This window comes from Stenotrophomonas maltophilia complex sp. Om-AH-Sm3, assembly GCF_059337855.1.
This window is the reverse complement of record NZ_JBYBLQ010000006.1, coordinates 1-225,585: the sequence shown is the minus strand read 5'-3', so window position 1 is coordinate 225,585 and position 225,585 is coordinate 1. Positions and strand designations below refer to the sequence as shown.

The 225,585-nt window shown below is 65.6% G+C and carries 205 protein-coding genes, 8 tRNA genes and 13 pseudogenes (1 of these 226 only partly in view); 132 read left to right on the top strand and 94 right to left on the bottom strand.

Features of this window, described 5'->3' with window-relative positions; translation table 11 throughout:
- The 3 genes from serC to aroA all read left to right on the top strand — a co-directional run.
- A protein-coding gene (serC, locus tag AC10QF_RS10085) for a 3-phosphoserine/phosphohydroxythreonine transaminase (RefSeq protein ID WP_447575700.1) crosses the window boundary here: on the top strand, nt 1-475 show its 3' portion. It extends 611 nt beyond the left edge of the window; 475 of the gene's 1,086 nt are visible here — the last part of the coding sequence; its start codon lies beyond the left edge, outside the window; the stop codon is at nt 473-475.
- 51 nt (nt 476-526) lie between these two features.
- Complete coding sequence (gene pheA / locus AC10QF_RS10080) at nt 527-1,726, top strand: prephenate dehydratase (protein ID WP_005417297.1); 1,200 nt, start codon at nt 527-529, stop codon at nt 1,724-1,726.
- Nucleotides 1,727-1,802: 76 nt separating this feature from the next.
- Nucleotides 1,803-3,110, top strand: a complete 1,308-nt coding sequence (gene aroA / locus AC10QF_RS10075; protein ID WP_005417295.1) for a 3-phosphoshikimate 1-carboxyvinyltransferase — start codon at nt 1,803-1,805, stop codon at nt 3,108-3,110.
- 110 nt (nt 3,111-3,220) lie between these two features.
- Here the strand turns inward: aroA and AC10QF_RS10070 are convergent, their stop codons facing one another.
- Complete coding sequence (locus tag AC10QF_RS10070) at nt 3,221-3,793, bottom strand: energy transducer TonB (protein WP_069139846.1); 573 nt, start codon at nt 3,791-3,793, stop codon at nt 3,221-3,223.
- 119 nt (nt 3,794-3,912) lie between these two features.
- On the bottom strand, nt 3,913-4,551 hold the full coding sequence (locus AC10QF_RS10065) for an energy transducer TonB (protein ID WP_005417291.1): 639 nt from the start codon (nt 4,549-4,551) through the stop codon (nt 3,913-3,915).
- A 113-nt stretch (nt 4,552-4,664) separates the two neighbouring features.
- On the opposite strand from AC10QF_RS10065, the gene serS reads away from it, so the two are divergent.
- Complete coding sequence (serS, locus tag AC10QF_RS10060; protein ID WP_061478958.1) at nt 4,665-5,945, top strand: serine--tRNA ligase; 1,281 nt, start codon at nt 4,665-4,667, stop codon at nt 5,943-5,945.
- 141 nt (nt 5,946-6,086) lie between these two features.
- Here serS and AC10QF_RS10055 read toward each other — a convergent pair whose 3' ends face one another.
- On the bottom strand, nt 6,087-6,437 hold the full coding sequence (locus tag AC10QF_RS10055; RefSeq protein WP_111127345.1) for an SH3 domain-containing protein: 351 nt from the start codon (nt 6,435-6,437) through the stop codon (nt 6,087-6,089).
- Between the two features lie 137 nt (nt 6,438-6,574).
- On the bottom strand, nt 6,575-7,162 hold the full coding sequence (locus AC10QF_RS10050) for an FMN-dependent NADH-azoreductase (protein WP_005417285.1): 588 nt from the start codon (nt 7,160-7,162) through the stop codon (nt 6,575-6,577).
- Between the two features lie 127 nt (nt 7,163-7,289).
- Between AC10QF_RS10050 and AC10QF_RS10045 the strand changes: the two genes are divergently transcribed.
- Nucleotides 7,290-8,282 carry a LysR family transcriptional regulator gene (locus AC10QF_RS10045; protein WP_005410175.1) on the top strand — a complete coding sequence of 331 codons (993 nt, stop codon included), beginning with the start codon at nt 7,290-7,292 and terminating at the stop codon, nt 8,280-8,282.
- Between the two features lie 52 nt (nt 8,283-8,334).
- Here the strand turns inward: AC10QF_RS10045 and AC10QF_RS10040 are convergent, their stop codons facing one another.
- Nucleotides 8,335-9,408 carry a DUF4241 domain-containing protein gene (locus AC10QF_RS10040; protein ID WP_494542115.1) on the bottom strand — a complete coding sequence of 358 codons (1,074 nt, stop codon included), beginning with the start codon at nt 9,406-9,408 and terminating at the stop codon, nt 8,335-8,337.
- Between the two features lie 124 nt (nt 9,409-9,532).
- Here AC10QF_RS10040 and AC10QF_RS10035 point away from each other — a divergent pair.
- Nucleotides 9,533-9,622: transfer RNA gene (locus AC10QF_RS10035), tRNA-Ser, on the top strand.
- A 452-nt stretch (nt 9,623-10,074) separates the two neighbouring features.
- On the opposite strand, the gene AC10QF_RS10030 is transcribed toward AC10QF_RS10035, so the two are convergent.
- The 3 genes from AC10QF_RS10030 to acuI all read right to left on the bottom strand — a co-directional run bounded on the left by AC10QF_RS10030 (nt 10,075) and on the right by acuI (nt 15,078).
- Nucleotides 10,075-10,842 (bottom strand): hypothetical protein, encoded by a 768-nt coding sequence (locus AC10QF_RS10030; protein WP_494542114.1) that lies wholly within the window; start codon nt 10,840-10,842, stop codon nt 10,075-10,077.
- A 341-nt stretch (nt 10,843-11,183) separates the two neighbouring features.
- Nucleotides 11,184-13,937 carry a UvrD-helicase domain-containing protein gene (locus AC10QF_RS10025; RefSeq protein WP_494542113.1) on the bottom strand — a complete coding sequence of 918 codons (2,754 nt, stop codon included), beginning with the start codon at nt 13,935-13,937 and terminating at the stop codon, nt 11,184-11,186.
- Between the two features lie 151 nt (nt 13,938-14,088).
- Nucleotides 14,089-15,078: an acrylyl-CoA reductase (NADPH) gene (acuI, locus tag AC10QF_RS10020; protein ID WP_005417278.1), complete on the bottom strand. Its 990-nt coding sequence runs from the start codon at nt 15,076-15,078 to the stop codon at nt 14,089-14,091.
- Nucleotides 15,079-15,179: 101 nt separating this feature from the next.
- On the opposite strand from acuI, the gene AC10QF_RS10015 reads away from it, so the two are divergent.
- Nucleotides 15,180-15,533, top strand: coding sequence for a winged helix-turn-helix transcriptional regulator (locus AC10QF_RS10015; RefSeq protein WP_032954284.1), 354 nt, complete (start codon nt 15,180-15,182; stop codon nt 15,531-15,533).
- Nucleotides 15,534-15,588: 55 nt separating this feature from the next.
- Here AC10QF_RS10015 and AC10QF_RS10010 read toward each other — a convergent pair whose 3' ends face one another.
- Complete coding sequence (locus AC10QF_RS10010) at nt 15,589-16,038, bottom strand: DUF3592 domain-containing protein (protein ID WP_005417274.1); 450 nt, start codon at nt 16,036-16,038, stop codon at nt 15,589-15,591.
- A gap of 634 nt (nt 16,039-16,672) precedes the next feature.
- On the opposite strand from AC10QF_RS10010, the gene AC10QF_RS10005 reads away from it, so the two are divergent.
- Both AC10QF_RS10005 and AC10QF_RS10000 read left to right on the top strand, forming a co-directional pair.
- Nucleotides 16,673-17,080 (top strand): hypothetical protein, encoded by a 408-nt coding sequence (locus AC10QF_RS10005; RefSeq protein ID WP_111178705.1) that lies wholly within the window; start codon nt 16,673-16,675, stop codon nt 17,078-17,080.
- Nucleotides 17,081-17,147: 67 nt separating this feature from the next.
- Nucleotides 17,148-17,969, top strand: a pseudogene (locus tag AC10QF_RS10000) (XVIPCD domain-containing protein); the annotation flags it as partial.
- Between the two features lie 51 nt (nt 17,970-18,020).
- Here AC10QF_RS10000 and AC10QF_RS09995 read toward each other — a convergent pair.
- Both AC10QF_RS09995 and AC10QF_RS09990 read right to left on the bottom strand, forming a co-directional pair.
- Nucleotides 18,021-20,162, bottom strand: a complete 2,142-nt coding sequence (locus tag AC10QF_RS09995) for a TonB-dependent siderophore receptor (protein ID WP_494542112.1) — start codon at nt 20,160-20,162, stop codon at nt 18,021-18,023.
- Between the two features lie 72 nt (nt 20,163-20,234).
- Entirely contained in the window at nt 20,235-20,879 is a 645-nt protein-coding gene (locus AC10QF_RS09990) for a TetR/AcrR family transcriptional regulator (protein ID WP_494542111.1), read from the bottom strand.
- Between the two features lie 80 nt (nt 20,880-20,959).
- Here AC10QF_RS09990 and AC10QF_RS09985 point away from each other — a divergent pair, with 80 nt between their 5' ends.
- Nucleotides 20,960-22,483, top strand: coding sequence for an FAD-dependent monooxygenase (locus tag AC10QF_RS09985; protein WP_494542110.1), 1,524 nt, complete (start codon nt 20,960-20,962; stop codon nt 22,481-22,483).
- 8 nt (nt 22,484-22,491) lie between these two features.
- On the opposite strand, the gene AC10QF_RS09980 is transcribed toward AC10QF_RS09985, so the two are convergent.
- From AC10QF_RS09980 to AC10QF_RS09955, 6 genes are all read right to left on the bottom strand, one after another.
- The gene (locus AC10QF_RS09980; RefSeq protein WP_494542109.1) at nt 22,492-24,195 is read right to left on the bottom strand and encodes an ATP-binding protein; all 1,704 of its coding nucleotides are present in this window, start codon (nt 24,193-24,195) and stop codon (nt 22,492-22,494) included.
- A 378-nt stretch (nt 24,196-24,573) separates the two neighbouring features.
- On the bottom strand, nt 24,574-24,822 hold the full coding sequence (locus tag AC10QF_RS09975) for a hypothetical protein (RefSeq protein WP_005417258.1): 249 nt from the start codon (nt 24,820-24,822) through the stop codon (nt 24,574-24,576).
- Nucleotides 24,823-24,935: 113 nt separating this feature from the next.
- Nucleotides 24,936-25,181, bottom strand: coding sequence for a hypothetical protein (locus AC10QF_RS09970; protein WP_111175852.1), 246 nt, complete (start codon nt 25,179-25,181; stop codon nt 24,936-24,938).
- A gap of 125 nt (nt 25,182-25,306) precedes the next feature.
- Nucleotides 25,307-25,576: a hypothetical protein gene (locus tag AC10QF_RS09965; protein ID WP_005417254.1), complete on the bottom strand. Its 270-nt coding sequence runs from the start codon at nt 25,574-25,576 to the stop codon at nt 25,307-25,309.
- 150 nt (nt 25,577-25,726) lie between these two features.
- The gene (locus AC10QF_RS09960; RefSeq protein WP_171957356.1) at nt 25,727-26,938 is read right to left on the bottom strand and encodes an MFS transporter; all 1,212 of its coding nucleotides are present in this window, start codon (nt 26,936-26,938) and stop codon (nt 25,727-25,729) included.
- Between the two features lie 127 nt (nt 26,939-27,065).
- Nucleotides 27,066-27,485, bottom strand: coding sequence for an HD domain-containing protein (locus AC10QF_RS09955; protein ID WP_111175856.1), 420 nt, complete (start codon nt 27,483-27,485; stop codon nt 27,066-27,068).
- A gap of 130 nt (nt 27,486-27,615) precedes the next feature.
- On the opposite strand from AC10QF_RS09955, the gene AC10QF_RS09950 reads away from it, so the two are divergent.
- The 18 genes from AC10QF_RS09950 to AC10QF_RS09865 all read left to right on the top strand — a co-directional run bounded on the left by AC10QF_RS09950 (nt 27,616) and on the right by AC10QF_RS09865 (nt 44,470).
- Nucleotides 27,616-27,873, top strand: a complete 258-nt coding sequence (locus tag AC10QF_RS09950) for a hypothetical protein (RefSeq protein ID WP_494542108.1) — start codon at nt 27,616-27,618, stop codon at nt 27,871-27,873.
- Between the two features lie 35 nt (nt 27,874-27,908).
- The gene (locus AC10QF_RS09945) at nt 27,909-29,588 is read left to right on the top strand and encodes a type IV secretory system conjugative DNA transfer family protein (protein WP_494542107.1); all 1,680 of its coding nucleotides are present in this window, start codon (nt 27,909-27,911) and stop codon (nt 29,586-29,588) included.
- 424 nt (nt 29,589-30,012) lie between these two features.
- A complete protein-coding gene (locus tag AC10QF_RS09940; RefSeq protein WP_032954281.1) occupies nt 30,013-30,459 on the top strand; it encodes a hypothetical protein in 447 nt (148 codons plus the stop codon).
- A gap of 89 nt (nt 30,460-30,548) precedes the next feature.
- A complete protein-coding gene (locus tag AC10QF_RS09935; RefSeq protein ID WP_005417242.1) occupies nt 30,549-31,604 on the top strand; it encodes a VirB8 family type IV secretion system protein in 1,056 nt (351 codons plus the stop codon).
- Nucleotides 31,601-32,380, top strand: a complete 780-nt coding sequence (locus AC10QF_RS09930) for a TrbG/VirB9 family P-type conjugative transfer protein (RefSeq protein ID WP_032954280.1) — start codon at nt 31,601-31,603, stop codon at nt 32,378-32,380. The genes AC10QF_RS09935 and AC10QF_RS09930 overlap by 4 nt, the downstream gene beginning before the upstream one ends.
- Nucleotides 32,377-33,630: a TrbI/VirB10 family protein gene (locus AC10QF_RS09925; protein ID WP_005417235.1), complete on the top strand. Its 1,254-nt coding sequence runs from the start codon at nt 32,377-32,379 to the stop codon at nt 33,628-33,630. The genes AC10QF_RS09930 and AC10QF_RS09925 overlap by 4 nt, the downstream gene beginning before the upstream one ends.
- A gap of 14 nt (nt 33,631-33,644) precedes the next feature.
- Nucleotides 33,645-34,688 carry a P-type DNA transfer ATPase VirB11 gene (gene virB11, locus AC10QF_RS09920; protein ID WP_005417233.1) on the top strand — a complete coding sequence of 348 codons (1,044 nt, stop codon included), beginning with the start codon at nt 33,645-33,647 and terminating at the stop codon, nt 34,686-34,688.
- 3 nt (nt 34,689-34,691) lie between these two features.
- Nucleotides 34,692-35,663, top strand: a complete 972-nt coding sequence (locus tag AC10QF_RS09915; protein ID WP_494542106.1) for a lytic transglycosylase domain-containing protein — start codon at nt 34,692-34,694, stop codon at nt 35,661-35,663.
- A 73-nt stretch (nt 35,664-35,736) separates the two neighbouring features.
- A complete protein-coding gene (locus AC10QF_RS09910) occupies nt 35,737-36,141 on the top strand; it encodes a TrbC/VirB2 family protein (RefSeq protein ID WP_005417229.1) in 405 nt (134 codons plus the stop codon).
- Nucleotides 36,134-36,442 carry a VirB3 family type IV secretion system protein gene (locus AC10QF_RS09905; RefSeq protein WP_005417227.1) on the top strand — a complete coding sequence of 103 codons (309 nt, stop codon included), beginning with the start codon at nt 36,134-36,136 and terminating at the stop codon, nt 36,440-36,442. Before AC10QF_RS09910 ends, AC10QF_RS09905 begins: the two co-directional genes overlap by 8 nt.
- Nucleotides 36,443-36,522: 80 nt before the next feature.
- Nucleotides 36,523-38,964 carry a VirB4 family type IV secretion/conjugal transfer ATPase gene (locus tag AC10QF_RS09900; RefSeq protein ID WP_005417225.1) on the top strand — a complete coding sequence of 814 codons (2,442 nt, stop codon included), beginning with the start codon at nt 36,523-36,525 and terminating at the stop codon, nt 38,962-38,964.
- A complete protein-coding gene (locus tag AC10QF_RS09895; RefSeq protein WP_061480703.1) occupies nt 38,961-39,788 on the top strand; it encodes a hypothetical protein in 828 nt (275 codons plus the stop codon). The genes AC10QF_RS09900 and AC10QF_RS09895 overlap by 4 nt, the downstream gene beginning before the upstream one ends.
- 76 nt (nt 39,789-39,864) lie before the next feature.
- On the top strand, nt 39,865-40,986 hold the full coding sequence (locus AC10QF_RS09890; protein WP_242014799.1) for a TrbL/VirB6 family protein: 1,122 nt from the start codon (nt 39,865-39,867) through the stop codon (nt 40,984-40,986).
- Nucleotides 40,987-41,021: 35 nt separating this feature from the next.
- A complete protein-coding gene (locus AC10QF_RS09885; RefSeq protein ID WP_080053037.1) occupies nt 41,022-41,564 on the top strand; it encodes a DUF4189 domain-containing protein in 543 nt (180 codons plus the stop codon).
- A 499-nt stretch (nt 41,565-42,063) separates the two neighbouring features.
- A complete protein-coding gene (locus AC10QF_RS09880; RefSeq protein WP_494542105.1) occupies nt 42,064-42,498 on the top strand; it encodes a DUF4189 domain-containing protein in 435 nt (144 codons plus the stop codon).
- Between the two features lie 116 nt (nt 42,499-42,614).
- Nucleotides 42,615-43,193 carry a DUF4189 domain-containing protein gene (locus AC10QF_RS09875; RefSeq protein ID WP_111175860.1) on the top strand — a complete coding sequence of 193 codons (579 nt, stop codon included), beginning with the start codon at nt 42,615-42,617 and terminating at the stop codon, nt 43,191-43,193.
- A gap of 156 nt (nt 43,194-43,349) precedes the next feature.
- On the top strand, nt 43,350-43,874 hold the full coding sequence (locus AC10QF_RS09870) for a DUF4189 domain-containing protein (RefSeq protein WP_494542104.1): 525 nt from the start codon (nt 43,350-43,352) through the stop codon (nt 43,872-43,874).
- A gap of 407 nt (nt 43,875-44,281) precedes the next feature.
- A complete protein-coding gene (locus AC10QF_RS09865; protein ID WP_233282216.1) occupies nt 44,282-44,470 on the top strand; it encodes a DUF4189 domain-containing protein in 189 nt (62 codons plus the stop codon).
- 170 nt (nt 44,471-44,640) lie between these two features.
- Here AC10QF_RS09865 and AC10QF_RS09860 read toward each other — a convergent pair.
- Nucleotides 44,641-44,724 (bottom strand): annotated as a pseudogene (locus tag AC10QF_RS09860) (transposase); the annotation flags it as partial.
- A 68-nt stretch (nt 44,725-44,792) separates the two neighbouring features.
- On the opposite strand from AC10QF_RS09860, the pseudogene AC10QF_RS09855 reads away from it, so the two are divergent.
- The 22 genes and pseudogenes from AC10QF_RS09855 to AC10QF_RS09750 all read left to right on the top strand — a co-directional run.
- A pseudogene (locus AC10QF_RS09855) lies at nt 44,793-45,569 on the top strand (type IV secretion system protein); the annotation flags it as partial.
- A gap of 9 nt (nt 45,570-45,578) precedes the next feature.
- Nucleotides 45,579-46,115, top strand: coding sequence for a DUF4189 domain-containing protein (locus AC10QF_RS09850; RefSeq protein ID WP_494542103.1), 537 nt, complete (start codon nt 45,579-45,581; stop codon nt 46,113-46,115).
- A 98-nt stretch (nt 46,116-46,213) separates the two neighbouring features.
- Nucleotides 46,214-46,933 carry a type IV secretion system protein gene (locus AC10QF_RS09845; protein ID WP_494542102.1) on the top strand — a complete coding sequence of 240 codons (720 nt, stop codon included), beginning with the start codon at nt 46,214-46,216 and terminating at the stop codon, nt 46,931-46,933.
- A 33-nt stretch (nt 46,934-46,966) separates the two neighbouring features.
- The gene (locus AC10QF_RS09840) at nt 46,967-47,482 is read left to right on the top strand and encodes a DUF4189 domain-containing protein (protein WP_088375208.1); all 516 of its coding nucleotides are present in this window, start codon (nt 46,967-46,969) and stop codon (nt 47,480-47,482) included.
- A 949-nt stretch (nt 47,483-48,431) separates the two neighbouring features.
- On the top strand, nt 48,432-48,704 hold the full coding sequence (locus tag AC10QF_RS09835; RefSeq protein ID WP_494542101.1) for a DUF4189 domain-containing protein: 273 nt from the start codon (nt 48,432-48,434) through the stop codon (nt 48,702-48,704).
- A 51-nt stretch (nt 48,705-48,755) separates the two neighbouring features.
- Nucleotides 48,756-49,627: pseudogene (locus tag AC10QF_RS09830) on the top strand (type IV secretion system protein); the annotation flags it as partial.
- 11 nt (nt 49,628-49,638) lie between these two features.
- Nucleotides 49,639-50,187, top strand: coding sequence for a DUF4189 domain-containing protein (locus AC10QF_RS09825; RefSeq protein WP_494542100.1), 549 nt, complete (start codon nt 49,639-49,641; stop codon nt 50,185-50,187).
- 158 nt (nt 50,188-50,345) lie between these two features.
- On the top strand, nt 50,346-50,849 hold the full coding sequence (locus AC10QF_RS09820; protein WP_425520264.1) for a type IV secretion system protein: 504 nt from the start codon (nt 50,346-50,348) through the stop codon (nt 50,847-50,849).
- A gap of 254 nt (nt 50,850-51,103) precedes the next feature.
- Nucleotides 51,104-51,616, top strand: a complete 513-nt coding sequence (locus AC10QF_RS09815; RefSeq protein WP_494542099.1) for a DUF4189 domain-containing protein — start codon at nt 51,104-51,106, stop codon at nt 51,614-51,616.
- 613 nt (nt 51,617-52,229) lie between these two features.
- Nucleotides 52,230-52,802 (top strand): DUF4189 domain-containing protein, encoded by a 573-nt coding sequence (locus AC10QF_RS09810; protein ID WP_494542098.1) that lies wholly within the window; start codon nt 52,230-52,232, stop codon nt 52,800-52,802.
- A gap of 269 nt (nt 52,803-53,071) precedes the next feature.
- Nucleotides 53,072-53,599: pseudogene (locus AC10QF_RS09805) on the top strand (type IV secretion system protein); the annotation flags it as partial.
- A 45-nt stretch (nt 53,600-53,644) separates the two neighbouring features.
- A complete protein-coding gene (locus AC10QF_RS09800; RefSeq protein WP_494542097.1) occupies nt 53,645-54,187 on the top strand; it encodes a DUF4189 domain-containing protein in 543 nt (180 codons plus the stop codon).
- 96 nt (nt 54,188-54,283) lie between these two features.
- Nucleotides 54,284-55,373: pseudogene (locus AC10QF_RS09795) on the top strand (TrbL/VirB6 family protein).
- A 39-nt stretch (nt 55,374-55,412) separates the two neighbouring features.
- Entirely contained in the window at nt 55,413-55,931 is a 519-nt protein-coding gene (locus tag AC10QF_RS09790; protein WP_401747292.1) for a DUF4189 domain-containing protein, read from the top strand.
- A 189-nt stretch (nt 55,932-56,120) separates the two neighbouring features.
- Nucleotides 56,121-57,062: pseudogene (locus AC10QF_RS09785) on the top strand (TrbL/VirB6 family protein); the annotation flags it as partial.
- On the top strand, nt 56,977-57,585 hold the full coding sequence (locus tag AC10QF_RS09780) for a DUF4189 domain-containing protein (RefSeq protein WP_315898893.1): 609 nt from the start codon (nt 56,977-56,979) through the stop codon (nt 57,583-57,585). The pseudogene AC10QF_RS09785 and the gene AC10QF_RS09780, both read left to right, overlap by 86 nt.
- A gap of 211 nt (nt 57,586-57,796) precedes the next feature.
- A complete protein-coding gene (locus AC10QF_RS09775) occupies nt 57,797-58,036 on the top strand; it encodes a hypothetical protein (RefSeq protein WP_261393259.1) in 240 nt (79 codons plus the stop codon).
- A gap of 125 nt (nt 58,037-58,161) precedes the next feature.
- The gene (locus AC10QF_RS09770) at nt 58,162-58,836 is read left to right on the top strand and encodes a DUF4189 domain-containing protein (protein WP_494542096.1); all 675 of its coding nucleotides are present in this window, start codon (nt 58,162-58,164) and stop codon (nt 58,834-58,836) included.
- Between the two features lie 379 nt (nt 58,837-59,215).
- Nucleotides 59,216-60,037: a type IV secretion system protein gene (locus AC10QF_RS09765; RefSeq protein ID WP_429000891.1), complete on the top strand. Its 822-nt coding sequence runs from the start codon at nt 59,216-59,218 to the stop codon at nt 60,035-60,037.
- Between the two features lie 37 nt (nt 60,038-60,074).
- Nucleotides 60,075-60,602, top strand: coding sequence for a DUF4189 domain-containing protein (locus AC10QF_RS09760; protein WP_315898891.1), 528 nt, complete (start codon nt 60,075-60,077; stop codon nt 60,600-60,602).
- A 413-nt stretch (nt 60,603-61,015) separates the two neighbouring features.
- The gene (locus AC10QF_RS09755) at nt 61,016-61,819 is read left to right on the top strand and encodes a type IV secretion system protein (RefSeq protein WP_428999686.1); all 804 of its coding nucleotides are present in this window, start codon (nt 61,016-61,018) and stop codon (nt 61,817-61,819) included.
- Between the two features lie 98 nt (nt 61,820-61,917).
- The gene (locus AC10QF_RS09750; protein ID WP_315898890.1) at nt 61,918-62,457 is read left to right on the top strand and encodes a DUF4189 domain-containing protein; all 540 of its coding nucleotides are present in this window, start codon (nt 61,918-61,920) and stop codon (nt 62,455-62,457) included.
- A 114-nt stretch (nt 62,458-62,571) separates the two neighbouring features.
- Here the strand turns inward: AC10QF_RS09750 and AC10QF_RS09745 are convergent.
- Nucleotides 62,572-63,179: pseudogene (locus tag AC10QF_RS09745) on the bottom strand (IS3 family transposase); the annotation flags it as partial.
- A gap of 405 nt (nt 63,180-63,584) precedes the next feature.
- Between AC10QF_RS09745 and AC10QF_RS09740 the strand changes: the two are divergent.
- From AC10QF_RS09740 to AC10QF_RS09730, 3 genes are all read left to right on the top strand, one after another.
- Nucleotides 63,585-64,121, top strand: coding sequence for a hypothetical protein (locus AC10QF_RS09740; RefSeq protein WP_072168087.1), 537 nt, complete (start codon nt 63,585-63,587; stop codon nt 64,119-64,121).
- Nucleotides 64,122-64,178: 57 nt separating this feature from the next.
- A complete protein-coding gene (locus AC10QF_RS09735; RefSeq protein WP_005417198.1) occupies nt 64,179-65,186 on the top strand; it encodes an XVIPCD domain-containing protein in 1,008 nt (335 codons plus the stop codon).
- A 97-nt stretch (nt 65,187-65,283) separates the two neighbouring features.
- On the top strand, nt 65,284-66,552 hold the full coding sequence (locus AC10QF_RS09730; RefSeq protein ID WP_494542095.1) for a hypothetical protein: 1,269 nt from the start codon (nt 65,284-65,286) through the stop codon (nt 66,550-66,552).
- 52 nt (nt 66,553-66,604) lie between these two features.
- Here the strand turns inward: AC10QF_RS09730 and AC10QF_RS09725 are convergent, their stop codons facing one another.
- From AC10QF_RS09725 to AC10QF_RS09715, 3 genes are read right to left on the bottom strand one after another with little or no spacing between them, the layout of a single operon-like run.
- Nucleotides 66,605-67,933 carry an XVIPCD domain-containing protein gene (locus AC10QF_RS09725; RefSeq protein WP_111175872.1) on the bottom strand — a complete coding sequence of 443 codons (1,329 nt, stop codon included), beginning with the start codon at nt 67,931-67,933 and terminating at the stop codon, nt 66,605-66,607.
- Complete coding sequence (locus AC10QF_RS09720; protein ID WP_065186150.1) at nt 67,930-68,583, bottom strand: hypothetical protein; 654 nt, start codon at nt 68,581-68,583, stop codon at nt 67,930-67,932. Before AC10QF_RS09720 ends, AC10QF_RS09725 begins: the two co-directional genes overlap by 4 nt.
- A 43-nt stretch (nt 68,584-68,626) precedes the next feature.
- Complete coding sequence (locus AC10QF_RS09715; RefSeq protein WP_111175874.1) at nt 68,627-69,298, bottom strand: hypothetical protein; 672 nt, start codon at nt 69,296-69,298, stop codon at nt 68,627-68,629.
- A gap of 246 nt (nt 69,299-69,544) precedes the next feature.
- On the opposite strand from AC10QF_RS09715, the gene AC10QF_RS09710 reads away from it, so the two are divergent.
- The gene (locus AC10QF_RS09710) at nt 69,545-70,051 is read left to right on the top strand and encodes a GNAT family N-acetyltransferase (protein WP_069138238.1); all 507 of its coding nucleotides are present in this window, start codon (nt 69,545-69,547) and stop codon (nt 70,049-70,051) included.
- A gap of 12 nt (nt 70,052-70,063) precedes the next feature.
- On the opposite strand, the gene AC10QF_RS09705 is transcribed toward AC10QF_RS09710, so the two are convergent.
- Nucleotides 70,064-70,270, bottom strand: a complete 207-nt coding sequence (locus AC10QF_RS09705) for a hypothetical protein (protein WP_049444278.1) — start codon at nt 70,268-70,270, stop codon at nt 70,064-70,066.
- 57 nt (nt 70,271-70,327) lie between these two features.
- Nucleotides 70,328-70,765 (bottom strand): acetyltransferase, encoded by a 438-nt coding sequence (locus tag AC10QF_RS09700; protein WP_053499819.1) that lies wholly within the window; start codon nt 70,763-70,765, stop codon nt 70,328-70,330.
- Nucleotides 70,766-70,949: 184 nt separating this feature from the next.
- On the opposite strand from AC10QF_RS09700, the gene tadA reads away from it, so the two are divergent.
- From tadA to AC10QF_RS09680, 4 genes are all read left to right on the top strand, one after another.
- Entirely contained in the window at nt 70,950-71,474 is a 525-nt protein-coding gene (gene tadA, locus AC10QF_RS09695) for a tRNA adenosine(34) deaminase TadA (protein ID WP_005417177.1), read from the top strand.
- Nucleotides 71,475-71,549: 75 nt separating this feature from the next.
- Nucleotides 71,550-72,122 carry an oligoribonuclease gene (gene orn / locus AC10QF_RS09690; RefSeq protein ID WP_019660274.1) on the top strand — a complete coding sequence of 191 codons (573 nt, stop codon included), beginning with the start codon at nt 71,550-71,552 and terminating at the stop codon, nt 72,120-72,122.
- A gap of 144 nt (nt 72,123-72,266) precedes the next feature.
- Nucleotides 72,267-73,139, top strand: coding sequence for an EcsC family protein (locus AC10QF_RS09685; protein ID WP_069138239.1), 873 nt, complete (start codon nt 72,267-72,269; stop codon nt 73,137-73,139).
- Between the two features lie 207 nt (nt 73,140-73,346).
- Entirely contained in the window at nt 73,347-74,462 is a 1,116-nt protein-coding gene (locus AC10QF_RS09680) for an alkene reductase (protein ID WP_494542094.1), read from the top strand.
- Between the two features lie 130 nt (nt 74,463-74,592).
- On the opposite strand, the gene AC10QF_RS09675 is transcribed toward AC10QF_RS09680, so the two are convergent.
- Both AC10QF_RS09675 and ppsA read right to left on the bottom strand, forming a co-directional pair.
- Nucleotides 74,593-75,492 (bottom strand): mechanosensitive ion channel family protein, encoded by a 900-nt coding sequence (locus AC10QF_RS09675; protein WP_065186198.1) that lies wholly within the window; start codon nt 75,490-75,492, stop codon nt 74,593-74,595.
- A 145-nt stretch (nt 75,493-75,637) separates the two neighbouring features.
- Nucleotides 75,638-78,016: a phosphoenolpyruvate synthase gene (ppsA, locus tag AC10QF_RS09670; protein ID WP_494542093.1), complete on the bottom strand. Its 2,379-nt coding sequence runs from the start codon at nt 78,014-78,016 to the stop codon at nt 75,638-75,640.
- Nucleotides 78,017-78,160: 144 nt separating this feature from the next.
- Here ppsA and ppsR point away from each other — a divergent pair, with 144 nt between their 5' ends.
- The 15 genes from ppsR (at nt 78,161) to AC10QF_RS09595 (ending at nt 92,744) form a co-directional block, all read left to right on the top strand.
- Nucleotides 78,161-78,982 (top strand): posphoenolpyruvate synthetase regulatory kinase/phosphorylase PpsR, encoded by an 822-nt coding sequence (gene ppsR, locus AC10QF_RS09665; protein ID WP_005417170.1) that lies wholly within the window; start codon nt 78,161-78,163, stop codon nt 78,980-78,982.
- 123 nt (nt 78,983-79,105) lie between these two features.
- Complete coding sequence (locus AC10QF_RS09660; RefSeq protein WP_032954273.1) at nt 79,106-79,615, top strand: DUF1249 domain-containing protein; 510 nt, start codon at nt 79,106-79,108, stop codon at nt 79,613-79,615.
- Between the two features lie 42 nt (nt 79,616-79,657).
- Complete coding sequence (locus tag AC10QF_RS09655; protein ID WP_005417168.1) at nt 79,658-80,146, top strand: NUDIX hydrolase; 489 nt, start codon at nt 79,658-79,660, stop codon at nt 80,144-80,146.
- Nucleotides 80,147-80,289: 143 nt separating this feature from the next.
- On the top strand, nt 80,290-80,904 hold the full coding sequence (locus tag AC10QF_RS09650; protein WP_164282735.1) for a DUF2239 family protein: 615 nt from the start codon (nt 80,290-80,292) through the stop codon (nt 80,902-80,904).
- Nucleotides 80,905-81,021: 117 nt separating this feature from the next.
- On the top strand, nt 81,022-82,383 hold the full coding sequence (locus AC10QF_RS09645) for an MATE family efflux transporter (RefSeq protein ID WP_447906614.1): 1,362 nt from the start codon (nt 81,022-81,024) through the stop codon (nt 82,381-82,383).
- Between the two features lie 529 nt (nt 82,384-82,912).
- Nucleotides 82,913-83,527: a CDP-alcohol phosphatidyltransferase family protein gene (locus tag AC10QF_RS09640; RefSeq protein WP_019660264.1), complete on the top strand. Its 615-nt coding sequence runs from the start codon at nt 82,913-82,915 to the stop codon at nt 83,525-83,527.
- A 22-nt stretch (nt 83,528-83,549) separates the two neighbouring features.
- On the top strand, nt 83,550-84,599 hold the full coding sequence (phaE, locus tag AC10QF_RS09635) for a class III poly(R)-hydroxyalkanoic acid synthase subunit PhaE (protein ID WP_494542092.1): 1,050 nt from the start codon (nt 83,550-83,552) through the stop codon (nt 84,597-84,599).
- Nucleotides 84,596-85,663 (top strand): class III poly(R)-hydroxyalkanoic acid synthase subunit PhaC, encoded by a 1,068-nt coding sequence (gene phaC, locus AC10QF_RS09630; RefSeq protein ID WP_005417157.1) that lies wholly within the window; start codon nt 84,596-84,598, stop codon nt 85,661-85,663. The genes phaE and phaC overlap by 4 nt, the downstream gene beginning before the upstream one ends.
- A gap of 33 nt (nt 85,664-85,696) precedes the next feature.
- Nucleotides 85,697-86,065: a YfeK family protein gene (locus tag AC10QF_RS09625; protein ID WP_032954276.1), complete on the top strand. Its 369-nt coding sequence runs from the start codon at nt 85,697-85,699 to the stop codon at nt 86,063-86,065.
- 112 nt (nt 86,066-86,177) lie between these two features.
- A complete protein-coding gene (locus tag AC10QF_RS09620; protein WP_194430536.1) occupies nt 86,178-86,336 on the top strand; it encodes a PspC domain-containing protein in 159 nt (52 codons plus the stop codon).
- 44 nt (nt 86,337-86,380) lie between these two features.
- Entirely contained in the window at nt 86,381-86,785 is a 405-nt protein-coding gene (locus AC10QF_RS09615) for a hypothetical protein (protein ID WP_111177378.1), read from the top strand.
- Nucleotides 86,786-87,170: 385 nt separating this feature from the next.
- On the top strand, nt 87,171-87,386 hold the full coding sequence (locus AC10QF_RS09610; protein WP_005417149.1) for a hypothetical protein: 216 nt from the start codon (nt 87,171-87,173) through the stop codon (nt 87,384-87,386).
- A 207-nt stretch (nt 87,387-87,593) separates the two neighbouring features.
- Entirely contained in the window at nt 87,594-89,981 is a 2,388-nt protein-coding gene (locus AC10QF_RS09605) for a Tex family protein (RefSeq protein WP_494542091.1), read from the top strand.
- A gap of 208 nt (nt 89,982-90,189) precedes the next feature.
- A complete protein-coding gene (locus tag AC10QF_RS09600) occupies nt 90,190-92,379 on the top strand; it encodes a PAS domain S-box protein (protein WP_069138245.1) in 2,190 nt (729 codons plus the stop codon).
- 62 nt (nt 92,380-92,441) lie between these two features.
- The gene (locus AC10QF_RS09595; protein ID WP_049435379.1) at nt 92,442-92,744 is read left to right on the top strand and encodes a hypothetical protein; all 303 of its coding nucleotides are present in this window, start codon (nt 92,442-92,444) and stop codon (nt 92,742-92,744) included.
- Here the strand turns inward: AC10QF_RS09595 and AC10QF_RS09590 are convergent.
- Together AC10QF_RS09590 and AC10QF_RS09585 are read right to left on the bottom strand one after the other, a co-directional pair.
- On the bottom strand, nt 92,686-92,976 hold the full coding sequence (locus AC10QF_RS09590) for a putative quinol monooxygenase (protein WP_099495730.1): 291 nt from the start codon (nt 92,974-92,976) through the stop codon (nt 92,686-92,688). The two genes, AC10QF_RS09595 and AC10QF_RS09590, sit on opposite strands and share 59 nt — an antisense overlap.
- A 61-nt stretch (nt 92,977-93,037) precedes the next feature.
- Nucleotides 93,038-94,126, bottom strand: coding sequence for a DUF5694 domain-containing protein (locus AC10QF_RS09585; RefSeq protein ID WP_069138246.1), 1,089 nt, complete (start codon nt 94,124-94,126; stop codon nt 93,038-93,040).
- A gap of 533 nt (nt 94,127-94,659) precedes the next feature.
- On the opposite strand from AC10QF_RS09585, the gene AC10QF_RS09580 reads away from it, so the two are divergent.
- Nucleotides 94,660-96,486, top strand: coding sequence for a methyl-accepting chemotaxis protein (locus AC10QF_RS09580; RefSeq protein WP_494542090.1), 1,827 nt, complete (start codon nt 94,660-94,662; stop codon nt 96,484-96,486).
- Nucleotides 96,487-96,516: 30 nt separating this feature from the next.
- On the opposite strand, the pseudogene AC10QF_RS09575 reads toward AC10QF_RS09580, so the two are convergent.
- Nucleotides 96,517-96,722: pseudogene (locus AC10QF_RS09575) on the bottom strand (nucleotidyl cyclase domain-containing protein); the annotation flags it as partial.
- A 269-nt stretch (nt 96,723-96,991) separates the two neighbouring features.
- Nucleotides 96,992-97,077, bottom strand: a tRNA-Leu gene (locus AC10QF_RS09570).
- A 132-nt stretch (nt 97,078-97,209) separates the two neighbouring features.
- On the opposite strand from AC10QF_RS09570, the gene AC10QF_RS09565 reads away from it, so the two are divergent.
- The gene (locus AC10QF_RS09565) at nt 97,210-97,590 is read left to right on the top strand and encodes a response regulator (protein WP_111177286.1); all 381 of its coding nucleotides are present in this window, start codon (nt 97,210-97,212) and stop codon (nt 97,588-97,590) included.
- A 124-nt stretch (nt 97,591-97,714) separates the two neighbouring features.
- Here the strand turns inward: AC10QF_RS09565 and AC10QF_RS09560 are convergent.
- Nucleotides 97,715-98,661 (bottom strand): annotated as a pseudogene (locus AC10QF_RS09560) (SOS response-associated peptidase family protein).
- 76 nt (nt 98,662-98,737) lie between these two features.
- Here AC10QF_RS09560 and AC10QF_RS09555 point away from each other — a divergent pair.
- Nucleotides 98,738-99,154, top strand: coding sequence for a GNAT family N-acetyltransferase (locus tag AC10QF_RS09555; protein WP_053500686.1), 417 nt, complete (start codon nt 98,738-98,740; stop codon nt 99,152-99,154).
- 94 nt (nt 99,155-99,248) lie between these two features.
- Here the strand turns inward: AC10QF_RS09555 and AC10QF_RS09550 are convergent.
- The 7 genes from AC10QF_RS09550 to AC10QF_RS09520 all read right to left on the bottom strand — a co-directional run bounded on the left by AC10QF_RS09550 (nt 99,249) and on the right by AC10QF_RS09520 (nt 100,585).
- A tRNA-Glu gene (locus tag AC10QF_RS09550) sits at nt 99,249-99,324 on the bottom strand.
- A 47-nt stretch (nt 99,325-99,371) separates the two neighbouring features.
- Nucleotides 99,372-99,447 (bottom strand) — tRNA-Ala (locus AC10QF_RS09545).
- Nucleotides 99,448-99,491: 44 nt separating this feature from the next.
- Nucleotides 99,492-99,567 (bottom strand) — tRNA-Glu (locus AC10QF_RS09540).
- Nucleotides 99,568-99,616: 49 nt separating this feature from the next.
- Nucleotides 99,617-99,692 (bottom strand) — tRNA-Ala (locus tag AC10QF_RS09535).
- 185 nt (nt 99,693-99,877) lie between these two features.
- Nucleotides 99,878-99,953: transfer RNA gene (locus tag AC10QF_RS09530), tRNA-Glu, on the bottom strand.
- 54 nt (nt 99,954-100,007) lie between these two features.
- Nucleotides 100,008-100,083 (bottom strand) — tRNA-Ala (locus tag AC10QF_RS09525).
- A gap of 103 nt (nt 100,084-100,186) precedes the next feature.
- Entirely contained in the window at nt 100,187-100,585 is a 399-nt protein-coding gene (locus AC10QF_RS09520) for a heavy metal-responsive transcriptional regulator (protein ID WP_049415383.1), read from the bottom strand.
- A gap of 186 nt (nt 100,586-100,771) precedes the next feature.
- Here AC10QF_RS09520 and AC10QF_RS09515 point away from each other — a divergent pair, with 186 nt between their 5' ends.
- The 7 genes from AC10QF_RS09515 to AC10QF_RS09485 all read left to right on the top strand — a co-directional run bounded on the left by AC10QF_RS09515 (nt 100,772) and on the right by AC10QF_RS09485 (nt 110,209).
- The gene (locus AC10QF_RS09515; protein ID WP_005417111.1) at nt 100,772-101,839 is read left to right on the top strand and encodes a GlxA family transcriptional regulator; all 1,068 of its coding nucleotides are present in this window, start codon (nt 100,772-100,774) and stop codon (nt 101,837-101,839) included.
- Nucleotides 101,840-101,921: 82 nt separating this feature from the next.
- Entirely contained in the window at nt 101,922-102,725 is an 804-nt protein-coding gene (locus AC10QF_RS09510) for a redoxin family protein (protein ID WP_111177288.1), read from the top strand.
- A gap of 30 nt (nt 102,726-102,755) precedes the next feature.
- Nucleotides 102,756-103,595, top strand: a complete 840-nt coding sequence (dsbG, locus tag AC10QF_RS09505) for a thiol:disulfide interchange protein DsbG (protein WP_494542089.1) — start codon at nt 102,756-102,758, stop codon at nt 103,593-103,595.
- Nucleotides 103,596-104,109: 514 nt separating this feature from the next.
- Nucleotides 104,110-105,540: a DcaP family trimeric outer membrane transporter gene (locus AC10QF_RS09500; protein WP_494542088.1), complete on the top strand. Its 1,431-nt coding sequence runs from the start codon at nt 104,110-104,112 to the stop codon at nt 105,538-105,540.
- 76 nt (nt 105,541-105,616) lie between these two features.
- Nucleotides 105,617-106,969 carry an arginine/agmatine antiporter gene (gene adiC / locus AC10QF_RS09495; RefSeq protein WP_049415369.1) on the top strand — a complete coding sequence of 451 codons (1,353 nt, stop codon included), beginning with the start codon at nt 105,617-105,619 and terminating at the stop codon, nt 106,967-106,969.
- A 20-nt stretch (nt 106,970-106,989) separates the two neighbouring features.
- A complete protein-coding gene (locus AC10QF_RS09490; protein WP_262233569.1) occupies nt 106,990-109,278 on the top strand; it encodes an Orn/Lys/Arg family decarboxylase in 2,289 nt (762 codons plus the stop codon).
- 28 nt (nt 109,279-109,306) lie between these two features.
- The gene (locus AC10QF_RS09485) at nt 109,307-110,209 is read left to right on the top strand and encodes a cation diffusion facilitator family transporter (protein WP_053499656.1); all 903 of its coding nucleotides are present in this window, start codon (nt 109,307-109,309) and stop codon (nt 110,207-110,209) included.
- A gap of 216 nt (nt 110,210-110,425) precedes the next feature.
- Here AC10QF_RS09485 and AC10QF_RS09480 read toward each other — a convergent pair whose 3' ends face one another.
- The 7 genes and pseudogenes from AC10QF_RS09480 to AC10QF_RS09450 all read right to left on the bottom strand — a co-directional run bounded on the left by AC10QF_RS09480 (nt 110,426) and on the right by AC10QF_RS09450 (nt 113,943).
- Nucleotides 110,426-111,139 (bottom strand): energy transducer TonB family protein, encoded by a 714-nt coding sequence (locus tag AC10QF_RS09480; RefSeq protein ID WP_005417103.1) that lies wholly within the window; start codon nt 111,137-111,139, stop codon nt 110,426-110,428.
- A pseudogene (locus AC10QF_RS09475) lies at nt 111,132-111,302 on the bottom strand (ChaN family lipoprotein); the annotation flags it as partial. The pseudogene AC10QF_RS09475 and the gene AC10QF_RS09480, both read right to left, overlap by 8 nt.
- 1 nt (nt 111,303) lies before the next feature.
- A pseudogene (locus AC10QF_RS09470) lies at nt 111,304-111,510 on the bottom strand (RNA polymerase sigma factor); the annotation flags it as partial.
- A 125-nt stretch (nt 111,511-111,635) separates the two neighbouring features.
- On the bottom strand, nt 111,636-112,142 hold the full coding sequence (locus AC10QF_RS09465) for a hypothetical protein (RefSeq protein WP_005417100.1): 507 nt from the start codon (nt 112,140-112,142) through the stop codon (nt 111,636-111,638).
- A 108-nt stretch (nt 112,143-112,250) separates the two neighbouring features.
- Entirely contained in the window at nt 112,251-112,475 is a 225-nt protein-coding gene (locus tag AC10QF_RS09460) for a hypothetical protein (RefSeq protein ID WP_005417095.1), read from the bottom strand.
- Entirely contained in the window at nt 112,472-113,173 is a 702-nt protein-coding gene (locus AC10QF_RS09455) for a glutamine amidotransferase (protein ID WP_005417093.1), read from the bottom strand. The genes AC10QF_RS09460 and AC10QF_RS09455 overlap by 4 nt, the downstream gene beginning before the upstream one ends.
- Entirely contained in the window at nt 113,170-113,943 is a 774-nt protein-coding gene (locus AC10QF_RS09450; protein WP_005417091.1) for a YggS family pyridoxal phosphate-dependent enzyme, read from the bottom strand. The genes AC10QF_RS09455 and AC10QF_RS09450 overlap by 4 nt, the downstream gene beginning before the upstream one ends.
- Before the next feature lie 76 nt (nt 113,944-114,019).
- Here AC10QF_RS09450 and ptsJ point away from each other — a divergent pair, with 76 nt between their 5' ends.
- Nucleotides 114,020-115,306, top strand: a complete 1,287-nt coding sequence (gene ptsJ / locus AC10QF_RS09445) for a MocR-like B6 salvage transcription factor PtsJ (RefSeq protein ID WP_005417090.1) — start codon at nt 114,020-114,022, stop codon at nt 115,304-115,306.
- Between the two features lie 136 nt (nt 115,307-115,442).
- On the opposite strand, the gene AC10QF_RS09440 is transcribed toward ptsJ, so the two are convergent.
- The 7 genes and pseudogenes from AC10QF_RS09440 to AC10QF_RS09410 form a co-directional block, all read right to left on the bottom strand.
- A complete protein-coding gene (locus AC10QF_RS09440; protein ID WP_005417089.1) occupies nt 115,443-115,949 on the bottom strand; it encodes a hypothetical protein in 507 nt (168 codons plus the stop codon).
- Nucleotides 115,950-116,030: 81 nt separating this feature from the next.
- Nucleotides 116,031-119,141, bottom strand: a complete 3,111-nt coding sequence (locus AC10QF_RS09435) for an error-prone DNA polymerase (protein WP_494542087.1) — start codon at nt 119,139-119,141, stop codon at nt 116,031-116,033.
- A gap of 6 nt (nt 119,142-119,147) precedes the next feature.
- Nucleotides 119,148-120,557 carry a Y-family DNA polymerase gene (locus tag AC10QF_RS09430; RefSeq protein WP_065178507.1) on the bottom strand — a complete coding sequence of 470 codons (1,410 nt, stop codon included), beginning with the start codon at nt 120,555-120,557 and terminating at the stop codon, nt 119,148-119,150.
- Nucleotides 120,558-120,566: 9 nt separating this feature from the next.
- Nucleotides 120,567-121,181 carry a translesion DNA synthesis-associated protein ImuA gene (gene imuA, locus AC10QF_RS09425; protein WP_111177298.1) on the bottom strand — a complete coding sequence of 205 codons (615 nt, stop codon included), beginning with the start codon at nt 121,179-121,181 and terminating at the stop codon, nt 120,567-120,569.
- Nucleotides 121,182-121,521: 340 nt separating this feature from the next.
- Nucleotides 121,522-122,521, bottom strand: a pseudogene (locus AC10QF_RS09420) (cyclase family protein).
- A 36-nt stretch (nt 122,522-122,557) separates the two neighbouring features.
- Entirely contained in the window at nt 122,558-123,208 is a 651-nt protein-coding gene (locus AC10QF_RS09415; RefSeq protein ID WP_111177302.1) for a DsbA family oxidoreductase, read from the bottom strand.
- Nucleotides 123,209-123,300: 92 nt separating this feature from the next.
- The gene (locus AC10QF_RS09410; protein ID WP_181452201.1) at nt 123,301-124,251 is read right to left on the bottom strand and encodes a LysR family transcriptional regulator; all 951 of its coding nucleotides are present in this window, start codon (nt 124,249-124,251) and stop codon (nt 123,301-123,303) included.
- A gap of 104 nt (nt 124,252-124,355) precedes the next feature.
- Here AC10QF_RS09410 and AC10QF_RS09405 point away from each other — a divergent pair, with 104 nt between their 5' ends.
- Nucleotides 124,356-125,246, top strand: a complete 891-nt coding sequence (locus tag AC10QF_RS09405; RefSeq protein ID WP_095377147.1) for a sterol desaturase family protein — start codon at nt 124,356-124,358, stop codon at nt 125,244-125,246.
- A gap of 9 nt (nt 125,247-125,255) precedes the next feature.
- Here the strand turns inward: AC10QF_RS09405 and AC10QF_RS09400 are convergent, their stop codons facing one another.
- Complete coding sequence (locus tag AC10QF_RS09400) at nt 125,256-125,960, bottom strand: AraC family transcriptional regulator (protein ID WP_069138260.1); 705 nt, start codon at nt 125,958-125,960, stop codon at nt 125,256-125,258.
- Between the two features lie 304 nt (nt 125,961-126,264).
- Nucleotides 126,265-126,699 (bottom strand): VOC family protein, encoded by a 435-nt coding sequence (locus tag AC10QF_RS09395; protein ID WP_005417059.1) that lies wholly within the window; start codon nt 126,697-126,699, stop codon nt 126,265-126,267.
- A gap of 338 nt (nt 126,700-127,037) precedes the next feature.
- Here AC10QF_RS09395 and AC10QF_RS09390 point away from each other — a divergent pair, with 338 nt between their 5' ends.
- Nucleotides 127,038-129,833, top strand: coding sequence for a beta-glucosidase family protein (locus AC10QF_RS09390; RefSeq protein ID WP_111177304.1), 2,796 nt, complete (start codon nt 127,038-127,040; stop codon nt 129,831-129,833).
- Nucleotides 129,834-129,959: 126 nt separating this feature from the next.
- On the top strand, nt 129,960-130,421 hold the full coding sequence (locus AC10QF_RS09385; RefSeq protein ID WP_111177306.1) for a hypothetical protein: 462 nt from the start codon (nt 129,960-129,962) through the stop codon (nt 130,419-130,421).
- 43 nt (nt 130,422-130,464) lie between these two features.
- Here the strand turns inward: AC10QF_RS09385 and AC10QF_RS09380 are convergent, their stop codons facing one another.
- Nucleotides 130,465-131,358, bottom strand: a complete 894-nt coding sequence (locus tag AC10QF_RS09380; protein WP_111177308.1) for a LysR family transcriptional regulator — start codon at nt 131,356-131,358, stop codon at nt 130,465-130,467.
- A 105-nt stretch (nt 131,359-131,463) separates the two neighbouring features.
- Between AC10QF_RS09380 and AC10QF_RS09375 the strand changes: the two genes are divergently transcribed.
- From AC10QF_RS09375 to AC10QF_RS09365, 3 genes are all read left to right on the top strand, one after another.
- The gene (locus AC10QF_RS09375; RefSeq protein WP_111177310.1) at nt 131,464-132,825 is read left to right on the top strand and encodes an MFS transporter; all 1,362 of its coding nucleotides are present in this window, start codon (nt 131,464-131,466) and stop codon (nt 132,823-132,825) included.
- Nucleotides 132,822-133,208: a DUF4440 domain-containing protein gene (locus tag AC10QF_RS09370; RefSeq protein WP_111177312.1), complete on the top strand. Its 387-nt coding sequence runs from the start codon at nt 132,822-132,824 to the stop codon at nt 133,206-133,208. The genes AC10QF_RS09375 and AC10QF_RS09370 overlap by 4 nt, the downstream gene beginning before the upstream one ends.
- 221 nt (nt 133,209-133,429) lie before the next feature.
- Nucleotides 133,430-135,340 carry a CocE/NonD family hydrolase gene (locus tag AC10QF_RS09365; RefSeq protein ID WP_111177382.1) on the top strand — a complete coding sequence of 637 codons (1,911 nt, stop codon included), beginning with the start codon at nt 133,430-133,432 and terminating at the stop codon, nt 135,338-135,340.
- Between the two features lie 224 nt (nt 135,341-135,564).
- On the opposite strand, the gene AC10QF_RS09360 is transcribed toward AC10QF_RS09365, so the two are convergent.
- Nucleotides 135,565-136,518 carry a helix-turn-helix transcriptional regulator gene (locus AC10QF_RS09360; RefSeq protein ID WP_053499560.1) on the bottom strand — a complete coding sequence of 318 codons (954 nt, stop codon included), beginning with the start codon at nt 136,516-136,518 and terminating at the stop codon, nt 135,565-135,567.
- Between the two features lie 320 nt (nt 136,519-136,838).
- Between AC10QF_RS09360 and AC10QF_RS09355 the strand changes: the two genes are divergently transcribed.
- Nucleotides 136,839-137,597 carry an SDR family NAD(P)-dependent oxidoreductase gene (locus AC10QF_RS09355; RefSeq protein WP_111177316.1) on the top strand — a complete coding sequence of 253 codons (759 nt, stop codon included), beginning with the start codon at nt 136,839-136,841 and terminating at the stop codon, nt 137,595-137,597.
- A 129-nt stretch (nt 137,598-137,726) separates the two neighbouring features.
- A complete protein-coding gene (locus AC10QF_RS09350) occupies nt 137,727-138,176 on the top strand; it encodes an MgtC/SapB family protein (RefSeq protein WP_049422814.1) in 450 nt (149 codons plus the stop codon).
- A gap of 70 nt (nt 138,177-138,246) precedes the next feature.
- On the opposite strand, the gene AC10QF_RS09345 is transcribed toward AC10QF_RS09350, so the two are convergent.
- Nucleotides 138,247-138,639, bottom strand: a complete 393-nt coding sequence (locus tag AC10QF_RS09345; RefSeq protein WP_049422813.1) for a hypothetical protein — start codon at nt 138,637-138,639, stop codon at nt 138,247-138,249.
- A gap of 239 nt (nt 138,640-138,878) precedes the next feature.
- Between AC10QF_RS09345 and lldP the strand changes: the two genes are divergently transcribed.
- The 6 genes from lldP (at nt 138,879) to AC10QF_RS09315 (ending at nt 145,905) form a co-directional block, all read left to right on the top strand.
- Nucleotides 138,879-140,537, top strand: coding sequence for an L-lactate permease (lldP, locus tag AC10QF_RS09340; protein ID WP_494542086.1), 1,659 nt, complete (start codon nt 138,879-138,881; stop codon nt 140,535-140,537).
- A gap of 53 nt (nt 140,538-140,590) precedes the next feature.
- A complete protein-coding gene (lldR, locus tag AC10QF_RS09335; protein ID WP_005417039.1) occupies nt 140,591-141,355 on the top strand; it encodes a transcriptional regulator LldR in 765 nt (254 codons plus the stop codon).
- Nucleotides 141,356-141,359: 4 nt separating this feature from the next.
- Nucleotides 141,360-142,499, top strand: coding sequence for an FMN-dependent L-lactate dehydrogenase LldD (gene lldD / locus AC10QF_RS09330; protein WP_053499557.1), 1,140 nt, complete (start codon nt 141,360-141,362; stop codon nt 142,497-142,499).
- Nucleotides 142,496-144,217 carry a D-lactate dehydrogenase gene (dld, locus tag AC10QF_RS09325; protein WP_494542085.1) on the top strand — a complete coding sequence of 574 codons (1,722 nt, stop codon included), beginning with the start codon at nt 142,496-142,498 and terminating at the stop codon, nt 144,215-144,217. The genes lldD and dld overlap by 4 nt, the downstream gene beginning before the upstream one ends.
- A gap of 77 nt (nt 144,218-144,294) precedes the next feature.
- On the top strand, nt 144,295-144,903 hold the full coding sequence (locus tag AC10QF_RS09320; protein ID WP_494542084.1) for an SMI1/KNR4 family protein: 609 nt from the start codon (nt 144,295-144,297) through the stop codon (nt 144,901-144,903).
- A gap of 117 nt (nt 144,904-145,020) precedes the next feature.
- On the top strand, nt 145,021-145,905 hold the full coding sequence (locus AC10QF_RS09315) for a hypothetical protein (protein WP_494542083.1): 885 nt from the start codon (nt 145,021-145,023) through the stop codon (nt 145,903-145,905).
- 86 nt (nt 145,906-145,991) lie between these two features.
- On the opposite strand, the gene AC10QF_RS09310 is transcribed toward AC10QF_RS09315, so the two are convergent.
- Nucleotides 145,992-146,288: a hypothetical protein gene (locus tag AC10QF_RS09310; protein ID WP_005417035.1), complete on the bottom strand. Its 297-nt coding sequence runs from the start codon at nt 146,286-146,288 to the stop codon at nt 145,992-145,994.
- A gap of 168 nt (nt 146,289-146,456) precedes the next feature.
- Between AC10QF_RS09310 and AC10QF_RS09305 the strand changes: the two genes are divergently transcribed.
- Complete coding sequence (locus AC10QF_RS09305; protein ID WP_032954259.1) at nt 146,457-147,116, top strand: hypothetical protein; 660 nt, start codon at nt 146,457-146,459, stop codon at nt 147,114-147,116.
- Between the two features lie 68 nt (nt 147,117-147,184).
- The gene (locus tag AC10QF_RS09300) at nt 147,185-147,964 is read left to right on the top strand and encodes a CDP-diacylglycerol diphosphatase (protein ID WP_494542082.1); all 780 of its coding nucleotides are present in this window, start codon (nt 147,185-147,187) and stop codon (nt 147,962-147,964) included.
- Here the strand turns inward: AC10QF_RS09300 and AC10QF_RS09295 are convergent.
- Complete coding sequence (locus AC10QF_RS09295; protein WP_429001121.1) at nt 147,961-148,560, bottom strand: GNAT family N-acetyltransferase; 600 nt, start codon at nt 148,558-148,560, stop codon at nt 147,961-147,963. The two genes, AC10QF_RS09300 and AC10QF_RS09295, sit on opposite strands and share 4 nt — an antisense overlap.
- Before the next feature lie 216 nt (nt 148,561-148,776).
- On the opposite strand from AC10QF_RS09295, the gene AC10QF_RS09290 reads away from it, so the two are divergent.
- On the top strand, nt 148,777-151,503 hold the full coding sequence (locus AC10QF_RS09290) for a TonB-dependent receptor plug domain-containing protein (protein WP_447905975.1): 2,727 nt from the start codon (nt 148,777-148,779) through the stop codon (nt 151,501-151,503).
- Between the two features lie 79 nt (nt 151,504-151,582).
- On the opposite strand, the gene AC10QF_RS09285 is transcribed toward AC10QF_RS09290, so the two are convergent.
- On the bottom strand, nt 151,583-152,227 hold the full coding sequence (locus tag AC10QF_RS09285; protein ID WP_049414575.1) for a hypothetical protein: 645 nt from the start codon (nt 152,225-152,227) through the stop codon (nt 151,583-151,585).
- A 182-nt stretch (nt 152,228-152,409) separates the two neighbouring features.
- Between AC10QF_RS09285 and AC10QF_RS09280 the strand changes: the two genes are divergently transcribed.
- Nucleotides 152,410-153,570 carry an amidohydrolase family protein gene (locus tag AC10QF_RS09280; protein WP_099488273.1) on the top strand — a complete coding sequence of 387 codons (1,161 nt, stop codon included), beginning with the start codon at nt 152,410-152,412 and terminating at the stop codon, nt 153,568-153,570.
- Between the two features lie 49 nt (nt 153,571-153,619).
- Here the strand turns inward: AC10QF_RS09280 and AC10QF_RS09275 are convergent, their stop codons facing one another.
- Nucleotides 153,620-154,057: a DUF3806 domain-containing protein gene (locus AC10QF_RS09275; protein ID WP_099488271.1), complete on the bottom strand. Its 438-nt coding sequence runs from the start codon at nt 154,055-154,057 to the stop codon at nt 153,620-153,622.
- Nucleotides 154,058-154,188: 131 nt separating this feature from the next.
- Entirely contained in the window at nt 154,189-155,070 is an 882-nt protein-coding gene (locus AC10QF_RS09270; RefSeq protein WP_049440171.1) for a LysR substrate-binding domain-containing protein, read from the bottom strand.
- 115 nt (nt 155,071-155,185) lie between these two features.
- On the opposite strand from AC10QF_RS09270, the gene AC10QF_RS09265 reads away from it, so the two are divergent.
- Complete coding sequence (locus AC10QF_RS09265) at nt 155,186-155,887, top strand: ankyrin repeat domain-containing protein (RefSeq protein ID WP_049414581.1); 702 nt, start codon at nt 155,186-155,188, stop codon at nt 155,885-155,887.
- 54 nt (nt 155,888-155,941) lie between these two features.
- The gene (locus AC10QF_RS09260; RefSeq protein ID WP_494542081.1) at nt 155,942-157,399 is read left to right on the top strand and encodes an amidohydrolase family protein; all 1,458 of its coding nucleotides are present in this window, start codon (nt 155,942-155,944) and stop codon (nt 157,397-157,399) included.
- 89 nt (nt 157,400-157,488) lie between these two features.
- On the opposite strand, the gene AC10QF_RS09255 is transcribed toward AC10QF_RS09260, so the two are convergent.
- Nucleotides 157,489-158,418: a LysR family transcriptional regulator gene (locus AC10QF_RS09255; protein WP_494542080.1), complete on the bottom strand. Its 930-nt coding sequence runs from the start codon at nt 158,416-158,418 to the stop codon at nt 157,489-157,491.
- Nucleotides 158,419-158,511: 93 nt separating this feature from the next.
- On the opposite strand from AC10QF_RS09255, the gene AC10QF_RS09250 reads away from it, so the two are divergent.
- Nucleotides 158,512-159,705 carry an MFS transporter gene (locus AC10QF_RS09250; RefSeq protein WP_032954258.1) on the top strand — a complete coding sequence of 398 codons (1,194 nt, stop codon included), beginning with the start codon at nt 158,512-158,514 and terminating at the stop codon, nt 159,703-159,705.
- A gap of 594 nt (nt 159,706-160,299) precedes the next feature.
- Here AC10QF_RS09250 and AC10QF_RS09245 read toward each other — a convergent pair.
- Together AC10QF_RS09245 and AC10QF_RS09240 are read right to left on the bottom strand one after the other, a co-directional pair.
- Complete coding sequence (locus AC10QF_RS09245) at nt 160,300-160,953, bottom strand: response regulator (RefSeq protein ID WP_069138296.1); 654 nt, start codon at nt 160,951-160,953, stop codon at nt 160,300-160,302.
- Nucleotides 160,946-163,975, bottom strand: a complete 3,030-nt coding sequence (locus AC10QF_RS09240; RefSeq protein ID WP_494542079.1) for a sensor histidine kinase — start codon at nt 163,973-163,975, stop codon at nt 160,946-160,948. The genes AC10QF_RS09245 and AC10QF_RS09240 overlap by 8 nt, the downstream gene beginning before the upstream one ends.
- A 96-nt stretch (nt 163,976-164,071) precedes the next feature.
- Between AC10QF_RS09240 and AC10QF_RS09235 the strand changes: the two genes are divergently transcribed.
- The 7 genes from AC10QF_RS09235 to AC10QF_RS09205 all read left to right on the top strand — a co-directional run bounded on the left by AC10QF_RS09235 (nt 164,072) and on the right by AC10QF_RS09205 (nt 170,851).
- Nucleotides 164,072-164,404 carry a hypothetical protein gene (locus AC10QF_RS09235; RefSeq protein WP_005417009.1) on the top strand — a complete coding sequence of 111 codons (333 nt, stop codon included), beginning with the start codon at nt 164,072-164,074 and terminating at the stop codon, nt 164,402-164,404.
- A gap of 50 nt (nt 164,405-164,454) precedes the next feature.
- Nucleotides 164,455-164,898, top strand: coding sequence for a helix-turn-helix transcriptional regulator (locus AC10QF_RS09230; RefSeq protein ID WP_050562701.1), 444 nt, complete (start codon nt 164,455-164,457; stop codon nt 164,896-164,898).
- Nucleotides 164,895-165,551, top strand: a complete 657-nt coding sequence (locus AC10QF_RS09225; protein ID WP_069138298.1) for a hydrolase — start codon at nt 164,895-164,897, stop codon at nt 165,549-165,551. Before AC10QF_RS09230 ends, AC10QF_RS09225 begins: the two co-directional genes overlap by 4 nt.
- Nucleotides 165,552-165,553: 2 nt before the next feature.
- Nucleotides 165,554-165,979, top strand: coding sequence for a DoxX family protein (locus tag AC10QF_RS09220; protein WP_065185735.1), 426 nt, complete (start codon nt 165,554-165,556; stop codon nt 165,977-165,979).
- A gap of 119 nt (nt 165,980-166,098) precedes the next feature.
- On the top strand, nt 166,099-167,946 hold the full coding sequence (locus AC10QF_RS09215) for an amidohydrolase (protein WP_222523806.1): 1,848 nt from the start codon (nt 166,099-166,101) through the stop codon (nt 167,944-167,946).
- Nucleotides 167,925-169,208, top strand: a complete 1,284-nt coding sequence (locus tag AC10QF_RS09210) for an alginate export family protein (RefSeq protein WP_069138303.1) — start codon at nt 167,925-167,927, stop codon at nt 169,206-169,208. Before AC10QF_RS09215 ends, AC10QF_RS09210 begins: the two co-directional genes overlap by 22 nt.
- On the top strand, nt 169,202-170,851 hold the full coding sequence (locus AC10QF_RS09205; protein ID WP_494542078.1) for an MFS transporter: 1,650 nt from the start codon (nt 169,202-169,204) through the stop codon (nt 170,849-170,851). Before AC10QF_RS09210 ends, AC10QF_RS09205 begins: the two co-directional genes overlap by 7 nt.
- 102 nt (nt 170,852-170,953) lie before the next feature.
- On the opposite strand, the gene AC10QF_RS09200 is transcribed toward AC10QF_RS09205, so the two are convergent.
- Nucleotides 170,954-171,778: an alpha/beta fold hydrolase gene (locus tag AC10QF_RS09200; RefSeq protein WP_065196126.1), complete on the bottom strand. Its 825-nt coding sequence runs from the start codon at nt 171,776-171,778 to the stop codon at nt 170,954-170,956.
- Nucleotides 171,779-171,964: 186 nt separating this feature from the next.
- Here AC10QF_RS09200 and AC10QF_RS09195 point away from each other — a divergent pair, with 186 nt between their 5' ends.
- Nucleotides 171,965-172,351 (top strand): hypothetical protein, encoded by a 387-nt coding sequence (locus tag AC10QF_RS09195; RefSeq protein ID WP_095377127.1) that lies wholly within the window; start codon nt 171,965-171,967, stop codon nt 172,349-172,351.
- 76 nt (nt 172,352-172,427) lie between these two features.
- Here the strand turns inward: AC10QF_RS09195 and AC10QF_RS09190 are convergent, their stop codons facing one another.
- The 13 genes from AC10QF_RS09190 to AC10QF_RS09130 all read right to left on the bottom strand — a co-directional run bounded on the left by AC10QF_RS09190 (nt 172,428) and on the right by AC10QF_RS09130 (nt 185,023).
- On the bottom strand, nt 172,428-173,132 hold the full coding sequence (locus AC10QF_RS09190; RefSeq protein ID WP_032954256.1) for a DUF2968 domain-containing protein: 705 nt from the start codon (nt 173,130-173,132) through the stop codon (nt 172,428-172,430).
- A 99-nt stretch (nt 173,133-173,231) separates the two neighbouring features.
- Nucleotides 173,232-175,385: a TadG family pilus assembly protein gene (locus AC10QF_RS09185; protein WP_494542077.1), complete on the bottom strand. Its 2,154-nt coding sequence runs from the start codon at nt 175,383-175,385 to the stop codon at nt 173,232-173,234.
- Nucleotides 175,386-175,393: 8 nt separating this feature from the next.
- Nucleotides 175,394-175,861, bottom strand: a complete 468-nt coding sequence (locus tag AC10QF_RS09180; RefSeq protein WP_494542076.1) for a DUF3613 domain-containing protein — start codon at nt 175,859-175,861, stop codon at nt 175,394-175,396.
- Entirely contained in the window at nt 175,858-176,748 is an 891-nt protein-coding gene (locus AC10QF_RS09175) for a tetratricopeptide repeat protein (protein ID WP_494542075.1), read from the bottom strand. Before AC10QF_RS09175 ends, AC10QF_RS09180 begins: the two co-directional genes overlap by 4 nt.
- Nucleotides 176,748-177,683: a type II secretion system F family protein gene (locus AC10QF_RS09170; protein WP_494542074.1), complete on the bottom strand. Its 936-nt coding sequence runs from the start codon at nt 177,681-177,683 to the stop codon at nt 176,748-176,750. The genes AC10QF_RS09175 and AC10QF_RS09170 overlap by 1 nt, the downstream gene beginning before the upstream one ends.
- 28 nt (nt 177,684-177,711) lie before the next feature.
- Nucleotides 177,712-178,668 carry a type II secretion system F family protein gene (locus AC10QF_RS09165; RefSeq protein ID WP_164263097.1) on the bottom strand — a complete coding sequence of 319 codons (957 nt, stop codon included), beginning with the start codon at nt 178,666-178,668 and terminating at the stop codon, nt 177,712-177,714.
- A 2-nt stretch (nt 178,669-178,670) separates the two neighbouring features.
- Nucleotides 178,671-180,017 carry a TadA family conjugal transfer-associated ATPase gene (locus AC10QF_RS09160; RefSeq protein ID WP_053500164.1) on the bottom strand — a complete coding sequence of 449 codons (1,347 nt, stop codon included), beginning with the start codon at nt 180,015-180,017 and terminating at the stop codon, nt 178,671-178,673.
- Nucleotides 180,002-181,258, bottom strand: a complete 1,257-nt coding sequence (locus tag AC10QF_RS09155) for a CpaE/TadZ family protein (RefSeq protein WP_111177362.1) — start codon at nt 181,256-181,258, stop codon at nt 180,002-180,004. Before AC10QF_RS09155 ends, AC10QF_RS09160 begins: the two co-directional genes overlap by 16 nt.
- A gap of 28 nt (nt 181,259-181,286) precedes the next feature.
- Nucleotides 181,287-182,645 carry a type II and III secretion system protein family protein gene (locus tag AC10QF_RS09150; protein WP_065178477.1) on the bottom strand — a complete coding sequence of 453 codons (1,359 nt, stop codon included), beginning with the start codon at nt 182,643-182,645 and terminating at the stop codon, nt 181,287-181,289.
- Nucleotides 182,646-182,663: 18 nt separating this feature from the next.
- On the bottom strand, nt 182,664-183,701 hold the full coding sequence (gene cpaB, locus AC10QF_RS09145) for a Flp pilus assembly protein CpaB (RefSeq protein WP_111177364.1): 1,038 nt from the start codon (nt 183,699-183,701) through the stop codon (nt 182,664-182,666).
- A 25-nt stretch (nt 183,702-183,726) separates the two neighbouring features.
- Entirely contained in the window at nt 183,727-184,203 is a 477-nt protein-coding gene (locus AC10QF_RS09140; RefSeq protein ID WP_005416981.1) for a TadE/TadG family type IV pilus assembly protein, read from the bottom strand.
- Nucleotides 184,200-184,745 (bottom strand): A24 family peptidase, encoded by a 546-nt coding sequence (locus AC10QF_RS09135; protein ID WP_065185730.1) that lies wholly within the window; start codon nt 184,743-184,745, stop codon nt 184,200-184,202. The genes AC10QF_RS09140 and AC10QF_RS09135 overlap by 4 nt, the downstream gene beginning before the upstream one ends.
- Before the next feature lie 89 nt (nt 184,746-184,834).
- Nucleotides 184,835-185,023, bottom strand: a complete 189-nt coding sequence (locus AC10QF_RS09130; protein ID WP_005416979.1) for a Flp family type IVb pilin — start codon at nt 185,021-185,023, stop codon at nt 184,835-184,837.
- 692 nt (nt 185,024-185,715) lie between these two features.
- Here AC10QF_RS09130 and AC10QF_RS09125 point away from each other — a divergent pair.
- The 4 genes from AC10QF_RS09125 to AC10QF_RS09110 all read left to right on the top strand — a co-directional run bounded on the left by AC10QF_RS09125 (nt 185,716) and on the right by AC10QF_RS09110 (nt 193,701).
- Nucleotides 185,716-186,696 carry an AraC family transcriptional regulator gene (locus tag AC10QF_RS09125; RefSeq protein WP_069138320.1) on the top strand — a complete coding sequence of 327 codons (981 nt, stop codon included), beginning with the start codon at nt 185,716-185,718 and terminating at the stop codon, nt 186,694-186,696.
- A 235-nt stretch (nt 186,697-186,931) separates the two neighbouring features.
- The gene (locus AC10QF_RS09120) at nt 186,932-192,391 is read left to right on the top strand and encodes an ESPR-type extended signal peptide-containing protein (protein WP_494542073.1); all 5,460 of its coding nucleotides are present in this window, start codon (nt 186,932-186,934) and stop codon (nt 192,389-192,391) included.
- Between the two features lie 61 nt (nt 192,392-192,452).
- Complete coding sequence (locus AC10QF_RS09115) at nt 192,453-193,289, top strand: OmpA family protein (RefSeq protein WP_005416976.1); 837 nt, start codon at nt 192,453-192,455, stop codon at nt 193,287-193,289.
- Between the two features lie 121 nt (nt 193,290-193,410).
- A complete protein-coding gene (locus AC10QF_RS09110) occupies nt 193,411-193,701 on the top strand; it encodes a DUF6959 family protein (RefSeq protein ID WP_494542072.1) in 291 nt (96 codons plus the stop codon).
- An 80-nt stretch (nt 193,702-193,781) separates the two neighbouring features.
- Here the strand turns inward: AC10QF_RS09110 and AC10QF_RS09105 are convergent, their stop codons facing one another.
- A complete protein-coding gene (locus AC10QF_RS09105; RefSeq protein WP_111177370.1) occupies nt 193,782-194,609 on the bottom strand; it encodes a class I SAM-dependent methyltransferase in 828 nt (275 codons plus the stop codon).
- A gap of 63 nt (nt 194,610-194,672) precedes the next feature.
- On the opposite strand from AC10QF_RS09105, the gene AC10QF_RS09100 reads away from it, so the two are divergent.
- Nucleotides 194,673-195,077: a MerR family transcriptional regulator gene (locus AC10QF_RS09100; RefSeq protein WP_005416971.1), complete on the top strand. Its 405-nt coding sequence runs from the start codon at nt 194,673-194,675 to the stop codon at nt 195,075-195,077.
- A 1-nt stretch (nt 195,078) separates the two neighbouring features.
- Here the strand turns inward: AC10QF_RS09100 and AC10QF_RS09095 are convergent, their stop codons facing one another.
- The 3 genes from AC10QF_RS09095 to AC10QF_RS09085 all read right to left on the bottom strand — a co-directional run bounded on the left by AC10QF_RS09095 (nt 195,079) and on the right by AC10QF_RS09085 (nt 199,840).
- Complete coding sequence (locus AC10QF_RS09095) at nt 195,079-195,795, bottom strand: MgtC/SapB family protein (RefSeq protein WP_021204279.1); 717 nt, start codon at nt 195,793-195,795, stop codon at nt 195,079-195,081.
- Nucleotides 195,796-195,923: 128 nt separating this feature from the next.
- On the bottom strand, nt 195,924-197,696 hold the full coding sequence (locus AC10QF_RS09090) for a chloride channel protein (RefSeq protein WP_227844730.1): 1,773 nt from the start codon (nt 197,694-197,696) through the stop codon (nt 195,924-195,926).
- 62 nt (nt 197,697-197,758) lie between these two features.
- Complete coding sequence (locus AC10QF_RS09085) at nt 197,759-199,840, bottom strand: TonB-dependent receptor family protein (RefSeq protein ID WP_494542071.1); 2,082 nt, start codon at nt 199,838-199,840, stop codon at nt 197,759-197,761.
- Nucleotides 199,841-199,971: 131 nt separating this feature from the next.
- On the opposite strand from AC10QF_RS09085, the gene AC10QF_RS09080 reads away from it, so the two are divergent.
- Nucleotides 199,972-200,892: a M14 family metallopeptidase gene (locus AC10QF_RS09080; protein ID WP_188238484.1), complete on the top strand. Its 921-nt coding sequence runs from the start codon at nt 199,972-199,974 to the stop codon at nt 200,890-200,892.
- Nucleotides 200,893-200,925: 33 nt separating this feature from the next.
- On the opposite strand, the gene AC10QF_RS09075 is transcribed toward AC10QF_RS09080, so the two are convergent.
- Nucleotides 200,926-201,777 (bottom strand): LysR family transcriptional regulator, encoded by an 852-nt coding sequence (locus AC10QF_RS09075; protein WP_005416961.1) that lies wholly within the window; start codon nt 201,775-201,777, stop codon nt 200,926-200,928.
- A gap of 160 nt (nt 201,778-201,937) precedes the next feature.
- Between AC10QF_RS09075 and AC10QF_RS09070 the strand changes: the two genes are divergently transcribed.
- The 6 genes from AC10QF_RS09070 to AC10QF_RS09045 all read left to right on the top strand — a co-directional run bounded on the left by AC10QF_RS09070 (nt 201,938) and on the right by AC10QF_RS09045 (nt 206,856).
- A complete protein-coding gene (locus AC10QF_RS09070; RefSeq protein ID WP_494542070.1) occupies nt 201,938-202,291 on the top strand; it encodes an SMR family transporter in 354 nt (117 codons plus the stop codon).
- Nucleotides 202,291-202,614: a DMT family transporter gene (locus AC10QF_RS09065; RefSeq protein ID WP_494542069.1), complete on the top strand. Its 324-nt coding sequence runs from the start codon at nt 202,291-202,293 to the stop codon at nt 202,612-202,614. Before AC10QF_RS09070 ends, AC10QF_RS09065 begins: the two co-directional genes overlap by 1 nt.
- Before the next feature lie 96 nt (nt 202,615-202,710).
- Nucleotides 202,711-203,091, top strand: a complete 381-nt coding sequence (locus AC10QF_RS09060) for a VOC family protein (RefSeq protein ID WP_494542068.1) — start codon at nt 202,711-202,713, stop codon at nt 203,089-203,091.
- Between the two features lie 196 nt (nt 203,092-203,287).
- A complete protein-coding gene (gene betT / locus AC10QF_RS09055; RefSeq protein ID WP_005416952.1) occupies nt 203,288-205,267 on the top strand; it encodes a choline BCCT transporter BetT in 1,980 nt (659 codons plus the stop codon).
- A 47-nt stretch (nt 205,268-205,314) separates the two neighbouring features.
- Entirely contained in the window at nt 205,315-205,635 is a 321-nt protein-coding gene (locus AC10QF_RS09050) for a hypothetical protein (RefSeq protein ID WP_223276940.1), read from the top strand.
- Between the two features lie 111 nt (nt 205,636-205,746).
- Nucleotides 205,747-206,856 (top strand): hypothetical protein, encoded by a 1,110-nt coding sequence (locus AC10QF_RS09045; protein WP_494542067.1) that lies wholly within the window; start codon nt 205,747-205,749, stop codon nt 206,854-206,856.
- Nucleotides 206,857-206,985: 129 nt separating this feature from the next.
- On the opposite strand, the gene AC10QF_RS09040 is transcribed toward AC10QF_RS09045, so the two are convergent.
- The 3 genes from AC10QF_RS09040 to AC10QF_RS09030 all read right to left on the bottom strand — a co-directional run bounded on the left by AC10QF_RS09040 (nt 206,986) and on the right by AC10QF_RS09030 (nt 211,130).
- Nucleotides 206,986-209,613 carry a TonB-dependent receptor gene (locus AC10QF_RS09040; protein WP_494542066.1) on the bottom strand — a complete coding sequence of 876 codons (2,628 nt, stop codon included), beginning with the start codon at nt 209,611-209,613 and terminating at the stop codon, nt 206,986-206,988.
- Between the two features lie 167 nt (nt 209,614-209,780).
- Complete coding sequence (locus tag AC10QF_RS09035) at nt 209,781-210,107, bottom strand: hypothetical protein (protein WP_095377111.1); 327 nt, start codon at nt 210,105-210,107, stop codon at nt 209,781-209,783.
- Between the two features lie 45 nt (nt 210,108-210,152).
- Nucleotides 210,153-211,130, bottom strand: coding sequence for a zinc-binding dehydrogenase (locus AC10QF_RS09030; protein ID WP_494542065.1), 978 nt, complete (start codon nt 211,128-211,130; stop codon nt 210,153-210,155).
- A 431-nt stretch (nt 211,131-211,561) separates the two neighbouring features.
- On the opposite strand from AC10QF_RS09030, the gene AC10QF_RS09025 reads away from it, so the two are divergent.
- The 4 genes from AC10QF_RS09025 (at nt 211,562) to AC10QF_RS09010 (ending at nt 215,828) form a co-directional block, all read left to right on the top strand.
- Complete coding sequence (locus AC10QF_RS09025; protein ID WP_069138681.1) at nt 211,562-213,925, top strand: ribonucleoside-diphosphate reductase subunit alpha; 2,364 nt, start codon at nt 211,562-211,564, stop codon at nt 213,923-213,925.
- Between the two features lie 71 nt (nt 213,926-213,996).
- Nucleotides 213,997-215,037, top strand: a complete 1,041-nt coding sequence (locus tag AC10QF_RS09020) for a ribonucleotide-diphosphate reductase subunit beta (RefSeq protein WP_061479853.1) — start codon at nt 213,997-213,999, stop codon at nt 215,035-215,037.
- Nucleotides 215,038-215,062: 25 nt separating this feature from the next.
- Nucleotides 215,063-215,530 (top strand): flavodoxin, encoded by a 468-nt coding sequence (locus AC10QF_RS09015; protein WP_080375118.1) that lies wholly within the window; start codon nt 215,063-215,065, stop codon nt 215,528-215,530.
- The gene (locus AC10QF_RS09010; protein ID WP_005416939.1) at nt 215,502-215,828 is read left to right on the top strand and encodes a thioredoxin family protein; all 327 of its coding nucleotides are present in this window, start codon (nt 215,502-215,504) and stop codon (nt 215,826-215,828) included. Before AC10QF_RS09015 ends, AC10QF_RS09010 begins: the two co-directional genes overlap by 29 nt.
- A gap of 117 nt (nt 215,829-215,945) precedes the next feature.
- Here AC10QF_RS09010 and AC10QF_RS09005 read toward each other — a convergent pair whose 3' ends face one another.
- Nucleotides 215,946-217,277, bottom strand: coding sequence for an Nramp family divalent metal transporter (locus AC10QF_RS09005; protein WP_235649253.1), 1,332 nt, complete (start codon nt 217,275-217,277; stop codon nt 215,946-215,948).
- 117 nt (nt 217,278-217,394) lie between these two features.
- On the opposite strand from AC10QF_RS09005, the gene mntR reads away from it, so the two are divergent.
- On the top strand, nt 217,395-217,859 hold the full coding sequence (gene mntR, locus AC10QF_RS09000) for a manganese-binding transcriptional regulator MntR (RefSeq protein WP_005416934.1): 465 nt from the start codon (nt 217,395-217,397) through the stop codon (nt 217,857-217,859).
- A gap of 78 nt (nt 217,860-217,937) precedes the next feature.
- Here the strand turns inward: mntR and AC10QF_RS08995 are convergent, their stop codons facing one another.
- The 3 genes from AC10QF_RS08995 to fabR form a co-directional block, all read right to left on the bottom strand.
- Nucleotides 217,938-218,486, bottom strand: coding sequence for a thioredoxin-like domain-containing protein (locus AC10QF_RS08995; RefSeq protein WP_111178786.1), 549 nt, complete (start codon nt 218,484-218,486; stop codon nt 217,938-217,940).
- Nucleotides 218,476-220,635 carry a TonB-dependent receptor plug domain-containing protein gene (locus AC10QF_RS08990; RefSeq protein WP_494542064.1) on the bottom strand — a complete coding sequence of 720 codons (2,160 nt, stop codon included), beginning with the start codon at nt 220,633-220,635 and terminating at the stop codon, nt 218,476-218,478. Before AC10QF_RS08990 ends, AC10QF_RS08995 begins: the two co-directional genes overlap by 11 nt.
- Nucleotides 220,636-220,915: 280 nt before the next feature.
- A complete protein-coding gene (gene fabR, locus AC10QF_RS08985) occupies nt 220,916-221,572 on the bottom strand; it encodes an HTH-type transcriptional repressor FabR (protein WP_049439070.1) in 657 nt (218 codons plus the stop codon).
- A gap of 92 nt (nt 221,573-221,664) precedes the next feature.
- On the opposite strand from fabR, the gene AC10QF_RS08980 reads away from it, so the two are divergent.
- Both AC10QF_RS08980 and AC10QF_RS08975 read left to right on the top strand, forming a co-directional pair.
- Nucleotides 221,665-222,735 (top strand): ferredoxin reductase, encoded by a 1,071-nt coding sequence (locus AC10QF_RS08980; protein WP_494542063.1) that lies wholly within the window; start codon nt 221,665-221,667, stop codon nt 222,733-222,735.
- 11 nt (nt 222,736-222,746) lie between these two features.
- Complete coding sequence (locus tag AC10QF_RS08975; protein WP_134731576.1) at nt 222,747-223,895, top strand: fatty acid desaturase family protein; 1,149 nt, start codon at nt 222,747-222,749, stop codon at nt 223,893-223,895.
- A gap of 5 nt (nt 223,896-223,900) precedes the next feature.
- On the opposite strand, the gene AC10QF_RS08970 is transcribed toward AC10QF_RS08975, so the two are convergent.
- From AC10QF_RS08970 to AC10QF_RS08960, 3 genes are read right to left on the bottom strand one after another with little or no spacing between them, the layout of a single operon-like run.
- On the bottom strand, nt 223,901-224,236 hold the full coding sequence (locus AC10QF_RS08970; RefSeq protein ID WP_005409958.1) for a tetratricopeptide repeat protein: 336 nt from the start codon (nt 224,234-224,236) through the stop codon (nt 223,901-223,903).
- Complete coding sequence (locus AC10QF_RS08965) at nt 224,233-224,811, bottom strand: flavin reductase family protein (protein ID WP_227844718.1); 579 nt, start codon at nt 224,809-224,811, stop codon at nt 224,233-224,235. The genes AC10QF_RS08970 and AC10QF_RS08965 overlap by 4 nt, the downstream gene beginning before the upstream one ends.
- Nucleotides 224,808-225,437 (bottom strand): superoxide dismutase, encoded by a 630-nt coding sequence (locus tag AC10QF_RS08960; protein WP_494542062.1) that lies wholly within the window; start codon nt 225,435-225,437, stop codon nt 224,808-224,810. The genes AC10QF_RS08965 and AC10QF_RS08960 overlap by 4 nt, the downstream gene beginning before the upstream one ends.
- Between the last annotated feature and the right edge of the window lie 148 nt (nt 225,438-225,585).

Sequence of the window (225,585 nt, the reverse complement as noted above, 5' to 3'; positions counted from 1 at the left end):
GGTGATGATCATCCGCCGCGACCTGCTCGAGCGCAGTGGCCAGCCACGCGCGGACATCTTCGATTACCGCTCGCATGTCGCCCGCGATTCGATGCTCAACACCCCGCCAACCTGGAACTGGTACCTGGCCGGCCTGGTGTTCAAGTGGATGCTGGCCGAGGGCGGCGTGGCCGAGTTCGCCAGGCGCAATGCCGCCAAGGCCGCGCTGGTGTACGGCGCCATCGACGGTTCCGGCGGCTTCTACCGCAATGAGGTTGCACACGCGGCCCGTTCGCGGATGAACATCCCGTTCTTCCTGCCCGATGCCGATCTCGATGCCCGCTTCGTGGCCGAGGCCAAGGCCGCTGGCCTGCTGGCGCTGAAGGGGCACAAGGTCGTCGGTGGCATCCGTGCCTCGCTGTACAACGCCATGCCGCTGGCCGGGGCCGAGGCGCTGGTCGCCTTCATGGCCGATTTCCAGCAGCGTCACGGCTGAGCAATGAACGGCGCGCACCGTCGGGTGCGTGCCCCGCAACAAGGAATTCCGATGGCAAGCAGCAAATCCAGCAAGAAGGCGCCGAAGAAGGCCGAACCGGCCAAGGACAGCGTGCCCACCAAGGCGAAGGGCAAGGCCAAGGCCACCTCGAACCCGGCACCCACCCTGGCGCCGCTGGCGCTGGCCGATGTGCGCTCGAAGATCGACCAGATCGACCGCGACATCCAGAGCCTGATCGCCGAGCGCGCGCGCTTCGCCCACCAGGTCGGCAAGGCCAAGGGCAAGCTCGCCGCCGCCGTCGACTACTACCGCCCCGAGCGCGAAGCGCAGGTGCTGCGCATGGTGGTGGACCGCAACGAAGGCCCGCTCAGCGATGAACTGCTGGTACACGTCTACCGCGAGATCATGTCGGCCTGCCTGGCCCAGCAGGAGCCGCTGAAGATCGGTTACCTCGGCCCGGAAGGCACCTTCAGCCAGCAGGCCGTGCTCAAGCACTTCGGCCGCTCGGCGCTGGGCCTGCCGATGGCCAGCATCGAAGAGGTGTTCCAGGAAGTGGAAGCGGGCAACGCCGATTTCGGCGTGGTGCCGGTGGAGAATTCGGGGCAGGGCACCATCCAGATCACCCTGGACATGTTCCTGACCTCCAACCTGAAGATCTGCGGCGAAGTGGAACTGCGCGTGCAGCAGTACCTGATGTCGCGCAGCGGTCGCATCGAGGACATCGAGCGCATCTACGCGCATCCGCAGTCGTTCATGCAGACCTCGGCGTGGCTGCGCGCCAACCTGCCGAAGGCCGAGAAGATTCCGGTGTCGAGCAACGCCGAAGGCGCGCGTCGTGCGCGCAACGCCGACGACGCGGCGGCCATCGGCGGCGAGAGTGCCGGCCACGTGTACGGCCTGAAGAAGGTGGTCACCAAGCCGATCCAGAACGATGCCGACAACACCACCCGCTTCCTGGTGGTGGGTCGCAACATTTTCCCGACCTCCGGGCACGACCGCACCTCGGTGCTGGTGTTCATCCATGACAAGCCCGGTGCGCTGTTCGACGTGCTCAGCCCGTTCGCCCGCCACGGCATCAGCATGAACCGAATCGAGTCGCGGCCGTCACACCACGGCAAGTGGGAGTACGGTTTCTTCATCGACCTGGCCGGCCATATCGACGACGCGCCGATGCAGGCCGCGCTGGCCGAACTGGAAGCGCACTCGGCGCAGATCAAGGTGCTGGGCTCCTATCCGGTGGCCGTGCCCTGAGTGCTGCTGTGGCGGCAACAGCCGCCGCTCCCTGATGCATCGCCGGCGCTGCCGGTGTTTACGGAATGATCGAACGATGAGCAACGCGCAACACTGGATTGCCCGCAAGGGCCAGCCGCTGCAGGGCAGCCTGACCATTCCCGGAGACAAGTCGGTCTCGCACCGCTCGGTGATGTTTGCCGCGCTGGCCGATGGCACCTCGCACATCGAAGGCTTCCTGGAAGGCGAAGACACCCGCGCAACCGCGCGCATCTTCAGCCAGCTGGGGGTGCGCATCGAAACCCCCAGCCCGTCGCAGCGCATCGTGCATGGGGTGGGTATCGACGGCCTGAAAGCACCGCAGGCACCGCTGGACTGCGGCAATGCCGGTACCGGCATGCGCCTGCTGGCGGGCCTGCTGGCAGGCCAGGCCTTCGACTGCACGCTGATCGGCGATGAATCGCTGTCCGGCCGACCGATGCGCCGCGTGACCGGCCCGCTGTCGCAGATGGGCGCAAGGATCGACACCCAGGACGACGGCACGCCGCCGCTGCACGTGCATGGTGGCCAAGCGCTGCACGGCATCGATTTCGCCTCGCCGGTGGCCAGTGCGCAGGTCAAGTCGGCGGTGCTGCTGGCCGGGCTGTATGCGCAGGGCGAAACCAGCGTGACCGAACCGCACCCGACCCGCGACTACACCGAGCGCATGTTGTCCGCATTCGGCGTGGACATCGCGTTTTCGCCGGGCAAGGCCCGCCTGCGCGGTGGCCAGCGCCTGCGCGCCACGGATATCGTGGTACCCGCCGATTTCTCTTCGGCCGCGTTCTACCTGGTCGCCGCCAGCATCATTCCCGGTTCCGAGCTGCGCCTGAAGCAGGTCGGCCTGAATCCGCGTCGCACTGGCCTGCTGCATGCGCTGCGCCTGATGGGTGCGGACATCAGCGAAGAGAACCCGGCAGAACAGGGCGGTGAACCGGTGGCCGACCTGGTGGTGCGCTACGCCCCGCTGAAGGGCGCACGCATTCCGGAAGAACTGGTGCCGGACATGATCGACGAGTTCCCGGCGCTGTTCGTGGCCGCCGCGGCCGCCGAGGGCCAGACCGTGGTGAGCGGTGCGGCCGAGCTGCGGGTGAAGGAATCCGACCGCCTTGCGGCGATGGCCACCGGCCTGCGTGCGCTGGGCATGCAGGTGGACGAGACCGAAGACGGTGCCACCCTGCACGGGGGCGTGCGCCTGGGCAGCGGCACCATCGAAAGCCACGGTGACCACCGTATTGCCATGGCGTTTGCCATTGCCGGCCAGATCAGCGACGGCGAAGTGCGCATCAACGACATCGCCAACGTCGCCACGTCCTTCCCGGACTTCGACGGCCTGGCGCGCAGCGCCGGCTTCAACCTGGCCTGATCGGCCGATCAGGTTTTCGGGTAGGTGCCAACCTCGGTTGGCACGCTTCTCCGCATAAAAGGACGGAGGCCGAAGCCTCCGTCTAAACATCACGAACCCCTCGTCCGCGATCAACGCTGTCCGGTACGGAAATCCACCGGGACCCGCACCACACTGGCCACTGCACGGCCTTCATGCATCGCCGGCTGGAACTTCCAGTTCTGCACGGCGCTCAGCACCGCACGATCCAGGTCACGGCTGCGCTCGCCGCTGCGCGAAACAATCGCAGCATTGGTGACCTGGCCGCGGGCATCGACATTCAGGCTGGCGACCACGCTGCCCTGCACGCCATTGCGCAGCGCGGCAGCGGGGTAGGTCGGCTTGCTGTTGCCTGCCAGCGGGCGTGCCTCGCGATTGCGTACGGCAGGGGGGGCCTTGCGCTGGTTGCCGGCCGCTGCGGCCTGGCGGGCCGCAGGCTGTTGTACATCGGCGACCGGCGCCTGCTCGGGCGCGGGCAGCATGCGCTCGCCGACCGGTGCCGGCGCCACGTCTTCCTGGTTCGAGTGACGCAGCCAGAGCAGCGCGGCGGCAAACATCGCCACGATCAGCGCGATCCACATCCAGGGCGACGTGGGCTTGTGCTGTTCGCTGGCGTCCTGCTGCAGCTGCGGCGAATGAAGGTCTTCGTGGGTGGTGGCGGTCATCGCAAACTCCTTCCGTCAATGGACGACGGGGAGAGTGTTGCGCGGGCCAGTGGCGGGAAGTGTCAGCGTTGCGTCAACGCGACCGGCAGGGTTCAGTTTGCCTGCCGGGAAACGTTCAGTTACTGGGTCTTGAAGTCGAACGGCACTTCAATGCTGCCCGGTACGGCCTGGCCGTTGCTCTGTGCCGGGGTGAAGCGCCAGCGGCGCACCGCATCGGTCGCGGCACGGTCGAGCTCGCGTGAGCCGCTGCGCTGGATCACCGTGGCATTGTTCGGATAGCCGGTGGCATCCACGTCCACGCGCACCACCACGCTGCCGGTCTCGCCGGCGCGCAGCGCGGCGGCCGGGTAGGCCGGTGGAGGCGACTGGCCGGCAATCGGCATCGGCTGGCTGTTGCCTGTAGCAGCCGGCGCCGGGGCCGGTGCGACCGGGGCCGCTTCAGCGACGGGCGCCGGCGGTGGCGGCGGGGTTTCGACCAGCTTCGGGGCTTCCTCCTCGACCGGGGCCGGCTTGGCATCGGGCATGTCGCTGGAACCGGCGGCCGCAGCCAGCGGTTCGGGCAGCGGTTCCACCTGCGCCGTCTCCTGCGGGGTCTGTGCGGCCGGGTCGGCGCGGAAGAATTCCTTGTCGCGACCGGTGTACCAGACCAGCACGAACAGCAGCACGCCCACGCCGAAGGCGATGCCCGCGATCTTCAGGGCGTTGCGCGGGATATGCACGGTAAACGACTTGGCGGACGACGAGCGGGGTGCAGACATGGACCGGACCAGTACGGAATGCCCCGATTCTGCCACGGCGGGAATGAACCGGGCGGCAGAAATCCGTATAACAAGCGATAATCCCATCCCTGATACCCACCACGACACCTGCCATGCTTGATCCAGCCCTGCTCCGCCACCAGCCCGCCGACCTCGCCGAACGCCTGCGCACCAGCCGCGGCTTCGAGCTCGACGTGTCTGCCCTGGAGTCCCTGGAGGCCGATCGCAAGCGCATCCAGGTGCGTACCCAGGAGCTGCAGAGCCTGCGCAACAGCCGTTCCAAGGCCATCGGCCAGGCCAAGGCCAAGGGCGAGGACGTGTCGGCCATCATGGCCGAGGTCGCTGCATTCGCCGACGAGCTGAAGGCCTCGGAAGTGGCGCTGGACGAGCTGCGCGAGAAGATCGAAGCGATCTCTATGGGGATTCCGAACCTGCCGGCCGATGACGTGCCGGCCGGTGCCGACGAGAACGACAATGTCGAGCAGGCGCGCTGGGGTACTCCGCGCCAGTTCGACTTCAAGGTGCTCGACCACGTTGAGCTGGGTGCGCGCAACGGCTGGCTGGACGGCGAGACCGCGGCCAAGCTGTCCGGCTCGCGCTTCACCGTACTGCGCGGCCCGATCGCGCGCCTGCACCGTGCGCTGGCCCAGTTCATGGTCGACCTGCACACCGGTGAGCACGGCTATGAGGAAACCAACGTGCCGCTGCTGGTCAACGCCGATTCGCTGCGTGGCACCAGCCAGCTGCCGAAGTTCGAGGACGACCTGTTCAAGACCGCCGTGGGCGACTCCACGCGGTACCTGATCCCGACCTCGGAAGTGCCGCTGACCAACATCGTGCGCGACGAGATCGTCGACGCCGAGCGCCTGCCGCTGCGCATGACCGCCCACTCGATGTGCTTCCGTGCCGAGGCCGGCAGCGGTGGCCGCGACGTGCGCGGCATGATCCGCCAGCACCAGTTCGAGAAGGTCGAGCTGGTCTCGATCAGCCGCCCGGAAGACAGCGACGCCGAGCACCAGCGCATGACCCGCTGTGCCGAAGTGGTGCTGGAAAAGCTGGGCCTGCCGTACCGCAAGGTGCTGCTGTGCACCGGCGACATGGGCTTCTCGGCGGTGAAGACCTACGATCTGGAAGTCTGGCTGCCGTCGCAGGAGACTTACCGCGAGATCTCCTCGTGCTCGAACTGTGGTGACTTCCAGGCCCGCCGCATGCAGGCGCGCTGGCGCAACCCGGCCACCGGCAAGCCTGAGCTGGTGCATACCCTGAACGGCTCGGGCGTGGCGGTTGGCCGCGCGATGATCGCGGTGATGGAGAACTACCAGAACGCCGACGGCAGCATCACCGTGCCGGAGGCCCTGCGCCCGTACATGGGCGGTCTGGAAACCATCGCCTGATTCTCTGGCTGGGTGGGTGCCATGCTTGCATGGCACCGTATCCGCGCATGGCGTGGATCTACTTGAGGATGTTGCACGCGCCGGGCATGAATTCAACGATGCCCCAGTAGATCCACGCCATGCGTGGATGAACCCCCGCGATCACTCCACAGCGCGCAGCTTCTCCAACGGCACCCATCCCGGTTCGCCGGCCTCCGGCATGCACCATGCCCACCCGTTAAGCGTGCGCATCCCTCGCAGCAGCTGCCCCGGATCCACATCCAGCTCCCGCGCGCAGTAATCCTCGGTGGCAAACGCGCCACCCTGCGCATCGCGGCCGATCACCGGCGCCGGCACGAAGCCGGGCTGCTGCCCCTCGGCCTCGCACAGGAACCAGTCGTCCCAGCCCTCCGGGCCTTCATAGCGTTCGCCCACTACCAGCGCCTGGCCGCGGCGCAGGGTGATCGGGTGCGGAAATTCGCTGCGGTGCGCAGCCGTCACGATGTAGTTCATGCCCCCAGCCTAGCGCGTCGCAAAAGAAGACGGCCCCGCATTGCGGGGCCGCCAGGGTGGGCCGGGATGGGGGAGGGGATCCCGGCCCGCGTTCAGCGCCCAGACGAGGAGAGAGGGGCGCCGAACGTTGGAACGCGTTACGCAGCGACGGCTTCGGCCGCTTCGTGCGACGGCAGTGCCGCCAGTGCACCGGCAATGGCGTCTTCACGGTGCTGCGGCGAATAGGCGATGCCCTCGGCGCGCACGAATTCGACCTCGTTGATGCCCATGAAGGCGAACACCTGGCGCAGGAACGGCTCCTGGAAGTCGGCCGGCGAGTCGGTGTAGATGCCGCCACGGCTGCTGGCGATGATCACCCGCTTGCCACCGGCCAGGCCCACCGGGCCGTTCTCGGTGTACTTGAAGGTGCGGCCGGCCACGGCCACGCGGTCGATCCAGGCCTTCAGCGTGGACGGAATGCTGAAGTTGTACATCGGCGCGCCGATCACCACGATGTCGGCGTCCAGGAACTGCTGCATCACCTGTTCAGCATCGGTCGCCTCGGCCGCGTCGGTCTTGGCCAGCGAGCTGCTGCGCAGATGCGGTACCGGATTGGCGTCAAGATCGCGATAATCGACCTGCAGGCCATCGATCTGGCTGGCGAAGCGGGCGACCACAGCGGCCGACAGCTGGCGCGAGACGGAGTTGTCGCCAAGCACGCTGGCGTCGAGATGCAGAAGCTTCATGGCAGTCACCTGTGTTCTGGGAGGAAGGGGCGGGATGGCCCCGCCGACGGAGAGAACGATAGGTTGTTGCAAAGGCGGAATAAAGGTGGTTGAATGCCACGTATTGTTCTAGATATGGAACTCGGGTATGCATGACCTGAATGACCTGTACTACTTCGCGATGGTGGTCGACCATGGCGGATTCGCCGCCGCCGAGCGCGCACTGGGTATTCCCAAGTCGCGCCTGAGCCGCCGCATCAGCCAGCTGGAAACCGACCTGGGCGTACGCCTGCTGCAGCGCTCCACGCGCCGTTTCGCGGTCACCGACGTCGGCACCAGCGTGCACCGCCACGCGCAGACGATGCTGGCCGAAGCGCAGGCCGCCCGCGAAGTGGTCGACCGCCTCAGTGCGGAACCGCGCGGCGTGGTGCGCGCCAGCGTGCCGGTGTCGCTGGCGCAGATGCAGCTGCCCAAGCTGCTGCCCAAGTTCCTTGAGCAGTACCCGAAGGTGCGGCTGCAGCTGAACATCAGCAACCGCCGCGTTGACATCATCAACGAAGGCTACGATGTGGCTCTGCGCGTGCGTTCGCGCCTGGATGACGACGGCAGCCTGGTGATGCGCAGCTTCGGCCAGGTGCAGGAACTGCTGGTGGCCAGCCCCAAGTACCTGGACCGCGCCGGACGCCCCAAGGACCCGGAAGAGCTCACCCAGCACGTCACCCTCAGCATCAGCGAAGACGAAGCACGCCAGCGCTGGGAACTGCATGGCCCGGAAGGCGAAGTGCGCCGGGTCGACTTGCAGCCGCGCGTGGCCGGCTTCGACTTCCCGCTGCTGCAGAGCATGGTGAAGGACGGTTTCGGCATCACCATGCTGCCGGAGACCGTGTGCGCCGACGCCGTGCGCAACGGCGAGCTGGAAGTGGTGCTGCCGGACTGGTCGCTGCCGCAGGGCGTGTGCCACGCCGTGTTCGCTTCGCGCCGCGGCCTGCTGCCGGCGGTGCGCGTGTTCATCGACTTCCTGGCCGAGCACCTGCCGCCGCAGCTGGAGGCCTCGCGCCTGGATTGCGGTGGCGCCTGTGAAAAGGCCAAGGAGCGGATCAAGGCCAGTGCGCTGGGTGCGCTGGCGGTGGATGCCGGCTGAGAGCGCTGAACGGTAGCGCCGGGCCATGCCCGGCGTTGCTGTTTTCCGACGATCAGTTCCGGCCGAACAGCCGGTCCCAGAAGCTGCGGCGTCGCGCTGCGGCCGGTGGCGGTTCGGCCGCAACGTCGGGCGCTTCCAGCACCGCCATCAGTTCCGCGCTGCGCGGCTTCTTCAGGAAGCGCGCATAGTCCAGATAGCCGGTCACCTTGCTCATGTGAAGGCGTTCGGGCATTGCCGGCAATGCGCCGCCCTGCAACAGCACCCGCAATGCCTGCGGGCGGTCCAGGCGGATCGCCTCGTACAGGGCGGTGCCGCCGCAGCCCGGTTCGATCTGGTTGGCGCGCTGCGGCGCATCCTTCAGCAGGTCCTGCAATGCCTCCGCGTCGTCTCCTTCTACCGCAGCCACCAGCCGCGCCAGCGCCTCGGCTTCCGCAGGGGGCAGGTTGTCGCGATAGGCCTGGTCGGCAATCTCGCGCTCGTCGCGCCCATCGCCGCCCTGGATGCACAGGAAATCGGTGACCAGGGCGACCGGAATGCCGGACGTATCCAGCCCCCAGTAGCTGGGATAGACACCGTCGCCCCAGCCGCTGGTGAAGACCACCAGGCCGTGCGGCGAGTTCTCCCCCCAGGGGCGGTATTCGACGCCTTCGTCCAGGCCATCGTGGTCGATCAGTGCATCCGACCATTCACTCTCTTCCTCGCCATCGGCCTGTTCGATCAGGGCCAGCAGCGCCTGCTGGGTGTCGGTGTCCATGAAACAACCGATGCCAGCGTCGACCGGATAGCCGATGAAGCTGTCCTCATCCAGGCCGGTCAGGTCCTGGGTGGTCCAGCGCGCCATCTGCCAGTGCAGGGCGGTCGCGGTAAGAGCTTCGCGGGGCTTGAACCAGACCACGGCCAGGGCCGGGCGGCCGCTGTGCACGATGATTTCGACCGGGTGCCGCCCCAGCGGGGCGGTGTAGTCGGCCAGCGCAGGCGCCTCGGCCTGGACCAGCGGATCGCAGACCACCAGCTGCCCGCTGCTGACCGGCAGGTGCCCCGCGAAGGTGCGGTGCAGGGCCACAGCGGCCAGCTGTGTATCGTCCAGCAGGCAGGTGCGCAGGTTGGCCAGATCGAGATGGGCCATGGCGGCTCCGAGTGCGGTGAAGGCTCCCACCGTGCCGGATGCGAAGGGCAGGGGCAAGGTGGTCTTGGGCAAATGCCCTTCACGTGCGAGAATACGTCGCTGCCCGGGCGACCGGGACCCAATTGGAGAGATGGCCGAGCGGTTTAAGGCACCGGTCTTGAAAACCGGCGAAGGGTTAAACCTTCCGTGGGTTCGAATCCCACTCTCTCCGCCAGTCTTTGCAAAAAGCTCCTGGAAATAGGGGCTTTTTCGCTTCTACAGCCTTAGCTGCCCGCCCGCTTACCCTTCCACCTGCAAAGGTCGATTCTGCGCGATCTGCTGCCGAACCCAGCCTTGCACCCCGGATTCTATCCAGAGGAAGTTGTCGCCTCGGCCAACAACAGGCGCAGCGCAATCTTCTCCCTGCAGCGACGGAGGCCGCGCCGAACCTTCTGCTCTACGAATTGACCGTCTGACGAAACAGGGCACCGCGCGGGCGTCGGCAAGCATCCGGGCAGTGCCCCAACACAGGTGATCTCAGCACCTGACATGGCCGTCGCCCCTCGCCAGAGCGTCGGGATTGTCGTCAGGGTCTACGGTAATGGGGAACAGCAAGTGTCTACTCTGCGTTGGGTTGCTCAGCTGCTGCGCCTGTACATACCAACGAATACTGATCTGAATGTGGATTCAGGGAGACTGCACAGCGCTGAGGGAACCTCTACCAGTAGCACACCGCTGCGGTATGCATCCTTCCATCGACGTGTTCACAGTTCGGGCATCACTTATCAGACACGCCACTTGCGCTGTGTGTGTGCCTTCGAATGGTGAGCTATATGGCTCGGTCACCGACGTTGTACATCTTCCATCATCGATGGAGAGCGTTGCCTTCATGTCTCCCGCGACTACACTCTTAAAAGCAACAGCGCCAGTGGATGTGAAATTTTTTGCTACAGGATAGTACCCGTCGGGGGCGACAGCGTACAGATAGTCCGAGCTCCTGGCGGAGATTGGAGCATTGCTCGAAGAGGGGATATCAGCTTTGCTGTTTGTGCAGGACCAACTCCACACTGCCTCTCCGGAGATTGTGGTTGCCCCTCTTGAGGGGACAGAGTCTTTTGCTTCACACAGGGCCTGGTGATAGATCTTGGTTGCTTGACTTTGGTCGTCAAACCGATAGACAAGCCCGCCCTTTCCATCTCTGAACAGACGTTGCTCAACCATCACCGTACCGCCTTGGAAATCGGACGTCGGGATGGTTCGAACGATCCACTTCTTTCCATCGGAAGATTCAAGCTGGCGTTCATGAATCGCCGATCTTTCACTGGCAATCGGATTGGCGGCCGCTAGTCCTGGCGCGACCGCAACGAGAATGGCGAGGGCGATCAAGGCCTTTCCAATCGGCTTCGATGATTTCTTTACAGTGTCCATACTTTTCCCTTGTTCGATTTGGCGCATCAGTCGAGCTGTTTTCGCAGCTGGCCAGTGACCTCCTGGACTCAAATGCCGAGAGACTTGGAGACACTGCCTACACCATATGCGATGCAGGGCTCGCTTGTGCGAGGTTGCTCGCATTTTGTGAAATTGGTTGGCAATTTAACCTTCCCGCGCTGATCGTAATCTTCGCTGGGTCGTGCCTATATTCTTGGCCCTAGTTTCATGGCGATACTGGGAGACAGCCGGCTGGGTGCGGTCACTCTCATCGCCATGCGCGAATGCCCAGGGAGAGGCATTTGTGTTTCTGACAGACTACGACCCCTGGATACTTGAACTGCTCGCTCGCTGGTGAGGTCACGTGTTCATCCCCGACGCCCACCCTTCGGCTTGTTATGGCACAACGGGTAACTCGAGCACGACCGGAACGCCCCATGCGGCCCATTGCGGTCCACGAACACGCCCACCTTGCACACCGGGCAGCGCTCTTCGTGGATGGCCGCGCCTGAAATCGCGGTCACTTCCACTGCCCCGTCCTCCACCAGCTCATCCAGGAACGGCGAGTGCCTGCCCTGCACGGTGAACATCGCAACCGATCGTCGTGCACGCGTCAGCGCGACATAGAACAGGCGTCGTTCTTCGCTCAGCGGATAGGTATCACCATCCGGCATCGCCAGCGAAAGCACCGGGTCATCGGCGCGCAGGCTCGGGAAGCTGCGGTTGATCATGCCCGGCAGGATCACGTAGTCCGCCTCGCGCCCCTTCGATCGATGTGCGGTCAGGAACTCGACGTCCATCGTGCTGCCAAAGGCCGTCTTCCAATCCGAAGGCACCGCGCCGCGGTCCGCGCGGTAGCGCCCCAGAACAAAGACCGTCACGCGCCCGTTGCGGCCCTGCGCCACCGCGCCTGACAATAGTTGCTGGTGCAGTTTCGACAGGTATTGGCGAACGCCATCCTGCACCTCCTCACGCCGGTTCATCTGGAACGCCTGCAGCACCGGGCCGACTGCCGGCGCAGCAGAGCGGACCTTCTTGGCCATCTGCGCGGGGTTGCGGCTGATGAAGCGGCTGGAAACATCGCACAGTGCCTGCGGGCAGCGGAACGTCTGCTCCAGTTTCAGCACCTGGCCATGCCCCATCCATTCACGGAATCCGGTCATCACCGAAACGTCGGCGCCAGCGAAGCGGTTGATCGACTGCCAGTCATCGCCCACCGCAAACAGATAGCGGCCCGGTTGGCTGACCAGCGCACGGCAGAAGCGCGCACGGGCGCGCGATGCATCCTGGAATTCGTCGGCCATCACCAGATCGTAGGGTAATTCATAGTGGCCCTGTTCCAGCAGCCCGGCGGCCATGTTGAGCATGTCCTCGAAGTCGATGCTGCGCTCGTCAGCCAGCGCGTTGTCCCAGGCCTGGAAAACCGGCCCGGCGATCTCCAGGAAGCGCCGGTAGCGTTCCTTGAACTGATCCTCGGGCATCTGCCGCAGGCGCGCCGCCATGTCATCCAGCGTCAGGCAGTTGCTCTTGGCATGCGCAATGAAGGTGCGCATCAGGCCAATCAGGTCTGCATCCGGCATCGGCTTGGCGCCCTGGTCAGGCAGCTCGCGGTCCGGGTGCGGGTCGAGTTCGACACCAGACGCACCCAGCCGCTCGGCAAGATGCTGCAGGGCCTGTCCACTGCGCAGGCCGAACGACGTCGTTTCGACCAGTGCGGTGCCGCGTGCCGCATGCTGCTGCCGCTTCCAGCGCATCCCTTCGCTGTAGTTGGCAAAGTGCTTCGGCGGCTGGCCATCGGCATCCAGCGCAAAGTGCTCGTGATACAGCTGGGCGTCCGTATAGTAGAAGTCCGGACGATACTGGCGGTGGGTATCCGTCGCGGTATCGAACTCGTAGCGCCGCTCGTAGTCGTACGCCACGCCGTTGTAGAACAGCCAGTCGGCGATGACGCACTCTTCCAGGCTCTTCACCCGCTCACCCTGCAGTGTACGTATGTAGGGTGTGCCATCGCGGTCGTAACCATCGGCCATCATGTCGGTACCCAACGGCGGCAGATCGCGTCCGAACACCAGGCGGAACATGTCCCACTGGGTGCGGAAGTGGGTCGAACGGTCCTTCAGGTCGTCCACCAGTTCGGCCAGCTTGTTGAAGCCCAGCGTTGCGTCGACCGCCCATTCCGGGATATCGGGCTTGCGCCCTGTGGCCTTGGCGATGAGGGACAGGCCCAGGGCGTGGAAGGTCCAGGCTTCCACCATGGTGTCGCCCATGCCGAGCCGGTCGAAGCATCGCTGCGCGCGCTCTTCCAGCTCCTGAGCGGCGTCCTTGTTGAAGGCGAGCATCACAATCCGTTCGGGCTGGAAAAAGCCGCGATCGATGGCATAAGCGGCCTTGGCAACCATCGTGGAGGTCTTGCCAGAGCCGGCCGCGGCCACGACCTGCACCCGGTTGTCGAAGCAGATGACGGCGCGGGCCTGCTCCTCGGTCAGCGGCCTGCTCTCGACCCGGTCCAGGAAGGGCTTGGCCAGACCCAGTTCACGGGTCGCCATTGCCTCATTGGCGTCCGCCCACATGGCGGGCCAATCCAGCTGCCAGTCGTGCAGTGCATCCAGTGCCATGCGGTGGCGGTCCGAGTGCAGGTCGTCATGCACCTCCTCGTCGAGGAACAGCTGCTCCAGCTCGGCTGACGTGAGGGGCAGGGACGGGCGTTCGGCCAGCAACGCCTGCTGCTGTTCGTACGTGATCCAGCGGCGGCCGGTGGTGCCTCGGTCGGTAAGCGCATCTGCCTCGGCCAGCCACGCCTGGATCTGCGCCAGAACGTGCTCAAACAGTGCCTTGCGCCCTCGTCTGGAGCGCGTGAAAAGCACGTGCTGAACGGCAGCGGCAAGCCCGGAGCCCTGGCTGTTGGGCAGCCCATCCACGGACAGTGCTTCACCGTGCTCGGTCGTCAGTTCGACCCGGGACCAGAGCACGCCGCGAACGACCCGCACGCTGTGTTCGTTCGCCACATGCTGGTGGTATTGCCTGCCGTCGATCAAAAGCGCGAGCTGTTCGCCATCCAGCCGCAACTGCCAGTCCGGCGAGCGGGTCACACGCTGGCCCCAGACCGAGGGGCGCCATTCCATAGACATCCAGATACTGCCTTGCGTACGTCACCGGGCGTAAAGCGCCCTTGCCGCCCCATGATAAGGCGGCTTGGCGTGGCACGCTGCGTTTTCCGGTCAGTCGCGCGCGTGAGCCAGCGATGGCATTGCACCCTCGCCAGCGCGACAGGCGTCAGGCGTTCACATCCACGACGATGCGGCCGCGCACCTTGCCGGGGATGATCTGCTCATAGACATCCAGCACCTCGGCGAGGCCGATCTGCTGCACGGTGCTTTCCAGCTTTTGCGGGTCCAGGTCGGTCGCAAGCCGATCCCAGGCGCGCTGGCGAACCTCTTGTGGGGCATTCACCGAATCCACGCCAGCCAGGGTCACGTTGCGCAGGATGAAGGGCAATACCGAGCCGTGCAGAGCGTCGCTCTGCGCCAGGCCGCACGCGGCCACGGCACCGCGATACTTCGTCTCGGCGATGGCGTTGACCAGGGTAGGGCCGCCGGCCACATCCACCACGCCGGCCCAGCGTTCGGCACTCACCGGCCGCTCGCGCGGCTCCGAAAGCTGCGCACGATCGATGATCTCGGCCGCACCCAGGTTGTGCAGATACTCAGCATGCTCCGGGCGTCCGGTGGCGGCTACCACGCGATAGCCCAGCTTCGACAGGATCGCCACCGCAATCGAGCCGACGCCACCGTTGGCGCCAGTCACCAGCACATCGCCCTTCTCGGGCGTCACCCCGGCATGTTCCAGGGCCAGCACGCACAGCATCGCGGTATAGCCAGCGGTACCGATGGCCATGGCGTCACGGGTGCTCAGGTTGCCAGGAATCCGGTTGAGCCATTCGCCGCGTACGCGGGCGCGCTGTGCCAGGCCGCCGTGGTGGCCCATGCTCAGGTCCCAGCCATTGAGCACGACGCGGTCGCCTGGCTTGAAGTCGGCCCTGCTGGATTCCAGTACCACGCCTGCCAGATCGATGCCGGGAATGAGCGGGAATCTCCGGATGATCGGACTCTTGCCGGTGAGCGCAAGCGCATCCTTGTAGTTGAGCGTGGAGTACTCGACCTGCACCAGGACATCGCCGTCCATCAGGTCCGCCTCGTCGAAATCGACCAGCTCGGTCGAAAGCTGGTTGTTCGTCTTGCCGGTCAGCAGGGCTTTGAACGTCATGGATGGCCTCACATTCATGGAATGGGGCCATGCTAGGCTCGTGCCACTATTGCAACAAGAACGATGATTTTCCGTAGGTACTATGGTTTTCCGGAGTATGCATGCGTAGCAGGCGTTGGGATGGCAAGAGCGGGTGTGCGGTGGAAGTCACGCTGTCCGTGATCGGTGGCGTGTGGAAGCCGATCATTCTGTTTCACCTGATGACCGGCAAGCGACGTTTCATGGAACTGACGCGGCGGGTGCCTAATGCCACCCAGTCCATGCTCACCAGCCAGCTGCGTGAACTGGAAGCCGATGGCGTGGTGATCCGCCACGTGTATCCGGAAGTGCCACCCAAGGTGGAATACGAGCTGTCCGAGTTCGGCCGCACGCTGGTGCCGGTGCTGCTGGCCATGCGCGAGTGGGGCGAGACCTATCGCGGCCATGGAAGCACGGAAGGCGATTGCCAGAGTTGAAGAGACTTTTGGCTCTGCGCGAGCGCATTGGTGGATGCGCTCGCGCCTGGATGGGTCAGGCCGGCTGCGCTTTCCGGCCCTGCACCACCCGGGTGGCCAGCAGTGCCAGGGTGACCAGCCCGGAGGCGATTGCCAGCCACAACAACAGCAGGGAGTTGTCCGCTTCGCCAACGGCCATCGCCACGGACGGGTCTTTGGCGTTGTAGCGGATATCAATTTCCTCCGCCTCGTCGGTGGCACGCATCCGATTGCCAAGGTCGTTGGAGACCGCGATCTTCTCAACGCGTGATTGGCCGTCTTCAGTTTCGAACTCGACATTCAGGACGAAGTTGCTCTTTCTGCCCCTCTTCTCATCCCAATGCACCTCGGTGACGAGGCCCACCGCATCGCGCCCTTCAGCGCCATCAGTAAGCGCATGACGATGATGATCGTTGTAGGCGGCCACGGAAAGTGCGACAGCTATACCAGCGGCAACAAGGATGTTGCGCCAGGAAGTGAATTCCATGATGAGCTCCTGATCCATTGAGGTCGGCGACTATAGTCATCAGCTCGCGGATCTCGTATGAAAATGGCGCGGCGCGCACATTCCGTTGTGATCAGATCTCGCGCTCGAATATAGCTCTGGGCGCTTCCATGCAACGGTTCCCGGTGTGTCTCCAGCGCGGGCCGATGGTGTTCGAGCTGGAAGGGAAGGCCGTGCGTATTGCGACTTTCTGCGCGATCGCCATAGCCGGTGTGTCGTGTCCGGCTCGAAGTGATCGTTGGGTCCCACGCGCAGGCAGGCGCGATGTACCAACGAAGCGCGTCAGTCGGTGGGCGGTTCGCCATCCCGTGACGCAACCAGCGTAGGAACGTGTCAGCGCGGACTTTTCCTACTTTCCATCCACGACGGAGTGCGCCCATTATCGCCGCGCCAAGGCACTCGCCCTGGCCGGGATTGGCGTCTCGAACTTACGTAGTACAAGGCGTCGTAGTTGCAACGTATGTTGCGATCACGACAATGCACTCTCTGTCAGTTCATGGCGGATGGTGCGTGGGGGTCTTAGGGCCCGTCGGCTTTCGTACTACGTATCCGGCACGCCAACCCGCACCGTCCGCCACCTTGCATCTGCAGGTGGCCACATCGTGAGGTTGCCGTCATGCCCGAACGTCTTCCCGACCATCCCCGCCTGCATGCGCTGCTGGGCGCCGCCGTGCGCGATCTTCCCGCTGCCTTGGCCGAAACGCTGGAGGACGCGCTCCGCGAATCCGCCGAGTTCGTCACGCCATCGGCATTCTTTGCACATCTGGCAGGCCACGGCAGGAACCTGCGCGCTGATGGCGAGGCCTGGAGTGAAATGTGCCTGAGCCCCGGCCGCGCCTTCGACATGGCCCTGGCGACCCGCAGCATTTCGGGCATCACGGCGTTGACCGCGGTGCTGCACGCTGCGCATGTGGCGCGGGAGAGCGACGATCCCGCCTGCTGTCCCTCCGCCGCCGTGGTCGAGGGCCTGTTCAACGCCTGCCAGGCGCTGTCACTGCAGGTGGAGCGCTGCCTGGTTCCATGAAGGGCTGCGATGCGGTTCCTGTTCCGTTGACGCCCAGTTCCCTATAGTGGCGCTGGAACCCTGCAATGGAGGCCCGCGCGTAGGCAACACCAGTGTCGATGCTGTCAGCCAGATGGGATGGGTGAAGGGCGGCCAGTACCTCACCCGGTTGAGCGTGCTGGAAGCCACCCAGGCGCTGGAGGGCCGCTCAGCAGTCGATCCGAACGTCATCGGTGGCAACAGCTACTACGCAATGTACTTCGCAGCGGACAGGAAGTGGGCCAGTGTCAGCGCGGGCGGCGGCCACATGTCGATGCGGGAGATCACCGACCCCGCCCGCATCGCCGAACTCAACGACGCGCGCGAGGTCCGTCTGGAACGCCAGGAAAAACGCACCCAGTTCCACCCGGACGACCCGTACCGGACCATCACCCGCAGCCCGCTGACCGCCGCCGTGGACGACGTGCCGGATCCCTCGCAGGCACCGACCCGCCTGGCCGACATTGGTCCGGGCCACCGCGACTACGCACTGATGCAACAGGTGCGCGAAGGCGTGGCCGCGATCGATGCCGGCGCCGGGCGTACCCACGACGAGAACAGCGAGCGCCTTGTGGCGAGCGTGATGGCATTGGCCCGTCGCAACCAGCTTGAACGTGCCGACCATGTGTTGCTGAGCACGCAGACCGCCGAGCATCCGGCCGGCCGCAATGTGTTCGTGGTGCAGGGTGAGTTGAATGATCCGGCGCACCTGCGGGCTTCCATGCCTACCGATGTTGCGGTGCAGATGCCGGTTGAACAATCACTGCAGCAGATCGAAGCTGCCAGCCTTGAGCGCCAGCAGGCGGCCATGCAGCGCCAGCAGGATATCGATCTGCAGGCGCGCGAGCGTCACGCGATACGCATGGGGTGACCAAGCGAGGCGCCGAGCCGAGTATGGGCACGGCGTTACCGGAGAGGCCCGTCAGAAGCGGTAAGCCGCCTGCACATACACCCGCCGTGGCTCGCCCGGGAAGTGCCCGTTGCGTTCGATGAAGCCACTGGCTGCGTACACCTTGTCGAACAGATTCTTGACGTTGGCCTGGAACTGCCACTGCTTCCACGTGGTCTTCCAGCTCATGTCGAATACCGTGTAAGCCTTGACCGTCTGCCCATCCAGGCTGACACGCTCGCCCACGTGGTCGGCGCCGAAGCCGATAGCCGAGTTGATCGACGGCAGGTCGTAGCGCGTCCACAGGCCGAGCTTGTTGCGTGGCGCATTTGCGAAGCGGTCGCCGGAGGCATTGGTGATGCCGTTCGGTCCGGCGTCCTTCACCCGTGCGTCGTTGTAGGCGTAGGTCAGGTTCACCACCCAGCGCTCGGTCACGTCGGCCAGCAGGTCCAGTTCCATACCTGTGCTGCGTACCAGGCCCAGCGCGGCCAGCTGGTTCACGCCGTCACGCACTTCGCCGGTGGCCTGCACGATGTTGCTGCGGTCGATGCGGTAGGCCGCCATGTTCAGGGTCACACGGTCGGCCAGCAGGGATTTCAGGCCGATTTCCCATTGCCTGCTGCGCTCAGCGTCGAAGGGCCCACCGGCCGCCGGATTCTGGTTGGCGGCACTCTGCGGCACGAAGCCACTGGCGACGTTGGCGTACAGGTTCACGCCGTCCCGGGCGGCAAAGGTGCTGCCCAGACGCCAGCTGAGCGCATTGCCATCCACGCTGCTGCCACCCATGCGGTCCTCATCCTTGAAGCCATCCCAGCGCAGTCCGGCCAGCACATGCCAGCGCGTGCCCAGTGCCAGCTCATCCTGCAGATAGCCGCCGTAGCGCTTGCTGCGGGTGGCGGTGCTGCGCCAGGGCAGGGCGGCCAGGTTGTAGTCGTGCCAGGTGCTCGCGCCATAGACCGGGTTGAACAGGTCGATGCCGCGCACAGGGCCGGCGCCGCGTGCCAGGTCGGCACTGTTGGCGGTCTGCGCGGTGAAGTCGGCGTCGAGCTGATACACGTCGGCACCGAACAGCACCTTGTGTTCGATACGGCCGGTGTTGATCCGCCAGACGGCATTGCCGCTGGCGGTGAAGGCCTCGTTGTCGCGGATCTGGTTGCGCAGCTGGCGCGTCATCCACTCGGCCACGCCGTCGCGATCACGATCAATCAGCCCCATCGGCTCGTGGTACATCTGGTGCTCGTTGTTGCTGAACCAGCGCGCGGCAATGTCCACGTCCAGGTTGTCGCGCGGTGCGAAACGATACTGCGCCAGTGCGACCTTGGCGCGCATGTCGAGGAAGTCACTGGCCTCGTTGTGGTTCCATCGCCGGTCGGTCAGGAAGCTGCCGGCATCGTTCACCGGCACGCCGCGCAGGCGGTTGCCGCCCAGGTTCTGGGTGATGTCGGTGAACTGCAGCACCAGTTCGCCGGTCTGGCCGACATCGAAGGCCAGCGAGGCATCGCCGATCACGCTTTCGCTGTCGGCATTCCAGCGCACGCCCTGCTCGCTGTCGGCATACAGGCCGGCGCGATAGCGAATGCTGCCGCTGGCATTCAAGGGGCCCGTGCTTTCGATCGATCCGGCGCGGAAGTCCCTGTCGCCTGCCTGCAGCTCGATGCGGCGTTCGGCGCGCGCCTTGGGCTTGCGCGTTACATAGTTGATGACACCGCCCGCATCACCACCGCCGTACAGCGCACCGGCCGGACCTTTCAGCACTTCCACGCGTTCGATATTGAACAGTTGCGGCACCGAGAAGCCTGCATAGGGATCACCGCGCAGGCCGTCGTAGAGCACGTTCTCCTGGCGGAACCCGCGGAGGGTGACGCCGGCATAGCTGAAGAAGCTGATGCCGCTGATGCTGCGGTACAGATCGGTGACCTGGCGCGCCGCCTGGTCGTCGATCAGCTCGCGCGGCACGACCTGGATCGACTGCGGTACCAGTTCCAGCGGGGTATCGGTGCGGGTGCCGACGGCCGCATCGTTGGTGCGATACAGGGTCTGCGCGCGGCCGCGGACTTCCACTTTGTCCAGGTCCTTCGGGGTGTCAGCGAAGGCCTCGGAAGCCAGTGCAGGTGTAGCCAGGGAAAGGGGCAGCGCCAGGCAGAGGGCGCGCTTGAGCGGGGTTGGAAAGGGCATGAGGGACGAGGCTGGGCTGCAAATGAGAAAGATTAGCATTTGCAGTGCTTCGGGACCTATACCCCGGATGCACTATGGACGCGGGCCCGGGTCGGTATACGGGGTGCCGGCCAGGGCCACCAGCACGCCGGTGCCGCCGCGTACGATCAGCTGCAGCACCGCCTGGCGCGGATCCTCACCCTCCTGCTGGCTGGCCAGGCCTCCCTGATAGGCCGCCACCATCGACGCCAGCAGCATCGCCGCACCGAGGCGTGCCTCGGCATCACCCGCTGGCCGCCCGACCGCGCTTGCCATCAACAGCGTGAGGTCGTCGGCCAGCAGTGCCTGCAGCCGTCGCGCGTGCGCGACCAGCACCGGACTGTCGGCCACGGTGGCCCAGAAGGCCGCTGCACCGGAGTTGATCCGCAACAGGGGATGGCCGCTGTCGAGCAGCTCCCTCACCAGAGACTGGAAGGCGGCCAGCGGCGTCATGCCGCGGCGCGCCGCCATGCCCTCGCGCAGCAACGCCCGCGCCTCCTCGTCGCGGTCGAATACCAGGTCCTCCTTGCTGGCGAAATAGTTGAAGACCGTCTTGCGCGAGACCCCGGCGGCCTCGGCGATCTCGGACATCGACACCGCCTCGAAGCCACGCTGGATGATCAGTTCGGTGGCGACATCGGAAATTGTCTGTCGGGTCTGTGCCTTGCGTTGCTCGCGACGGCCTTGGGGCGGGGTCATGGCGGTTGGCTTGTGTAAACGTACACCGAGTGTAACATTGTGCGCACCAGAGCGCCGGCCGGCGCAGACCGGGGAACCTGATGCTGTACGACGTTGTCATTGCCGGGGCCGGCCCGGTCGGCTTGTTCCTGTCCTGCGAGCTGGCCCAGGCCGGCTGTTCGGTCCTGCTGCTGGAGCAGGCTGAGTCGCCCGATTCAGCCCTGAAGCGCCTGCCATTCGGCCTGCGCGGCTTGAACGCGCCCACGTTGGAAGCGCTGGATCGGCGCGGCCTGCTGGACGCGGTCGCAGCCCGCCAGGTGCTGAAGCCGGACAAGGGCGCACCGCCGCCCGGCACCGCCCATTGGCTGGCACAACCGCGGCCGCTGGGAGGCCACTTCGCCGGCATTCCGTTCGCGCTGGATGACGTGGACAGCGGACGCTGGCGTGATCGCCTGCCGACCCCGGTACCCACCCAGATGGCGGTGGAGCTGCAGTCGCTGGAGACGGTGCTGGCCGAGCGCGTAGTGTCGCTGGGTGTGCAGATCGAGCGTGGCTGTTCGGTGCAGGCAGTGCAGGCACACGACGCACAGATGCAGGTGCAGACCGGTCGCGGGCTGATGCGGGGCCGATGGCTGGTCGGTTGCGATGGCGCCCGCAGCACGGTACGCAAGCACTCCGGCTTCGAGTTCGCAGGGACGGCGCCCGAGTTCACCGGGTACACGCTGCAGGTTGAACTTGCCGATCCGTCGGTGCTCACCCCGGGGCGTCAGTTCACCGAATACGGCATGTGCAATTTCAACCCGCCGGGCGTGCTGGCGCTGGCCGATTTCGACGGTGGCGCAGGCCACCGCGGGCCACTGGACCTGCACGCCGCCCAGGCGTTGCTGCGGCGGGTGTCCGGGCGCCAGGCAACGATCACCGCGTTGCATCTGGCCACCACATGGACCGATGCCGCGCGCCAGGCCACGGCCTATCGCAGCGGCCGCGTGCTGTTGGCTGGTGATGCGGCGCACATGCATTCGCCGCTGGGAGGGCAGGGCCTGAATCTCGGCATCGGCGATGCGATGAACCTGGGGTGGAAGCTGGCCGCCGTGGCGCGAGGCGACGCCGCCGAGACGCTGCTGGACAGCTATCAGGCGGAGCGCCATCCGATCGGCGCGCGGGTGCTCGACTGGTCGCGTGCGCAGGTGGCGTTGATGCGACCAGGCCCAGGGCAGCGCGCGCTGGCGGCGGTCTTCGCCGACCTGGCCGCGACCCGCGACGGTGCCACCTATCTCGCTGAGCGGTTGTGGGGCGTGGCACAACCACCGGTGTTCAACGGCGAGCATCCGTGGGTTGGCCAAAGCGTGCCTGACGTCCAGCTGGCCAATGGCGATCGCATGGGGGAGCTGCTGCGCGCAGGGAAGGGCGTGCTGCTGGGGCTCGATACCGGCGTTTCACTCGGCCCGATCTTTGCGCGCTGGCAACGCTCGGTTCCCTGCGTGATATCCACGGCGCGCGATACGATGGGACTGGGTGCGTTGCTGGTCCGCCCTGACGGTATTGTGGCCTGGGCCTGCGATGCTGGCGGCGACACGTCGGGGCTGGAGTCTTCGCTGGAACGCTGGTTCGGTTTGCCGTGGTGAGCGACCGGCTAGGGCGATGCCATCACAGCCAGCGCGCGGCGCGCGGTCTCGGTCATCACCGAGGCCAGCTGCTTCAATGAGTACGGCTTGCGCAGCAGGGTGAAGCCATGGCCAGGATCCCGCGCCAGCAATTCGCTGTAGCCGCTGGTGAGGATCACCGGAAGCTCCGGGAAGCGGGCGCGGATGGCACGGGCCAGATCCAGGCCGTTCATGCCCGGCATTACCACGTCGCTGAACACCACATGGAAGCGCGCGGCATCCCGTTCCAGCTCGGCCAGGGCCTCGTCCGCATTGCGTGCAAGGACCACGCTGTAGTCGAGTTCGCGCAGGGCGCCCACCGCAAATTCGGCCACGTCGACGTTGTCTTCCACCACCAGCACGCAGACGCCATGCCCATGCTGCAGCCCCGATTGCGCCGCCGGCCGTTCCGTCGTTTCTCCTGCCTGCGCCAGCGGCAGATACAGCGTAAAGCGGGTACCGGCGCCGGCCTGGCTCTGCACGTCCACCTCGCCTTCTGACTGCTTGACGAAGCCGAATACCTGGCTGAGACCGAGCCCGGTCCCAGCGCCCACGCTCTTGGTGGTGAAGAAGGGCTCGAAAATGCGGTCAACCACCGCAGGGTCGATGCCCGCTCCGGTGTCGGTCACACTGATTGCGGCAAAGTCGCCCTTCATCGGCGCGGCGAAGCGCACCGAAGGCACCGCGGTGACCCGTTCCACTTCGATGGTCACCCGGCCGTGTCCGTTGATTGCATCGCGGGCATTGACCGCGATGTTGATCAAGGCAGTGTCCAGCTGGGTCCGGTCCAGCAGTACCGGCATCGGTGTATCGGGCAATGTCAACGACACCTGGATGCGCGCGCCAAGTACCGTGGTGATGATATCCGAGAGCGCGTGCACGCTTTCGCAGAGGTCGAAGACCTCCGGCGACAGGCTCTGGCGACGCGAGAATGCAAGCAGTTGCGCGGTCAGCTTGGTGGCGCGGTCCGACGCTGTTGCAATGGCCTGGATGTAGCGGCGCCGGGTGTCCTCCGCCGGCCACGTGTGCAGGAGCATGTCTACCGAACCGGTGATGACCTGCAGCAGGTTGTTGAAGTCGTGGGCCACCCCGCCGGTGAGCTGGCCGATCGCCTCCAGCTTCTGCGACTGGCGCAGCTGCTCGCGGGCGCGCACCAGTTCCAGATGGGCCTCCCGCGCCTGCTCGGTGATCGCCGCGACCTGGCGGCTGTGCAGATCGCGCTCGATCACCCGTTCGGTCTGCTCGCTGACCACGCACAGGATGCCCGCCACACTGCCGCAGCCGACACGCAGCGGCGAATAGGAGAACGTCCAGAATGTTTCACGCGGCGTGCCGTCGCGATCCATCATCAACGGGAGGTTCTTGAAGCTGCGGCTGGTGCCGGCGAAGGCATCGTTGACGGCCTGCACCACGTCTGGCCATACGTCCGCCCAGACGCCCTCCAGGCGATTGCCCATCGCGCCGTGCAGTTTTTCCCCCAGCATGGGCAGGTAGGCATCATTGAAGAAGAACGCCTTGTCTTCCTTGCCCCAGGCAAGCCACAGGGGTTCTGGCGAATCCAGGATCATCGCCAGCAACGTGCGAAGTTCGGCGGGTGCGCTTGCGGCAGTGGCCGAGCGGGCCCAGTCACTGTCCTGCAGCAGTCGGTAAGCGAGCTGATCAGGTGCAGAGACTGGCAGGGGAAAAGGATGCATGGCCGCCATTGGCGCAGGAAGGTGGCGCAGCATAGCCGAGCGCATGTCATGACGCTCTGCACACCGCCGACATGAAAGGCCTCGCCACTTCGCCGTCGACGTGGCAGGGATGCACCCTTTGTTCCGCAGGTTGCCGCTATCGCGGCGCAGCGCGAAGGGAGGCGAAGCTGGCCTGAGCGGCGGGTCTAGCCCTCACGACCTGCCTGCGCGGTGAGCGCATCCCGGCCAGCCTCGGTGAGATCGATATCCCCGTCCTCTGCCTGTACCGCCCATCCGGCGGTCACCGCCCACGTTGCGGCATCACCGCGCACCGGTTCTGCAGCGGCGATGGCCTGGAGTATTTTCCGCTGTTCCACAGTCATTATCACGTCGCGGTCCTCAGATACCCAGCAACGACGCCGGTTGCCAGTCCGACAGACGGGCATGGCTGACCGGTTGATGGCAGCCGCACCCGTCGCAGCGGAACAATGCTCCACCTGGCAAGTGCACCAGATTGTCCTCACTGGCCGAACTGGTCGATGTGCAATGCCGGCAGGTGACCGTGAGCGCGGTGATGCGCTGCACGCCCCCTGACAGATCGAACACGGCCTCGAACGCGCGAATGACAGGGTGGGCAGTGTCCGGCATCTGAATCTCGACAGGGTGGGGAGACCTCATCGTCGCGCGCCGGTTGTGATGGGCCAGTCAGCCAGGTGCATGGACATGATCAAGACAGCCGCGGCAACCGGCAGCGCCCCATTTCAGAGATCCTTTTTCTTTCCGCTCAGGTCCAGTGGCTTGTCACTGCCGCCGCGCCCGCTCGACCACACTTCCACACCCTTGTTGCAGCGGCTCTCGCGGGCAGCGACCTCGCGGGGCAGATCCTTCAGATGGGGTGACTCCTGGCAGGTCGGATGCATGGCGCTGTCGTCGTAGGTGGCGCAGGCGCTGAGCGACGCCAGAGCGATGGCAGTGAGGGTGGCGCGGAATGAAGGCTGCAGGTTCATGGGGTGGCCTCGGGTAATGCCAGGATGGTCATGGAATTCAAATCCGTGACGCCGGGCATGCACAATCGGACCCATTGCACTTGTTATTCCTGTAACAAATGCGCGATAGTCCGGCCCCTGCTGGGTCAGGCGATGCAGATCATCAGCACCATGCACAGCGCCACCATCAGCACGAACACACGACGGCTCAGCGCCAGGCAGGCCAGATAGGCTGCGAGCGCCCAGGCAGCCAGCAGTGCGCAGGCCACCACCCACAGCCCGATCCCCATCATCGAATCGGCTGCCAACGCGGACAAGGCGATGGCCTTGGACAACGCCACCCCCAACACGCTGCCCAGCATGCCGGCCTGCAAGGCGATGGCATCGTGGCGGGCAGGGGCGCGAGGGTGGTGCATTGCGGGTCCGGTGCAGGCCGAGAAAACGGCGTCGGCTGCACTGTGCCCAAATGCACATCCACGAAATGTGTTCATCGCGCGTCAGGAGCGCGACGAAGCCGGCTCAGTCGAACGGTTGACCTGTGGATGCGGTGGTTGGACGTCCGTTCTTCAGTGGGTGACGGCGACGGGCGGGTTGCGCTTCTTGTCCAGCATCACCGCCACGCACCATAGCAGCAGGCCGCCGATCGCGGTGGCTGCACCGACATAGCCGGTACTGGCCGGGCTGAAGCCGGCGCTGATCGCCATGCCGCCCAGCCACGGGCCGAGTGCGTTGGCGGTATTGAAGGCGGCGTGATTGGAGGCCGCCGCCAGCGTCTGCGCTTCGCCGGCCACGTCCATCAGGCGCGTCTGCAGCACCGCCGCCAGCGCACCCATGGTGCCGACCGTGATGATCATCGGGCCGATGGTCCACACCGACTGTGCGGCCAGCGGATACAGCAGCAGCATCACGATCGACCACAGCAGCACCACGGCGGCGGCCTTGAAATGGAACTTGTCCACCAGCCAGCCACCGGCGATGTTGCCGATGATCGCGCCGATGCCGAACACGCCTACTGCCAGCGGCATCCACGATTCGGCCACGCCGGTGACCTGCACGAGGGTGGGTGCGAGGTAGGTGAACACGCAGAACATGCCGGCGAAGCCGACCGCACCGATCGCCAGCGCCAGCCACACCTGGGGAGTGTTGAAGGCGCGCAGTTCGCGCATCGGCGAGGTACGCACTTCGTCCGGGTCCGGCAGCAGGAAGCGCGCGATCATCGCCACCGTGGCAATGGCCAGCACGCTGACCAGGGCAAAGGCGGTGCGCCAGCTCAACTGCTGGCCCAGCCAGGTGGTCAACGGATTGCCGACCAGGATCGCGATCGACAGGCCCAGCAGCACCCGCGACATCGCCTGGCCGCGCTGGCCGGCAGGGCTGATCGCAGCGGCCACCAGCATCGCAACGCCGAAGTAGGCGCCATGCGGCAGGCCGGCGACGAAGCGTGCCACCAGCATCGTGCCGTAATTCGGTGCCAGCGCGCTGGCCAGGTTGCCGATCGCGTAGAAGCCCATCAGCGCCAACAGCAGCTTGCGGCGCGGGAAGCTGGCACCCACGAAGGCGAGGATCGGGGCACCGACCACCACGCCGATGGCGTAGGCGCTGATCAGGTGCCCGACCTGGGTTTCGGAAATCGACAGGCCGCGGCTGATCTCCAGCATCAGCCCCATGCTGGCGAATTCGCTGGTGCCGATGGCAAATCCACCCAGCGACAGGGCGAGGATGATCAGGGTGCGCTGGCGGGGCGTCAGACGCGCAGCCAGGGAAGAGTTGGGGCTCATGCGGAGGCGCGATGGGGCGGGGGAGCCGTCCATTGTACTGCTGCACTGCAACAGGAGCAGCAGCACTCAGGGTAAATCAGCGTTTGATCGGTGACACGCCGGCCCTCCGCGCCGCCTCGCGGCCGGCTCAGATGCCCAGCGCCACCCGGGCATGAGCGTATTTGTCGCGAAGGCGCCCTGCCGTGGTCCCGTCCAGCATCGCCAGCCGCTGTGGATCGGCGTTGTCATCCAGATCGGCGCGCTTCACTTTCAATGCAAGCGGGTGGGCGGCAATGCGCGCGTAGTAGCTGTCCGCGTCAGGAGCTGCATCGCGGTTGAGCAGTTGCACCGCCTCGCGCAGCGGCGCAGGGAATACCTCGATCCGCGCGGCAAACGCCGGGCAGTCCTCGGCCACGTCATGCAGCCAGGCCACCACTTCGGCGTCATCGTCGCCGCGCACGGCGGCCGCCACCCGCGCCACATGGCCGATATAAGGCTGGCCGGCCTTGTCGATCTGCCCCGCGTGGGCCTCGGTGGCCAGCGTACGGGCAAGTGCTACCCAGTCCATTGCAGTCTCCTTGGATATCCGCGCACAGTTTCGCGCAAAAGCCGCAGCGGTTGTGGATGCGCCCATGACGCTGCCACGGGCATGATGCCGAGGCAGGGGACGCAGTGTTGCCCCGACAAGGAGGAGTGCGATGCAGGAATTCAGGCATGTGCTGGAAACCCGTGGACGCTATCAGCTGGTAGCGGTGTCCTACGAGCCGGTGTACGCTCCCGGCGATGTGGTCGGCCATGCGGTCGTCGCCGACGATGGGGATCGTCTGACCGACCTGATATCACTGGCCGAAGCGCGCCAACGCTTGCTGCAACTGGTGCGTGAAGAGGGCGAGGAGTCCGGGCTGGAAAACGAGAACCACCTGCGGAAGAAGGCGTCGCGCTGGCGCCACCGCTAGGCCGTCGCGCCGCGTGCGCATCATGGAGGATTCGGGTGTTGCCCAGTAAGAAGTATCTGCTCATCGCCATCATCACGCTGGCGACCCTGCTGCTCGGTTTCGTGTTTTCCGGCTATCTGACCCTGCTGTTCCTGGGGCTGGACACCCAGCTGTTCACCTGGAACACCTACTACCAGTACGTCCACGCCATCGGCCAACCGCAGGTCGCGCCCTTCGTGGGCAAGATCAAATGGGCTGGCTACGTGGGCTTCGGCCTGCCCCTGCTGGTGCTGCTGGTGGCCGGCCTGGTGCTGCTGCTGAAGAAGGACAAGCGCTCGCTGCACGGCGATGCGCGCTTCGCCACCGGCGCCGACCTGGCCAAGCACGGCATGTTCAAGAAGACCGGCCAGAGCATCGTGGTCGGCAGCCATGGCGGCAAGCTGGTGCGCCTGGATGGCCAGCAGTTCGTGATCCTGGCCGCGCCGACCCGCTCGGGCAAGGGCGTGGGCGTGGTCATCCCGAACCTGCTGGAGTACGGCGAATCGCTGGTGGTGCTGGACATCAAGCAGGAGAACTTCGACCTGACCAGTGGCTGGCGCGCCAGCCAAGGCCAGGAAATCTACCTGTTCAATCCCTTCGCCGAGGACCGGCGCACGCACCGCTGGAACCCGCTCAGCTACGTCTCCGATGATCCGGCCTTCCGCGTCTCGGACCTGATGAGCATCGCCGCGATGCTGTATCCGGACGGGGTCGAGGACCAGAAATTCTGGGTCAGCCAGGCGCGCAACGCGTTCATGGCCTTCACCCTGTACCTGTTCGAGAACTGGGACGACGAGCGCAGCAGCGGTTTCCCGGGCGGCGCCGGCACCCCCACGCTCGGTGCGGTGTACCGTCTGTCCTCCGGCGACGGCACCGACCTGAAGAAGTACCTCAAGACCCTGTCGGAGCGGCCGTTCCTCAGCGCCAACGCCCGTTCGGCGTTCGCCAACATGCTGTCGCAGGCCGATGAGACCTTCGCCTCGATCCTGGGCACCTTCAAGGAACCGCTCAATCCCTGGATCAATCCGGTGCTGGACAAGGCCACCAGCTGCAACGACTTCCTGCTGACCGATGTCCGCAAGAAGAAGATGACCATCTATATCGGCATCCAGCCGAACAAGCTGGCCGAGAGCCGGCTGATCATCAACCTGTTCTTCAGCCAGCTGATCAACCTCAACACCAAGGAACTGCCCAAGTCCAACCCGGACCTGAAGTACCAGTGCCTGCTGCTGATGGACGAATTCACCTCGATCGGCAAAGTGGAGATCATCGCCTCGGCGGTGTCCTACATGGCTGGCTACAACATCCGCCTGCTGCCGATCATCCAGAGCATGTCCCAGCTCGACGCCACCTACGGCCGGGAAGTGTCACGCACCATCATCACCAACCATGCCCTGCAGATCCTGTACGCGCCGCGTGAGCAACAGGATGCCAATGACTATTCGGACATGCTGGGCTACACCACGGTGCGCAAGAAGAACGTCACCCATGCCCGCGAGAAGACCCACAACTTCACCGAGGAACGGCGCGCGCTGATGCTGCCGCAGGAGCTGAAGGCGATGGGGCCGGACATGGAGGTGTTCCTGTATGAGGGCATACCGCATCCGGTGAAGTGCGACAAGATCCGCTACTACAAGGACCGCTACTTCACTTCGAGGCTGCTGCCGAAGGTGGACGTTCCGATGCTGAACGTCTAATTCACGACGCTTAATTTGTGAATTTGATTCGAAGTTAAGAATGTGAATTCGTGATTTCGGTCAAGAATTTGGCATTTGTTCATGGATTTTCAGACTTGTCTGACATGGAATTGACGCGTGGTTGTGCGACCCTGTGCATGTCGTCCAGAAGTGTGTGCTGGATGTCGAAGATGTAGCAGCAGGGTGGCCAGGAGTTTGTGCCATGGAAACAAGGATGGTTTCGACGTTGGTGAGGTATGCGGATGTGTTGTCGGCTGCGCCGATGGCCCCGCGACCTGGTTGGCAGCCTTTGGGCTGCAGGGGAGCCGGAGTGGGTGCGCTGCACACAGCGTGTCCCTCCGATTCCGGCGTGCGCGATGCAGCGCCGGACGACCAGGGGACCAATGCTCGGGACTGCTTTTTCGTACGTCAAAGTGAAGCCCGTATGAATCAGGCGTTTATCGCGAAAATGTCCATCGCCGCAGTGGCGGCGCTGATGGTGGCCGGTTGCGCCACCAAGTCCGCTCCGGATTTCGGAGGCCGCTGGAAGCCGGTCAACCGCTTTGCTGCGACGACGACCGAAATTCCGCTGTACTCCAGCTACGTCTACCAGGCCTCGCCGATGGATGGCACGCTCAAAGCCATGCTCGAGCGTTGGGCCAAGGATTCCGGGCGCACGCTGGACTACCGCCTCAGCTCGGATTTCACTCTGTATGGCGCGGTCTCGAACATCGACACCACCAACGCACAGCAGGCCGTGATCGATCTGACCGCAGCCTATGCGGCGCAGGGCATCTCCGTCTCCATCGTTGGCAACCAGATCGTTGTGCAGAGCGCTGGCTCGACGCCGACCGCGTCGGCGCAGGGCGCTGATTCCAACAGCGGCACCTGAGTCCACCTCGAAATCATCGAACGTGCCGCTCCCCGCGCCTGTCGCAGGGGTGCCACGCCCATTGATGTTTCAGCAGTACGGAAGAATCCATGTTCCGCAAGAAGGATCCCGGCAATAGTCCCAAGGTCGAGCAGTCGGTCGCCAAGGCGGTCAGCTACGAGATCACCGTGGCCGACATGGCGCGCCGCAGCGAGCGGCGCGCGTGGTGGGTCGCCACGGGCTCGTTGTTGATGTCGCTCGCACTGGCGGGTGGCTACTACTACATGCTGCCGCTGAAGGAGAAGGTGCCGTTCCTGGTGATGGCCGATGCCTACACCGGTACGGCGACCGTCGCGCGGTTGAGTGGCACCTTCCAGGGCGAAACGATCACCACCAACGAAGCGATCAATCGCAGCAACGTCGCCCAGTACGTGCTCGCGCGCGAATCGTACGACTCGGCGGTGATGGGGCTGCGTGACTGGGAACTGGTGTTCGTGATGTCGAGCAGCCCGGTTGCTCAGAGCATGCGTATGCGCTACGCGGGAAGTAACCCCCAGAACCCGTTTGTGATGTATGGCCGCGAAAAAGCCATTCGCGTAAAGATTCTCAGCATCACGCCGTTGGGAGCTGAGCCGAACGGCAGCTTCCGCGGTGCGTCGGTGCGCATCCAGCGCAGCCTGTTGGACAAGCGGACCGGAGCATCCAGCTACCTTGACAACCAACTGGTGACGATGCGCTTCGAGTACAACCAGAACCTGGCGCTGTCCGAACAGGATCGCATCCTCAATCCGCTGGCGTTCCAGGTCACCGAGTACCGCGTCGACAACGATTACTCGCGTGGCGTGCCGGTGCCGGATGACGGTGCCATGCAGGCGCAGGCGCAGCAGGCCGCACAGGCCGCGCAGCAGGCGCAGGGTGTCTACGATCCCAATAATCCTGCCGCGGCCACGATGATCGATCCGGCCACCGGCCAACCGGTCGCGGCTCCGGCCAACGGCCAGTTGCCGGGTCAGCCCGTACAGGGTCAACCCATGCCGGGTCAGCCGGTGCAGGGTCAGCCGGTGCAGGGGCAAGCAATGCCGGGGCAGGCCCTGCCCGGACAGCCGGCCATGAGGCCGGCGCAGAACAATTCCACCGGAACTGCTGATGGAGCAAGCAACCGATGAGTAGTCGAAATATCAGGGGAAGCGCGCTGGCGCTGCTGTCGATGTTGTCGTTGCTGTTCTCAGCAGCGGCGATGGCGCAGGCGGTTGACCACTACGAGTACGAGAAGGACCGCATCTATCCGGTTCGCACCGGCCTGGGCCTGACCACCCAGATCGAGTTGAGCCCGAACGAGAAGATCCTCGACTACAGCACCGGCTTCAGCAGCGGCTGGGAACTGACCCGCCGCGAGAACGTGTTCTACCTCAAGCCGAAGAACGTCGACGTCGACACCAACATGATGGTGCGCACCGAGACCCATTCCTACATCTTCGAACTGAAGGTGGTGGCCACCGACTGGCGCCAGCTGGAGCAGGCTCGTCGCGCGGGCGTGCAGTACAAGATCGCCTTCGTCTATCCGAACGACACCGTGTTCGGCGTCGCCCAGGAAGCGGTCGAGGAAGAGGCCAAGCCGTTGTTGAGCTCGGAACTGGCCAAGGACCGGCAGTACAACTTCAACTACTCCTATTCGACCAGCAAGGCGAAGAAGATGGGGTGGCTGATCCCTGTCAACGCCTACGACGATGGTCGTTTCACCTACCTGAAACTGCCGAATTCGCCGGAGTACAAGACCGGCATCTTCCCGGCGGTGTTCGGTCGTGAAACGGAATACGGTGAAGACTTCGTGGTCAACACCACGGTTGAAGGCAATACGCTGATCGTGCACGGGACCTACCCGTACCTGGTCATCCGCCACGGCGACTTCGTCGTCGGCCTGCGAAGGAACGTGAAGAAATGAGCCAGCAGAACACTCCCGGAAACGACCCGAACAACGGACGCGACGAGAGCCAGAGCCCGTACGGCGCACAGGGTGCCGCGGACGCGCCTTCGAATCCCTACTTCGGCACGACCCAGGCCGAGCCCGCGCCGGATCTGGATGCGGCCGCGCCGCAGTTGCGCTCGGCCGAAGAGCAGCGGCTGAACCGAAAGGCGCTGCTGTTCCTCGGTGGCATCGTGCTGTTGCTGATGGCAATGGGCTTCCTGCTGTTCCGCAAGGGGCAGGATGATGCGACCGAGCAGAACAAGCCGCGGGAAGAGGCGCGTGCGACGACACCACAGCTGCCGAGCGTAGGTACCGCAGCTGATCCGGCGCCGCCGGTGGCTGTTGCCGATCCGATTCCGATGCTGCCGCCTGCGCCCCAGCAGGAAGTGCCTATGCCCGGTTTTCCGTCGGCGAGCAAGCCAGACGAAGATCGCGGGCCGACGTTGATGGACCGGCGCATGGGCAGCGGTTCCGGGGTAGGGGGTGGTGACGCGGGCGCGTCGTCCGGCAGCCAGAACTCTGACTACAACCAGGCGATGATCGCTGCCATGCAGGCAGCAGCAAATCCTCAGCCCCAGCCGCAGAAGGTCCGCCGTGGCCCCGACGTGGAAAATGTCTCCAATGCCGCCTATATCCGTAGCCCTGACGCGCTGCTGGTTCGTGGCACGTACCTGAGATGCGTGCTGGAAACGCGGATCATCACCGACGTGGCCGGCTACACCTCGTGCCTGCTGACCGAGCCGGTGTACTCGATCAACGGCCGTAACCTGCTGCTGCCGAAGGGCTCCAAGATCTATGGCGCCTACGGCGGTGGTCCGATCGGCAAGCGCGTGGAAGTGATCTGGGATCGCATCACCACCCCGAACGGCATCGACGTGGCCATGTCCAGCCCTGGCACGGATGGCCTGGGCGGGGCAGGCCATCCTGGACAGTACAGTGCGCACTGGGGCAGCCGTATCGCCTCGGCGCTGATGATCAGCCTGATCGCAGACGCCTTCAAGTACGCCGCAGCCGAGCACGGTCCAGAGTCGACAACGGTCGCCAGCAACGGCTTTGCCGTGCGCTCTCCCTACGAGAGTGCAACCGCTCGCACCATGGAGCGACTTGCCAATGAGGCGCTCAGCGAGCGCCGCCCGCCGACCGTGACCATCAACCAGGGCACCGTGGTGAATGTCTACGTCGCCAAGGACGTTGATTTCACCAACGTGCTGAATCCCCGCCGGTAACCCAGCGAACGATCATGGACGCCGAAGTGTCACCCCTCGCCCTCGTCTCCAGCGATTTCCTGCGCTATCAGTACGAAGTGCTGGGCATCGCCGAGTACATGACCTCTCCGGAAGTGACGGAAATCTGCATCAACCGTCCCGGTGAGCTGTACCTGGAAACCCGGGCGGGGTGGCAGCGGGTGGAGGTGCCGAGCCTGACGTTCGAGCGGGCCCGGCAGTTCTGCACGGCGGTGGTGAACGAGAGCAACACCGGCCAGCGCATCACCGATGCCGATCCGGTCGTGTCGCTCACGTTCCCCACCGGCCAGCGTGCACAGTTCGTCATTCCGCCCGCGTGTGACGCTGGCAAGGTGTCGATCACCATCCGTCTGCCGTCCAAGCACACCAAGTCGCTCACGCAGTATCACGAAGACGGCTTCTTCAACCAGATCCTGGAGAGTGATGGCAGCATCAGCGAGCAGGATCGCGAGCTGCTGGAGCTGCGCCATTCGCGCGAGTACGCCGAGTTCTTCCGGCGTGCGGTGATGTACCGCAAGAACATCGTGGTATCCGGTGCGACCGGTAGCGGCAAGACCACCTTCATGAAGGCCTTGGTCAACCATATCCCGGACAATGAGCGCCTGGTCACCATCGAGGACGCGCGCGAGTTGTTCCTGACCCAGCCCAACGTCGTGCACCTGTTGTACTCCAAAGGCGGACAGAGCACCAGCAATGTGACGGCCAAGAGCTGCATGGAGGCCTGCCTGCGCATGAAGCCCGAACGCATCATCCTGGCCGAGCTGCGCGGTGACGAGGCGTTCTACTTCATTCGCAACTGCGCGTCCGGCCACCCGGGGTCGATCACCAGCTGCCACGCGGGCAGCCCGGAGCAGACCTGGGACCAGCTGGCATTGATGGTGAAGGCCTCGACCGAAGGCTCGGGCCTGGAATTCAACGTGATCAAGCGACTGTTGATGATGACCATCGATATCGTCGTGCATATCAAGGCGCATGCCGGCTCGCGCTACATCACCGGCATCGACTTCAATCCTGGGCGTGCCCAGGGGCAGGAGGGCTGAAGGATGCTGCCAGGACTGGAAATGATGGCGTGCCCGGAGATGGCCGTGTCGATGGATGTGATGCAGCACGTCATCAACGTCGAATCGTCGCGCAATCCCTACGCCATCGGCGTGGTCGGCGGTGCACTGGTGCGCCAGCCCAAGGCGTTGGATGAAGCGCTGGCGACGGTGCGCATGCTGGAAGAGAAGGGCTACAACTTCTCGATCGGGCTGGCCCAGGTCAATCGCTACAACCTGGGCAAATACGGGCTGGATTCCTACGAGAAGGCCTTCCAGCAGTGCCCGAACCTGCAGGCCGGTTCGCGCATTCTCGCCGAGTGCTACAAACGCTCCGGTGGTGACTGGGGCAAGTCGTTCAGCTGTTACTACTCGGGCAACTTCGAGACCGGCTTCCGTCACGGCTACGTGCAGAAGATCTACGACTCGATCCGCCGCGGCCAGCAGGTTGCCAGCAATGGTGTTGCGCCGATCGACGTGGTCAGTCGGGGTGAGCGCCGCGCGGTGAAGGTCGAGCATCACCCGCAGCTCGCTTCGCCGGCGCAGGCGCGCATCGTTGCTCAATCCAATGGCCCGGTGTACGTGCCGTCGGAAGATCCCGCACGCGCCTATGTCGTGTACCCGTCCACCGGTGCGATGGCGCGGGGCAGTCTGCTGAATCTCGCCGACCAGGCGCTGTCCAAAGTGGTGCTGGGTTCAGTGGACAGGATGATGCAGCCCATCCAAGGGGCCGCCTATCCCCAGCAACAGTCCGGTGGCATGCCTCAGCAGCTGCCTCAGCAGGGTGCTGCGCAGGCCATGGCCATGCCGCAGCAGTTGCCGGGTGCTGCCGGTGCCAGCAATGAGGGGCCGGTGATGCTGCGGCCCTGGAGCGAGCGCAACCAGCCTGTGGCGGGTGCCGACAATTCGTACAACGCGCCGGTGCAGGCCGCACCGGTGCAGCAGATTCCCGCAGGGGATGCGGCCTTCGTGTTCTGACGAAGTCGTGGTGCGGCCAGTCCCCCGGCTGGCCGATTCAGTTGTGTTAGTCCATCAACAAGGAAATCAATCCATGAAGCGATCCAATCTCGACCTCGTCCAGGCCCAGCGCACGCTGAAGACCCTGCTGATGGCCACCCTCTTTGTTGGTGCGCTGTTCGCTCCGGAGGTCTTCGCCAATCAGGGCGGCGTCAATTATGGTGGCACCGAGAAGAAGGTATGTGGCTTCTTCGACAGCATCAATGGTCTGCTGAACATGGCCTCGATCGCCGTGGTGACCATTGCCGTCATCTTCGCCGGCTACCAGATCGCCTTCGCGCACAAGCGCATTGGTGATGTGGCCCCGATTCTGATCGGTGGCGTGCTGATCGGTGCCGCTGGCCAGATCGCACGTATGCTGCTGGGTGACGACTATGGCACCTGCGAAGGCAAGACCGCCATGCTGATCCAGCAGGCTGTCCAGTATTACAGTGCATAAGAACGTCGTCTTCCGCGGCTGCACACGTCCGGCAATGTTCCTGGGCGTTCCCTACCTGCCATTCTTCATGGTGGCAGGTGGGTTGCTGCTGCTCAGCATGTATACGAACTTCTGGTTCCTGCTCACCATTCCGGTGGCGGTCTTCATCATGCGGCAGATGGCCAAGCGTGACGAAATGATCTTCCGCCTGTTGGGCCTGCGCCTGCTGTTCAAGCTGAAAGTCCGCAACGTGCAGGAACACGATGGCATGTGGGTGTTCAACCCCAACCATTACCGCGACAAACCGGCCCGAATGGACTGAGGTCCGGATCCGGCCCGCGGGCGCAAGCGTCCGTCGGGTCTGTTGAAACTTCTTGGCAGTACCTCTTTGGAAGCAGTCGTATGTTCAGCCCTGACACCTCCATCAGTGAGTTCATTCCCCTGTCGACGCATGTCGCCCCGAACGTGGTAAAGACCACGGGTGGCGACTACATGTTGACCTGGTACCTGGAAGGACTGCCGTTCGTTGGTCGCGAGGAATGGGAGCTGGAGCACCGGCACAATACGTTCAACCGCCTGCTGCAGACGCTGAGGGCGCCGGATTTCGTCAATGTCGCCTTCTGGGTGCACGACATTCGCCGTCGCCGTACGTTGAAAGGCAAGAGCCACTACAAGCAGCGCTTCAACCAGGACGTGTCCGACCAGTACATGGGCATGCTGTCCTCGCAGCGCATCATGCAGAACGAGCTGTACCTCACCATGATCTACCGCCCGGTCGTAGCCGGGAAGCGCTTCGTGGAAAAGTCGGCGAATGTCGAGCGCCTGCAGGCCGAGCAGGAGCAGGCCATCGAGAAGCTGATGGAACTTGCCGGCAACGTCGAGGCCGTGATCCGCGACTATGCGCCGTACCGCCTGGGCATGTACGAGGCCAAGAACGGCGTGGTGTTCTCGGAAACGCTGGAGCTGTTCGGTTACCTGATCAATCGCATTGACGAGCCGGTCCCGGTGCTGTCGGCACCAATCAAGGACTACCTGCCGGTCAGCCGGCACATGTTCTCGTCCAAGACCGGTGACTTCGTCATCAATACCCCCAATGGTGCCAACCACTTCGGCGCCATCCTGAACATCAAGGAGTATGCCGAGGGAACTTACCCGGGCATTCTCAACGGCCTGAAGTACCTGGACTACGAGTACGTCATCACCCATTCGTTCAGCCCGATGGGGCGTCAGGACGCGCTCAAGGTGCTCGACCGCACAAAGGGCATGATGATCTCCTCAGGCGACAAGGCAGTCAGCCAGATCGTCGAGCTGGACCAGGCGATGGACCAGCTGTCGTCGGGAAATTTCGTACTGGGCGAGTACCACTTCATCATGGCGGTCTACGGCGACAGCCAGGCCAAGCTGTCGCAGAACGTGGCCACGACGCGCGCCGAGTTGTCCAATGCGGGTTTCGTGTCGACCAAGGAAGACCTGGCGGTCACCTCGTCCTTCTATTCGCAGCTACCGGCCAACTGGCGCTATCGCACCCGCCTGGCCAATGTCAGCTCGCTGAACTTCCTGGGGCTGTCGCCGCTGCACAACTTCGCGACCGGCAAGCAGCACAACAACCCGTGGGGCGACTGCGTCACCACGCTGCAGACCACCAACGGCCAGCCGTACTACTTCAATTTCCACGCGACCCATCCGTCGGAGAACTCGCTGGGCGAGAAGGCGATCGCCAACACCATGGTGATCGGCAAGTCCGGTACCGGTAAGACCGCGCTGATCAACTTCCTGCTCAGCCAGGTGCAGAAGTACGAGCCGTCGCCGACCATCTTCTTCTTCGACAAGGATCGTGGTGCGGAGATCTTCGTCCGTGCCTGCGGTGGCAACTATCTGGCCCTGGAGAACGGCGCGCCGACCGGCTTCAACCCGTTCCAGTGCGAGAACAATGAAGCCAACGTGCAGTTCCTGGCCGACCTGATCAAGGTGCTGGCCGGCAAGCGTGAGTACAGCGCCCGCGAGGAAGAGGACATCTACCGCGCAGTGGAAAGCATGCTCGATACGCCGATGCACCTGCGCAGCATGACCAACTTCCAGAAGAGCCTGCCCAACATGGGCGACGATGGGCTCTACGCGCGCATGCGCCGCTGGACCTCGGGCAATTCGCTGGGCTGGGTGTTCGACAATCCGGTCGACACCGTTGATCTGAGCAAGGCCAACATCATCGGCTTCGACTACACCGACATCATTGACAACCCCGAAGTACGCGTGCCGGTCATCAATTACCTGCTACACCGCCTGGAGTCGCTGATCGATGGTCGTCCGCTGATCTACGTGATGGACGAATTCTGGAAGATCCTGGACGGCGAGGGTGGCCTGAAGGAATTCGCGAAGAACAAGCAGAAGACCATCCGTAAGCAGAACGGTCTGGGCATCTTCGCGACGCAGAGCCCGGAGGACGCGCTGAAGAGCGATATCTCTGCCGCGCTGATCGAGCAGACCGCCACGCTGATCCTTCTGCCGAACCCGAATGCCAGCAAGAGCGATTACATGGACGGCCTGAAGCTGACCGAGGCCGAGTTCAAGGTGGTTACCGCGCTCGACGAGCGCTCGCGCTGTTTCCTGGTCAAGCAGGGCCATGCATCGAGCGTCTGCCAGCTGAACCTGCGCGGCATGGACGACATTCTGTCGGTGATCTCGGCGTCGACCGACAACATCGACATCATGCATCGGGTGTTGCAGACCGCTGCGGTCCGCAACCGGATCACCGTGGATGAGCTTACGCCGGAACAATGGCTGGAAGATTTCTACAAACATCGAAAAGGGTCCGGGAAGCGGGCCGAGCAGGAGGAGACGGCATGAAGACGCTCGCTCAGACGAACAAGGAAACCGCCATGACAACTGAATTCCGCCGCACTCCGGTGCGACGCAGGCGCTTCGCGCCGATGATGGCCGCAGTGTTGACCTTGGGCATGACCATCAGTACAGGCACCAGTCCCGCGCAGGCGATGACGGTCTATGACCCGTTCAACTGGATCATGAATTTCATGCAGGAGATGAAGGCCGGTCAGGAATATCTTCAGACTGCGCAGCGTTGGAGTGAAACGGCTCAGCAGTACTCCAAGACCATCGACAACTGGATGTCCAAGCTCCAGAACTGGACCCAGATCATTGCTTCGCCGCTGATGCCGCCGACTCCCGCGTTGACGAAGATTCCCGAGAACTGGAACGTGGCCGAGAAGTGCGGTGGCGATTCCATGATCAGCATGAATGGTCTGATGGCAGTGCTGAACATGAGCCCGGGCGGTGACATCGGCGCGCAGCAGCGTGCGATCTGCTCTTACATCCAGGTGCTTGAGAACAAGAAGTACAACGAGACTGTCGAGGTCGTGCAGATGTCCATGCCGGCGATGGAGCAGATGCTTCAGCAGCTGCGTCGGATCCGCAACGCGTTCAAGAATGAAGGCGCACTGCAGGAGGATATTTCCAACAATACGGCAACCTCGGTTGAGCTTGAGAAGGCCTTCAAGAAGTGGGAGACCACCATCAAGGTCTACGACCAGCAGATCGCTGCCTTGCAGGGGCGGCAGAAGAATCTGGCCGAGCGTGCGTTGCGGGGCGAGCGCAACCCGATTGGAAGTGTCATCAAGGCCGGCGCGCTGAAGGCCGCGCTCTCCACCAAGTGAATCACGTGCGCAACGCACTCCAGCAGGGCCCCGACGCGGGGCGGGTGATGTGATGAGTCAGGGAATGATGCACGGTATGGTGTTCAATGATCTGTTGCACGGCACGTTGTTCGCCTCGGTGGGCGACTTCTTCTTCTTCCGGCTGATCCTGGAATATCTGCGCGAAGAGATCACCAATTTCGGCAACGGTATCCTGAGCCGGATGATGACCTGGGTCGGCACGATGGCCCTGGTGCTGATGACGCTGTGGGTGCTCATCCAGGGCTTCCGCATCGTGACTGGGCGAAGCCGTGACTCGATGGCTGCGTTGATGACGAACATGGCACGGGCGGCACTGATCGTTACGGTCGCTACGTCGATGGCCATGTTTGGGACCAAGCTGCAGAACTTCCTGACTGGCGATGTGCAGGACCAGATCACCTATATCGTGACCGGAAAGAAGTCGACCGCCGAGGAACTGATTGACAAGAACCTGGGCTATATGCAACTGGCGCTCACGTCGGTGAGTGTGCTGGATGTTGCCGGCGACGTAACGCTGGATAGCGCAAAGACCCGTGCGATGTGGTTCATTGGGCTGGGCACCGGCGGACCGGCCGTTACGGCGGGCGCCATGCTATTGCTGTACCAGATCGCCATGTCATTGTTCATTGGTTTTGGTCCGCTGTTCATCCTCTGCCTGCTGTTTGAGCAGACAAAGTCCCTGTTCCAACGATGGTTGTTCTATGGCATCGGCACCATGTTCTCGATGGCGGTGTTGGCTGCGATGACCGGCATTGCCATGGAAATGGTGGCGCGCGTGGCGGCTTCGTTCTGGGGTGCGTCTGCGCTGGGTGCACTGCTGGGGTCGAACCTGACCGAGGGCATGAGCAGCATGGCGCTGCAGCAGGGCGGCATGGGCCTGATCCTGACGACGCTGATCCTGACTGCGCCCCCAATGGCTGCGATGTTCTTCCAGGGCACCCTGGGTACCTTCATGGCATATTCGCAGATAGGTGGTAGCGCCGTGCCGACCTCGCCGGGTCCAAATGGGCAGCCGCCGGGTTCTAGTGGGTCGGGGGGCATGTATGCGCCTGCCAAGCCTTCTACTGAAAGTGGTTCTTCCACAGCGAATCAAGTCGCGATGCCGAAGATTCATAATCATGAGGCCGCTCATGCATCAACGGGGCTCCGCGGCAATGCACCGTCCGGTAACTCCTGATTTTGCTTTGGCTTGCTGTCTATTTGAGGGGTTTCATGCGCTCTATTTTCTTTAGCCTGCTGTCTTTGGGAATCATCGCAGCTTCAGCTTCCTCTGCACGTGCAGAAGGCGGAGCCTGTCCTCCCGGTTACTACCCCGTGGGGGGGCAAGGGGCAATGGGATGCGCACCAATTCCCGGCGCGGCGTCTGGCGGCGCCGCCCAGCAGTCTCCACCTCCTCCTCCGCAACCTACGGGTGAGTGGATCAAGACCTGGGGCGGAATTGCGGTATCCGCCAGCACTTCCGATGCCGGCGTTTCTACGGGGCACCGGTCAAAGAAGGAGGCGGAACGCAAAGCCGTCTCAGAATGTGCTGCCAGCGGAGCAAGCGATTGCAGGGTCAGCATGACCTATTTCAATCAGTGCGTTTCTTGGGTCATCCCGAGCGGAAGGACCGGAAATGGCCTGTCAGGAATTGGCACCGGTCCGACTCCGGGTGATGCCGAGCGGGCTGCTCAGGGAGTCTGCAAGAATGACAAGCCGGGAGCCTGTGCTCCCGTGTATGCAAATTGCACCGAGCCCTTGTTCAGGAAGTACTGAAATGGCCGTGCTCGGGATGATTGCAATGACGCGGATCGCTATCTGTTTGTTGCAATTTGCGCGCACGGCGGCTTGGCTCCGAGAAGCCTCGGGCGCGGCTGCGCTGCTGCAACTGAGAATGAGGCCGACCCTGATCGCTCTGTTTTGCACGGCGGCGTGCGCAGGGACGTTAGATCTTCCAAGGACATGGCTAGCTTGATGGCACCTCGGAGGGCAGCGGCGGGCACGTCTTCTGCGATCCGGGAATGTGGAGTTGCATCAGGTGATTGAGAAGCAGAGGCATGCCTATTTTTAGCCGGCTCACCGTTGCGTGTGTCGATTTGGCACTTGGCGCATTCCGGTTCTGTGCATGGACGCCAATCGCAAAGGCTGAAGGGAACTGCCCGCCGGGTTTCTACCCCGTGGGAGGGCGGGGTGTGCAAGGTTGTGCTCCGATTCCCGTTGCTGGAACTGGAGGGGGGCAGCTGGTCGGTATACAGGCAAGCCATCCCACAGGCCGGTGGCACAAAACGTGGGGCGCGATTGCGACAGGCGGACAAGGCGATACTGGTGTGTCCAAGCAGAAGCTCAGCATCGCTGGGGAGCCATCGCTGAGGATAAAAAACCAGCCACTGGTGGCTCGATGGCAACCGGTGTTTCCGTATCCCAGAAATCGAAGCGAGCTGCGGAAGCGGCGGCGATCGACGGATGTGTCCGACGAGGAGGGAGCAAGTGTGAGATTCGTTTGAGCTATCACGATCAATGCGCCGCAATCGCCGATCCGTCGCCCCGCTCGGGCGGAAAGGCTGCCGGAAATTCAATCGTTGCCAGCGCTGAAACACTTGACGAAGCTCAATCGCTCGCGTTGAAGGAATGCGCCTCTGTGAATGATGGAGGAGCGTGTGAAGTGGCCTACTCGGCCTGCAGCATGTCGGAGTTCAGGGCGTATCGCTGATCGCCAGTTCTGCGTGAGGGCTGTCAGCAGTTATTCATGCTGCACCGGAAGGTGGCGTTACTTGTGGCCGCATCTGCTATGGCTGTGATGTTGTTCCGAGGCGTCTGGGAGACTTCATGCATGTTCGCAGATGGCTGGAAATTGAGTTCGGGCGTGGCTGTATGATCATGACTGGTCGGTTGATGCAAGCGGTCATCGCAGCAATGTTCTCTCTAGCATTCTCATCCGCAAGTGCAGAAGGGAACTGCCCTCCCGGTATGTATCCGATTGGAGGGCAGGGAGTACAGGGCTGCGCGCCAATTCCAGGAGCCAGTTCTGGGGGCAGCGCTACGATTCCTACTCCTCCGCCCAGACCATTGGGTGAGTGGGTTAGGACCTGGGGCGCACTCGCTGGCTCATCCAGCGGTTCGGAGGGGGGCGCATCTGTAGGTGAACCCAGTGAGCGTGCTGCGAAGAGGGCCGCGATTTCGAATTGCGAGAAGAACGGTGGACGTTGCAGAATCGAGTTCACCTACCAGAATCAATGTGTGGCCGCTGTCACCTCGGAACTGGCATCCACCGGTACGCAGTACGCCAGTTCGGGGACGGTGGAGAGCGCCGGGGAGCAGGCCATGCGTGACTGTCAGGCAGCAGGCGGGGCGCATTGCAGGATTATTTACTCGGAATGTTCCGCGCCGGTCTTCCGCAAGTATTGAAAGTGTGTCCAGGCGGCGCTCGAATGCCTGGTGGCTTTAGGGGAGCGTATGTTGGTGCAGGCTGGTACGCCGCCGTCGCTACCTTCACCCAAGTTGCTCGGCAGTCAGAGGTACATGGCCGCTGCCTCCGTTCTTCAATGTCGTCCTGGATGACTGATGCGGTACTTTGTTGGAATGCTGGCAGTGCTGGCTTCGTTCTGGTCCTCGCCGGTAGCGGCTGAGGGCAACTGCCCGTCTGGTTTCTACCCAATTGGCGGGCAGGGTGTCAGCGGGTGCGCTCCGATCCCTGGTGCGAGCAGCGTCTCTTCCCAGCAACAGTTGCCATCGCCCCCGCCGCAGCCGACAGGGCGTTGGCATAAGACCTGGGGCGCCGTTGCCATGGGTGAAAAGGGGGATACGGGAGTTGCAAAGCAGAAGTACTCCCGCGAGGAGGCTGAGCAGGAAGCGCTAAGTCAATGTGCGACGTCGGGTGCGCGAAACTGCGTGGTCAAGATCTCGTATGAGAACCAATGTGTGGCGATTGCATCTCCCACTGCTTCCCAGACCGGCGCCCATATCGCCCGAGATGGCAGCATTGCCAAGGCCGGTGCTGTGGCGCTTTCGGGTTGCAAGAAGCAAGGAGGTTTCGGGTGTGAAGTTATGTACTTCGAGTGCAGCGATCCCATCTTTGAGAGATTCTAGAAGCACTCCTGTCGCTGCGAATTTTCTTTGGGGCATGCCAACCTGGTTGTGGCTGCGGCACGAGTTGCATTGACGCAATCGGATTTCGCGAGAGCTGCGGATACAGGCTTTGGAGCTGTGGACCTTGGGCAGCCATAGCCTCGCGCGGTACTGGAGTACTGGTATGAGACGCGTTGTACCGTTGTCCCAAATGGCTTCATTCTTTCTGGTGCTTCTTGCATGCGATGCTCGTGCCGAGGGGCGGTGCCTGCCGGGACAGTACCCGGTTGGAGGACAGGGTTTAGGGGTGTGCTCCGATACCCGGAGACAGCAGCCAAGCTGGCCAAGCGGCACAGAGCGGTCCGATCGCGACTGGGCGCTGGATCAGGACCTGGGGCGCGATAGCCGGGGCAGCAAGCACCGGTGATGTGGGTGCCTCGGTAGGCCAGGGAACAAAGAGTGAAGCGATATCGGAGGCGCTGGAACGCTGTGGGAAATATGGCGCGAAAGGCTGCAAGATCGATACGACCTGCAGAAATCAGTGTGTGGCATATGCTGATCCTTCCCCTGGCAGTAAGGGTACTGCTCGGAACCTGTTTTTGAGTCCTTCTAGCTGAGTCAATTCAGGGTACTTGCGGCTTCGCCGAATCGCCCGGGTCGCAGGGCAACAGTGAGACTGTCGTTTCGCTGAGCCTTGGCTGACGCTAGTAGTTAACCTTATGAGCGGCGGTGCGAGAAAGAACTGAGATCGAGCCCGCATTTTGTAGCTGTGCTTTGGCCCGTCTTAGCGGCACAGCTCCTTGATCGGGGTGCCAGCGGCCGCCTGCTTCAGGAAGCCAATAATCTGCTCGTCGGTGAAACGCTTCTTCATGTCCGTCCTCGGTATGGGGACGGACTCTACTTAAGTTAGGCTGGCCCTGGAAACCGGGGGCACGTCCCACCTATATCGTGACCGGAAAGAAGTCGACCGCCGAGGAACTGATTGACAAGAACCTGGGCTATATGCAACTGGCGCTCACGTCGGTGAGTGTGCTGGATGTTGCCGGCGACGTAACGCTGGATAGCGCAAAGACCCGTGCGATGTGGTTCATTGGGCTGGGCACCGGCGGACCGGCCGTTACGGCGGGCGCCATGCTATTGCTGTACCAGATCGCCATGTCATTGTTCATTGGTTTTGGTCCGCTGTTCATCCTCTGCCTGCTGTTTGAGCAGACAAAGTCCCTGTTCCAACGATGGTTGTTCTATGGCATCGGCACCATGTTCTCGATGGCGGTGTTGGCTGCGATGACCGGCATTGCCATGGAAATGGTGGCGCGCGTGGCGGCTTCGTTCTGGGGCGCGTCTGCGCTGGGTGCACTGCTGGGGTCGAACCTGACCGAGGGCATGAGCAGCATGGCGCTGCAGCAGGGCGGTATGGGCCTGATCCTGACGACGCTGATTCTGACTGCGCCCCCAATGGCTGCGATGTTCTTCCAGGGCACCCTGGGTACCTTCATGGCATATTCGCAGATAGGCGGTAGCCCGGTGGCGCAGGCACCGGGCCCGAATGGGCAGCCGCCGGGTAGCTATTACACGCCGGATAAACCTTCAACGAGCGGTGGCAGTCAATCGGGTGGATCGACTTCAGTTGGGAGCAATGTCGTAGTCACTGGCAGCAACTCCACAGCTGGGTCAGGCAATTCTGATACTGGCCGTAAAGGCTTAGCTTCGAACTAGAGGCCGGAGATGAAGTCAATTCGTGTCTATTCAGGTGCAGTAATCCTGCTGGGGCTGGGAATCATTGCCTGCCAATTGCCACAGACGGCCAACGCAGAAGGTAGGTGTCCTCCTGGTCAGTATCCAATTGGTGGTCAGGGAGTCGGCGGCTGTGCTCCCATCCCAGGTGGTACCACTGGAGCAGGCCAAGCGTCGCCTGTTGCGACAGGGCGTTGGATCAAGACTTGGGGGGCCATCGCTTTAGCGAAGGGGGGCGATGTCGGCGTGGCTCTCGGTAAGCGAAAGAAGAGGGATGCGGCTTCGGAGTCCCTTGCTAATTGCGCACAGCGGGGGGCTACGGATTGCAGGGTGGTATTGGAGTTCAATAATCAATGTGCAGCATTCGTATCCCCCAGTGATGCAAGATTTGGTGGCTCCACGTTTGCGCGTGCGGCATCTGTTGATGCTGCGAGTAAGATGGCTGTGGATGCGTGCTTAAAGCAGGGGAGCGATGGCTGTGAAGTGATTTATTCTGGATGCACCGAGCCTGAGTTTGAAAACTTCTGAGGTTGCGCTTATGAGTTTCTGGCTGAAAACGTAGAAATGCCTGATTAGCCGGAAAAGACAAGGCGCCGGATGAGCAGATCGACAAGAGCCTGGCGTGGATGCAGGTGGCGCTGTCGAGCATTGATGGCATCAAGATCCTGAATGATCCAGGGTTGCAGGCGGACAAGACGCGGGCGCTGTGGTTCATCGGCATGGGCACGGGCGGTCCGGCCGTCACCGCTGGTGCGATGTTGCTGCTCTACGAGGTCGCGCTGGCGCTGTTCATCGGCCTGGGTCCCTTGTTCATTCTGTGTCTGCTGTTCGACCAGACCAAGCAGCTGTTCCAGCGATGGCTGTTCTACGGCATCGGCACGATGTTCTCGATGGCGGTACTGGCAGCGATGGTATCGATCGCGCTGGACATGGTGATCCGTGTCTCGACCGCGTTCTGGTCCACCGCCTTGGTCAACAAGTTCCTACTCGAAGGCGCCTCCAGCGACGGCATGACCAGCCAGGCGATGCAGCAGGGCGGCATGGGCCTGATCCTCACGACCCTGATCCTGACCGCTCCCCCAATGGCAGCCATGTTCTTCCAGGGGACCTTGGGTGGCTTCATGGCATATTCGCAGATAGGTGGCAGCCCGGTGGCACAGGCGCCTGGTCCGAGCGGGCAGCCGCCGGGTAGCTACTACACGCCTCCGGCTCCAGAGAAGGGGCAGTCCGGCCAAGACAGTGGTGCGCATGATCGACATGCGACCGCACGTTCAACCCTTCCGTCGTCGGAATCCTCCAGGGTTGCCGAAACCGGTCTCAGAGCTGCACATCCCGGCAATCAATAGCCCCCATGCGTACGGAGTAGAAGTGTGAAATACATGTTTCCTCTCATTCTTGTCGGCTTGCTCCTATGTTTGTTTGTGGCGGGTGAGGCGAGAGCGGAAGGGCGTTGTCCGCCAGGGCAGTACCCCATTGGTGGTCAGGGCGTAGGTGGATGCGCACCTATTCCGGGCTCCGGTACCGGTGGCGTCCAGAGCGGCCCCATTGCTACTGGGCGTTGGATCAAGACTTGGGGGGCTATTGCGGGGGCGGCAAGCACGGGCGATATGGGGGCTTCCGTTGGAAGGCGTTCCAAGCGAGAGGCTGTCTCAGAAGCGCTTGCTCGGTGCGCGACACATGGAGCGAAAGACTGCAAGATCGATACAACGTACAAGAACCAGTGCGTCGCATATGCTGACCCTGAGCCGGGCAGTAAGGGAATAGTTTCTATTTCAGTCGCCGGCTCAAGAGAGGACGCGACCAGTCGGGTTCTCTCCTACTGTGCGAAGAACGGTGGAGGGCAGTGCAAGGTGTTGTACACGGATTGTGCTGAGCCAATATTTGAATCTTTCTGAACTATGCCAGCCGAATCACAGGCGAGATTCTTGAATCGGCCATTGCATGGGGATGCCTGCTGAAAAGCAGGCCATCTCATTTTTGGGCAGCTGGAACAGCCGATCTAGGTGGTAACGTTGGGTGTCGTCGCTAGTCACCTCTTAGTGCAGTTGTATTGGGTCGTCCTCGTCTGGGACATGGTAATTTGGGCGTCGGATTCGTTCTGAACAAAGGCGCTGGTGAACACGCCAAGTCCCGTTCGACGAGCAGCCTCTCCTCGAAGTAGGCTGCGTGCGCGTCAGAAATGCTGACGCATCTGGCCCTCAAACGCAGGCGCTTTTCCGTCGATGAGAACTTTGGCGACGAGCATTGCGGGTGACGCTGCGCGGCGCAGAAGGGGGGCGTGGGCTTGATCCTGACGGACACTATTCTGACTATCCCCAATGGCTGCGATGTTCTTCCAGGGCACGCTGGGTGGTTTCGCGCCATACTCCCAGATCGGTGGATCGGCAGCGGGCCAGCCGCCGGGTTCGTATACGCCGCCGGCTCCCAAATCGAATGATCATGGTGGTAGCGGTAGTTCCGGCGCTGACTACAGTCGAATGGGAAGCGTGAACAGTGGGGCCTCAGGTGTAAGTCAAGATACTGGGCAGCGAGGTGTCGCAGTCACGGCAAAGGATTCAAGATGAGAAACGGCTACAGATCAGGTATTCAATCGACCGCACCGATTTTCCGCGCCGTGATAGTCGTTTGTACTATGGCTGCTCTATCGGTTGTTGCCGGACCAGTGCTGGCAGAGGGTAGGTGCCCGCCCGGTCAGTACCCAATCGGAGATGACAGAGCGCCTGGCTGTGCGCCAATTCCAGCGGGAGGGGGGGGGGGGCGGAATCTGGCCCCAGGCCAACTGGTCGCTGGATCAAAACTTGGGGCGCGCTCTCCAGCTCCGCGTCAGGTGATGCGGGAGTTTCGATGGGAAAATTCAGCAAGTCTGATGCTCAGAAGGATGCTCTCGCACAGTGCGCCCAATGGGGGGCTAGTGATTGTCGGATCGATCTAGCATTCAAGAACACGTGTGTAGCTGCGGCTACCGCTGGTGGGGGGCGTGGTACGAAGATCCATACTGGTGCTGATGTGGGCGTGGCTCAGGCCCGCGCTCTCAAGGACTGTCAAGTTACGGGGGGGGGGGCGGCGTGCAAGGTTGTTTACAGCGGTTGCACGGAGCCGTATTTCAAGGCGTACTGATCCTTCCGTAGCCTCACTCTTGATGGATGCTGATGCCGCGATGTGTGCGGTGCTGCGTTGATCGTCACCGTTGCCACCAGCATAGCGATGTCCAGCATGGCGATGTTCGGCAGCAACCTGCAGAAATTCCTCAACGAGGACGTCAAAGGCCTGATCACCCACGTGGTGACCGGCAAGGACCAGCAGCCGGAAGACCAGATCGACAAGAGCCTGGCGTGGATGCAGGTGGCGCTGTCGAGCATTGATGGCATCAAGATCCTGAATGATCCAGGGTTGCAGGCGGACAAGACCCGGGCGCTGTGGTTCATCTGCCTGGGCACGGGCGGTCCGGCCGTCACCGCTGGTGCGATGTTGCTGCTCTACGAGGTCGCGCTGGCGCTGTTCATCGGCCTGGGTCCCTTGTTCATTCTGTGTCTGCTGTTCGACCAGACCAAGCAGCTGTTCCAACGATGGCTGTTCTACGGCATCGGCACGATATTCTCGATGGCGGTACTGGCAGCGATGGTATCGATCGCGCTGGACATGGTGATCCGTGTCTCGACCGCGTTCTGGTCCACCGCCCTGCTCAACAAGTTCCTGCTCGAAGGCGCCTCCAGCGACGGCATGACCAGCCAGGCGATGCAGCAGGGCGGCATGGGATTGATCCTGACGACCTTGATTCTGACTGCGCCCCCAATGGCGGCCATGTTCTTCCAGGGGACCTTGGGTGGTTTCGCGCCCAGATCGGTGGCTCTGCTGCTGGCCAGCCGGGTCCGCAGGGCCAGCCGCCGGGTTCGTATACGCCGCCGGCACCAAATGCGAGTGCGGCACAAAGTACGACAACACAGGCGGATACATCTTCGCGAGTGTCAGGACAAGGGGCAACTTCAAGCCCGTCTGAAATTGATCCAGGCCGATATGGTTTGGCAAGCAAGGTTAAATGAGGTGAAGGCCTATGATTCGGCGAACATGTAGCGTTGCAGTCTTGCTGAAGACAATGCGGGTGCTAGCACTCATTTGCGTTGCATCACTTGGCGTCTTCCCACTTGTGGTCAGTGCAGAAGGGCGCTGTCCCCCGGGCCAGTACCCAATTGGGGATGATCGTGCGCCTGGATGCGCGCCAATCCCTGCGGGTGGGAGCGCAGACTCCGGCCCAAGGGCGACTGGTCGGTGGAGCAAGACTTGGGGCGCGGTAGCAACCTCCTCAACAGGTGAGGTTGGCGTGGCAATTGAGAAGCGGTCAAAGTCTGACGCCGCGAAGGAAGCTATGTATCAATGCGCAAAGCTGGGTGGTCAAGATTGCAGAACAGTGCAGTCTTACAAGAATCAGTGCGTTGCACTAATCTCGCCATCCACATCTGAGCGCGGAGGTTCGGTTATCTCTAGCGCGGAGACTGAACAGATTGCCACCGAGCTGGCTATGAGAACCTGCACAACTCGAGGTAGTAGAGGATGCAGCAAGCTCTACAGTGCATGTACGAAGCCGCTCTTCGAGAGCTTCTAATTGAAAGCAGCAGGTTGCGATAGTTGGTGTTGCTATCAGCCTGGTCTTGTTCGGTGCCAGCATCGAGGGTTTCCTTGTCCACGATGTCAAGGTCGTGATCTCGACGGTTAGGTACTAAGCAAGCGAGAGAGGCTGCTTGCTCTGCTTGCAAGAAGGGCGTGGCGAGCATTGATGGCATCAAAATCCTGAACGATCCAGGGCTGCAGGCGGACAAGACCCGGGCGCTGTGGTTCATCGGCATGGGCACGGGCGGTCCGGCCGTCACCGCTGGTGCGATGTTGCTGCTCTACGAGGTCGCGCTGGCGCTGTTCATCGGCCTAGGTCCCTTGTTCATTCTGTGTCTGCTGTTCGACCAGACCAAGCAGCTGATCCAGCGATGGCTGGTCTACGGCATCGGCACGATGTTCTCGATGGCGGTACTGGCAGCGATGGTATCGATCGCGCTGGACATGGTGATCCGTGTCTGGACCGCGTTCTGGTCCACCGCCTTGGTCAACAAGTTCCTGCTCGACGGCGCCTCCAGCGACGGCATGACCAGTCAGGCGATGCAGCAGGGCGGCATGGGATTGATCCTGACGACCTTGATTCTGACTGCGCCCCCCCAATGGCGGCCATGTTCTTCCAGGGCACCTTGGGTAGCTTCATGGCATATTCGCAGATAGGTGGCAGCCCGGTGGCACAGGCGCCTGGCCCGAATGGCCAGCCGGCAGGGAGCTATTACGCTCCGCCGAAGCCTTCTAGCAGTACTGAGGCTCCGACGGCGGGTCAGGACGCGGCTTCCGGGACAGCTCGCATGGCCTTGCCACAGAACTCAGCGCCGACGATTCACGACACGGGCCTTCGCGGGGTGAATCGTTAACTTGATGCGTCGCCGCAAGTTGGCAAAAATTCTTGATCTGCTGTCGAGTCGCTTCTTATGAGAATGAATAATTTTCTATTGCTGATTCTCCTGATTCTTGCCCCACTAGTTGCTTATGGGGAGGGGTGCTGCCCGCCAGGTCAGTATCCGATTGGCGGGCAGGGTGCGGGTGGCTGTGCCCCGATTCCAGCCTCTCAGGGTGAGGGGAGTTCCGGGCCGCGTGCGATAGGTAAGTGGATCAAAACCTGGGGAGCCATATCCCGTTCTGTTGCGACCGGTGATGTGGGAGCTTCGGTTGGAAAGAGATCAAAGGCCGAGGCTGTCGCTGAGGCTCAGTCCCGGTGTGCGACATATGGTGCGAAGGATTGCACTGTAGGGATAACGTATAAGAACCAGTGCGTCGCTTACGCGGATCCGGCTCCGGGCTCTAAAGGCTTGATTTCAATGGCCGGCGGCCCAACGAGAGAGGCTGCTTCCACTGAGGTTCTGAAGTACTGTGCTGCTCACGGCGGTGGGCAGTGCACGATCAAGTACACCGATTGCAGTGAGCCGATCTTCCAAGAATTCTGATTGCTCGATGGAGCTGCGTTGATACATCCGACGTCCAGCGTCTATCGTATTCTGGCAGATTAGTGGTATCTGTCTCTAGGTGAGACTGCTGCTTGGCGCTTGAGTCACGTAGGTAGCCACTCATGGTGATTGCGCTTTTTTCAATCAAGAGCGCCTCTCAATCCAAGTTCCGTTAGGCGAGCAATCCCTCCTCGAAGTAGGGTGCGTTCGCGTCAAAAATGTTGACGCATCAGCCCCTCAGACGCAGGAACTTTTTCGTCGTTGACGGCTCTGAGGGCGAGTATTGCGGGTGACGCTCACGGCGCAGTAGCGCGGCATGGGCTTGATCCTGGCGAACACGATTCTGACTGTTGCCAATGGCGGCCATGTTCTTCCAAGGCACCTTGGGTAGCTTCATGGCATATTCGCAGATGGGTGGTAGCCCGGTGGCTCAGGCGCCGGGCCCGAGTGGGCAGCCGCCGGGTAGCTACTTCACGCCCGCGCAGGAGAAGAATTCATCGCAGGGGTCCAGTGGTCCCTCTCCGCAACTTGAAGGGCGCTCGGTGATGGGTTCTGGTCAAAATCAGCATGTTGAATCCAAGTCGCCGGGTGCCTTGGGCAACGCGTTGGTGAAATGAAGACCCGTTTTTCGTTGAAGGTGAAGATGATGAAGACTCTGTTGCTCTTGGCGATTTTGTCGATCCCTGCAGCGGCATATGCCGAGGGCAGGTGTCCGCCAGGCCAGTATCCCGTGGGTGGTGCTCAGGGTGTTCTTGGGTGTGCCCCGATTCCGGGGGGAGCTGATTCTTCGTCATCGCCGACCGCACCCGCTCCATCTGGGAAGTGGGAAAAGCGATGGGGCGCGATTGCGGAAGACTCCAGCGCCAATGCTCGTAGGGTCGTCAGCGCTACAGGCGTTTCGGAATCTCGCAAAAGCAAGTCCGAGGCGGTCTCTGTGGCTCTGGATCAATGCCGTTTGGGAGGAGGGCAGAAGTGCCAGGTTCTCATTGTCTACAACAATCAGTGCGTGGCGCTTGCGGATACTCCTAGAGGCGCGACTTCGGCAAGCTCGATAGCTGCCCGCGCGGAAACCTTGGAGCTTGCAAGGCGTAACGCATTGGAACAATGTAAGGCGGCTGCGAACGGTACCGAGTGCAGCGTCATCTACTCAGCCTGTAGTGAGTCTGAGTTCAAGTCTTTCCGTTGATGTGATTCCTGACACTGGCTGGGCTTGGTTGCATACTGAAGGTCTGCTTTTTTTATTTTAGGGGTGGCCCGCTAAGACGTGGGCCATTTCTATTTTCGCTTTCGCTTTCGCTTTCGCTTTCGCTTGAGATGGCGAAGTTGCGCCAAGGGTGGGCGCTGTTGTCCACGGGTTCGGTCAACGTGAGCGCGAGGTGATTACTCTTGGAGATAAAACGTCGTTCTGTAATTCATTTGTCTACTAGCTTCTGCCTTTGGCGCTGAGTTGATTGGTTCGGGGCGCAGTTCATCCTTAGTCTATTGTTCGATCAGACCAAGCAGTTGTTCCAGCGATGGCTGTTCTACGGTATTGGAACCATGTTCTCCATGGCGGTGCTGGCGGCGATGGTCTCGATCGCGCTGGACATGGTGATCCGCGTGTCGGCCTCGTTCTGGATGACGGCGCTTGTGAACAAGTTCCCGCTCATGGGCGCGTCCAGTGACGGCATGACCAGTCAGGCGATGCAGCAGGGCGGCATGGGATTGATCCTGACTACCTTGATTCTGACTGCGCCCCCAATGGCGGCCATGTTCTTCCAGGGCACCTTGGGCAGCTTCATGGCATATTCGCAGATAGGTGGCAGCCCGGTTGCTGCTGCGCCGGGACCTAATGGACAGCCGCCGGGTAGTTACAAGCCTACTGATCCCACGAGTACCGAGAGGCGCGCAGAGAGCAGTCAGTTGACGATGCCGAAGGTGGCGCCAAGTCATGATGCGCCGAGCCATACTCCCGGAGCGCTTGGAAATGCGCCCACTCGTTAACTGAAAGCGGAAGCGTTTCCGCAGAAATTGGAGAGTCGTCATATCATGCGCATGTATCCATTCATTGTGTTGGCATCGTTTGGTGCTCTTGGCGCCTTTCTTCCAAATCTTGGTCGTGCAGAGGGCGGAAGTTGCCCTCCGGGCTTCTACCCAATTGGGGGGCAGGGCGCGAGCGGCTGCGCTCCAATTCCTGGTGGCGCTGCTGGATCAGGTGACCAGATACCCTTGCCGCCTCGGCCCACAGGCGAATGGATCAGCACTTGGGGAGCGATAGCGACCTCTCTTGCTACTTCCGAGGTGGGAATGGTCTCAGATATGCGATCTGCAGAGCTTGCTGCTTCTGAAGCCATGCGGCGGTGCGCTGGTGGTGGAGCACGGGATTGCAAGGTTACGGTATCCTACTCAAACCAATGCGTGGCATGGTTAGTTCCATCTGCTGATTTACCTGGAGCCCAATCTGCGGTTGGCCGTGCTCCAAAAAAGAGGATTGCGATTGCAGAAGCGCAGAGAAAGTGCGTGGATCCGAGTGGCAAAAAGTGCACCGTTTTTTACGCTGATTGCTCCGAGCCAGTTTTTCGAAAATTTTGAAAGTTGAGTTGACCCAATTGAAGTCTGTTCAACGGCGCCACGTTCGTGATCAGGCTCAATGCATGTGCGTTGGCTGGATGCTTATCTCAAAACGCCATGTGGGTCCGATCGGTCGGGGACTTCGTGTTCTTCCGGTCGATCCTGTCGTATCCGCGCAAGAGGATTGACGAGTTCGGCATCGAATTGCTCGGCAAACTGATGGCGTGGGTCGATAGCATCACCCTGATACTGATGACCCTGTGGGTGCTGATCCAGGGATTCCGCATCGTCACGGGTCGCAGTCGCGATTCGATGATGATTCTGGTGACGAACATGGCTCGTGCGGCACTGATCGTCAGTGTCGCAACCAGCATGGCGATGTTCGTTGGCAGCCTGAAAAACTTCCTGATCAAGGACTCAAGAACGAGATCACCTATGTGGTGACCGGCAAGAATGACTCGCCGGAGGATCAGATCGACACCAGCCTAGCCTGGATGCAGGCGGGCCTGTCGGACATTGACGCGATCAAGGTGCTCGATGACGGCAACCTGCGCGACGACAAGAATCGTGCCTCGCGGGCGGTTGGCCTGGGGACCGGCGGCCCGGCGGTCACCGCTGGTGCGATGTTGCTGCTCTACGAGGTCGCGCTGGCGCTGTTCATCGGCCTGGGTCCCTTGTTCATTCTGTGTCTGCTGTTCGACCAGACCAAGCAGCTGTTCCAGCGATGGCTGTTCTATGGCATCGGCACGATGTTCTCGATGGCGGTACTGGCAGCAATGGATCGATCGCGCTGGACATGGTGATCCGTGTCTCGACCGCGTTCTGGTCCACCGCCCTGGTCAACAAGTTCCTGCTCGACGGCGCCTCCAGCGACGGCATGACCAGCCAGGCGATGCAGCAGGGCGGCATGGGCCTGATCCTCACGACCCTGATCCTGACCGCTCCCCCAATGGCGGCGATGTTCTTCCAGGGCACGCTGGGTAGCGTCATGGCATATTCGCAGATAGGCGGCAGCCCGGTGGCGCAGGCACCGGGGCCCAGCGGGCAGCCGCCGGGTAGTTACTACACGCCAGCGACGCCAGAGAAGGGACGAACTGTCGACTCCGGTGACTACAGTAGTCAGTCAACAAGCCGCATGACATTGCCGCAGTCGGATGCGACAAAGATTGCGGAAACTGGCCAGCGAGCTGCTCATCCTAGTAGATAGTGATTCAGGCGTATTTGGAGAGTTAACGTGAAGCGCATTGTGATCTCCCTCTTTTGGATTTGCTCTGCTTTGTTCTTGCTTGTGACAGAAGATGCCCAAGCGGAGGGGCGCTGCCCGCCCGGACAATATCCGATTGGCGGACAGGGGGTTGGTGGATGTGCGCCAATACCGGGCTCTAATGGAGGCGATGCAGGGTCGAGTGGTCCGGTCGCGACTGGCCGCTGGATCAAAACCTGGGGAGCTATTGCAACCGCAGTAAGCACAGGTGATATGGGGGCTTCGGTTGGAAGGCGTTCAAAGCAGGAAGCTGCGTCCGAGGCGCTTTCCCGTTGCGCAAGCCATGGCGCTAGAGATTGCAAAGTCGGAACTACCTACAAGAACCAGTGTGTTGCATATGCTGATCCCGAGAGGGGGAGTAAGGGCCGTGTCTCCTATTCGGTTGCAGGCTCCAAGGAGGAGGCTGCAAATCGAGTCTTGTCCCATTGCGCGGACATCGGTGGCGGCCAGTGCAAAGTTCTTTATACAGATTGTTCTGAGCCGATCTTTGAGTCGTTTTAGTCTCATGACTGCCGTGACATCTTTGATGGTATGAGCGTACCTGAGCCAAGCTGCTCAAGAGCCTGGGGTAGAACGCGCGGCTGAAGAAGCCGCTCGGCGAGAAGTTGAGCGAGAACGACTTCATCAAGGTTGCATTGCGACTCGTGCACCTTGTTTAGTGGGCAAGTGTTCTTCTACTGCGCTGGGAAAGTGGTACAGGGCTATCGGATCGTCACCGGCCGCAGCCGGGACTCGATGATGATCCTGGTGACCAACATGGCGCGCGCCGCCCTGATCGTGGTGGTGGCGACGAGCATGGGCATGTTCGGTCGCGACCTCCATGAATTCCTGACGGAAGACGTGAAGGGGCTGATCACGCACGTTGTGACCGGCAAGGACGAGAAGCCTGAGGCGCAGATCGACAAGAGCCTTGCCTGGATGCAGGTGGCGCTGTCCAGCATCGATGGGATCAAGATTCTCAATGATCCCGAGCTGCAGGCTGACAAGACCCGCGCGATGTGGTTCATCGGCCTGGGCACGGGTGGTCCTGCGGTGACGGCAGGTTCAATGCTGCTGCTGTATGAGGTCGCCATGGCCTTGTTCATTGGCTTGGGACCACTGTTCATTCTGTGCCTGCTGTTCGATCAGACCAAGCAGTTGTTCCAGCGATGGCTGTTCTACGGTATTGGAACCATGTTCTCCATCGCGGTACTGGCGGCGATGGTCTCGATCGCGCTGGACATGGTGATCCGCGTGTCGGCCTCGTTCTGGATGACGGCGCTTGTGAACAAGTTCCCGCTCATGGGCGCGTCCAGTGACGGCATGACCATTCAGGCGATGCAGCAGGGCGGCATGGGATTGATCCTGACGACCTTGATTCTGACTGCGCCCTCAATGGCGGCCATGTTCTTCCAGGGCACCTTGGGTAGCTTCATGGCATATTCGCAGATAGGTGGTAGCGCAGCCGCTACTCCGAGTGCGGATGGGCGTCCACCCGGCACCTATACACCAGCTGCTCCTTCGAAGCAGGATTCTGTCAATCCGGAAACCAGTAATTCAGCTGGGAATGGCAGGCTCACTGTTCCGCAAGGGGGGCTGCTGTCCCCCAGGGAGACTGGGCTCCGGGCTGCGAATAAGATCAGCGGCAATTGATGAAGAGGTAAATATGTCTTTGGCTTCGCGCGTGATTCTTCTGATGATTACGTTGGTAGCTGCCGGCCAAGCATTTGCAGAAGGGCGTTGCCCGCCAGGTCAGTACCCAATCGGTGGCCCGGGTGTCGGTGGGTGCGCCCCGATTCCAACTGGGGGGGAGAGCGGCACATCTGCGCCCAGGCCCGACGGCCGTTGGATCAAGACGTGGGGTGCCATCTCTCTGTCACCTGCGTCCGGTGACATGGGGGCATCCAAGGGTCATAAGGATAAGTCGGCAGCCGAGACAGAAGCCCAAGAGCGATGTGCGCAGTATGGGGCGACCGACTGCAAAGTCCTGACAACTTACAAGAACCAGTGCGTTGCCTACGCGACCGCGCAGGAAGGACGGAAGGTAAGGACGAACACGGGAGCATCGCGCGAAAGTGCAACCCAGAATGTGCTGGCTGCGTGCAGTAAGGAGAGCATTGGGCAATGCAAGGTGCTCTATACCGACTGCACTGAGCCGCTCTTCAAGTCTTACTGAGCGAAGTGCGACCGGGGCGTACAGGCATGAGTTGTTAGAGGTCGCATTACGGCTTGTTAGCGAGTATTGACCAAACCAACATTCAGAGCGTTTGCTGTACGAGGTCGCTTTGGGCCTCGTTCTTCGTCCTGCGGTCCCTGTGCATCTTCTGTCTGCTGTTTGCCTAGGCCAAGCAGCTGTTCAAAGGTAGTTGTTCTACGGCATAGGCACCATGTTCTCGATGGTGGTTCTTGCGGCGATGGTATCTATCGCGCTGGACATGGTGATCCGTGTGTCGGCCTCGTTCTGGATGACAGCGCTTGTGAACAAGTTCCCGCTCATGGTCGCGTCCAGTGACGGTATGACCAGTCAGGCGATGCAGCAGGGCGGCATGGGATTGATCCTGACGACCTTGATTCTGACTGCGCCCCCCCCCAATGGCGGCCATGTTCTTCCAGGGCACCTTGGGTAGCTTCATGGCATATTCGCAGATAGGTGGCAGCCCGGTGGCACAGGCGCCTGGCCCGAGCGGGCAGCCGCCGGGTAGCTACTACACGCCGGATAAGCCTTCGACGAGCAAGGGAAGTGAAGGCGCTAATGAAGTTGGTGCTCCAACAAAGATGTTCACCGGTCCTTCTAACTCCACGCCCGAGCATGATCCAGGCAGGATGGGGATTGGCAATAAACCGAGATAGAGCCAGGGTGATTGTGATGCGTGCAGCGAATAAATTCAGGGCGAAGCAACTGGTAGCAGCGTACGCCTCGATGCTGTCTTTGCTGTTGATCCTCTTCTTGGTGGATGCTCCGTCCGCTAGCGCAGAAGGTCGTTGCCCACCCGGACAATATCCCATTGGTGGGCAGGGCGTGGGGGGGTGTGCACCGATTCCGGGCGGGGACAGTGGGGCGAATGCAACGGCGGCGCCTAGGCCAACAGGCCGCTGGTTGAAAACTTGGGGAGCAATTGCCACTGCTCCGAGCGGTGATGCCGGTGCATCAACGGGTCAGAGTTCGAAAGGCGCTGCAGAAAAAGAAGCTATTTCGCAGTGTGCCCGCGGAGGCGCTAGTGATTGCCGAGTGACGATGTCCTACAAAAACCAATGCGCTGCAATGGTTACCCCTTCGAGTCTCGAAAGAGGAGGAGCGGTGACGTGGCGAGCCGAGACGGAGGCTCTCGCGACGAAACTTGCAATGGATGAATGCACAAAGCGGGCAAGCGCAGGGTGTAAAGTATTTTATTCCGCATGCTCTGATCCGATTTTTCAGGAGTACTAGTGGAACTTCAGCGTGAGCGAATTTTGAGACTGGCTTGCAAGTATGCCTGCTTGGCAGGTGGGGTCTGGAGCTGACGGGTGGTGCGCGTTGGCGCTAGATTTAAGTGGCGTCCGTTTAGTTGAGAAGACTTAATTCAGTTGGGCTCCTCAATATGATGTCGCGAATCGCCTCCAAGTTCGTCAGGCCGTACCGCTATCCCGCGTGCAGTCCTGTGGGTGTGTTTCTGATGATGCGCGTATACGCTGAGCGCGCATTGGATTGTTAAGCTTGGGCTCACTTCGTGGGAAGTGCTCAAGGGATATCGGCTCATCAATGATGGCCTTGGTGATTCAAGAGACGAACGCCAGCCCTGATCGTGGCGGTTGCGACGAGCATGGGCATGTTCGGCCGCGACCTCCATGAATTCCTGACGGAAGACGTGAAGGGCCTGATCACGCACGTTGTGACCGGCAAGGACGAGAAGCCCGAGGCGCAGATCGACAAGAGCCTTGCCTGGATGCAGGTGGCGCTGTCCAGTATCGATGGGATCAAGATTCTCAATGATCCCGAGCTGCAGGCTGACAAGACCCGCGCGATGTGGTTCATTGGCCTGGGCACGGGTGGCCCTGCGGTGACGGCAGGTTCAATGCTGCTGCTGTATGAGGTCGCGATGGCCCTGTTCATCGGCTTGGGACCACTGTTCATTCTGTGCCTTCTGTTCGACCAGACCAAGCAGCTGTTCCAGCGATGGCTGTTCTACGGTATTGGAACCATGTTCTCCATGGCGGTACTGGCGGCGATGGTCTCGATCGCGCTGGACATGGTGATCCGCGTGTCGGCCTCGTTCTGGATGACGGCGCTTGTGAACAAGTTCCCGCTCATGGGCGCGTCCAGTGACGGCATGACCAGTCAGGCGATGCAGCAGGGCGGCATGGGATTGATCCTGACGACCTTGATTCTGACTGCGCCCCCAATGGCGGCCATGTTCTTCCAGGGCACCTTGGGCAGCTTCATGGCATATTCGCAGATAGGTGGCAGCCCGGTCGCACAGGCGCCGGGCCCGAGTGGGCAGCCGCCGGGTAGCTACTACACGCCGGATAAGCCTTCGGCGAGTGGTGGGCATGTTGATAGCAATAGTACAAATCGTGCAAGCACGCCTGTCATTCCAATGGCTAAGGATGGAAATAGCTTGACCGACGGGAAGTTCGGATCTGCCCGTTAAGTAAAATTCTCTGCTTTTGGTGTTAGGAGATTTCCATATGATCAGGCGTTCAATGGCAGCATATTTGGTCGCAGCAATTGTGGTGGCGGGTGCTGCGCTCACGTCTGAGTCGGTCCGGGCAGAGGGGCGGTGTCCACCTGGCCAGTATCCCATCGGTGGTCAGGGTGTTGGTGGGTGTGCTCCTATGCCTGGTGGCGCAGCTGCTGCGGACACTGGGCCCAAAGCAACCGGCCGTTGGATAAAGACTTGGGGTGCCATTGCGCTATCCCCAAGCGGCGCATCTGGTGCATCGACAGGGAAGAAGAGTAAGTCTTTGGCTGCGAAAGAGGCCGAAGCAGTCTGTGCGCGAGGAGGGGTTAGCGGCTGCAAAGTTGCTTTTACCTATAAGAATCAGTGCGCGGTTGCAGTGGTGCCCAAGTCGGGGGCAGGGGGAACTCTTTTCAGTAGCTCGCCGACAGTTGAAGAATCAAAAGCCCGTGCATTGAAACAATGTGAGAATGGTGGGGGCAGCGATTGCCAAGTGATCTTCGAGAATTGCGCTGAACCTGAATTCCAAGAGTTCTAGTGGATGGGCGCCGGGGAGCTGCGTTGATACATCCGACGTCCACCGCCTATTGCATTTTGGCAGATGGATCTGAGTAGCTTGGGATATTATGAGGCGAACTTCCGAAGCTGAGCTCGGGAGTTCGGCTCCACGCTCGAAGAACAATCTTGGTAGAACGAGCCGCAAGCCAAAAAATCTGACGCGTTAGGGGTTTCTGTCTTTAGGTAAGACTACTGATTGGCGCTTGAGCCGCGTAGGAAGCCACTCATGGTAATTGCTCTTTTTTCAATCAAGAGCGCTTCTCAATTCAAGTCCCGTTAGACGAGCAATCTGTCCTCGAAGGAGGATGCGCCCGCGTCAAAAATGTTGACGCATCGCCCCCTCAAACGTAGGAACTTTTTCGTCGTTGACGGCTCTGGGGGCGAGTGCTGCGGGTGACGCTCACGGCCCTGATCGTGGCGGTGGCGACGAGCATGGGCATGTTCGGTCGCGACCTCCATGAATTCCTGACGGAAGACGTGAAGGGCCTGATCACGCACGTTGTGACCGGCAAGGATGAAAAGCCCGAGGCGCAGATCGACAAGAGCCTTGCCTGGATGCAGGTGGCGCTGTCCAGCATCGATGGCATCAAGATTCTCAATGATCCCGAGCTGCAGGCTGACAAGACCCGTGCGATGTGGTTCATCGGCCTGGGCACGGGCGGACCTGCAGTGACGGCAGGTTCCATGTTGCTGCTGTATGAGGTCGCCATGGCCCTGTTCATCGGCTTGGGACCACTGTTCATTCTGTGCCTGCTGTTCGATCAGACCAAGCAGTTGTTCCAGCGATGGCTGTTCTACGGTATTGGAACCATGTTCTCCATGGCGGTGCTGGCGGCGATGGTCTCGATCGCGCTGGACATGGTAATCCGCGTGTCGGCCTCGTTCTGGATGACAGCGCTTGTGAACAAGTTCCCGCTCATGGGCGCGTCCAGTGACGGTATGACCAGTCAGGCGATGCAGCAGGGCGGCATGGGATTGATCCTGACGACCTTGATTCTGACTGCGCCCCCAATGGCGGCCATGTTCTTCCAGGGCACCTTGGGTAGCTTCATGGCATATTCGCAGATAGGTGGCAGCCCGGTGGCGCAGGCGCCGGGCCGAGCGGGCAGCCGCCGGGTAGTTGCTACACGCCTCCGGCTCCAGAGAAGGGCGGGACACATGGTGCCACTACCGAGCAGGTTGTTGGTTCGCGAGTGACGGGCGGTGGTTCATCGCCAGGTTCGGCGGTGGTGGACTCGGGGCGTCTTGGTCTCGCAAAGAACAACGGCTGATGGGAAGTTTGAGGGTCTAACGATATGGTCTCGATACTTGGCCGCCGATGTGCGCTTATCTTCGGCGCTGCAGCTTGCATGCTATTTCTTGGCTTCGCGCCCGTTGCTGGTGCTGAAGGGCGTTGCCCGCCAGGCCAGTATCCAATCGGAGGTCAGGGTGTTGGTGGGTGTGCGCCGATCCCGGGAGGGGACGCGGGATCGGGTCAGACGGGCCCTATCCAAACAGGACGCTGGAATAAGACTTGGGGCGCGATTGCCATGGCTTCCAATGGTGACGTCGGTGTGTCAGTCGGAAAAGTGAGAAAGGCTGACGCCTCAAATGAGGCCTTGGCCAATTGTAGTCAGCACGGGGCATCGGATTGCAAGGTTACTCAGACTTACAAGAATCAATGCGTCGCGCTGGTCTCTCCCCGAACTAGCGCATTCGGCGGTTCCACGTTTGGACGCGCTGAATCTGTCTCTGCCGCGACTTCATTGGCGATGGGGCTTTGCACTAAGCGCGGCAGTGAAGGTTGTAAGGTGATCTACTCGGCATGCAGCGAACCGGAATTCCAGTCGTTCTGAGTGGTAGTCAGTGAGGCGCCGCAGGTTGCAATTGCTGGAAGAATTTAGGTTTACCTGCTCTCATGTTTCGCTTGTCAACTCAATTTGACCTGCCCCCTGCGTTAGGGCCAAGGTCTACTTCGTAGAGTCCGTGGTTGTGAGCTTATCGCCCGGGTTCGTGGTTGCAAGGGATCCATGCTCGCGGAGTAAGGCGGCGAACTCGGTGGGGGCGCTCTTGCCTAGCGAGTTGTGCGGGCGTACTTCGTTGTAATCGCGTCGCCAAGCAGAGATCGTCGCCTTGGCATGCTCCAGTGAGGTGAACCAGTTTTCGTTGAGGCATTCGTCGCGGAACTTGCCGTTGAAGCTCTCGATGTAGGCGTTTTGGGTGGGTCTGCCAGGCTGGATCAGCAGCAGCTTCACGCCGTTGGCAACGGCCCACTGGTCGAGAGCTCGTCCGGTGAACTCCGCCCCTGATCGGTCCGGATCATGGCCGGATAGCCGCGGAAGTGGCACACCGTTTCCAGGATGTCGGCCACGCCCTGCCCGTTGATGCGGCGGGCGACCGCGATCTCCACGGCCTCCTTGGTGCAGTCGTCGACCACAGTCAGACACTTGATCGGCCTGCCGTTGGCCAGGGCGTCGAACACGAAGTCCATCGACCAGTTGTGGCTCGGACCGGAAGGGGCGTGCAACGGTCAGCGTTCGACCGCGACGCGCTCGCGCTTGCGCCGTGCCTGCGCACTACCAGTCTTAGCGGAAGGACGACGTCCCCCCGGTTTTGAACGCCCGGGCACACTCCAGCGCGGTGCCCGACGTCAGGGGCGGGTAGGCATCCATTCACGTTAACCGCGCTTTTTCTGTGATCAAGTGCGCTTTTCATCCCAAGCCCCCTTCGACGAGCGCTGCCTCCTCGAAGTAAGCTGCGTGCGCGTCAAAATCCCGACGCGCCGGTGCCATCGAACGCAGGAGCTTTTCCGTCCATGAGGACTGTGTCCCCCCGCGATGCGGGTGACGCTTGCCACCATCGCGGTTGCCGTGGGCTCGGGGCTATCATCCGCCATGGCGGCCGCAGGGCACGTGCGAGGCATCGCCCCGTTTCCGGCCTCCGCTCGGGAACTGGCAGGACGGGATTGAAGGAGTTGCAGGGGATGGAGAAGGGGAGTGGCGTACACATGGACAATGCCTTGGCGTTCGTTCCGTCCGGCGCGAACCTGCTGGAAGCCGTGCGCGGTGATCTGACGGGCAATGGTTTCCAGGACCAGCTGCTGGTGATCGACCAACCTCCTCCGGAGGGCTTGCTGCCCGGCGAGCACGGTCCCAACCGGGTGCTGTTGCTGCTGCTGGGCGACGCCACGGGTCGATGGCAGTTGGCGGCGCGCAACGACAAGCTGGTGCCGTGTTCCACCCGGGGAGGCATTGCCGGCGATCCCTTCGCGTACGTGACCATCGAGGATGGTGCGTTCAGTGTGATCACCAACGGCGGCAGTCGCGAACGCTGGAGCAGCGTCTACACGTTCCGGTATGCACCTGCCGAGCAGGCGTGCTGGGTGCATGGCGTGCAGCGCAAGGTGGTCGACACCGAGACCGAGGCCACCCATACGCGTGACTTCTCGGCCGCCGAACTTGGCCGGGTGCGGTTCGAGGATTTCGATCCGTCCGTCGTCGCCGACGTCAGCTTGCCCTGAGTGCCATGCCGGTGAGGAGGCGGGAGTATCCAACGATGATCGAGCAGGAGTTTCACCGTGTCGCAGGATAGGGAGTCGCAGCTGTTGCGGCAGGCCACGGAGGCCGGCATGACCTCGTCCCGGGAACTGGCCAACTTCATGGCGCAGGCCGGGCACGAGTCCCGTGGCCTGAGCCGGCTCAATGAAAGTTTCAACTTCACCCGGGGTATCTCGCAGATCCCGGTGGAAGCGGCGTGGCGCAATGGCAATGGTGCGCTTGAGAGCGCGCGCCAGGAGGCGCTGCGTGGGCGGCCGGAGAACCTGGCCGAACTGATGTATGGCGGGCGTATGGGCAATGACGCGCCTGGCGATGCGCTGAAGTATCACGGCCGTGGCTATCTGCCTCTGGTCGGCAAGGAGAATTACGAGCGTGCCGGCAAGGCGCTGGATCTGGACCTGGTGAATCACCCGGAACTGGCCGCGCAGCCCGAGCACGCAGGCCGCATTGCCGTGTGGCAGTGGCAGACGCGGGTGCCGGAAGCGGCGCGCGAGGACGTGCGCGAAGCGACGCGCGCGATCAATGGTGGCCTGAACGGCATCGAGGCCCGCCAGCAGCGATTCGAGGTGTGGCAGCAGAAGCTGACGCCTGATGTGATGGCGCGGCTGGAGCGGGGCGAAGTCGGGGCGCCGGCCCAGCAGGCCACCGTGCGCGACATGTCGCAGCCTGGCGCGCCGGGGCATGCCCTGTTCCAGGGCGCCCGCCACCATCTGCAGCAGATGGGACCACAAAGCGGTCTGCGCAGCGTGCAGGAACTGGACAATGCTGCCGGCGCACTGGCGCTGAGCGCGCAGAAGGCGGGGATGTCGCGCATCGATCATCTCCTGGCTGGCAACGACGGCCGCACGTTGTTTGCCGTGCAGGGCGCGCTGGGTGACCCGGCCATGCTGCGCGCTTCGGTCGAGCGCGAACAGGCGGCGCAGCAGCCGCTGGCGCAGAGCAGCCAGCAGTTGGCCGCCAGTGTCGCCCAGCAGGACCCCGCAGCCGCGCTCGCCCGCGAGCAGGAGCAGCGCTCTCGATCCCTGTAGCACCTGATGCCGGCGGGCAGAGTGCCCGCAGGCGCTTTACGTACGACGCGTGGCGCCCTGTGGCGCCGACATGGAAACCCACTCGTAAGGACACCACATGCGAATCGTTCCCTCGAATACCCGGCACGCCGCTGCCCGCTGCACTGCATCCGTGCGCTGCCTGCCGCCGGTCTGGCTGTTGTCACTTGGACTTGTCGCGGGGGCGGCACAGGCTCAGGAGGCAGCGGCACCTGTGGTGGAGATGCCCCCCGCTGCCGAGGCTACCGTTGAGGCGCCTGCAGAGGCGGCGGCCGTTGCAGCGCCCGCGGCGGCCGACGCCGTTGTCGCGGCGCCGACGCCCGAGGTGTCGGCTGCCGTGACACCCCCTGCGACACCTGTGGTGGACGCACAGCCGGCGCCGACTGCGGATCCGGCGCCGGCGCCCGTTGCGCCCGCAGCGGCGGCACCTGTGGCTGCACCGCCCGCCTCCGTCGAGCCAACCGTTCCCGCGGTAGCCCCCGCTCCGCCCGCATTGGCCATCGTGCCGTTGCCGCCCGAGCAGGCGACCGAGCGGGCGCTCGGTGCCCGCTGCCCGGTGGATCTGGCCGGGCGGCTGGCGACCCAGGGCGACACGCTGATTGGCGCCTGCCAGGGCACCATGCCGGCGCATCTGGCCGCGTTGCTGGTCGCGCTGCCCGCGCAGGACATCCACCTGCCGCGCAGCTGGCGCGAGCGTGAGGTGCGGCAGAAGGCCTGGTTCAAGGCTGTGCCGGGCTATGGCCAGCGCCCGGACTTCATCGTGCGGATGGGCGACATCTGGGTGCGTTCGCTGGAAGGGCGCGACGCCGACAGCACGTTCTATCTGGTGTCGGCGCCGTTCACCTGCAGCGACCAGGTCGCCAACCGTGATGAGTACGGCGCGGAGCCGGTCCGCGTGCCCGCAGGTGATTGCCGCGAGGCTTATGTGGCCCAGCGTGTGTACCAGGTCCGCGGGGATGCGGCGCCGCGGGATGTGACCGCTGATGCCATGCCGATCATGCCGCAGCAGACGGAAGCGGATCGTGCGCGGCAGCTGTCGCGTGAGGGACGGATCAGCCTGGACCACAGCAAACTGCAGTATGGCCCGGCGATGCGCTGGTTCGTGCAGTACCCGGAGACGGTGCAGAAGGGTGGTCCGCGCGCCTACAGTGACTGGAACCGTGAGCACATCGCGTTCGTGGTCTGGACCGGTGATCGCTTCGAGCTGCGCGAGAAGGTCGCGCGCGCGCAGTGGCCCTGTGACCCGGTGGCACCCGGCGATCGCGCCTGTGGCGGATTCCCGGATTCCGGGCCCGATCTGTTCGTGACGGCCGCAGCATCCGTGCCAATGACAGCGTCCAGCCCCTGAGCCGGAGTCTCGAAGTGATGCGGGAGCCGGGCTGGCCGGCTCCCGCGCTGCATCAGGCCTGCAGGCTGCGGGTCTGGTTCCGCTGCTGTTCCAGCTGCTGGTCGCGCTCCAGCGCAACGCGCTGGTCGGCGGCCTGCTGGTCGATGCGCTGGCTGCTCTGTTCCAGCGGGGTGTTCATCGCCACTGCCGTATCCACCGACACACGAAGGTGGGCGGGGTCACCGCCCTGGCCCTGCACGGCGAAGCTGCGCGAGGCATCGGCATTCATGACCACTTCGTCGATGCGCTTGCCGCCTGCTGCGTGCATTTCGGCGGCCAGACTGCCTGCCAGTTGCGTGCTCATCACGTCTGGTACCCGGCCGACGCGGACATCCTGCGCGTGCACGCCACGGATCGCGTCGTTGAACAGTGGGTTGCCCACATGGTTGGCATCGTCCATTCGCAGCATGCTGGTGTGATGGCCGTTCTTCTCCGCTTCGCGGCGTGCCGGCTCACCGGGCTGCAGCGGGCCGCGGATGTGGTCGTACAGGTCGACGGCGCCGCCTGGAATGCCCCGCGCCGCACGGGTGATACCGCTGCGCAGCGATTCCAGGTTGTCGCGGTACTCCTCGATCATCCTGGCGTTGTCTTTCGCCAGCGTCTGGGTTTCCGGGTGCTTCAGCACCGAGCCTTGATCGAGGAAGTTACCCAGTTTGTGGGAGCCCAAAGAACTGGCTGCCGCGATGACCGGGTAGTCTGGAATCAGGGCGCGCAACGAGTGGTTGCTGAAACCGGCAGCAGACAGCGTCCTGATCTCCTCCGGCTTGGCATAGATGCGCACCTGGCCGAAGTGCGGCGAGGCGGCGCTGACCGGATCGGAGGCCATGACATGATTGATCATGGTGTTGCCGCCTTCCGGGATGCGGTAGCCGAGGCTGACCGCGCCGTAGGCGTTGAAGGTCTCACCCTTGATGTTGAAGTGATGCGAGGTAATCTGGGCCAGGGCGCCGCCGAGGGAGTGGCCGGTGACGGTGACTTGAGGAGTTGGTCCGCCGCTCAAGCGGGACTGCGCCGCTGCGGCTTCGAGCGTTCTCTGCGTCAATGCGATCGCGTCAGGTGCCTGCACATTGGTGCGGGCGACGACCATGCCTCCATCCGTCAGGATGCCATCGCGTCCGATCTGCTCGGTGCCCCGATGTGCAATGACGATTTCCTTGCTGTCTACGCGTTGATAGACCGTACCTTGATAACCATTGAGCCGATTGTCGACATGCTCAAGGATCTTGTACTCATGGCCGTTCAGTATGACCTTCTCTTCTTGACCAGGGGCGCGTCGACCGACAGCGCGATCCTTATATGCGTCATCGGATAAGGCGGCGTAGTCTTGTGAGGTGATGGTCACGGGGCCACCTCACTTGCAGAAAGACTGATCGTGAACAAATTGTCCCGCAGATCGACGGCATAACCGCTGCGATCGGACTCGCCACTTGCCGGGAAATTGGGAACACGGTCTGTCCGCGGATAGACGAGATCAGGATAGAAAAGCGTGTGCGTTTTCCCTTCGATCAGCGGTTCCGCGTCAGCGAAGGTCAGGAAGCGGGTCTCCTCTTCAGCACCCGTTGCCTTCAGCATCGCGCCTGCACCGGTGAATTCCCATTTGCAGACACCACGACCGTAGTAGTCCTCGTCCAGCATGCGGTCCACATACAGCGTGCCCCGGTACTCGCCATCGGCGACCTTGCGCAGTTCCACCGGTTCCTGGCTGGTAATCCGTGCAGCCGTGCCGGTGGCCGGCTCGATGTGGCCGCACTGGTCTTCGTTGGTGACGTCGTACTGGGCCACGCCTTCAACCACAGCGAAATCACCCGGGGCGTCCTTCAGGCGCAGCACCAGTTCATAGGCCTTGCGCGGGCTGGGGTTGAGCTTTGCGAGCCCGCGCCCACCCTGGGCGACATCGGCTTCAGCAGCGGCACGTTCCTGGTTCATGGCGGTCTCCGGATGGCAGGCGGTCAACAGAAGCAGAGCAAGGCACGGAATCATCTTGTGGCGCAATGTCGGCCTCCTTGGGGGTAGGTGTAAATGTGACACTGGCAGTTCATGGCACAAGCTTCTGCACAGTGGTGGTGGTTGAGAACAGCGCATCGCGCAGCTCCTCTTTGTACGCTGAAGGATCTTCCTTGCCACTTGCGGGATAGTTGGCAGCAAGTTCGGCGCGAGGATAGGCAACCTTCGGGTAGTAGAGAGTCAGCGGCGATCCGGCGTTCATGCGTTCCTTCTTGAAATACGTCAGGAATCGCGTATCCGCCTCGCCGGTCGTGGCGCGCAACATCGCGCCGACACCCGTCAGCGCCCAATGGCAGACGCCACGCCCGTAGTAGTCCTCATCCAGCATGCGGTCCAGGTAGAACGTACCGCGGTACTCGTTCTCGCTGATCTTGTGCAGGGTGACGGACTCCTGGCTGGTGATGCGGCCCGCAGTGCCCGTTGCAGGAACGATCCGCCCACAATCTGCGTAGTTGCTGGCGTCGTACTGGGCCACGCCCTCCACGATCGCGAACGGGCCCGGCGCGTCCTTCAGTGTCAGCACCAGTTCGTAGGCCTGCTTCGGCGCCGGATTGAGTTTGGCCAGGCCGCGTCCACCCGCGGCGACGTCGCGCTCGGCATCGGCGTAGGGCGAACATGCCGCCAGCGGGACGAGGGCGAGCAATGCCAGCAGCGGCCGCCCCCTGGGTTCGGGGCGAGCTACACCCATGGCGCGATCCTGCATCGTGCGTCCGTGTCCATCTATCCTTCCTGGGTGGCAGGTATCTCGATTATGGAACGTGCCGGGAGCGCTGTGCCACCCTTGGAGACGGATTTTTGACGCCCCGGGGAAGCATTGCCCGGGCGGATCGCTTGCCGCACAAGGCTCGCGATCATCACGTTGGCATTGCTGCCGGAGGCAGGTCTGCTGCTGAATCCGTGACTGAAATCAATCATTCACATGTCCATCACTTCATTGAAGGCGCCCTCCTTGAACTGCACGATCCGCCCTGAAATCCGCGAAGACCGCGCTGTCATCCACGCACTCACCGAGGCAGCCTTCCGCGAAGCCCCGCACAGCAGCCACACCGAGCAGTTCATTGTGGATGCACTGCGTTCGCGTGGAGAGCTGAGTCTCTCGCTGGTCGCCGAAAAGGACGGGCAGGTCGTCGGGCATGTTGCCTTGTCGCCGGTGACGATCAGCGATGGCAGTACGGGCTGGTTTGGCCTGGGACCAATCTCGGTGCTGCCCGGATGGCAGGGGCAGGGTGTCGGCGCGGCGCTGATGCATGCGGCGCTTGATGCACTGCGTGAGCAGGGGGCGCAGGGCTGCGTATTGCTGGGAGAACCCGCGTACTACGGTCGATTCGGATTCCGCGCCGAGCCGGGCCTGGTGCTGCCGGGTGTTCCGCCAGAGTACTTCCAGGCACTGTGCCTGCGGCCACCGATGGCGCAGGGAGAGGTGAGCTATTCCACGGCCTTTGAAGCCGCCGCCTGAGCGTGCGGAAGGTCAGGGCGCACGCCAGACGGTAGGCTCGGGTTGCGGCTTGGGAATGCGGTAGCCGCCGATGTGTTCAAGCAGTTCATTGGTGCGACGCTGCTCGGCCAACAGCTCACGCAGCAGATTGCGCACCGCGAAGATCGCGAACGGCACCAGGATCCATACCAGGCTGATTCCCAGCGCGAACAGGGTCAGCAGGGCTCTGCCACCATCCATGCACGGCACTCCTCTCCGAAAGCAGCCACGCTAGCACGTGGCTGCTGCCGAGGGATGTCAGCCGTTGTGCCGGAGATGGATCAGGGGATACGGACGGCCCTGCGAATCTAGCGGTGAGCGGCCGGTTTCGACGAAGCCCATGCGCAGGTAGAAGCCAACGGCCTGTGCGTTCTGCTCATTGACGTCGGTACTCAGCTGCGGATGCCGGGCCAGCGCGTGCTGCAGCAGTTGCCGGCCGATACCAGTGCCGCGCACGTCCGGATCGATGAACAGCGCTTCCATGTGCGTGCCGTCGATCAGCATGAAGCCCAGTGGCCGATCCTGTGCATCGACCGCAACGGTCATCGGCGCCTGCGGCAGGAAGCTGGCGACTTCGGCATCGATGGCCTGCCGGTCTTCGGCGCTGAGGAAGTCGTGGGTGGCGTCGACGGCACGGCGCCAGAGGTCGACGAGGGCGGCGCCGTCATCGGCGCGCGAGGGACGGAGGGTGGTCATGGGTTCACCAAGGTGCTTGCGGAAGGGCTCAGTATGAGGCCTGCAGCCTGGCTTCAGCGCGCTCGCTGCTTGGACCGCCGGTCGCGCGCAATGGCACCGCCGATACCCGCGCCGCCTGGACGGCTGCAGGCGTACAATGCGGCCCCGGCGGCCATCCTGGCCCTGCAGACACGCGAGAACCGCCATGACCGATGCCCTGGGTGTACCGGTGCACGACGCCGATGAACACTGGATGCGCCATGCACTGGCGCTGGCCGAGCGTGCGCAGCGCGAGTTCGACGAGATTCCGGTCGGTGCGGTACTGGTGGGCGCCGATGGCCAGCTGCTGGGCGAGGGCTGGAACCTCAACATCGCCTCGCACGATCCCAGTGCGCATGCCGAGATCGTGGCCATGCGCGCCGGCGGCACGCGGCTGGCCAATCATCGGCTGCTCGGCAGCACCCTGTACGTGACCCTCGAACCCTGCGCGATGTGCGCGATGGCCATCGTGCATGCACGCGTCGCCCGCTTGGTCTACGGCGCCAGCGACCCCAAGACCGGCGCCTGCGGCAGCGTGTTCGACCTGCTGGGTGATGCCCGCCACAACCACCGGGTCGAGATCCACGGCGGGGTGCTGGCCAAGGAAGCCAGCATGCGCCTGACCAATTATTTCCGCGCCAAGCGTGGCAAGCCGCCGCTGCTGCTGGAAGACCACGCCGGCGAGGGCTGAGGGGCGAACGGGTATGATGGGCGCCCCTTTCCTTCACCCGGTGGGCCGCGCGCCTGCCCAGCAACGAGGCGACACATGGCGGACAACGGCGCGGCCAACGAGCGGCTGATCTGGATCGACCTGGAAATGACCGGGTTGGATACCGACAACGATTCGATCATCGAGATCGCCACCGTGGTCACCGATGCCCAGCTCAATGTGCTGGCTGAAGGCCCCGAGTTTGCCATCCACCATCCGCTGGAAACGCTGGAAGCGATGGATGAGTGGAACCGCAACCAGCACCGTCGTTCCGGCCTGTGGCAGCGCGTGGTGGACAGCACCACCACCCTGGGCCAGGCCGAAGCGCAGACGGTGAACTTCCTGGCGCAGTGGATTCCGGCCGGTCTTTCGCCGATGTGCGGCAACTCGATCTGCCAGGATCGCCGCTTCCTGCACCGCCAGATGCCGAGGCTGGAGAAGTACTTCCACTACCGCAACCTGGACGTGTCCACGGTGAAGGAACTGGCCAAGCGCTGGGCGCCGAGCGTGGCCGCCGGCGTCGGCAAGAACAGCAACCATACCGCGCTGAGCGATGTACACGATTCAATCGCCGAGCTGCGCCACTACCGCCAGTTCATGGGCGCGCTGTCGGGGTTGCCGGCTGCCTGAACGACGCCGTCGGGCATGGCCCGGCGCTACCGGGTGACACACCAACGGGTAGTGCCGGCCGCTGGCCGGCAAGGCGCGGGATCCGCGCCTTACTGTCGTGACCCGCGACGAACCGTTCAACTTCCGGGCGCTAAGATCGGCGCCATGAACGAGCCCATCCTGCTTCCCCGCGACATCGCCCATAACGCCCGCGACTGGTCCGACCTGCAGCGGGCCGTCGCTCTGCTCGAAGCGCCGACCCTGACCGCGCGCATGGCGAACCTGGTCGGTACGCCGCTGGAGTTCGCGGTGAAGGCGCTGCCCAGTTCGGTCTCCAACCGCATCCACGGTGCGGTGCAGGCGGCACTGTCCAAGTCGGCGCAGGCAGCCCTGTGGAGCATGGACAACTCGCCCGGCAAGGGAGCGTCGACCCGCTGGCACAAATTGGCGGCAGCCACCTCCGGTGCGGTCGGCGGTGCCTTCGGCTTTGCCGCCCTGCTCATCGAGCTGCCGGTGTCGACCACGATCATGATGCGTGCGGTGGCCGACGTCGCCCGCAGCGAGGGGTTTGACCTGTCCGAGTTCAGCACCCGCCAGGCGTGCCTGGAAGTGTTCGCGCTGGGCGGCAACTCGCCGCGTGATGACGCCAGCGAGACGGGCTATTACCTGGCCCGCGGCTTCACCACCGATGTGATGCGCCACCTGTCGGCCGAGCTGGCCGGGCGGGTGGTGACCGGCCGCGACCTGACGCTGGGCGTGGCGCCGAAGGAAGCCGGCAAGCTGCTGGCGAAGATGGTGGAGAAGGTGGCGGCGCGCTTCGGCGTGGTTGTTACCGAGAAATTCGCTGCGCAGGCGGTGCCGATCGTTGGTGCGGCCGCGGGTGCAACACTGAATACCATGTTCACCGATTACTACCAGGACATGGCGCGTGGTCACTTCATCGTGCGCCGGCTGGAGTTGAAGTATGGGGAAGATGTGGTGCGCGCCTGCTATGACCGCGTGGCGCATGGCGGCGTGCTGATCGAACCCACGCTGTAACCGGCTTCGCGGTCGGAGCCCTTTGCGTTGCAAAGGGACCCGCCCCCGGTTGCGCGCGGGGCCGGATCCCGTTCCGCAGGAAGGGGCTCTGCCCCCCGGCTGGCCATCCTTGCCTTCGGGGAACAATTGTTTTGCCAGTGCATGCCTGTTGCCTGGCAGCTGGCATCCCCATCCTTTGCGGCAGTCCCCCCGCAAGAGATCGCCGCCATGTTGTTCACTCCCCACCGCTTGGGCGCCTTGACCCTGCCCAACCGCATCGTGATGCCGCCGATGACCCGCTCGCGTGCCGCCGACGGCAACGTCGCCACCGCGGACATGGCCGCCTACTACGCCCAACGCGCCAGTGCCGGCCTGATCGTCAGCGAGGGCACCCAGATCAGCCCGCAGGGCCAGGGCTATGCCTGGACCCCGGGCATCCACAGCCCGGAACAGGTGCAGGGCTGGCGTCGGGTGACCGATGCGGTGCGCGCCGCTGGCGGCCGCATCTACGCCCAGCTGTGGCATGTGGGCCGGGTCTCGCACGTGGCCCTGCAGCCGGGTGGTGCCGCCCCGGTGTCGTCGTCGGCGTTGTTGGCGGAAGGCGTGAAGGTGTTCGTCGACCCGACCGGGGCAGGTCCCGAAGCCGGGGTGGGCGAAATGATCCAGCACTCGATGCCGCGCGCGCTGGCCGAGGACGAAATTCCGGGCATCATCGCCGACTATGCACAGGCCACCCGCAATGCACTGGCCGCCGGCTTCGATGGCGTCGAGCTGCACGGTGCCAATGGCTACCTGATCAACCAGTTCATCGACTCGCAGGCCAACCGGCGCACCGACGGCTATGGCGGCGCGTTGCAGAACCGGCTGCGTTTCCTGCGAGAGGTCGTGCAGGCGGTGACGGCCGTAGCCGGTGGTGACCGCGTCGGTGTCCGTCTGGCGCCGCTGACGACGTTGCAGGGCGCGGTGGACGATACGCCACAGGCGACCTATCTGGCCGCGGCGCACCTGCTGGGTGAGCTGGGCGTGGGCTACCTGCACATCGCCGAAGCCGACTGGGACGATGCACCGCTGATGCCGGTGGCGTTCAAGCAGGCGCTGCGCATGGTCTACCCGGGTACGCTGATCTACGCCGGCAAGTACACCGCCGAACGCGCCGAGCAGGCACTGGCTGAAGGCTGGGCTGACCTGATCGGCTTCGGCCGGCCGTTCATCGCCAACCCGGACCTGCCGGAGCGCCTGCGCCTGGGGGCGGAATTGAACTCGCCGGATCGGGCGACGTTCTTTGGCGGTGGCGTAGAGGGTTTCACTGATTACCCGGCGCTGGAAGAGGTTGCCCAGGCCTGAATGCGCCAGTGCCGACCAACGGTCGGCACCTACCCAGCGGGCGAGGGGTAGTGCCGGCCGCTGGCCGGCATTTCAATGTCGTATCGCCGATGGATGGGTGCCGACCGTTGGTCGGCACTACCGGCATGGATCAAGGCTTGTCGCGCACCAGCGCGTCCGCCTCGACCACACCGCCATCCTTTCCATGCAGGTACAGGTGCATGTCCTGCTGCGGGTACGGGATGTTGATGCCGGCCCTGTCAAAGCCCAGCTTGAGCTGCTCCAGCAGCGTGACCTTGGTGCCGAACCAGTCGGCCGACTTCACGTAGCAGCGGATGCCGAGGTTGATCGCGTGCGCCCCCAACTCGTACACCACCACGTCCGGTGCCGGCGTCTGCAGCACGCGCGGGTCCGCCTTCATCAGCGCCAGCGCGGTGTCGCGTGCCAGCTGGATGTTGTCCTCGTAGCCGATGCCGATCACCAGTTCGACGCGGCGGGTCGGCTCGGCGGTCAGGTTGATGATCGGTGCGGCGGTGATCAGCGTGTTCGGAATGGTGGTGTGCTGGTTGTCGGCACCGGTGATGACGGTCTGGAAAATGCGCACTTCGCGCACCGTGCCGGTCTGTCCGGCAACGGTGACCACGTCGCCGACGCGGAACGGCCGCAATGTCACCAGCATCACGCCCGAGGCGATGTTGGACAGCGAGTCCTTCAGGGCAAGGCCAACGGCCAGGCCGGCGGTGCCGAGCACGGCCAGCAGCGGCGTGATCTGCACGCCCAGCGTGCCGATGGCCAGCACCACCACGATCACCAGCGATGCGGCGTACACCACGTTGCGCAGGAAGCTGCCCAGCATCGGGTCCACGCCCATGCGCGCTGTGGCGCGCGGCATCGCGTTGGACAGGCGACGCGCCACCCACAGGCCCACCAGCAGCACCACGATGGCGGCCAGTAACGGCACACCGTAGGTTTCCAGCAGGCGCTCCCAGTTGAGCGAGTGGAACCAGGGCGTTGCGGCGGGGGCGGGGGTGGGAGGTGCGGCGGCGATCATGCGGAAGTCCTTTGCTGCGTAGCGATGTCTGCGTGGGGCCGGGCGTGCGTGGACGCCAGAAACAGCAAGCCCCGCAGAGGCGGGGCTTGCGTGCAGCAGCAGTATGGGCGGACGTCGATGAAAGCGACGTCAGCCCATCACGGCATCAGCCGTTGGCTTTCAGCTTGGCCAGGCGCAGCCAGGTATCAACCACGGTGTCCGGGTTCAGCGACACCGACTCGATGCCTTCCTGCATCAGCCATTCGGCCAGATCCGGGTGATCGGACGGGCCCTGGCCGCAGATGCCAACGTACTTGCCCTTGGCACGTGCCGACTTGATCGCCATCGACAGCAGCTTTTTCACAGCCGGGTTACGTTCGTCGAACAGGTGCGCGACGATCGACGAGTCGCGGTCCAGGCCCAGGCTCAGCTGGGTCAGGTCGTTGGAGCCGATCGAGAAGCCGTCGAAGATCTCCAGGAACTCATCGGCGAGCAGTGCGTTGGACGGCACTTCGCACATCATGATGATCTTCAGGCCGTTCTCGCCCTGCTTCAGGCCGTTCTGTTCCAGCACCTCGATGACCTTGCGGCCTTCTTCCAGGGTGCGCACGAACGGAATCATGACCCACAGGTTGTCCAGGCCCATTTCGTTGCGCACGCGCAGCACGGCCTTGCACTCCAGCGCGAAGGCGGCCGAGAAGCTCGGATCGACGTAACGGCTGGCGCCGCGGAAGCCGATCATCGGGTTCTCTTCGTGCGGCTCGTAGTTGCTGCCGCCGATCAGGTTGGCGTACTCGTTGGACTTGAAGTCCGACAGGCGCACGATCACGGCGTTCGGGGCGACCGAGGCGGTGAGGGTGGCGATGCCTTCGGCCAGGCGGTCGACGTAGAAGCTGACCGGATCACCGTAGCCGGCGATCTTCTCGTCGATCTTCTTCTTGGTCGCCGCATCCTGGCGGTCGTATTCCAGCAGCGCATTCGGATGGATGCCGATGTGGCTGGCGATGATCATTTCCAGGCGGGCCAGGCCGATGCCGGCGTTCGGCAGCTGGCCGAAGTCGAAGGCACGTTCCGGGTTGGCCACGTTCATCATGATCTTCAGCGGCGCCGGCGGCATGTTGCCCAGATCGGTGGTGGTGCGTTCAAAGCCGAGCTTGCCTTCGTAGATGAAGCCGGTATCGCCTTCAGCGCAGCTGACGGTGACCAGCTGGCCATCTTCGATGACCTGGGTCGCGTTGCCCGAACCAACCACGGCCGGCACGCCCAGCTCGCGCGCGATGATCGCGGCGTGGCAGGTGCGGCCACCGCGGTTGGTGACGATGGCCGAGGCGCGCTTCATCACCGGTTCCCAATCCGGATCGGTCATGTCGGCGATCAGCACGTCGCCGGGCTGCACGCGGTTCATGTCGTCCAGCGTCTTCACCACGCGGGCCACGCCCGAACCGATCTTGGCGCCGACGGCACGGCCCTCGGCCAGCACCTTGCCGCCCTTCTCGGTCAGCGCGAAGCGCTCGATCTGGGTGGCGTGGCTGCGCGACTTCACCGTTTCCGGGCGCGCCTGCACGATGAACAGCTTGCCGCTGACACCGTCCTTGGCCCACTCGATGTCCATCGGGCGGCCGTAGTGCTTTTCGATGACCAGCGCCTGCTTGGCCAGTTCCTGCACGTCCTCGTCGCTGATCGAGAAGGTGGTGCGCAGTTCGGCCGGCGTGTCTTCGATACGGACGCGCTCACCGGGGACATCCGAATACACCATGCGGATCGCCTTGCTGCCGAGCGAGCGGCGCAGGATCGCCGGCTTGCCGGCCTGCAGGGTGGGCTTGTAGACGTAGTATTCGTCCGGATTGACCGCGCCCTGCACGACCATCTCGCCCAAGCCGAACGAGGAGGTGACGAACACCACGTCGCGGAAGCCGGACTCGGTGTCCAGGGTGAACAGCACGCCGGAGGAACCGACGCCCGAACGCACCATCAGCTGCACGCCGGCGGACAGGAACACGTCCTCATGCTTGAAGCCGTGGTGCACGCGGTAGGCGATGGCGCGGTCGTTGTACAGCGAGGCGAACACTTCCTTGACCTTGTGCACGACGTCGTCGGCACCGGTCACGTTGAGGAAGGTTTCCTGCTGGCCGGCGAAGGACGCATCCGGCAGATCCTCGGCAGTGGCAGACGAACGCACGGCCACGGCCACGTCGCCGCCGCCATTCTCGGCGCTCAGCTTGGCGTAGGCGGTGCGGATGTCCTGGTCCAGCTGCGGCTGCAGCGGGGCGTCGATTACCCAGCCGCGGATTTCCTTGCCGGCGGCGGTCAGCGCGTTGACGTCCTCGACGTCCAGCGTGGCCAGCCTGTCGAAGATGCGGTTGGACAGGTCGTTGTGCGCGATGAAGTCCTTGAAGGCTTCAGCGGTGGTGGCATAACCGCCCGGCACCGAAACGCCCAGACCGGCCAGGTTGCCGATCATCTCGCCCAGGGACGAATTCTTGCCGCCTACGCGGGCCAGATCGGCCAGACGCAGTTCGTGCAACCACAGGATGTTCTCGTTCAAGCGCGATGCTCCGTTTGGCCATCGCCCGAGGCGGGCTGAGTGGCCGCGTCCGTAGGAAGAAGCCGATATGATGCCGGGCAGAGCACCGTCGGCACAAGCTTGTGCTGGCGGCCTTTTTAAGCTTCGTAGGGGGTAAAAGCGCGCATGTCGACCATCCGTCCGGTGTTCTACGTTTCCGATGGAACCGGTATCACCGCTGAAACCATTGGGCATAGCCTGTTGACCCAGTTCTCCGGGTTCAGCTTCATTACCGATCGGATGTCGTTTGTCGACGACCCTGAAAAAGCGCGTGAAGCCTGCGCCCGGATCCAGGCGGCGGGGGAGCGCTACCAGGTTCGGCCGATCGTGGTGAACTCCTGCGTGGACCAGAGCCTGAGCCTGATCCTGGCCGACAGCGGGGCGCTGATGCTGGATGTGTTCGCGCCGTTCATCGAGCCGCTGGAGCGCGAACTGGCCAGCCCGCGTCTGGCCCGGGTCGGCCAGGCCCACGGCATGGTCGATTTCGACACGTACCACCGGCGCATCAACGCGATGAACTTCGCCCTGACCCATGACGACGGCATCGCGGTGAACTATGACGACGCCGACGTGATCCTGGTAGCGGTGTCGCGCGCTGGCAAGACGCCCACCTGCATCTACCTGGCCCTGCATTACGGGGTGCGCGCGGCCAACTACCCGTTGACCGACGAGGACCTGGAAAGTGATCGCCTGCCGCCGCGCCTGCGCAACTACCGGCGCAAGCTGTTCGGGTTGACCATCGACCCGGACCGCCTGCAGCAGATCCGCCAGGAGCGCCGTCCGAACTCGCGCTACGCGAACCTGGACACCTGCAAGCGGGAGGTGGCCGCGGCCGAGACCATGTTCCGCATGGAGCGGATCCCGACCCTGAGCACCACCCACACCTCGATCGAGGAGATTTCCAGCAAGGTGCTGGCCACATTGGGGCTGCAGCGCGAGCTGTATTGATCCGTTCCGGCGCGCTGCGGGGCTGCCGGCCAGCGGCCGGCACTACCACGATGAAAGCGACCGACGGGTTGGCTGTGGCTTGAGGCGCCCCCACGTTGAAGCACCAACGTGTAGGATCGACCCATGGCCCGAGCCTTGCCCCGTACCGAACGCATTCCCCGCCTGAGCCGGCTGAGCTGGCTCATGGGCCTGTACGCGGAGAACTACCGCCATCTGGTGCGCCTGTTCGAACCGGCGGGACTGGCGGCGGGCAGCTACATTTCCTCGATCGGTGACGGCCTGGATGTCCGCCTGGACGTGATCGAGTGCCACCGCTACACGGTGGAGCTGCGGCTGACCTACGACATTGCCGACCCGGTCACCGGTGAGCCGGATCCCTCGGCCTATGTCCGCCTGTACCGTGACGCGCGCCAGGCCGAGACCACCCATTGCTACGTCGGCCGCCGCTGGCAGGACACCATGGGCCTGTACCCGCCACCAGCGGAACTGATCAGCCACCGCATGCGGATGAACACCTTCCTCGGCAAGTGGCTGGAATACCTGGCCGAGCGCGGCCACGGCGTCGCCACGCTGCGCCGTGACCCCGATGGCGCCGGTGCGCCTGCCGAGCGCCGCCTGTCGCTGGTGCGCTGATCGGCCATAATCCAGGGCTGACCTGCCGCTGGATGCCGCCCCATGCCGTACACCCCGATCGTCGCCACCCTGGGCTATGTGCTGTCGCCCGATCGTCGCCAGGTGCTGATGATCCATCGCAATACGCGCCCCGGTGACCATCACCTCGGCAAGTACAACGGCCTGGGTGGCAAGATCGAAGCGGACGAGGACGTGGCGGCCAGCATGCGCCGCGAGATTGCCGAGGAAGCCGGCATCGACTGCACCGGCATGCGCCTGCGCGGCACTCTCAGCTGGCCCGGTTTCGGCAAGCACGGCGAAGACTGGCTGGGCTTCGTGTTCGTCATCGACAGCTTCGAAGGCACCCCGCACGGCGGCAACCACGAAGGCACGCTGGAGTGGGTGGATCTGGACAAGCTGGACACGCTGCCGATGTGGGAGGGCGACCGCAACTTCCTGCCGCTGGTGTTCGACGCCGACCCGCGCCCGTTCCACGGCGTGATGCCGTACAAGGACGGCCGCATGGTCAGCTGGTCCTACAGCCGGCTGTGACCCGGCGAATCGGGGAGGTGCCAACCATTCCGGTGGGTGCCAACCTTGGTTGGCAGGCTCTTTCGGTCGATTAATACCCGGGCAATATTGACGGCCATAAATTACCCGGGCAATATTCGCGCATCACCTCTGATGCCATTGCCATGCCTGCGTCCCGACTCCCTCCCTTCAGTTGTTTCGACGGCCATCGCCTCGTTGCTTCCGGCAGCCCGGAAATGGCCGCACTGGCGCTCAAGCGGCTGCGCGCCAGCAACGCGGCCGGACCATTGCTGGTGTTCGACAACGCGACCGGTCGCACCCGCGATTTCGATACGCGCGGCAGTGATGCAGAACTGCTGTCGCGGGTAAGCGCAGCGTTTCCTGTCGTGGAGACGGATGCCGAGGTCACTGCCGAAGACGCTGCGGCGACCCCGCGTGGCCGTGGCCGCCCCAAGCTGGGCGTAGTAGCGCGCGAAGTGACCCTGCTGCCGCGCCACTGGGCGTGGCTGGCAGAGCAGCCGGGCGGGGCCTCGGTGGCATTGCGAAAACTGGTGGAGGCGGCCAGCCGCGCCAGTGCGGACAAGGACCGCCGGCGTCGCGATGCCGAGCGCGCCTATCACTTCCTGCAGACCATCGCCGGTGACCTGCCGGGCTTCGAGGAGGCCATCCGCGTGCTGTTCGCGCACGACCGTGCGGGCCTTGAAGCGGTGCTGCATTCCTGGCCCAGGGATGTGCGTGACCACGCCCTGCGTCTGGCGTTCGACAGCGCTGACGGCTGAACCATCGCGCCGTCGTTGAGCGGCGGCGCCACCTGATCGCGGGCCACGGCCCGGTCCCCTGTGCTTGCTTTGCGGGTGGAAACGCCGGGCAGGGCAGCGCCTTGCCCAGAGAACCCCATGAACTCCCCTGTAGATCCCACGCCCCCGGTCGCGCCGCCTCTGTGGCGCACCTACCTGGCCCTGCTGCTGCCGATGCTGCTGACCAATGCGCTGCAGCTGGCCGCAGGCACGCTGGACAACCTCTTCCTCGGCCATCTGCTCGGGACCCAGGCGGTGGCCGTGGCCGCTGCGTTCTTCCCGGTCTTCTTCCTGCTGCTGGCCCTGGTGATGGGCCTGGCGACCGGCGCGATGGTGCTGATCGGGCAGGCCTGGGGCGCGGGTCGGCCGCAGCAGGTGCGCGCGGTGGCTGGCAGTGCGGTGGCGCTGATCCTTCTGTTGTCGGTGCTGGTGATGGCTCTGGGGAGCGGTTTCACACCACAGCTCCTGATGTCACTGGGTACGCCGGCACCGATCCTCGGTGAGTCCATCGTCTACGCGCGCGTGCTGCTGCTGGCGGCGCCGGCGTTCTTCCTGCTGTGGTTGGCCACTGCCGTGAGCCGCGCAGTAGGCGATGCGAAGACGCCGCTGCATGCGCTGTTGCTGGCCACGGCGGTGGGTATGCTGTGCACGCCGCTGCTGATCCTGGGCTGGGCCGGCCTGCCGCAGCTGGGATCGGCCAGTGCGGCGGTGTCGGCGGCGATTGCCTCGCTGTTGGCCCTGGGCTGGCTGCTGTGGCGTTGGCATCGGGCCGGACATCCCCTGGCACCGGGCCATGAGCTGGTGCATGCCATTCGTTTCGATGGCGCGATCATCCGATCGATGCTGCGCATCGGCCTACCGTCCTCGCTGCAGATGCTCAGCCTGGCCGTCGCCGAAATCGTGTTGCTGGGCTGGATCAACCGCTATGGCTACACGGCCACGGCCGCCTACGGTGCGGTCAACCAGTTGATGAGCTGGGCGCAGTTGCCGGCAATGTCCCTTGGGATCACCGCCACCATCCTCGCGGCGCATGCGATGGGCGCCGGGCGTACGGCACGGCTGCCGGCCATCGCCCGGACTGGCGTGCTGCTGGGACTGGCGACGCTGAGCGTGGTGGTGGCGCTGGTTATGTCGCTGGCACCCTGGCTGACCGGGCTGATCCTGGCGGCAGCCGACGTGCGCGACCTGGCTGCGTTGCAGCTGCGCACTGTGGTGTGGGGCGTGCTGGCGATGGGAGTCAGTGCGGTGCTGGTCGGGGTGATGCGTGGCGGCGGTACGGTATGGTTGCCAGCGTTGCTGGGCATGGCAGCGGTGCTGCTGGTGGAGCTGCCGCTGGCGATGTGGATGCAGGCGCAGCACGGGCTGGCCGGCGTGTGGCGGGCGTGGCCGCTGGGGTTGTTGGCGATGCTGGTGATGCAGGTGATGTGTTTCGCCCGGTGGCGGCGGGTGCACGCTGGGTAGTGCCGGCCGCCGGCCGGCACTCCGGAATGGCAGGGGCAGCCGGCCAGCGGCCGGCTCTACCACTTCAGCGGCGCTGCGCCAGCAGCAGGCGGAAGTACAAGCACAAGGTGTTGACCGCCAGTGCAGCGGCGCGGTTGGGGACTTCGCAGCTGCGCGGCCAGGTTGAAAGCACCCGGCATCATCATCGTCCGTCACCAGGAATCGGACGTGGCGGCGGCGGGCCCGCCGGTGACCATAGCGCCGACCCTGCAACTTGGGAAGTAGGGAAACCCCGCGTCAGGGTGATGAGGAAATGTCCGGTGTCGCAGTCGGTGAGATCTGGTTGTCCACAGGGGGTGTGGATTACGCGTGGGCAACTTTGTGGATAAGCCGCGACAGGCGCCACCCCCCTAGGCTGTCAAGATGGGTGGCGAAAAATTCACCGCCGGTGAGGGCGGGTGAGGGTGCAGTGAAGGGTGGGACCGGCCGGCGCTGTCGCCAGCGGCGGCGCTCGCGGTAACCTGTGGGCCTTGATGCTCCGTGAGACCCCATGAAACGTCATTTCTCGATGCTGCGCGAATTCCAGCTGGCCGACTGGTTCACCCTGGCCAATGCTTTCTGCGGCACCGGTGCGGTCTTCGCCGCGATGCGCTTCCTGCAGGATGGCGAGCGCGGCTACCTGCTGTTCGGCATGGCGCTGATCCCGTTGGCCTTCATCTTCGACGCCCTTGATGGACGCATCGCGCGCTGGCGCAAGTCCAGTTCCACCCTGGGCCGCGAGCTGGACTCGCTGTCCGACGTGATTTCCTTCGGGGTGGCCCCAGCGGCGCTGGCCTATGCCTGTGGCATGCAGGGTGGCTGGGACTGGCTGGTGCTGAGCTACTTCGTCTGCTGCGGCGTCAGCCGCCTGGCACGCTACAACGTCACTGCCGAGGCAATGACCGGCGACGAGGGCAAGGTCACGTATTTCGAGGGCACCCCGATCCCGACCAGCCTGGTGCTGGTGATCGTACTGGCGATCGCCGCCGGCACCGATGCCATCGGCCAGAACATCTGGTTCGGCCAGTGGCAGATCGGACCTTGGCAGCTGCACCCGATGGTGCTGTTGTTCGCGCTGTCCGGGTCGCTGATGATCAGCAAGACCCTGCGCATTCCCAAGCCATGAGCCAGCCCTGCGGAGGCCTGCGATGACCAGCTCGGCCCACGACGCCGGCAGCAGCGATTTCGAGACCCTGGCCCGGCAGTATTTCGGCGCCTGGGGCGATGCCCTGCGCCATGCGGGTGCTCCCGGCGCACCGGCGGGCGACGACCCGGGCAGCTGGCAGCGGCTGTTCGACTGGTGGGGCCAGCTGTTGCCCGAACAGGCGCCCGGCGCGCCGGAAGATGCCGTGCGCCGGTTCCGCGAACAGGCGGGCAGCTGGTACGGCACCATGCAGGAGGTCGCCGCTCGGTTTGCCGGCCGCGACGCCAGCAGTGCCGATGTGGCCCAGGCCTGGCGCGAGGCGGTGCAGGGCCAGGGCGACGGCATGCTGCAATGGATGCTGCAGGGCGCCCGCGGCAGCACCCACGCCGGTGCCGCAGTACCTGAATTCGCCGCATGGCTGCAGCAGTTCCAGCTGCAGGCGGGCCCATGGCTGCAGAGCCCGGCATTCGGCCCCGGCCGCGAGCACCAGGCGCGCTGGCAGGCCCTGCTGCGTGCGCAGGAGGAATACCAGCAGCATTCGCGCGCCTATGTCGATCAGATCAAGCAGGCACTGGACGAGGCCTTCGCGCTGTTCGAGCAGCGCCTGGCCGAGCACGAGCAGCCCGGCAGCCAGCTGACCAGCGCCCGCGCGATGTTCGACCTGTGGATCGAAGTGGCCGAGGAGGCCTACGCCAAGGTCGCCATGTCCGAACCGTTCCAGCAGGTGTACGCCTCGCTGGGCAACGCGCAGATGCGTCTGCGCGCCGGCCTGCAGCGCGAGGTGGAACAGATGAGTGAACGTATCGGCCTGCCGACCCGCAGCGAGATGGATGCCGCACACCGCCGCATCGCCGAGCTGGAGCGCAGCCTGCGCCGGCTGCAGGCACAAGTGGCGGTGCTGGCTGGAACCGCTGCGGTCGATCCGGTGGCGCAGCCAACGCCGGCGAAGGTGAAGCCAGCCGCCCGCAAGGCCGCGAAGAGGGCCGCGCCGGCAAAGAAGGCGGCTGCCAAAAAGTCCGAATCTCGCACCACCTCACGGGCACGTGACCGATGAAGGGACCGCTGGGCTTCAACGCCGATGACCTGATGCAGGAAACCCTGGCGATGCAGCGCAAGCTGATGGAAGGGCTGAAGCTGCTGCCGCAGGTGGAAGACGTTGACTATGGCGTGACCGCCCGCGAGGAAGTGTGGCGCGACGGCAAGGTGGTGCTCTACCGCTTCGTCGGCGAACAGGCGCCGACCCGGCGCACGCCTCTGCTGATCGTCTACGCACTGGTCAACCGGCCGTACATGGTCGACCTGCAGGCCGACCGCTCCCTGGTGCAGAAGCTGTTGGCGCTCGGGCAGGACGTGTACGTGCTGGACTGGGGCTACCCGGATCGTTCGGAGCGCTTCCAGACGCTGGAGGACTATCTGCTGCGCTATATCGATGGTGCGGTGGATGCACTGCGCGTGCGCAGTGGCGGCCCGATCGACCTGCTCGGCATCTGCCAGGGCGGTGTGTTCGCGCTGTGCTATGCCGCGCTGCGCCGGGAGAAGCTGGGCAAGCTGATCACCATGGTCACCCCGGTCGATTTCCAGACGGCCGACAACATGCTCTCGCACTGGGCGCGGCAGGTGGACGTGGATCTGCTGGTGGATACGCTGGGCAACATACCGGCTGACCTGATGAATGCCAGCTACCTGATGCTCAAGCCATTCCGCCTGAACGTGCAGAAGTACGTCGGTCTGCTCGATATCCTCGACGACAAGGCGGCGCTGGAGGATTTCCTGCGCATGGAAAAATGGATCTTCGATTCGCCGGACCTGGCGGGCGAGGCGTTCCGTGACTTCATCAAGCAGTTCTACCAGGGCAACGGCCTGGTGAACGGTACGGTGCGGATCGGCGAGGAAGCCGTGGATCTGTCGCAGGTGACCTTGCCGGTGCTGAACATCTATGCCGAGCAGGACCATCTGGTACCGCCGGACGCCTCGCGCGCGATGCGTGGGCGCCTGGGTACGGACGACTACACCGAGTCCAGTTTCCGCGGTGGCCACATTGGTATCTATGTGTCCGGCCGCGCCCAGCGCGAAGTGCCGGCCACGATCGATGGCTGGTTGAAGGCGCGTGACCTGTAGAGTCGAGCCATGCTCGACTGACCTGGGGGGATGATGACGTACCGGATTTCGTTGATTCTTGCGGCACTGCTGGCAGCACAATTTGCCCACGCCGCACCCAGTGCCGATGCACGCCGGGAGATCGCCCAGCTGATTTCCAGCCTGGACGGCTCGCAGTGCCGTTTCCAGCGCAATGGCAGCTGGTACGACGGCGGCGATGCGCGCGCCCATCTGCAGCGCAAGTACGACTACCTGCTGAAGAAGGACATGGTGGACAGCGCCGAGCAGTTCATCGAGCGCGCCGCCAGCCAGAGCAGCATGAGCGGGAAGCCTTACCGCATCCAGTGCCCGGGGCAGCCTGAACAGACCGCGGCCGCCTGGTTCGGTGCGCGCCTGCAGGCGCTGCGTCTCCGCACGCCGTAGACACGGAGGCGGTGTAGAGTCGCGGCGTGCTCGACTGATTCTGCCCGCAAGCCGAGGAGACACCGCCGTGAACACCACGCCCAAGACGCTGTCGCGTTCATTGAACGACCGCATGATTGCCGGCGTGATGGGCGGCATTGCCCATCGCTTCGGCTGGAACCCCACCCTGGTGCGGATCGTGTTCGTGCTGGTATCGATCGGCTCGGCCGCCTTCCCCGGCATTCTGATCTACCTGATCCTGTGGCTGCTGATTCCGAACGAGGCGGATTGAACACCGCCGCTCGATCCTGGCCGCTCTGGCTGCGCGCGCTGCAGATGCTGGGCGCCGCATGGACGTTGCCCAACACACTGATCGGCCTGATCGGCGGCTTGGCCGGCATGCTTGGCGGCGCGACGCTGCGCTGGAGCGGGCGGGACTGCGCCGTGGTGTTCGATCACTGGCCGTGGGGGCCGGGCGGTGCGATCACCCTGGGCAACGTGATCCTGCATACCGGCCATGACCTCGGCATCTGTTGCCGGACCTATGCGCATCAGGCGGGGTGGGGCGTGGAGCCGCTGATCCGGCTGGACGACCACGAGCGCGCGCACGTTTACCAGTACATGGTGCTGGGGCCGCTGTACCTGCCGGTGTACCTGCTGTGCGGCGGGGTGAGCGCGCGCAACCCGTTCGAGCGGGCGGCCGATCATTTCGCCCGGTTCGGGTGTGGTTGGTGGCCGTAGTTTCCAGCCAACGGCGCAGCCCCTCGTGGGTGGTGATGCCTGGTTGTCAAATGCAAAACCCTCGCGCTGGTCGGTCGGGTTGGGTTCACGGCGTCCCCGGCCTACCCACCCTCCCGGCCAGCCCACAGGAAACCGGCTTTCCGCGACCAACCAAACCACCCACGAGGGGCTGCGCCGTTGGCGGGAATCCCCCACCGATTCGTTAGCCGGAAGTTAAAGATCCGTAAGCATTCTGCAGCGATCCCGCAGTCATCTGCATGCAACCGATCGTCATTAGCCTTCGTGACGTTCCAGTCAGGTTCGACGCGGTAAGCTCTTCCTTGATGAGCTCGCAGCATCGCTCATCGAGCGCAGTACGCAGTAGCAATTTGGAGGAATACATCACATGGCAATCGTTCTTTATGTCGGTGGTAGCAAGGATGGCGAGAAGGGCGTGGTGCCCTACGGCTTCAGCAAATCCCGCGCCGACACCGCGCTGGGGCCGGAGTTCTACACGGAGCGGTTCATGGAACTGCAGGGTGTCGGCAAGGTCCGCCTGATGGCCCTGGAAGGCATGCGTGACGACATCGTCATGCAGCGCGCCGCTCGCCACTACCGCTGACCGACGCAACACGCGGCAGGGCGCGCCCACCATTGCGCGCCCGCGCCGGCATCCCAGCCCCGGGCCAGTCCGAGCCCGCTCTTTGCCAGGATGCCGGCGTCCAATCCGGCTTCGCCGCTGAACCTCGCCCCCTGTCAATGCCTTGTCCGGCTCCGTCGCGGATTGCCAGAATGGGGGCTTCCCGAAACGCGGCACAGACCTGAAGCAATGCACGACGCCAAGAACGCCCAGAGCGCGCTCGCCCAGCAGATCGCCCAGACCATCGCCGACGAGATCGGTGCCCAGTCCGCCCAGGTACGCGCCGCAGTCGGCCTGCTCGACGAAGGCGCCAGCGTTCCGTTCATCGCGCGCTACCGCAAGGAAGTGACCGGTGGCCTGGACGACACCCAGCTGCGCAACCTGGAAACCCGGCTGACCTACCTGCGCGAGCTGGAGGACCGCCGTGCGGCGGTGCTGGCCAGCATCGGCGAGCAGGGCAAGCTCAGTGACGAGCTGCGCAATGACATCCTGGCCGCCGACACCAAGAGCCGGCTGGAAGACCTGTACCTGCCGTACAAGCCCAAGCGCCGCACCCGTGCGCAGATCGCCCGCGAGGCCGGCCTGGAGCCGTTGGCCGATGGCCTGCTGGCCGACCCGACGCAGGACCCGCAGACGTTCGCGGCCACCTTGGTCGACGCCGACAAGGGCGTGGCCGACGCCAAGTCCGCGTTGGAAGGCGCGCGCGCGATCCTGATGGAGCGCTGGGGCGAAGACGCCACGCTGGTCGGTGAACTGCGCACCTGGCTGGGCGAGACCGGCGTGATCCGTGCCCGCGTCGCCGAGGGCAAGGAAACCGAGGGCGCCAAGTACCGCGACTACTTCGAGCATGCCGAGGCGCTGGCGAAGATTCCGTCGCATCGCTTGCTGGCACTGTTCCGTGCGCGCCGCGAGGAGATCCTGTTCCTGGAACTGGACCCGGGCAGCGATGCCGAGGCTGGCCATCAGTACGCCGAAGGACGCGTGGCGCGCAAGGCCGGCATCGCCGACCAGGGCCGTGCCGCCGACCGCTGGCTGCTGGATGCGTGCCGGCTGACCTGGCGTGCCAAGCTGCACACCCATCTGCTGCTGGACCTGTTCAACCAAGCCCGCGAAAAGGCCGAAGCCGAAGCCATCGCGGTGTTCGGCGACAACCTGAAGGACCTGTTGCTGGCGGCACCCGCCGGCCCGAAGACCGTGCTCGGACTGGACCCGGGCATCCGCACCGGCTGCAAGATCGCCGTGGTCGATGCCACCGGCAAGCTGGTCGCCACCGACACCATCTACCCGCACGAGCCGCGTCGCCAGTGGGAGCAGTCGCTGCAGACGATCAAGCAGCTGTGCGCCAAGCACAACGTGGAACTGATCGCGATCGGCAACGGCACCGCCAGCCGCGAAACCGACAAGCTGGCTGGTGAAGCGATCAAGGCCGCTGCCAACCCGAAGCTGCAGAAGGTAGTGGTCAGCGAGGCCGGGGCGTCGGTGTATTCGGCGTCCGAGTTCGCGGCCAGAGAGTTCCCGGAGCTGGACGTGTCGCTACGTGGGGCGGTGTCGATCGCCCGCCGCCTGCAGGACCCGCTGGCCGAACTGGTGAAGATCGAACCCAAGGCGATCGGTGTCGGCCAGTACCAGCACGATGTGGACCAGTACCGCCTGGCGCGCGCGCTGGATGCCCGCGTGGAGGACTGCGTGAACGCGGTGGGCGTGTACGTGAACACCGCTTCGGCTGCACTGTTGTCGCGGGTGTCCGGCCTGTCGGCCACGGTGGCCGAGAACATCGTGCGCCACCGTGATGCGAACGGCCCGTTCAAGCGCCGCAAGGACCTGCTGAAGGTCGCGCGCCTGGGCGAGAAAACCTTTGAACAGTGCGCGGGCTTCCTGCGCATTGCCGACGGTGATGAGCCGCTGGATGCTTCGGCGGTACACCCGGAAGCCTACCCGGTGGTCGAGCGCATCGTGGCCAGCACCGCGCGCCCGATCAAGGCGCTGATCGGTGATGGCAGCTTCCTGCGCGGCCTGAAGGCCGAGCAGTTCACCGATGCCACCTTCGGCGTGCCGACCGTGCGTGACATCCTCAAGGAACTGGAGAAGCCGGGCCGAGACCCACGTCCCGAGTTCAAGGCGGCACGCTTCGCCGAGGGCGTCGAGGACATCAAGGACCTGCGCGAGGGCATGGTGCTCGAGGGTGTGGTCAGCAACGTGGCGGCCTTCGGTGCCTTCGTCGATATCGGTGTGCACCAGGACGGCCTGATCCACATCTCGGCGCTTTCCGATACGTTCGTGAAGGACCCGCGCGACGTGGTCAAGGCCGGTGATATCGTCAAGGTGAAGGTGCTGGAGGTGGACGTGGCGCGCAAGCGCATCGCCCTGACCCGGCGCCTGGACGATACCCCCGGGCAAGCGACCAGCCGCCCGGGCCAGCGTGATGAACGCGGCCATGGGCAGGGTCCGCGCCGCGATGCAGGCGGCCAGAACCGCGGGCCGAACCGGGGCCAAGGCAATGGCGGCCGTCCCGCCGCGTCCGCGCCGCCGGCCAATAACGCCCTGGCCGAGGCCTTCGCCCGCGCCAAGCGCAGTTGAGGACCGCGTTCCCCGTCACACTTGATTCGTGGCGGGGGACTTGTCGATTTTCCCCGTGATTGCGCACACTTGCGCTTGAGGGGAGGCGTCCGGCCACCCCGCTGTTGCTGGGGAGGGCCATGACGCCAGCACGACCCGCCATCTTCGTTGCAGGCCGCAGCGTTCCGCTGCGGTCGGCGCCTGCCCGTGCCGGCAGGGGACCGGATTGATGCCGGGCCAGGGCACCCACGGCAATGGACTGCTGGAGCGCCGCCTGCAGGAGCTGGCGGAAGAGCGTCGCCGCCTGGCGATGATCATCGACGGTACCGCCGCGGGAACCTGGGAATGGAACGTGCAGACCGGCGAGATGCGGGTCAACGCGCGCTGGGCTGAGATCGTCGGCTACCGCCTGGAAGAGCTGCAACCCATCTGCCAGAAGACGTTCCTGAAGCTGGTCCATCCCGATGACATCGCGCTGTCCGATGCGGCGCTGGATGAGCATTTCGAAGGCCGCAGCGACAACTACGCCTGCCTGCTGCGCATGCGCCACAAGAACGGGCAGTGGATCTGGATCCAGGACCGCGGGCGGGTCTTCGAATGGGATGGGCAGGGCAAGCCGCTGTGGATGGCCGGCGCGCATGCTGACGTCACCGAGCTGCAGCAGGCGAGGCAGGACGCGGCCGAGACCCGCCAACGCCTGCAGGCCGTGGTCGATGCGTCCGATGAGGTAGCGGTGATCGCCACCGATACCGATGGCACCATCACCCTGTTCAACACGGGTGCGGAGCGCCTGCTGGGCTACAGCGCAGCGGAGGTGGTCGGCCAGCGCCGGCTCGATGCGTTCCACGATCCGGAGGAACTGAAAGCCTGGCTGGAGCCGCTGGCCGATGCCGAGGGCAACCTTCCCGACGTGTTCGAAGCGCTCAGTGCTCGCGCTGACGGGCAGACCTACTCGCGGCAGTGGACGTTGCTGCGCAAGGAGGGCCTGCCACGCCAGGTGCGCCTGTCGATCAGCCGCATGGAAGGTGCCGAAGGCGCACGCATCGGCTACGTCGGCATGGCCATCGACATCACCGAGATCCTGCAGGCACGGGCTGAGGCGCGGCTGTCGGCGGAAAAGTTCGCCGGTGCATTCACGTCGGCGGCGTTGGGCATGGCGCTGGTGTCGCTGGAGGGGCGTTGGCTGGACGTCAATGATGCGCTGTGCCGGATCCTGGGTTACCCGCGCGAAGAGCTGCTGCAGGTCGACTTCCAGCGCCTGACCCATCCCGATGACCTGCAGACCGACCTGGCCCTGGTGCAGGACCTGCTGGCCGGACGGCGCAGCCATTACCACCTTGAAAAGCGCTATCTCGACCGCGACGGCCGCATCATCTGGGCGCGGCTGTCAGTGTCGCTGGTGCGCAGCGAGCATGGCCAGCCACTGCATTTCGTGTCGCAGATCCAGGACATCACCGCCCAGCGCAGCAGTGAGCAACGCCTGTTCGAGAGCGAACAGCGCAGCCGCATCACCCTGGATGCGGTGGCCGACCTGGTGCTCAGCGTCAACCTTGACGGCCGCATCGACTATGCCAACGCGGCCGCGGTACGCACCCTGGCCGGTGATGGCGCGCTGTCGCTGGCCGGGCACAGGGTGCAGGACGTGCTGGCGCTGACCACCGAGTACGCGCCCGGCTCGGTGCTGGATGTGCAGGTACTCCTGGACCCGGAAAGCAACGCGGTGGACCTGCATGCCGACCTGCTGCTGCGCCTGGGCACGGCAACGGTGCCGGTGGACCTGACGCGGGCCTGGCTGCGCGATGACGAAGGCCATGTGCGCGGCGCGGTGTGGGTGCTGCGCGACGACACCCAGCAGCGGGCGCGGCAGCGCGAAGCCCGCCACCTGGCCGAGATCGATCCACTCACCGAACTGAGCAACCGCCGCGGTTTCGAGGTGCACCTGCAGCAGGCGATCACCCGCGTCGAGCGCACCGGGCAGGCCGCCTCGCTGATGTACATCGATCTGGACCGCTTCAAGCCGGTCAACGACACCTGGGGCCACCTGGCCGGCGATGCCGTGCTGTGGGCGGTGGCCAGTGTGCTGCGACATGGTGTGCGTGATTCGGACGTGGTGGCGCGGCTGGGCGGCGACGAGTTCGCGGTGATCCTGTCCGGGTGTACGCCGCGTCGTGCCGCACGGATCGGCGGTGAGCTCCTGCAGACCCTGTCAGCGCTGTCCATTCCATGGGATCAGCACCGGCTGCGGGTCGGTGCCAGCATCGGCATCGCGCCCCTGGCGGGGGGCATGAGCGTGGACCAGGCAGTGGCCGCTGCCGATGCACAGTGCTACCGGGCCAAGGCGCTGGGGCGCAACAACGTGCAGGTGCAGGGCGAGCTGTCGGGGCTTCCAGGCGACGATGCCGATGCCGCCCAGGACTGATCTCAGCCTGTGAGAGGACGCGCGCGAATACTGCGCGCATCTCCACTCAAGCAGGTGAACCCATGAAGGCCTGGAACCCGGTTGCGGTACGCATGTTCATCCCGGCGCTGGTCGGCTGGTGCCTGGCGCTGGCCACCTGCCTGCGCGCCGAACAGCTGCGCGGGGACCCGCACGCGCAGGCGTTGTTGCCCGTGTTGCAGCAAGGCGCGGTCGCGCTGCTGGTCCTGAGCTTGGCCTGCACGGTTGCGGCCTGCGTGTTGCTGTGGCGGCATGGCCGCGGCGACGGCGGGCGTCTCGCTTCCGGCACTACATCCGTGCGGCGTCCATCAGCAGGACCCGGCACGGTGCGCGCTGGAACGCGTTGATCTGAGGCACCAGACGCTGGAAGTGCTCGCTGGCGCAATGGATATCCAGAGCGTCGCGGTCTGGCCATTGCTCGATGAAGACGAAATGCCCGGGGTCCTTGTGGTCGACGAACAGTTCATAGCCGAGGCAGAGCGGCTCTCGCTGCGTGCATGCGACCAGCTCGCGGTACAGGGGAAGCACGGTATCCACGGCATCGGGATGGATGAAATCCTCGGCGATCACTTTCAGCATGCCGGCACCTGCAGACGGGCCTTGCAGGATAGTGCCAGCGCATGGCCTGCACCTATCCTGGTCAACGCAATACTGCGTCCGTACTGACCAGCTGCACGTCGTGCATCTGATTGAGGTAGGCCTCGTAGTAGCCCTTGTGCGAGGCACCGACGATGGCCAGCATTCGGCTGCCAGGGTGCAGGCCCAGTACGTCGCGGATGTTGGCGACCATGCGCAGGTTGCGGGTTTCCCAGTAACCGACATACATCCGGCCGAACGCCTTGGAGGACGGCTCGACGAGCGTCGCGCCGAAGTCGCTCTGGTACGCTGCCATCGCTGCCGCCGGGCTGTTGTAATCCCGATACAGCGCCATGACGCCACCGGGCTTGTCCAGATTGGCCACGAGGCGTTCATCGGCCTCCCGTCGCGCCCGCAAGTACGTATTGTTCCAGGCACCGGTGATGGCTGCACTGGCCGCCGCCTCATCCTCCGCCGGTGTGGGAGAATCGGCCGTGTGGTCGTCCACGGCCCACAGCCGTTCATGCCCGAGGCGGGCGGCAACGACGGCGGCGATCAGGCTGGTTTCATTGCGGCGGACCAGGCCTTTGCCGAGGATCTCGACCAGGGCCGGCGTCAGCCCATCGCCGGCTTTGCGCTCGGGCGCAGGCAGGCGCAGCCATTGCACCTGCGCCGAGCCGCGTTCGCCCGCAGCCAGGAACAATGCGGCGAGCCGACGACGCTGGGCGGGCGTCGGCTCGTCCGGCCAGGTCGCAAGCAGGCGCTCGGCCTGGGCGTTCGCTGAAGGCACGTCCAGGCCGGTGGCAGCCTGCGCAGCGGTGGTGTCGAAGCAGTAGGTGGCCACGCTCTCCGCATAGCGTTCCGGGTAGCGACGCATGGAATCGCACTGGAGGCCGGACAGGTCTTCGGTGGCGATCAGCCCGGGCTTCCAGGCGACCAGTCGCTGCAGCAACGGTTCAAGCAAGGCGGGCTGGAAGGACTTGGGCAGGCCGGACAGGTGGGCGGTGCCCAGTACCAGTACCTCGTTCGGTCGCCCTGCAGGCGGCCCCTTCAGCTGGTCCGGCTGGAAGGCGGGCCGATAGGTGGCATCGGCAGCGAGGGCGCCGGTACTGCACAGGCCCAGGATCAGGAAGCTGGCCAAGCGTGGGAACATGCGATCTCCGTGTCAGTGAGCGTCCTGCGGTTCGCTGCATGCTGGCCATTTTCACCTGCCATGGAATCGCCCGTTGGTCATGCAAACCTTTCGGGCTTGAGCTGCATCGGCGTGCCGGGCAAGGCTATGCCCAGTGACGGCGGCAACGCGCGATATGTTCCGTGACGACACCCGGTGTCCCCGCCGAGCGTGAGCAGAATGTGAAGTACATCGCGATTGTCTACCGCGCCCCTGCAGCCGCATCTGAAGTTGCGACGGACGTCGCGTAATCCGGCTAAAGCCACCGATCCCCTCGCCGATACTCCCTCTGGATCCCGCTCCAGTCACCCGCCGCAGGACCCCAGGCCGTCCCCGATGGGCGGCCCGCGCTGTGTGTTCCGCCGCTCCCAGATGCCGATGGCACCCGCAGCGGACGTTCGTGGCAGTCGCTCGAGAGGTGCCGGTTGGCCCCTGTAGTCCCTGGCACCTGAAGTTGCCGCCGGGCATCCCGCCCGTCGGGTCGCAACCGCTTACCGGACACCGAGGATCAGACAATGCTCATTCCAGGCTTCACGGCGGGCGCGCAGGCGCCGGCCGAGCTGCATACCCGTTGGTCGCCGTGGCGTGCCCTGCTGGGCGCGCTGGCTCCCCAGCACCGCACCGGCGCCGAGGCCGTGTCCGATGGCCGTGCCGAGCTGGAAGCCCAGGTCGCGGCGCTGCACCGGGTCCAGGCGGTCATCGAGTTCGCCCTCGATGGCACCATCCTGCAGGCCAATGACAACTTCCTGCAGGCGATGGGCTACCGGCTGGAGGAGATCCAGGGAAAGCATCATTCCCTGTTCGTCGATCCCGAGCAGGCGCGCAGCGCCGAGTACCGCGAGTTCTGGGCGCGGCTGGGGCGTGGCGAATATGACGCTGGCCAGTACCGGCGCTTCGGCAAGGGCCAGCGCGAGATCTGGATCCAGGCCTCGTACAACCCGGTGCTGGACCGGCAGGGGCGGCCATACAAGGTGGTCAAGTTCGCCACCGACATCACTGCGCAGAAGCTGCAGGCAGCCGACTCGGCCGGGCAGCTGGCGGCGATCGACAAGTCGCAGGCGGTGATCGAGTTCGGCATGGACGGCCGCATCCTTTCGGCCAACGACAACTTCCTGGCCGCCACCGGCTACAGCCTGGACGACGTGCGTGGCCAGCACCACTCGCTGTTCGTCGAGCCCGAGTATCGTGGCAGTGCCGAGTATCGCCAGTTCTGGGAGAAGCTCGGCCGTGGCGAATACGATGCCGGCCAGTACCGGCGCCTCGGCAAGGGCGGGCGCGAGGTCTGGATCCAGGCGTCCTACAACCCGATCCTGGATCTCAACGGAAAGCCGTTCAAGGTGGTCAAGTACGCCACCGACATCACCGCGCAGGTGCATGAGAACCAAGCCATGCAACGTGCCGTGGCGCAGACCCGTGAAGTGGTGGCGGCCGCGAAGGAAGGCGACCTGACCCGGCGCGTGACCACTGCCGACAAGAACGGGCCGATCGCCGAGCTGTGCGAAGGCGTGAATTCGTTGGTGGAGGCGATGGCCGCGATCATCGCCCAGATCAAGTTCGCCGCCGACACCATCGCCGTCGGTGCCACCGAGATCGCGCAGGGCAACAGCGATCTGTCGCAGCGCACCGAGCAGCAGGCCGCGTCGCTGGAGGAGACCGCGGTGTCGATGAAGGGCCTGGCCGAGACCGTGCAGCGCACCGCGACCAACGCACGGCAGGCCAGTCAGCTGGCCGGTGGTGCTGCTGATGTCGCTGCCCGCGGTGGCAACGTGGTGCACGAAGTGGTCGAGACCATGGCCGTGATCAACGCGTCCTCGCGGCGCATCGTCGACATCATCGGCGTGATCGACGGCATTGCTTTCCAGACCAACATCCTTGCGTTGAACGCGGCGGTGGAAGCAGCGCGTGCGGGCGAACACGGGCGTGGCTTCGCCGTGGTCGCCACCGAGATCCGCGAACTGTCGCAGCGCTCGGCCAGTGCCGCGAAGGAGATCAAGCAGCTGATCGATGCGTCGGTGGCCAATGTCGGCGCCGGTACCGTGCAGGTTGAGAGCGCCGGACGCACCATGGACGAGATCGTGGTCAATGTGCGCCGTGTCAGTGACCTGATGTCCGAGATCAGCACGGCCGCGCAGCAGCAGAGCGACGACATCCAGCAGATGAACCATGCCGTCGATCTGATCGATCAGGGCACCCAGCAGAACGCCGCGCTGGTCGAGGAAGCCTCGGCCGCAGCGCGCAGCATGGAGGAGCAGTCGGCGCAGCTTCTGCAGACCGTGGCCAGCTTCCGCGTGCAGGGTGGGGCGGGGCACCTGCATGGCGCGGCGGTGCTGCGCGCGGTCTAGGCCCGGCGGTCGGAGTGTTGTTCCCCGGCATCGTGGGTCGGCCTGCTCATGCGCAGCCTGCCAGGCTACGCCGATGCTGATGGTCACATGGGGCCTCAGCGGCGGGCAGTGCGGCGGTTTCCACGGCGGCGCGCAGGCGCTCGCAGGGTGGCGATGAATTCCTCGCCGCCGTCGCGGGCCAGCAGGTCATCACTGCGTTGCGGGCAGCCGTCGAGGATCGCGGCGACCGCCTGCAGGGTGTTGGCGTCCCAGCGCCCGGCGCTGATCGGATGCGTCAGGCAGATGGCGGGCGATCTGCAGCGCCATCGCCCGTTCGGAAACGTCGCCCCAGCTGGTGTGCTCGATCACGCCCGGCAGCGAGAAGTAGTGGGACCGGGCGACGGCCTCGGACGCCCGCAGGAGGGGCAATCGCGCGGGCAGGGCATGCTGGGGCATCTTCGCCAGTGTCGGCGCTCTGGCCCGGGAAATGCAAAAGGCCAGGTCATGGACCTGGCCTTTGATGCAGTGGTGCCGGTGAAAGGACTCGAACCTTCATGGGGTCACCCCCGGCTGATTTTGAGTCAGCTGCGTATACCATTCCGCCACACCGGCAGGCAGCGTGCGAGTGTAACCGAGGTCGGCAGGCGATGCATAGTAGGAGGGCCTATGAGGGCGGTTTCTGTCGGCATTGGCCCCTTGATAGCTATACTCCCAGCGTGCAATTGCCTCCAGGAGCGGTAGCCGATGACAGTGTTGCAGGACCTGAGGGTGCTGGTGGTCGAGAACGACGAAATGAGCGCGGCCCTGCTGCAGATGCAGCTGGTGCATGCCGGTGCGGTCGTGGTTGGCCTCGCGGCGAGTGTGTCCGAGGCCCTGCGGCTGCTGGAGCAGAGCACTCCTGACGTGGCCCTGCTGGACTACCGGCTGGCCCGCAACGAGACCAGTGAACCGGTGGCTGCAGCGCTTTCGGCACGTGGCATTCCGTTCGTGCTGGCCACCGGAATGCTGGCCGAGCAGCTGCCAACACCGATGTTGGCCGGCCTGTTGCTGGTCAAGCCCTACCTGTCGGCCGATCTGTCACGCGCGCTGGCGCGTGCGGTGGGTCGCTCCAGCGTCAAGGCCTGAGCAGTCCGCCGCGCGCTGGCAGGGGTCTGCTGCCGAGGCCTGAATACTCAGGCCTGCGATGTGTGGCGGCAACCCCTGATCCAGGAACCCCGCCCAGGCGGGGTTTTTCAATTGCGTCCGGCGCTCAGCCCGCTTCCTCGTACACGTAACGGATCTCCTCGCGGTCGTCGAGGATGCGGTACTGGCGCGCCAGGTCATCCGGTTCGGGGTTGAGCCAGGCGTCGAGGTGTTCCTTGCGGATCGGCACTACGCCGCGGTCATGCCCGGCAGCGGCGACGTCGCTGGGCGGTGCGTCGGTGATCGTGGCAAACGACAGCAGGCGGCCTTCCGGTCCTTCCCATTCTGCCCAGAGGCAGGCCAGCAGCAGGTCGCGGGGCGGATCGGGACGGAATTCGAGCACCACGTCCTGTTCCTTTTCGTCGGCACCGAGGGTGCGGCCGGCGATGGCGTGGCGGGGCACGTGCTCGTAGAACGCCTGTACCACCACCACGCCATGGCGCAGTCCGAACGCACCCCGCCAGTAACCTTCCAGGCTGTCGCGCCGCGCATTGTAGGTGCCGGGGTAAAGCACGTCGTTGCGCGCCGGCTTGTCCGGCAGCCGGCACTGGTAGCGCATCGGCCTGATCACGCGCTGGCCGTTCTCGCTGACCATCACCGGTGCGTAGGTGCCGGGGAAAATGCGGTTGTCACGCGGCAGCAGCTGCACCCGATGCAGGTCTTCCAGCCGGGCCTGTGCGCGCTCGATGCGGTTGCCGGCCACGCGCAGGTCGTTGCGCGCCTTCTGCGTGGGCCGGGTGGCCAGCGTGGCATGGGCAATATCGCGTCGTTCGCGTTGCCGGGCCAGTTCGGCCTCCAGTGCCTGTTGCTCCTGCGCTGGATCTTCGCCACGATGTCCCGCCCCTGTTCGGTACGCGCACCGGCGAATCCGTCATCCATCGCCTTCGGGGTCTTCGGCCGCTTCTTGCCCGGATCGTGTGCGTACAGCTCGGCGAAGTCCTCCAGCGACAGGATGGCGCCGAACTCGCGTACCAGCTTGGCGTAGTCAGCGCGGATCAGGGCGGAATAGCACATGGGACTCTTTGGGCCTGGGTCGCAGCGGCTGCGACGTGGATGCTGCAGGATAGCCCGACCCATCCGGAGATGCCGCATGAATGGTTCCATCACCTGCCAGTTCCGCGAAGCCGTACCCACGGTCGAGGACTACTGCCAGTTGCGCGTGCTCGCAGGCCTCAGCGCCAAGTCCCGCGAAGCAGCCGCCCGCGCGCTGCCCAATACGTTGTTCGGCGTGTGCGCTTACCAGGGTGCAGAACTTGTGGCGATGGGCCGTATCGTCGGCGATGGCGGCTGCCACCTGCAGGTCTGTGATATCGCGGTGCTGCCGCGTTTGCAGGGGCAGGGCCTGGGCAAGGAAGTGATGCGGCGGCTGGACGGCTGGATGCAGGCCAACCTGCCGCCGTCGGCGTACGTCAGCCTGCTGGCCGATGGCGAGGCGCATCGGCTGTATGCACAGTTTGGTTTCGCACCGACTGCGCCGGCATCGATCGGGATGTATCGGCGGTTCTGAGCCATGGGCGGGTGAAGCCATCTACGCGCAGGGAGGTTTGATGGCAGATCGCGGGCAAAGAAAAACCCCGGCCGAAGCCGGGGTTTTCAAGAATTGGCGTCCCCACGGGGATTCGAACCCCGGTCGCCACCGTGAAAGGGTGATGTCCTAGGCCTCTAGACGATGGGGACGCACGAAAACTTCAAGTTGTAGATCCTTCGACGGCCTAATGTCGAAGTGGTGGAGCCAAGCGGGATCGAACCGCTGACCTCCTGCATGCCATGCAGGCGCTCTCCCAGCTGAGCTATGGCCCCATGAAACTCCGGATATCTGCCAGGAGCAGAGTCCGTTTTGAAACTGGCGTCCCCACGGGGATTCGAACCCCGGTCGCCACCGTGAAAGGGTGATGTCCTAGGCCTCTAGACGATGGGGACGCACGAAAAACTTCAACTTGTAGAACTTTCGACGGCCTAATGTCGAAAGTGGTGGAGCCAAGCGGGATCGAACCGCTGACCTCCTGCATGCCATGCAGGCGCTCTCCCAGCTGAGCTATGGCCCCGTGTTACCGAGCCGCCTATCATACCTGCGTGTTCACGTTTGTGGAAGCTTTTTTCGAACTTTTTTCGTCCCGGTTCAACCTTTGCCACCAAGGGCAGGGGAACCGCAACGCCACAACCTGAATGCCGGTAGGCGGTGAACAAAAAAGACCCGGTTATCGGCCGGGTCCTCGTTGTTCGTGATGAGTGGCGTCCCCACGGGGATTCGAACCCCGGTCGCCACCGTGAAAGGGTGATGTCCTAGGCCTCTAGACGATGGGGACGCAATTCTCATCAATGTTCTTTAGCGACCTTTCGACGGCCTAATGCCGAAAGATTGGTGGAGCCAAGCGGGATCGAACCGCTGACCTCCTGCATGCCATGCAGGCGCTCTCCCAGCTGAGCTATGGCCCCACGTCGCTGAGGAGCGAAATAATAGCCTTGCCCCAGAGGGTTGGCAAGCATTTGTTGCACTTTTCTTCACGCGCGTTGCGAAGGGAACGACGATCGCACCTACTCAGTCGGCGCCGTCGGTCAGCGCCGCCAGGATTGGGCACTGATCCAGGGTGCCGTGGCCGGGGCAGGCGTCGACCAGCTGCGAGAGCGCGCTGTGCATGCGTTGCAGTTCAGCCATGCGCTGCGCGATGTCCTGCAGTCGGGCTTGCGCCGCGTCGCGCACGCTGCCCATGTCCTGCGGATGGCGATCACTGAGTGCCAGCAGTTCGGCGATTTGTTCCAGGCTGAAGCCCAGCGTCTTGGCGCGGCGGATGAAGCGCAGCCGGCGCAGGTCCTGCTCACCGAAGATGCGATAGCCCCCGGCCGAGCGTGCCGCGGTGGGCAGCAACTGCTGGCGCTCGTAGTAGCGCACGGTATCGATCGGTACGCCGGCCTGGCGCGCCAGTTGACCAATGTTCATGGCGGATTCCTGCGGATGCTGCCGGTCATTCTGAAGCCTGGAGTCAGGTCCAGGGTCAAGCTCCGGTCGCGGACGGCGCATTCAGCGCACTTTGCAACTTTCTTCATAGCCCCGCCGTCGTGGCAGTTCCTACCCTGCGCCTGAACCGGCCGCTGGATGGCCTGCAACGAACCGAGGAGATGCTCTGTGGAAGGATTCAGGAACGAGGGATTCGTAGAGGTCGCGGTGGTCGAGTACCCGGGAGGGGACCCGTCGGCGGCCTCGGTGCTGACCGAAATGGCACACGTCGCCAACCGGCTTGCCCAGCAGCAGCGTCGCCCGTTCAAGCGTGTCCTGGTGACCCGCTGGGTCGTGCCAGCCAGCCAGACCGGTGTGCATCGCATTGCCGGCGCGGAGATGCTTGAGGCGGACATTCCCGCCGTGATCGCCGTGCCTGGCCAGATCAGTCAAGGCGTCTGCCTGCGCGCTGATGAGGTCCTGCTGGATTGGCTGCGCGCGCATTACGATGGCGGCAGTCTGCTGGCAGCTGCCAGCGATGGTGTCAGCATGCTGGCACGCGCGGGTCTGCTTGCCGGGCGCACCGTCAGTGGGCCGGACCTCGGGCGCCATCCGGGCCTGCAGGGGCAGTCGGCCAGCTGGGTGCCCAGTGAGCGCGCGCTGGTCGACGACGGTGATCTGCTGACAGTGGCCGGTTCCCAGGCCTGGCGCTTCCTCGCCCTGCGGCTGCTGTACCGGCTGCACGGCCAGGGCGTAGCGAGTTCCGTGGCGCAGCAGTTGGGGATCACGGTGCCCGCGGCGATCCAGCAGGATCTGGAGCGTTTCAGTGCCAACTTCGCCCACGGCGATCGCGACGTACTGAAGGCGCAACGCTGGCTGCATACCACCGCTGCGCGTGGGGCCACGCTCGGAGCGATCTGCGAGGTTTCCGGACTGGAACCGCGGACTCTGCAGCGGCGCTTCCTGAAGGCCACCGGCCTGCGTCCGATCGAGTATTGCCAGCGGTTGCGTATCGCCAAGGCGCAGACATTGCTGCAACAGGGGGCGGGTATCGATGAAGTGGCCTGGGGTGTGGGCTATGCAGACCAGAGCGCATTCCGCCGCCTGTTCCTGCGCATTGTTGGAATGACGCCGGCCAACTATCGGCGGCAGGTCAACAACAAACGGCGCGAACGGCCGCTGTTGTCGTCGGTGGCGGGCAGCCTGCGCGGGCTGCAACCGGCGCCTGGCATGCAGATGCCGCGCAGCGCGGCCTGAAGCCGGCGTTGGGCGTCGCACTTGCAACCTGGGCGCGACGCTTTGACCATGCAGGCAACGAGATGATGGGACAGGTGGGTTGATGTCGAGTGTTGGACCGGTGCCGATGCCGGTGGTGCTGATCCTGATGTGCGTGCTGCTGGCCATGGCGGTGGCCCACCTGTGGCCGCGGCCGAAGGACGGGATGGCAGTGCCTTCCGGGGCCAGCCTGGTCCTGGACATGTTGCTGATCGGCCTGCTGTGTGGACGCATCAGCTTCGTGGCCTTGAACTTCGCGCTCTACCGTGAGGCCCCCTGGAGCATCCTGCAGATCGCCGACGGTGGGTATCACCTTGCAGTCGTGCTGGTTGCGGGCCTGGCGTGGGGCACCTGGCGGCTGCGGTTGTGGCGCGCGTTACGTGCGCCGGTGTTGGCGGGGGCGCTGGTGGGTGTAGTGCTGTGGGCGGCGGGCAGCCACCTGCTGGCAACATGGCAGGAGCAGCGGATGCCGCTGCCGGCGGCACAGGTGGCCGATCTGCAGGGGCGCAGGATCGATCTGCAGCAGTTCCGTGGCAAACCGGTGGTGCTGAATCTCTGGGCCAGCTGGTGTGGTCCCTGCCGTCGCGAGATGCCGGTACTGGCATCCGCACAGCAGACCCACACTGACGTGCAGTTCGTGTTCCTCAACCAGGGGGAAACCCTGGACGAAGTGAAGGGTTTCATCGCATCCGAACAGCTCTGGCTGGGCAACGTATTGCTGGACGATACCGCGTCGGCGTCAACCGTGCTGGGTGTACAAGCCTATCCGTCGACGCTGTTCTTCGACGCCGAAGGCCGCCTGCGTGAACTGCACCTTGGCGAACTGACGGCGGCGGGTCTTGAACACAAACTGCGCCGGCTGCGGTAGCCTGCGCGGGCATCTCACTACGGAGTTCCCATGTTGTCGACTTCCCTGCGCATCGCTCCGGCGGTGCTGTTGCTGCCGGTCATGCTGGCATTGGCCGCCTGCAGCCAGGCCCAGACCCCGCCGGGCAAGGCGGCCGCGCCGGCAGCGAGCGCTCAGGCCCCAGCGACCAAGGGCGAGCGCCCCGCAGTGCTGAAAGGCATCGAGAAGCACGGTTTTGAAGTCGTTGCCGAGTTCGATGCACCGGGTGGCCTGCGTGGATTCGCTGGCGTGGTGGGCGGGCAGCAGCCGGCCGCAGCCTATGTCACCGCCGACGGCAAGCATGTGCTGGTAGGCAGCCTGTTCGATGCCGAGGGCAACGACGTGGCCGCCGAGGCGGTGGAGAAGCTGGTCGCAGCACCGATGTCGGCCAAGATGTGGACCAAGCTGGAGGCCAGTGCCTGGGTGCGTGACGGCAAGGCCGATGCGCCGCGCGTGGTCTATACCTTCAGTGATGCCAACTGCCCGTACTGCCACAAGTTCTGGGAAGCGGCGCGTCCGTGGGTCGACGCCGGCAAGGTGCAGTTGCGCCACATCATGGTCGGCGTGATTCGCGAGGACAGCCCGGCCAAGGCTGCGGCCATCCTGTCTGCGCGTGACCCGAGTGCGGCCTTGCTGGAAAACGAACACCAGTTCGACCGTGGTGGCATCAAGGCCCTGCCGAGCATCAGCCGCGAGATCGCCGCCAAGCTCGATGCCAACCAGGTGCTGATGATTGAAATGGGCTTCCAGGGCACGCCGGGCATCCTGTTCCAGGATGCACAGGGCCAGGTGCAGCGTCGCGCCGGCCTGCCACAGGGCGCTGACCTGCAGACGGTGCTGGGCCCACGCTGATCGGCACCCATGTCGTGATGCGACACCACAGGCCCGCATGGCAGCATGCGGGCCTGTTGCGTTTCGTCACTTGTGCGGGTGATGCAGGCTGCGCACCACCTGTTCGTCGTCACGTCTGAATCGTGACTGACATCAAGCATCGCGCCTTGATTCCAATCAAGGCCAAAAACGACAGGCGAATTAGCCTGTGACGCATGGAATACAGCGTCAACGCGCCAGGGATGCCGCGCCTGACACGCCCTGAACCGGGGCAGTCGGCACAGCCATTCACGACGTTCTCACTCCCTGGTTGTTACCCAGACCGCTGCGGTCGCCACCTCTCCGGCAGTGCGGCCCTGATGGCGTCGATATCGGTACGGGCGGGGCAGTGTCATCGTCCTGTTGCCTGCCACGCGCAGGCTGGCCGGTGTCGTCGACGCAGTACCCGCATTTCCAGCAACGGCAACGCAATGTCGGAGCTGCGCCTGCGCGCGCGCCGTCAGTGCGCTGCGAATGTTCGTCCAGGGAGGATGCAATGCGCTTTGCGGTACTGAGTCTGGCCTGCCTGACCGCGCTGGCGGTCACGCCAGCCTATGCGCAGCAGAATGGCCAGGAGGATGCGCACGCATTGCGCCAGGAAATCGCTGCCATGCGGCAGGCACTGGAGGGCATGCAGAAGCGCCTGGATCGGCTCGAACAACGCGAGGGCGCTGTCGCGGCCGCTGCGCAGGTAACGGCGCCGGTGACACCACCTGGCAGCAGTGCCAACCTGCTGCATCCCACCCAGGTGCCGGGTGTGGCGCAACCGGTGCTGCCGCAGCGCGAATCGGTGGCCGATCCCTCAACGGCGGCCTCGCGTCCCGACAGCGCTGCTGGGCCGACCGACCCGGATCTGAAGGGCTTCTTTGCCATTCCAGGTACTGACACGGTGATCCGCATTGGCGGCTATGCCAAGCTCGATGCGATTGCCGATTCGCGTGCGGCCGGTGACGAGGATCAGTTCATCCCTTCGTCGATGCCGGTGGGCGGCAGCCATCGCGATGTTTCCAATTTCAACATCCACGCCAAGCAGACCCGCTTCAGCTTCGAGGCGCGGCGCCCGACCACGCACGGCAACCTGCGCTTCTACCTGGAGAATGATTTCTTCGGCAGCAGCGATGGCTACGCGTTCCGCCTGCGCCATGCGTATGGCCAGCTTGGCAATACCTATGCCGGCTACGGTTACTCCAGTTTCATGGACCCGGACAGCCTGCCCGACACGCTCGACTTCGCCGGTCCCGGCGGCGCCGGCTATCTGCTGGTGGCCGGCATCCACCACAGCTTCGCGATGGGCAAGGGCAACACCCTGACGCTGGCGGCCGAAGACCCCAAGACCGAACTGGCCGGTGCCAGTGATGAACGGGCCGCAGTGAACCGGCTGCCGGATGTGACCGTGACCGCACGCATGGAGCGCGACTGGGGCCATCTTCAGCTGGGCGCGGTGGCGCGCAGCCTGGCCTATGACGGCGAGGGCGAGCGTGACCGGCGCATGGCCGGCGGCATGCAGTTCAGTGGCTCGGCATCGGTGGGCGAGCGCGATCTGTTGCTGTTCGGCGCACTCGGCGGGCGCGGCCTCAGCCGCTACACCGCGGACCTGACCGGCTCCGGGCTGGACGCGGTGGTCGGTGCCGATGGCCGTCTCGACGCGCTGGACCTGCACGGTGGCTTCGTCGGCTACACCCATTACTGGTCCGAGCTTTGGCGTTCCAACCTGATCTTCGGCCAGTTGACCCTGGAGCGGAATGCCGCACTCGCCGCCGATGCCTTCCGGCAGAGCCGATACGGCGTGTTCAACCTGATCTGGAGCCCGGCGCCGTCGTGGACGATGGGCATGGAGCTGCTGTACGACCGCCTGGAACAGCAGGGCGGCGCGCGCGGCGACACCGTCCGGGTGCAGGGCAGCCTGCAATACAACTTCATCAAGTAAGCGCCAGCGGCGTTACGCCAGCGCAACCGTCCCCACGCCCGGCCGCACCGGGCTCATGCCAGTACCGGAGATTGTCATGGCAGAAGCAAAGAAAATCGGGGTGGTCGGAGCCACCTTCCTCGTCGCCGGCAACATGATGGGCTCAGGCGTGTTCCTGTTGCCGTCCAGCCTCGCCAAGATCGGTACCGCATCGATCTGGGGCTGGCTGATCACCACGGCCGGTGCGCTGTTGCTGGCCTTCGTATTCGCCAAGCTGGGCAAGCTGGCGCCGAAGGCGGGCGGTCCGTACGCCTATGCGCGTGACTGGTTCGGGCCCTACATGGGCTTCCAGACCAATACCATCTACTGGTTCGCCAACTGGATCGGCAACGTTGCCATCCCGATCGCCGCGGTGGGCTATTTCAGCTACTTCTTCCCGATCCTGTCCGAGCCGCTGGTGCGCTGCATCGCGGTGCTGATCCTGGTGTGGGCGCTGAGCTTTGCCAACGTGATCGGCCCGGCCTTCGTCAGCCGTGTGCAGACGGTCACCACCAGTTTCGCGCTGGTGCCGATCCTGGGCATCGCCATCTTCGGCTGGTTCTTCTTCGATGCCGACATTTTCAAGGGCGCCTACAACGTGTCCGGTGAGTCCAACTTCGGCGCGATCTCCAGTGCCGCGGCACTGACCCTGTGGGCCTTCATCGGTGTCGAATCGGCTTCGGTCACGGCTGGCGTGGTCGAGAACCCGGAGAAGAACGTGGCCCGTGCCACCCTGGCCGGCGTGTTCCTGGCTGCCATCGCCTACATCGCCAGCTCCTCTGTGATCATGGGCATGGTGCCGAACTCGGAACTGCAGGTGTCCGACGCGCCGTTCGCACTGGCGGCGGCCAAGGCGGTCGGCGGCTGGGGCGGCGCGCTGGTCAGCCTGTGCGCCTTCATCGGCGCCGCCGGCTCGCTGGGTGGCTGGATCCTGCTGACCGCGCAGAGTGCCAAGGCAGCCTCCGATGACGGCCTGTTCCCGAGCATCTTCAGCAAGACCAACAAGGATGACGTGCCGGTCAAGGGCGTGCTGATCGTGGCCGTGCTGATGACCCTGGCGGTGCTGGTGACCTCTACCTCGGAAACCGCGTCCGCCCAGTTCGACGTGATCACGTCGGCGGCCGTGGTGCTGACCCTGCTGCCCTACATCTACTCGTGCGTGGCCTGCTACTTCGTGGTCGAACGTTCGCACACCCTGGTCCATACCGGTGCGTTCTGGACCCTCACCAGCCTGACCGTCGTGTACTGCCTGTGGGCGATCTACGGCTCGTCGGGAACCATCGTGCAGTACGCCTTCCTGTTCGTGCTGTTCATCACCGTGTTCTATCCCTTCTTCAGCGAGGAGCGCCGCCAGCAGCGGCAGCGCGCCCGCGAGGCATCGGCCATCAGCGCCGGCGCCCAGCGTTCCTGAGTTCGACAAGGAGAATCAACGTGTACTTCAAGTCCCTGGACTACCCGGTCATTGTCATCGACAACGACTACGAGTCGCCGCGCATCGGCGGCATCCTGATCCGCGCCCTGGTGGAAGAGCTGCGCAGCAACGACCAGCGGGTGCTGTGCGGGCTGAACCTGGATGATGCGCGTGCCGGCGCCCGTACCTACGTGGCGGCCTCGGCGGTGCTGATCTCGATCGATGGCAGCGAAGAGGTGGATGGCGAGTTCCAGCGCCTGACCGCCTTCCTGCGCGAGCAGAGTGCGCGCCGCGCCAACCTGCCGGTGTTCCTGTACGGCGAGCGGCGCACCATCGAAAAGGTGCCGAGCAAGCTGCTCAAGTACATCCACGGCTTCATCTTCCTGTTTGAAGACACCAAGAGCTTCATCTCGCGGCAGGTGATGCGCGCGGCCGAAGACTACATGAAGAATCTCTTGCCGCCGTTCTTCAAGGCGCTGATCCATCATGCGGCCGAGTCGAACTACTCCTGGCATACGCCGGGCCATGCAGGCGGCGTGGCGTTCACCAAGTCGCCGGTCGGCCGTGCGTTCCACCAGTTCTACGGTGAGAACACCCTGCGCAGCGATCTGTCGATCTCGGTGCCGGAGCTGGGTTCGCTGCTTGACCACACCGGCCCGATCAAGGATGCCGAGGAAGAGGCAGCACGCAACTTCGGCGCCGACCATACCTTCTTCGTCACCAACGGCACCTCCACCGCCAACAAGATCGTCTGGCACGGTACAGTGGCCCGCGGCGACGTGGTGTTCGTCGACCGCAACTGCCACAAGTCGCTGCTGCATGCGCTGATCATGACCGGTGCGGTGCCGGTGTACTTCACTCCCAGCCGCAACGCGCACGGCATCATCGGCCCGATCAGCCTGGACCAGTTCACGCCGGAGTCGCTGCAGCAGCGCATCGCCGCCAATCCGCTGGCCAGCCAGGCCTACAAGGCCGGTTCCAAACCGCGCATCGCGGTGGTCACCAACTCGACCTACGACGGCCTGTGCTACAACGCCGAGAAGATCGCCGACGAAATCGGCAGCGCGGTCGACTTCCTGCACTTCGACGAAGCCTGGTACGCCTACGCCGCGTTCCATCCGTTCTATGAGAACCACTACGGCATGGCCAAGGGCAAGCCGCGCGAGCAGGATGCGATCATCTTCACCACGCATTCCACCCACAAGTTGCTGGCCGCGTTCTCGCAGGCGTCGATGATCCACGTACGCAACTCGGCGCAGCGCGACCTGGATGCCGAGCGCTTCAACGAGTCGTTCATGATGCACACCTCGACCAGCCCGCATTATGGGGTGATCGCGGCCTGTGACGTGGCCTCGAAGATGATGGAGGGCGAGGCCGGCCGTTCGCTGGTGCAGGAAATGCATGACGAGGCGATCGCCTTCCGCCGCGCGATGCTGCACGTGCGTGACGACCTCGGGCGCGACGACTGGTGGTTCAGTGTGTGGCAGCCGACCAAGGTCGAGCGCAGCCTGGACAAGGGCGATACGCCGGCTCCGCTGGTGGCCAAGCGCGAGGAGTGGTACCTGCAGCCGGATGCGCACTGGCACGGCTTCGAGAATCTGGTCGATGACTACGTGCTGATCGACCCGATCAAAGTGACCCTGCTGACCCCGGGCCTGGCGATGGACGGCAGCATGGGCACGCTGGGCATTCCGGCGGCGGTGCTGAGCAAGTTCCTGTGGGGCCGCGGCATCACTGTGGAGAAGACCAACCTGTATTCGGTGCTGTTCCTGTTCTCGATGGGCATCACCAAGGGCAAGTGGAGCACGCTGGTCACCGAGCTGATGGCCTTCAAGGAGCTGTACGACTGCAACGCGCCGTTGAGCCAGGCATTGCCGACGCTGGCGGCGGACTATCCGATTGCCTACGCTGGCTGGGGACTGCGTGACCTGTGCGATGCATTGCACGCGTTCAACCAGGAATTCGAGGTCGCCAAGGTGATGCGCGAGATGTACGTGGATCTGCCGACGCCGGTGATGACCCCGGCCGATGCCTACAACCACCTGGTGAAGGGCGAGATCGAGCGGGTCGACATCGAGCAGCTCAGTGGTCGCGTCGCGGCGACCATGCTGGTGCCGTATCCGCCGGGCATTCCGACCATCATGCCGGGCGAGCGATTCGGCGACAGCGACGAGCCGATCATCCAGTCACTGCGTATTGCCCGTGAACAGAATGCGCGTTTCCCGGGCTTCGAGTCGGATGTGCACGGGCTCATCATCGAGCACGATGGCGATGTGACCTCGTACAGGGTGGAGGTGCTGAAGGCCTGACCGGGGACGGTCGGCCCTTCGGCGAGCGATGGATACCGCGCGCGAGCAACGCATCCTGAAGTTCTCCATCGGGGTGACCATCGCGGTGAGCGCGGTCGGCTTCATCGGTGGCCTGCTGGTGGGATCGCAGGCCATCCTGTTCGACGGCGTGTACAGCCTGGTCGACGTTGCCTTGACTCTGGTTTCGTTGTCGGTACTGCGGCTGGTGGCGCGGGAGCAGAGCCCGCGCTTCCAGTATGGCTATTGGCACCTGGAGCCGATGGTCGAGGCACTCGGTGGGGTGATCCTGTCGCTGGCCTGCGTGTACGCGCTGGCCAACGCGGTCATCGGCTTGACCACGGGCGGGCACGAAGTGAAATTCGGGCCCGCGCTGTGGTGGGCGGCGCTGCTGAGTGCCAGCAACCTGGCAATGGCGACGTTCGTCGCGCAGCGTGCGCGGCGCCTGCGCTCGGCGTTGTTGTGGCTGGATGTAAGAGGCTGGCTGCTGGGTGGATTGATGAGCCTGGCGGTGGTGCTGGCCTTCGTGCTGGCCCTGGTCCTGCATGGCGGCGAGTGGCACCACTGGGTCCCGTACCTGGATTCGATCGTGCTGGCGTTGATCAGCCTGGCAGTACTGCCAGTGCCGGCGCGCAGTGCATGGAAGGCCATGCGCGAAGTGCTGCAGGTGGCGCCGGATGACCTGGACCGGCGCGTGCAGCAGGTGATGCAGGCGTTCGTGTCCGAGCGTGGCTATGCCGGTTTCACCAGCCACGTGGCGAAGATGGGGCGGATGCGCTTCATCGAGATCCATGTGCTGGCAGACCCCGGTACGCCATTGGGCTCGGTGGGCGAGGTCGATGCGATGCGCGATGAGATCGCCGTGCGGCTGGATGCGCGGGGCAGCACGTTCTGGTTGACCATCGATTTCACTGCGGATCCGGCGTGGACGTAGCCCTGCCTCTTTCGCGCCGGGGCCTTGCCCGGCCAGGTTCTGTTCGCCTGTAGAGCCGGGCCTATGCTCGGCTGCCGTTCGCATGGAGCAGCCGAGCATGGGCCCGGCGATACAGCACGCTGCGATCGTTGCACACGGCGGACTGCTCTGTTGCGCCGGATGTGTTTGACCTGAACCTGGGTTGAGGTCGCAGACTGCGACACAGTTCCACAACGCCTAGCGCAGGTAGTACTCCACCGGCACCACCAGTTCCTGTGGTGCCTTCAGTTCATCGGGAATGGGCGGCAGCGGCTGCGCGCGGCGGAAGGTCTGCAGTGCGGCGCCGTCAAGCATCGGCTGGCCACTGGACTGCTCCAACCGCAGGGCCAGCAGGCGTCCCTGGCGATCGATGCTGGCCCTGACCCAGGCAGTGCCCTGCTGGCGCCGTGAGCGGGCCGCAGCAGGGTAGTAGCGATAGCGCTCCAGCCGCGCCATCAGGCGGGCTTCCCACTGGTCGCTGGCGGCGCCGGCCTGGAAGTCCGCCGGTGGGGCGTCGGGAGCGGGCGGCGCGGCCGTGATCGATGCCGGTGCGGGACTTGCATCGGTCGCGGCCGCAGGCGGGGCGACCGGCAGGGCTTGCCGGCCAGCGCCACTGCGTTCGCTGGCGGCCACTTCGCCCTCGCGTGCGGCGGTGGGCTTCGGTGGAGGGGGCGACTTCGTGGGTTGGGATGCGCGCGCCTGCTGCGCCTGGCTGGGGGTGTCGGCCTGGCGTTCTTCCACTGGCTGCGGCGGCGTCGCCGGTGCCAGCAGGCGCAGGCTGATGCGCACGTCCTGCTCGGGCGGCGGCAGCAATGGCGGCGCGGCCACCCAGTGCACCAACAGCAGCAGGGGCAACAGGTGAAGCCCGATGCTGATGGCGATCGCCTGCCAGTGTTGGCCGCGCTCACTCATCGTCCAGCACCCATAGCAGGTCGGCGTCGGTCGCATCGACGGATGCACCGACTGAAGCGAGCGCGATCACCAGCGCTGGTGTGCCCGCTGGCAGGTAGCCCGGCATGCCAGTACCGCGCAGTACATGCCAGCGACCGGCCACCAGCAGCGCGGGTGCCGCGGCTCAGGTTGTGGGCGACGCGGTACAGGTAGGCGCGGCCATTGCTCAGCAGGCCACTGGCGGCGATTCTGACGACGCGCAGCCAGGTCTCCTGGACGACATCATCGGCGTCGCTGCGTTGCGGGAGCTTACGGCGGACATGGGCCCGCAGCGGCTGGTAGTGGGCCGCGCACAGCTGCGCGACATCCGTCGGTTCGACAGGCGTGGACACGGGGCGGGCGACAACTGGGAAAGGGAACAGCCCGCGGCGGCAAGGGCAGCGGCTACACCTTACAGCAAAAGAGAATCATTTGCATCCATGGACGCGAGGCGCGGCATGCGTGGCCGACTGCGAGGTCAGCGCGGACGAAAGTCGCAGTGGATCTGCAGGGCTTCGGTGGGGTTGTGATGCAGCTCGAAACCGCAGTGCTGGAGGCTGCGCTTCACCCGGGCGATCGCTTCGGCATGGCGGGCGGTGCGACGCTGCTGCCAGCGCGGCGGGGTGAACACGCCCAGTGGCAGCAGCCGCAGCCGCTTGCCGTGCAATACCACTGAGACATCGATATGACGGCCATCGATGTCGTGGCCGTTGGCGCCGAAGATGGCATCGACTTCATCATGGCGCTGCGGATAGCAGGCGCGGAACACCGCGATGCCGAGCCAACGCACGCCACGACGGAAGCCGCCGAGCCGGCTGTGGCTGGGTTCGAAGCCGCGCGTGACGAGCAGGCCCAGCCCGGCAGGCAGCAATGCCTGCGCGTCGAGCAAACGTTGCAGCACTTCTTCTTCCAGCTGGATGCGGGTAGAGGGCCAGCGCGGTGCGATGAGCAGTCCGTGGTGGCTGCCGCGTTGCAGGGTCAGCATGGGTGAAGCTTCGCACGCGGGCGAACAGCCGGGGTAGTGCGGGCCGCTGGCCGGCAAATCTGTTGCCCGTCAGGTGCCGGCCAGCGGCCGGCACTACCGTGACGATCGTCAGAGGTCGCGGTACTGGATCTGCGAAGCCAGTACGCGCAGGCCATCGGCATTGCTGGACAGAATGCGCTCTTCGCCGATGCCTTTCTGCCGTTTCAGCTGGAAGCCCTGGTCTGCAGGCAGCTGTGCGGCGATGGCGTCCATGCGTTGCATGGCATCGGGGCCGCTGCAGTCGAAGTGGCCCCAGTAGGCGCCATCGCGGTGGATCTGCAATCGGTAGTTCATCGCGGTAGCTCCGGCAGGTCCTGCAGCCAATGGTCGAACATCGCGGTGGCGGCCGCGGCCAGTGGCGCGCCATAGCGACGCGCCTGCGTGCGCAGGTCGTTCGGATCGATGCCGGCCTGCGCCAGTTCCAGGGTGTGACCGATCAGCCAGCGCTCGAACTGGCGCGCGTCCAGCTCCGGATGGCATTGCAGTGCCAACGCATGGTTACCGATGGCAAAGGCCTGGTGGCGGCAGGCCGGCGTGCTGGCCAGGCGGCGTGCACCCGCTGGGAGTTCGAACGCCTCGCCATGCCAATGCAGTACCGGAATGCCCTGCAGGGCCTGCAGTGGCGAGCGCTGACCGTCATCGGTGAGCAGCAGTGGCGCAAAGCCGATCTCCTTGCCACCACTGGCGGCGACATCGGCACCGAGTGCACGTGCCATCAGCTGCGCGCCCAGGCAGATGCCCAGCGTGGGCCGCTGCTGCTGCAAACGCCCTTGCAACAGCGCGATGCTATCGTTGAGGAACGGGTAAACATCAACATCGTTGACGCTGATCGGGCCGCCCAGCACCACCAGCAGGTCAGCCGCTTCGGCCGGATCGAGTGCATCTACACCCGCCTGCAGCACCTGCAGCTGCCAGCTCTGGGCCAGCAGCAACGGTTGCAGGGTGCCAAGGTCCTCGAAGGCAACGTGTTGCAGGACAACCGCGTGCTTCATGCCGGGGCTCCATTGCTGGGCCAGTAGAAACTGTCCGGGGTGGCGCGTGCGCCGAAGATGGCCTGGCCGACACGGACCACGGTGGCGCCTTCCTCGATGGCCACTTCGAAGTCGCCGGACATGCCCATCGACAGCTGCGACAGGTCGATGCCGGGTGGGGCGGTACGCTGCAGCTGCTCGCGCAGTTCGCGCAGGCGCACGAAGCACGCGCGCACACGTTCGACTTCGGGAGTGAAGATGGCCAGAGTCATCAGGCCACGCACGCGTAGCCGGTCGAAGACTGGCAGCTGCTGCACGAATGCCTCGACGGCAGCGGGTTCCAGTCCGTACTTGCTGGGTTCGGCGGAGGTGTTGACCTGCACGAAAACATCCAGCGTGCGGTCTTCCAGCTGCAGGCGCTGCTGCAGCGCTTCGGCCACGCGCAGGCTGTCAAGCGCCTGGAACTCGCTGGCGAAGCGCGCCACGTAGCGCGCCTTGTTGGTCTGCAGATGCCCGATCACCGACCAGTGCACGCCCAGATCGGCCATCGTCTCGGCCTTGCGTTGCGCCTCCTGCACCTTGTTCTCGCCCAGCTCGCGGCAACCGGCGGCCACCGCCATGCGGATGCGGGCGTCATCGACGGTCTTGCTGACCGGCAGCAGGCGCACGCTGGCCGGGTCCCGGCCGACGCGGGCACACGCATCGGCGATGCGTTGGCGCACCGTGCCCAGGTTGGCGGCGATCTGTTCAACAGACTGGGCGACGGGCCAGTCGGCGGCGGCAAGGGGCATGCGGGCACCTCCAATGCAGGGCGGCCAGGGTGGGATACACTGGCACAGGACAAGAATTATTTTGGCATAGGACAAAATGAAAATCACCGGGCATAGCGCCGAGTCGATCTTCGACAGCATCCGCGATGGCATCGGCAAAGGCCGTCTGCCGGCCGGCAGCGTGCTGCCGCCGGTTCGCGATCTGGCCGATCAGCTGGGGGTCAATCGCAACACCGTGGCCGCCGCCTACAAGCGATTGGACGCGGCCGGCCTGGCCAGCACCGCAGGCCGGCGCGGCACGGTGGTGCGTGGCCTGCCGCCGATGCTGGCGCGCGAGGGCAGTACGCCGGGGTTGGCGCTGCAGGACCTGGCCGGTGGCAATCCGGATCCGCGCCTGTTGCCCAGCCTGCGCCTGGCCGCGGCGGCACCGCGGTTGTATGGCGTGGGCACGGTCGACCCGAGGTTGCAGGCGTTGGCACGCGCCTCGCTGGACGCGGATTGCCCCGAGAGGTACGCACTGGAGCTGACCCATGGCGCGGTCGATGGCATCGAGCGCCTGTTGGCGGCATGGCTGCTGCCGGGCGATCGCATCGCGGTGGAGGATCCATGCTTCCTCGGTAGCCTCAATGTGCTCAATGCCGTCGGCCATGCGCCGTTGCCGGTGACGATGGATGCGCATGGCATGCAGGTCGAATCGCTGCGACAGGCGCTGGAGGCCGGTGCACGCGCGGTGCTGCTGACCCCGCGTGCGCACAATCCGACCGGGGCCAGCCTGGATGCGAAGCGGGCACGGGCGTTGCGCCAGCTGCTGGCGGCCTATCCGCAGGTGGCGGTGCTGATCGATGACCACTACGCACTGCTCTCGCAGCAGGCCTACCACTCGGTACTGCCGCTGGATGGCCGGCGCTGGGCGCTGCTGCGTTCGCTGTCCAAGCCGCTCGGCCCCGACCTGCGCCTGGCCTGGCTGGCCTGTGATGACGAGACCGCGATGCGGTTGCGGTTGCGGTTGGCGTCCGGCATCGGTTGGGTCAGTCATCTGCTGCAGGATGCCGCCACTTCGGTGCTGGCATCGGCGCCGCAGCGGGCAAAGATCGCCTCGGCAGGCGAGCGGTACCAGCAGCGCCTGCAGTCGCTACAGGAACTGCTGCGCGTGCGTGGCGTGCCGACGCCGTTGCCGATGGAGGGATTGAACCTGTGGCTGCCGTTGCCGGCCGACAGCCATCCACAGGTACTGGCGCTGGCTGCGCGCGGATGGCATGTGCGTGCTGGCGAAGTGTTTGCGGTGGCTGCACCAGCGCATGGCCTGCGCATCACCTGCGCGGCGCTGGGGGCGGCGCAGCTGCGGCAGCTGGCCGATGACCTGGCGGCGGTGTGTGGGGTATAGCGCCCAGCCATGCTCGACGCTACTTCACCTTTGTAGAGCCGAGCCATGCTCGGCTGCTGTTGCTAGAAGCAGCCGAGCGTGGCTCGGCGCTACAGGGGCGAAACAAAGTCGAGCATGGCTCGACGCTGGAAGCAGATCAGGGCGCGGCGTTGGCGTTGGGGCGCACGTAGTAGGACTGGCCACTGTCATCGACGAACATCAGCTCCGGCTTGCCCTGCCAGGACGTGAGCATGGCGCCGGTATTGTTCTGGTGCTTGACCATCAGGCTGGCGCCACGGTCCGGGTTGGCGACGACCTTGAAGACTTCGGTGGTGCCGGTGGCATCGTCCAGAGTGAGCAGGGCTTCGCCCCCGCGGTCGCTGGTGCCATAACCGCCGCGCTCGGAACCGTCGGGGCCAAGCAGGATCAGGCCGGACAGCGCGGTTGCACGCGGTCCTTGGGTGCGGCCCCTGCTGAGGGGGTCCGGCACCGGCGCACCGAGGATCAGCCGTGGTTGGCCAGTGCCATCGTGGATGACCAGGCCGCGCGCTTCGATGATCCGCTCAGGCGATTGGCTGCGATGCAGGCTCCAGGCGGTCCAGCCGGAAACGAGCAGGGCAAGGGTGGAGACCACCAGGGTGGTCAGCAGCAGCACACGGGGCATCGGGTCGTCCTTCCTTGGATAGGCCGACGATAGCGGATGCCGGCGGGCAAAGGCCAGTTCGTTGTGTGACGATCTGTATCGTCAGTGGAAATCGCGGCTGTGGCTGCGCAGTCCCTGCAGCAGCTCATCCAGGCAGTGCATGCGCTGCACGATGACATGCTGCACGCCATCAACGCGCTCCAGGCGGCCATCGATCTGCATCAGCTGGGTGTCGACCAGCACCCGGTGCTGGCGGTCGGCCAGGTGGCGCCAGACCACGGCGTTGACCATCCCGGTCTCGTCTTCAAGGGTGAGGAAGGTAACGCCACTGGCGGTCTGCGGGCGCTGGCGCATGCGCACCAGTCCGGCGATGCGCACGCGGCGGCCATGGCCGTGCCCGGCCAGCTGCGCGGCATCCAGGCAGCCGCGGCTGCGCAGCTGCGCGCGCAGGAACGAGATCGGGTGGCGGCCGAGGGTGGTGCCGGTGCTGCGGTAGTCGGCCTGCATGTCCTCCCAGGCGCTGGGCAGTGGCAGGGGCACGCGGGCTTCGGCAGTGGCACGGGCCTGGTCGAACAGCGGCAGCCGGTTCTCTACGCCCGAGATATCCCAGCGTGCACGATGGCGATGGCCACTGAGCCCGCGCAGTGCGCCGGCATCGGCCAGCAGGCCCTGCTGGCGGCGGTCCAGCGCGGTGCGCTGGCACAGGTCGCCGACGTCGTCGAACGGGCGCCGCGCGCGCTCGCGCATGATGGCCTGCACGGCATCTTCGTTGCAGCCGTCGATCAGACGCAGGCCCAGACGGATTGCCGCCGGCCCCCTGCTGAAGTCCAGCGTGCAGTCCCAGTCGCTGTGGCGTACGTCCACGGGAAGAACGGTAATGCCATGCCGCCGCGCGTCCTGCAGCAGCTGGTCAGGGCTGTAGAAACCCAGCGGCTGGCTGTTGATCAGGCTGGCAGTGAACGCGGCGGGATGATGGCACTTCAGCCAGCAGCTGGCATAGGTCAGCAGGGCGAAGCTGGCGGCATGACTTTCCGGGAAACCGTAATCGCCGAATCCCTTGATCTGCTCGAACAGGTGCTCGCCGTATTCGCGGCTGAAGTTGTTTCTCAGCATGCCGGCCAACAGCTTCTCGCGATGCGGTTCCAGCCCGCCACGACGTTTCCAGGCGGCCATCGAACGGCGCAGGGCATCGGCCTGGCCAGGCGTGTATCCGGCTGCTTCGACCGCCAGCTGCATCACCTGTTCCTGGAACAACGGCACGCCCAGCGTACGCGCGAACACGCGTTCCAGCTGCGGTGGGTAGAGCGGATGGTCCGGATCGTTCAGTGCCTCCGGGCCCTGTTCGCGCAGGATCCGCCGCCGCTCCAGGTAGGGATGCACCATGTCGCCCTGGATCGGCCCGGGGCGCACGATCGCCACTTCGATCACCAGGTCATAGAACGTGCGCGGCTGCATGCGCGGCAGCATCGCCATCTGTGCGCGCGATTCGATCTGGAACACGCCGATGGTATCGGCGGCGCAGATCATGTCGAAGGTTTTCGCATCCTTGGGCGGGATGGCATCCATGCGCCCTTCGTGCAGGCCATGCTGTTTCAGCATCGCCAGGCACTTGCGGATGGCCGTGAGCATGCCCAATGCCAGGCAGTCGACCTTCATCAGGCCGGTGGCATCCAGGTCATCCTTGTCCCACTGGATGACGGTGCGGTCGGCCATCGCCGCGTTCTCCACCGGTACCAAGGTCGACAGTGGATGCTCGGAGATGACGAAACCGCCCGGGTGCTGCGACAGGTGGCGCGGAAAATCGATCAGCTCTGCGGTGAGTGCCAGCAGGCGCCGCATCAACGGCGTGTCCGGATCGAAGCCACGCTCGCGCAGGGTTTCCGGCAGCGGGATGTTGCCGCCCCAGTGGTCCATCGCCGCGCCCAGTTCGTTGACCTGGTCCATCGGCAGGCCCAGTGCGCGGGCCACGTCGCGGATCGCGCTGCGGCCACGGTAGCTGATCGCCACCGCGGTCAGTGCGGCGCGCTCGCGGCCGTAGCGCTTGAACACGTACTGCAGCACCTCCTCGCGACGCTCGTGCTCGAAGTCGATGTCGATATCCGGTGGTTCGTCGCGCTCGGCGGAGATGAAGCGCTCGAACAGCAGGTTGCTGCGTGCCGGGTCGATCTCGGTCACGCCCAGCACGAAGCACACCGCCGAGTTGGCCGCTGAGCCACGGCCCTGGCAGAGGATGTCCTGGCTGCGCGCAAAGCGCACGATGTCCTGCACGGTGAGGAAATACGAGGCGTAGTTCTTCTGCTTGATCAGCGCCAGTTCGTGCTCGATCTGCGTGCGTTGCTTCGCTTCGATGCCGCCTTTCCAGCGCCACCGGATGCCGCGCTCGACCAGCACGCGCAGCCAGCTGTCCGGATCGTGTCCTTCGGGCACCAGCTCGCGCGGATAGGTGTACTGCAGCTGTTCCAGGGTGAAGTGGCAGCGCTCGGCGATGCGCAGGGTTTCAGCCAGCAGTTCGGGCGGATACAGCTGGGCCAGCGCGGTACGCGGGCGCAGGTGGCGCTCGCCATTGGGAAACAGGCGCCAGCCGGCCTCGGCCACGCTGCAGCGGTGGCGGATCGCGGTCAGTGTGTCCTGCAGGGCACGGCGGCGGCGCACGTGCATGTGCACATCGCCACTGGCGACCAGGGGCAGGCGGTGGCGTTCGCCGAAGGCCTGCAGCTGCTGCAGGCGGCGTGCGTCATCGTGTTCGCGGTGCAGTTCCACCGCCAGCCACAGCCGATCATCGAAGCCGGTGCGTAGCAATTCAAGATCGGTGGCGGATGGCTGCCGGTCCAGCCACAGGCACAACAAACCGTCGGGCAGGCCGAGCAGATCGTCGCGCAGGCAGCGGTATTCGCCCTTGGCAGCCCGCCGCCGACAGGTCGTGATCAACTGGCACAGCCCGGCATAGGCGGCCTGGTCGGTGCACAGCAGGGCCAGCTTCGGCCCGTCCTCGACCTGGAATTCGGCGCCGACGATCAGCGCCACGCCATGTGTCTTCGCTGCCTGCCAGGCGCGCACGATGCCGGCCAGCGAGCATTCGTCGGTGATCGCCAACGCGCGGTAGCCCTGGCCAGCGGCGCGCGCGAACAACTCTTCGGCGATCGAAGCACCGCGCTGGAAACTGAAGGCCGACAGGCAGTGCAGTTCGGCGTAGCCGGGCAGTTCGCTGTGCATGGCGGCTCAGCCGAACCAGCCGTGCAGCATCCACGGCGCATGCGGATCGTTGCGCGCGCGGAAGGCCCAGCCGCGCTGGCCATGCGCGGTTTCCACCACGTAGTAGTCGCGGCGCGCGTCAGCCTGGTCCCACCAGCCCGATTCGATCCGCTCCGGCCCGGCGATGATGCGCAGGCGCGGGTCACGCAGCGGCTGTGGAGCGTCCAGCAGCCAACCGGGGCGCAGTGGCCAGTATGCCGGTGGCCTGGCTGCTGGCTGGGTGCCGCTGGCGCGTTCGGGGCGATGGTCGGCCTGCACTGCCAGCGGCTGCACGGCGTCATCGCCGAGCCGCGCGCGCAGGCGCTCACGCAGCTGGTTCCACGGCATCGCCTGCGCCGGACGGGTATCGAACAGGTCACGCGCGGCGGGCACGAACGGCGGCAGCTGTTCGGCCTGCAGGCGCAGTGCGCGGCTGCCGGCCGGCAGGGCGAACGCTTCCATGCGGTTGCGCGCGATCTCGAACAGCAACGCGGGATCGCGTTCGGGCGCCAACAGGCCGATGGTCAGCACGCTGGCCGGCAACAGGTCATGCTCGAAATGCAGGTCGAAGCGCTGCACGCCGCCATCGCGCGAACACAGGAACGCGGCCAGGTCGAGCAGCAGGCGGCGCAGCGGGAACAGCAGGGCCTGGCTGGATTCGATCTCGTATTCGAATTCGATGCGCGCATCGAAACGGTCCGGTGGCTGGTAGTAGCGCAATGGCGCGGTGGGCAGCCCGCGCAATGCATCCAGCTGCTGCAGGACCTCGGGGGCGAAGCGCCGGGCCAGGCTGTCGCGCGGCAGCTTGAGCACCGCGCCCAACGTGCGCAGGCCGGAACGGCCAAGCACCGTCACCGCCTCGCTGGGCAGGCCGCAGCGCGCCAGGGGCAGCTGCGCCAGCGCCGCCGGCAGCTGCTGCGCATCAAGGCCGAGGCCATCGTGGACGTTGGCCAGCACGCGCGCGGCATGTGGGGTAGGCGCGGCCACCAGGCGGTGGCGGAAACCGAGTTCGTGCAGTTCGTTGCGCAGGCGCTGCTGGATCGTCAGCCAGTCACCGAACAGGGCGCGGCTGGCACCGATTTCCAGCACCAGCGCATGCGGAAAATCGAGGCTGACCTGCGAGCTGTAGGCATAGGCCCAGCTGGCCAGCAGCTGCCGGGTGTGCTGTTCGGCATTGGGGTCGTAGTCGTGCAGGTGCATGTCCTGCACCAGTACCTGTGCAGCCGACAGCAGCATGCCCGGGCGCAGCCCTGCTGCACGTGCCGACGGGCTGACCGCGCGCAGCACGCGACGCTGCGCCGGCCCCTGCAGCAGTACCAATGGCCGCTGTGGGTCGGGCTGCAGGCGCAGCACGCTGTCCAGCGCCAACTGCGGCAACAACAGGCAGGCCCAGTGCATGGCGCGTCCTCAGTGGGCGATGGCCAGCGGCAACGGTTGTGCCGGCGGCAGGCCGCCACGGCACTTCAGCACCCGCACCTGACCGTGGTCGAGCTGCAGGCGCAGGCTGGCCGGGGAAGGATTGCGCGCGGCCTGCGCCTCGCGGAACACGAAGCCCAGGCACTGGCCGCTGTCGGCGGCCACCTGCAGGCGGCGCAGGGCGCGGTCGTCGGCTTGATGCGGCCAGCACAGTACCGCCGCGCAGGCCGCAGAGCGCAGGCACTGTTCGGCGGCCCACAGTGCCTGCTTCGGCGCGGCGTGGATGATCTGCAGCTGGCCCAGGTCCAGCCCGGCGGCGGCCCAGGCCGGGGCATGCGGACGGTAGGGCGGAGCGACCAGGACGATCGGGCGGTCGCGCTGGCTCAGCCTGGCCAGCGCCGGCCATACCAGCGCCAGTTCGCCAACGCCGGGCACCGCCTGCAGTACCTCGCACAGTCCGCTGGTCGGCCAGCCGCCGCCGGGCAGGCGTGCATCCAGTGCCGGATGGCCGCTGGCCAGATGGTCGCTGGCGGGGCCCTGGCGGGCCGGGCCGCGCCACAGCTGGCGCCCGTCCAGCAGCCGGTCGAGGGCGACGACGGCACCCATCAGTCAGCCCTCCAGGGGAGGCGCCGGGCGGGCTGGAAACGGCAGGAACGGGCGGAAACGGCGGGCATGGCGCGAGTATCGACGGGCCGGTATCAGGGGCTGAGACCAGACATGCTACTCGCGTTGTAAGTAGAATTACTAATGAAATCGGAGGGTCCGGTTTCAGGTTGCTGAAGGGGGAAAGCATCCACGCATGGCGTGGATCTACTGGAGAGAGCCCCGGCAAATCCATGCCGCAGCCTGGTAGATCCACGCCATGCGTGGATAGCGGTAAAGCGCGGTGCCGACCAAGGTCGGCACCCACCCGGCATGGCCCGGCGCTACCCGGGGATGCCCCTGGTTACGGGCGCACCGGCAGCGCCACCGGGCGCAGCGGCGCGGCCGCGGATCTTCAGCGGGCCGCCGATGAAGGCGAATTCGTAGACCTTGTCGCGGGCCAGTTCGTCCAGCGCCACCAGCTCGATGATCGGCGCACCCTGCTGAGCCAGCAGGTAGGTGTGCAGCGGCACGTAATCGTCGGACACCTCCGAGGGGAAGGTCTCGAAGCTGAGGTTGTCGGCACCGACGATCATCGCGCCGCTGTCTTCCACCAGGAAGCGTGCCGCGTCCAGGCCCATGCCCGGCGGGTTGGCCATGTAGGCCCTGGGCTGCTCGAACAGGCGCATGCGGCCGGTGCGGATCAGCACCACGTCACCCTGCTGCAGTTTCACCTTCTGGCGTGCCAGCGCATCCTTCAGGTCCTGGCGGGTGACGCGGTAGCTGTCCGGCAGCATGTCCACGCCCTTGGCGCCGGCCACGTCGATCAGCACGCCACGCGCGATCAGCGGCGGGAATTTCTCGATGCCGGTGACATTCCAGCCGCGGTCGCCGAGGTGCTTGTCGGCCTCGAAGCCGTTCCAGATCTTCCCCTGGATGCCGAAGTGGTTCAGCGCATCGATGTGGGTGCCGGTGTGGCTGTACATCGAGAACGCGGTGCCGGTGTAGCTGCGGGTGAGGTTCATGGTTTCGCCCACGCCCATCGGATCGTCCATCACTGTGCCGCGCGGGGTGTGGGTCATCCAGAACTGGTAGTGCGGGTCGCCGGCATCCTGCCAGCTGGGCATGCCGACGTAGTATTCGGTGGCCAGGTCATAGGCCTTGCCGCCGCTGACCCGCGACAGGATCGCGGCGCGCGAGGCTTCGGTGATCAGGTTGAGGCGGCCGATCTCGTCCTTCGGCCCCCAGGGGCTGGTGCCGACCTGCTGGCCGGAGGGAACGCGTTCGTGTGCGGACACGGGGGTGGAAGCGGCGGTGGCGGCCAGCAGCAGGGCCAGCGCGGTGGACAGGGTACGTGGGGTCATGGGGAAATCTCCTTGCAGGGTGGGGGAGGGTGCGGCTCAGGCCGCGACCAGGGGCGCCAGGGCCTGGCGCAATTGCGGCAGCGGCAGGGTCTGCAGGCGCAGGCCGTTGCCGCCGATCACGGTGGGGATGGAGCGGATGCCGAGCGCGGCAGCTTCGGCGCGATCGGCCTGCACGCGCTGGCGCATCGCGTCGCTGCGCATGTGGTCAGCGAAGGCGCCACGTGGATGGCCCAGCGATTCGGCAATATCCAGCAGCACTTCGGCATCGCCGATGTTGCGGTGCTGGTGCAGGTGCGCCCATTGCACCGCGTCGAACATCGCGCCATGGGCATCATTGCCACCGATCAGCCCTGCGGTCTGGCAGGCCAGTGCGCCGAGCCAGCCGGACGGATACTCGAAGTCCTGTGCGCGCATGCCTTCGATATCGATGCGCGCGATGTCTTCATGCGCGGCGCAGTCGGTCCAGTGGCGCAGGATGATCGCCTTGGCGCGCGCCATCGAGCCGAACACCTCGACCATCTGCGTGCGCGAGTCCTGCAGCACGAAGCTGCGGTGGCGCACCTGGATGCCGAGTTCGGCGGAGACCTGCTGCAGGCGCGGGGCCAGCACGAAGCACCAGCCGCAGACCACGTCGTGGAAGAAATCGACCACCGGCGCTGCGGTGGCGGGGGAAGGAACGGGAGACATCTGCCTGCCATCGGTGAGAGGAGAGGCGGCAGAGTAGGCAGCGCGGCGTGGCCGAAACAGCACGCTGCGGGCAGCTCAGTTTTCGCTGGCGGTTACGAATCCAGGCCGGCGCAGCCGGGCAGCTCGGCGTGCAGGAAGTCGATGAAGGCACGCACCTTGGGCTGCAGGTGGCGCGAGGTGGGGTAGACCGCATGCACGAAGCGCGGCGGATAGCGGTGGTCGGGCAGCACCTGCTGCAGTTCGCCCCGCGCCAATGCCTGCGCGGCCAGGAACGAAGGCAGGGCGCCGATGCCCATGCCCGCCACCAGCAGGTCACGCAGCAGCAGGCTGTTGTTGACGGTCACGCGTGCCGGAAGGGTGATCGTCACCTGGCCATCCGGGCCGAGCAGCGGCCAACTGCCCGGTGAGTCGGACAGGCTGTAGGCCAGCATGCTATGGGCCTGCAGATCCCCTACTGCCTGCGGTGCCGGATGCTGCCGCAGGTAGGACGGCGCCGCGCACAGCACCTGCTGCAGCGAGGCCAGCCGGCGTGCCACCAAGCGTGAATCATCCAGCTCGGCACGCAGTCGTAGCGACACATCGAAACCTTCGCCGACCGCGTCGAGCAGGCGATCTTCCATCACCAGATCCAGCGACAGCTGCGGATGCTGCTGCAGGAAGCGGGGCAGCAGCGGCGACAGCGTGCTCAGCGCGAACGACTGCGGCACATTGACGCGCAGGCGCCCGGTCACCTCGCCACGCTGCTCGGCGATGCCACGTTCCAATGCGTCCAGTTCGTCGAGCAGGCGGCAGCATTCACGGTAATAGGCGTGGCCGGTCTCGGTCAGGCTCATGCGCCGCGTGGTCCGCTGCAGCAGTACCACGCCCAGATGCGCTTCCAGCGTGCGCAGCTTTTTGCTGAGCCCGGCCGGCGACATGCCCAGGTCTTCGGCGGCACGAGCGAGCCCGCCGCGTTCGACGATGCGGCGGAAGGCACGCATCAGGTTGAAGGAATCCATGCCGGTCCCGGGCGCGATGAGGGCGTCATTGTAGATCCACGCCATGCGTGGATGTGGGAAGCGTGGTGCCCGCAGGGTTGCGCCGTTTGTTCAAGCCAGCAACCCACACGCCACGCCAGCATGCAGGCCCCTCACTTCCCGGGTTGCCCATGAAGCACTGGATCCTGCGCCTGTATGCCCCGTTGTTCCTGCTGGGGTTCGTTGCCACTGCCGTCGTCTGGGTCGGCCACTGCCATGGCGATCCGTTGTGGCTGCTGGCCCTGCTGGCGATCGCCATTGCGGTTTCGTTCGTCGCCGAGCGCGCCTGGCCGTATGACCCTGCGTTCAACCGCGACCACGGCGACCGTGTGCGTGATGCCCTGCACGCGCTGGTCAACGAGAGCCTGAACCTGCTATCGATCGCCGCGGTGCCGCTGCTGGCGGCGATCATTCCGTGGCAGGTCTGGCCGCTGCAGTGGCCGTTCGCGCTGCAGGTACTGGTGGCGATCATCGCTGCCGATCTCGGCATCACCCTGGTGCACTACGCAAGCCATCGCATCGGCTGGTTGTGGCGCCTGCATGCGGTGCATCACAGCGTGACCCGCATGTATGGCTTCAACGGCCTGATGAAACACCCGCTGCACCAGGCGGCCGAAGCGGTGGGCGGCGTGCTGCCATTGTTGCTGCTGGGCCTGCCGATGCCGGTGGCTGCGGTGCTGGCGTTTGCCATCGCCATCCAGCTGCTGCTGCAGCACTCCAACGTGGACATGCGCCCGGGTGTGCTGGGCCGGGTGATGGCGTGGGCACCGCTGCATCGCTTCCATCACATACGTTACGGCACCGCCGGTGACGTCAACTTCGGCCTGTTCCTGACCGTCTGGGATCACCTGCTGGGGACCGCCTTCGATGCGCCGGGCTATCGACTGCAGCAACGCGACCTCGGCATCGGCAGCCAACCTGACTATCCACGCGATTACGCGGGGCAGCTGCTGGCGCCGTTTCGTGAACTGCCGCATGGCGAGGTGCCGGAGCTGCCCGAAGGCCTGCGCAGGCGTGGGTGATCGGCCGTGTCAGGTCGCGCGCAACTGCAGGCCCTGCAGCTGTGCGGCACCGATGCCGAACATGCGGCGCAGGCTGCGCGAGAGATGGGCCAGGTCGGCGAAGCCGGCGGCATGCGCGCTGGCGGTCAGACTGTGCCCCTGCAGGTGGTGCGCGAGCGCGGTACGCAAACGCTGCCACAGCACCCAGCCGCGCAGGGTCACCGCCAGGTCGGACTGGAAACGCCGGTGCAGCTGGCTGGTCGACAGATGCGCGGCTCCGGCGATGTCGGCAGCCGGCACCGGGCCAGGCAGGTAGTGGCTGATGCGGGCCAGCGCCGCCTCTACCCGCCGGTCCAGTGGCTGCGCGCGGCTCAGCCGTGGCAGCCAGCGGTGCAGCCCGGCCGCAGTGCCGGGCAACGCGTACAGATGCTGCTGGATCTGTTCGAGGTCGGCATGCGCCGGCTCAAGGAACACCGTGCAGCCCGCGTCCGGTGCAGACAGGATCGCGTGCGGCCGGAACGACGGTACCCACAGCCGTTGGCCCTGCTGGCGCACACCGTCGATCTCGACGTGCCAGGGAGTGGCTTCGCTCAACAGCAGCTGATGGGCATAGTGCGCGTGTACATCGCTGTCACCGGCACGCCCCTGCAACACGGCCACGTGAGCATCCAGCAGCAGCGTGCCATTCCAGGGCAGGGCGGGGGAGGGCATGACGGGATTGTAGATCCACACCATGCGTGGATGAATCTCCATCGAAATCGAGTAATTCGACGATTGATCGAAGAGCATCCACGCATGGCGTGGATCTACTGCAGATTGCGACGGATTGTCGAAGGCGGGGTGGGTCCGGTTGCGGGGGCGTGAGCGCCATGGATGGCGCGACCGAGCCTCCAGGGACGGATTCACGGCGTCCCCCGCAACCGGACCCACCCCGCCATCCCACAGGAAGCCCGCTTTTGCTTCGGCTGTTGCTTCTGAGGTTGCCGGCCAGCGGCCGGCACTACCGCGGGGGCCGGGCGCAGCCTGGCCGTTCGCCCCCTCACCGCCCCTGCGGATCCGGCCGGTGATGCACGTACTCGACCACCGTGCCATCGGGATGCACCGCATTGAACGCCGCCCCGGTCGGGACCACCTGCAACGGGAAGATGATCTCGGCGCCGGCGGCAACCAGTTTGTCGTGATAAGGCCGAACGTCATCGACCAGCAGTGTCCCCGTGGTCGAGGTGAACGGCGCCAGCGCCGCCTCGCTGCCCTCGATCAACAGGAACGCACCGACCATGGCCAGGCGCAGCCCGGCCTCCGGAAACGGAAAGCCCGCATCGGCCACCACGCCCTGCAGCTGCTCGTAGAAGGACACGCTGCGTTCCAGCTCACCGGGGGCCACGAACACCCGGATCAGCACGCGCGGTGCGCGCTGGCTGGACGTATCGCAGCGGTCGCGCCAGAGATGGTCGAAGTCGCGGTGGACGGTCATGGGCTCGGTTCGTGGCCAGGGACCTTCATTATCGGCAGCCTCGCACGGCGCGCTGATGACCGCCGGTGATGGCCTGATAACTGCAGGCTGGGATCGCCCCTGTGACTTAGGTCCTGTTGACAGGTGTGAACGCCCTCGCACAATCTTCACAGGATTGGGTCGCCCTGCGCGGCCCGGGCAGGCAGGTTGTCACGCCGGGAGGAGGGTCCCGCGCGCAGACCGGCCCGTCCTTCGGCCTGCGGGAGGTTGCCTGGCAACCCCCGCGCGGCATGAACGCTGCACCCTTCGGCGGCACTTTCCCTGGACCGATTGCCTTGGCAACGGAATTACGCCCGTCGATGAAAACGTTTACAAAGCAGCTTGTACTGTCCCTGGCCCTGTCCGCTGCACTGGCCGCTCCGGCCTGGGCCGACCCCGCCGCGTTCACTGTGCTGACCCTGGAAGAGGCGCCCAACGCCGAGGCGATGCCGGCCCTGGCCGCCCAGCTGAAGACCCTGCAGGTGGACGCGGTGAGCGTGCGCCAGGTGCAGCGCGGCATCGGCCAGGTCGATCCGCTGCAGGTGCTGGCCGACGGACTGGGTTACGAATACCGCTTCGTTGCCGCCGGCAAGGACGACGGCCAGACCCAGCGCGGCCAGGCCGTGCTGACCCGGCTGCCGATCGCCGCCGAATCCGGCCCCGACCAGCCAGGCCTGAACTACCTGCGCTTGGACGATGGCCGCCATACCGTGGCGGTCTATACCGATGCCGGTGCAGGTGCGGTGCAGCTGCCGGCGCTGGTCACCCGTTCGCGGTTGGGCGCCCCGGCGGTGCTGCTCGGCGCAGTGGCCGGTGAATCGGCCAAGGCCGCCGGCTTCGATCCGGCGCGTGTGGCGCTGGAAGCCGATGCCAGCTATTTCAGCGATGGTTTCCAGGCCGTCAGCAGCGCACCGTTCAAGGTGGAGGGCAGCACCCTGCGCGCCACCCTGCTGACACTGGCCTATGCCGCCGACAAGCACGGCGAAAAGCCATGGATGGACACCACCCTCAACGCCGATGCGCGCGCTGCGCTGCTGCTGAAGGCGATGACCGAGGATGAGAAGTTCCAGATGCTGCACAGCTACTTCGGGCTGGGCAAAGACGGTGGCCCGCTGCCGGAAGGTGCGGTCGGTTCGGCCGGCTTCGTGCCGGGCGTACCGCGGCTGGGCATCCCGTCGCAGCAGTCGGCCGATGCCGGTGTCGGCGTGACCAATCCGGGCGGCATCCGCCCGGGCGATTTCGCCACCGCAATGCCGTCCGGCCCATCCACCGCCTCCAGCTGGAACCGCGAAGTCGCCTTCGCCGGCGGCGCGACCATGGGCCGCGAGGCATGGCAGCAGCGCTTCAACATCCTGCTGTCGGGCAGCGTCAACCTGCAGCGCGACCCACGCAACGGCCGCAACTTCGAATATGCCGGTGAAGATCCGCTGCTGGCCGGTTCGATGGTCGGCGCGCTGATCCAGGGCGTGCAGAGCCAGCACGTGATCTCCTCGATGAAGCACTTCGCGCTGAACGACATGGAGACCCGCCGCAACTTCCACGACGTGCGCATTGGCGAACAGGCCATGCACGAGTCGGACCTGCTGGCCTTCGAGATCGCGCTCGAAGCCGGCCGCCCGGGCGTGGCGATGTGCTCGTACAACAAGATCAATGGTACCTACGGCTGCGAGAACGGCTACCTGATGAACCAGGTGCTGAAGCAGGAATGGAAGTTCCCCGGTTTCGTGATGTCCGACTGGGGTGGCGTGCACAGCGGTTCGAAGGCGGCGCTGGCCGGCCTGGACCAGCAGTCGGCCGGCGAAGTGTTCGACGCGGCGGTGTTCTTCGATGAGCCGCTGCGCCTGGCCGTGCATGGCGGCGTGGTGCCGCAGGCGCGCCTGAATGACATGGTCGCGCGCATCCTGCGCACGATGTTCCTGCATGGCAACTTCGACAACCCGCCGCAGCACCAGAAGGTGGATGCCGAGGCCGGCTTCGCCGTCGCCCAGCGCACGGTGGAAGAGGGCAGCGTGCTGCTGCGCAATGAAGGCAACCTGCTGCCGCTGGCCGACACGGTGAAGCGCATTGTCATCATCGGTGGCCACGCCGACAAGGGCGTGATCGGTGGTGGTGGTTCGTCGATGGTGGGCGTGACCGCCAAGGGCACCAACGCGGTGCCGGGGGTGCTGCCGACCACCTGGCCGGGCCCGGTGATCTTCCACCCGTCCTCGCCGCTGGAATCGCTGCGTGCGGCGCGCCCTGACGCAACCATCGAGTATGTGGACGGGACCAATGCCGCCGCTGCGGCGAGGGCCGCCGCGCAGGCCGATGTGGCCATTGTGTTTGCCACGCAGTGGGCCGCCGAATCGGTGGACCTGCCGGACATGCAGCTGCCGGACAACCAGGACGCACTGATCTCGGCGGTGGCCGCGGCAAACCCGAAGACCGTGCTGGTGCTGGAAACCAACGGCCCGGTGCGCACCCCTTGGCTGGCGCAGGTGCCAGCGATGCTGCAGGCCTGGTACCCGGGCATCCGCGGCGGCGAAGGCATCGCCGCGCTGCTGACCGGTCAGGTCAATCCGTCGGGCCGCCTGCCGGTGACCTGGGTGACGGACGAATCGCAGCTGCCGCGCCCGCATATCGATGGCCTCGGCTTCAAGCCGGCCAAGCCGTTCGGTGATGTGTTCGATTTCGATATCGAAGGCGCCAACGTCGGCTACAAGTGGATGGCGGTCAAGGGCCTGACCCCGACCTTCGCCTTTGGTCATGGCCTGTCCTACACCTCGTTCGCCTATGACAACCTGAAGGTGAGCGTGGAAGGCTCGCGCCTGGTCGCCAGCGTCGATATCCGCAATACCGGCAAGCGCGCCGGCGCCGATGTGGCCCAGCTGTACCTGAAGCTGCCGGCCGGCAGCACCACGCCGATCCGCCTGATCGGCTACGACAAGGTGAGCCTGCAGCCGGGCGAACAGCGCCGCATCCGCATCGAAGCCGAGCCGAAGACGCTGGCGCACTACGATGCGCAGGCTCGCCAGTGGAAGATCGACGGCGGCACCTACCAGGTGCAGCTGTCGCGCAATGCCGCCGAGCCGCTGCAGAGCGTGGACGTGCAGCTGGTGGAGCAGGTGCTGCGCTGATGCGGCGCGAGACTGATGGTTGAAGACACGGCCCCATAAAGGGGCCGTGTCTGTTTGCGGACTTTCGCTGCGCTCGCCGGGCCATGCCCGGCGGACGCTGGAGAAGGGGACATCCGGCAGACCGTCATGTCGCTTCTGCCACTGGAGCCGTTCTTCCACTCAGTTAATACTGACCGGCTGCCGCAGAAGAACCAGCGAATGATCACGAGCGCATGGGCATTCAAGCAGTTGTGTGAAAACGAGTCAGATGCATCATTTGCCTGGCAGCAGGCCGAGGATCAGACGTGGATCGATATCCTTGCGGCCTACCCTGAGCTGGCGCGCTGTGTCGCCGGGAACAAAACAATTCCCGAGTTCATCATCGAACAGCTGGCTACCAGCGAAGACGTCGACGTTCGTTGGCGCATCGCGTGCAAACGTCGGCTGAGTGAGGGGCTTATGTCCCGTTTGGCGCACGATGTTGATGCGACCGTTCGGCATCGTATCGTCTGCAATCCCAAAGTGACGCCTCGGATTCTAGAACTGCTTTCCGCCGACCCGGACAAGATGGTGGCGGCCTCAGCGCAGCGAAGGCTCCAGTCCGAGTGATGTCTCCCAGGGTGTGCATGCGTGGAGGTGGCGATAAATGTCCTCAGCCAAACCACCCGCGCAGGAAATCGATCAGCTGCCGCACCTTCGGTGAGGGCTGCGTGCTGTGCGGGTAGACCGCGTACACGCTCTGCTGCGGGAAGCGGTGCTGGCGCAGCACCGGGCGCAGCCGGTCCTGGGCCAGGTCGTCCTCGATCAGCCAGCGTGGCAGCACGGTGACCCCGGCGCCGGCCACGGCGAAGGCGCGCAGGCTGCTGGCACCATCCACGCGCACCACCGCGTTGCCGGGGTTGGTGGCGAACAGGACATCGCTGCCATCCGGTGCCACCACCGGCACGTCGGCCAGACGCGGGTAGCCCAGGCGGGGCAGGGAACCCAGCTGCACGGGGTCATCGGCAGCATCGGCAGAGGGCAGGCGTGCCAACAGGGACGGAGCCGCTACCGCGCACAGTGGATGCCGTTCCAGTTCGCTGGCATGCAGCCCAGAGTCCGGCAGGCGGCCGAGGCGGATCGCCAGGTCGAAGCGTTCGGGAATCAGGTCGGCCGGTGCCGGTGAGGTCGACAGGTGCAGCTGCAGGGCCGGGTGCCGCGCACGGAACGCCTCCAACGCAGGAATCAAGCGGAGCTGGGCGTACTCCGGTGTGGTGGTCAGGCGCAGCACGCCCTGCAGCTGGTGCTGGTCGCGGCGCGCGGCATCGATCGCCGCCTGCGCAGCATCCAATGCCTGCACGCAATGTTGCAGGAACTGCTCGCCGGCCTCGGTCAGGGACAGGTGGCGGGTACTGCGCAACAGCAGGGTCACGCCCAGCTCCTGCTCCAGCCGCTTCAGGTTGAAGCTGACCACCGCGCGGCTGAGGCCGAGCCGATCGGCCGCAGCGGTCAGGCTGCCGGCTTCGACCACGGCACGGAAGATATCGAAGCGATCAAGGCTGACCATGGCGATCCATTGTCAAAACAGATTTGACAGTGTTGCAGCTGCCGTCGTGTTTTTCCAATGGGGTCCGGACGGCATGCTGGCTGCTTCCTCGCTGGAGCGCCGCCGATGCCGTCCCCCCGCCTGCGCCATGAGGCGATCTTCCTGCTGGTATTCGCCCTGGATCTGGTCAACATGTTCATCGCCACGGTGGCCTATCCGGCATTGGCAGTGGAGCTGCACGCCGACGTCAGCACCCTGGCCTGGGTCGGCACAGCGTACATGCTGGGCCTGAGCGTGGTGATTCCGCTGGCGCCGTGGCTGGCCGCGCGCTGTGGCGAGCGTCGCTTGCTGCTGGTGGCGTTGCTGTTGTTCGCGGTTGCCGCTGCGCTGGCAGGTTCCGCATCGGGGATCGGCTGGCTGCTCGGATGGCGCCTGCTGCAGGGGTTGGCCGGCGGTCTGCTGATTCCCGTGGCGCAAGCCGCGGCGTACCGGCAATGCACGGCCGGGCAACGTGGCGCGCTGACCCGTCGCATCCTGCTGGTGGCGCTTCTGGTGCCGGCCCTGGCACCGGCACTGGGCGGGCTGCTGGTGCAGTGGCTGTCCTGGCGCGGCGTGCTCTGGGCCAGCCTGCCATTGGCGGTGGTGGCCATCGGTCTGGTGCTGGCCTGGATGCCGGCCGACTGCGCGCGCAGTGCGCCGCGCCTGCAGGCCTATGCCCTGTCCACCGCGATGCTGGCGCTGGGCGCGCTGCTGCTGGCGCTGACCTGGCTGGGCGAATCGGGACATCGCGGTGCAGGTGCCGTGTTGCTGCTGGCCGCGCTGTTGCTGGCGGCGACGCACCTGCGACATGCACGTCGGCAGGCGCAGCCACTGCTGCGCTGGTCGTTGCTGTCCCATCGCGGGCTGCGGCTGGCGATGCTGGTGTATCTCGCCGTACCCGGTGTGTTCATCGGCAGCCAACTGGTCAGTACCCTGCAATTGCACCACGCCGGTTACAGCGCGGCACGCATCGGCGCGCTGATGCTGCCCTGGGCGCTGGCTGCGGCCATCGCGATCATGGCCAGCAAGCGCCTGCTGGCTCGCTTCGGTCCGGCCGCGGTACTGCGCGCCGGCATGCTCCTGCAGGCCGGCGGCCTGTTGTTGATGGCGCTGCTGCCGCAGCCGGCCTTCGTGCTGGCCGGATTGTTGTTCGCGCTGATGGGCGCCGGCGGCAGCCTGTGCAGCAGCACCGCGCAGACGCTGGCCTTCCATGGCGTGGAAGGTGAGGCGTTGGGCGATGCCAGTGCACTCTGGAACCTCAACCGCCAGCTCAGCTTCTGCCTCGGCACCGCCGCCATCGCACTGCTGCTGGCATTGGCCATGCAATGGCTGCCGGCACGCGCCACCAGCGTGGCGCTGGGTTTGGCCGCTGCAATGACGCTGCTGCCGATGGCGCTGCTGCGCCGTTCGCAATCGATCTCTCTTTCCCAACCCGAGACAATGCAATGACGATGACCGCAGAGAACGAGTTCCATGATCTGATCGCCAAGCTGCAGGCCTGGTTCCGTGCGGAAGCGGCCGCCAGTACGCTGGATGCGCTGATGGATCATTTCTGCACCGACTTCAGCATGGTCGGTATTGCTGGGCAGCGCCTGGACCGCGAAGCACTGGCCGGCATGTTCGCTGGCGGCCACGGTGCCCGCCCGGGCCTGTGTATCGAAATCGATGCCCTGCAGTTCATTGCGGTGCCGGCACCGTTGGCAATGCTGCGCTACAGTGAAGGGCAGGGCGTTGCTGAAGGTGGGATGGCCTGGCGTGAAGCACTGGCCGTGCTGCGGCAGGAAGACGGCCGTTGGCGTTGGCTGGCGTTGCATGAAGTAACGGCAGCCTGATCGGGTAGTGCCGGCCGCTGGCCGGCAACTTCATGATCCTGGGCGCGTTACGCGGTTGCCGGCCAGCGGCCGGCACTACCTTTCGCCGACGAGCGCAGCGGCACCGCAGGCACATGTGCCATCAGTCCTGCCTGCATCGACCGAAGAATGCAAAGCCTGCACACACTTCACGGCGCCAGGCAGGAGTAGGCTTGGGGCTTTCCTGCCGGGAGGGGTTGTCCATGCGTGTGCGTGCCGTCGCTGTAGCCATTGCCCTTTGCCTGTCCAGCACCGTGCTGGCCGCCGATACCCCGCCGATGACCCCGGATATCAGCGGCAAACCGTTCGTTGCCCCCGATGTCGGTCGCGACTACGACAAGCGCGTGGTGATGGTGCCGATGCGTGATGGCACCAGGCTGTATACGGTGATCGTGGTGCCCAAGGGCGCCCACAATGCGCCTATCCTGCTGACCCGGACTCCCTATGATGCTGCCGGTCGCGCCAGCCGCAGTGATTCGCCGCGCATGCGCGACCTGTTGCCGCAGGGTGACGAGGTGTTTGTCGACGGCGGCTACATCCGCGTGTTCCAGGATATTCGCGGCAAGTATGGTTCCGAGGGCGATTACGTGATGACCCGGCCGCTGCGCGGGCCGTTGAACAACACCAAAGTCGACCATTCCACCGACGCCTGGGACACCATCGACTGGCTGGTGAAGAACGTACCGGAGAGCAATGGCAAGGTCGGCATGCTCGGCTCGTCGTACGAGGGCTTCACCGTGGTGATGGCGCTGACCGACCCGCACCCGGCACTGAAGGTGGCCGCACCACAGAGCCCGATGGTCGATGGCTGGATGGGCGACGACTGGCTCAACTACGGTGCGTTCCGCCAGGTCAACTTCAACTACTTCGCCATGCAGACCGAGAAGCGCGGCAAGGGTACGCCGCTGCCCAGCCTCGGCTACGACGACTACAGCACCTTCCTGCGCATCGGTTCGGCCGGTGACTATGCGCGCTTCACCGGCGTGGACCAGCTGACCTGGTGGAAGAAGCTGGTCGAGCATCCGGCCTATGACGGCTTCTGGCAGGGCCAGGCGCTGGACGCGGTGATGGCAAGGACACCGCTGAAGGTGCCGACCATGTGGCTGCAGGGCCTGTGGGACCAGGAGGACATGTGGGGTGCCAACCACGCCTATCAGGCGATGGAAGGACGCGATAGCGGCAACAACCGCAATTACCTGGTGATGGGCCCGTGGCGACACAGCCAGGTGAACTACAGCGGCAGCGAACTGGGTGCGCTGAAGTTCGACGGCGATACCGCGCTGCAGTTCCGCCGCGACGTGCTCAAGCCCTTCTTCGACCAGTACCTGGTGGATGGCGCGCCGAAGGCCGATACGCCACCGGTGCTGATCTACAACACCGGCGAAAACCACTGGGACCGCTTGAAGGGTTGGCCGCGCAGCTGCGACAAGGGGTGTGCCGCGAGCAGCAAGCCGCTGTACCTGCGCGCCGGCGGCAAGCTGGCGTTCCAGGCACCGGCGGCGGGCGAGGGCGACTTCGAGGAATACGTGTCCGACCCGGCCAAGCCGGTGCCGTTCGTGCCGCGCCCGGTCCGCTTCGGTGACCGCGACATGTGGACCACCTGGCTGGTCAAGGACCAGCGCTTTGTCGATGGTCGTCCGGATGTGCTGACCTTCATCACCGAACCGCTGACCGCGCCGTTGCGCATCGGCGGCGCGCCGGTGGTGCACCTGCAGGCCTCGACCAGCGGCACCGACAGCGACTGGGTGGTGAAGCTGATCGACGTGTATCCGGACCAGGAAGCGTCGACGCCGGAAATGGGGGGCTATGAGTTGCCGGTGTCGCTGGCGATCTTCCGTGGCCGCTACCGCGAGAGCTTCAGCGATCCGAAGCCGCTGGCCGCCAACCAGGTGCTGCCGTACCGTTTCGACCTGCCCAACGCCAACCACACGTTCCAGAAGGGCCACCGGGTGATGGTGCAAGTGCAGTCCAGCCTGTTCCCGCTGTACGACCGCAACCCGCAGACCTACGTGCCGAACATCTACCTGGCCAAGCCAGGCGATTACCAGAAGGCCACGCAGCGCGTGTGGCACAGCGCGGCGCAGACCAGCTACATCGATCTGCCGGTGTATTGAGGCGGAGAGGATGACGCCGGGCATAGCCCGGCAGCACGTGGTAGTGCCGGCCGCTGGCCGGCATCGGCGATGGCGCAGGAGCGTGTCGACCAAGGTCGACACCTACCAGGGCTGAGCCATGGCAGGTGGATCCAGGCGGGTGTGGTAGTGCCGGCCGCTGGCCGGCATCCGCGATGGTGCAGGAGCCTGTCGACCAAGGTCGACACCTACCAGGGCCCGGGCCTTCAGCCCACCTTCGAGGGGCCCGTACGCCAGCGGCTGGGGACCAGGCCGAAGCGCTTGCGGAACGCGGCGGCGAAGTTGCTGGGGTGGCGGTAGCCGCTGGCGGCGGCAGCCTGCTCGACGGTCCATCCGTTTTCGCGCAGGCCCTGTTCGGCATGGCGCATGCGCTGCTCATGCAGGTAGTCGAACACCGAGCTTCCATATTGCTGGGCAAAATGGCGGCGCAAGGAGCTGGGGCTCATGCAGGCCAGCTGGGCCAGTTCGATCAGGCTGTGGGCATGGCTGGGGTCGTCATGCAGATAGCTGCGCACGCGCTCCAGCCGCTCGCGCTGGCCGGCGCGCAGCGTGCGTATATGCTCGGTCTGCATATCCTCGGCCTGGAGGCCGACGGCCAACACCTGCAGGGCCACGCCTTCGCGCCACAGCGCATCGATGTCGTCCTGCCAGGGACTGTCGAACAATTGGGCGAGCGTTGGCAGCAAGGCATGCGGAATGGCCCAGTGGCGGCACTGCAGAGGGGAATGAAGGACCCGTTGCAGTGCCGGCAGGCGCAGCATGTCCACGTCCAGATCGGCCGGTACGCTCAAGCTGACCCCGCGCAGGTGGCTGCCACCGGGATGCAGCCCGGCCATCGACACAGGTTCATGGTGGCTGGTGGTCATGCCTGTGCCGGCGCGCAGGGTGAACCCTTTGCGACGAGGAAACTGGACATCCACTTCACCCTGAAGCATCAGGCGGATGGTCAGGCCGGCACCGTGCACAGCGGTGGCCGTGTAGGTGAACCGGTTGTGCACGTCCGAGGCGATCAGTCCCAGGCCACCGCGCAGTGACTGTTCGTGGACGTCGCCACGCCCTGCCCATTGGTCGTCGCGCAGCTCACTCCCTTCGATCCGGTAGTCGTAGCCATGGCGTTCGCCGAACTGGCGGTAATCAGCAAAAGTGAAATATCGGGACATCGCTCTGCGCAAACACAGGTTGAATTGAATGTGTCGAAGAATCTGGAAGCGTTTCCCATTGTCGCCGCGATTCGCGCGCTTTTGACTTCGATAAGGTCAAAACGATTGGCGATTACGGCCAAAGTGAAAATGTCGACGAACATACGCCGGCGTTTTGCACGCATGTCCGTACGTAGTTCCACACATAAACTGCAGTTGAGGTTTCATGGCTGGAACGATCTGAAGATGCGATGTCAGCCCGGCCATCACGGGCGCGCGCGTAGGGTGTGTGGGTTGGCTGTTGCAGGCCACTTTGATACCCCCACCGATGGAGAATGGAGATGATTGATTACCAGTTGACCGGCAAGACCGCGATCGTGACCGGAGGCGTGTCGGGCATCGGCCTGGCCGTGGCCCAGACGCTGGCCGCATCCGGTGCCCGTATCTCGGTCTGGGACCTGAAGCAGGATGCGGTGGATGCCACCGTGGCGCAGTTGCGCGATGCCGGTGCACAGGCGATTGGCATCGCGCTGGACGTCACCGACGATGCAGCGGTGGAGGCGGCGGTGCAGCGCACCATCAAGGAACTCGACGGCCTGCACGTGGCGGTCAACAACGCCGGCATCAGCGGGCCGGCGGCCAGCAGCGGCGATTATCCGATTGATGGCTGGCAGCGCGTGATCGATGTCAACCTCACCAGCGTGTTCCTGTGCCAGCGTGCGCAGATCCAGGCCATGCGCGCGGCCGGCACGGGCGGCAGCATCATCAACATGGCCTCGATCCTGGGCCAGGTGGGCTATGCCGGTTCCACCGCGTACGTGGCGGCCAAGCACGGCGTGGTCGGGCTGACCCAGACCGCAGCGTGGGAACATGCGGCTGACGGCATCCGTGTCAACGCAGTGGGGCCGGGCTTCATCAGCACACCGCTGCTGGAGAAGATGGACCCGAAGGTGCGCGCCACGCTGGAAGGGCGGCACGCGTTGAAGCGGCTGGGTACGCCGCAGGAAGTGGCCGCATTGGTAGCCTGGCTGGCCAGCGACGATGCCTCGTTCGCGACCGGCACGTACTACGCCATCGATGGTGGCTACCTCGCGCAGTGATGCGCTGAACGCGGGTTGCGGCGTCGCCGGGCATCGCCCGGCGCTACCGGGTGAACGCACTGTGGGGTGGCCTTCACCTCTGTGCCACGCATTCCACGCGACGCTCAGGGAAATTCCCGGAGCCTGCCCATGGAACTTACCCAGGATGTCTCGATCCTGCTGCGCGTAGCCGCAGCGATGCTGTTCGGCGGTGTGCTCGGTGTCGAGCGGGAAATGGGCAAGCACGCCGCCGGCCTGCGAACGCACATGTTGATCGCCGGGGCCGCCGCGTTGATCGTCGGTCTCGGCGACTCGGTGGCCGAACATTTCCAGCAGGAGCGTTACCGCGACCTGTTGCAGGTCGATCCGGTACGCCTGATTGAAGCGGTGGTGGCCTGCGTCGGCTTCGTGGCCGCCGGCACTATCCTGCGTGGGTCGCGCGAGGACCAGGTCAGCGGCCTGACCACGGCCAGTTCGCTGATCATGGCAGCGGCCATCGGCATCGCGGTGGGGATCAGCAAGTACGTGATCGCGATCGGGGTCAGCGTGCTGTGCGTGCTGGTGCTGGCGGTGATGCGGCGGTTGGAGAAGAAGATCTAAGGGGTTGAGGGAGTGGGATCAGAGTCCCTTCGGGGGATCTGATCGTGATTCCAAGGCGGAGTTGAAGCAGTCAGGTCTGCTGCGAAGTGTTGCGCTGCAGGATGGCCAGTGCTCTGGCCAGCATCTGGTCAGGAACATCCGTCGTAGCGCCGTACAGATCTGCGATTCCCACTTCAACGCAGGAACAGATCAGGTCATTCAACTCCTCGTGCTTGTCTGTGGCGATCTGCCCCAACAGAGATGGCGGCAATGGATCGCCTCGACCCGCGATCTGAAGCTCTGAGCCTGCCTGATCCCAGTCTGGCAGGGCCATGGGTTCGCCCGAATCCGGATATGCGCGCAGGTGGGCGATGAGCGCATCCAAGCCTGCATGATTGAGAAGGTTCGCTTCAGCGTAGCCGGCCAGGCAGTCAGCTGCCTGTTGCTGCATGGACTGCAGGTCGCGGGTGGGGGCGAGTGTCATTCGTGTACCAGAGGTGGGGCAGGATCCAGTGTGGTGGATGCGCGCCACTGTCTCAACCGTCTTAATGGTCGTACCAATAATTGATTCTAGCGCTATGGTCTAATAGGCTCTTGGCGCAATCAGCGGTTCAATCTGCGTCCAGTGGCTCCATAAATCCATTATTGGTACGACCAATAATGCTGAAGCCCATGACCGCCCACCCCTGCGGTGGTGAACCCGTCCCCCAGTCGAGAGTCTTCATGCAGCCCTGGCAACACCTGTACGACCCCGCCGGCAACCTGTGGTTGTCGAGCCTGATCGCGCTGCTGCCGATCGCGTTCTTCTTCGTTGCCCTGGCAGTGCTGCGCATGAAGGGCTGGCTGGCCGGCACGATCACCGTGGCCATCGCACTCGCCGTGGCCCTGCTGTTCTACCGCATGCCGGTGCCGCAGGCGCTGGGCGCGGCCGGCTTCGGTTTCGTCTACGGCCTGTGGCCCATCGCGTGGATCATCATCGGTGCGGTGTTCCTCTACAAAGTTTCGGTCAAGACCGGGCAGTTCGACATCATCCGGGCCTCGATCCTCTCGGTGACCGAAGATCAGCGCCTGCAGATGCTGATGGTCGGCTTCGCTTTTGGCGCCTTCCTGGAAGGGGCGGCCGGTTTCGGTGCGCCGGTGGCGATCACCGCAGCGTTGCTGGTCGGGCTGGGCTTCAAGCCGCTGTATGCCGCCGGCCTGTGCCTGATCGTCAACACCGCGCCGGTAGCGTTCGGCGCGATGGGCATTCCGATCATCGTGGCCGGGCAGGTCACCGGCCTGGACGCATTCGAGATCGGCCAGATGGCCGGCCGCCAGTTGCCGTTCCTGACCATCATCGTGCTGTTCTGGATCATGGCGATCATGGATGGTTGGCGCGGTATCAAGGAGACCTGGCCGGCGGTACTGGTTGCGGGTGGTTCGTTCGCCATCGCGCAGTACCTGACCTCCAATTTCATCGGCCCGGAACTGCCGGACATCACCGCGTCGCTGGCGTCGCTGGTGTGCCTGACCCTGTTCCTGCGCCGCTGGAAGCCGGTGCGGATCTTCCGTTTCGACACCGAAACCAGCGCCGAGGCGGCCGCACAGGCACTGGAGGCACCGCGCCACAGCGTCGGCCAGATCGCCAGGGCATGGTCGCCGTTCCTGATCCTCACCGCGATGGTCACGCTGTGGAGCATCAAGCCGTTCAAGTCGCTGTTCGCGGCGGGCGGTCCGCTGGAAGGCTGGGTGCTGAAGATCCCAGTGCCGGGCCTGGACCAGCTGGTGCAGAAGATGCCACCGATCGTGGATGCGCCGCTGAGCTATGACGCCATCTACAAGTTCGACTGGTTCTCGGCCACCGGTACCTCGATCATCCTGGCCGGGGTGATTGCCATCATCGTGCTGCGCATGCCTGCACGTTCGGCGCTGCAGACCTTCGGCGAGACCGTGCGTGAGCTGCGCATGCCGATCTACTCGATTGGCATGGTGCTGGCGTTCGCCTTCATCGCCAACTACTCGGGACTGTCTGCCACGTTGGCCCTGGCACTGGCGCATACCGGCGACGCGTTCCCGTTCTTCTCACCGTTCCTGGGCTGGCTGGGCGTGTTCCTGACCGGTTCGGACACCTCGTCCAATGCCTTGTTCTCGGCACTGCAGGCCACCACCGCACAGCAGATCGGCGTGTCCGACGTGCTGCTGGTGGCGGCCAACACCACCGGCGGTGTCACCGGCAAGATGATCTCGCCGCAGTCGATCGCCATTGCCTGCGCGGCGGTCGGCCTGGCCGGCAAGGAGTCGGATCTGTTCCGCTTCACGGTCAAGCACAGCCTGATCTTCACCACGATGGTCGGCCTGATCACCCTGGCCCAGGCTTACTGGCTGACCTGGATGATTCCCTGAGCCATGCGCGGCTGGCCGACCACCCGCTGCGCGCTTCGGGCCACAATGGCGCCATGAGCACGCAACGTATTTCGGACAAGGTGGCTGCGCAGCTGCGCGGCCTGGTGCAGGAACAACAGCTGCGGCCGGGCGACCGGCTGCCGGCCGAGCGCACCCTGGCGGTGCAGCTGGGGGTCTCGCGCACCGCGCTGCGCGAGGCCATCGCGCAGCTGGCCAGCCAGGGCCTGTTGACCGCACGGGTCGGTGGCGGCACCTACGTGGCCGAGCCTGCGGCACGCGCGCGGCAGGCGCTGGATGAACCGCTGGCGCCGTACCTGCCGCTGTTCCAGGGCGACCCGGAATACCGCTTCGACGTGCTGGAGATCCGCCACGCGCTGGAAGGTGCCACCGCCTGGCATGCGGCGCTGCGGGCCACCGACGAGGACCGCGCGCGCATCGCACAGGCCTTCCAGACCATGATGGACGCGCACGGCAAGGACGACCCCACCGGCGAGGCGGAGGCCGACGCGGCCTTCCACCTGTCCATCGCCGAGGCCTCGCACAACCTGGTGCTGCTGCAGGTGATGCGCGGGCTGTTCGAACTGCTGCAGACCAACATCTCGCAGAGCCGCGAAAAGCTCTACACCTCGGCGAGGACCTTCTCGCCGCTGTCCGACCAGCACCGCGAGATGATGGATGCGGTGCTGGCCGGCGACCCCGAACGCGCGCGCGCCGCCGCGCATGCCCACCTCGAGTTCGTGCACACCACGCTGCGCACCCTCGATGACAACGAAGCCCGGCGTGCGCGGGCCTCGCGCCTGCCTTCCCCCCACGGTTGACCCCATGATCATCTCCGCCTCCACCGATTACCGTGCTGCTGCCGAACGCCGGCTGCCGCCGTTCCTGTTCCACTACATCGATGGCGGCGCGTATGCCGAGCACACGCTGAAGCGCAACGTTTCCGACCTGTCCGACATCGCGCTGCGCCAGCGCATCCTGCGCAACATGTCCGACCTGAGCCTGGAAACCGAGCTGTTCGGCGAAAAACTGGCGATGCCGGTGGCGCTGGCGCCGGTCGGCCTGACCGGAATGTATGCGCGGCGCGGCGAGGTACAGGCGGCGCGCGCGGCCGACAGCCGCGGCATCCCGTTCACCCTGTCCACGGTGTCGGTGTGCCCGATCGAGGAAGTGGCACCGGCCATCCAGCGGCCGATGTGGTTCCAGCTGTACGTGCTGCGCGACCGTGGCTTCATGCGCAACGCGCTGGAGCGGGCGCAGGCCGCCGGCGTGACCACGCTGGTGTTCACCGTGGACATGCCGGTGCCGGGCGCGCGCTACCGCGATGCACACTCGGGCATGAGCGGCCCGAATGCCTCGCTGCGCCGTATCGGCCAGGCCATCACCCATCCGCACTGGGCGTGGGACGTGGGCCTGTTCGGCCGCCCGCATGACCTCGGCAACATCTCCACCTACCGCGGCAACCCGACCGGGCTGGAGGATTACATCGGTTGGCTGGGCAGCAACTTCGATCCCTCCATTTCGTGGAAGGACCTGGAGTGGATCCGCGAATTCTGGAAGGGCCCGATGGTGATCAAGGGCATCCTCGACCCGGATGACGCGCGTGATGCGGTGAAGTTCGGTGCCGATGGCATCGTGGTCTCCAATCACGGTGGCCGCCAGCTGGACGGCGTGCTGTCCACCGCACGTGCGTTGCCGGCCATCGCCGATGCGGTGCAGGGCGACCTGAAGATCCTCGCTGATTCCGGCATCCGCACTGGCCTGGACGTGGTGCGCATGTTGGCGCTGGGGGCCGATACCGTGCTGCTGGGCCGCGCCTTCATCTATGCGCTGGCCGCGCAGGGCGAGGCCGGCGTGGCCAACCTGCTGGACCTGATCGCCAAGGAAATGCGCGTGGCGATGACCCTGACCGGTGCGCGCCGCATCGCCGACATCGGCCGCGACTCGCTGGTCAGCCTGCCATGAGCGGCCACGACGCCGTGCTGGCACAGTTGCGCGATGCGGTCGGCAATCGCCATGTAATGACCGGCGGCAAGGCTACGCGCCGCTTCCGCCGCGGCTACCGTTTCGGCGATGGCCCAGTGCTGGCGGTGGTGCGCCCGGGGACGCTGCTGGAACTGTGGCGCGTGCTGCAGGCAGCGGTGCAGGGCGGCGCGGCGATCATCCTGCAGGCGGCCAACACCGGCCTGACCGGCGGCTCGACCCCGGACGGCGATGACTATGGCCGGCCGATCGTGCTGGTCAACACGCTGCGCCTGACCGGCATCCAGTTGTTGAACGAAGGCCGCCAGGTGCTGTGCCTGCCCGGTGCCACGCTGGACCGCCTGGAGCAGACGCTGGCCCCGCTGGGTCGCGAACCGCATTCGGTGATCGGCTCGTCCTGCATCGGTGCCTCGGTGCTGGGCGGCATCTGCAACAACTCCGGTGGCGCGCTGGTGCGACGTGGCCCGGCCTACACCGAGCTGGCGCTGTATGCGCAGGTCGATGCGCAGGGCCAGTTGCAGCTGGTCAACCATCTGGGCATCGCGCTGGGTGATACGCCCGAGCAGATCCTGCAGCGCCTGCAGGCCGGTGACTACACGGCCGCCGACGTGGGCGATGGCGACGGCCGTGCGGCTTCCGATCCACGCTATGCCGAGGAAGTACGCAAAGTCGATGCCGATACTCCCGCACGCTTCAATGCGGATCCCAGCCGCCACTTCGAGGCATCCGGATCTGCCGGCAAGCTGGCAGTGTTCGCGGTGCGCCTGGACACCTTCGAGAAGGAGGCTGCCGAGGTCTTCTATATCGGCAGCAATCGCACCGACAGCCTCACCGCGATCCGTCGCCAGCTGCTGACCGGCTTCGAGCGCCTGCCGATCGCGGGCGAGTACATTCACCGCGATGCCTATGACATCGGCGAGCGCTACGGCAAGGACAGCTTCCTGCTGATTGATCGCCTCGGTACCTCCCGTGTGCCCGCGGCGTTTGCATTGAAGAGCCGCGTCGATGGCTGGTTCGAACGGCTGGGCCTGCGCGGGGTGACCGACCGGGTGATGCAGGTGCTGACCGGCCTGCTGCCCTCGCACCTGCCAAAGCGCATGGGCGAGTTCCGGCAACGCTACGAGCATCACCTGTTGCTGAAGGTCTCTGCCCAGGACGCTGCGGAAACCGAGGCCTGGTTGCGCGGGTTCTTCGCCGGGCACGAAGGCGGCTATTTCCACTGCACGGCCGAGGAGGGACGAAAGGCGTTCCTGCATCGCTTCGCGGTGGCCGGTGCGGCAGTCCGCTATCGTGAAGTGCATCGTGAGCAGGTGCAGGACATCGTCGCGCTGGATATCGCATTGCGCCGCGACGATACGGATTGGTTCGAGCAGTTGCCGGCCGATATCGACGGCCGCCTGCTGCACAAGCTGTACTACGGCCACTTCCTGTGCCACGTGTTCCACCAGGACTACATCGCGCGCAAGGGCGAAGACCCGGTGGCGATCGAGCGTGCGATGTGGGCGCTGCTGGACCAGCGTGGCGCCGAGTATCCGGCCGAGCACAACGTCGGCCACCTGTACCCGGCCAAGCCGGCGCTGGCAGGTTTCTACCGGCAGCTGGACCCGAGCAATACCTTCAACCCGGGTATTGGCCAGACGTCGAAGGCGAAGGGGTGGGGCAGCTGCGATTGCAGTGGGCACCAGCGGCGCACCATCTGAAAATTCGGATTTCTTGCATTCCTCACTGATCGGGTTGGCACTAGGCTGAGATCTTGGCTGAGACGGATACAGAATCAATGCAGACTGCAGATCAGATATGGGCATCCATCAAGGCGTCGCTTCACGAGAAGAATTGTCTGGATGCAGCGCAGTTGCGGCCGGGAGCCTCCGAAAGCGAGTTGGTTGAACTGGAGGCTCAGCTTGGAGTCGCTTTGCCAGATCTGCTAAGGCAGTTGCTGATGATTCACGATGGGCAGGATGGGGTCGGGCTTCTGTTCGGCAGTCAAATGCTCTCGTCCATGGAGATCCGGCGGAAGTGGCACGGCTGGCGTGAGATCGAGGCCGACGGCATGAACGAGGACTGCGCAGAGTTCATGAAGTCGAGTCCCGCGGGGGTGGTGAAGCCGATGTACACCAATGCGCGTTGGATACCGCTGACTCACGATGGTGGCGGCAATCACATGGGATTGGATTTCGATCCCGACATTGACGGTGGTGAAGGACAGGTGATTGCCTTTGGTGCGGATGAAGACACCAAGTACCTTCTCGCTCCCACTTTCGCTGAGTTCGCTGAAAAGGCTGTGGAGTGGATCAGTCAGGCAAGCTGGAATGGTGAGAATCTCGAGTCGCCAACAGATGACGGCTTCGTTCCTACGGCCATTCTCCGGACTGCTGGCGGGGCATAGTTGGAAGCGCCGTTCTGACAGGTAATGCATCGGTTGGGTTCCGGTTGACTGGGCTGGTCACGATCGTCCTGTTACTCCTGCGCTACCATCTGGATCCCACGAGCAGGAATCTCCTCAATGCCCATCATCGTTGCCCGCACGATCATGTGCGTCGCATTGCTGGCGATCCCGCTGCTGGCGCTGGCCCAGAGCGCGATCCTGCCGCAGCAGCGCGATGCCGCCGGCAACGTGATGGAACCGCTGGGGCAGGTGCTGATCGCGAGTGAGACTGGACCGTCGGGGCTTTATGACTGCACGCGGGACGGCAACTGGTGCGTGCGCGTGCAGCCGGTCGCCGAGGAGGGTGACCGGCCGAGCGTGCTGGAAGTGCTTGAGAAGGTGCAGGGCCAGGGCAAGCCACACACCTACCACGTCAGCATCGACGTGCCGCAGGAAGCCGACCTGTCACTGTGGCCGTGGATCGTGCGGCTGGCGCCAGGCGTGGGCAGCGATGAGCCGGTGACCGACCCGCAGCAGCGCGCCCACCAGAATGTGCTGGTAGGCGGCATCGTCAAGTTCAGCACCATGTACTCCGGTGGAGGTGCCGACGCGTCCACGCTGCAGTTGGCACGCGTGCGCCACCTGCAGGACGACATCCAGGTGGACGACGACGTGCTGACGGTGCCATGGCTGGGCAATGCGATGATCCGTGCGTGTTTCAGCGAGCAGGACATGAAGCAGCGCGCAGGTGCCTGCCACGACGAATACGGGTTCTCGGCCAGGCTCGGGCTGGATCCGGTGGCCGAGGGCATGCCGGTGCTGCGCTACCAGACGGTGGCAACCCGCTTTCCGGCGGGCGTTTCGCGTTTCGAGGATTCGCTGGCCAAGGGCCCGCTGAAGAAGAAGGACCTGCGCACCGAGCAGGACCCGGCATGCAGCTACACGCGGCTGTTCCGCTTCAATGATGGGGTGTTCCACCCCGACCAGGCGCTGCCGGACTGCGCGGGGTATACCGAACCCTGAGCCCTGGAGAGCCGAGCCATGCTCGACTCGGGTTCTCGCGTGGCCCGACCGCAGAGCAGCCGAGCATGGGCTCGGCTCTACAGCGCTTACTCGCAACGGGTAGCGGTGATGATGTTGTCCTTGTCCACGTACACGCGCAGGCGATCCTGGCGGATGTCCTTGGTGGTGATGGTGCTGGGGCCGATCGGGTTGACCAGGCCGGCGCCGCTCTCGCTGGACAGGCGGCGGATGTTGGGTTCGTTGGCCGGCTGGCCGATTGCCCAGCCCAGCTGGCTGGCATCGCAGTGGCCGGTACCCTTGACCTGCGGGCCAGGGGTGCTGACGCAGGCCGACAGCAGCAGGGCCGACGCAGGCAGTAACAGGGACAGACGGAAGGCGGACATGCGAGCGCTCCTGCGCAGGGAAGATGGCGGAACGATAGCACCCGTCGCGCGAAACGCGTCAGCACTCCGGTCATTGCCGGCACAGCGTGGTCATTGCATAGTGGCAGGGATGGCTGGCAGCACGCCAGCGGGCAGGCCGGGCCATTCCGGGCAGGTGTTGGATACGCTATGACGGCAGGCAGTTTGCGCGACAAGCGCAGGGCGAGAAGAGTACTGGCAGTGTCGGTGCTGGGCGTGGCGTTTGCCGCCTCTGCCATCGAGCCGACGCCGGACGCCGCTGCGGAAGCGCCGGTGTTCGGTGCCTGGCGCAACCTGCAGACCGAGGCAGGCTACGCACCCGCCCAGCGCAACCTGGCGTTCGCGATGCTGCCGCAGGCCGCCACCCGCGGCGATCGATTCGCCATTGTCGATCGTGAGGGCAAGCGCGCGGTGTGCTGCCTGCAGGTGGCCAGCCCGTCGCTGGGCGTGGCCGCACTGCGCGAGCAATACCACCTGCCACAGGCCTGGGTGACCGACCTCAGCAATGGCCGCAGCCCGGCACGCCCCTACCTGCCGCACGTCTATGCGATGCAGCGCGTGGATGAACTGGCTGACTATGGTTTCACCGATGTGCCGGGGGCCTACAGCGACCTGGGGGGGCTGCTGATTCCCGAAGGTGCCGCGCTGGAGGCCGATGGCAGCGCCGTGCGCCTGGGTGATGACCGTTATCCCCTGCATTTCCAGCGCCAGCCGCACGCCGAAGATGATGGCGCACTGGACCGCTACACCCTGCAGGCGGGCGAGGGCGTGGCTCCGATCGTGGTTGAAGTGCCGTTCGGCACCTACTGATTGCAGCACCGCGCTGGCTAGAATGCAGTGCGGCGCCGCCTGCCGTGCCTGTTCCGTGAGTCGCCGCCGTGTCCCTGCGCTCGTTGCTGCTGTCGCCCCTGCTGCTGTTGTCCGCCTGTGCGAGCGCGCCGCCTCCGCCGCCCGTCCATTCCGATGCGCTGTGGCGCCTGATCGAGCGTGACTGCCAGGCAGCTGACGGCCCGCGCGGCAGCTGCCTGCGGGTGGAGACGGCGGCCGGCCGCCGTGACGTGCTGGTCAAGGATGCACACGGTGACTACCAGTTCCTGCTGATGCCGCTGGACAAGGTAAGTGGCATCGAGAACCGCGGTCTTTACCAGCGTGGGGCGCCCAACTATTTCGCGGCCGCCTGGCAGGCGCGCGCGCACACCGAACAGGCCCTGGGCCAGCCATTACCGCGCAACGTAGCCAGCCTGGCGCTGAATTCACCGCACGGACGGTCGCAGCACCAGTTGCATATCCATGTCGATTGCCTGCGCACGGACGTGCTGCAGGCCCTGGATGCGCACGCCGGCGCCCTGGGGCCACGCTGGTCACCGTTGCCGGTGCTTCTGCGCGGGCATCAGTACCAGGCCTATCTGTTGCCCGGTGCGGAAATGACCGCCAATCCGCTCAACCTGCTGGCCTATGGCCTGAGCGGCGTAGGCGATGTGGGCCAGTGGAGCCTGGTGGTGGCCGGACGCGATGACGTGCAGGGTGGCCCCGGCTTCATCCTGCTGGCCACCCGCATGGATGCCGCCAGCGGCAACGATGCCAGCGGCGAAGAACTGCAGGATCACGCCTGCACGGTGCTGACCGGCGCGGGTGCGGCACTGGAGCGGGTGCGCTAGCCGATCCGCTGCAGGTGGCTGCGCCACGCTGGCGCGGTAAGCGCCAGCAACTGGCGGTCATGCCATCCCTCGGCGTCCAGGTGGAAGTCGCGCAGGATGCCTTCACGCATGAAGCCCAGGGCCTGCAGTGCCTGGGCGAAAGGGGTGGTGCAACCCGGTGGCAGCAGTACGAAGATGCGATGCAGGCCGACATTGTCGAACAGGAACGGGCACAGCGCGCGCAGTGCGGCCTGTGGATGGGCGTTGCGGTGCTGCAGCGACTGCAGTTCTGCGCAGCGCGAATGCAGTGACTGCAGGCGGACATGCAGTTGGTCGTGCAGGATGCCCTGCGCGTCGTCGAACACGCCCAGTACCAGCAGATCGTTGTCTTCCTGTAGGCGTGAACGATGGACGCTGGCGAGGAAGCGGGCCTCTTCATCAATGCCGTAGGACGGCCGTTGGCCGCGCTGGCGACGGTCGTCGAAGGTGCGCCAGCGCGGCAGATCGGTGCGCTGGAACGAACGCAGGGTGATGGGCGTTGCCTGTAGGTGCAGCAGGTGGCGGCGAAGGACGGGGCGCAGCGGGGCGAGGTGGGTGTAGGTGGCGCGGTTGGTCATCCATGCACGATGCGTATCCGAAAAGCGCCAGACCATGCAATTCATTGCAAAAGTGTGGCGGTGCCGTGGGTCCTTCTGATTCGGTTCAGGCATAAGCCCATCAGGGCTGGTCATTTCCGTTGAAACCACCCATTCAGGACACTTTCGTTACGGGATCGTTATGTGCCGCACAGGCCACGGCTCCCCCGTACCACCGCCCACTCCCCCAGGAAGCCCATGTCCGCCTCCCACAAGGCGTTGCGCCCGCGTCCGCTGGTGCTCGCGCTGTCGTCCCTGATGCTGGTCTCGCTGCCGGCCTTCGCGCAGGAAAGCGCACCCACCACATTGCAGGAAGTGAAGGTCACCGGTTCGCGCATTCCGCGTGCCAGCGTCGAAGGGCCGTCGCCGGTAACGGTGATCAGCCGCGAGCAGATTGACGCGCAGGGCTACCGCAATGCCTTCGACGCGCTCAGTGCGTTGACCGAGAACACCGGCAACGTGCAGGGCGAGGACTTCGGCAATACCTTCACCCCGGCCGCCAACACCATCAACCTGCGCGGACTGGGTCCGAACCGCACGCTGGTGCTGGTCAACGGCCGCCGCCAGGCCGACTACCCGCTGGCCTACGAGGGCTCGGTGAACGTGGTCAACCTGGCCAACATCCCCAGTGCGCTGATCGAGCGCATCGAAGTGCTGGCTGCCGGTGCGTCGGCGGTGTACGGGTCCGACGCCATTGCCGGTGTGGTCAACATCATCCTCAAGGACCGTTTTGAAGGCGTGGACGTCAACGTGCGCGCCGGCGGCACCCAGCAGGGCGGGGGTGACAACCAGCGCGTGCAGGTGGTGGGCGGCAGCTCCGGCGAGCGTTGGGATGCGCTGTTCGGCTTCGAGTTCGATGTGCGCAAGGCGATCCACGCGCGCCAACGCGACTTCATGGATTCGCTGGACGATGATCCGGCCGGCAAGGCGCCGCAGGCAACGGCGACCGCCTATCGCCGCAACGCCGCCACCGGTCGCAACATCGATCCGGGCGTGAGCGGCTGCGACGCAGCGTCGGATATTTATGGCGGCAGCGTGTTCCGTGCCAGCAACCCGCGCCTGGGCTGGTACTGCGGCAGCAACGAGGCCGCGGCCAGCTACTGGACGGTGCAGACCGAGAAGCGCAACCTCAACGGCTATGGCCTGGCGACCTTCCACCTCAACGAGACCACCGACCTGTTCGCCGATGTCGCCGTGGGCAGCGCGCGCATCTACAACAACACGCGCGCGCCGACCTGGACGTCGTCACGCAACTACTTCTACAACCAGAACAGCGGGAACCTGGAGAGCTGGTACCGCCGCTTCGCGCCGGAAGAAATCGGTGGCCTGCCGCGCAATGCCAACCGGTTCCTGGAAAACTCGTGGTCGTTCAACGTGGGCGCACGCGGCCAGATCGGCGACAGCGGCTGGGACTACGAGGCGGTCTACAGCCGTTCGCGCTACGAGAACCGCACCCGTCGCCCGGTGCTGCTGGCCGGCATCAACGAGTACCTGCTGGGCCCGAAGCTGGGCGTGCGCAATGGCGTGGAGGTCTATGCGCCGGACCCGGCGCGCCTGTTCAAGCCTTTGACTCCGAACGAGTACGAGGGCCTGTCCGGCTACCAGGAAAGCCGCAACGCGGCGTGGCTGCAGACCTTCAGCGCCAGTGTCAATGGCCGCCTGTTCGCACTGCCGGGCGGCGATGCTGCGCTGGCGGCAGTGGTCGAGGCCGGCAGCCAGGGCTACCGCAACCGCCCGGACCCGCGGCTGGGCACCGGCGAGTTCTGGAACACCAGCGCCGGTATCGGTGCCGGCGGTGATCGTGACCGCTATGCGGCCGGCGTTGAACTGCAGTTGCCGTTGCTGCAATCGCTGACCACCACGCTGGCCGGCCGCTACGACCAGTACCGCGCAGGCGGCGAGCACATCGGCAAGGCGACCTGGAGCTTCGGCGTCGAGTTCCGCCCGATCGAGAGCCTGTTGATCCGCGGCTCTGCCGCGACCAGCTTCCGTGCGCCGGACATGAACTACGTGTTCGCCACCGAGACCCGCGGCTACAACCCGGGCATGACCGATTACTGGCGCTGCCGTACTGCAGGCCAGTCGTACGACAACTGCGACTACAACGGCCTGTCGATCGACTACAGCAACCGCGCCAACGCACAGTTGCAGCCGGAAACCGCAAAGTCGTACGGCTTCGGCGTGGTCTGGTCGCCGCTGTCCGGGCTGGATTTCAGCGCCGACTACTACGACATCCGCATCGACAACGAGGTGACCAGCCTCGATACCAGCCGTATCCTGCGTGACGAGGCCGATTGCCGCCTGGGCCGCACGCTGGGCGGCGAAGCGCGCGATATCGGTTCACCGCTGTGCCAGGACGCGCTGTCGCGGGTGATCCGCAACCCGTCAAATGCCACGGTGCAGCCGGACCAGGTAACCCGCGTGCTGATCAACCCGATCAACGCGGCCTCCGAATCGGTGCGCGGCCTGGACCTGAAGGGCAACTGGCGTTTCGATGCCGGCCGCTATGGCCGCTTCACCACGCGCCTGGCCTACACCGTGGTGCTGGAGCACACGTACCGGCAGTTCGCCGATGATCCGGAGCGTGACATCCGCAATTCGCTGGATGATTACCAGTGGCGCAGCAAGGCCAATGGCAGCATCACCTGGAACCAGGGAGACTGGACCACCACGCTGTACGGCAATCGTTTCGGTTCACTGCCGAAGACCGATGGCAGTGGCCGCATCGCGCCGTACATGACCTACAACGCCAGCGTGTTCCGCCAGTTCGGCGAGAAACTGTCGGTGGGCGTGATCGTCAACAACCTGCGTGACAGCCGCCCGCCGGCGGACAGGAACGGTGGCGGCTGGCCGTTCTACCCGGTCGGCAACTACGACCCGTATGGCCGCCAATACTGGGTACAGCTGGACTACCGGTTCCGCTGATCCGGCAGGCAGACAGAAGGCCTGGCAATGCCGGGCCTTCTGCTGTCGAAACACCGCGGTGATGGCGCGCGCCGGTCGCCTAGGGCAGCGCCTGTTGCAGGTACGACTCGATGACGTAGCTGAAGGGCTGCTGCTGGCGATCGCGTAGCAGCGCGCGCACTTCCAGGACCACACCGTGGTCGCCTTGGCCACGCGGTGGCCAGAACGTCTGGTCGGCCAGTGTCTGGCGCTGGAAGCCGAGCGGGCCGACCACGCGGCCAAAGGGTTCGTCGGTGCTGTCCAGCACCTGGTTCATGGCCGGGCTGAGATGGTCCGGCAGGTACCAGTTGTCGGCCTCGGAGAGGACGCGGCTGCCACAGACCAGCTGTACCCGGCGGTAGCGCAGGGCGGTGCCCGGTTGCGTTGCGCCCAGCGCCTGCAGCACGTCGGCGGGGGCAGGCTTGTCCTGGCCGTGCACACGCACCGCGCGCACCCGTGCCTGTTCGGCCAGGCCGTGTTCGGCGCACCAGTGTTCCAGGGTGGCGGTGGCGCTCTGCCCGGACAGCACGCGCTGGTGCAACCGCTCGACCAGGGCAGCCGATGCGATGCGCTGTTGGCCAGGCGGCGCCTGCGGCGGCGCGGTAGCGGCCGCATCGGTGGCGGACAGGCTGGCGATCGGGGCAGCAGCGAGCAGGGACGCGGCCTGCCAGCGGCGGAGGCGATCGTGGCGGTCGGACGGGCCCATGCGGCATCACAACGGAAACAGGCGCCTATGGTACCCGTTCAGGCGTGTGCACGGCGTGGCTGCGAACGATCGTGGCAGGGCAATCATCGGTCTGATGAATATCTGGCATCCAGATATTTCGTTGGCCGATGCCTTTGCGGAGGCGCACGCTGGCGCCGTTCTTGGCTTTCCGGGAGTCCCCGATGACCCTCCAGTTCGTCCATGGCGGTGTAGACCGCTACGGCGCGCCACTGCATTTCCATATCCGTGGCGGCTGCATCAGTGGCCTCAATGGCGAGGCCTCGCCGGCCGACGGGGCGGAATGCGTCGACCTGCAGGGCTTCGCGGTCCTGCCCGGGCTGGTCGACGGCCACATCCATCTGGACAAGAGTTTTGTCGGCGACCGCTGGCACCCGCATCAGCCGGTGAACAGCCTGCGTGAGCGGCTGGCGGTGGAGAAGGCTGCGGTAGCGGGTGCCGCGCCGATGGTGGACCGTGCCGAGGCATTGATCCGCCAGTGCAGCCGCTTCGGCACCGTGGCGATGCGCTGCCACGTGGATGTGGATGGCAGCACCGGCCTGCGCCATCTCGAGGCGGTCCGCGAAGCGGCGCGGCGCTGTGCCGACCTCATGCGCATCCAGCTGGTGGCGTTCCCGCAGGCCGGGGTGATGTCCTGTCCGGGTACCGCCGCCGTACTGGAACAGGCGCTTTCCGCGGGCGTGGAGGTGCTCGGCGGCATCGACCCGACCACGCTGGATGGCGATGCTGAAGGCCAGCTGGCGCTGCTGTTCGGCCTGGCCGAGCGCTATGGGGCGCAGCTGGACATCCATCTGCATGAGCCCGGCGAGACCGGACTGGCCCAGCTGCTGCGCATTGCCGCGCGGACCCGGGCCGCTGGCCTGCAGGGGCGGGTGGCGGTCAGTCATGCCTACTCGCTGGGCGACGTGCCGCTGGCGCGCGCGTTGCAGGTGGGCGAGGCGCTGGCGACGGCGGGCGTGGCGATCATGAGCAATGCGCCGGGTGATCATCCATTTCCGCCTTTGCGCGCACTGCATGATGCGGGCGTGCGCGTGTTCGCCGGCAATGACAACATCCGCGACTGCTGGTGGCCGTACGGCAACGGCGACCTGCTGCAGCGGGCGATGCTGCTGGGCTACCGCTCGGGCTTCTACACCGATGGCGACCTGATGCTGGCGCTGGACATGGTCACCACCCATGCGGCGCAGGCGATCGGGCTGCGGCAATACGGCCTTGTGGAAGGGCATCCGGCCACTTTCGTGGCCGTGCGGGCCGATCATGGCCCGGCTGCCGTGGCCGGGGTGCCGGCGGAGCGCAGGGTGATGGTCGACGGCCGCTGGCTGTAGATCCACCCCGCGCAGCCCCTTGTAGTGCCGAGCCATGCTCGGCTGCTTTTCAGGTGTAATCGTCTGCGCGGGTGGCGACGAACTCTTCCAGCCACGCCAGCAGATGGGCGATGTCGATGACCTCGCCCTGCTCCACGCGCTTGAGCAGCAGGGTGCCGGCGCCGATCTGCAGGCTGCTGTCGGCATAGCGCAGCACTGCATCGATGCCCCAGGCATCGGTGACCTGCATCCAGGCCAGGCCAGGCACGCGCTGGGCCAGGGTGTCACCGAACGCGACGCCCAGGGGTTCCCAGCCGCCGCAGTCGTCACGATCGATCAGTTCGGCATCGACCACGCGCTGCAATGTGCTGGCGGCCAGCGGCCATTGCACCGGCAACGTCGGGAAGCTGGCGGCCACGCGTGCGGCGATCAGCGAGCGTTGGTGCTGAAGGTGCGTCTGCAGGGCGGCGGGCAGGGGATCGAAGCGGGTCGGGGTTTCGTCGGACATGGCGAGGCGCCGTGGAGCACGGAAACAAGGGGCACTTTACGAGGCGATGATGCCCACCGTGCGGCAAGATTGATCAGATATCGATGATCAATGCGCGAAAGGCATCCACGCATGGCGTGGACCTACCGTGGTCAGTCCGGCTCGCGCTGCACCTGCCGCCACAGCTCGCTGGCCAGTGCCCGCACCGCATCATCGGCATCGGCACGATGCAGCAGGCCGATTTCGTAGTTGTCGATCACCGGCAGCCCACGCTCGCCATCGATGATGCGGTGCTCGCGCGTGACCGCGCGGCGCGGCAGCAGGCTGATGCCGATGCCATCGGCCACCGCACCCTGGATGCCGCTCAGCGACGAGCTGGTGAAGGCGATGCGCCAGCGCAGGCCCAGCGCTTCCACGGCATGGATCATCTCGTCGCGGTACAGCCCGCGCGGCGGGAAGGTGACCAGCGGCAGCGGGTCCTGCTGCAGGCAGCTGCTGCGCAGGCTGTCGATCCAGTGCATCGGCTCGCGCCGGCAATGCACCGCCTGGCGGCTGTTGCGGCGTTGCTTGACCAGCACCAGGTCCAGCTCGCCGTGGTCGAAGCCCTGGGCCAGGTCACGGCTCAGGCCGCTGCTGATCTCCAGCTTCACCTGCGGGTGGCGGCGGCTGAAGGCGGCCAGCATGCGGGTGGTCTGCGGGTTGACGAAGTCTTCGGGTACGCCGATGCGGACCGCGGTCTCCACCATCGCGCCGGCCAGCGCCTGGGCCATTTCCTCGTTCAGGTCGAGCATGCGCCGCGCGTAGCCGAGCAGGGTGTGGCCGGCGTCGGTGGGGTGCACATCGCGGTGGCCGCGCTCGAGCAGGCGATGCCCGGCCAGTTCCTCCAGCCGCCGCACCTTCTGGCTGACCGTGGACTGGGTCGAATGCAGGCGCGTGGCCGCCGTGGTGAAGCTGCCGCAGTCGGCCACCATCACCAGCGCCCGCAGCAGGTCCAGTTCGAACAGGGTTCTATTCGATTTGGCACTGTCTTGCATTTGAACATTTCACTTCTGGATACCCAGGCCGACTTCTACCATGCGGGGCAGGGGCTGGCAATGCGCGACCCCTGCGACCATCGCCCTGCGGCGATGGAGAAAAGGAGACACCGTGATGCGCTTCCATTGCCCCGCTGGCTGGCCTGCACCGTTCACGCGCGTGCTGCTGTGGTGTCTGCTGGCCATGGTCGCCCCTGCCTGCACTGCTACGTCCAGGGCCGACGCAGACGCGCGCCTGCGTGATGCCGCCAGTCGCGGCGACGCCGGGGCGGTGCGCGGAGCACTGGCCGATGGTGCTGATCTGGAGGCGCGTGACGGCCAGGGCCGCACGGCGCTGCTGCTGGCCACGCAGGGCAACAACGTGGATGCCGCGCGCGAACTGATCGAGGCCGGGGCGGACGTCAATGCCAAGGATGCGCTGCAGGACAGTGCTTACCTGTATGCCGGCGCGCGCGGCCTGGACGAGATCCTGGCGATGACCCTGGCGCACGGCGCCGATCTGCGCAGTACCAACCGCTATGGCGGCACCGCGTTGATTCCGGCCGCCGAGCGCGGCCATGTCGCCACCGTGCGCACGCTGCTGCGTGCCGGTGTGGCGGTGGACCATGTCAACCGCCTGCACTGGACCGCGCTGCTGGAAGCGATCCTGCTCGGCGATGGCGGTGCACGCCATGTGCAGATCGTGCAGCTGCTGCTGGAGGCCGGTGCCGACCCGGAGCTGGCCGACGGCGATGGCGTAACGCCACTGGCGCACGCCCGCCAGCGTGGCTATGCCGGCATTGAAACCCTGCTGCGCCAGCACGGCGCGGCGCGCTGAACCGCTACTCCTTCCACCCGCACGCTGGCCGTGCCCATCAGGATGCTGTCCATCATGTTCCGTTCCCGTCCGTTGTCCCTTGCCATCCTCCTTGCGGTGGCGCCGCTGTCGGCATCTGCTGCCGAGCGCGCCGACCTGCTGATCCGTAACGCCACCGTGGTCGACGTCGAGCACGCCAGCACGCTGGCCGGGCAGAGCGTGGTGATCCGCGGCGAGGACATCGTTGCGGTGGGCCCGGACGCGCAGCTGCGCAGCCAGTGGAGCGCGGCCCGCCAGATCGATGCCAAGGGCAAATACCTGATCCCGGGGCTGTGGGACATGCACGTGCACTTCGGGGGTGGCCCGGCGCTGATCGAAGAGAACAAGGCACTGCTGCCGCTGTATATCGCGCACGGCATCACCACCGTGCGTGACTGCTCCGGCGATCTGCCCGAGCAGGTGCTGCAGTGGCGTGGCGAGATCGCCAGGGGCACGCTGTTCGGCCCGCGCCTGCTCAGTTCCGGCGCGAAGATCGAAGGCATCAAGCCGGTGTGGAAGGGCACGATCGAAGTGGGCAGCGAGGCCGACGTCGACAAGGCGATCACCCGCCTGCAGCACGACAAGGTCGATTTCGTGAAGATCACCGACAGCACGCTGAAGCCGAATCTGTTCCTGTATTCGGCCAGCGCCGCGCGCAAGGCCGGATTCAAGGCGTCGGGCCACATTCCGATGGCACTGACCGTGGAGCAGGCGGTCGATGCCGGCCTGGCCTCGATCGAGCACCTGGACTACGCATTCAAGGCCGGCAGCAGGGACGAAGCGAAGATCGCCGCCGACTTCGGCGCCGGCCGCATCGACCGCGCGGAAGCCAATCGCCGCCTCGACGCCAGCTTCGACCGTGACACCGCGATGCACGCTTACCGTGATTTCGCCAAGCGCGGCGTATTCGTGACCCCGACCCTCAACGGTGGCCGTATCCTCGATTTCCTGGACCAGGATGACCACGCCAACGATCCGTACCTGGCCTACATCGGCCCGGGCCTGCGCGCGACCTACCAGTGGCGCGTGGACCGCGCGGCGAAGGCGACGGCGGCACAGATCGAGGCGCGCCACGCGCAGTACCACCAGGTGGCTGCCGTGCTGCCGTTGCTGCAGGAGGCGGGCGTGACGATCATTGCCGGCACCGATGCGGGCTTCCTCAACTCGTTCAACTTCCCGGGCATCGCCCTGCACCAGGAACTGCAGCTGTTCGTGAAGGAGGGCCTGAGCGCGCCGCAGGCGCTGTCGGCCGCGACCCGTTCCGGCCCGGCCTGGTTCGGCCAGATGGACCGCTATGGCGGTGTCGCGCAGGGCAAGGCCGCCGATCTGGTGCTGCTGACCGCCAACCCGCTGCAGGACATCGCCGCCACCGAGAAGATCGACAGCGTGATCCTGCGCGGCAATGTGTATGACCGCGCCGCGCTGGACAAGATGCTGGCCGACACCAAGGCCAAGGTCGCGGCGTGGAATGCAGAGGCGGCGAAAGCTGACTGATTGCGGGGTTGGACGGAATCCACGCATGGCGTGGATCTACCCGTACCCTCAGTAGATCCACGCCATGCGTGGATGATGCGGCCGATGACCTAACGCGGTGCCGGCCGCATGCCGTGCAGCTGCGGCAACGCGGCCTTCATCGCATCGATGAAGGCGCGCAGCCGTGGCGGCTGCTGGCGCGCGGCAGGAAACACGACGTGTACCGGCAGTGCCGGTGCCTGCCAGTCCGGCAGCAGCTGCACCAGCCGCCCTTGTGCGAGGTCGTCGGCCACCAGCCAGGCCGAGACCACCGCTGCGCCCAGCCCGGCGCGTGCAGCCTGCTGTACCACGAACAGGTTATCGCTGAGCAGGCGCGGGCTGATTGACAGCGTATGCGCCCGGCCCTGCGCATCATGCAGCAGCAGGCGTTCGCGGTAGTAGGTGACCAGCGAGATCCACGGCAGTGACTGTGCCTGTTCCGGCGTACTGACCGCCGTGGCGTCCACCAGCCAGGGCGCTGCCACGACGATGCGCGGCACTTCTGCGAGCGGCAGTGCAACCATGCGCGGTTCGTCGACAGGGCCCACCCGCACCGCGCAGTCGATGCCTTCTGCGATGAAATCCGGGCGACGATCTTCAAGGATCCACTCCAGGCTCAGCTGCGGGTGCTGGGCGAGGAATGCGAGCATGGTCGGCAGCAGCTGCGCCTGGCCAAAGGCGTGCGGCACCATCACCCGCAGGCGTCCGCGCAGCGTTTCCGGTTCGCCGTTCAGCTCGGCCTGCAGCGACTCCCATTCGTCGACCACGCGCTGCGCATGACGCTGGCAGCGCAGGCCGTCCTCGGTCAGTTGCAGGCCATGGGTGGAGCGCTGCAGCAGGCGCAGGCCGAGCTGCCGCTCCAGTGCCTGCAGGCGTCGGCTGACCGTCGGCTGGGTGGTGCCCAGCTGCAGGGCCGCAGCAGACAGGCTGCCGGCATCGACGATGCGCAGGAAGGTGCGCAGCAGATCCAGGCGATCAGCGCCGGTGGCGAGGTCATTCATGCGTGTGGCGTATGAAATATATGTGCCAGAGCCTACTACAGACGTTTGGCGAATACAGGCAGGATACGCCCACTTCCTCTACGGGGCTCCCCCATGTCTACCCCCTCGCTGTCTGTTGCGGCCGCACCGGCGACCGTGCCTTCCGCCCCATTGGTGCTGGCAATGGCGGCCGGTGCCGGCTTCTCGGTCGCGTCGCTGTATTACAGCCAGCCCATGCTGGGCCTGATCGCCCAGGACCTTGGCGCCGGTGAGCGCGCCGCCGGCCTGGTGCCAACCTTGACCCAGCTCGGCTACGCACTGGGTATCCTGCTGCTGGCACCGCTGGGCGATCGCTTCGACCGCCGCCATCTGATCCTGTTGAAGTCCGCGCTGCTGGCGCTGGCACTGGGCGCCGCCGCGATGGCCGGGCACCTGCCGGGCCTGCTGATGGCCAGCCTGCTGGTCGGGCTGATGGCAACGCTGGCGCAGGACATCGTTCCCGCCGCTGCGGTGCTGGCACCGGATGCGCAGCGCGGCCAGATCGTCGGCCGGGTGATGACCGGCCTGCTGCTCGGCATCCTGTTGTCGCGGGTGGTCAGTGGCGTGGTGGCTGAAGCGTGGGGCTGGCGCACGCAGTTCGTGCTGGCGGCGGTATCCGTGGCGGCGATGGGCGCGGTGATGGCGCGTGCACTGCCGCGTTTCGCGCCGACCAGCACGCTGCGCTATCCGGCGTTGCTGGGTTCGTTGCTGGCGTTGTGGCGCGAGCAGCCGCAGCTGCGCCGTGCGGTGGCCAGCCAGTCGCTGCTGGCCGTGGGATTCAGCGCGTTCTGGTCGACCCTGGCGCTGATGCTGCATGCACGTCTGGGCCTCGGCAGTGCGGCGGCGGGTGCGTTCGGTATCGCCGGTGCGGCCGGTGCATTGGCCGCGCCGTTTGCCGGCCGTTTCGCTGATCGACTGGGGTGCCATGCGGTGGCACGGCTGGCGATTGCGGTGGCGCTGCTGGGCTTCGGCCTGCTGCTGGCCGAAGCCTGGTTGCCGGCCGCCGCGCTGTTGCCGTTGCTGGTGGTGAGTGCGCTGCTGTTCGACTTCGGCTTCCAGTCGGCGCTGGTGGCGCACCAGACCCTGGTCTACGGGCTGGTGCCGCCGGCACGCAGCCGGCTCAATGCGCTGTTGTTCACCGGCATGTTCATCGGCATGGCCGCCGGTGGTGCGCTGGGCAGCCTGGCGCTGGCGCAGTGGGGGTGGCACGGCGTGGCCTGGCTGGCGGTGGTGTGTGCGGGCGGCAGCCTGGCACTGCGTTTGAAGTAGGGGGTTGTTCGGCAGGGCTTGCAGCCCTGCACCTGCTGGAGGCAACAGCAACAGCAACAGCAACAGCGGGGTTCCTGTAGGGAGGCGGGGTGGGTCCGGTTGCGGGGGACGCCGTGAATCCCCAGTCCGGCCCAGCCGCTGGCGGCTGGGCGTTCGGGCGCTTGCGAAGCAATGCTTCGCAAGCGAAGCGCCCTCACCCATGGGGGCTCGGTCGCGCCATCCATGGCGCTCACGCCCCCGCAACCGGACCCACCCCGCCTTCTGTTGGAATGGCTCTTGGGGTCAGATCCGTTTTCCGGAGGAAAACGGATCTGACCCCTGATTGATTTCGATATCTGACAGAAGTGTCGACCAAGGTCGACACCTACCAACCGCCATCGGAATCTGTCAGAGGTGGGGCGGTGTCGGAGTGCGGGGTGTCAGCCGCATGGATGCGGCTGCCAAGCTTACAGGGACGTACTTGCAGCGTCCCCGTACTCCGACACCGCCGCGCCATCCCACGGAGAGCGCGCTTTTGATTTTGCTGTTGAAGTTGCCGGCCAGCGGCCGGCACTACCGCGGGTGCAGGGCTGCAAGCCCTGCCGAACCCCCCCCCTAATCGTGACCGCTGTCGTCCAGGCTGATGATGCCGCGCCGCAGCGCCTGGGTTACCGCATGCGTGCGATCACCCACGCCGAGCTTGTCCATCAGGCTCTTCATGTGCGCCTTCACCGTCTGCTCGGAAATCTGCATGCGCTCGCCGATGCGCTTGTTCGACAGCCCTCCGGCCACGTGCCGCAGTACCTCGGTCTCGCGCGGCGACAAGCGATCTTCCACTACATGCGCGGCGATGCTGGCCGCCACGGCCGGGGGAATCGGTGCGCGCCGGCCGCCGGCGACCATGCGGATGGTGTCGACCAGTTCATGGCGCAGCATGTCCTTCAGCAGGTACGCGCTGGCGCCGGCCTGCAGCGCCCGCACCGCACGTACGTCTCCGCGGTAAGTGGTCAGCACGATGATGCGCGCGCGTGGGTCCAGCGCGCGGATCCGCACGATGGCTTCCACACCATCCAGGCGGGGCATCTGCAGGTCCATCAGCACGACGTCGGGCTGCAGCTGCTGGTAGCGTGCGATGGCTTCCTCGCCATCGGCGGCCTCGCCGAGCAGGCGCAGGTCGGCATGAGCGCCCAGCAGTGCCGCCAGGCCATCACGCAGCAGCGGGTGGTCGTCGACCACCAGCACGCCGATCGGGGCAGGGGACTCAGTCATGGTTTTCTCTGCTCCAGGGCCAATGCCAACGCGATCGGCGGCGGTGATACAGGCGCCGGGCAGGAACTGCCAGCGCGACTTCGGTCCCCAGCCCGGGGCGGGTCCACAGCTGCAGTTCCGCGCCGAGTCGCTGGGCGCGCTCACGCATGCCCTGCAGGCCCCAATGGCCATGGCCGGCGTTCTCGTCGGCAATGCCGGCGCCGTCGTCGCGCACGTGCAGCAGGAAACAACGCGTGCCATAGGACAGTTCCACTTCAATGGCACTGGCATTGGCATGGCGCAACGCATTGCGGATGGCCTCACGCCCGATCAGGAACACCTCTTCGGCCGCGTCGGCCTGCAGCGGTGGCGCCGCGCCTTCCACGGTCAGGCGCAGCGGATTGGTGCCGTGCCCGGCATACTCGGCGTGCACATCGGCCAGTGCCGAAGCGAGGTCGCGACCCGCGAACGGCCCCTCGCGCAGCGCATTGACCCGCTCGCGACCCTCGGCCAGGTTGCGCTCGGCCAGCTGCATCGCTGACTCAAGCTGGCTGCGCACCGGCTCTGGTGTCTGCGCTGACTGGCTGATCGCGTGCAGGCGCAGGATCAGGCCCTGGCTACCCTGCAGCAGGGTGTCGTGCAGGTCGCGCGCGATGCGTTCGCGCTCGCCGTTGCGTTCCTGCAGGCGCGCGCGGAACAGTGCGGCCAGCTGCCCGCTGCGGATGCGTACCGCCAGCACCAGCAGTGCAAGCACGGCGGCGGTGCACAGCAGCTTGAACCACACGGTCTGCATGAAGGTGGGAGCGATGCGGAAGCTGCGGCTGGCCGGTGCGGTGCTCCAGATGCCGTCCTCGTTGGCGGCTTCCACCTCGAACCGGTAGCTGCCGGGCGCGAGGTTGGTGTAATACGCACGTGTGCTGCTGCCAGCGTCCTGCCAACCATCATCCACGCCCGACAGGCGGTAGCGGTAGCGGTTGCGCTCCGGACGTGCCAACGACAGCGCCACGTAATCGATCTGCAGCTGGCTGGTGCCGGCCGGGAGACGCAGGCCATCGCGTAGCGGCGCGTGCTCGCTGCCATACAGCACCTCGCCGATACGCACGCTGGGAGCCATCGTATTGACGTGCGAGCGGGTGGTGTCCAGCCAGGCCAGGCCCTGGTTGGTGGCCAGCCACAGCAGGCCGTCGTCGGCCAGGGCGGCGGTGGAGATCGGTCCGCTCTGCAGGGCGATGCCGGGCATGCCGTCGATGGCATCGAACAGGCGTGGCGTCACTGGCAGACCGGTGCGCAGGGCACGGCGCAGCAACCCGCTTTCCATCCGTACCAGGCCACGGCTGCCGTTTAGCCACAGGTGCCCATTGGCATCGGCGACCATGCCGGTGATGCCCTCCAGGACACCGGCCATGTCGGTGTGCACCGGAACGAACCGGCCGTTGCCCAGCCGTGCCGCCAGCCCCGCTTCGCCGGCGACCAGCAGAAGGTCCCGGTGGTGCAGCATCGCGGTGATCGGCCCTACCGACAGGCCGTTCCCGGCGTCGAAGGTCTCGGTGCCATTCGCACCCAGGCGGCGCAGGCGGCCATCGGCATAGCCGAGCAGCAGCTGGCCATCGGCATCCAGCGCCAGCGATGAGCAGGCCTGCTCTGGCAGGCGGATTTCACGTTGCCACTGGTCATGCTGGTAGTGCAGCACCCCGCGTTCTCCGGCGCAGACCCAGGCCTGTCCGTCATCGGGGAACAACAGGGCATGCAGCGGCTGCCCGGTGAACGGCGCCGGCAGCGGGATCAATGTGGTGTGGCCGGCGACCGTGCGCGCGAGGTTGACCCAGTCGAACTGCCAGATCGGCGTGGGTGCCTGCCGAGCGGCGGCCTGCAGCTGCCTGGCGCTGCCATCCAGCAGGGGGCGCCCCAGGTCGTAGGGCTTGAGGTCTTCGCCATAGCCATACACGCGCCCATCGCTGGCCCGTACCAGCGAGCGGTAGGGATCGCTCGGGCCGACCACCAGGGCGTGCACGCTGCGTGCGCGGAAGCGGTTGAGGCCGAGATTGGTGCCGACCCAGAGATTGCCTTCGCGATCGACGATGATCGGCACTGCCGATGTGGCAGTCAGTCCTTGCGGCGAATCGAAGCGTTCCATTCGCACGGCCCGGGTGCCGTCGAAGGTGATGCGGGCGACGCCGCCGTGCGGGCTCATCGTGGCCCACAGCGCGCCATCGGCAGTGAACTGCAGGCGCGCAGCAACCAGTTCCGGCAACCGCCGCGCCTCACGTTCGCCGGCCGCCAGCAGACCCTGCGCGTTGGCCAGCGGCGAGGTGCCTCTCACCCGGTCGGCCAGCCACACTTCACCCTGCGGGCTTTCGGCCAGCGTCGCCATCTGCGAGACCGCGATGCCGGTGTCCTCGAACGCGGTCTGGCCCGCCGCACGCATCCAGATCTTCAGGTCGGCCAGCACCCAGAACCTGTCCCGGCTGTCGTGCAGCACCCACTGCACTCGGCGCTCGGGCAGGCCGGCAGCGGCCGGCAGTGGCTGCCAGCGGTGTCCGTCAAAGCGGCGCAGCCCGCCATTGATCGCCGCCCAGAGCTGCCCCTGGCGATCCTGGCTGATGCGTGGGACCACGCCGACAGGCACCCCCTGCTCGCGGCCGTAGCTGCGCAGCTGCCCATGCGTGAACTGGCTGATGCCGGCCTGGAAGTAGCCGATCCACAGCGCACCGCCGGCGGCATGCGCCAGCGTGACCATGTTGGTGGACGGGAACTGGCTGCCGGCGGGCGCCGCCTGCCGTTCGAAGCGACGGCCATCGAAGCGGTACAGGCCCGAGCCGGTAGCCAGCCACAACAGGCCCTCACGGTCCTGGGCAATGTCCCAGATATCGCCCGGCGCGCCCTGGCCGACACGCCAGGCGGTGTGTTCGTAATCGGGCAGCCCGCCGCTCACCGGCGGGCGCTGCACGGCAAAGGCGGGCAGGGAGGTCAACAGCAGCAGGCACGTCAGCAGCGTCGGCAGGCGACGCACGGACGGGAAGGGGCGGCCACGCATGGCGCGCATTCTGGCAGGTGTGGGGCAGTCCGGGGTGACCCGAACGGGGTAGGCGGCGTGCGCCGGCGTCGGCTATCACGCCGGCATGCCCTCCGGAGCCCCGCCATGCAGCGCCTGTTCGTGATGTTCCCCGACCGCGGTCCGGGCATCGGCCTGCTGTGGTTGCGGTTGTGCCTGTCCGCTGCGCTGTTCACGCCCGGCATGCAGGCGGGCGGGTGGTCGGCGTTGTGCCTGCTGGCAGTGCTGATGCTCGTGCTGGGTGCGTTGACGCCGCTGGCGGCGCTGATGGCGGCCGTGGGCATGTTCGCGCAGCAGGCGCCGTGGCCGCAGGCGGTGCTGCCATTGGCGCTGTTGATGCTGGGCCCTGGCGCCTATTCATTGGATGCGCGGTTGTTCGGGCGCCGCCTGCTCGGCCGTCGGCCTCCCCCATTCGGGTAGGTGCTGGCCTCGACCGACGGGGGTGGGGCATCACGCAGGGGTCACGCACCATGGGGCACCCCTTCGCGGCGTCCCGCATGGCCACCCTCTTCCCGCCTGACCCGCCCGCCGCTTCACTGGCACCGCAACAGGCCGCCGCGTTGCAGCGCGCCCTGCGCTATGTCGATGAGCATCTGTCGCAGCCGCTGCGGGTGACCGAGCTGGCGGCGGCCGCCTGCGTCAGCCGCTTCCATCTGGTACGCCTGTTCCGCGCCGGTACCGGCGCCAGCCCGCTGCGCTATGTCCGCCGCCGTCGCATCGAGCGCGCGCGCCAGCTGCTGCCGGGCGCGCAGCTGCCGATGGCCTGCCTGGCCCAGCAGCTGGGCTTCTTCGACCAGAGCCATTTCGTCCGCAGCTTCCGCGCGGAGACCGGCTGCAGCCCCGGCCAGTACGTTGCCGGCGATGCCGCCCTGTTGCATCCCCTTGATCGTGTTTCCAACGGAGTCCACCCATGAGCCTTGCCACCGCCACTCCCGCCCCGGCGCTGCTGTCGCCGACCGACCACGCCCTGGTGCTGATCGACTTCCAGTCGCAGATGGCGTTCGCCACCCACACCATCGATATCTCCGCGCTGCGCAACAACGTGTCGCTGATCAGCAAGGGCGCCAAGGGCTTCAATGTACCGGTCGTGCTGACCACAGTCGCCGAAGCATCGTTCTCCGGGCCGATGTTCCCGGAACTGCCGCAGATCTTTCCGGGCCAGACGGTGTTCGATCGCACCTCGATGAACACCTGGGAAGACCAGCCTGTGATCGATGAGATCAACCGCATCGGCAAGCGGCGTCTGGTCATCGCCGGCCTGTGGACCAGCGTCTGCATCGTCGGCCCGGCGCTGTCGGCGCTGGCGCAGGGCTTTGAGGTGTATGTGATCACCGATGCCTGTGGCGATGTCAGCGAGGAAGCGCACGAGCGTGCGATCACCCGCATGGTGCAGGCCGGCGCGGTGCCGATGACCAGCGTGCAGTACCTGCTCGAACTGCAGCGCGACTGGGCACGGGGTGAAACCTACGACCTGACCACCGGCATTGCGCGCGACCACGCCGGCGGCTACGGCATCGGCATCCAGTACGCCAAGCGGATGTTCGGTGCGCAGGAAGGCGGGCACTGAGCATGGTTGCCGGCCATGGCCTCGACCTGGCCCTGCTGATGCTGCGCGTGGCGGCAGGAGGCTTCCTGCTGCCGCACGCGCTGGGCAAGCTGTTCGGCTGGTTCGGGGGGCCGGGGCTTTCCGGCTTCGCCACCGAGCTGCGCGGTTTCGGGCTGCCGGCAGTGGCACCGTTGCCATTGCTGTTGGCCTTGCTGCAGGTGTTGTCCGGGCTGGCCGTGCTGCTGGGGTGGCAGACCCGCATCGCTGCGCTTGCGGCGGCTGCCTTCATCGGCTTCACCGTGCTGTTGGCCCTGCCCAAGGGCTGGTTCTGGATGCGCGGCGGCAGTGAGTACCCGTTGATGTGGACCACGGTGCTGCTGGCCCTCGCGCTGGCCGGCCCCGGCGCCTGGGCGCTGGACGGCCAACGCCTTCCGGGAGAATTCGCATGAGTCACGATCCCCTCGATCACGGCCGCCGCAACGTGGTGCTGGCCAGCGGCGCCGCTGTTGCGCTCGGCCTGGCAGGTCGCGCCGGTGCCGCACTCGATTCCACTTCCAAGGAGCGTCGCATGAGCACGCTGGTCATCCGCAATGCCCGCATTACCACCCTCGACCCGCAGCAGCCGCATGCGCAGGCGCTGGCTGTACAGGAAGGCCGCATCGTCGCCGTCGGCAGCGACGAGGAGATCATGCGCGGCTGGGGCAATGAAGCGACCTTGATCGACGCCCAGGGCCGGCGCCTGCTGCCCGGCCTCAACGACAGCCACACCCACCTGATCCGTGGTGGCCTGAACTACAACCTGGAGCTGCGCTGGGACGGCCTGCGTTCGCTGGGCGACGCCCTGGACATGCTGAAGGCCCAGGTAGACCGTACTCCCGCGCCGCAGTGGGTCCGCGTGGTCGGTGGCTTTACCGCCGCGCAGTTCAACGAGAAGCGCCTGCCGACGCTGCAGGAGCTCAACGACATCGCGCCGGATACGCCGGTGTTCCTGCTGCACCTGTATGACCGCGCACTGCTCAACCGCGCCGCGCTGCGCGCCTGCGGCTACAGCAAGGACACACCGGATCCGCCGGGTGGCCAGATCGTGCGCGATTCGCTGGGCAACCCGACCGGGCTGCTGCTGGCCAAGCCCAATGCGCTGATCCTGTACGCCACGCTGGCCAAGGGCCCGCGCCTGCCGATCGAATACCAGGCCAACTCGACGCGCCACTTCATGCGCGAACTGAACCGGCTTGGCATCACCTCGGTGATCGACGCCGGCGGTGGCTTCCAGAACTACCCCGAGGACTACCAGGTCATCGAGCAGCTGCATCGCGATGACCAGCTGACGGTGCGCATCGCCTACAACCTGTTCACCCAGAACAAGGGCAGGGAAGTGGATGACTTCCGTGGCTGGAGCGAGATCCTGCAGCCGCGCCAGGGCGATGACCTGCTGCGCCACAACGGCGCGGGCGAGATGCTGGTGTTCTCCGCCGCCGACTTCGAACTGTTCAACGAGCCGCGCCCGGAACTGCCGCCGGAGCTGGAGCCCGAACTGCACGACGTGGTGAAGCTGCTGGTCGAGAAGCGCTGGCCGTTCCGCATCCACGCCACCTACGACGAGAGCATCACCCGCATCCTGGATGTATACGAACAGGTCAACCGCGAGGTGCCATTCGATGGCCTGCACTGGTTCATCGACCACGCCGAGACCATCACTCCGCGCAATATCGAGCGCATCCGCGCGCTGGGTGGGGGTATCGCCGTGCAGCACCGCATGGCCTACCAGGGCGAAGCCTTCGTCGAGCGCTACGGCGTGCAGGCGGCACGGCACACGCCGCCGGTCAAGCGCATGTTGGCCGAGGGCGTGCCGGTGGGCGCAGGCACCGACGCCACCCGCGTGGCCAGCTACAACCCGTGGGTGGCGTTGTCCTGGCTGGTGACCGGGCGCACCGTGGGCGGGTTGGCCCTGTATGGCGAGGAAAACCTGCTCGAACGCGAGCAGGCGCTGCGCCTGTGGACCCAGGGCAGCGCCTGGTTCTCCGGCGACGAAGCAGTGAAGGGGACATTGAAGGTTGGTCAGCTGGCCGACTTCATCCTGCTCTCGGCCGATTTCTTCCGCGTCGACGACGCGCAGATCGCCGACATCACCAGCATGCTGACCGTGGTCGGCGGGCGCATCGTGCACGCCGACGGCGATTATGCTGGGCTGGCGCCGCAGCTGCCGCCGGCGATGCCGGACTGGTCGCCGGTCAACCGGTTCGGTGGTTACCACGTTGGTGGTGCCGCCACCGGATTGCCCGCTGCCCATCGCCACCATCACGGTGTGGCCTGCAGTACGCATGGTGCTCACGGTCATGCCGCGCATCACCCGGCGCCGACCGATGACCTGGCCGGGTTCTGGGGCGCGATGGGATGCTCGTGCTTCGCGTTCTGAGCCTGGCGCTGCTGTCCGTGCCCTCGCTGGCGCTGGCCTGCGAGGGCGGCCGCTGCAGCGACGCGGGCAACGGCGAGCTGCAGCTGGACGCATCGCTGCGCCTGCGTGGCCTGTACTACGACCCGACCCGGTTCGGTATCGGCGGCAGCGAAGATGGCTATGGCCTGCTGCGCGCACTGGCTTCGGCCACCTATGTGGAGGACACCTGGCAGGCAAAACTGCAGCTGGGCGTGCATGCCGAGAATGGCAAGGCAGGCGGCCCGGGCCGCACCGACCGTGGTGCCTTGGACGTGCAGCAGGCGTACTGGCGCTGGCAGCGCGGTGGCTTCCATGTGCAGCTCGGCCGGCAGGAAGCCGGCTATGGCAGCTCGCGGCTGTTGTCGGTACGCGATGGGCCGAACATCCGCCTGGCCTTCGATGGTGCGCGCCTGGGCTGGAAGGGGCGGCTCGGCACGCTTGACCTGATGGCCCTGCGGCCGGTCGAGAACCGGCCGGGTGCCTTTGATGATCGCAGCGAACACGGTGCGCACCTGTGGGGTGCCTATGCCACCGCGGCACGCGGGCAGGGCGTGGGACAGTGGGATCTGTACCTGCTGGACTATCGTCGCGACGGTGCGCGCTTTGCGGCGGGCTCGGGAACCGAGCGCCGGCAGACACTCGGTGCGCGCTGGTTCGGCCAGTCAGGTCTGCTGGACTGGAACAGTGAGCTGGTGGCGCAGGGCGGTGAACTGCGTGCCGCCACCGGCCCACTCGACGTCCGTGCCTGGACGCTGGCGACCGACACGGGCTGGCGCTGGAGGGAGCGGCCGCTGCAACCGCGGCTGGGGCTGAAGGCCGACATCGCCAGTGGCGATGGCAACCTGCACGACCGGCGACTGGGCACCTTCAATGCACTGTTCCCGAAATCGGCCTACTTCAGCGAGGCCAGCCTGCTGGCCCCGGCCAATCTGATGGACCTGCAGCCGACCCTGGCCCTGCGCCTGCACGACGCGGTGACGACGGAACTGGGCGTACAGATGGCCTGGAAGCATCGTCGTGCCGATGCGGTCTACACCACGCCGGCGCCGCTGGTGGCGTTGCCGGGCAGCGCCGGTGGCGCGCGCCGCATCGGCACCCAGTACAAATCCGAAACCCGCTGGCAGGCCAGCGAACACTGGCAATGGCAGCTGCAGCTGGCCTGGGTCGACGCCGGTCCTGCACTGAAGCAGGCTGGAGGCCAGGACACGCTGTTCGCCTCGATCGTTGGAGCATGGCAATGGTGAACGCACCCGCGTCGCAACCCCCCGCACAGGCCGCAGGGGCCTGGTCCCCGCTGAAGATCCAGATGTTCCGCTCGATCTGGCTGGCGATCCTGGCCAGCAACATCGGCACCTGGGTCAATGACGTGGCCGCCGCCTGGGTGATGGCCGAGCGCACCGGTTCGCCGCTGATGGTGGCCCTGGTGCAGTCGGCCACCACGGTGCCGATCGTGCTGCTGGCGCTCGCTGCCGGCACCCTGGCCGACATTGTCGATCGTCGGAGGTACCTGTTGGCGACCCAGGGCTGGATGCTGCTGGTGGCCGCAGCGATGGCTGCGTTGACCGCGATGGACCTGCTGACCCCGCAGTTGCTGGTGCTGCTGACCTTCTGCATGGGCTGCGGTGCGGCGATGGCAATGCCCGCGCAGGCCGCCATCGTCTCCGAACTGGTGCCGCAGCCGATGCTGGCCTCGGCGGTGGCGCTGAACTCGATCGGCATCAATATCGCCCGTTCGATCGGCCCGGCCATCGGCGGCGTGATCGTCGCCCAGCTGGGTGCGGTCTGGGCGTTCGGCTTCAATGCCATCACCTTCGCCGCAATGCTGTTCGTGGTGTGGGGCTGGAAGCGCGACCCAAAGCAGTCGAGCTTGCCGCCGGAAGGCTTCGGTGCCGGATTGAAAGCGGGCCTGCGCTACGCCAGCCGTGCCGGACGGCTGCAGGCGGTGCTGATCAAGTCGGTCGGCTTCTTCTTCTTCGCCGCGGCAATGAACGCGCTGTTGCCGGTGGTGGTGCGTGGGCAGATGCAGGGTGGGGCGGGGCAGTACGGCATGCTGCTGGGCTGCATCGGCATCGGTGCAGTGGGCGGTGCCTTGCTGCTGCCGAAGCTGCGCGCACAGCTGGATCGCGACCTGCTGGTACTGCTGGCGACGTTGTCGCTGGCCCTGAGCCTGGTCGGGCTGGCGCTGACCCGCAGCTGGTACGTGCTTCCGGCGGTGATGCTGGTCAATGGTTTTGCGTGGATCACCGTGCTGTCGTCGCTGCAGATCGCTGCGCAGACTGCGGTTCCGGCATGGGTACGTGCGCGTGCGCTGGCGCTGTACATCATGGTGTTCTCTGCCGGCATGGCCGCCGGCGGCCTGAGCTGGGGCGCGCTCGCTCAGCGCACCTCGCCCGAACTGGCGTTGCTGGTGGCAGCGGCCGGTGCGGTGATCGGTGGATTGCTGGTGTGGCGCGTGCGCATCGCCGGCACCGAAGACCTGAACCTGCGCCCGGCCGGGCACTGGCCGGCACCCGAGCTGTCGGTGCCGGTGTCGAACGATCGAGGCCCGGTGCTGGTCACCATCGAGTACCGCATCGATGATGCTGATCGTGCCACGTTCCAGGCGCAGATGCGCGCGCTGGGCACGATCCGCCGCCGCGATGGCGCCGTGGTCTGGGGCGTGGTCGAGGACGTGGCCAGCCCGGGCATCCACCTGGAGTATTTCGTGACCCCGTCGTGGCTGGAGCACCTGCGCCAGCATGAGCGCATCACCGCCGACGACAAGGCGATCCAGGAAGTGCTGCGGGAACTGCATCGCGGTGAGCGCGCACCGGTGGTGCGCCACTTCGTGGGTGGCCATGATCCGCTGCCGAAGACCGGGGTACCACACCATCACAGCGATATCTGACACAAAAAGGGGACGGAGGGGATTAAGTCGTTTATGCACAAACGACTTAATCCCCTCCGTCCCCTTTTTTGCGGCGGCGCTGGGTAGCGCCGCCGCGATACCTCACTTGCGTGCGAACGCCAGCAGGTCGGCGTTGAACTGGTCGGCGTGGGTGATGGTCAGGCCATGCGGCGCACCGGCGTACACCTTCAGTTCGGCATCCTTGATGATCTGCGAGGACAGCTTGGCCGAGGCATCGAACGGCACGATCTGGTCGTCATCGCCGTGCACGACCAGCGCCGGCACGTCGATCTTCTTCAGGTCCTCGGTGTAGTCCACTTCCGAGAATTCGTGCACGCAGTCGTACTGGCCCTTGACGCCACCGAGCATGCCCTGCAGCCAGAACGCATCGCGCATGCCCTGGGTGACGTTGTTGCCATCCCGGTTGGCGCCGAAGAACGGGGTGGTCAGGTCCTTGAAGAACTGCGAACGGTCGCCGCCGGTACCCTTGCGGATGCCGTCGAAGACCTCCAGCGGGGTGCCGGCGGGGTTGCCAGCGGTCTTCAGCATCAGCGGCGGCACGGCGCCGACCAGCACCACCTTGGCCACGCGCGCGCTGCCGTGGCGGCCGATGTAATGGGCCACTTCACCGCCGCCGGTGGAATGGCCGACCAGGATCGCGTCCTTCAGGTCCAGCGCTTCGATCACCGCGGCCAGGTCATCGGCATAGGTGTCCATGTTGTTGCCGTTCCAGGTCTGGCTGGAGCGTCCGTGGCTGCGGCGATCGTGGGCGACCACGCGGAAGCCGTTCTGGCCCATGAACAGCATCTGGGGATCCCAGGCATCGGAAGACAGCGGCCAACCGTGGGCGAACACGATCGGCTGGCCGGTGCCCCAATCCTTGTAGAAGATGCGGGCGCCATCGGCGACGGTGACGAAGTTGCTCATTGCAGGTTCCTTGGCGGAAGGGAGGGAAGGCTTCGGCAGGATGCCGGTGCCTTCGGCAGTACAGCGCAGGCGCAGGCGACCGACTTGCACGGCTGTGCTGGATTGCATCGGATGTGACGCGTATCGCTCTGGCAGGACGGGAGCCGTGTGCCGAGGATGAGCGCAGCCCGCCACAGGAACGCACGGATGCCCGCCATGCGATGGTCGCTGATGCTGTGCCTGCTGCTGCCCATGGCAGCGCCGGCACAGACCCATGTCTACAAGTGCGTTGATGGACCGCACCCGGTCTACCAGCAGACACCCTGCCAGGGGCGTGCCGCATGGCGCTGGGACGTGCCCGCGGAGCAGTCATTGTCCCGCGGCGCTGTGGCGCCAGCGGCCTCGACACCGAAGCCATCGCCGCGGCAACGGCGTGCGGCGCGGGCGCACGGTGCGCTGATCACGATCAGCACGGATGCGGCGGCCTGCGAGCGTGCCCGGCGTGATCGCGAGCAGGCGTTGCTCAAGCGTCGGCGCCTGGATTTCGTGCAGCGCCGGCAGCTGGATGACGCGGTCTACGGCGCCTGCCAGTGACGCGGGGACGCTGAAGTGCCGAAAACGACAACGGCGCCATAGGGCGCCGTCGCGTGGAGTACCGTGAGTGCAGCTCTCAGCGACCGTCGCTGGCGGCCGCCGGTGCGGGCACGCTGTCCGGCTTGGGCAGGCTCAACTCCGGGTTGCCCTGTTCGGCCTGCAGGATCTGGATGCGGCGCTGCAGGGCGTCCAGCTGGCTGTTGGTGCTCTGCACGTCGGTGCTGAGGCTCACGGCCTGCTGCTGGGCCTGCTGCAGGGCGGCGCTGACCTGGGCCGACTGCGCCTGCTGCTGTTCCATTTCCTGCTGCAGGGTACGCAGGCGTTCCTCGTTGTAGGCCACCAGGCGCTCGGTGTAGCGCTTGCCGGCTTCAAGGCGGGTGGTGTCGATGTAGACCTGGGCCAGCTGTTCGGACTGCTGCGCGAAGGTGCGGTAGACGCGCTCGGCGTTGTCCACCGCATCGGTCTTGATCACCCGCCAGAAGTTCTTCTCCTGGAACAGGGCGACGTAGTAGGTCAGGGTGTTGGCATTGAACAGCAGGCTGGCGCCATAGTTGCCGTTGTAAGTGGTGCGCAGCTCGGTCAGCTGGCGCGAGTCCATCAACTGCTTGAGTTCGTCCACGGTATTGCGCACCACAGGCGCGCTGCGCGCCGGTTCGGCTGCCGCCTCGCGGTCGCCACGTGCAGCCATCGCTGCCGGTGCCACCAGCATCATGACCACGGCCAGCACTGCCGCGCTGCGCGCGTGCCGGGCAAAGACCGCGCCCCCTGAAGTTTCTCGCATGTCTAGACCATCCACGGATGAGTGTGGGTTGAGATGAAGGTGGTTCCCCGCCGGGAGTCTAGCATGGGTGTGGGCGCCGCCAAGGGCGCCCGTCACCGGTCAGTAGACCAGTTGTGCGGCGCTGCACTGGATCGACTGCACATTGACGTCGGTCCGGCCCAGTTCAACGCCCAGCACGCTGGCCAGCAGGTTGGTCAGCAGGGTGCCGATACTGTTGAGCACCGGCCGCAGTGCGGCCAGGATCGGCTTCAGCAGGGTGCACAGCAGTCCGCTGCAGCTGACGCTGCCATCGGGGTTGGTGACACCCGTTCCCCCGGCACCATCGAGAAAGCCGGCCGGTGCGGTCTGGATGTAGGACGCCAGATTGTTGCGCACGCAGCCGTTGTAATCGATCAGGTTGCCGAGCAGGCTGTCGCAGCGGTTGATCAGCAGGCCGCCGACCAGCGAGCCGAGCAGACCGTCGAGCACGCCCAGGCCCTGGCCGGTGACCGTAACCTTCAGCGCATCCCAGACCGGCCCGTCCTTGTGGCAGGTGGTCAGGTTGAGCAGCCCGCACGCATATGGCAGCCCACCCGGCACGGTCCAGCTGTTCAGCGGAGCCAGCTGCTTGCCGGGATCGCCGTCGCGCAGCAGTGGAATGAGCTTGTCGATGTCGTAGCGCCCACCCGTGGGAAACGCCGCCTGCAGATAGCGATCGGCCAGCGCCTTGGCGGTGTCGTTGGCGTTCATGCCCTGCTTGGGCGAATTGAGCATGCCCGACAGCACCCGTAGCAGTTCGTTGACCAGGCTCGACACTGCGTCACCAATTGCGAGCGGATTGAACCGGGTCGAGCCGGTCTCGCCGGCGGCCAGGGTCAGGGTCTGCGTGCTGGTCAGTGCGGGCAGGGTAATCCTGTCGTTGATCAATGGTTGGCCCAGCAGCTTCAGCAGCTGTTCGTCCTGCAGCGTGGCATCGCAGACATTGGCCTTGGAGAAGCGCTGTGCGGGGTCGACATTGCCGACGCAGGCGCGCAGCACCGACGAGTCCACCTGGATCGTGGCCTTGGGTGGACTGCCGCCGCACTGGATGCCGGTCAAGGTGCCCATACCGTTGGCCACGTCGACGTGCAACGGCAGGTGCAGGCGCGTGCCAAGCAGGTTCAGCAGCGGCCCCAGCGCGAACAGGTTGTTGCTGTCCACGTCCGCCATCAGCCGCACCTGCGCGTTGTAGGCACGGCTGCCGACGCCGCCGATGGCGATCGATGGCGGCTCGACCACGCCGGCCTGGATCCTGATGCCCAGCAGGTCCAGTCCCTTGACCGCCACGCCGTTGCCATCGTTGGCGATGGAGATCGCGGTGCTGATCAGGTTGAGCACGTTGATCTGTGACTCCAGTGCGCTGCCGACGGTGCCGTCGGGCGAGACAACTTCGGCAAACAGGCCACCGCCGCCGGACTGGCTGCCAAGCACGATGTTGAGCTTGTTGATGTCCAGCTGGGTGGCAACCAGATCGGACAGGGCGCGCAGCTGCACCCCCACTGCGGAGTCACGGCCGACCACGGTGGCGGTGGCATCGACCAGCTGTGCCAGCGAAATCTTGTTGACCGACAGCAGGCGATTGAAGTCGGCCACGCTGAGGTTGGCGCTTACCGGTATGTTGAGCGCTTTCAGCAGGCCCGAAGGGGTGACGTTGGCCTGCGCCAGGCCGTCATAGGACAGCACCGTGGCATTGGTGACGTCCAGGCCAACCAGGCGCAGGGTGGACAGCAGCACTGAATCGCCATTGGTCCTTAGCAGCTGCGAGCCGACTGCAAACACCGCGGTGGGTTCGGCACGGCGCGCCACGGCCTGCACGCTCACGGTGGGCAGGCTGGAAGTCTGCCCGAAGAAGGGCAGCACGCTGCGCTCGGCGATCACCTGAACCGCATTGCGGGGATTGCTGGCATCGACGCTGGTGACGAAGCGGGTGCCGGTGCCACGGCTGGCGCTCCAGTTGCCGCAGCGGATCTGCAGGGTGCCTGCGAACCCGTTCTGGACCACCGCATTCTGCCGGGCAGCGCTGTTGTCGCTGTTGTCCGGGCTGCACAGCTCCAGCCGCTGTGCGCCGGCCAGTGCGGCAAGGTCGGCCACCTTCTGCGCATCACGCTTGGCCCAGAACAGATAGCCGATCTCGATCAGGCCCAGCATGGCCACCAGCGCCAGCATGACCAGCATCATCGTGACCGACGTGCCGCCGCGTGCGCGGCTGAAACTGAACTGTCGTGGGCGTTTCATGGCCGACCTCAGCGTCCGGAGGAGGAGGCGTCCTTGGACCGGGAGACATCGGTCTCAAAGAAGTCCGGGATCTCGTGTTCAAAGCTCTTCAGGTAACGCGCATAGCTCAGCGTGGCCTGGTCACCCAGGATCGGCAGGCGCTGGCCGGCCTGCTGCCCGGAGGCCTGCAGGCGGAACAGATTGCGGGTGGCCTCGCCGCTGGGCAGGCGCGCGCGCGGTGCTGCGGGCGATGCTGGTGCGATGTCGTTTGCGATGGTCGTCGCTTGCGCCGTGGCCCCCCCGGCGGATGCGGAGGGAGCGGCGATGTCCAGGCTGGGAAGCGGCTCGGCCTGCATCGGCGCTGTAGCCGGTGCCGACAGTGAGGGGCCACCGAGCATCTGTCCGGTCAATGGCTGTTGCTGCGCCTGCAAGGCACCGGCAACAAGCAGGCAGCACAGCACGGGCAACAGGCGTCGGATCTGGCGCATCGTGGTCATGGTGTGCTTCCGGTCGGGTGGTCGGTGGCGCTGAAGCGTTCCAGCATCGAGGGTGGCAGGCGCTGCGGATCGCGTTGGTCGCGCGGGTCGCGGTGGGGTTCGCTCGCCAGCCGTGCGCCGCCCGATGCACGAGCGCCACTCTCGACGCTGGCCGTGTGTGCAGGTGTGGCTGCGTTGGCGGCAGCAGCGGCCTGTCGTTGCTGCAGGCGCGTCCGGATCTGCTGGGCCTGCTGCTGGATGCTTCGGCGCGTTTCCTCGTTGAGGCTGGCCTGTGCCGATAGCCGCTCCGCCGTGGCCTGGTCGCCGCGCAGTACCGCCCAGAGTGCAAGGTTGGCCGTTGCCTTGGCGTTGCCCGGTGAAAGTTCCAGGGCCTTGGCCAGTGGCTCGCGGGCCTGATCGAACTGGCCGGCACGCAGCCGTGCATAGCCCAGGTCACCCAGATAGTCGGTGTTCAAGGGCTGCAGCTGCGTGGCGCGCGCCAGCGCCTGTTCGCTGCCGGCGTCGTCGTCGCGGCGTGCAGCGATCAGGCCCAGGCCATGGGCGGCCGCCGCGGCCTGCGGCCCGCTGGACAGCTCTCGATACAGCGCGACCGCCGCGTCGGTCTGCCCGGTCTCACGCAGTGCGTCGGCCTGCAGCAGGCGCAGGGCAGGACGATCACCATAGCGCTGGCGGAAGGCCTCCACGTGGGCCAGCGAGGCATACCAGGCGCCCTGCTGCTGCATGCGTTCGATCAGCTCCAGATAGGCGTTGCGGCTGTCCTGCGGATCGGGTTCCGGCGGCGCAAGGCTGGGCGCCCGCACATATTTCGGTGTGGTCGAGGCGCAGCCACTGGCCAGGGCGGCGAGGGCGACGGCAAGCAGCAGGCAGGAGGTGCGCAGGGCAGGCATCAGGGAGATCCCATCTTGGACAGGGTGGTGGCCAGCGCGACCAGCGCCGGGCCGGCAAGCACCAGCATCAGTGCCGGCAACAGGGTCAGCATCATCACCACGGTCATCTTCACCGAGAGCTTGCCGACCTTTTCCTTCAACGCGTTGCGGCGCTGTTCGCGCAGGCGGATGCTGAACTGGCGCAACGGCTCCTGCACTGCGCCGCCGTGCGCATGCACCTGCAGGATCAACTGCACCAGGCTGGCCAGGTCATCATCGGCGTAGACCTCGCTCAGACGCCGCAACGACTGCGCGCGCGTGCGGCCATGGGTATAGGCCACATTGGCTTCCTGCAGTTCGCCGCCGAGTACCGGCAATGCATCGCGCAGCTTGTCACCCAGGGTCTGCAGGCTCTGGTCCATGCTGAAGCCCACGCCCTGCAGCAGGCGCAGCAGGTCGATCAGCAGGGGCAGCTCGTTCTCGACCGCGCGGCGGCGGCGCTTGACCCACGACGACAGCACGAACTTGGGCAGCAGCAGCCCGGCCGCCAGCGCACCGATCACCACCATCACCTTGGCAAGCCCGTGCGCGCTGCTGAACGCCAGCGCCAGCGCCAGCACCAACAGGGCAAGCAGCAGGCGCAGGCCGAGATAGATCGCGGTGCCACGGCGCGTGTTCCAGCCAGCCAGGTCCAACAGCAGCTTGTCTTCGTTGGCAAGCAGCGCAGCCTCCAGGCGGCCGCCACTGAGCGAGCGACCGAAGCGCTCGATCCAGCCCAGCGAGTCGCGGCGCGTGGCCTCGGTGTCGCGGCCTTCCTCACGCGGCTGCAGGGCGGTTTTCAGTGTGGCTGAGGTGCGGTGCTCGCGATGGCTGCGCACCCAGCCGGCGATACCGAGCAGGGCGACGCCGGCCGCCAGCACCAGCAGCGAAAGGGCGAACCAGGCGCTGGCGCTCATCGGGCACCTCCGGGGCGGCTGTGGGCGGTCATAGTGATTTGGCCAGGCGGTACAGCAGGAACGCCCCTAGCAGTTCCAGGCCCAGCGCGATCAACAGGATCCTGTGACCGAGCGGGTCGTGCAGCACCGGCTGGAAAAACGCCGGGCTGGAGATTGCCATCAGCACCGCACTGGCGGGCGGCAGCAGCCCCAGTACCCAGGCCGACATCCGTGTTTCCGAGGTGGTGGCCGCCAGTTCCTGCTGGGCCTGTTCCAGGTCGCGCATGAAATCGCCCATGCGTTGCAGGATCTGGTCGGCGCGGCCACCGATGCGCACGCTCACTCCGATCACCACTGCCAGCACCTTCAGTACGTCCATCCGGTACGGCTGCGCGGCCAGGCTCAATGCACGATCCAGGTCCATGCCGCTGCGCGCATAGCGCACCGTGGTGTCGAGCAGGCCGCGCAGTGGCGCGCTGGTCTGCATCGAAGACACCTGGAACGCGGCCTGCAGGCTGTTGCCCAGCGCGGTGAGGCGGACCAGGTTGTCGAGAAAGTCCGGCATCTGGTGCAGCAGCTGCGCGCGCAGCTTCGTGATCCGGCGCATCACCCACAGCCAGCAGCCCAGCAGGTACAGCAGCAGGGTCAGCGGAAACATCCAGGCCGTGCCCAGCCGCATCGCCGCCACGACCGCAAGCATCAGTCCCGGCACCAGCAGCATCAGTGGCAGCTTCCAGCCCGGCGGAAGGCCGGCGCGCTGCAGGACACCGTTCCACGGCAGTACACGGGTTCCGGTGCTGGCCGGGCGGGTCGAATCGTTGGCCGCCGCAACGGCAGGCCCGGCCGGTACCGCGCTGGCCGCGCTGCCGCGCGCCAGCTGTTGCTCGGCATGCTGCAGCGAGGCCTGGCGCTGCTCACGGCTGGCGGCGGTGCCCCATAGCCAGACGGCCAGCGCCAGCAGCACCGAGATGATGCTCAACACGCCCAGCAGCAGGCCGGTGCCCATGCTCAGAAGTCCCCGTAGAGCGATTCACGCAGTTGCTGGCGGAACGGCTCCAGCTTGTGCGAGTGCGGATGGAAGCCCAGGCCGATCCAGCGGTCGGTCTCGCGGCCGGTGGCGTCGATCTGCACCTCGTGGCGGAACATTTCCTGGGTGGTGATCAGGTTGTCGCTGACCCCGGTGATCTCGGTGATCGAGACCAGCACCCGGCGCCCGCTGCCCAGCCGCGAGATCTGCACGATGAAGTCGATGGCGCTGGCGATCTGCCGGCGCAGGCTGTCCTCGCTGCCCTGGAAGCCGGCAAAGCCTGCCAGCATCTCGATGCGGTACAGGCAGTCGCGTGGCGTGTTGGCGTGGATGGTGGCCATCGATCCGTCATGGCCGGTATTCATCGCCTGCAGCATTTCCAGCACTTCAGCGCCGCGCACTTCGCCGACCACGATGCGGTCCGGGCGCATGCGCAGACTGTTGCGCACCAGGTCGCGGATGCTGACCGCGCCCTGGCCCTCGGCGCCACCGATGCGGCTTTCCAGGCGCACCACGTGCGGATGGTTCAGCGAAAGCTCGGCGGTGTCCTCCACGGTGATGACGCGCTCGCTGGGTGGCACGTAGCTGGCCAGTGCATTCAGCAGCGAGGTCTTGCCGGAACTGGTGCCGCCGGAGACCAGGATGTTGCAGCGGCCCAGCACCATCGCCTTCAGCAGGGCCTGCATCGGTGCGTCGAAGGTGCCCTTGGCAAGCAGCTCGTCGGGGGTGAACGGGTCCTTGCGGAACTTGCGGATGGACACCATCGGCCCGTCCACCGCCAGTGGCGAGATGATCGCGTTGAGGCGGCCGCCGTTGGGCAGGCGCGCATCGACCATCGGATTGGAATCATCCAGCCGGCGGCCAAGCGGCGCGAGGATGCGGCGCAGGATGCGCAGCAGGTGGGTGTCATCGGTGAAGCGCTGGGTGGCACGCCGGAGCTGGCCACCCTGCGAAACGTGCACGTCCTTGAAACCGTTGATCAGGATGTCTTCGATGGAGGGGTCGTGGAGCAGGTCGTCCAGCGGGCCGAAACCGGTCAGCTCCTTGACCAGGCCCTCGGCAACCACCTGCATCTCTTCTTCGTTGATCGGGATGCGCCATTCCTGGATGAAGCCCACGGTCTGTACCTGCACCCAGCGGGCGATGGTATCCGGGGCCCAGGAATCGATGTCGATGCGCTCGTCCTCGATGCTGTTGAGCAGGTGCTCATGCGCGGCCGACAGCACCTTCTGGTACTGCTCGGTCTGTGCGAACGGCAGGTGGCCCGGGCTTTCGTGCAGCAGCGGGCGGGCAACGGCATGCGGGAACGGGGTTACCTTGTCTTCCATTGCGATCCACCCAGGGCAAGGGAGAGTCTTTCCCGCAGGCCATGCGGCTGGACCGGGCAGGCAGCCGGGTCCAGCCGTGACACGAGCGGGGCGAGGGCACGCAGGTAGGCATCGCGCGGCGCATCCTGCAGCAGCAGGCGGCCCTGGCTGGCGGCAAGGCGCACACGCGGTCGTTCAGGCAATGTCGCCAGCAACGGCAGTTCGAAGCGGCGTGCGATCTGTTCCGGGCTCATGCCGCTGCTGTCGTCGTGGCGGTTGATCACCAGTTGCAGGCGTTTCTCGCGCTCGCGCTGGCCTGCAAGATGCTTCAGTGCCTGGTCCAGCGAGACCAGCGTGGCGATCGACGCATCGGTGACCAGCCAGATCTCGTCTGCCTGGTCCAGCAACAGCGGCGGCAGCTGCCGCAGCGGGCAGCCGCCGGCATCACACAGCACGCTGGCGAACACCCCGCGCAGGCGCTGCAGCAGCGCGCCAGGGTCGGACGGGGGCACGGCATCACTGCCGCCGGCACGGTCCAGCAGCACCAGCCCGGAGTCATGGCGCGCCATCGCGGTGCGTGCAAGGGTGGCGTCGATGCGGCTGGCGTTGCGCAGCGCATCCTCGTAGTGGAAGCGGCTGTCGAGATTGAGGTACAGCGCAAGGTCACCGGTGGGCTGCGCCAGTTCCATCAGCAGGCCGTCCTGCTGCACTGCATCGCCCTGGGCGAGGGCCCGCGTCTGTTGCGCCAGCACCGAAAGATGTGCGGCCAGGGTACTGGTGCCGACGCCTGCGCGCACGCCCAGCAGCACGATCAGGCGCGCCTTGTGCGCATGCTGCGCCACCGCGGCCGGGCGCGGTGACAGTGCGCGCCGCAGGGCCGCCTCGATGCCGGCGTTGTCACTGTCCAGGTCCAGCACATCGCGCAGGCCGGCGCGCAGCGCGATCACCACGCCTTCGACCTGGCCGGCGCTGGTGGCGCCGACCGCGACCAGCGCCAGGTCCGGTTGGGTCTGCTGCAGCTGCTGTGCCAGTACGCTCGAGGCAGCCGCGTGCTCGGGCCGGAAGTCAAGCAGCACCAGGCCCTGCGGGCCGCGTTGCAGGTCCTGCGCGGACGTCGGCGCACTGCTGTCCTGCCAGTGCAGGGTGGTGGTCGGCGGCAGCTTGGCGGCCAGCCGGGGCAGCAGTTCGCGGTCGATGCCGTACAGGACCAGGTTCATCGGCGGTCCTTGCGGATGCAGCGGCTGGGCGGTGGCGTAGGGCATGGGCGTGGTTCTACAGGCATCATGGAAGTCAGCGCGAGAAGCCGGGCACCGGGTCCTGGCTGACCGGCCCCAGCAACCACGATCCCCATTCGGGAAGATGCGGCTTGGCTTCGCGCTCGCCAGGCAGCGGCAGTTCGGTATTGCGTGCCAGCGGCTGCACCAGACGCGGGGTGACGATGATCACCAGCTCCTTGTCCTGGCGCTTGTAGTCGAAGTTGCGGAAGAACGAACCAATGATCGGCAGGTCGCCCAGCAGTGGAATCTTGTTGACGTTGGAGACGATGTTGGAGCTGACCAGGCCACCGATGACGAAGCTCTCGCCATCGCCCAGCTCGACCGTGGTATCGGCGCGACGGGTGGTGATCGAGGGAATCTGCACGTTGTTGAGCACGATCGCGTTGCTGTAGTCCAGGTCGCTCGCCTCCGGCGCCACCTTCAGCGCGATCCGGTTCGGCGCCAGTACCGTTGGGGTCACGGTCAGGCCGATGCCGAAGGGCTTGTAGGTGATGGTGGTGGTGCCAAGCCCCTGCGGCTCCAGGATCGGCAGCTCGCCACCGGCCAGGAAGCTGGCGCTCTGGCCGGACAGTGCCACCAGCGTCGGCTCGGCCAGCACGCGCGCCATGCCATTGCTCTGCAGCAGTTCGACATCGGCATTCCACAGCCCCTTGGTCGAGCCGAACACCAGCCGGAACGCCGAGGAAATCGGCGACACGGCCTCGTTGCTGCTGTTGCCTTCCTTCATGCCGGGCAGCAGGCCGGTATTGCCGGGCAGGCCAGTGCCGGGCCGCGCGAAGCCATAGGCGAAGCCGCCGTTGCGGTTCTGGAAGTTGATGCCGATCTGCTTCATCGCGGTCTTGTTGAACTCGACCACCTTGACCTCGACCTGGACCACGCCCCCACTGTTGATGGTGGACGCATCGGCAAGCATGCCGTCCTTGCCCAGCGCCATCGCCGCAGTGCGCTGTTCCTGCATGTGCGTGAGCATGCTGTCGGTGCTTCCCTGCAGGAGGCCCTGCTGGTCCTGCTGGGTGAACACCAGCCCGGTACCGCCGGTGCTGGCAGCGCCCTGTACGGCGCTCTGCACCCGTACCGTCAACCGCTGTGGCTCGGCCTGTCTGCGGTGCCACAGCAGCAGGGTGGTGGTACCGGGCATCTTGCCGACCAGCAGCGCCTGGCGCTGCCCGCGCAGCATCACGATGTCGGCCACACCCGGGTCGGCAATGGCCACCCGCTCCAGGTCGGCCGGCAGGTTCCAGGGACGCTGCTCGCGCGCCTGCAGCACCAGGTCATCGGCGGCCACGCTCGTTGCCGGCGCCAGCAGCACCAGCAGCAGGGCCAGCCAGCGCTGGCGGAGGGAGAGGCGTGGACGGCGGCGACGTTCGGTCATGGATGCACTCGATGCAGGTCAAAGGGAGGCACGGGATGCGGAACTGTCGCCGCGGATGATCTCGATCCCCGACGCGCGCGGTGCACTGCGACGTGGCGCCGGCGCGCGCGACGGTGAATCCGGGGTGCCGCGTTGCGGTGCACTGCCACGTCCGGCCAGCGCGTCGCTGTCGATACCGGCAAAAGCGTGGTTCTCCGGCCGCTGCAGGGCGAGCTGCTGTTCGGCGTCGAGCCCACGCAGCGGGTCGATCACTCCGCGCGATTGCGGGAACAACGCCAGGTCGGGCAGGCCGGTATCGGCGGGATTGCGCAGGGCCAGGAAAAGCTTGCCCTGCTGCGCACCCAGCAGCAGCCGGTTGGCGTCGGCCACCGGTACCGCAAGCACCGCGCTGCGTGCGGGTTGCGGCGCTTCATTGCTGCTGCTGTGCGTGCTGCCACTTCCGGTGATGTCGGCAGCGCGCGGGTCGTTGCGGGAGTCGGCCTCGCTGTCGGAAGTAGTCTCTGTGGCCACCGGCACGATGTCCTGCTGGCCGTAGCTCAGGACGCGCAGGCGCGACAGCAGCAGGCGCGTCTGCGCGGCTTCGCCAGGGCTGTTGATGTTGGGCTGGGCGTTGCGGAGGTTGAGGAAGACGTCGACGAAATCACCGGGAAGGATGCGGTTGCCGGCACCGACCAGTTCGTCCACGGGCACGGCCAGTGCACGCTCGCCCGGCCGCAGCTGCAGCGAGAAGCCCTGAGCCAACGCGCTGCCGTTGATCACACTGCCTTCGGCAATGTCCTGCACCGGCACCTTGCCGGTCACGGCGGCAATGCTGGTAGCGGCGCCGGGGACGGGTGAGGTGCGCTGGGCCAGGCGCAGGCCGTTGGCGCTGATCGGCTCGCCCGCAGGCAGGCGTGCCACGGCTTCGACCACGGTGATCGCCTGCGTCTCGTTGTGAGCGACTGGTGCGACCGTTGCAGGTGCGGCGGGTTTGCGCCCGATCATGAAGGCGATCAGCGCCAGCAGCACGGCCAGGCCGATCAGGGCGACGGCAGCGATGCGGGTCAACTTGAGCATGGAACCGTCTCCAAAGTACCGATCATCAATTGCCGCTGCCGAGATCGAGCTGCGCGACCGCGACGCTGCGGATGGGGGCCTGCATCACCCACTTGTAGAGCGTGGCGGTGCCGGGCAGGAAGGGATGGTTGGCGTAGTCGTAGCTGACCGTCACGGTCATGCACTGGGCCGTGGCCAGACCGGCGCAGGGCGCCTGTGCCGACACCACGATGGCGTTGCTGCCCCCCGCGCTGCAGTCCACGTTCTGCCTGGAAAACTGCAGCAACCATTGCATCGAGGTGCGTGCGGCGACGCAGGCGGCTGTGCGTCGTTCGCTGGCGGTGCCGTAGCGCAGCGAGGCGCGCGCGCCTTCGGCCGAGGCGGTGGCCAGGGTCTGTTGCGCCGCCATGATCATCACCCCGGAGAAGGTGAACAGCAGCAGCGGCAACAGGCCGAGCATCAGCATCAGGGCGAACTCGATGCTGGCGACACCGCGTTGCAGGCGTGGGCTGCGGATGTTCATGGTGCACCTCCGTAGATGCTGGCCAGCACCCAGCCGATGGCGGCCAGTGCCAGGTAGGCTGCATAGGGAATGCCACGTCGTCCCTGGCGGGCGGCTTGCATGTCACGCAGCACCGGATGCGCTTGCCACTGCGTGCTGGTGCGATTGACCTGCATCTGCAGGTGACCGGGCAGCAGCACGCCCAGGCGGCGACCGGCCAGCACCAGCACGGCATGCAACCCAGCCGCGAGGCTCGCTACCAGCCAGACCGGCAGCAGCGCCTGCCAGCCCAGCATCAGGCCCACCACGGCGAAGAACTTCACGTCCCCGGCGCCCATCCAGCGCAGGGCATGGAACGGCAGCAGCGCCAACAGGCCGATCGCCGCGCCGGCCAGGTGGGGCAGCCACGGCTGGCGCGGCGCACTGAACTGGCCGACCACGATCACCGCAGTGGCGATCACGCATGCGGCGACCAGCCAGGTGTTGGGCACCCGACGGGCATACAGATCACTGATCGCGATCCGCAGGCAGACGCCGATGGCCAACAATCCCAGCACTGTCATCGCACACTCCATCGTCCGTCACTGGACGGTCTTCGCCTGGTTCCATGCGCCCCGCCGTCGCGGCCCTGCCGGCCGCGCGCGGTCGCCGCTCAGGTCGTCGAGCCCGACGCCTTGGTGGCCAGTGCGGAGAGGTTCTTGAACAGCGTTTCGAAGAACCCCTTGATCTGGTCGTTGCCGACCGCAATCAGGACGCCAGCGATGACGGCAGCCAGCAGCCCGTACTCGAGCGCGGTGACGCCGTCTTCTTCCTTCAGGAATTTGCGGATCGATGCGTTCATGACCAATGTCTCCCTCTACCTGTCTGCGGATGCAGTACACCTGCGTTGGGCGGTGGCCCGGCTCCGCCGGGATCGTCCGTGGGCCTCCGCGCGTCCTGGCGGAGGAGGCACGGCGGGACTGGCCCGCTGTGCTCAAGCAGGGTGATCGTTTCCAGGCGGGACATCGGCCGCACGGTCGCGACCGGACGGCCCGGGGCCGGTGGTCGAGGCATCCAGTGATGCGTGCGTGGTCATGCTGTCCCCCTGGGTGCGGCCAGATCAGGTGGCCGGATCACCGTAATGTCGACTTTGCCTGAATGGCGGTTGGCTGCAACCGGAACCTATATGCAAATTCGGCAGAAACCCCGGAAGCCTGAAAATTTCAGATGGTTTCTGTGACGAAAATCCGTTCGCACGCAAAACGATTCATTGTCGTGCAGATAATGTGATTCGCTTTGTGGTCCATGCGAAAACCGTGCCAGCCGCTCCGACATTTTCTTCACTTGTGTATCCATTTTCATCATGTCGGGCCGCGGGTTTACCTTTGCCGATTATTGGGCATACTCGCATTCAAGCTCTTGCATTGATTTGTATGATCGCATCGACGCCGGCGCCGCCGGCGTGGCAACGGAAATGGATTCTGGATCGTTGCGCGCCCTGTCAGGCAGTGGGGGCCGCAGCGGATGGTGGATCAACGGGGGGACAACACTGTCATGGTCGATGGTGGGGTAGAGGACAGCGACGACAGCGGCCTTCGGTCCATAGACCTGGCCACGCTGAGCGGCGTGCTTCGCGTCTGTGATGTCGAACTGCTGCTGCTGGATGGCAACGGGCCACGGGCGGCGTTCGCTTCGCGCGTGCACGAGGAAGCCCTGTTCTGCAGCATCAGCTGCGGCTTCCATTGCCGTGGCCGTTTCATGCTGCCGCCGGACTGGGCGATGCTGGGGTACCTGCACGCCACCGATGAAACGATGAGCTGGTGCCACGGCGTGCCGCTCGCGCCGGGCATGGCGCTGACGATCATGCCGGAGGGCATCAGTGAGTTCACCCTGAGCCCGGGCACGCACATGACCCTGATGCTGGTGCCGGTGGCCCGCGTCCAGCGCAAGCTGACCGAACTGAGCCTGCGCAGCACGCCACCTGCTGGCCAGGCACTTTCGCTGTTCAACCTGGCCAGCGACGCCACGCCGCTGGCGCGCCATTACCAGCAGCTGCACCTGCAGCTGGGACAGGGGGCAGGGCTGCAGCCGGATGAAACCGAGAACCTGCTGCATGAGCATGTGCAGGCCCTGCTGGGCGCCGGTGCGGCGGATCGCCCGGGCTGTACCCGTGCGCGGCGCACGCATTATCTGATCGCGCAGCGTGCAGAGAACTTCATGCGGCTCAACCTGCGTCGCAACATCTACATGAACGAGATCTGCGATGCCGCCGGCGTCAGCGAGCGCGGCCTGCGCTATGCGTTCGAGGACCTGTTTGGAACCTCGCCGAACCGCTACCTCTCCATGCTGCGCCTGTGCGCGGCCTGCCGCAGCCTGTCGATGGCAGACTCCAGCCGTCGCTCGGTGAAGGCGATCGCCCTGAGCTGCGGGCTGTGGGACCTGTCGCGCTTCGCTGACAACTACCGCAAGGTATTCGGCGAACTGCCGCGCGACACCCTGATGCGCGCACCCGCGCAGATCGGCCAACCGGCCTGATCCAAGCCCGGCAAGGGTTTTCGCGGCGTTTATGCCGGAATTGCGTATCCGCTTGCCGATCGTGTTGCCGCTTATGCATAGCCGGCTGCCGATTCCGGCCGTGGATTTGCCGGAATGCGCGATTGCCGTGCCGGATTGAAGTGCACCGCCCTCGTTGCAACCGCTGAAATGTCAGTCACCTGCCTAGCGGCAAGTCCACTGACATTCCAGTTGTTCGCCTACGGGGGAAATGCTCATGAACCGCATCTACCGGCGTGTATGGAACCGCCAGCTCAATGCTCTGGTTGTGGCCTCGGAACTGGCCACCGGCGACAGCGGCGGCAGCGCCGCACGCGATCCGCGCGCCTTCCTGCTGATGCCCACGGCCCTGGCGCTGGCACTGCTGTGTGCGCTGGCCAGCGGTCACGCTGGGGCCTCGGAAACCAATCAATCGCTGCGTGACCTGCAAGCACTCGCGGCAAAGTATGCGCAGCCGATGCCGGTCAAGGTTGACGCGGAGGTGGCCCTGGCTGCCGCCGCGCGGCAGGCGCAGAACAGCCCCGCAATCAGTGCGGATGCTCGTCTGGGCCTGCAGTTGAATACCACGTCGCTGCCGCTGGTACCTGACGTGTTGCCGGCCACCGTGCAGGTGAAGCTGGCAGCTAACACCGTGCCGAAGCAAGTGGCCGTGCCGGCGCTGGCGGCTGATGTCCGCGCCAATGTTGGGGTGGGCAACGCTGCGGCCAGGGCGGCACAGGTGGATGCATCGCTGGCTGCGCACGTTGCGCCCGGCGCCCAGGCGCCGCTGGGCGTCGCTGCCGATGCGCGCGCCAGGGCCAAGGTCGGCATCGCTGGCCGCCAGGTCGCTTCGATCGATACGGGTGCCCGGGCGGCCGCCGGCCTCAGCGGTGCAGCCGCCGGATCACTGCCTGGGCTGAAAGCCACCGTCGACGGCAAGGCCGACACGCATCTGGCGGTCGCTGGCCATCACATCGAAGGGCAGGGCCAGGCCCGGGCGACGGCGGCAGTCACGCTGCCGGCCAAGGAGGAGCTGCCGGGTGAAACCCATGATCGTGCCATCAGCGCCGCGTTCGATGCCGGCGTCGCCGGCAAGGTGCGCGTGCAGGCGCCGGACGGCCAGGAGGTAGTGGCCGATCGCAACCTGAAGCTGGCCGGACAGGCGACCGTCGCGGCGCAGCACAGCGCACTGGGCGTCGGCAACCTGGTGGGTGGTGCGGTGGGTGCTGTCGGTGGGACGCTTCACAGTGCCGCGGGTGCAGTTGGTAGCGCGGTGGGTGGCGCGCTGAACGGCACAGTCAGCACGGTTGGCAGCGCAGTGGGTGGCACGCTCAACAACACGGTAGGCGCAGTCAACGGCGCAGTGGACGGTGCTCTGAACGGCACTGTCGGTACCGTTGGAAGTGCAGTGGGCGGCGCACTGAACGGCACCGTCGGCCAGGTCGGCAGCGCCGTGGGCGGCACGCTCAACAACACGGTAGGCGCAGTCGGCGGCGCAGTGGACGGTGCTCTGAACGGCACTGTCGGTACCGTTGGAAGTGCAGTGGGCGGCGCACTGAACGGCACCGTCGGCCAGGTCGGCAGCGCCGTGGGCGGCACGCTCAACAACACGGTTGGCGCAGTCGGTGGCGCAGTTGGCGGTGCTCTGAACGGTACTGTCGGTACCGTTGGAAGTGCAGTGGGCGGCACGCTCAACAACGCGGTCGGCGCAGTCGGTGGCGCAGTTGGCGGTGCTCTGAACGGCACTGTCGGTACCGTTGGAAGTGCAGTGGGCGGCGCACTGAACGGCACCGTCGGCCAGGTTGGCGGCGCCGTGGGTGGCACGCTCAACAACACCGTCGGTGCAGTCGGTGGCGCTCTGAACGGTACTGTCGGTACCGTCGGCAGTGCAGTGGGTGGTGCTCTGAACGGCACCGTCGGCCAGGTCGGCGGCGCAGTGGACGGTGCTCTGAACGGCACTGTCGGTACCGTTGGAAGTGCAGTGGGCGGCGCACTGAACGGCACCGTTGGCCAGGTCGGCAGCGCCGTGGGCGGCATTCTCAACGGCACCACCGGCAGCCCCACCGGCGACCTGGGCGGCGTGCTGGGCAGCACGCTGGGCAGTGTCGGAAGCGCGGTGGGCAACCTGCTCAACGGCAATCTCAATGGCACCGTCGGCAACCTGGGCAGCGCCGTGGGTGGCCTGGTGGGAGGCACGCTGGGCAGCCTCGGCCTGACCCAACCCTCGGCGATTCCGCCAACCAGCCCGAAGGCGCCCGCGCCGGCCGACCCGAATGCTGGCCTGATCATCGGCACCGGTGGCCTGGTCGGCAATGTCGGCCAGCTGATCGGGCCGACCACCACCAGCCTGTTCGGCGGCAACGGCTACCTGAGCAACGGCAATCTCAAGCTCAGCAACGCCAACGTCATGCAGACCTATTCGACGGTCAATGTGCTGGGCCTGCCGGTGGTCAACCTGTCGCCGGTCGGCAGCACGCTCAACGGCCTGGGCGGCGCAGCCACGGGCGGCAGCTCGCACCTGACCCTGATCGGTGGCGTGACCTCCGACAGTTACATCTACAACATCAACAACGGCAATCCCGGTGGCCTGCTGGGCCTCCTTCTGCCAACCGACTCGCCGGCGTGGGCGGCCAAGTGCCTGGACATCGCGCTGGCCGATATTTCCTGCTGGGCGGTCAACGCGGCACAGGACTACCAGGTGTTGATGGGCGATGGCGCCTTCGCCAACGGGTCCAAGGAAGTGGTGATCGGTGCCAATGCACGCCATGAACTGCCGAAGGTCGATGCCAATGTCGCCTTCCCCGGCGATGGCGTGAACGATCCCAGCAATCCGACCGGCGTGCCGACGGCCGACTATGCCGCCCGCATGGGCCACTCGGTCGTCGTCGGTGACAGTGCCGTCGGCACCGCCAACGGACAGACCCTGCTGGGTGCCGAAGCTACTTCAAACCAGGCCAACTCGGTCGCGCTGGGTTACCGCTCCGCTGCACTGCGCGGCGCGCAGGCCAGCTACAGCGCCTACGGCCTCACCGCACCCCAGGTCTCGGCCGGCGAAGTGTCGGTGGGCACGGCCGGTGGCGGCGAGCGCCAGATCACCAACCTTGCCGCGGGCAGCGCCAATACCGATGCTGTCAACGTGGCCCAGCTGAAGGGCGCCATCAGTCTGATCGACGATGTGGCCTCCGCAGCGGTCACCTATGACCTGGACGGCTCGGGCAACCCGAACTATCGCCGGGTCACGCTCGGCGCAGGCACCGGCACCACCACCATCGGCAATCTTGCCGCCGGCGCGGTCACCGCCGGTAGCCTGGAGGCGGTCAACGGCGGCCAGCTGGCGGCTACCAACAGTGCCATCGCCAGTTTCTTCGGTGGTCGTGCGGCTTTCGATCCGGCCAGCGGCATCTTTACTGCACCGTTGTTCGAGATCAGCACGATCTCCACTGGCGGTGCCATCGCCAAGGGCCTGTATGAGAATGCCACCGATGCCTTCGCCGCAGTCGATGGCTCGCTGGTCAACCTCAATACGCAGATCACCGACATCCGCAACGGTGGCACCAAGTACCTGCGGGTGAACTCGACCGGTACCGAGGCGCTGGCCACCGGCGCCGACTCGATCGCGGTCGGTACCAACGCCCGCGCCACTGCCGCCAACAGTATCGCGGTCGGCGCCGGCAGCCTGGCCGACCGTGCCAACAGTGTCTCCATCGGTGCGGCCGGTGCCGAGCGCCAGGTCACCAACATGGCCGCCGGCACGGCGGCGACCGATGCGGTCAACGTGGGCCAGCTGCAGGCCTCGGAGCAGGGCGCCCTGCGCTATGACCTCAACGCCGATGGCAGTGTCAACTACGCCAGCGCCACGTTGGGCCAGACCGGCACGGCAACAACGCTGCGCAACCTTGGCCCGGGCCAGGTCAGTGCCACCAGCAGTGAGGCCATCAATGGTGCCCAGCTGTTTGCCGCCAACCAGGCGGTGGCCACCCATCTGGGCGGTGGTGCCGCGGTCGATGCCAACGGCGTACTGACCGCACCGACCTACTCGATCAACAACGTCGCCGCCAACGGCACGATCACCAAGGGCAACTACAACGACGTCGGTACCGCCTTCGATGCCGTCAGCAACTCGCTGGCCAACGTCGCGGACCAGACCGGCGAGATCGACAAGCTGGCCGTGAAGTACGACGTCGATGGCAGTGGCAACGTGCTCAACAGCGTGACGCTGACGGGTACCGGCACCGGCGCGGTGAAGATCACCAACGTCGCCGCCGGCAGCATCCTGGCCGGCAGCAGTGATGCCATCACCGGCGACCAGCTGTTCAGCACGAACAGCATCATCGCCACCTACTTCGGTGGCACCACCGCCTACAACGGCACCACCAACGTGTGGACCGCGCCGACGTTCAACATCTCCAGCATCGCCACCGATGGCACCTTCACCAGCGGCGACTACAACAACGTCACCGCCGCCTTCACCGCTGTCGACGGCTCGCTGAGGGTCCTCAACCAGCGCATCACCAATGGCGGTGGTGGCAGTGCGTACCTGGCGGTCAACTCAACGGCGGCCGCAGCCACCGCGGCAGGTGCGGAAGCGGTGGCGGTCGGCCCGCAGGCCAGCGCAGCCGGTGCGAACAGCGTGGCGGTCGGCAACGGTGCCAGCAGCAGTGCCGGCAACAGCGTGGCGCTGGGTGCCGGTTCGGTCGCCAGCGTCGGTGCACAGAGCGGCTACACCGGCGCCTACGGGCAGACCGGTGCCAGCAATTCGGCCGGTGAGGTCTCGGTCGGCAGCAGTGGCAGCGAACGCAAGATCACCCACGTAGCCGATGGCTCGGACACCTATGACGCGACCAATGTCGGCCAACTGAAGAACGGCGTGAACTACGCCATCGACGAGTCGAAGAAGTACACCGACCAGAAGATCCAGAACATCACCAACGTGGCCGGCAGCTTCCGCGCCAACAACACCAACAACCTGGCCGATCCGTCTGCCAGCGGCGCCAACTCGGCCGCCGGTGGTGCAGGCTCCACTGCCGCCGGTGCCAACTCGACCGCGCTGGGCAATGGTTCGCAGGCGCAGGCCGACAACTCGGTGGCATTGGGTGCGGGTTCGGTCGCGAACAGGGCCAACACGGTGTCTGTCGGTGCCGCCGGTGCCGAACGCCAGGTGGTCAACGTGGCAGACGGCTCGCAGGCCACCGATGCGGTCAACGTGCGCCAGCTGCAGGCTTCGCAGCAGGGCACGATCCGCTACGACACCACGGTGAACGGCGCGACCAACTACAACAGTGTCACCCTGGGCAGCACCAGCAGCGGCCCGACCACGGTCCGCAACGTTGCCGCCGGCACCGCCGGTACCGACGCGGTCAACGTGGACCAGTTGAAGTCGGGCATGGCGCAGACCCTGGACTGGTCCAAGGCCTACACCGACGAGCGCATGGGCGGCTTCGAGCGCGACCTGCGCAAGACCGACAATCGCGCTTCGGCCGGTATCGCTTCGGCGATGGCCACCGCAGCGCTGCCGCAGCCGAGCGAGGCGGGCCGCAGCATGGCCTCGATCGCCGCCGGCAGCTACAACGGCGAATCGGGCGTGGCGGTCGGTATCTCCGGTGTCTCCGAAGGCGGCCGCTGGATCTACAAGTTCAGCGGTTCGACCAACAGCCGTGGCGAGGCCGGTGTGGCCGTCGGTGCCGGCATCCAGTGGTGATCCCCGCCGCCGGGCCGCACCCGCGGCCCGGCATCGCGGAAACGTCTACAGGGGGAACGACATGAAACAGCATCGCATCGCCCGCGCCGGCCAATGTGCCGCCACGCTGGGCCTGATCCTGGGGATGGGCCTGCTGGCCGCCTGCCGCAGCCATGCGCCGGCCGCCGATGGTCCTGCCGAAGCCACCGCCGTGCACTTCCCGGAGGCCTCCAAGGCCTCGCTGAAGGAAGGCATCTATCCCGACGTCGCCGACCTGCGCCGCTTCGCGCCGGGCATGAGCAAGCGGCAGCTGTACACGCTGCTGGGCACACCGCACTTCAATGAAGGCATGTGGGGCGTGCGCGAGTGGAACTACCTGTTCAACTTCCGCACCGCGCAGGGCGCGGAGTACTTCACCTGCCAGTTCCAGGTGCGCTTCGACAGCAAGGGCATCGCGCAGGGCGGTTATTGGAAGCCGGAGTCGTGCGCGGCCGTGCTCGAACCGCCGCGGCCACCAGCGCCGCTGGCACCGGCACCGCTGCCGGAGCAGCCCCTGCGGCTGTCGGCCGACGCGCTGTTCGGATTCGACAGCGCGGTACTCAGCGCCGAAGGCCAGCAGGCGGTGCAGGGCATCCTGGCGCAGGTACGCGAGGCCGCGCAGGTGCAGTCGATCAAGGTAACCGGCTACACCGACCGCATTGGCAGCGCCAGCTACAACCAGGCACTGTCGCAGCGCCGCGCCGACGCCGTGCGCAACGCGCTGGTGCAGGGGGGCGTGCCTGCAGCCAGCATCAGTGCCGAAGGACGCGGTGCGGCCGAGCCGATCGTGCAGTGCGAGCAGCGCAACCGGCGCGAGCTGATTGCCTGCCTGGCGCCGAACCGGCGCGTGCAGATCGCCGGGATGGCACAGCCACGTTGACCTTCCTGCGCCGGGGCGATGCCCCGGCATCCCGAGTCCCCCCTGACCGCCGGCAGGCGTGGCAACGTCTCCCCCGTCGTCCACGCCTGCCTGCGGCTCAGGTTTCCAAACGGTGCACGCGATGAATGCCCAATTCCTGCCCATCTCCATGAAGACGGAAGCTACGCTCAGCGTGTATGGCCAGCTCGGCAACCATGCCGTGGTGCGCATCCCCGGGCGGCGCCTGCCGGGCCTGATCCTGCAGGCCGATACCGTGGCCGGGTTCCTGGCCCAGCTGCAGGAAGCCCAGGCCTGCCTGCGCAGTGGCCGCGCACAGCGCACCGATGCCGAGCTGGACATGCTGATCGACGTGCTGCAGCAGTGGTACGCCCTGATCGAATCGCGCCTGGCCGACGCCGGCGAGGCCCTCTAGCAAAAAAGGGGACGGAGGGGATTAAGTCGTTTCCGGCACAGCCGGGGCATATGCGACTTAATCCCCTCCGTCCCCTTTTTTCAAGCGCGGGCGCGGATCAACCAACAGGCGGCATCCACACGAACGCGGTCACCTTCGATGAACGGCGCGAATGCGGCCAATGCTTTTTCGCGAAGCATTGTGGCGCGGGCTTCCGGCATTGATCGCAGGGCCAGTCCCAACGGCCCCAGGTGGCCGACATAGGTCGGCAGGTCTTCGCGGGCGAGCGAACAGGGCAGGTCCACCGCAACCACTTCCACGTCATTCCAGCCGGCGGCCTGCAACAGCCGCTGCACGCGCTCGCCATCGGCAAAAGCGAACTGTCCCGGTGCGCCGGGTACGCGGGGCGGGAGATCCAGTTCATCGCCAATGGCGCGCTCGGCGGTGGTCATGAACGGATTCTCCCCGGCACTGCGCCACGCGATGAAGCGCAGCCCAGCGCCCGGTGTCGTGGCACGATGCAGGTTGGCGAACGCGGCCTGGCTGTCCTCGAAGAACATGACGCCCAGCCGCGACTGGATCCAGTCGAAGTGCGCGGGCGGCAGCGGATGGCGCTGCGCGTCTGCCACGATGAAGTCCGCGTCCAGTCCTGCCGCCTTGGCGCGCTGATGGGCCAGCGCCAGCATCGGCGCGGAGATGTCCAGGCCGGTGCAATGTGCCGCGGGACGCGCTGCGGCCGCGGCCAGCAGGCTGGCGCCGGTGCCGCAGCCGATGTCGAGCAGTTCGGTAACGGTCTCAGGAAGTTCGGTGACCAGCAGGTCAGCCATCGGCTGGAACAGGCCGTCAAGAACAGCCTGTTGCGCAACCCACGCCTGGCCGCCAGGGCCGTTCCACAGGGCGTTCTGATCAATGGGAGATGTGCTTGCCATGGCCTTGCCTCGCCGGGTAGTTGCCCATAGCTTGGTGCTTGAAGGTCACTTGAGGTCAAGCCCGTGCGCGAACTGGATATCGGCGAGGTGGTCAAGCGCAGTGGCGTGCCGGCCTCGACCCTGCGCTACTACGAACAGCTGGGGTTGCTGCAGGCGCTGGGGCGCCGCGGCCTGCGCCGGCAGTACGACGCGCAGGTGCTGGAACGGCTGGCGCTGATCGGCCTGGGCCAGGCGGCCGGGCTGTCGCTGCAGCAGATCGGTGCATCGCTGCCGTCGCAGCAGGGGTGCATCTCACTCGACCGCGAGGCACTGCTGGCACAAGCCGAGGTGCTGCAGCGGCAGATCACCCGGTTGCAGCGGGTGCGCCGGCACCTGCAGCGCGCAGCGGCCTGCCCGCAGGCGGAGGATGCCCGCAAGTGCGGTTCGTTCCGGAAACTGTTGCGCGCGCAGCAGCGGATGGGCGGTTGAATCAATCGCGGGTACTGACTTCCCACGTGGCATGCAGCACGCCCGGCACCTGCTCCATCCGTGCCAGCACCACGTCCAGTTCATCGGCACTCACCGCCGTACTGACCAGCACCGCGATCACATCGGTAGGCGCGTCGGCATGCTCGACCAACTGCACATCGCCCACCGGATACTGCGCCGCTTCCAGCGCATCGACCAGGCGCTCGCGCACGCGCGGCACGGCTTCGGCATCCACGCTCAGGCGCACTTCGTAGGTCGCCTCGGTGGCGGCCTCATTGATCGGAATGCGGTTGATCGCATTCACCAGCGGCCGCAGCAGGGTGTTTCCGGCGATGATCAGCACGGTCAGCAGCACGCCTTCGGCCAACATGTCCGCGCCGGTGCAGCTGCCCACCGCCGCAGAGCACCACAGGGTGGCGGCGGTGTTCAGGCCGCGCACGTTCATGCCCTCTTTCATGATCACGCCGGCGCCGAGGAAGCCGACGCCGGAGACCACGTAGGAGATCACCCGCACCGCCTCGGCGCTGCCGGCGATGCGCATGCCCAGGTCGACGAAGGCAGCGGCGCCGACGGCCACCAGCACGTTGGTGCGCAGGCCGGCGGTGCGCTGCCGGTACTGGCGTTCGGCGCCGATCAGCGTGCCCAGTACGAAAGCGGCCAGCAGGCTGACCACGGTGTCGGCGAAGGGACCGGCCTGGAAGGTCTCAATAAAGCGCATGGCCGGAGTCTACCCGGTCGAGGTGACAGTAGATCCACGCCATGCGTGGATTTCCAGCGGTCCACGCCACGCGTGGTTAGTCAGCGTGCCAGAAACGACTTAATCCCCTCCGTCCCCTTTTTGCGGGGTCAGTCGGTGTCCTCGACGCGCTCGCCCATCAGCTCGCGCTGGCGCTTGTCCAGTTCTTCGGCGTAGCGCTTGCGCACGAAGGCTTCGGAGACGACGCCCAGCACCTGGCCGTCGGCGCCGACCACCGCCAGTTCGTCGGCCTGGGTCTGGTCGAAACGCTGCATCACGCTGACCACGTCCGCGGCCGGTGACAGTGAAACGTCACGGTTCTCGGCCAGCTCGCCGATCATGGTCTCCGGTTTCACGCCATCGCCGTAGACCCGTGGAATCTGCACGATGCCGGCGTAGTGGCCCTCGCTGTCGATCAGGATCACCCGGCTGCCCGAGCCCAGCGGGAAGCGCTGGCGGAACGCGGCGGCATCGAGATCGGCCGGAGTAGTGGCCACGCCCTTGCGCATCAGCCGGCCGGCGTTGAGGTTCTGCACCCAGCCCACGTCGCGGGCGCTCTTGATGGTCTCGCCGCGCAGGTGCATGCGCCAGGTCGAGAACGAGTAGCCGAACCACTGCCGCACCAGCGTACTGGACACCAGTACCGCGCTCATCACCACGCTGGTCAGCAGGAAATCGTGCGTGCCTTCCAGCACCAGCATGGCCATGGTCATCGGCGCGCCAACGACGGCAGCAGCCAGCGCGGCCATGCCGGCCAGCGCGGCCGAGGTGGCGTCGATCACCGGAACGCCGGTGGCCATGCCCAGCAGTCCGGCGAACAGCGCGCCGACCAGGGTGCCCATGAACAGCGAGGCGAAGAACAGGCCGCCACGGAAGCCGAAGCCCAGCGAGATGCCCGAGGCCAGGCACTTCAGGGTCAACAGGCCGCCGATCCAGATCAGCGGCAGGTGCGTGGTCAGGTCCAGATGCAGGGCGCCGTGGCCGGACGACAGCACCTGCGGGCTGGCCAGTGCCAGTGGAATCAGCAGCAGTCCACCGACCACCGGCCGACCCCACGCGGGCAGCGGGCTGCGCTTGACCGTGCCTTCGATCGAGGCGATCAGCCGCATGATGGCGATGCCGACCATCGCGCAGCAGCAGCCCAGCAGGCCGTAGATCGCGTAGTCGGCCGCGCGCACGTCGATGGTCGAGGCCGCTGGCAGTAGATAGGCTTCGATGCCGGCCTGGTCGGCCACGAACGCGCCGGCCAGCGCTGCGACGGCCACCGGTGCCAGCGCAGCGGGGGTGTAGGCGCCGATGACGATCTCGAAGGCGTAGAACGCACCGGCCAGCGGCGCACCAAACGCAGCGGCGATGGCACCGGCGGCACCGGCACCGACCAGGATGCGCACGTCGTTGCGACGCAGGCGCATCACCCGGCCCAGCTGCGAGCCGCTGCCCGCGCCCATCTGCGTATACGAAGCCTCAAGGCCGACCGACGCGCCGCAGCCGTTGGACAGCAGGGTCTGGGTCAGCACGATCAGGTTGTCGCGCATCGACATGCGGCCGCCGTGCAGCGCATTGGCTTCCACCGCATCGAGCAGTGGCCGTTTCAGTCGCGTCGCCGCCAGGCTGACCAGGCCGACCAGCAGTCCGCCCAGTGGCAGCACCAGTAGCGCGGTCCAGGTCAGCGAGGGCAGGGAGCTCAGCCGCATGCCGTCGTCCAGCCCATACAACGTGCCCTGCAGCCAGCGCGCGATGCCCGACTGCAGCAGGGTCAGGTAGCCGGCGATCAGGCCAACCAGCAGCGCCAGCGCGATGAACCACAGGTCGCTGCCGCGCAGCCGCAGGCGCAGGCCCTGGAAGGCCAGATGCAGGCGCGATGGCGAAACGGGTGAAGACATGGTGGCGGCATGATACGCCGCCACCGTGAGCGCCACCGTCACCGCATCGGGCGGCTACCGGCTCAGAAGCGGTAGCGGCCCTGTACGTAGAAGGTGCGCGGCGCGGCCACCATGCGGCCTGCGTTGCCATCGACGTTGCGGGTGTACCAGCGCTTGTCGGCCAGGTTGTTCACGCCCAGCGCGATCTCGCTGTTACCCAGCCCCGGCACCTGCCAGGCCACTTGGGCATTCCACAGGCGTACGCCCGGCACGCGTCCCACGCGCGCGTCAGCGCTCTCGGCCCAGGTGTTGGCGGCGTCGGAGAACTGGCCGCTCTGGTGGGTGCTGGAGACGTTGAAGGTCCAGCCGGCCAGCGCGTAGCGGGCGCCGATGCTGTCGGTGTCGCGCGAGTAGAACGGCACGTCCAGGCCACGGTTGTCGCCGGACTGCTGGATCGCCTTGGTCCAGGTGTAGTTGGCGTACAGCTCCAGCCCGGCCAGCGCGCCGTCCTCGGCGAAGTGGTACTCCAGTGCGCTCTCCACACCCTTGTGGTCGGTGGCGCCGATGTTCTGGAAGGTCGGCGGGGTGATTCCCGGTACCTGCAGGATCTGGTTGTCGAAGCGCATCTTGAACACGGTCACTTCCGCGCGCAGGGCGCCGTCCTGCCAGCGCGCGCCCAGCTCGGTGGTCCTGGCCACTTCCGGGTTCAGCGGATTGCTGGCGGTCTGCGAATTGAGCTGGATGTTCTGTACCGGTCCGAACGAGGTGGTGTAGTTGCCGAACACGGTCAGCTGCGGAGTCAGCAGGTAGGCGATGTTGATCGAGGGCAGGGCCTTGTCGTTGCGGCTGCTGAAGGTCGCCGTGCCTCCGGCCTGGCGGCGGTCCATGTCGATCCATTCCATGCGCACGCCCGGAGTGATCCGCCATTGGCCGATCGCGATGCGGTCGTCGATGTAGAACGCATGCGCATCGGTGGCGTTGTCGAAGCGGGTGGTGGCGCTGGCCACGCCGGTGCGGCGGGTGACGGTGTAGCTGCGGTCGTTGCCGCGCTCGCGCAGGAAGCGATAGCCCGCGGTGATGTCATGCACGCTGCTGCCCCAGTGCAGGCGCTGGGTGTAGCGCGGCTCGATGCCGAGCACGCGGTAGTCGCGCGGCTGCACGGTCAGCTGGGTATTGGCGGCGTTGATCAGCGAGCTGGCTCGGCTGCTTTCGTTGTAATAGGCCAGTACCTCGAACTCGCTGTTGGCCGACAGCGTGTTGGTGTAGCCCAGGTCGACGCCGGTGCGGTGGCCCTTCCAGAAATCGGTGGGGCGGGTGTTCTGGAACGGATCGGCCTCGTACTGGGTGCGGGTCAGGCCGCCCGGGGTCAGCGAGCGCACATCGTAGTAGGACAGCTTGGCGCGCAGTTCCTGCTGCGCATCGATGGCGTAGGCGAACTTCAGCGCGAGATCATTGAAGCGGTCATCGCTGCCCCGGCGCCAGCCGCGACCATCCTGGCCGGAGTACAGCAGCGCCGCGCCCAGGCCATTGTCGCCGGTACCGCCGAGGAAGGCGTTGTACTGGGTGCTGTCACCGCCGCCGTGGTCGTAGGCGGTGTAACGCACGCCGGCTTCGCCGTGCAGGCCGGCCTCGGTGGGAATGGCACGGGTGCTGAAGTTGATGATGCCGCCCACGTTCTGCGGGCCGTAGCGCACCGCACCGCCGCCGCGCACCACATCGATCGATTCGATGTTGGACAGGCTGGTCGGCGCGAACGACAGCTGTGGCTGGCCATACGGCGCCACCGCCAGCGGCACGCCGTCCAACAGTACGGTCGAGCGCGGCGAGTAGCGCCCGGTGAGGCCGCGCACGCCGATGTTTAGCGACACCGAACTGCCCGCAGTGCCGGAGTTGTCGGTGACCTGCACGCCGGGGATGCGGCGCATCGCATCGCCGAGGCTGGCCGCGCCGCTGGCCTCGATGCGCTGGCGGTCGACCACGGTGCGCGCGCCGGCGAAGCTCTTCACGCTGTCATGCAGGCCGGTGCCCAGCCAGCTGCCCGAGACCTGGATGCTGTCCAGCGTGGTGGCGCCGTCCTGGGCGAAGGCGGTGGCGGCCGGGAGCAGGCACAGGGTAAGGGCGGCGGCCAGCGGCAGGCGGGCCGGTTGCAGGGCAGGGATGGGCATCGGTGCGGGCTGTGGAAGGCGGTAAATGAGAATTATTGCTGATTCCATTCGTCAATGGAATGCGCCGCCGGTTCACGCTGTTCCCCCGGTGGTAGAGTGGGCGATTGCTTCCTGACTCGCTGAGATCTGCCATGTCCCAAGCCGCCTTCTACCCCGTCGGAACCCCTGGCCAGCCGTGGGGAGCGGCGGAACGGGAGACGTGGCGTGGCCGCCAGCAGCGCCTGCGTCGCTATGACGAGGAAGTGCTGCCGCGCATCGAGGCGCTGGCCTCGCGCTTCGACAAGGTGGCCTATGGCCAGCTCGACTACGCTGGCGAGACCTACACCCTGTTCGCCCTGCGCAGCCGCGATTGGAACCCGGCGCTGCCGGCTGCCCTGGTTACCGGTGGCGTGCACGGTTATGAGACCAGCGGCGTGATGGGCGCGCTGGAATTCCTCGAAAAGCACGCCGCCGACTACGCCGGCAAGGCCAATCTGCTGGTGGCACCGTGCGTGAATCCGTGGGGCTTCGAGCGCATCAACCGCTGGAACTTCGATGCGATCGACCCGAACCGCAACTTCCGCGCCGACGGCCCGGCGCGTGAATCAACGGCGGTGATCGATCTGATCGCGCCGTACAAGGGCCAGTTCGCGCTGCACATCGACCTGCACGAGACCACCGACAGCGACGAGAGCGAGTTCCGCCCGGCGTTGGCCGCGCGTGACGGCAAGCCGTTCGAACCGGGCCTGATCCCCGATGGCTTCTACCTGGTGGATGACAGCGAGAACCCGCAGCCGGCCTTCCAGCAGGCGGTGATCGCCGCGGTGGAGAAGGTCACCCACATCGCGCCGGCTGACGACAAGGGCGAGATCATCGGTTCGCCGCTGGTGGCCCACGGCGTGATCGAATATCCGCTGGTGAAGCTGGGACTGTGCGCGGGCATCACCGGTGCGAAGTTCACTACCACCACCGAGGTCTACCCGGACAGCTCCCGGGCGACCCCGCAGCAGTGCAACGACGCGCAGGTGGCCGCGGTGTGCGCGGCACTGGATTACGCGCTCGCCCATCGTTGACCGGTAGTGCCGGCCGCTGGCCGGCAACTCGTATCACCCCAACGCGTCGGCCCACCACAGTGCGGCCGGTCCCGGCGGCGCGTCGCGGCGCCAGAGCAGGTCGCTGTGGATGCGCCGCGGCCAGCCGGGCAGCGTCAGTTCCACCAGTCGCCCGCGGTCATAACGTTGCACCAGTGCCCGCGGCAGCTCGGCCCAGCCGATGCCGTCCTCGGCCATCTCCATCACCATCAGATAGTCGGTGGCGGTCCAGGCCAGGCCGGTGACGATGTGGGATTGATCGACCTCCGCACTCAATCGCACCTGCCGGTGCCGCGCCAGCTGTGCGGCGCTGCGACGGCCGGCGCTGGCCAGTGGGTGCTCGCGCGCCACGTACACCGACAGTTCGCTGTGATGGGCCAACGGCCGGGCCATCAGGCCATCCGGATAGCTTTCCTGTTGCGGCAGCAGGCCCAGCGCGGCGCGGCCGCTGCCGACCAGCTCCAGCACGTCATCGCCTTCGGCATCCAGCCATTCCAGTTCGATCTCCGGGAATGCTTCGGCAAAGCGCTGCAGCACGCGCTGCTCCGGATCGAGCTGATACACGTCGGAGAACACTACGGTCAGCCGCGCTTCGACCGGCGCGGCCAGGCGCACACTCAACTGCTGCAGGCGGGCATCGGCGGCGAGGATTTCCTGGGCATGGCCGAGCACCTGGCGCCCGGCCTCGGTCAACCGGGGGTAGCGCCCGCTGCGGTCGAACAGGCTCACCCCCAGGTCGGCCTCCAGATGGGCAATGGCGGTACTGACCGTTGACTGGGTCTTGCGCAGGCGGCGCGCCGCCGCCGAGAACGAGCCCAGCGCGGCGGCTTCCACGAAGGCCTGCAGGGATTCGGGGGAATAGGGCATTGAACCATCGCTCCTGTCGATGGGATCCATTTTGATACCACCGTAAAAGGCGATGATACTGGCCGCCGTCGCCCTTGTCTGCGGGGCGTTCCGGACCCTCCACGCATGCCGTGGACCCATTGAAGAGGCGGTGCGGTCCCCGCCCTGCAAGGAGCTTCACATGTCCCGTACTGTTCCTGCCCGTGGCGCGCTGGCCGCGTGGGTCTGCCTGACCGTGGCGATCATCGCCGAGGTGGTCGGCACCTCGTTCATGGCTCATGCCGCCCGCGACGGCGGCTGGAGCGGCTACCTGATCATGGCCGGCGCGTTGGCGCTGTCCTACTTCTTCCTGGCGCAGTCGGTGCGCCGCATCGCCGTGGGCGTGGCCTACGCGGTGTGGGAAGGCCTTGGCCTGACCCTGCTGACCGTGGTCGGCCTCACCGTGTTCGGTGAAAGCCTGTCGCTGCAGCAGCTGGCCGGCCTGATGCTGGCCGTGGCCGGCATCGTCTGCGTCACCCTCGGGGAGGTGCACTGATGAATACCCTGGCCCTGTTTTTCGTGATCTGCTCGGCGCTGATCGACGTCGCCGCCAACATGATGGTGGCCAAGTCGGAAGGTTTCCGTCGTTGGCGCTGGGGCCTCGGTGCGATCGTCCTGGTCTGGATCGCCTTCGCCCTGCTGGGCCAGGCCGTACGCTACATGGATCTGGCCACGGCCTATGCGATGTGGGGGGCGATCGGCGTGATCGGCACCGCCACCTGCGGCCGCCTGTTGTTCGGTAACCGCCTGCGGCCGATCGGCTGGATTGGCATCGCCCTGGTCACGGCGGCGGTACTGCTGCTCAGCACCGCCAAGTAGCAGCACGCCCGGTCGCGAGCGGGGCGGCGATGATGCAGCGATTTGCGAAGTCGCCCGCGCTCATCGACACTGCGGTTTTCCACATGGAGTGCCCGCATGTTCAGCCACATCACCGTAGGAACGAACGACATGGATGCCGCGCGTCGCTTCTACGACGCCCTGTTCGCTGCGATGGCCGCGCGTGCGGGCGTATTCGACGAGAAGGGACGGCTGCTGTACTTCAAGGATGGACGGATGTTCGGTGTAACCGCGCCGATCGATGGGCAGCGAGCGTGCCATGCCAACGGTGGCACCATCGGTTTCAGTCTGGGCAGTGCAGAGGCCGTGCGTGCCTGGCAGGAAGCTGGAGTGGCTCACGGTGGTACCGCCATCGAAGATCCGCCCGGCGTCCGCAACATGTCCGGTCGGCAGGTGTTCCTGGCTTATCTGCGTGACCCGGATGGCAACAAGCTGTGTGCGGTGCATGTGATGTCGTGATCGGACAGGATGCGCGTGGCCGCGCCGCAGGCGGTGCGCGCGGCCCGCGCAAGCAAGGGTGCGTCGCAGCGCGCGCGTGATACCACGGAATGAGCGGACGGGCCTGCGACCACAGGCCGCAACTTCATGCTCTGTCCACTGCGGTTCAGCCAGAATCGGTCGGCTAACCCTTTGATCTACCGGAGAACGCCGCCCCATGGAAGTACTGGAGCCGCAACAATCCCCGGTGCGCACCCTTCGGCCTGTGTTCGCCTTCGCGGCGATCGTTGTCGTGGCGTTCGCGCTGTTCGTCAGCCTGTTCCCGCTCGGCGCGGGCCGCCTTCTGCTCAAGGCACAGGACTGGGCCGCCCTCAACGTCGGCTGGTACTACCTGCTGGCCATGACCCTGTACCTGGTGTTCGTGGTGGGCGTGGCGCTGTCCAAGTACGGTGGCATCAAGCTGGGTGCCGACCATGACGAGCCGGAGTTCAGTTACCTCTCATGGGCCGGCATGCTGTTCGCCGCCGGCATCAGCATCACCCTGTTCTTCTTCTGCGTATCCGAACCGCTGACCCACTACCTGCAGCCGCCGCAGGGCGATCCGGCCGCAGGCGAGGCTGGCGCGCGCCAGGCCATGCAGCTGCTGTTCCTGCACTGGGGCCTGCACGGCTGGGGCGTGTTCGCGCTGGCGGCGATGGCGATGGCCTACTTCGCCTATCGCCACAACCTGCCACTGGCCCTGCGCTCGGCGCTGTACCCGCTGATCGGCAAGCGCATCAATGGCCCGATCGGTTACACCGTGGATGCGCTGGGCATCGTCGCCACCGTATTCGGCATCGGTGCCGACATGGGCTTCGGTGTGCTGCACCTCAATGCCGGCCTCTCGCACCTGTTCGACATTCCGCACTCCAACCTGGTGCAGATCATCCTGGTGGTCAGCATGATGGGCGCGGCCGTGGCCGTGGCCGTGTCCGGCGTCGAGAAGGGCGTGCGCTGGATGGCCAACATCAACATGCTGCTGGCGATCGCGCTGGTGCTGTTCATGCTGTTCGCCGGGCCGACGCAGTACCTGTTCAGCACGCTGATGCAGAACCTGGGCGACTACCTGGGCAGCGTGGTCGGCAAGAGTTTCGATGTGTACGCCTATGGCGGCCGACCGGAATGGCTGGGCGGCTGGACGGTGTTCTACTGGGCCTGGTGGATCGGCTGGGCACCGTTCGTCGGCCTGTTCATCGCGCGCATCTCACGTGGCCGCACCATCCGCGAATTCGTGTTCGGGGTGCTGCTGATCCCGCTCGGCTTCACCCTGGCCTGGCTGTCGATCTTCGGCAACAGCGCGCTGGACCAGGTGCTCCACCACGGCCAGCAGCAACTGGCGCAGCTGGCGGTGGATGACCCACCGACCGTGTTGTATGCACTGCTGGATGGCTACCCGTGGAGCCGCACGGTGATCGCGGTGACGGTGCTGGTGAGCTTCATCTTCTTCGTGACCTCCGCTGATTCGGGAGCAGTGGTGTTGTCCACGCTGTCGTCGCATGGTGGATCACCCGAAGACGATGGTCCGCGCTGGCTGCGCGTGTTCTGGGGCACAGTGATTGCGGTGCTGACCGCAGGGTTGTTGCTGGCCGGCAGCATCGATGCATTGAAATCGGCGGTGGTGCTGGCATCGCTGCCGTTCTCGGCGATCCTGCTGCTGATGATGTGGGGCCTGACCCGCGCGTTCAGTGACGAGTCGCACCGCAAGCGCGCGCTGCAGTACCGGCCGTCGCCGTTGATCGGAGACGATCGCCATCATCAGGGCTGGCGCCAGCGCCTGAGCCAGGCCATGCACTTCCCGGTGCGCGACCAGGTCTACCGCTTCATGGATGACACCGTGAAGCCGGCGATGGAGGCGGTGGCCGAACAGCTGCGCGGGCAGGGTTGGGATGTATCCACCCGCTTCGAGGCTGGCGACATGGAGCTGACGGTGAACCACGGCGAGCAGCAGGACTTCCTGTACCGGGTGATCCTGAGCGGCTACCTGACCCCGTCGTTTGCCGCGCAGCAGCTGCGCAACCAGCGCTACTACCGCGCCGAGGTGCATCTGTTCGAAGGCAGCCAGGACTACGACCTGGTGGGCTACAGCCGCAAGCAGATCATCAACGACATCATCAGCCAGTACGAACGGCACCTGCAGTTCCTGCACCTGAGCCGGTGATGCGGTGGGTGCGGACCGTTGGTCCGCACACCCCTGCAAAGCCGAGCATGGGCTCGGCTCTACAGGGTTTGTCGCATTCGGCACGCGACGCCATCTACTGCCTGCTCGGCAGCCCGCAGCGCATCCGCCAGGTGGAGCCGCTGATGGTGAGCCGCTGCGGCGGAAAAGGGCGCGGCACGGGCCAGTGCATGGTCCTGACACGCATAAACCGGGCAATCGCCAGGCTGGTCGTGCTGCGGCACGCCATCGAGCGCGTGCGCGAGGATGGCGATGAGGCGCAGCAGATAGGCAACGATGTGTGCGAGGGCCTGCTGCTGGCCTGCCGTGGGCTGTCCGAATATGTGGATGAGCAGGCGCAGGTGACTTGAGGCCATCCCGCCGGGCGTGGCCCGCTGTCGGCGCGGCGCTTTGCAAGATTTTGCATGGCGCGAGCTGGGCAACGCGCACAGCATCTGCACACGTCAATCCGGAATGCCTTCTTGTCCTTTCTCACGCCACTGCATCGACCGACACATCTTCTACTGCTGGCCGTGGCCTGCACACTGCCTGCGCAGGCCTTGGCACAGAATTTTTCGACCAAACGCGCTGCAGATCTGGAGCGGCCTCCACTTCAGATCTTGCAAGACGTCATCCTGTGCCGCGCGTCGTCAAGCAGTTCGTACCACATCCGACAAGGTTTCATCGATGGCCTGGATGACCTGAATGGGAATCCTCGCTATGCCAACTGGAGAGGTACTCCACGATCGGACGGCTCAGGCCTTGAGATCGAGTTGCCGGCAGAGATCAGTGTTTTCGGCATGAATACGCGGAAGGTCCTTCTCAACTATGCTTCATTCTGGGCCATCCTTGAGGGTACGTCGCTTGATGACGTGATCCATCGCGGAGGACTCAAGCATAGGGCCGGACTCTATGACACCCACGATATCGTGGGCACCCGACCCGTGGCGCTTCGGACCATGTCAACTGGCATCGCCAATGTCCGCTCCATTGTCGCGCGGACAATGGACAACTCGGGCAACGTTTATGTTGGCTGCGGCGATGTCAGCGAATCCCGCCAGCGGGCAGGCGAATCAGACGACTTGGATACATCGGCTGATTACCACTCCAACGCGGGCAGGTTGAAGATCATTGGCGATTACCTCTCGTGTCGTCTGGAGCGCGCAGACGCCGCTGATTCTGCCGTTGCGCTGGTCCGCAATTATCACCGCGTCCCACCCGCAACACGGTGGAGTGGGCGAGCACTCAAAGACACGTCGGAGTGGCTGCTGCCGGAGCCCATCATGGTGGACGGCATCTCCGTTTCCAGGATCTGGCTCTCAGGTGAACACGCCTATGGTGTGGTAGAAGCAACGCCTTCGAGCGCGCTGGCCGGTCGCTGGGCAATGACGGCGACCGAAAGCGATGCGGTCGAAGCGCTTTTCGTACGCAGGCTTGACGATCGTGTCGCACCCGACGGTTGGATCGAGGAGCGCGAGCGCATTGCATTCCAGTGGGGGCAAGGCGTCACATTGACAGGCTGCAGCTATGGCCAGTCCTACCCTGCGTATGGATGGTGGCCAGAATGGGACGAGAATCGGGAGGACGATTGAGCTCCCCTCAGCCCACGGCGCGTGCAGCGCCTTTCGGGAGAATCATCAGGTTCCAGAACGGCGTCGGATCACTCCGGCGCCGTTCCAGATGGAGACAAGCCAAGCATGGGCTCGGCTCTACATCGGCGGTCAGAACCGGTAGCGCGCGCCCAGCGAGACGAACTGTCCGCGCAGGTTGTACTGGCTGATGTCGAAGCCGTTGGAACCGCCAGCCGGATCGAACGGCGGATCCTTGTCGGTCAGGTTCAGCACCGACAGCGACAGCGTGGTATTCGGAATTCCCTCGTACGCCACGTAAAGGTCCAGCTGGTGATACGGCTTGACGCGGTCACGCAGGCCCGGGTTGCTGGTCGCCGTCGCCACGCGCTGGTCGTAGCCGCTCACGTACTGCAGGCTCAGCGTGCTGCTCCAGTCGCCCACCGCCCAGTTCAATGAGGTGGTGCCGCGCGTACGCGGCAGTGCGCCGTGGCGGTTGTTGCCGGCGCCTTCGTACGGCGCCTGGCCGGCTACCAGCGGCTGCTTGAAGCTGAGCAGGTGGGTCCAGCTGCCGGCCACGGTGAAGTTGCCCCAGCCGTCGGTGCGGAAGGTGCGGCTGGCATCCAGGTCCAGGCCGGAGGTGGTCAGTTCGCCCTGGTTGGCGTACTGGTTGGTGATGAACTGGATGCGTCCCTGCGCATCACGTTGCACGCGGCCCGGGAACAGGGTCGGGTTGTCGACGATGAACTGCGCGCTGTCCGGCTTGACCAGGTTGTCCTGCTCGATGCGGTACCAGTCCAGGCCGATGCTGGTATCACCATCCGGAGACCACACCGCACCCACGTTGAAGTTGCGCGAGCGTTCGGCCTTCAGGTCGGGGTTGCCGGTGCGGATGTTGGTGACGCCACGGCTGCCGCCGGGCTGCAGCGGATCCAGCGGATCGATCACCGAGCCATAGCTGACGGTCTGGCCGGGTGCGATTTCCGGCAGCGACGGTGCACGGAAGCCGCGCGAGAACGAGCCGCGCAGCAGCAGGCTGTCCAGCGGCTGCCAGCGAAGCGCCACCTTCGGCGAGAACGCCTCGCCGAAGTCGTCGTAGTGGTCGCCACGGCCGGCCACCTGCAGTTCCAGAGTGCGATGCAGCGGCACGCTCAGTTCGGCGTAGGCAGCGCTGACCTGGCGCTCGCCGTTCACCACGTTGATGGCCGGGCGCAGTTCGGTGCCCGACAGCACCTGCGCGCTGGTGCGCGCGTCAAGCGATTCCTTGCGGAACTCGGCACCCCAGGCAAAGCCGACCGTACCGGCCGGCATCTGCCACAGCGAGGTCGAGGCCTTCAGGTTCAACGCGTGCAGCTTGTACCAGCCTGGCCGCTTGGTCTGCAGACGCAGTGCATCCAGCGCGCCCGGCGTGGCGGACGGGTTGAGGAAGTTGTAGCTTCCGTCGCGCAGGATCTGTTCGAACGCATAGCGATTGACGAAGTTGTCGACGTACTCGCGCTGCGCGCTCTGCGAGGTCAGTGCCGCCACTTCCCAGTCCCAGCGTTCGCCGCTGCCGCGCACGCCCGCCAGGGCACGGTAGAACACCTGCGTGTTGTCCTTCAGGCGCGGGCCGAGATCGAAGAAGGTGTACTCGAACGGCAGCGGCGTGCTGCCCGGATTGTTGGGATGGCCGACCGGCAGCACCGCCGGCACGTCGATCAGCGTGCCGCTGGCCGGGTTGTAGGCGCGCAGGCCGGGGCCGACGGTCAGCGGCGCGCTGAAGATCTGGTCGGCCTTGTTGTGGCTGTACAGCACATCGGCGAAGGCCTCCACGCTGTCATTGAAGCGGTAGGTCGCGCTCAACGAGGCCTGCAGGCGCTCGGCGCCGGGTTGCAGGGTCTTGAATGGTTGTGCATTGAAGGCGCAGGCCTGGCCGGGCAGGGTGCTGCCGAAATCGCTGTAGGGACGCAGCTGGCTGCCATCCGGGCAGTTGGCGAACGGTTGCGGCGCGCGCGGGTTGGACAGCCAATTGCCACCGGCGGTGGACCAGCCGGCCAGGCGTCCGCCGGGCTTGTCGCGGAAATCGCCACTGCGGGTATAGGCGCGCTGGTCGGCGTCGAGGCGATCACGCTTGAGCAGGTCCAGCCCGAACAGCACGTTCCAGCCCTGCTGCTCCAGGTTGCCGAAGCCGGCCAGCAGGTTGGCCTTGCGTTCGTCCAGGCCGCCCTGTGTGGCGGTACCGAAGCCGCCGCCCACTTCCACGCCCTGGAAGTTCCTGCGCAGGATGATGTTGATGACACCGGCGATGGCGTCGGAGCCATACACCGCCGAGGCGCCGTCCTTCAGCACTTCGATGCGTTCCACCGCGCTGATCGGCAGCGCGTTGAGGTCGACGAAGGTGTCCTGGGTATTGAGCGCGAAGCCGAAGTTGGACACGCGGTAGCCGTTGACCAGCACCAGTGTGTTCTTCGGCGACAGGCCACGCAGGCCGATCGAGGCCGAGCCGGCGGCGAAGCTGCCGGTGTACTGCTCGTCGAAGCTGTTGCCGGCATTGGCCGACAGGTTGCGCAGTACGTCGGTGAGGGTGGAGCGGCCGCTCTGCTCGATCTGTTCACGGCTGACGATCTGCACCGGGTTCGGCCCGGCGGTATCGCTGCGCTTGATGTTGGAACCGGTCACCAGCACGGTGCCGAGGGTGGTGCTGTCCTTGCCGGCATCGGCGGTTTCAGCGGCGCCGGCAGCGCCGGCGGTGAGGCCGAGCGCGATCGCGCCGGCAAGCAGGTTCAGGGTGGTGCGGTACATGGAAGCGGCGACGCCGAACGGGGGAGGAGCCGTCAGTACCGCATGCAGGTACCTGCGCCTTCCAATGACGAAAGCGCATTCAGTTATACATCACAGGTTCTTAACGACCGGAGCAGGCAGCGGCGGACCGTATCCGGGCGCCGCTACTGCATTCAACCCCGATCCATTCAATCGACTGGGTGAATTATCAGGTCGGAGACGAAAATCCAGAGGCTGTCCGGTATGTCGTTGTGGCAAGCAAGCCCCATATCCGTGATGCTTTCAGGAAACTGGACCAGCACCCGCATGCCACGTTGATGCCTGGTCATGGAAGTCTGGGATTCCTCAAGAACAATGGTCCCGTTGGTACCGATCAACCTCCAGTAGTCTTCGGAGGGCCGAACATCGTCAGGAGGGGATTTGCTCCCGAGAAAGGTCGCCAGCAGCACCTTCCGACCATTCATTCCGCTCAACGTGATTCCTTCTTCAGCAAAGACGATGTAGACATTATCCATTGGGATGACGGCGGCGCGCGGCGCCGCCGGATCCAGTGCCTAGCATCACGGCCGCAGCAGCACCTTGCCATTGCGTCCCGACTCAGCACCGGCCTTCGCTGCCTGGGCGATATCGTCCAGCGCGAAGATCTGCTCCACCGGCAAGGTCAGTTCGCCGCTGGCCGCGCGCTTGAGCAGCTCGCCGACCAGCCGGCGCTTGTCCTCCACCGCCATCGCCTGGCTGACCTTGCTGCCCCAGAAGCCCTTCACCGTGGCCTCCTTGTAGATCAGGCCGCCGGCGGGAATGTGCATCGGTTCGCCACTCATCACACCGAACGACACCAGCGTGCCGTGGTGGCCGAGCAGGTCGACCAGATCGCCACTGGCGTCGCCGCCGATGGAATCCACTGCGGCCGCGGCCTGTGCTTCGCCGGTCGCCTCACGCACGCGATCCTTCCAGCCGTCCACCGAGGTGTCGAATACATGATCGATGCCCAGCGCCTGCAACTGCGCTACGGCCGCGGCATTGCGCACCAGGTTGGCCACGTGCACGCCGCGCGCCTTTGCCAGCATCGCCAGCGACTTGCCGACCGCGCCGTTGGCGGTGTTCTGCACGATCCACTGGCCTGCTTGGACATGCAGGAATTCCAGCAGCATCAGCGCGCTCAGCGGCATCGCGATCAACTGTGCGGCCATCTCGTCCGGGATCGCCTCCGGCATCGGAATCACCATGCGTGCCGGTGCGACGAAGGCCTCGGCCCAGGTGCCGTGCACCGAGGCGGCGGCTACCCGCTGGCCGATCTGCAGGCCGTCCACGCCATCGCCGAGTGCATCGACCACGCCCAGTGCTTCACTGCCGCCAATCGCCGGCAGCGTCGGCTTGTAGCCATACAGCCCGCGCACGGTCAGCAGGTCGTGATTGTGGATCGAGGCCAGCACAGTGCGGATGCGCACCTCGCCGGGGCCAGGCTCGGGCAGGGCGGCATCGGCAGTGGCGAGGACGTCGGCCGGGTTGCCGAAGGAGGAGTACTGGGCAGCGCGCATGAGCGAGGTTCCGGAGAAAGTGATGTTGTACCGAACTGGGGACGTGCGCCGCGTCGACAAGGTGCTGCGGGTGCAACACGGCATCCTGCGACGGATCGTCGCGGCATGTCGTGATTACCGCATCTTGTGTTGACGGCTTGGAGCATCCCCACTATGTTGTGCCCGTCACTCCCGGTCAGCCGCCGCCGCCGGACATGCAGCAAACGTCCCGCGGCCCGCCCCTGAAGGCTTGCCGTGTCGACGCGGCCGCCACCGTGCGGACGCAGGTCGCCCCCCACGGCCCGGATACCGGCCGCAGGCGCAGGCAGATGCCGACGACCTACGTTCCCGTACCCTGGCAATCCACCCGTTCGCCCCGTGCGCCGGTATCGCGTCCAGGGCCGCCATGGCATCGACCGCCAATGCGCGTGCGAGCCTGGAGTTTCACCACCATGACCGACAGTACCTTCCGCGTGGCCGATCCGGCCGGCGCTGGCGACGCCTTGCGCGCCGGTGGCGAGCGCGTACCGACCTGGATCACCAAGGAGGCCGGCAACCGCCGCCTGCCGTTCGACGCCGAGCGCCTGCAGCGCAGCATCGATGCCGTGCATGCCGAGTTCCCGCAGCTGGATGTGAGCGACTACCGTCGTGTGGTGCAGGCAATGGTCGAGCGCAAGCCCAGCATCAGCGCCGATGACCTGGTCGATCTGTTGATCCGCGAGGCCGAATCGCGGGTGGACCTGGTCGCGCCCGAGTGGGAACAGTTCGCCGCGCGCATCTACCTGCGCCGCCTGTACAAGCGTGCCAGCCGCAACCGCTTCTACGATGTCAGCCTGAAGTACGGCTCCTACGTGGGCCTGCAGGAAAGCCTCGCCGATCGTGGTATCTACAGCAACGACATCCTGCGCTGCTATTCCAAGGAAGAGCTGCAGCAGGCCGGTGAGATGATCGATCCGGAACGCGACCGCCTGTTCGCCTACAACGGCCTGTACCTGCTGGCCACGCGCTATCTGGCCAGCGACCGCAGCCGCGAGGTCTATGAACTGCCGCAGGAGCGCTGGCTGACCATTGCGCTGTACCTGATGCAGGAGGAAAAGCCGCGCGAACGCCGCATGCAGCTGGTTGGCGAGGCGTACTGGGCGCTGTCCAACCTGTACATGACGGTGGCTACGCCGACCCTGGCCAACGCCGGCAAGGTGGGCGGCCAGCTGTCCAGCTGCTTCATCGACACGGTGGACGACAGCCTGCAGGGCATCTATGACTCCAACACCGATATCGCGCGCGTGTCCAAGCACGGCGGCGGGGTTGGCGCCTACCTGGGCTACGTGCGCAGCAGCGGCGCACCGATCCGTGGCGTGGCCAACTCCTCCGGCGGCGTGGTGCCGTGGATCAAGCAGCTCAACAACACGGCGGTGTCGGTTGATCAGCTTGGCCAGCGCAAGGGCGCAGTGGCGGTGTACCTGGACATCTGGCATCGCGACATCGAAGCCTTCATGGACCTGCGCCTCAACAACGGCGACCAGCGCCTGCGCGCGCACGATGTGTTCACCTCGGTGTGCGTACCCGACCTGTTCATGGAAGCGGTCGAGCGCCGCGCCGACTGGTACCTGTTCGACCCGCACGAGGTGAAGCAGGCCAAGGGCTGGTACCTGCAGGACTTCTACGATGAGAAGCGCGGTTCGGGCAGCTTCCGCGATCGCTATGCCGAGCTGGTGGCCGATGAGCGCATCAGCCGCCGCACGGTGAAGGCCATCGATCTGTTCAAGCGGATCATGCTCAGCCAGCTGGAAACCGGCAACCCGTTCCTGTTCTACCGCGACGAGGTCAATCGCAGGAACCCGAACAAGCACGCGGGCATGATCTATTCCAGCAACCTGTGCACCGAGATCCTGCAGAACATGAGCCCGACGCGGATGATCCAGGAGATCGTCAGCGGCGACCAGATCGTCACCACGCGCCGTGCGGGCGACTTCGTGGTCTGCAACCTGTCCTCGATCAACCTCGGCCGGGCGATCAGTGCGCCGGATGACCTGCTGGCCACCGATGTGCTGGAGCGCCTGATCCCGATCCAGGTGCGCATGCTCGACAACGTGATCGACCTCAACGCGTTGCCGGTGCCGCAGGCCACGATCACCAACCGCAAGTACCGCGCCATCGGCCTGGGCACGTTCGGTTGGCACCACCTGCTGGCGCAGCAGGCGATCCAGTGGGAATCTCCGGATGCCGAAGTATTGGCCGACCATCTCTACGAACGCATCAACTTCCTGACCATCCAGGCCAGCGCGCAACTGGCGCAGGAGAAGGGCAGCTATCCGATGTTCGCCGGCAGCGATTGGCACAACGGACGCTATTTCAGTGACCGCGGCTACAGCGGCGCGGCCTGGGACAGCCTGGCCCGCGAGGTCGCCACGCACGGCCTGCGCAACGGCTGGTTGCTGGCCGTCGCGCCGAACATGAGCACCGCGCAGATTGCCGGTTCCACCGCATCGATCGACCCGATCTACAGCGCGTTCTACTACGAGGAAAAGAAGGATTTCCGGCGGCCGGTGGCGGCGCCGGGCCTGTCGCTGGAAACCTGGCCGTACTACGAGAAGGGCGCCTACAAGGTCGACCAGTTCGCCAGCGTGCGCCAGAACGCGCGCCGCCAGCGGCATGTCGACCAGTCGATCAGTTTCAACCTGTATGTGCCCAGCACCATCCGTGCGAGCACGCTGCTGGAGCTGCACCTGAGCGCCTGGCGCGAAGGCCTGAAGACCACCTACTACGTGCGCTCCAACGACATCGACATCAGCGAATGCGAGTGGTGCTCAAGCTGACCACCGGCGACCCGCGGTAGTGCCGGCCGCTGGCCGGCAACACGATAGAAAGAGAACGAAGGCAGAAACCCATGGCAACCCCACTCGACCGCATCAAGATCCTCGAACCACGCCACCCCAACCGCAGCACCGGCATCATCAACGGCCAGACCAGCGGCATCCTCAACTGGAACGATATCCCGTACCCGTCGTTCTATCGGGCCTACAAGGAGCTGTCGACCAACTTCTGGATTCCCGACGAAGTGGACATGAAGCTGGATGCGCGCCAGTACGGCGAGCTGTCAGGGCGCGAAAAGAACGCCTACGATTCAATCATCGGCCTGCTGGCCACGCTGGATTCACCGCAGACGCGCTTCATCTACAACGTGGCCGAGTACATCACCGACCCGGCCGCGCATGCCAACGCAGCCATCATCGGCCAGCAGGAAGTGATCCACAACGAGAGCTACAGCTACGTGCTGGCCTCGATCACCGACCTGCCGAACCAGAACCGGATCTTCGAGATCGCCCGCACCCACCCAACCATCATCAAGCGCAATGCCCCGATCATGGGCGCGTATGACGACTTCATGCGCGAGAAGACCGCCGAGACCCTGCTCAAGTCGCTGATCCAGTCCTCGATCCTGGAAGGCATCAACTTCTATTCCGGTTTCGCCTACTTCTACAACATGGTGCGGCAGAACCGCATGAACGGGACCGGCAAGATCATCAGCTTCATCAATCGCGACGAGCTGGCCCATACCAAGTTCATCAGCGAGCTGATCCGCGCCATCATCGGCGAAAACCCCGAGCTGCAGACCAATGAGTTGACCGCCTATGTGCACCAGTCATTCGAACATGCCATCGAGCTTGAGACGCAGTGGTCGTCGGAGGTTCTGGATGGCATCGATGGCATCGACGTGGACGAGATGGTGCGCTACGTGAAGTACCGCGCCAACAAGATGGCCGGCATGCTCGGCATCGAGCGCCTGTACAGCGACACCACCGACAACGTGATGCCGTGGATCAAGGCCTACGCCGACAACTTCACCGAGACCAAGACCGACTTCTTCGAGATGCGCAATGCAAGTTACAAGAAGACCAACGTCGACAACGGCTTCGACGATCTCTGAGCCCGGCGCCGCGCTGAGCATCCTGATGGTGGTCGCCTCCTTGAGCGGCAACACCCGCGAGCTCGGCCGGCAGATCGCCGAGCGCTGCCGCGCGGCAGGTCATGCGGTGCACTGGCAGGAGGCCGATGACCTGCGGCAGGCGCCGCCGCTGGCTGCCGGCGAGGCCGACCTGGTGCTGCTGGGCTGCTGGACCGACAACGCCGGGCGCACGCCAGCGGAGATGAAGGCGTGGGTGGCTGGCATTGCCGAGCGCGGTCAGCAGCCACGCCAGCTGGCGGTGTTCGGCACCGGCGAAACGCAGTGGGGGCAGGAGTACTACTGTGGTGCCGTGCACCGGCTGATCCGCTATTTCCGCAGCGACTACCCGCCGCTGGAGATCGAACAGATGCCGCATGGCGAGCGTCATGCCGAAGCCATCGACGCCTGGACCGATGCGGTCCTGGCCCACTACTGGAGCAACCACGATGCAGATCATCGACGCCACCACGCCTGAGCAGTTCCAGCAGCTGCTGGCTGAGCACCCGCGGGTGCTGGTGGATTTCCACAAGGACCAGTGCCCCGGGTGCCGGATGCTGGAAGTGTCGCTGCACCGCGTGGCCAACAGCGTGGCGGGGCAGGGCACCACCTTGCTTCGCGTGCAGCTGGAAGTGCTGGGTGAGGCGTTCTTCAGGGAACTGGGGCTGCGGCAGACGCCGACGCTGTCCCTGTTCCGTGATGGTAACGAACGCACGCGCCTGGCCGGGTTCCAGTCGCCGCAGCAGATCGAGGCCGCGATCGCGTTGCATTTGTAGAGCCGAGCCCATGCTCGGCTGCCGTTCGCACGGTGAGCGATGAGTCGAACATGGCTCGACTCTACAAGGTATCCACGCATGGCGTGGATCTACCGGGGCAGGGGCCGTGGTTTGGCGTCAGGCTCCGCTGAAGGTATCCACCAGCAGCTTCACGTTCAAAACCACGATCACCAGCGCGATCACCCAGGCGATCGCGCCCAGCCAGCGCGGTGCCACCAGCGCCCCCATCGTCACCTTGTCGGTCACGATCCGCACCAGCGGGATGATCGCGAACGGCAGCTGCATTGACAGCACCACCTGGCTCAGCACCAGCAGCTTCACCGCGCCCTGGTCGCCGAACAGCAGGATCACCACCACCACCGGAATGATCGCCAGTGCGCGGGTGATCAGCCGTCGCAGCCACGGCGGCATTCGCAGGTGCAGGAAACCTTCCATCACGATCTGGCCGGCCAGCGTCGCGGTCACCGTCGAGTTCAGGCCGGAGGCCAGCAACGCGATCGCAAACAACGTCGCCGCCGCGCCCACGCCCAGCATCGGCGCCAGCAGCTGGTGCGCCTGCTCGATGTCTTCCACGTCGAAACGACCATTGGCATGGAACACCGCCGCCGCCAGGATCAGGATGCTGGCGTTGATGAACAATGCGAGTGTCAACGCGAGAGTGCTATCGGTAACCGCCCAGCGCAGCGCACTGCGGCGGCCTTCATTGGTACGCGGGTAGGCGCGGGTCTGCACGATGGACGAATGCAGGTAGAGATTGTGCGGCATCACCGTGGCACCGATGATGCCGATCGCGATGTACAGCGCGTGCGGATCGGTCACCACCTGCGCGCGCGGAATGAAGCCGCCCAGCACCGCCATCACTGGCGGCGCAGCCATCGCGATCTGCACCATGAAGCAGGCGAAGATCACCATCAGCAGCGCGATCACGAAGGCTTCCAGCGCACGGAAGCCGCGGTTCATCAGCAGCAGGACCAGCAGCGTATCCAGCGCAGTGATCACCGCGCCCCACAGCAGTGGCAGGTCGAACAGCAGCTTCAGCGCGATCGCGGTGCCGATCACCTCGGCCAGGTCGCAGGCGATGATCGCCGCCTCGCACAGCGCCCACAGCGCCAGGTTCACCGGCTTGGGGTAGCGCGCGCGGCAGGCCTGCGCCAGGTCCATGCCGGTGGCGATGCCGAGCCGCGCCGACAGCGCCTGCAGGATCACCGCCATCAGGTTGGAAATGAGGATGACCGACAGCAGCAGGTAGCCGAAGCGCGAACCGCCGGCGAGGTCGGTGGCCCAGTTGCCTGGGTCCATGTAGCCGACCGAGATCATGTAGCCCGGGCCGAGGAAGGCCAGCAGGCGAAACCACCAGTGCCCCTTGTCGGGCACGGCGACCGAGGCGTTGAGCGCACCCAGGCTGGCCGGAGTGGAGGCCGAAGGGTCGCGGGGCGCCAGGGTGTTCATGGGTTCGAATATAGCTCCTGCTATAGTCATTAGCAATGTGAAACAATCGTCTTTATCGCGTTACTGGTCCAGAATTCAGGTTCAACACTGGATCACCCCGGAAGGACAGGCGCAGGCGTGGGCAAGACCGACGATTCGACATCGCTGAAAAGCACCCCCTTGATCGAGGCCGAGCGCCAGGTCGAGAGCTTCCGGCAAGTGCGCGAAGCGCACCGGATGGAACTGGTGGAGGACTATGTCGAGCTGATTTCGGACCTGCTGGCCGATGGCGGCGAGGCCCGCCAGGTCGACATTGCCACGCGCCTGGGTGTGGCCCAGCCCACCGTGGCGAAGATGCTGCGGCGCCTGGCCCGTGATGGTTGGGTGGTGCAGCGGCCGTACCGCGGCGTGTTCCTGACCCCGGAAGGCGAGGCGCTGGCCCATGCCAGCCGCCAGCGGCACCAGACCGTGGAGCGTTTCCTGCTGGCGCTGGGCGTGGACGCAGACACCGCGCGGCGCGATGCGGAGGGCATCGAGCACCATGTCAGCGAGCAGACACTGGCTCTGTTCGAGGCATTCGTGCGCAGGGCCGAGGGCGGCTGAGCCACGTTTCCTGTAGAGCCGAGCCATGCTCGGCTGCTGTTCGCGCGATGACAGGGAGTATCCACGCATGGCGTGGATCTACAATCCAGGCGGGCAGCGCGCCTGTTGTTGCGCGCACGCGCGTTTCGTCCATTCCTTCAACACTGGCTGCAGGCCTTCATAGCGCCGGCCTTGCCATCCGTTGGCCAGCACCTTCCCATCCGCATCGATCAGCACCAGGTTCGGTGGTGCCAATCCGGCCAATGCCTGCAGTGCCGGCATGCGCGCGGCACGTCGTGGGTCCAGTACCGGCCACGGCATGTCCTGCGCGTGCATGTAGCGGCGAAGCGCGCTCTCGCTCTCATCCTGGCTGACGTACACCACTTCGGTATCGGCGCCGGCTTGGCGCAGGGCATCACGCACGCTGCGCAGCGTGGGTACGAAGGCATGGCACGGTGCACACCAGTCGGCGCCGAAGTACAGCGCCACCACTTTCGGCGGCGACGACCACTGCATCGGCCGTAGCGATCGCTGCTCCGGCCGCATCAGCGAGGCAGAAACCTGCGCGTGCAGGTCCGCAGCCATCGCCGGTGCGGCCAGCAGCATGGCACAGGCCAGCAACAACGCTCGCAGAGCTTCAGAACGCATAGCGCAGGTTGACGTACCACGAACGCGCGAAGCGCGGCCCGTAAACATAGTCGCTGTCCCGCAGCGCCCCCAATTCCAGGTCTTTCTGGCGCTGGTCGAATACGTTCTTGACGCCCGCAGCTACCGACACTTCCTGCTGCGCCTGTGCGCCCAGATGGCGGTGCCAGCGCGCGCCAAGGTCGGTGACCAGGAACGAACGTGTGCGGTGCAGCTCGCCCAGCCGGTTGTTCAGCACCGACATCGGCCCGGTATGGCGCAGCGCGACGAAGGTTTCCCACGGTTCGGCCGGCATCCAGCTGAGCTGCGCCAGGCCGGTCCAGCGCGGTGTCTTCAGGTAATCGCGGCTTTCGATCACGGTGTCGCCACCGTCGCCGCTGTCGTCGAAGATGCGTTGCGGCTCGCGGAAGCGCGAGCGGTACCACGAGGCACCGGCGGTCAGGCGCCACTGCGGCGAGGGTTGCCAGCCGAGGTTGGTTTCCGCACCCAGCACGTTCGAGCCGGAGGCGTTGTAGCGCAGCTGGCTCAGCTGGCCGTCATCGCCGCGCTGGATCTCGCCCAGCGCGAAGGTGTCGCGGATGCGTGCATAGGAGGCGGTGGCATCCCAGCTCCACACCGGATCGGCCGGGTCCGAACGCCAGTCGAAGCCGAACAGGGTGGTCAACGCGCGCTCTTCTTTCAGACCGTCCGCGTTGCGCACGCGCACCTGTTCGCCGCCCAGCGTATCGACATGCACATCCTCGACGAAGATCTCCGGCGCACGGAAGCCGGTGGCGATACCGGCGCGCCACTTCAGGTTCGGCGTGGCCTGCCAGGCCAGCGCGATGCGTGGTGAGAATACCGCGTTGTCCAGTTCCGAGCTCTTGTCCACGCGTGCGCCCAGCACCAGGTCGACGTTGTCGCGCAGGCTCCACTCGTCCTGGATGAAGGCGCCCAGGTTGTGGAAGGTCGCATCCTCCAGTACCGCAAGACGCTGCCCGTCACCGGTGCGGTTGTCGTCGCGCAGCGCCTCGTGCTTGTACTGCACGCCGAAGGCCAGCGCGTGCGCACCCAACCGCCAGTTCAACTGGCTGTCGATGTAGTGCAGCGGGTTGTGGGTGCGGCCGTACTGGCGCCACGAACGCGAGGCCGCGCTGCCGGCCACGTTGGGATCCAGCTGCGACGGGTCATAGCCGGGCGCGGACGGATCGGTAACGACGTCGCCCAGACCGCCATAGAAGCTGTCGCGGTCAATGTCGGCGAAGGCGTAGGCCAGGCGGAAATCGACGTTGGCATTGACTTCCTGGTCCCACGATACGCTGCCGCGCCGGTATTTCGTATCCAGCGATTCGGCGATGTTGGCCAGGTATTCGGGCTGATCCAGTCGATTGCCGCCACGCCGGGTTTCATCGGTCACCTGCAGGTCCAGGCGCAGCCCCGTGCCCGGCGTGGGCACGTACCAGGCCTGCAGCCCGCCGACCTTGAGGTTCTTGCGGGTGATCTCGGTGTAGCCGTCACCGTTGTAGTCGATGCCGCTGTTCCAGTTGCGCTGGGCAATCACTGAAAGCCCGGCGTCGGCATCTTTCGCCACCAGGTCCAGGCGCACGTCGGCATTCTTCTGCGGTGTGCCCTTCAGGACATCCACGCCGGCCTGCACATGGCCGCCGCTGCGCGCCGGCAGCGGCGGAATCAGGTTGATCACACCGGCAACCGCGCCCGGTCCGTACAGCGCCGAGCCACCGCCCTTGACCACTTCGATGCGGTCGACGAACCCGGCCGGGATCTGTTCCAGGCCGTACACGCTGCCCAGCGTGGACAGCAGCGGGATGCCATCGAACAGGAGCTGGTTGTAGGCGCCGGGCAGGCCCAGCAGCTGTACTTCGCTGGTGTTGCAGTTCTGGCAGTTGCTCTCCACGCGCAGGCCGTTGATCAGCTCGGCGGCGCGCGAGAAGTCGGTGGCCGCGCGCAGCGCGATGTCTTCCTTGCGCAGCACTTCCGTGCGGATCGGCACGTCCGACAGCAGGCGTTCACTGCGTGTGGCGGTGCTGACCTTGACCTGCACACGGTCCAGTTCGGTCGGTTTCGGAGTGTCAGCCAGTGCAGGCAGCGGCAGGATCAGGGCAATGGCGGCGGCCAGCGGCAACCTTCGGAAGCGGTGGGGGATAGAGCACATGAGAGCGTCGTCCTTGGGGGAAGAAAGGCGGCGAGGGCGACCTGGCTGATGCATATGAAAGCAGTGGCTTATGAAGATAGCAAGAGCTATATAACCAAGCCACAGCGATTCCGAGCGGAGCGCCGGCCGAGTCAGATCATGCGAGTGTTATAACATTACATATGACAGCGGCAACCCTGCCGGTGGTCATATGCGGAGGATGGAATAGCCGTGGCGGGGGCAGTGGGGACGGGGTCAGAGCCCTTTCCTTTGGAAAGGGATCCGCCCCGGGAGCGGATCGTCAGCCGCGGCGGAATGCGGCGGGCGTGCGGGCGCCGACGATGATCATGCGGATCATCGTGGAGATCTGTTCGACCAGCTCCGGATCCTTCTCCGGAGGCAGGTCCATGGCGGTGGCGCCCATCGCGAACACCAGCCTGGTGATGGCCTTGGCTACCAGTTCCGGAGCGTGCAGCACCGCGCCATCCAGTGCGGCCAGGCGCACCAGGTCGTGCTGCAGCTCTTCCTCGAAATAATGCAGCTCGCGCTCGACTGCGTGCTTGAAGTCGTCCGAGCCGACCGCGCCTTCGCGCAACAGCACGTGCAGCAGCTTGTCGTCGGCGCGCAGCTGTTCCATGAAGGTCTCCACCGAAACCCGCACCACGCTGGTGGCGGTGGAGGTGGCGCGCTGGCGGGCCTCGCCGATGATGGTGCGCAGCGAGCGGCCGGCTGCGTCGATCAGCGCTACGGCCAGTTCGTCCATGTCGCGGAACTGCCGGTAGAAGCTGTTCGGCGCGATGCCGGCCTCGCGTGCCACTTCGCGCAGGCTGAGCGTGGACAGGCTGCGGTGCGGCCCGATCAGCTTCAGGGCGGCGGCCAGCAGATCTTCGCGGCTCACCGTACGGCGGGCCGGGCTGTTGGCATCTTCGGGCGGCGACAAGGCGGTGGCGGCGGCCATGGGGGTTCCGGTGCGGCGAGGCTGAATCATACCCAATCCGGTTCAATATACACATGTATACACAGGTGTATGTGCGCCCGTATAGTGCGCCCATGAGCGCTGTCGTCCGTCCGTCCCTGTTCTCTCCGTACCGCTGGGTCTCGCCGTCGCTGTTCGATTTCTGGGCGGGCCAGCTCAATCCCCTGTGGACCCTGCGCGAGCCGGTGGCCCGCCTGGTCCGGCGCGAGCCGGCCGGCGAGGGCGCGGCGACCCTGGTCCTGCGCACCAACCGGCACTGGGCCGGCATGCGCGCGGGCCAGCACGTCACCCTGGGCGTGGAGATTGAAGGACGCCTGTGGCAGCGCAGCTACAGCCCCACCGTGCTGGGACCGCGCGAACTGGCGATCACCGTCAAGGCGGTCGACGGCGGCCGGGTCAGCCAGCATCTGGTGAACCATGCGCAGCCGGGCGAGCTGTTCCGCCTGGAGGCGGCGTTCGGTGAATTCCAGTTGCCGGCCGCAGCGCCGGTATTGCTGCTGGCGGCCGGCAGTGGCATCACGCCGATGCGCAGCCTGCTGCGCGAAGCCTGCCAGCGCTCGCTGGCCGCGCCGGTGGACCTGTTCTACTGGGAGCGCAGCGCCGCCCACCTGCAGTTCCGTGATGAGCTGCAGGCGTTGGCCGCCAGCCAGCCGAACCTGCGTGTGCACCTGCTGACCACCCGCGAAGGTGATGTGCCTGCCGCACGCATCGATACCCACGATCTGCAGGTGGCAGGCGATGACACCCCGTTGGCGCAGCGCCACGTGCTGGCCTGTGGCCCGGATGGATTCGTTGCCGCTGCGCGCCAACGCCTGGCGCACCAGGTCGCGGGTTTCCAGGCGGAAGCGTTCACTCCGCCGGCGCCGCTGCGTGACGCCAGCAGCGAGGGCGAAGTATCGCTGACGCTGGCGCGCAGTGGCCGCCAGCTGAGCGTGCCGCGTGGCCGTTCGCTGCTGGAAAGCCTGGAAGCCCATGGCATCAAGCCCAAGCACGGTTGCCGCATGGGCATCTGCAACACCTGCAGCTGCGACCGCGTCAGTGGCGCCACCCGCCACCTGCGCACTGGCGACCTGCAGTCCGAATCGGCACAGCCGGTACGGATCTGCGTGAGCGCACCGACCACCGACCTGACCCTGGATCTCTGAGGACGCCTGCCATGACCCGCGCTACCGACCGTGCCCTGAGTACTGCCGAGATGCATGCCTTCGGTGAGGAACTCGACGCGATCCGCGACCGTGTGATCGGCAGCCTCGGCGCCTCCGACACCCGCTACATCCGCCGCGTGGCCGCCGCCGTGCGCTGGTTCGGCGTGGGTGGCCGTGGCCTGCTGTTCCTGGCGGCGTTTTCGCCGCTGTTCTGGATGCCGCTGCTGTGGCCGGCCGCGATCACCGGCACGCTGCTGCTGGCGCTGTCGAAGATCCTGGAGAACATGGAGCTGGGCCACAACGTGATGCACGGCCAGTTCGACTGGACCGGTGATCCCAAGCTCAATGGCAATACCTACGAGTGGGACATCGTTGCCACCGCCGACAACTGGCGCAAGACCCACAATTTCCGCCACCACACCTACACCAATGTGCGTGGCATGGACGATGACATCGGTTATGGCCTGCTGCGCATCTTCCCGGAACAGCGCTGGAAGCCGTTCTACCTGCTGCAGCCGATCATCGCGCCGATCTTCGCGCTGCTGTTCCAGTGGGGCGTGGCCGCGCAGGACCTTCGCCTTGGCCGCTGGCTGAAGGGCCGCATCAGCGGCCGTGCGATGTGGCTGCAGACCCGCCCGGTGGCGCGCAAGATGGCCCGCCAGGTGCTGAAGGACTACGTGTTCTTCCCGCTGCTGGCTGGTCCGTTCTTCCTCACCGTGATGCTGGGCAACCTGGTCGCCAACGGCCTGCGCAACATCTGGACCTACGTGATCATCTTCTGCGGGCACTTCACCGCCGAATCGGAAACCTTCCCCAAGGAGTGCCTGCGCAATGAGTCGCGCGGCCATTGGTACCTGCGCCAGCTGCGCGGTTCGTCCAACATCAGCGGTGGCTTCCTGATCAACGTGCTGTCGGGCAACCTCAGCCACCAGATCGAGCACCATTTCTACCCGGATCTGCCGGCCAACCGTTATGCGGCCATCGCCAAGGAAGTGAAGGACATCTGCCGTCGTTACGGCCAGCACTACAACAACGGCTCGCTGCCGCGCCAGTTCGGCCAGGTGGTCTGGCGCATCCTGCGTCACGCGTTCCCGAGCAAGCCGCGCCGCCTGCCGATGCCGGACATCATGTCCGCACCGGCATCGGCCAACGCGGGCTGATCGACTCAGCCCGCTTTCGCCAGGTCCGCCTGCTCGCGGTCCAGGCGTCGCAGGAACACCTGCATTTCCTTGCGTGCCTGCTGGTCGCCCTTGCTGCCGGCCACGCTCAAGCCACGCTGCCATGCTTCGCGCGCCGCCTGCGGCTGGCCACTGGCCAGCCAGGCCTTGCCCAGCAGCTTCCACGCCGCCGAGTACTGCGGATCAAGCACCACGCAACGGCCCAGATGGGTGGCCGCGCGCACAGGGTTGCCGGCATCCAGCCAGCCCTTGCCCAGGCCGAAGCGCAGCAGCGCGCCGTCCTTGCCGGCGGCGAGCATGCATTCCAGGGCTTCGATGTTCATCCGCGCACCTCCACCAGCAGTTCGGTGGGGCCGGGCTGGAAGCGGCCACGATGGAACAGCAGCGGCGCGCCGCCGTTCTCGTGCACTTCGATGATGCGGCCAGCCAGCAGCAGATGATCACCCACCGGCCACTGTGCGTGGCGGGTACATGTGAGATGGGCGACCGCACCGGCGATGCGCGGTGGGGCGTCCTCGTCGTCATCCAGCAATGCCAGGCCATCGAAGCGGTTGCGCACCTGCGGATCGGCAAAGCGCCGGGCCAGCGCTTCCTGGTCGGCCGCCAGCACGCTGATCGCAAAGCGGGTGGCGCGCTGGAAGGTGGACAGGCTCTGCGCGTGCAACGCCAGGTTCCACAGCACCAGCGGCGGCTGCAATGACACCGGCACGAACGAATTGATGGTCAGGCCGATGGGTTTGCCCTGCGCATCGCGCGTGCAGACGATGGCCACGCCGGTAGGAAAGTGGCCGAGCAGCCGCCGCAGGGCCCGCGGCGGCATCTTGACCGACGGCACCGGGGGCGGGGCGGGGAAAACCCCCGCCCACGGCCCGGCGTACGGCAGCGTTTCGCCGCTCATGAGGCCCTGGCCTGGCGGTAGCGCCGGCCGACCTCGGCCCAGTTGATGATGTTGAAGAACGCACCGATGTAGTCCGGGCGACGGTTCTGGTAGTGCAGGTAGTAGGCGTGTTCCCAGACATCCAGTGCGAGGATCGGGGTGTTGCCCGACAGGCCCACGGCTGCACCCATCAGCGGGCTGTCCTGGTTGGCGCTGCTTTCCACCTGCAGGCGGCCATCGCGATCGCTGGTCAGCCAGGCCCAGCCGCTGCCGAAGCGGGTCTGCGCGGCCTTGGTGAAGGCGTCCTTGAAGGCATCGAAGCCGCCAAGGTCACGGTCGATGGCGGCGGCCAGTTCATCATCGGGTGCACCACCGTTGGGGCTGAGCACGGTCCAGAACAGGCTGTGGTTGGCGTGGCCACCGCCGTTGTTGCGCACCGCGCCACGCTGCGCCTCGGGTACGGTATCGAGGTGGGCGATCAGCGCCTCGACGGGCTGTTCGGCGATGCCGGCCTGCTCGATGGCGGCGTTGAGGTTGTTGACGTAGGTCTGGTGGTGCTTGCTGTGGTGGATCTCCATCGTGCGCGCATCGAAGTGCGGCTCAAGGGCGTCGTAGGCGTAGGGGAGCGGGGGAAGCGAGTACGACATCGAAGCAATCTCCGTGGGGAAGGCCAGAAGGCTGGCCGTGGGGAGATCGTTATCGCACCTCAACATTGGTTGAGGTCAAGGGCCGGGATTGAAATGCGTAAAAGGGGCCAAGCGCGGCGTGGTAGTGGCCAACACCGGCCCGCAACCC

Bases quoted from the DNA above. Each gene is read 5' to 3' on its own strand.
- pheA (WP_005417297.1), top strand. From the start codon at position 527: ATGGCAAGCAGCAAATCCAGCAAGAAGGCGCCGAAGAAGGCCGAACCG.
- aroA (WP_005417295.1), top strand. From the start codon at position 1,803: ATGAGCAACGCGCAACACTGGATTGCCCGCAAGGGCCAGCCGCTGCAG.
- AC10QF_RS10070 (WP_069139846.1), bottom strand. From the start codon at position 3,793: ATGACCGCCACCACCCACGAAGACCTTCATTCGCCGCAGCTGCAGCAG.
- AC10QF_RS10065 (WP_005417291.1), bottom strand. From the start codon at position 4,551: ATGTCTGCACCCCGCTCGTCGTCCGCCAAGTCGTTTACCGTGCATATC.
- serS (WP_061478958.1), top strand. From the start codon at position 4,665: ATGCTTGATCCAGCCCTGCTCCGCCACCAGCCCGCCGACCTCGCCGAA.
- AC10QF_RS10055 (WP_111127345.1), bottom strand. From the start codon at position 6,437: ATGAACTACATCGTGACGGCTGCGCACCGCAGCGAATTTCCGCACCCG.
- AC10QF_RS10050 (WP_005417285.1), bottom strand. From the start codon at position 7,162: ATGAAGCTTCTGCATCTCGACGCCAGCGTGCTTGGCGACAACTCCGTC.
- AC10QF_RS10045 (WP_005410175.1), top strand. From the start codon at position 7,290: ATGCATGACCTGAATGACCTGTACTACTTCGCGATGGTGGTCGACCAT.
- AC10QF_RS10040 (WP_494542115.1), bottom strand. From the start codon at position 9,408: ATGGCCCATCTCGATCTGGCCAACCTGCGCACCTGCCTGCTGGACGAT.
- AC10QF_RS10030 (WP_494542114.1), bottom strand. From the start codon at position 10,842: ATGCGCCAAATCGAACAAGGGAAAAGTATGGACACTGTAAAGAAATCA.
- AC10QF_RS10025 (WP_494542113.1), bottom strand. From the start codon at position 13,937: ATGGAATGGCGCCCCTCGGTCTGGGGCCAGCGTGTGACCCGCTCGCCG.
- acuI (WP_005417278.1), bottom strand. From the start codon at position 15,078: ATGACGTTCAAAGCCCTGCTGACCGGCAAGACGAACAACCAGCTTTCG.
- AC10QF_RS10015 (WP_032954284.1), top strand. From the start codon at position 15,180: ATGCGTAGCAGGCGTTGGGATGGCAAGAGCGGGTGTGCGGTGGAAGTC.
- AC10QF_RS10010 (WP_005417274.1), bottom strand. From the start codon at position 16,038: ATGGAATTCACTTCCTGGCGCAACATCCTTGTTGCCGCTGGTATAGCT.
- AC10QF_RS10005 (WP_111178705.1), top strand. From the start codon at position 16,673: ATGCCCGAACGTCTTCCCGACCATCCCCGCCTGCATGCGCTGCTGGGC.
- AC10QF_RS09995 (WP_494542112.1), bottom strand. From the start codon at position 20,162: ATGCCCTTTCCAACCCCGCTCAAGCGCGCCCTCTGCCTGGCGCTGCCC.
- AC10QF_RS09990 (WP_494542111.1), bottom strand. From the start codon at position 20,879: ATGACCCCGCCCCAAGGCCGTCGCGAGCAACGCAAGGCACAGACCCGA.
- AC10QF_RS09985 (WP_494542110.1), top strand. From the start codon at position 20,960: ATGCTGTACGACGTTGTCATTGCCGGGGCCGGCCCGGTCGGCTTGTTC.
- AC10QF_RS09980 (WP_494542109.1), bottom strand. From the start codon at position 24,195: ATGCATCCTTTTCCCCTGCCAGTCTCTGCACCTGATCAGCTCGCTTAC.
- AC10QF_RS09975 (WP_005417258.1), bottom strand. From the start codon at position 24,822: ATGCCGGACACTGCCCACCCTGTCATTCGCGCGTTCGAGGCCGTGTTC.
- AC10QF_RS09970 (WP_111175852.1), bottom strand. From the start codon at position 25,181: ATGAACCTGCAGCCTTCATTCCGCGCCACCCTCACTGCCATCGCTCTG.
- AC10QF_RS09965 (WP_005417254.1), bottom strand. From the start codon at position 25,576: ATGCACCACCCTCGCGCCCCTGCCCGCCACGATGCCATCGCCTTGCAG.
- AC10QF_RS09960 (WP_171957356.1), bottom strand. From the start codon at position 26,938: ATGAGCCCCAACTCTTCCCTGGCTGCGCGTCTGACGCCCCGCCAGCGC.
- AC10QF_RS09955 (WP_111175856.1), bottom strand. From the start codon at position 27,485: ATGGACTGGGTAGCACTTGCCCGTACGCTGGCCACCGAGGCCCACGCG.
- AC10QF_RS09950 (WP_494542108.1), top strand. From the start codon at position 27,616: ATGCAGGAATTCAGGCATGTGCTGGAAACCCGTGGACGCTATCAGCTG.
- AC10QF_RS09940 (WP_032954281.1), top strand. From the start codon at position 30,013: ATGAATCAGGCGTTTATCGCGAAAATGTCCATCGCCGCAGTGGCGGCG.
- AC10QF_RS09935 (WP_005417242.1), top strand. From the start codon at position 30,549: ATGTTCCGCAAGAAGGATCCCGGCAATAGTCCCAAGGTCGAGCAGTCG.
- AC10QF_RS09930 (WP_032954280.1), top strand. From the start codon at position 31,601: ATGAGTAGTCGAAATATCAGGGGAAGCGCGCTGGCGCTGCTGTCGATG.
- AC10QF_RS09925 (WP_005417235.1), top strand. From the start codon at position 32,377: ATGAGCCAGCAGAACACTCCCGGAAACGACCCGAACAACGGACGCGAC.
- virB11 (WP_005417233.1), top strand. From the start codon at position 33,645: ATGGACGCCGAAGTGTCACCCCTCGCCCTCGTCTCCAGCGATTTCCTG.
- AC10QF_RS09915 (WP_494542106.1), top strand. From the start codon at position 34,692: ATGCTGCCAGGACTGGAAATGATGGCGTGCCCGGAGATGGCCGTGTCG.
- AC10QF_RS09910 (WP_005417229.1), top strand. From the start codon at position 35,737: ATGAAGCGATCCAATCTCGACCTCGTCCAGGCCCAGCGCACGCTGAAG.
- AC10QF_RS09900 (WP_005417225.1), top strand. From the start codon at position 36,523: ATGTTCAGCCCTGACACCTCCATCAGTGAGTTCATTCCCCTGTCGACG.
- AC10QF_RS09895 (WP_061480703.1), top strand. From the start codon at position 38,961: ATGAAGACGCTCGCTCAGACGAACAAGGAAACCGCCATGACAACTGAA.
- AC10QF_RS09890 (WP_242014799.1), top strand. From the start codon at position 39,865: ATGGTGTTCAATGATCTGTTGCACGGCACGTTGTTCGCCTCGGTGGGC.
- AC10QF_RS09885 (WP_080053037.1), top strand. From the start codon at position 41,022: ATGCGCTCTATTTTCTTTAGCCTGCTGTCTTTGGGAATCATCGCAGCT.
- AC10QF_RS09875 (WP_111175860.1), top strand. From the start codon at position 42,615: ATGCATGTTCGCAGATGGCTGGAAATTGAGTTCGGGCGTGGCTGTATG.
- AC10QF_RS09870 (WP_494542104.1), top strand. From the start codon at position 43,350: ATGCGGTACTTTGTTGGAATGCTGGCAGTGCTGGCTTCGTTCTGGTCC.
- AC10QF_RS09850 (WP_494542103.1), top strand. From the start codon at position 45,579: ATGAAGTCAATTCGTGTCTATTCAGGTGCAGTAATCCTGCTGGGGCTG.
- AC10QF_RS09845 (WP_494542102.1), top strand. From the start codon at position 46,214: ATGCAGGTGGCGCTGTCGAGCATTGATGGCATCAAGATCCTGAATGAT.
- AC10QF_RS09840 (WP_088375208.1), top strand. From the start codon at position 46,967: ATGTTTCCTCTCATTCTTGTCGGCTTGCTCCTATGTTTGTTTGTGGCG.
- AC10QF_RS09835 (WP_494542101.1), top strand. From the start codon at position 48,432: ATGGGAAAATTCAGCAAGTCTGATGCTCAGAAGGATGCTCTCGCACAG.
- AC10QF_RS09825 (WP_494542100.1), top strand. From the start codon at position 49,639: ATGATTCGGCGAACATGTAGCGTTGCAGTCTTGCTGAAGACAATGCGG.
- AC10QF_RS09815 (WP_494542099.1), top strand. From the start codon at position 51,104: ATGAGAATGAATAATTTTCTATTGCTGATTCTCCTGATTCTTGCCCCA.
- AC10QF_RS09810 (WP_494542098.1), top strand. From the start codon at position 52,230: ATGAAGACCCGTTTTTCGTTGAAGGTGAAGATGATGAAGACTCTGTTG.
- AC10QF_RS09800 (WP_494542097.1), top strand. From the start codon at position 53,645: ATGCGCATGTATCCATTCATTGTGTTGGCATCGTTTGGTGCTCTTGGC.
- AC10QF_RS09780 (WP_315898893.1), top strand. From the start codon at position 56,977: ATGGCAGGCTCACTGTTCCGCAAGGGGGGCTGCTGTCCCCCAGGGAGA.
- AC10QF_RS09775 (WP_261393259.1), top strand. From the start codon at position 57,797: ATGTTCTCGATGGTGGTTCTTGCGGCGATGGTATCTATCGCGCTGGAC.
- AC10QF_RS09770 (WP_494542096.1), top strand. From the start codon at position 58,162: ATGAAGTTGGTGCTCCAACAAAGATGTTCACCGGTCCTTCTAACTCCA.
- AC10QF_RS09765 (WP_429000891.1), top strand. From the start codon at position 59,216: ATGTTCGGCCGCGACCTCCATGAATTCCTGACGGAAGACGTGAAGGGC.
- AC10QF_RS09760 (WP_315898891.1), top strand. From the start codon at position 60,075: ATGATCAGGCGTTCAATGGCAGCATATTTGGTCGCAGCAATTGTGGTG.
- AC10QF_RS09750 (WP_315898890.1), top strand. From the start codon at position 61,918: ATGGTCTCGATACTTGGCCGCCGATGTGCGCTTATCTTCGGCGCTGCA.
- AC10QF_RS09740 (WP_072168087.1), top strand. From the start codon at position 63,585: ATGGAGAAGGGGAGTGGCGTACACATGGACAATGCCTTGGCGTTCGTT.
- AC10QF_RS09730 (WP_494542095.1), top strand. From the start codon at position 65,284: ATGCGAATCGTTCCCTCGAATACCCGGCACGCCGCTGCCCGCTGCACT.
- AC10QF_RS09715 (WP_111175874.1), bottom strand. From the start codon at position 69,298: ATGCAGGATCGCGCCATGGGTGTAGCTCGCCCCGAACCCAGGGGGCGG.
- AC10QF_RS09705 (WP_049444278.1), bottom strand. From the start codon at position 70,270: ATGGATGGTGGCAGAGCCCTGCTGACCCTGTTCGCGCTGGGAATCAGC.
- AC10QF_RS09700 (WP_053499819.1), bottom strand. From the start codon at position 70,765: ATGACCACCCTCCGTCCCTCGCGCGCCGATGACGGCGCCGCCCTCGTC.
- tadA (WP_005417177.1), top strand. From the start codon at position 70,950: ATGACCGATGCCCTGGGTGTACCGGTGCACGACGCCGATGAACACTGG.
- orn (WP_019660274.1), top strand. From the start codon at position 71,550: ATGGCGGACAACGGCGCGGCCAACGAGCGGCTGATCTGGATCGACCTG.
- AC10QF_RS09685 (WP_069138239.1), top strand. From the start codon at position 72,267: ATGAACGAGCCCATCCTGCTTCCCCGCGACATCGCCCATAACGCCCGC.
- AC10QF_RS09680 (WP_494542094.1), top strand. From the start codon at position 73,347: ATGTTGTTCACTCCCCACCGCTTGGGCGCCTTGACCCTGCCCAACCGC.
- AC10QF_RS09675 (WP_065186198.1), bottom strand. From the start codon at position 75,492: ATGATCGCCGCCGCACCTCCCACCCCCGCCCCCGCCGCAACGCCCTGG.
- ppsR (WP_005417170.1), top strand. From the start codon at position 78,161: ATGTCGACCATCCGTCCGGTGTTCTACGTTTCCGATGGAACCGGTATC.
- AC10QF_RS09660 (WP_032954273.1), top strand. From the start codon at position 79,106: ATGGCCCGAGCCTTGCCCCGTACCGAACGCATTCCCCGCCTGAGCCGG.
- AC10QF_RS09655 (WP_005417168.1), top strand. From the start codon at position 79,658: ATGCCGTACACCCCGATCGTCGCCACCCTGGGCTATGTGCTGTCGCCC.
- AC10QF_RS09650 (WP_164282735.1), top strand. From the start codon at position 80,290: ATGCCTGCGTCCCGACTCCCTCCCTTCAGTTGTTTCGACGGCCATCGC.
- AC10QF_RS09645 (WP_447906614.1), top strand. From the start codon at position 81,022: ATGAACTCCCCTGTAGATCCCACGCCCCCGGTCGCGCCGCCTCTGTGG.
- AC10QF_RS09640 (WP_019660264.1), top strand. From the start codon at position 82,913: ATGAAACGTCATTTCTCGATGCTGCGCGAATTCCAGCTGGCCGACTGG.
- phaE (WP_494542092.1), top strand. From the start codon at position 83,550: ATGACCAGCTCGGCCCACGACGCCGGCAGCAGCGATTTCGAGACCCTG.
- phaC (WP_005417157.1), top strand. From the start codon at position 84,596: ATGAAGGGACCGCTGGGCTTCAACGCCGATGACCTGATGCAGGAAACC.
- AC10QF_RS09625 (WP_032954276.1), top strand. From the start codon at position 85,697: ATGACGTACCGGATTTCGTTGATTCTTGCGGCACTGCTGGCAGCACAA.
- AC10QF_RS09620 (WP_194430536.1), top strand. From the start codon at position 86,178: ATGATTGCCGGCGTGATGGGCGGCATTGCCCATCGCTTCGGCTGGAAC.
- AC10QF_RS09615 (WP_111177378.1), top strand. From the start codon at position 86,381: ATGCTGGGCGCCGCATGGACGTTGCCCAACACACTGATCGGCCTGATC.
- AC10QF_RS09610 (WP_005417149.1), top strand. From the start codon at position 87,171: ATGGCAATCGTTCTTTATGTCGGTGGTAGCAAGGATGGCGAGAAGGGC.
- AC10QF_RS09605 (WP_494542091.1), top strand. From the start codon at position 87,594: ATGCACGACGCCAAGAACGCCCAGAGCGCGCTCGCCCAGCAGATCGCC.
- AC10QF_RS09600 (WP_069138245.1), top strand. From the start codon at position 90,190: ATGCCGGGCCAGGGCACCCACGGCAATGGACTGCTGGAGCGCCGCCTG.
- AC10QF_RS09595 (WP_049435379.1), top strand. From the start codon at position 92,442: ATGAAGGCCTGGAACCCGGTTGCGGTACGCATGTTCATCCCGGCGCTG.
- AC10QF_RS09590 (WP_099495730.1), bottom strand. From the start codon at position 92,976: ATGCTGAAAGTGATCGCCGAGGATTTCATCCATCCCGATGCCGTGGAT.
- AC10QF_RS09585 (WP_069138246.1), bottom strand. From the start codon at position 94,126: ATGTTCCCACGCTTGGCCAGCTTCCTGATCCTGGGCCTGTGCAGTACC.
- AC10QF_RS09580 (WP_494542090.1), top strand. From the start codon at position 94,660: ATGCTCATTCCAGGCTTCACGGCGGGCGCGCAGGCGCCGGCCGAGCTG.
- AC10QF_RS09565 (WP_111177286.1), top strand. From the start codon at position 97,210: ATGACAGTGTTGCAGGACCTGAGGGTGCTGGTGGTCGAGAACGACGAA.
- AC10QF_RS09555 (WP_053500686.1), top strand. From the start codon at position 98,738: ATGAATGGTTCCATCACCTGCCAGTTCCGCGAAGCCGTACCCACGGTC.
- AC10QF_RS09520 (WP_049415383.1), bottom strand. From the start codon at position 100,585: ATGAACATTGGTCAACTGGCGCGCCAGGCCGGCGTACCGATCGATACC.
- AC10QF_RS09510 (WP_111177288.1), top strand. From the start codon at position 101,922: ATGTCGAGTGTTGGACCGGTGCCGATGCCGGTGGTGCTGATCCTGATG.
- dsbG (WP_494542089.1), top strand. From the start codon at position 102,756: ATGTTGTCGACTTCCCTGCGCATCGCTCCGGCGGTGCTGTTGCTGCCG.
- AC10QF_RS09500 (WP_494542088.1), top strand. From the start codon at position 104,110: ATGCGCTTTGCGGTACTGAGTCTGGCCTGCCTGACCGCGCTGGCGGTC.
- adiC (WP_049415369.1), top strand. From the start codon at position 105,617: ATGGCAGAAGCAAAGAAAATCGGGGTGGTCGGAGCCACCTTCCTCGTC.
- AC10QF_RS09485 (WP_053499656.1), top strand. From the start codon at position 109,307: ATGGATACCGCGCGCGAGCAACGCATCCTGAAGTTCTCCATCGGGGTG.
- AC10QF_RS09480 (WP_005417103.1), bottom strand. From the start codon at position 111,139: ATGAGTGAGCGCGGCCAACACTGGCAGGCGATCGCCATCAGCATCGGG.
- AC10QF_RS09465 (WP_005417100.1), bottom strand. From the start codon at position 112,142: ATGCTGACCCTGCAACGCGGCAGCCACCACGGACTGCTCATCGCACCG.
- AC10QF_RS09460 (WP_005417095.1), bottom strand. From the start codon at position 112,475: ATGAACTACCGATTGCAGATCCACCGCGATGGCGCCTACTGGGGCCAC.
- AC10QF_RS09455 (WP_005417093.1), bottom strand. From the start codon at position 113,173: ATGAAGCACGCGGTTGTCCTGCAACACGTTGCCTTCGAGGACCTTGGC.
- AC10QF_RS09450 (WP_005417091.1), bottom strand. From the start codon at position 113,943: ATGCCCCTTGCCGCCGCCGACTGGCCCGTCGCCCAGTCTGTTGAACAG.
- ptsJ (WP_005417090.1), top strand. From the start codon at position 114,020: ATGAAAATCACCGGGCATAGCGCCGAGTCGATCTTCGACAGCATCCGC.
- AC10QF_RS09440 (WP_005417089.1), bottom strand. From the start codon at position 115,949: ATGCCCCGTGTGCTGCTGCTGACCACCCTGGTGGTCTCCACCCTTGCC.
- AC10QF_RS09435 (WP_494542087.1), bottom strand. From the start codon at position 119,141: ATGCACAGCGAACTGCCCGGCTACGCCGAACTGCACTGCCTGTCGGCC.
- AC10QF_RS09430 (WP_065178507.1), bottom strand. From the start codon at position 120,557: ATGCACTGGGCCTGCCTGTTGTTGCCGCAGTTGGCGCTGGACAGCGTG.
- imuA (WP_111177298.1), bottom strand. From the start codon at position 121,181: ATGGGTGCCGTCGTCGCCCTCGACCGGCTGCTGGACGGGCGCCAGCTG.
- AC10QF_RS09415 (WP_111177302.1), bottom strand. From the start codon at position 123,208: ATGTCTCCCGTTCCTTCCCCCGCCACCGCAGCGCCGGTGGTCGATTTC.
- AC10QF_RS09410 (WP_181452201.1), bottom strand. From the start codon at position 124,251: ATGGCGTGGATCTACAATGACGCCCTCATCGCGCCCGGGACCGGCATG.
- AC10QF_RS09405 (WP_095377147.1), top strand. From the start codon at position 124,356: ATGAAGCACTGGATCCTGCGCCTGTATGCCCCGTTGTTCCTGCTGGGG.
- AC10QF_RS09400 (WP_069138260.1), bottom strand. From the start codon at position 125,960: ATGGTGTGGATCTACAATCCCGTCATGCCCTCCCCCGCCCTGCCCTGG.
- AC10QF_RS09395 (WP_005417059.1), bottom strand. From the start codon at position 126,699: ATGACCGTCCACCGCGACTTCGACCATCTCTGGCGCGACCGCTGCGAT.
- AC10QF_RS09390 (WP_111177304.1), top strand. From the start codon at position 127,038: ATGAAAACGTTTACAAAGCAGCTTGTACTGTCCCTGGCCCTGTCCGCT.
- AC10QF_RS09385 (WP_111177306.1), top strand. From the start codon at position 129,960: ATGTCGCTTCTGCCACTGGAGCCGTTCTTCCACTCAGTTAATACTGAC.
- AC10QF_RS09380 (WP_111177308.1), bottom strand. From the start codon at position 131,358: ATGGTCAGCCTTGATCGCTTCGATATCTTCCGTGCCGTGGTCGAAGCC.
- AC10QF_RS09375 (WP_111177310.1), top strand. From the start codon at position 131,464: ATGCCGTCCCCCCGCCTGCGCCATGAGGCGATCTTCCTGCTGGTATTC.
- AC10QF_RS09370 (WP_111177312.1), top strand. From the start codon at position 132,822: ATGACGATGACCGCAGAGAACGAGTTCCATGATCTGATCGCCAAGCTG.
- AC10QF_RS09365 (WP_111177382.1), top strand. From the start codon at position 133,430: ATGCGTGTGCGTGCCGTCGCTGTAGCCATTGCCCTTTGCCTGTCCAGC.
- AC10QF_RS09360 (WP_053499560.1), bottom strand. From the start codon at position 136,518: ATGTCCCGATATTTCACTTTTGCTGATTACCGCCAGTTCGGCGAACGC.
- AC10QF_RS09355 (WP_111177316.1), top strand. From the start codon at position 136,839: ATGATTGATTACCAGTTGACCGGCAAGACCGCGATCGTGACCGGAGGC.
- AC10QF_RS09350 (WP_049422814.1), top strand. From the start codon at position 137,727: ATGGAACTTACCCAGGATGTCTCGATCCTGCTGCGCGTAGCCGCAGCG.
- AC10QF_RS09345 (WP_049422813.1), bottom strand. From the start codon at position 138,639: ATGACACTCGCCCCCACCCGCGACCTGCAGTCCATGCAGCAACAGGCA.
- lldP (WP_494542086.1), top strand. From the start codon at position 138,879: ATGCAGCCCTGGCAACACCTGTACGACCCCGCCGGCAACCTGTGGTTG.
- lldR (WP_005417039.1), top strand. From the start codon at position 140,591: ATGAGCACGCAACGTATTTCGGACAAGGTGGCTGCGCAGCTGCGCGGC.
- lldD (WP_053499557.1), top strand. From the start codon at position 141,360: ATGATCATCTCCGCCTCCACCGATTACCGTGCTGCTGCCGAACGCCGG.
- dld (WP_494542085.1), top strand. From the start codon at position 142,496: ATGAGCGGCCACGACGCCGTGCTGGCACAGTTGCGCGATGCGGTCGGC.
- AC10QF_RS09320 (WP_494542084.1), top strand. From the start codon at position 144,295: ATGCAGACTGCAGATCAGATATGGGCATCCATCAAGGCGTCGCTTCAC.
- AC10QF_RS09315 (WP_494542083.1), top strand. From the start codon at position 145,021: ATGCCCATCATCGTTGCCCGCACGATCATGTGCGTCGCATTGCTGGCG.
- AC10QF_RS09310 (WP_005417035.1), bottom strand. From the start codon at position 146,288: ATGTCCGCCTTCCGTCTGTCCCTGTTACTGCCTGCGTCGGCCCTGCTG.
- AC10QF_RS09305 (WP_032954259.1), top strand. From the start codon at position 146,457: ATGACGGCAGGCAGTTTGCGCGACAAGCGCAGGGCGAGAAGAGTACTG.
- AC10QF_RS09295 (WP_429001121.1), bottom strand. From the start codon at position 148,560: ATGACCAACCGCGCCACCTACACCCACCTCGCCCCGCTGCGCCCCGTC.
- AC10QF_RS09290 (WP_447905975.1), top strand. From the start codon at position 148,777: ATGTCCGCCTCCCACAAGGCGTTGCGCCCGCGTCCGCTGGTGCTCGCG.
- AC10QF_RS09285 (WP_049414575.1), bottom strand. From the start codon at position 152,227: ATGGGCCCGTCCGACCGCCACGATCGCCTCCGCCGCTGGCAGGCCGCG.
- AC10QF_RS09280 (WP_099488273.1), top strand. From the start codon at position 152,410: ATGACCCTCCAGTTCGTCCATGGCGGTGTAGACCGCTACGGCGCGCCA.
- AC10QF_RS09275 (WP_099488271.1), bottom strand. From the start codon at position 154,057: ATGTCCGACGAAACCCCGACCCGCTTCGATCCCCTGCCCGCCGCCCTG.
- AC10QF_RS09270 (WP_049440171.1), bottom strand. From the start codon at position 155,070: ATGCAAGACAGTGCCAAATCGAATAGAACCCTGTTCGAACTGGACCTG.
- AC10QF_RS09265 (WP_049414581.1), top strand. From the start codon at position 155,186: ATGCGCTTCCATTGCCCCGCTGGCTGGCCTGCACCGTTCACGCGCGTG.
- AC10QF_RS09260 (WP_494542081.1), top strand. From the start codon at position 155,942: ATGTTCCGTTCCCGTCCGTTGTCCCTTGCCATCCTCCTTGCGGTGGCG.
- AC10QF_RS09255 (WP_494542080.1), bottom strand. From the start codon at position 158,418: ATGAATGACCTCGCCACCGGCGCTGATCGCCTGGATCTGCTGCGCACC.
- AC10QF_RS09250 (WP_032954258.1), top strand. From the start codon at position 158,512: ATGTCTACCCCCTCGCTGTCTGTTGCGGCCGCACCGGCGACCGTGCCT.
- AC10QF_RS09245 (WP_069138296.1), bottom strand. From the start codon at position 160,953: ATGACTGAGTCCCCTGCCCCGATCGGCGTGCTGGTGGTCGACGACCAC.
- AC10QF_RS09240 (WP_494542079.1), bottom strand. From the start codon at position 163,975: ATGCGCGCCATGCGTGGCCGCCCCTTCCCGTCCGTGCGTCGCCTGCCG.
- AC10QF_RS09235 (WP_005417009.1), top strand. From the start codon at position 164,072: ATGCAGCGCCTGTTCGTGATGTTCCCCGACCGCGGTCCGGGCATCGGC.
- AC10QF_RS09230 (WP_050562701.1), top strand. From the start codon at position 164,455: ATGGGGCACCCCTTCGCGGCGTCCCGCATGGCCACCCTCTTCCCGCCT.
- AC10QF_RS09225 (WP_069138298.1), top strand. From the start codon at position 164,895: ATGAGCCTTGCCACCGCCACTCCCGCCCCGGCGCTGCTGTCGCCGACC.
- AC10QF_RS09220 (WP_065185735.1), top strand. From the start codon at position 165,554: ATGGTTGCCGGCCATGGCCTCGACCTGGCCCTGCTGATGCTGCGCGTG.
- AC10QF_RS09215 (WP_222523806.1), top strand. From the start codon at position 166,099: ATGAGCACGCTGGTCATCCGCAATGCCCGCATTACCACCCTCGACCCG.
- AC10QF_RS09210 (WP_069138303.1), top strand. From the start codon at position 167,925: ATGCTCGTGCTTCGCGTTCTGAGCCTGGCGCTGCTGTCCGTGCCCTCG.
- AC10QF_RS09205 (WP_494542078.1), top strand. From the start codon at position 169,202: ATGGTGAACGCACCCGCGTCGCAACCCCCCGCACAGGCCGCAGGGGCC.
- AC10QF_RS09200 (WP_065196126.1), bottom strand. From the start codon at position 171,778: ATGAGCAACTTCGTCACCGTCGCCGATGGCGCCCGCATCTTCTACAAG.
- AC10QF_RS09195 (WP_095377127.1), top strand. From the start codon at position 171,965: ATGCCCGCCATGCGATGGTCGCTGATGCTGTGCCTGCTGCTGCCCATG.
- AC10QF_RS09190 (WP_032954256.1), bottom strand. From the start codon at position 173,132: ATGCGAGAAACTTCAGGGGGCGCGGTCTTTGCCCGGCACGCGCGCAGC.
- AC10QF_RS09185 (WP_494542077.1), bottom strand. From the start codon at position 175,385: ATGAAACGCCCACGACAGTTCAGTTTCAGCCGCGCACGCGGCGGCACG.
- AC10QF_RS09180 (WP_494542076.1), bottom strand. From the start codon at position 175,861: ATGACCACGATGCGCCAGATCCGACGCCTGTTGCCCGTGCTGTGCTGC.
- AC10QF_RS09175 (WP_494542075.1), bottom strand. From the start codon at position 176,748: ATGCCTGCCCTGCGCACCTCCTGCCTGCTGCTTGCCGTCGCCCTCGCC.
- AC10QF_RS09170 (WP_494542074.1), bottom strand. From the start codon at position 177,683: ATGAGCGCCAGCGCCTGGTTCGCCCTTTCGCTGCTGGTGCTGGCGGCC.
- AC10QF_RS09165 (WP_164263097.1), bottom strand. From the start codon at position 178,668: ATGGGCACCGGCCTGCTGCTGGGCGTGTTGAGCATCATCTCGGTGCTG.
- AC10QF_RS09160 (WP_053500164.1), bottom strand. From the start codon at position 180,017: ATGGAAGACAAGGTAACCCCGTTCCCGCATGCCGTTGCCCGCCCGCTG.
- AC10QF_RS09155 (WP_111177362.1), bottom strand. From the start codon at position 181,258: ATGCCCTACGCCACCGCCCAGCCGCTGCATCCGCAAGGACCGCCGATG.
- AC10QF_RS09150 (WP_065178477.1), bottom strand. From the start codon at position 182,645: ATGACCGAACGTCGCCGCCGTCCACGCCTCTCCCTCCGCCAGCGCTGG.
- cpaB (WP_111177364.1), bottom strand. From the start codon at position 183,701: ATGCTCAAGTTGACCCGCATCGCTGCCGTCGCCCTGATCGGCCTGGCC.
- AC10QF_RS09140 (WP_005416981.1), bottom strand. From the start codon at position 184,203: ATGAACATCCGCAGCCCACGCCTGCAACGCGGTGTCGCCAGCATCGAG.
- AC10QF_RS09135 (WP_065185730.1), bottom strand. From the start codon at position 184,745: ATGACAGTGCTGGGATTGTTGGCCATCGGCGTCTGCCTGCGGATCGCG.
- AC10QF_RS09130 (WP_005416979.1), bottom strand. From the start codon at position 185,023: ATGAACGCATCGATCCGCAAATTCCTGAAGGAAGAAGACGGCGTCACC.
- AC10QF_RS09125 (WP_069138320.1), top strand. From the start codon at position 185,716: ATGGTCGATGGTGGGGTAGAGGACAGCGACGACAGCGGCCTTCGGTCC.
- AC10QF_RS09120 (WP_494542073.1), top strand. From the start codon at position 186,932: ATGAACCGCATCTACCGGCGTGTATGGAACCGCCAGCTCAATGCTCTG.
- AC10QF_RS09115 (WP_005416976.1), top strand. From the start codon at position 192,453: ATGAAACAGCATCGCATCGCCCGCGCCGGCCAATGTGCCGCCACGCTG.
- AC10QF_RS09110 (WP_494542072.1), top strand. From the start codon at position 193,411: ATGAATGCCCAATTCCTGCCCATCTCCATGAAGACGGAAGCTACGCTC.
- AC10QF_RS09105 (WP_111177370.1), bottom strand. From the start codon at position 194,609: ATGGCAAGCACATCTCCCATTGATCAGAACGCCCTGTGGAACGGCCCT.
- AC10QF_RS09095 (WP_021204279.1), bottom strand. From the start codon at position 195,795: ATGCGCTTTATTGAGACCTTCCAGGCCGGTCCCTTCGCCGACACCGTG.
- AC10QF_RS09090 (WP_227844730.1), bottom strand. From the start codon at position 197,696: ATGTCTTCACCCGTTTCGCCATCGCGCCTGCATCTGGCCTTCCAGGGC.
- AC10QF_RS09085 (WP_494542071.1), bottom strand. From the start codon at position 199,840: ATGCCCATCCCTGCCCTGCAACCGGCCCGCCTGCCGCTGGCCGCCGCC.
- AC10QF_RS09080 (WP_188238484.1), top strand. From the start codon at position 199,972: ATGTCCCAAGCCGCCTTCTACCCCGTCGGAACCCCTGGCCAGCCGTGG.
- AC10QF_RS09075 (WP_005416961.1), bottom strand. From the start codon at position 201,777: ATGCCCTATTCCCCCGAATCCCTGCAGGCCTTCGTGGAAGCCGCCGCG.
- AC10QF_RS09070 (WP_494542070.1), top strand. From the start codon at position 201,938: ATGTCCCGTACTGTTCCTGCCCGTGGCGCGCTGGCCGCGTGGGTCTGC.
- AC10QF_RS09065 (WP_494542069.1), top strand. From the start codon at position 202,291: ATGAATACCCTGGCCCTGTTTTTCGTGATCTGCTCGGCGCTGATCGAC.
- AC10QF_RS09060 (WP_494542068.1), top strand. From the start codon at position 202,711: ATGTTCAGCCACATCACCGTAGGAACGAACGACATGGATGCCGCGCGT.
- betT (WP_005416952.1), top strand. From the start codon at position 203,288: ATGGAAGTACTGGAGCCGCAACAATCCCCGGTGCGCACCCTTCGGCCT.
- AC10QF_RS09050 (WP_223276940.1), top strand. From the start codon at position 205,315: ATGGGCTCGGCTCTACAGGGTTTGTCGCATTCGGCACGCGACGCCATC.
- AC10QF_RS09040 (WP_494542066.1), bottom strand. From the start codon at position 209,613: ATGTACCGCACCACCCTGAACCTGCTTGCCGGCGCGATCGCGCTCGGC.
- AC10QF_RS09035 (WP_095377111.1), bottom strand. From the start codon at position 210,107: ATGGATAATGTCTACATCGTCTTTGCTGAAGAAGGAATCACGTTGAGC.
- AC10QF_RS09030 (WP_494542065.1), bottom strand. From the start codon at position 211,130: ATGCGCGCTGCCCAGTACTCCTCCTTCGGCAACCCGGCCGACGTCCTC.
- AC10QF_RS09025 (WP_069138681.1), top strand. From the start codon at position 211,562: ATGACCGACAGTACCTTCCGCGTGGCCGATCCGGCCGGCGCTGGCGAC.
- AC10QF_RS09020 (WP_061479853.1), top strand. From the start codon at position 213,997: ATGGCAACCCCACTCGACCGCATCAAGATCCTCGAACCACGCCACCCC.
- AC10QF_RS09015 (WP_080375118.1), top strand. From the start codon at position 215,063: ATGGTGGTCGCCTCCTTGAGCGGCAACACCCGCGAGCTCGGCCGGCAG.
- AC10QF_RS09010 (WP_005416939.1), top strand. From the start codon at position 215,502: ATGCAGATCATCGACGCCACCACGCCTGAGCAGTTCCAGCAGCTGCTG.
- AC10QF_RS09005 (WP_235649253.1), bottom strand. From the start codon at position 217,277: ATGAACACCCTGGCGCCCCGCGACCCTTCGGCCTCCACTCCGGCCAGC.
- AC10QF_RS08995 (WP_111178786.1), bottom strand. From the start codon at position 218,486: ATGCGTTCTGAAGCTCTGCGAGCGTTGTTGCTGGCCTGTGCCATGCTG.
- AC10QF_RS08990 (WP_494542064.1), bottom strand. From the start codon at position 220,635: ATGTGCTCTATCCCCCACCGCTTCCGAAGGTTGCCGCTGGCCGCCGCC.
- fabR (WP_049439070.1), bottom strand. From the start codon at position 221,572: ATGGCCGCCGCCACCGCCTTGTCGCCGCCCGAAGATGCCAACAGCCCG.
- AC10QF_RS08980 (WP_494542063.1), top strand. From the start codon at position 221,665: ATGAGCGCTGTCGTCCGTCCGTCCCTGTTCTCTCCGTACCGCTGGGTC.
- AC10QF_RS08975 (WP_134731576.1), top strand. From the start codon at position 222,747: ATGACCCGCGCTACCGACCGTGCCCTGAGTACTGCCGAGATGCATGCC.
- AC10QF_RS08970 (WP_005409958.1), bottom strand. From the start codon at position 224,236: ATGAACATCGAAGCCCTGGAATGCATGCTCGCCGCCGGCAAGGACGGC.
- AC10QF_RS08965 (WP_227844718.1), bottom strand. From the start codon at position 224,811: ATGAGCGGCGAAACGCTGCCGTACGCCGGGCCGTGGGCGGGGGTTTTC.
- AC10QF_RS08960 (WP_494542062.1), bottom strand. From the start codon at position 225,437: ATGTCGTACTCGCTTCCCCCGCTCCCCTACGCCTACGACGCCCTTGAG.